Source organism: Stenotrophomonas sp. YJH_SMC_20, assembly GCF_059367845.1.
In genome coordinates this window covers 1-202,455 of the sequence record NZ_JCAFRG010000009.1, presented here as the reverse complement: position 1 = coordinate 202,455, position 202,455 = coordinate 1, and the positions used below count along the sequence as shown (strand labels likewise).

189 protein-coding genes, 2 tRNA genes, 6 pseudogenes and 2 riboswitches are annotated in these 202,455 nt (G+C 67.1%); of the genes and pseudogenes, 107 read left to right on the top strand and 90 right to left on the bottom strand.

Annotation, left to right across the window (positions count from 1 at the left end; genetic code table 11):
* Positions 1-114, top strand: a pseudogene (locus AC5P6A_RS16045) (IS110 family transposase); the annotation flags it as partial.
* 72 nt (positions 115-186) lie between these two features.
* Here the strand turns inward: AC5P6A_RS16045 and AC5P6A_RS16040 are convergent.
* Together AC5P6A_RS16040 and AC5P6A_RS16035 are read right to left on the bottom strand one after the other, a co-directional pair.
* Positions 187-1,014 carry an META and DUF4377 domain-containing protein gene (locus tag AC5P6A_RS16040; protein ID WP_155028770.1) on the bottom strand — a complete coding sequence of 276 codons (828 nt, stop codon included), beginning with the start codon at positions 1,012-1,014 and terminating at the stop codon, positions 187-189.
* 73 nt (positions 1,015-1,087) lie between these two features.
* Positions 1,088-1,882 (bottom strand): undecaprenyl-diphosphate phosphatase, encoded by a 795-nt coding sequence (locus tag AC5P6A_RS16035; protein ID WP_111097740.1) that lies wholly within the window; start codon positions 1,880-1,882, stop codon positions 1,088-1,090.
* A 224-nt stretch (positions 1,883-2,106) separates the two neighbouring features.
* Between AC5P6A_RS16035 and glnA the strand changes: the two genes are divergently transcribed.
* The 11 genes from glnA to AC5P6A_RS15980 all read left to right on the top strand — a co-directional run bounded on the left by glnA (position 2,107) and on the right by AC5P6A_RS15980 (position 14,358).
* On the top strand, positions 2,107-3,516 hold the full coding sequence (gene glnA, locus AC5P6A_RS16030) for a type I glutamate--ammonia ligase (RefSeq protein ID WP_019661939.1): 1,410 nt from the start codon (positions 2,107-2,109) through the stop codon (positions 3,514-3,516).
* A gap of 346 nt (positions 3,517-3,862) precedes the next feature.
* The gene (locus AC5P6A_RS16025) at positions 3,863-4,201 is read left to right on the top strand and encodes a P-II family nitrogen regulator (protein ID WP_004134334.1); all 339 of its coding nucleotides are present in this window, start codon (positions 3,863-3,865) and stop codon (positions 4,199-4,201) included.
* 22 nt (positions 4,202-4,223) lie between these two features.
* Positions 4,224-5,660, top strand: a complete 1,437-nt coding sequence (amt, locus tag AC5P6A_RS16020) for an ammonium transporter (RefSeq protein ID WP_346715244.1) — start codon at positions 4,224-4,226, stop codon at positions 5,658-5,660.
* Between the two features lie 220 nt (positions 5,661-5,880).
* The gene (locus AC5P6A_RS16015; protein ID WP_019661936.1) at positions 5,881-6,627 is read left to right on the top strand and encodes an N-acetylmuramoyl-L-alanine amidase; all 747 of its coding nucleotides are present in this window, start codon (positions 5,881-5,883) and stop codon (positions 6,625-6,627) included.
* 67 nt (positions 6,628-6,694) lie between these two features.
* On the top strand, positions 6,695-7,870 hold the full coding sequence (gene mltA, locus AC5P6A_RS16010; RefSeq protein ID WP_332329360.1) for a murein transglycosylase A: 1,176 nt from the start codon (positions 6,695-6,697) through the stop codon (positions 7,868-7,870).
* Between the two features lie 84 nt (positions 7,871-7,954).
* Positions 7,955-8,269 (top strand): hypothetical protein, encoded by a 315-nt coding sequence (locus AC5P6A_RS16005; protein WP_021204073.1) that lies wholly within the window; start codon positions 7,955-7,957, stop codon positions 8,267-8,269.
* A 103-nt stretch (positions 8,270-8,372) separates the two neighbouring features.
* Entirely contained in the window at positions 8,373-10,418 is a 2,046-nt protein-coding gene (locus tag AC5P6A_RS16000) for a TonB-dependent receptor (RefSeq protein WP_495222353.1), read from the top strand.
* 115 nt (positions 10,419-10,533) lie between these two features.
* The gene (locus tag AC5P6A_RS15995) at positions 10,534-11,595 is read left to right on the top strand and encodes a two-component system sensor histidine kinase NtrB (RefSeq protein ID WP_021204071.1); all 1,062 of its coding nucleotides are present in this window, start codon (positions 10,534-10,536) and stop codon (positions 11,593-11,595) included.
* Positions 11,588-13,036, top strand: a complete 1,449-nt coding sequence (gene ntrC / locus AC5P6A_RS15990) for a nitrogen regulation protein NR(I) (protein WP_332329357.1) — start codon at positions 11,588-11,590, stop codon at positions 13,034-13,036. Before AC5P6A_RS15995 ends, ntrC begins: the two co-directional genes overlap by 8 nt.
* A 93-nt stretch (positions 13,037-13,129) precedes the next feature.
* Positions 13,130-13,699, top strand: coding sequence for a superoxide dismutase family protein (locus AC5P6A_RS15985; protein WP_346715242.1), 570 nt, complete (start codon positions 13,130-13,132; stop codon positions 13,697-13,699).
* 32 nt (positions 13,700-13,731) lie between these two features.
* On the top strand, positions 13,732-14,358 hold the full coding sequence (locus AC5P6A_RS15980) for a superoxide dismutase family protein (protein WP_346715241.1): 627 nt from the start codon (positions 13,732-13,734) through the stop codon (positions 14,356-14,358).
* A gap of 212 nt (positions 14,359-14,570) precedes the next feature.
* Here AC5P6A_RS15980 and AC5P6A_RS15975 read toward each other — a convergent pair whose 3' ends face one another.
* Positions 14,571-15,458 carry a hypothetical protein gene (locus AC5P6A_RS15975; RefSeq protein ID WP_019661928.1) on the bottom strand — a complete coding sequence of 296 codons (888 nt, stop codon included), beginning with the start codon at positions 15,456-15,458 and terminating at the stop codon, positions 14,571-14,573.
* A gap of 93 nt (positions 15,459-15,551) precedes the next feature.
* On the opposite strand from AC5P6A_RS15975, the gene AC5P6A_RS15970 reads away from it, so the two are divergent.
* Positions 15,552-16,847 carry an acetyl-CoA C-acetyltransferase gene (locus tag AC5P6A_RS15970; RefSeq protein WP_099551602.1) on the top strand — a complete coding sequence of 432 codons (1,296 nt, stop codon included), beginning with the start codon at positions 15,552-15,554 and terminating at the stop codon, positions 16,845-16,847.
* A 92-nt stretch (positions 16,848-16,939) separates the two neighbouring features.
* Here AC5P6A_RS15970 and AC5P6A_RS15965 read toward each other — a convergent pair whose 3' ends face one another.
* The 3 genes from AC5P6A_RS15965 to AC5P6A_RS15955 form a co-directional block, all read right to left on the bottom strand.
* Positions 16,940-18,235, bottom strand: a complete 1,296-nt coding sequence (locus AC5P6A_RS15965; RefSeq protein WP_155028776.1) for a heme biosynthesis HemY N-terminal domain-containing protein — start codon at positions 18,233-18,235, stop codon at positions 16,940-16,942.
* A 6-nt stretch (positions 18,236-18,241) separates the two neighbouring features.
* Complete coding sequence (locus AC5P6A_RS15960; protein WP_155028777.1) at positions 18,242-19,219, bottom strand: uroporphyrinogen-III C-methyltransferase; 978 nt, start codon at positions 19,217-19,219, stop codon at positions 18,242-18,244.
* Between the two features lie 104 nt (positions 19,220-19,323).
* On the bottom strand, positions 19,324-20,133 hold the full coding sequence (locus tag AC5P6A_RS15955) for a uroporphyrinogen-III synthase (protein WP_346715240.1): 810 nt from the start codon (positions 20,131-20,133) through the stop codon (positions 19,324-19,326).
* Between the two features lie 35 nt (positions 20,134-20,168).
* Between AC5P6A_RS15955 and AC5P6A_RS15950 the strand changes: the two genes are divergently transcribed.
* From AC5P6A_RS15950 to AC5P6A_RS15930, 5 genes are all read left to right on the top strand, one after another.
* Positions 20,169-20,636, top strand: a complete 468-nt coding sequence (locus AC5P6A_RS15950) for a YiiD C-terminal domain-containing protein (protein ID WP_008266702.1) — start codon at positions 20,169-20,171, stop codon at positions 20,634-20,636.
* Positions 20,637-20,668: 32 nt separating this feature from the next.
* Positions 20,669-21,094, top strand: a complete 426-nt coding sequence (locus tag AC5P6A_RS15945) for a hypothetical protein (RefSeq protein WP_058980224.1) — start codon at positions 20,669-20,671, stop codon at positions 21,092-21,094.
* A 57-nt stretch (positions 21,095-21,151) separates the two neighbouring features.
* Complete coding sequence (locus AC5P6A_RS15940; RefSeq protein ID WP_058980222.1) at positions 21,152-21,589, top strand: rhodanese-like domain-containing protein; 438 nt, start codon at positions 21,152-21,154, stop codon at positions 21,587-21,589.
* A 99-nt stretch (positions 21,590-21,688) separates the two neighbouring features.
* The gene (gene secB / locus AC5P6A_RS15935; RefSeq protein WP_005407596.1) at positions 21,689-22,207 is read left to right on the top strand and encodes a protein-export chaperone SecB; all 519 of its coding nucleotides are present in this window, start codon (positions 21,689-21,691) and stop codon (positions 22,205-22,207) included.
* A 20-nt stretch (positions 22,208-22,227) separates the two neighbouring features.
* Positions 22,228-23,253, top strand: coding sequence for an NAD(P)H-dependent glycerol-3-phosphate dehydrogenase (locus AC5P6A_RS15930; RefSeq protein WP_019661922.1), 1,026 nt, complete (start codon positions 22,228-22,230; stop codon positions 23,251-23,253).
* A gap of 143 nt (positions 23,254-23,396) precedes the next feature.
* Here AC5P6A_RS15930 and AC5P6A_RS15925 read toward each other — a convergent pair.
* Positions 23,397-23,853, bottom strand: a pseudogene (locus tag AC5P6A_RS15925) (YybH family protein).
* A 136-nt stretch (positions 23,854-23,989) separates the two neighbouring features.
* Here AC5P6A_RS15925 and AC5P6A_RS15920 point away from each other — a divergent pair.
* Positions 23,990-24,664 (top strand): Ivy family c-type lysozyme inhibitor, encoded by a 675-nt coding sequence (locus tag AC5P6A_RS15920; RefSeq protein ID WP_111097751.1) that lies wholly within the window; start codon positions 23,990-23,992, stop codon positions 24,662-24,664.
* A gap of 13 nt (positions 24,665-24,677) precedes the next feature.
* Here the strand turns inward: AC5P6A_RS15920 and AC5P6A_RS15915 are convergent, their stop codons facing one another.
* The 5 genes and pseudogenes from AC5P6A_RS15915 to AC5P6A_RS15895 all read right to left on the bottom strand — a co-directional run bounded on the left by AC5P6A_RS15915 (position 24,678) and on the right by AC5P6A_RS15895 (position 27,872).
* Positions 24,678-25,052: a hypothetical protein gene (locus AC5P6A_RS15915; RefSeq protein WP_155028780.1), complete on the bottom strand. Its 375-nt coding sequence runs from the start codon at positions 25,050-25,052 to the stop codon at positions 24,678-24,680.
* Positions 25,053-25,541: 489 nt separating this feature from the next.
* A complete protein-coding gene (gene arsB, locus AC5P6A_RS15910; protein ID WP_155028781.1) occupies positions 25,542-26,573 on the bottom strand; it encodes an ACR3 family arsenite efflux transporter in 1,032 nt (343 codons plus the stop codon).
* An 8-nt stretch (positions 26,574-26,581) separates the two neighbouring features.
* A complete protein-coding gene (locus AC5P6A_RS15905; protein WP_229301631.1) occupies positions 26,582-27,085 on the bottom strand; it encodes an arsenate reductase ArsC in 504 nt (167 codons plus the stop codon).
* A 36-nt stretch (positions 27,086-27,121) separates the two neighbouring features.
* Positions 27,122-27,541, bottom strand: a pseudogene (arsN2, locus tag AC5P6A_RS15900) (arsenic resistance N-acetyltransferase ArsN2); the annotation flags it as partial.
* A gap of 1 nt (position 27,542) precedes the next feature.
* Positions 27,543-27,872, bottom strand: coding sequence for an ArsR/SmtB family transcription factor (locus tag AC5P6A_RS15895; protein ID WP_021204021.1), 330 nt, complete (start codon positions 27,870-27,872; stop codon positions 27,543-27,545).
* A 17-nt stretch (positions 27,873-27,889) separates the two neighbouring features.
* Between AC5P6A_RS15895 and arsH the strand changes: the two genes are divergently transcribed.
* Positions 27,890-28,618, top strand: a complete 729-nt coding sequence (arsH, locus tag AC5P6A_RS15890) for an arsenical resistance protein ArsH (protein WP_134735580.1) — start codon at positions 27,890-27,892, stop codon at positions 28,616-28,618.
* Between the two features lie 21 nt (positions 28,619-28,639).
* On the opposite strand, the gene AC5P6A_RS15885 is transcribed toward arsH, so the two are convergent.
* From AC5P6A_RS15885 to AC5P6A_RS15875, 3 genes and pseudogenes are all read right to left on the bottom strand, one after another.
* A complete protein-coding gene (locus tag AC5P6A_RS15885; protein WP_346715239.1) occupies positions 28,640-29,332 on the bottom strand; it encodes a L,D-transpeptidase family protein in 693 nt (230 codons plus the stop codon).
* A gap of 157 nt (positions 29,333-29,489) precedes the next feature.
* The gene (locus AC5P6A_RS15880; protein ID WP_005407606.1) at positions 29,490-29,762 is read right to left on the bottom strand and encodes a hypothetical protein; all 273 of its coding nucleotides are present in this window, start codon (positions 29,760-29,762) and stop codon (positions 29,490-29,492) included.
* 274 nt (positions 29,763-30,036) lie between these two features.
* Positions 30,037-30,621 (bottom strand): annotated as a pseudogene (locus tag AC5P6A_RS15875) (DUF2268 domain-containing putative Zn-dependent protease); the annotation flags it as partial.
* A 215-nt stretch (positions 30,622-30,836) separates the two neighbouring features.
* Here AC5P6A_RS15875 and AC5P6A_RS15870 point away from each other — a divergent pair.
* From AC5P6A_RS15870 to AC5P6A_RS15850, 5 genes are all read left to right on the top strand, one after another.
* Entirely contained in the window at positions 30,837-31,412 is a 576-nt protein-coding gene (locus AC5P6A_RS15870) for an OmpO family porin (RefSeq protein ID WP_004134798.1), read from the top strand.
* Between the two features lie 125 nt (positions 31,413-31,537).
* On the top strand, positions 31,538-32,305 hold the full coding sequence (locus AC5P6A_RS15865) for a helix-turn-helix domain-containing protein (protein WP_180877362.1): 768 nt from the start codon (positions 31,538-31,540) through the stop codon (positions 32,303-32,305).
* A 67-nt stretch (positions 32,306-32,372) separates the two neighbouring features.
* Positions 32,373-32,741 carry a VOC family protein gene (locus tag AC5P6A_RS15860; protein WP_155028784.1) on the top strand — a complete coding sequence of 123 codons (369 nt, stop codon included), beginning with the start codon at positions 32,373-32,375 and terminating at the stop codon, positions 32,739-32,741.
* Positions 32,742-32,863: 122 nt separating this feature from the next.
* A complete protein-coding gene (locus AC5P6A_RS15855; protein ID WP_155028785.1) occupies positions 32,864-33,838 on the top strand; it encodes a Dyp-type peroxidase in 975 nt (324 codons plus the stop codon).
* 181 nt (positions 33,839-34,019) lie between these two features.
* Entirely contained in the window at positions 34,020-34,439 is a 420-nt protein-coding gene (locus tag AC5P6A_RS15850; RefSeq protein ID WP_111097758.1) for a hypothetical protein, read from the top strand.
* Positions 34,440-34,544: 105 nt separating this feature from the next.
* Here AC5P6A_RS15850 and pnuC read toward each other — a convergent pair whose 3' ends face one another.
* From pnuC to AC5P6A_RS15815, 7 genes are all read right to left on the bottom strand, one after another.
* Positions 34,545-35,114: a nicotinamide riboside transporter PnuC gene (gene pnuC, locus AC5P6A_RS15845; RefSeq protein ID WP_155028786.1), complete on the bottom strand. Its 570-nt coding sequence runs from the start codon at positions 35,112-35,114 to the stop codon at positions 34,545-34,547.
* An 8-nt stretch (positions 35,115-35,122) separates the two neighbouring features.
* The gene (locus tag AC5P6A_RS15840; protein WP_346715238.1) at positions 35,123-37,312 is read right to left on the bottom strand and encodes a TonB-dependent receptor; all 2,190 of its coding nucleotides are present in this window, start codon (positions 37,310-37,312) and stop codon (positions 35,123-35,125) included.
* A 70-nt stretch (positions 37,313-37,382) separates the two neighbouring features.
* Positions 37,383-37,478, bottom strand: a riboswitch (TPP riboswitch).
* Between the two features lie 43 nt (positions 37,479-37,521).
* Entirely contained in the window at positions 37,522-38,646 is a 1,125-nt protein-coding gene (locus AC5P6A_RS15835) for a phosphotransferase (protein WP_180877358.1), read from the bottom strand.
* Positions 38,647-38,774: 128 nt separating this feature from the next.
* A complete protein-coding gene (locus AC5P6A_RS15830; protein WP_180877357.1) occupies positions 38,775-39,182 on the bottom strand; it encodes a glycine zipper 2TM domain-containing protein in 408 nt (135 codons plus the stop codon).
* A 246-nt stretch (positions 39,183-39,428) separates the two neighbouring features.
* The gene (locus AC5P6A_RS15825) at positions 39,429-41,420 is read right to left on the bottom strand and encodes an XVIPCD domain-containing protein (protein WP_180877356.1); all 1,992 of its coding nucleotides are present in this window, start codon (positions 41,418-41,420) and stop codon (positions 39,429-39,431) included.
* A gap of 112 nt (positions 41,421-41,532) precedes the next feature.
* Positions 41,533-42,303, bottom strand: coding sequence for a hypothetical protein (locus AC5P6A_RS15820; RefSeq protein ID WP_180877355.1), 771 nt, complete (start codon positions 42,301-42,303; stop codon positions 41,533-41,535).
* A gap of 378 nt (positions 42,304-42,681) precedes the next feature.
* Entirely contained in the window at positions 42,682-43,320 is a 639-nt protein-coding gene (locus AC5P6A_RS15815; protein ID WP_019661903.1) for a response regulator, read from the bottom strand.
* A gap of 75 nt (positions 43,321-43,395) precedes the next feature.
* Between AC5P6A_RS15815 and AC5P6A_RS15810 the strand changes: the two genes are divergently transcribed.
* Positions 43,396-46,995, top strand: coding sequence for an ATP-binding protein (locus tag AC5P6A_RS15810; RefSeq protein WP_180877354.1), 3,600 nt, complete (start codon positions 43,396-43,398; stop codon positions 46,993-46,995).
* Here AC5P6A_RS15810 and AC5P6A_RS15805 read toward each other — a convergent pair.
* Positions 46,989-47,390: a c-type cytochrome gene (locus tag AC5P6A_RS15805; RefSeq protein WP_021202094.1), complete on the bottom strand. Its 402-nt coding sequence runs from the start codon at positions 47,388-47,390 to the stop codon at positions 46,989-46,991. The genes AC5P6A_RS15810 and AC5P6A_RS15805 overlap by 7 nt on opposite strands.
* A 64-nt stretch (positions 47,391-47,454) precedes the next feature.
* On the bottom strand, positions 47,455-49,131 hold the full coding sequence (locus tag AC5P6A_RS15800) for an electron transfer flavoprotein-ubiquinone oxidoreductase (RefSeq protein ID WP_019661900.1): 1,677 nt from the start codon (positions 49,129-49,131) through the stop codon (positions 47,455-47,457).
* A 258-nt stretch (positions 49,132-49,389) separates the two neighbouring features.
* Between AC5P6A_RS15800 and AC5P6A_RS15795 the strand changes: the two genes are divergently transcribed.
* Entirely contained in the window at positions 49,390-50,553 is a 1,164-nt protein-coding gene (locus tag AC5P6A_RS15795) for an acyl-CoA dehydrogenase family protein (RefSeq protein ID WP_155028793.1), read from the top strand.
* 376 nt (positions 50,554-50,929) lie between these two features.
* Here AC5P6A_RS15795 and AC5P6A_RS15790 read toward each other — a convergent pair whose 3' ends face one another.
* Positions 50,930-51,409 carry a tRNA (cytidine(34)-2'-O)-methyltransferase gene (locus AC5P6A_RS15790; RefSeq protein ID WP_021202091.1) on the bottom strand — a complete coding sequence of 160 codons (480 nt, stop codon included), beginning with the start codon at positions 51,407-51,409 and terminating at the stop codon, positions 50,930-50,932.
* Between the two features lie 69 nt (positions 51,410-51,478).
* Positions 51,479-51,955: an XAC0231 family protein gene (locus tag AC5P6A_RS15785; protein WP_180877353.1), complete on the bottom strand. Its 477-nt coding sequence runs from the start codon at positions 51,953-51,955 to the stop codon at positions 51,479-51,481.
* 415 nt (positions 51,956-52,370) lie between these two features.
* Between AC5P6A_RS15785 and AC5P6A_RS15780 the strand changes: the two genes are divergently transcribed.
* The 4 genes from AC5P6A_RS15780 to AC5P6A_RS15765 all read left to right on the top strand — a co-directional run bounded on the left by AC5P6A_RS15780 (position 52,371) and on the right by AC5P6A_RS15765 (position 57,883).
* Complete coding sequence (locus tag AC5P6A_RS15780) at positions 52,371-55,220, top strand: M16 family metallopeptidase (RefSeq protein WP_164144812.1); 2,850 nt, start codon at positions 52,371-52,373, stop codon at positions 55,218-55,220.
* 194 nt (positions 55,221-55,414) lie between these two features.
* Positions 55,415-55,732, top strand: coding sequence for a DUF4156 domain-containing protein (locus tag AC5P6A_RS15775; protein ID WP_019661896.1), 318 nt, complete (start codon positions 55,415-55,417; stop codon positions 55,730-55,732).
* A 103-nt stretch (positions 55,733-55,835) separates the two neighbouring features.
* The gene (locus tag AC5P6A_RS15770) at positions 55,836-56,852 is read left to right on the top strand and encodes a 3-oxoacyl-ACP synthase III (protein WP_346715237.1); all 1,017 of its coding nucleotides are present in this window, start codon (positions 55,836-55,838) and stop codon (positions 56,850-56,852) included.
* Between the two features lie 140 nt (positions 56,853-56,992).
* Positions 56,993-57,883: an alpha/beta fold hydrolase gene (locus tag AC5P6A_RS15765; protein WP_346715236.1), complete on the top strand. Its 891-nt coding sequence runs from the start codon at positions 56,993-56,995 to the stop codon at positions 57,881-57,883.
* 114 nt (positions 57,884-57,997) lie between these two features.
* Here the strand turns inward: AC5P6A_RS15765 and AC5P6A_RS15760 are convergent, their stop codons facing one another.
* Entirely contained in the window at positions 57,998-58,429 is a 432-nt protein-coding gene (locus tag AC5P6A_RS15760) for a YkgJ family cysteine cluster protein (RefSeq protein ID WP_005407630.1), read from the bottom strand.
* Between the two features lie 104 nt (positions 58,430-58,533).
* Between AC5P6A_RS15760 and oleC the strand changes: the two genes are divergently transcribed.
* The 3 genes from oleC (at position 58,534) to AC5P6A_RS15745 (ending at position 61,418) form a co-directional block, all read left to right on the top strand.
* The gene (oleC, locus tag AC5P6A_RS15755; protein WP_164144813.1) at positions 58,534-60,192 is read left to right on the top strand and encodes an olefin beta-lactone synthetase; all 1,659 of its coding nucleotides are present in this window, start codon (positions 58,534-58,536) and stop codon (positions 60,190-60,192) included.
* Positions 60,189-61,181: a 2-alkyl-3-oxoalkanoate reductase gene (gene oleD, locus AC5P6A_RS15750; RefSeq protein ID WP_134735589.1), complete on the top strand. Its 993-nt coding sequence runs from the start codon at positions 60,189-60,191 to the stop codon at positions 61,179-61,181. Before oleC ends, oleD begins: the two co-directional genes overlap by 4 nt.
* An 81-nt stretch (positions 61,182-61,262) precedes the next feature.
* Positions 61,263-61,418 (top strand): DUF1328 domain-containing protein, encoded by a 156-nt coding sequence (locus AC5P6A_RS15745; protein WP_005407633.1) that lies wholly within the window; start codon positions 61,263-61,265, stop codon positions 61,416-61,418.
* A gap of 145 nt (positions 61,419-61,563) precedes the next feature.
* Here AC5P6A_RS15745 and ddlA read toward each other — a convergent pair whose 3' ends face one another.
* The gene (gene ddlA / locus AC5P6A_RS15740; protein WP_026347246.1) at positions 61,564-62,658 is read right to left on the bottom strand and encodes a D-alanine--D-alanine ligase; all 1,095 of its coding nucleotides are present in this window, start codon (positions 62,656-62,658) and stop codon (positions 61,564-61,566) included.
* A 391-nt stretch (positions 62,659-63,049) separates the two neighbouring features.
* Here ddlA and AC5P6A_RS15735 point away from each other — a divergent pair, with 391 nt between their 5' ends.
* From AC5P6A_RS15735 to AC5P6A_RS15720, 4 genes are all read left to right on the top strand, one after another.
* On the top strand, positions 63,050-63,685 hold the full coding sequence (locus AC5P6A_RS15735; protein ID WP_021203737.1) for a ubiquinone biosynthesis accessory factor UbiJ: 636 nt from the start codon (positions 63,050-63,052) through the stop codon (positions 63,683-63,685).
* The gene (gene ubiB, locus AC5P6A_RS15730) at positions 63,682-65,337 is read left to right on the top strand and encodes a ubiquinone biosynthesis regulatory protein kinase UbiB (RefSeq protein WP_058979718.1); all 1,656 of its coding nucleotides are present in this window, start codon (positions 63,682-63,684) and stop codon (positions 65,335-65,337) included. Before AC5P6A_RS15735 ends, ubiB begins: the two co-directional genes overlap by 4 nt.
* Before the next feature lie 5 nt (positions 65,338-65,342).
* Positions 65,343-65,921 carry an O-methyltransferase gene (locus AC5P6A_RS15725; protein ID WP_019661889.1) on the top strand — a complete coding sequence of 193 codons (579 nt, stop codon included), beginning with the start codon at positions 65,343-65,345 and terminating at the stop codon, positions 65,919-65,921.
* A 155-nt stretch (positions 65,922-66,076) separates the two neighbouring features.
* Positions 66,077-66,820: a pseudouridine synthase gene (locus AC5P6A_RS15720; RefSeq protein ID WP_171953255.1), complete on the top strand. Its 744-nt coding sequence runs from the start codon at positions 66,077-66,079 to the stop codon at positions 66,818-66,820.
* Between the two features lie 70 nt (positions 66,821-66,890).
* Here AC5P6A_RS15720 and AC5P6A_RS15715 read toward each other — a convergent pair whose 3' ends face one another.
* Entirely contained in the window at positions 66,891-67,418 is a 528-nt protein-coding gene (locus AC5P6A_RS15715) for a DUF2059 domain-containing protein (protein ID WP_019661887.1), read from the bottom strand.
* A gap of 133 nt (positions 67,419-67,551) precedes the next feature.
* On the opposite strand from AC5P6A_RS15715, the gene arfB reads away from it, so the two are divergent.
* The 3 genes from arfB (at position 67,552) to dcp (ending at position 70,858) form a co-directional block, all read left to right on the top strand.
* On the top strand, positions 67,552-67,983 hold the full coding sequence (gene arfB / locus AC5P6A_RS15710; RefSeq protein WP_005420755.1) for an alternative ribosome rescue aminoacyl-tRNA hydrolase ArfB: 432 nt from the start codon (positions 67,552-67,554) through the stop codon (positions 67,981-67,983).
* Positions 67,984-67,987: 4 nt separating this feature from the next.
* The gene (locus tag AC5P6A_RS15705) at positions 67,988-68,590 is read left to right on the top strand and encodes a lysophospholipid acyltransferase family protein (protein WP_010487088.1); all 603 of its coding nucleotides are present in this window, start codon (positions 67,988-67,990) and stop codon (positions 68,588-68,590) included.
* 111 nt (positions 68,591-68,701) lie between these two features.
* Positions 68,702-70,858 carry a peptidyl-dipeptidase Dcp gene (gene dcp / locus AC5P6A_RS15700; RefSeq protein ID WP_495222352.1) on the top strand — a complete coding sequence of 719 codons (2,157 nt, stop codon included), beginning with the start codon at positions 68,702-68,704 and terminating at the stop codon, positions 70,856-70,858.
* 117 nt (positions 70,859-70,975) lie between these two features.
* On the opposite strand, the gene AC5P6A_RS15695 is transcribed toward dcp, so the two are convergent.
* Positions 70,976-71,422, bottom strand: coding sequence for a 3-dehydroquinate dehydratase (locus AC5P6A_RS15695; RefSeq protein ID WP_004153636.1), 447 nt, complete (start codon positions 71,420-71,422; stop codon positions 70,976-70,978).
* Between the two features lie 3 nt (positions 71,423-71,425).
* Positions 71,426-71,827, bottom strand: a complete 402-nt coding sequence (locus AC5P6A_RS15690; protein ID WP_346715235.1) for a hypothetical protein — start codon at positions 71,825-71,827, stop codon at positions 71,426-71,428.
* Positions 71,828-72,084: 257 nt separating this feature from the next.
* Between AC5P6A_RS15690 and lepB the strand changes: the two genes are divergently transcribed.
* Complete coding sequence (gene lepB / locus AC5P6A_RS15685; protein ID WP_346715234.1) at positions 72,085-72,711, top strand: signal peptidase I; 627 nt, start codon at positions 72,085-72,087, stop codon at positions 72,709-72,711.
* A gap of 124 nt (positions 72,712-72,835) precedes the next feature.
* Positions 72,836-74,092, top strand: coding sequence for an MFS transporter (locus AC5P6A_RS15680; RefSeq protein WP_346715233.1), 1,257 nt, complete (start codon positions 72,836-72,838; stop codon positions 74,090-74,092).
* A gap of 128 nt (positions 74,093-74,220) precedes the next feature.
* On the opposite strand, the gene AC5P6A_RS15675 is transcribed toward AC5P6A_RS15680, so the two are convergent.
* Both AC5P6A_RS15675 and AC5P6A_RS15670 read right to left on the bottom strand, forming a co-directional pair.
* Positions 74,221-75,138, bottom strand: coding sequence for a LysR substrate-binding domain-containing protein (locus AC5P6A_RS15675; protein ID WP_164145245.1), 918 nt, complete (start codon positions 75,136-75,138; stop codon positions 74,221-74,223).
* A 295-nt stretch (positions 75,139-75,433) separates the two neighbouring features.
* Positions 75,434-76,402 (bottom strand): LysR family transcriptional regulator, encoded by a 969-nt coding sequence (locus tag AC5P6A_RS15670; RefSeq protein ID WP_346715232.1) that lies wholly within the window; start codon positions 76,400-76,402, stop codon positions 75,434-75,436.
* A gap of 110 nt (positions 76,403-76,512) precedes the next feature.
* Here AC5P6A_RS15670 and aceB point away from each other — a divergent pair, with 110 nt between their 5' ends.
* The 4 genes from aceB (at position 76,513) to AC5P6A_RS15650 (ending at position 83,469) form a co-directional block, all read left to right on the top strand.
* The gene (aceB, locus tag AC5P6A_RS15665) at positions 76,513-78,135 is read left to right on the top strand and encodes a malate synthase A (RefSeq protein ID WP_495222351.1); all 1,623 of its coding nucleotides are present in this window, start codon (positions 76,513-76,515) and stop codon (positions 78,133-78,135) included.
* Positions 78,136-78,199: 64 nt separating this feature from the next.
* The gene (aceA, locus tag AC5P6A_RS15660) at positions 78,200-79,501 is read left to right on the top strand and encodes an isocitrate lyase (RefSeq protein ID WP_329848600.1); all 1,302 of its coding nucleotides are present in this window, start codon (positions 78,200-78,202) and stop codon (positions 79,499-79,501) included.
* Positions 79,502-79,922: 421 nt separating this feature from the next.
* Positions 79,923-80,963, top strand: a complete 1,041-nt coding sequence (locus AC5P6A_RS15655) for a GGDEF domain-containing protein (RefSeq protein ID WP_019661878.1) — start codon at positions 79,923-79,925, stop codon at positions 80,961-80,963.
* 13 nt (positions 80,964-80,976) lie between these two features.
* Positions 80,977-83,469, top strand: a complete 2,493-nt coding sequence (locus AC5P6A_RS15650; protein ID WP_495222350.1) for a putative peptide modification system cyclase — start codon at positions 80,977-80,979, stop codon at positions 83,467-83,469.
* A 7-nt stretch (positions 83,470-83,476) separates the two neighbouring features.
* On the opposite strand, the gene AC5P6A_RS15645 is transcribed toward AC5P6A_RS15650, so the two are convergent.
* A complete protein-coding gene (locus tag AC5P6A_RS15645) occupies positions 83,477-83,773 on the bottom strand; it encodes an NHLP-related RiPP peptide (RefSeq protein WP_021203747.1) in 297 nt (98 codons plus the stop codon).
* A 138-nt stretch (positions 83,774-83,911) separates the two neighbouring features.
* Between AC5P6A_RS15645 and AC5P6A_RS15640 the strand changes: the two genes are divergently transcribed.
* On the top strand, positions 83,912-85,078 hold the full coding sequence (locus AC5P6A_RS15640) for a putative peptide maturation dehydrogenase (RefSeq protein ID WP_495222349.1): 1,167 nt from the start codon (positions 83,912-83,914) through the stop codon (positions 85,076-85,078).
* A 19-nt stretch (positions 85,079-85,097) separates the two neighbouring features.
* Here AC5P6A_RS15640 and AC5P6A_RS15635 read toward each other — a convergent pair whose 3' ends face one another.
* Genes AC5P6A_RS15635 through AC5P6A_RS15625 form a run of 3 tightly spaced genes read right to left on the bottom strand, consistent with a single transcriptional unit; the run spans position 85,098 to position 89,906 of the window.
* Positions 85,098-87,113 carry an acetyl/propionyl/methylcrotonyl-CoA carboxylase subunit alpha gene (locus tag AC5P6A_RS15635; RefSeq protein ID WP_495222348.1) on the bottom strand — a complete coding sequence of 672 codons (2,016 nt, stop codon included), beginning with the start codon at positions 87,111-87,113 and terminating at the stop codon, positions 85,098-85,100.
* A gap of 8 nt (positions 87,114-87,121) precedes the next feature.
* Positions 87,122-88,732: a carboxyl transferase domain-containing protein gene (locus tag AC5P6A_RS15630; RefSeq protein ID WP_134729703.1), complete on the bottom strand. Its 1,611-nt coding sequence runs from the start codon at positions 88,730-88,732 to the stop codon at positions 87,122-87,124.
* Between the two features lie 10 nt (positions 88,733-88,742).
* The gene (locus tag AC5P6A_RS15625) at positions 88,743-89,906 is read right to left on the bottom strand and encodes an isovaleryl-CoA dehydrogenase (RefSeq protein WP_014035590.1); all 1,164 of its coding nucleotides are present in this window, start codon (positions 89,904-89,906) and stop codon (positions 88,743-88,745) included.
* Between the two features lie 161 nt (positions 89,907-90,067).
* Here AC5P6A_RS15625 and AC5P6A_RS15620 point away from each other — a divergent pair, with 161 nt between their 5' ends.
* The 3 genes from AC5P6A_RS15620 (at position 90,068) to AC5P6A_RS15610 (ending at position 93,078) form a co-directional block, all read left to right on the top strand.
* Positions 90,068-90,685, top strand: coding sequence for a TetR/AcrR family transcriptional regulator (locus AC5P6A_RS15620; protein ID WP_495222347.1), 618 nt, complete (start codon positions 90,068-90,070; stop codon positions 90,683-90,685).
* 218 nt (positions 90,686-90,903) lie between these two features.
* Complete coding sequence (locus AC5P6A_RS15615; protein WP_495222346.1) at positions 90,904-91,422, top strand: c-type cytochrome; 519 nt, start codon at positions 90,904-90,906, stop codon at positions 91,420-91,422.
* Positions 91,423-91,632: 210 nt separating this feature from the next.
* Positions 91,633-93,078, top strand: coding sequence for an ExeM/NucH family extracellular endonuclease (locus AC5P6A_RS15610; protein WP_495222345.1), 1,446 nt, complete (start codon positions 91,633-91,635; stop codon positions 93,076-93,078).
* 300 nt (positions 93,079-93,378) lie between these two features.
* Here AC5P6A_RS15610 and AC5P6A_RS15605 read toward each other — a convergent pair whose 3' ends face one another.
* Entirely contained in the window at positions 93,379-94,236 is an 858-nt protein-coding gene (locus AC5P6A_RS15605; protein WP_171953265.1) for an EamA family transporter, read from the bottom strand.
* A gap of 43 nt (positions 94,237-94,279) precedes the next feature.
* Between AC5P6A_RS15605 and AC5P6A_RS15600 the strand changes: the two genes are divergently transcribed.
* From AC5P6A_RS15600 to AC5P6A_RS15585, 4 genes are all read left to right on the top strand, one after another.
* Positions 94,280-94,951: an alpha/beta hydrolase gene (locus tag AC5P6A_RS15600; RefSeq protein ID WP_019661868.1), complete on the top strand. Its 672-nt coding sequence runs from the start codon at positions 94,280-94,282 to the stop codon at positions 94,949-94,951.
* Positions 94,948-96,048: a cell division protein ZapE gene (gene zapE / locus AC5P6A_RS15595; protein ID WP_111097704.1), complete on the top strand. Its 1,101-nt coding sequence runs from the start codon at positions 94,948-94,950 to the stop codon at positions 96,046-96,048. Before AC5P6A_RS15600 ends, zapE begins: the two co-directional genes overlap by 4 nt.
* Positions 96,049-96,687: 639 nt before the next feature.
* Positions 96,688-99,090: a ribonucleoside-diphosphate reductase subunit alpha gene (locus tag AC5P6A_RS15590; RefSeq protein WP_019661866.1), complete on the top strand. Its 2,403-nt coding sequence runs from the start codon at positions 96,688-96,690 to the stop codon at positions 99,088-99,090.
* A 147-nt stretch (positions 99,091-99,237) separates the two neighbouring features.
* Complete coding sequence (locus tag AC5P6A_RS15585; RefSeq protein WP_019661865.1) at positions 99,238-100,257, top strand: ribonucleotide-diphosphate reductase subunit beta; 1,020 nt, start codon at positions 99,238-99,240, stop codon at positions 100,255-100,257.
* Between the two features lie 134 nt (positions 100,258-100,391).
* On the opposite strand, the gene AC5P6A_RS15580 is transcribed toward AC5P6A_RS15585, so the two are convergent.
* Positions 100,392-101,027, bottom strand: coding sequence for a LysE family translocator (locus tag AC5P6A_RS15580; protein ID WP_171953266.1), 636 nt, complete (start codon positions 101,025-101,027; stop codon positions 100,392-100,394).
* Positions 101,028-101,179: 152 nt separating this feature from the next.
* Between AC5P6A_RS15580 and AC5P6A_RS15575 the strand changes: the two genes are divergently transcribed.
* The 3 genes from AC5P6A_RS15575 (at position 101,180) to AC5P6A_RS15565 (ending at position 103,662) form a co-directional block, all read left to right on the top strand.
* Positions 101,180-101,581 (top strand): acyl-CoA thioesterase, encoded by a 402-nt coding sequence (locus AC5P6A_RS15575; RefSeq protein WP_005407672.1) that lies wholly within the window; start codon positions 101,180-101,182, stop codon positions 101,579-101,581.
* Positions 101,582-101,624: 43 nt separating this feature from the next.
* Complete coding sequence (locus tag AC5P6A_RS15570; protein WP_346715228.1) at positions 101,625-102,440, top strand: NAD-dependent protein deacetylase; 816 nt, start codon at positions 101,625-101,627, stop codon at positions 102,438-102,440.
* 121 nt (positions 102,441-102,561) lie between these two features.
* Positions 102,562-103,662: an NADH:flavin oxidoreductase/NADH oxidase gene (locus tag AC5P6A_RS15565; protein ID WP_495222344.1), complete on the top strand. Its 1,101-nt coding sequence runs from the start codon at positions 102,562-102,564 to the stop codon at positions 103,660-103,662.
* 3 nt (positions 103,663-103,665) lie between these two features.
* Here AC5P6A_RS15565 and AC5P6A_RS15560 read toward each other — a convergent pair whose 3' ends face one another.
* Complete coding sequence (locus AC5P6A_RS15560; RefSeq protein ID WP_180877551.1) at positions 103,666-104,577, bottom strand: LysR substrate-binding domain-containing protein; 912 nt, start codon at positions 104,575-104,577, stop codon at positions 103,666-103,668.
* 115 nt (positions 104,578-104,692) lie between these two features.
* Here AC5P6A_RS15560 and purU point away from each other — a divergent pair, with 115 nt between their 5' ends.
* Positions 104,693-105,544 carry a formyltetrahydrofolate deformylase gene (gene purU / locus AC5P6A_RS15555; protein ID WP_026347242.1) on the top strand — a complete coding sequence of 284 codons (852 nt, stop codon included), beginning with the start codon at positions 104,693-104,695 and terminating at the stop codon, positions 105,542-105,544.
* Positions 105,545-105,630: 86 nt separating this feature from the next.
* Here purU and pncA read toward each other — a convergent pair whose 3' ends face one another.
* Both pncA and AC5P6A_RS15545 read right to left on the bottom strand, forming a co-directional pair.
* A complete protein-coding gene (pncA, locus tag AC5P6A_RS15550; RefSeq protein WP_227844232.1) occupies positions 105,631-106,257 on the bottom strand; it encodes a bifunctional nicotinamidase/pyrazinamidase in 627 nt (208 codons plus the stop codon).
* A gap of 54 nt (positions 106,258-106,311) precedes the next feature.
* Entirely contained in the window at positions 106,312-106,998 is a 687-nt protein-coding gene (locus AC5P6A_RS15545) for an epoxyqueuosine reductase QueH (RefSeq protein WP_429001277.1), read from the bottom strand.
* A 161-nt stretch (positions 106,999-107,159) separates the two neighbouring features.
* Positions 107,160-107,374, bottom strand: a riboswitch (cobalamin riboswitch).
* 154 nt (positions 107,375-107,528) lie between these two features.
* Here AC5P6A_RS15545 and AC5P6A_RS15540 point away from each other — a divergent pair.
* Positions 107,529-109,376, top strand: a complete 1,848-nt coding sequence (locus AC5P6A_RS15540; RefSeq protein ID WP_346715226.1) for an RpoH suppressor — start codon at positions 107,529-107,531, stop codon at positions 109,374-109,376.
* Between the two features lie 96 nt (positions 109,377-109,472).
* On the opposite strand, the gene AC5P6A_RS15535 is transcribed toward AC5P6A_RS15540, so the two are convergent.
* Both AC5P6A_RS15535 and AC5P6A_RS15530 read right to left on the bottom strand, forming a co-directional pair.
* Positions 109,473-110,426 carry a DUF1028 domain-containing protein gene (locus tag AC5P6A_RS15535; RefSeq protein ID WP_019661853.1) on the bottom strand — a complete coding sequence of 318 codons (954 nt, stop codon included), beginning with the start codon at positions 110,424-110,426 and terminating at the stop codon, positions 109,473-109,475.
* A 382-nt stretch (positions 110,427-110,808) separates the two neighbouring features.
* Positions 110,809-112,176, bottom strand: coding sequence for a helix-turn-helix domain-containing protein (locus tag AC5P6A_RS15530; protein ID WP_019661852.1), 1,368 nt, complete (start codon positions 112,174-112,176; stop codon positions 110,809-110,811).
* 114 nt (positions 112,177-112,290) lie between these two features.
* Here AC5P6A_RS15530 and AC5P6A_RS15525 point away from each other — a divergent pair, with 114 nt between their 5' ends.
* From AC5P6A_RS15525 to mmsB, 5 genes are read left to right on the top strand one after another with little or no spacing between them, the layout of a single operon-like run.
* Entirely contained in the window at positions 112,291-113,796 is a 1,506-nt protein-coding gene (locus AC5P6A_RS15525) for a CoA-acylating methylmalonate-semialdehyde dehydrogenase (RefSeq protein ID WP_019661851.1), read from the top strand.
* 14 nt (positions 113,797-113,810) lie between these two features.
* On the top strand, positions 113,811-114,977 hold the full coding sequence (locus tag AC5P6A_RS15520; protein ID WP_346715224.1) for an acyl-CoA dehydrogenase family protein: 1,167 nt from the start codon (positions 113,811-113,813) through the stop codon (positions 114,975-114,977).
* On the top strand, positions 114,974-115,771 hold the full coding sequence (locus tag AC5P6A_RS15515; protein ID WP_019661849.1) for an enoyl-CoA hydratase: 798 nt from the start codon (positions 114,974-114,976) through the stop codon (positions 115,769-115,771). The genes AC5P6A_RS15520 and AC5P6A_RS15515 overlap by 4 nt, the downstream gene beginning before the upstream one ends.
* Positions 115,768-116,943, top strand: coding sequence for an enoyl-CoA hydratase/isomerase family protein (locus AC5P6A_RS15510; RefSeq protein WP_346715223.1), 1,176 nt, complete (start codon positions 115,768-115,770; stop codon positions 116,941-116,943). The genes AC5P6A_RS15515 and AC5P6A_RS15510 overlap by 4 nt, the downstream gene beginning before the upstream one ends.
* Entirely contained in the window at positions 116,940-117,830 is an 891-nt protein-coding gene (gene mmsB / locus AC5P6A_RS15505; protein ID WP_021203766.1) for a 3-hydroxyisobutyrate dehydrogenase, read from the top strand. The genes AC5P6A_RS15510 and mmsB overlap by 4 nt, the downstream gene beginning before the upstream one ends.
* 146 nt (positions 117,831-117,976) lie before the next feature.
* On the opposite strand, the gene AC5P6A_RS15500 is transcribed toward mmsB, so the two are convergent.
* Together AC5P6A_RS15500 and AC5P6A_RS15495 are read right to left on the bottom strand one after the other, a co-directional pair.
* Complete coding sequence (locus AC5P6A_RS15500; protein ID WP_346715222.1) at positions 117,977-118,402, bottom strand: organic hydroperoxide resistance protein; 426 nt, start codon at positions 118,400-118,402, stop codon at positions 117,977-117,979.
* Positions 118,403-118,513: 111 nt separating this feature from the next.
* The gene (locus tag AC5P6A_RS15495) at positions 118,514-119,494 is read right to left on the bottom strand and encodes a cation diffusion facilitator family transporter (protein WP_155028811.1); all 981 of its coding nucleotides are present in this window, start codon (positions 119,492-119,494) and stop codon (positions 118,514-118,516) included.
* Positions 119,495-119,702: 208 nt separating this feature from the next.
* Here AC5P6A_RS15495 and AC5P6A_RS15490 point away from each other — a divergent pair, with 208 nt between their 5' ends.
* A complete protein-coding gene (locus tag AC5P6A_RS15490) occupies positions 119,703-121,157 on the top strand; it encodes a SulP family inorganic anion transporter (RefSeq protein ID WP_058979773.1) in 1,455 nt (484 codons plus the stop codon).
* 40 nt (positions 121,158-121,197) lie between these two features.
* Here the strand turns inward: AC5P6A_RS15490 and AC5P6A_RS15485 are convergent, their stop codons facing one another.
* Positions 121,198-121,767, bottom strand: a complete 570-nt coding sequence (locus AC5P6A_RS15485; protein ID WP_495222342.1) for a DUF4304 domain-containing protein — start codon at positions 121,765-121,767, stop codon at positions 121,198-121,200.
* Positions 121,768-122,034: 267 nt separating this feature from the next.
* A complete protein-coding gene (locus AC5P6A_RS15480) occupies positions 122,035-122,229 on the bottom strand; it encodes a helix-turn-helix domain-containing transcriptional regulator (RefSeq protein WP_346715221.1) in 195 nt (64 codons plus the stop codon).
* A gap of 280 nt (positions 122,230-122,509) precedes the next feature.
* On the opposite strand from AC5P6A_RS15480, the gene AC5P6A_RS15475 reads away from it, so the two are divergent.
* The 5 genes from AC5P6A_RS15475 to AC5P6A_RS15455 all read left to right on the top strand — a co-directional run bounded on the left by AC5P6A_RS15475 (position 122,510) and on the right by AC5P6A_RS15455 (position 127,180).
* Entirely contained in the window at positions 122,510-123,148 is a 639-nt protein-coding gene (locus AC5P6A_RS15475; RefSeq protein WP_058979776.1) for a DUF6338 family protein, read from the top strand.
* Between the two features lie 206 nt (positions 123,149-123,354).
* Positions 123,355-124,386 carry a tRNA dihydrouridine(20/20a) synthase DusA gene (gene dusA / locus AC5P6A_RS15470; RefSeq protein ID WP_134729685.1) on the top strand — a complete coding sequence of 344 codons (1,032 nt, stop codon included), beginning with the start codon at positions 123,355-123,357 and terminating at the stop codon, positions 124,384-124,386.
* Between the two features lie 212 nt (positions 124,387-124,598).
* Positions 124,599-124,973: a hypothetical protein gene (locus tag AC5P6A_RS15465; RefSeq protein ID WP_058979781.1), complete on the top strand. Its 375-nt coding sequence runs from the start codon at positions 124,599-124,601 to the stop codon at positions 124,971-124,973.
* Positions 124,974-125,046: 73 nt separating this feature from the next.
* Positions 125,047-125,730: a response regulator transcription factor gene (locus AC5P6A_RS15460; RefSeq protein ID WP_053520384.1), complete on the top strand. Its 684-nt coding sequence runs from the start codon at positions 125,047-125,049 to the stop codon at positions 125,728-125,730.
* A 25-nt stretch (positions 125,731-125,755) separates the two neighbouring features.
* Positions 125,756-127,180: an ATP-binding protein gene (locus AC5P6A_RS15455; protein WP_032953760.1), complete on the top strand. Its 1,425-nt coding sequence runs from the start codon at positions 125,756-125,758 to the stop codon at positions 127,178-127,180.
* Positions 127,181-127,263: 83 nt separating this feature from the next.
* Here AC5P6A_RS15455 and AC5P6A_RS15450 read toward each other — a convergent pair whose 3' ends face one another.
* Both AC5P6A_RS15450 and AC5P6A_RS15445 read right to left on the bottom strand, forming a co-directional pair.
* Positions 127,264-128,055 (bottom strand): M90 family metallopeptidase, encoded by a 792-nt coding sequence (locus AC5P6A_RS15450; protein WP_167692750.1) that lies wholly within the window; start codon positions 128,053-128,055, stop codon positions 127,264-127,266.
* Positions 128,022-128,300 carry a hypothetical protein gene (locus tag AC5P6A_RS15445; RefSeq protein ID WP_005411956.1) on the bottom strand — a complete coding sequence of 93 codons (279 nt, stop codon included), beginning with the start codon at positions 128,298-128,300 and terminating at the stop codon, positions 128,022-128,024. Before AC5P6A_RS15445 ends, AC5P6A_RS15450 begins: the two co-directional genes overlap by 34 nt.
* A 144-nt stretch (positions 128,301-128,444) precedes the next feature.
* Between AC5P6A_RS15445 and birA the strand changes: the two genes are divergently transcribed.
* The 4 genes from birA (at position 128,445) to AC5P6A_RS15425 (ending at position 131,114) form a co-directional block, all read left to right on the top strand.
* Positions 128,445-129,413 (top strand): bifunctional biotin--[acetyl-CoA-carboxylase] ligase/biotin operon repressor BirA, encoded by a 969-nt coding sequence (birA, locus tag AC5P6A_RS15440; RefSeq protein ID WP_180877558.1) that lies wholly within the window; start codon positions 128,445-128,447, stop codon positions 129,411-129,413.
* Positions 129,410-130,141, top strand: coding sequence for a type III pantothenate kinase (locus AC5P6A_RS15435; RefSeq protein WP_019661840.1), 732 nt, complete (start codon positions 129,410-129,412; stop codon positions 130,139-130,141). The genes birA and AC5P6A_RS15435 overlap by 4 nt, the downstream gene beginning before the upstream one ends.
* Before the next feature lie 9 nt (positions 130,142-130,150).
* On the top strand, positions 130,151-130,999 hold the full coding sequence (locus AC5P6A_RS15430; protein WP_171953272.1) for an SPOR domain-containing protein: 849 nt from the start codon (positions 130,151-130,153) through the stop codon (positions 130,997-130,999).
* Between the two features lie 39 nt (positions 131,000-131,038).
* Positions 131,039-131,114 (top strand) — tRNA-Thr (locus AC5P6A_RS15425).
* A gap of 130 nt (positions 131,115-131,244) precedes the next feature.
* Here the strand turns inward: AC5P6A_RS15425 and AC5P6A_RS15420 are convergent.
* A pseudogene (locus AC5P6A_RS15420) lies at positions 131,245-131,517 on the bottom strand (site-specific integrase); the annotation flags it as partial.
* Between AC5P6A_RS15420 and AC5P6A_RS15415 the strand changes: the two are divergent.
* Positions 131,498-131,763, top strand: a pseudogene (locus AC5P6A_RS15415) (DNA methyltransferase); the annotation flags it as partial. The pseudogenes AC5P6A_RS15420 and AC5P6A_RS15415 sit on opposite strands and share 20 nt — an antisense overlap.
* Before the next feature lie 83 nt (positions 131,764-131,846).
* On the opposite strand, the gene AC5P6A_RS15410 reads toward AC5P6A_RS15415, so the two are convergent.
* Together AC5P6A_RS15410 and AC5P6A_RS15405 are read right to left on the bottom strand one after the other, a co-directional pair.
* Positions 131,847-132,221 carry an ASCH domain-containing protein gene (locus AC5P6A_RS15410; protein WP_005420601.1) on the bottom strand — a complete coding sequence of 125 codons (375 nt, stop codon included), beginning with the start codon at positions 132,219-132,221 and terminating at the stop codon, positions 131,847-131,849.
* On the bottom strand, positions 132,193-133,260 hold the full coding sequence (locus AC5P6A_RS15405) for a GNAT family N-acetyltransferase (RefSeq protein ID WP_171953273.1): 1,068 nt from the start codon (positions 133,258-133,260) through the stop codon (positions 132,193-132,195). Before AC5P6A_RS15405 ends, AC5P6A_RS15410 begins: the two co-directional genes overlap by 29 nt.
* A 509-nt stretch (positions 133,261-133,769) precedes the next feature.
* Between AC5P6A_RS15405 and AC5P6A_RS15400 the strand changes: the two genes are divergently transcribed.
* The 3 genes from AC5P6A_RS15400 to AC5P6A_RS15390 all read left to right on the top strand — a co-directional run bounded on the left by AC5P6A_RS15400 (position 133,770) and on the right by AC5P6A_RS15390 (position 134,670).
* Positions 133,770-133,850, top strand: a tRNA-Glu gene (locus AC5P6A_RS15400).
* 171 nt (positions 133,851-134,021) lie between these two features.
* Entirely contained in the window at positions 134,022-134,309 is a 288-nt protein-coding gene (locus tag AC5P6A_RS15395; protein WP_171953274.1) for a type II toxin-antitoxin system RelE/ParE family toxin, read from the top strand.
* Positions 134,310-134,367: 58 nt separating this feature from the next.
* Entirely contained in the window at positions 134,368-134,670 is a 303-nt protein-coding gene (locus tag AC5P6A_RS15390; RefSeq protein WP_171953275.1) for an addiction module antidote protein, read from the top strand.
* 172 nt (positions 134,671-134,842) lie between these two features.
* Here AC5P6A_RS15390 and AC5P6A_RS15385 read toward each other — a convergent pair whose 3' ends face one another.
* Together AC5P6A_RS15385 and AC5P6A_RS15380 are read right to left on the bottom strand one after the other, a co-directional pair.
* The gene (locus AC5P6A_RS15385; RefSeq protein ID WP_014645627.1) at positions 134,843-135,244 is read right to left on the bottom strand and encodes a hypothetical protein; all 402 of its coding nucleotides are present in this window, start codon (positions 135,242-135,244) and stop codon (positions 134,843-134,845) included.
* A 1,118-nt stretch (positions 135,245-136,362) separates the two neighbouring features.
* A complete protein-coding gene (locus AC5P6A_RS15380) occupies positions 136,363-137,277 on the bottom strand; it encodes a hypothetical protein (protein ID WP_180877580.1) in 915 nt (304 codons plus the stop codon).
* Positions 137,278-137,536: 259 nt separating this feature from the next.
* On the opposite strand from AC5P6A_RS15380, the gene rocF reads away from it, so the two are divergent.
* From rocF to AC5P6A_RS15365, 3 genes are all read left to right on the top strand, one after another.
* Positions 137,537-138,457 (top strand): arginase, encoded by a 921-nt coding sequence (gene rocF, locus AC5P6A_RS15375; RefSeq protein ID WP_111097684.1) that lies wholly within the window; start codon positions 137,537-137,539, stop codon positions 138,455-138,457.
* Positions 138,458-138,619: 162 nt separating this feature from the next.
* Positions 138,620-138,757, top strand: coding sequence for an entericidin A/B family lipoprotein (locus AC5P6A_RS15370; RefSeq protein ID WP_019661832.1), 138 nt, complete (start codon positions 138,620-138,622; stop codon positions 138,755-138,757).
* Positions 138,758-138,958: 201 nt separating this feature from the next.
* Entirely contained in the window at positions 138,959-139,180 is a 222-nt protein-coding gene (locus tag AC5P6A_RS15365) for a CsbD family protein (RefSeq protein ID WP_019661831.1), read from the top strand.
* 72 nt (positions 139,181-139,252) lie between these two features.
* Here AC5P6A_RS15365 and AC5P6A_RS15360 read toward each other — a convergent pair whose 3' ends face one another.
* A complete protein-coding gene (locus AC5P6A_RS15360) occupies positions 139,253-140,053 on the bottom strand; it encodes a hypothetical protein (protein ID WP_155028817.1) in 801 nt (266 codons plus the stop codon).
* A 108-nt stretch (positions 140,054-140,161) separates the two neighbouring features.
* Here AC5P6A_RS15360 and AC5P6A_RS15355 point away from each other — a divergent pair, with 108 nt between their 5' ends.
* The 4 genes from AC5P6A_RS15355 to AC5P6A_RS15340 all read left to right on the top strand — a co-directional run bounded on the left by AC5P6A_RS15355 (position 140,162) and on the right by AC5P6A_RS15340 (position 144,816).
* Entirely contained in the window at positions 140,162-141,457 is a 1,296-nt protein-coding gene (locus tag AC5P6A_RS15355; protein ID WP_495222341.1) for a tryptophan--tRNA ligase, read from the top strand.
* A 168-nt stretch (positions 141,458-141,625) separates the two neighbouring features.
* On the top strand, positions 141,626-141,922 hold the full coding sequence (locus AC5P6A_RS15350) for a hypothetical protein (RefSeq protein ID WP_019661828.1): 297 nt from the start codon (positions 141,626-141,628) through the stop codon (positions 141,920-141,922).
* A gap of 203 nt (positions 141,923-142,125) precedes the next feature.
* Positions 142,126-143,058 carry an MBL fold metallo-hydrolase gene (locus AC5P6A_RS15345; RefSeq protein WP_180877582.1) on the top strand — a complete coding sequence of 311 codons (933 nt, stop codon included), beginning with the start codon at positions 142,126-142,128 and terminating at the stop codon, positions 143,056-143,058.
* Positions 143,059-143,163: 105 nt separating this feature from the next.
* Positions 143,164-144,816, top strand: coding sequence for a M28 family peptidase (locus AC5P6A_RS15340; protein ID WP_180877597.1), 1,653 nt, complete (start codon positions 143,164-143,166; stop codon positions 144,814-144,816).
* Between the two features lie 156 nt (positions 144,817-144,972).
* Here AC5P6A_RS15340 and AC5P6A_RS15335 read toward each other — a convergent pair whose 3' ends face one another.
* Both AC5P6A_RS15335 and AC5P6A_RS15330 read right to left on the bottom strand, forming a co-directional pair.
* Positions 144,973-145,272 carry a hypothetical protein gene (locus AC5P6A_RS15335; protein ID WP_134735277.1) on the bottom strand — a complete coding sequence of 100 codons (300 nt, stop codon included), beginning with the start codon at positions 145,270-145,272 and terminating at the stop codon, positions 144,973-144,975.
* Between the two features lie 67 nt (positions 145,273-145,339).
* Positions 145,340-146,674, bottom strand: coding sequence for an MFS transporter (locus tag AC5P6A_RS15330; protein ID WP_134735244.1), 1,335 nt, complete (start codon positions 146,672-146,674; stop codon positions 145,340-145,342).
* Between the two features lie 223 nt (positions 146,675-146,897).
* Here AC5P6A_RS15330 and yedA point away from each other — a divergent pair, with 223 nt between their 5' ends.
* Both yedA and rarD read left to right on the top strand, forming a co-directional pair.
* Positions 146,898-147,803 (top strand): drug/metabolite exporter YedA, encoded by a 906-nt coding sequence (gene yedA / locus AC5P6A_RS15325; protein ID WP_019661823.1) that lies wholly within the window; start codon positions 146,898-146,900, stop codon positions 147,801-147,803.
* Positions 147,800-148,696 (top strand): EamA family transporter RarD, encoded by an 897-nt coding sequence (gene rarD / locus AC5P6A_RS15320; protein WP_019661822.1) that lies wholly within the window; start codon positions 147,800-147,802, stop codon positions 148,694-148,696. Before yedA ends, rarD begins: the two co-directional genes overlap by 4 nt.
* A gap of 116 nt (positions 148,697-148,812) precedes the next feature.
* Here rarD and AC5P6A_RS15315 read toward each other — a convergent pair whose 3' ends face one another.
* Complete coding sequence (locus AC5P6A_RS15315) at positions 148,813-151,638, bottom strand: TonB-dependent receptor plug domain-containing protein (RefSeq protein WP_495222340.1); 2,826 nt, start codon at positions 151,636-151,638, stop codon at positions 148,813-148,815.
* Positions 151,639-151,996: 358 nt separating this feature from the next.
* Between AC5P6A_RS15315 and AC5P6A_RS15310 the strand changes: the two genes are divergently transcribed.
* Positions 151,997-152,275 (top strand): YrhB domain-containing protein, encoded by a 279-nt coding sequence (locus AC5P6A_RS15310; RefSeq protein WP_019661820.1) that lies wholly within the window; start codon positions 151,997-151,999, stop codon positions 152,273-152,275.
* Positions 152,276-152,369: 94 nt separating this feature from the next.
* Here the strand turns inward: AC5P6A_RS15310 and AC5P6A_RS15305 are convergent, their stop codons facing one another.
* The 4 genes from AC5P6A_RS15305 to AC5P6A_RS15290 form a co-directional block, all read right to left on the bottom strand.
* Positions 152,370-153,686, bottom strand: coding sequence for an ABC transporter permease (locus tag AC5P6A_RS15305; protein ID WP_346715219.1), 1,317 nt, complete (start codon positions 153,684-153,686; stop codon positions 152,370-152,372).
* Between the two features lie 12 nt (positions 153,687-153,698).
* Positions 153,699-154,856: an ABC transporter permease gene (locus AC5P6A_RS15300; protein WP_021203846.1), complete on the bottom strand. Its 1,158-nt coding sequence runs from the start codon at positions 154,854-154,856 to the stop codon at positions 153,699-153,701.
* A gap of 14 nt (positions 154,857-154,870) precedes the next feature.
* Positions 154,871-155,560, bottom strand: a complete 690-nt coding sequence (locus AC5P6A_RS15295; RefSeq protein ID WP_019661817.1) for an ABC transporter ATP-binding protein — start codon at positions 155,558-155,560, stop codon at positions 154,871-154,873.
* Between the two features lie 102 nt (positions 155,561-155,662).
* Complete coding sequence (locus AC5P6A_RS15290; protein WP_155028821.1) at positions 155,663-156,916, bottom strand: efflux RND transporter periplasmic adaptor subunit; 1,254 nt, start codon at positions 156,914-156,916, stop codon at positions 155,663-155,665.
* A 202-nt stretch (positions 156,917-157,118) separates the two neighbouring features.
* Here AC5P6A_RS15290 and AC5P6A_RS15285 point away from each other — a divergent pair, with 202 nt between their 5' ends.
* From AC5P6A_RS15285 to AC5P6A_RS15275, 3 genes are read left to right on the top strand one after another with little or no spacing between them, the layout of a single operon-like run.
* Positions 157,119-157,247 (top strand): hypothetical protein, encoded by a 129-nt coding sequence (locus tag AC5P6A_RS15285; protein ID WP_021203848.1) that lies wholly within the window; start codon positions 157,119-157,121, stop codon positions 157,245-157,247.
* Positions 157,244-158,467, top strand: a complete 1,224-nt coding sequence (locus AC5P6A_RS15280) for a sensor histidine kinase (RefSeq protein ID WP_021203849.1) — start codon at positions 157,244-157,246, stop codon at positions 158,465-158,467. Before AC5P6A_RS15285 ends, AC5P6A_RS15280 begins: the two co-directional genes overlap by 4 nt.
* Positions 158,464-159,066 (top strand): response regulator transcription factor, encoded by a 603-nt coding sequence (locus tag AC5P6A_RS15275; RefSeq protein WP_058979816.1) that lies wholly within the window; start codon positions 158,464-158,466, stop codon positions 159,064-159,066. Before AC5P6A_RS15280 ends, AC5P6A_RS15275 begins: the two co-directional genes overlap by 4 nt.
* A 553-nt stretch (positions 159,067-159,619) precedes the next feature.
* Here AC5P6A_RS15275 and AC5P6A_RS15270 read toward each other — a convergent pair.
* The 9 genes from AC5P6A_RS15270 to AC5P6A_RS15230 all read right to left on the bottom strand — a co-directional run bounded on the left by AC5P6A_RS15270 (position 159,620) and on the right by AC5P6A_RS15230 (position 167,533).
* A complete protein-coding gene (locus AC5P6A_RS15270) occupies positions 159,620-160,156 on the bottom strand; it encodes a cytochrome b (RefSeq protein ID WP_019661813.1) in 537 nt (178 codons plus the stop codon).
* Positions 160,153-161,256 carry a catalase family peroxidase gene (locus tag AC5P6A_RS15265; RefSeq protein ID WP_495222339.1) on the bottom strand — a complete coding sequence of 368 codons (1,104 nt, stop codon included), beginning with the start codon at positions 161,254-161,256 and terminating at the stop codon, positions 160,153-160,155. Before AC5P6A_RS15265 ends, AC5P6A_RS15270 begins: the two co-directional genes overlap by 4 nt.
* A gap of 135 nt (positions 161,257-161,391) precedes the next feature.
* Entirely contained in the window at positions 161,392-162,759 is a 1,368-nt protein-coding gene (locus tag AC5P6A_RS15260) for a leucyl aminopeptidase family protein (RefSeq protein ID WP_021204734.1), read from the bottom strand.
* A 3-nt stretch (positions 162,760-162,762) separates the two neighbouring features.
* Entirely contained in the window at positions 162,763-163,482 is a 720-nt protein-coding gene (locus tag AC5P6A_RS15255) for an HAD family hydrolase (protein WP_111101779.1), read from the bottom strand.
* Positions 163,483-163,513: 31 nt separating this feature from the next.
* Positions 163,514-164,623, bottom strand: a complete 1,110-nt coding sequence (locus AC5P6A_RS15250; protein WP_019661808.1) for an AI-2E family transporter — start codon at positions 164,621-164,623, stop codon at positions 163,514-163,516.
* A 67-nt stretch (positions 164,624-164,690) separates the two neighbouring features.
* The gene (locus AC5P6A_RS15245; protein WP_329842608.1) at positions 164,691-165,158 is read right to left on the bottom strand and encodes a protein sip-5; all 468 of its coding nucleotides are present in this window, start codon (positions 165,156-165,158) and stop codon (positions 164,691-164,693) included.
* Entirely contained in the window at positions 165,155-165,625 is a 471-nt protein-coding gene (locus tag AC5P6A_RS15240) for a phage holin family protein (RefSeq protein ID WP_019661806.1), read from the bottom strand. Before AC5P6A_RS15240 ends, AC5P6A_RS15245 begins: the two co-directional genes overlap by 4 nt.
* 8 nt (positions 165,626-165,633) lie before the next feature.
* The gene (locus AC5P6A_RS15235; protein WP_010486932.1) at positions 165,634-165,999 is read right to left on the bottom strand and encodes a hypothetical protein; all 366 of its coding nucleotides are present in this window, start codon (positions 165,997-165,999) and stop codon (positions 165,634-165,636) included.
* A 100-nt stretch (positions 166,000-166,099) separates the two neighbouring features.
* Positions 166,100-167,533 carry a Do family serine endopeptidase gene (locus AC5P6A_RS15230; protein WP_019661805.1) on the bottom strand — a complete coding sequence of 478 codons (1,434 nt, stop codon included), beginning with the start codon at positions 167,531-167,533 and terminating at the stop codon, positions 166,100-166,102.
* Positions 167,534-168,023: 490 nt separating this feature from the next.
* Here AC5P6A_RS15230 and AC5P6A_RS15225 point away from each other — a divergent pair, with 490 nt between their 5' ends.
* Together AC5P6A_RS15225 and AC5P6A_RS15220 are read left to right on the top strand one after the other, a co-directional pair.
* On the top strand, positions 168,024-168,902 hold the full coding sequence (locus tag AC5P6A_RS15225; RefSeq protein WP_180877585.1) for a histone: 879 nt from the start codon (positions 168,024-168,026) through the stop codon (positions 168,900-168,902).
* Between the two features lie 106 nt (positions 168,903-169,008).
* Complete coding sequence (locus tag AC5P6A_RS15220; RefSeq protein WP_021204738.1) at positions 169,009-169,701, top strand: hypothetical protein; 693 nt, start codon at positions 169,009-169,011, stop codon at positions 169,699-169,701.
* A gap of 15 nt (positions 169,702-169,716) precedes the next feature.
* On the opposite strand, the gene AC5P6A_RS15215 is transcribed toward AC5P6A_RS15220, so the two are convergent.
* Complete coding sequence (locus AC5P6A_RS15215; protein ID WP_005407745.1) at positions 169,717-170,076, bottom strand: DUF1428 domain-containing protein; 360 nt, start codon at positions 170,074-170,076, stop codon at positions 169,717-169,719.
* Between the two features lie 281 nt (positions 170,077-170,357).
* On the opposite strand from AC5P6A_RS15215, the gene AC5P6A_RS15210 reads away from it, so the two are divergent.
* Positions 170,358-170,930 carry an OmpO family porin gene (locus AC5P6A_RS15210; RefSeq protein ID WP_021204739.1) on the top strand — a complete coding sequence of 191 codons (573 nt, stop codon included), beginning with the start codon at positions 170,358-170,360 and terminating at the stop codon, positions 170,928-170,930.
* 190 nt (positions 170,931-171,120) lie between these two features.
* Positions 171,121-171,798, top strand: a complete 678-nt coding sequence (locus AC5P6A_RS15205) for a response regulator transcription factor (protein WP_021204740.1) — start codon at positions 171,121-171,123, stop codon at positions 171,796-171,798.
* 6 nt (positions 171,799-171,804) lie between these two features.
* On the opposite strand, the gene AC5P6A_RS15200 is transcribed toward AC5P6A_RS15205, so the two are convergent.
* On the bottom strand, positions 171,805-172,194 hold the full coding sequence (locus tag AC5P6A_RS15200) for a DUF6165 family protein (RefSeq protein WP_031270855.1): 390 nt from the start codon (positions 172,192-172,194) through the stop codon (positions 171,805-171,807).
* A 178-nt stretch (positions 172,195-172,372) separates the two neighbouring features.
* On the opposite strand from AC5P6A_RS15200, the gene AC5P6A_RS15195 reads away from it, so the two are divergent.
* A complete protein-coding gene (locus tag AC5P6A_RS15195; RefSeq protein ID WP_332329235.1) occupies positions 172,373-173,071 on the top strand; it encodes a TorF family putative porin in 699 nt (232 codons plus the stop codon).
* On the opposite strand, the gene AC5P6A_RS15190 is transcribed toward AC5P6A_RS15195, so the two are convergent.
* Complete coding sequence (locus tag AC5P6A_RS15190) at positions 173,068-174,216, bottom strand: MFS transporter (RefSeq protein ID WP_194445614.1); 1,149 nt, start codon at positions 174,214-174,216, stop codon at positions 173,068-173,070. The genes AC5P6A_RS15195 and AC5P6A_RS15190 overlap by 4 nt on opposite strands.
* Positions 174,217-174,359: 143 nt before the next feature.
* Between AC5P6A_RS15190 and AC5P6A_RS15185 the strand changes: the two genes are divergently transcribed.
* Positions 174,360-175,247: a LysR substrate-binding domain-containing protein gene (locus tag AC5P6A_RS15185; protein ID WP_495222338.1), complete on the top strand. Its 888-nt coding sequence runs from the start codon at positions 174,360-174,362 to the stop codon at positions 175,245-175,247.
* Here AC5P6A_RS15185 and AC5P6A_RS15180 read toward each other — a convergent pair.
* The gene (locus tag AC5P6A_RS15180; protein ID WP_019661796.1) at positions 175,216-175,683 is read right to left on the bottom strand and encodes a YehS family protein; all 468 of its coding nucleotides are present in this window, start codon (positions 175,681-175,683) and stop codon (positions 175,216-175,218) included. The genes AC5P6A_RS15185 and AC5P6A_RS15180 overlap by 32 nt on opposite strands.
* 84 nt (positions 175,684-175,767) lie before the next feature.
* On the opposite strand from AC5P6A_RS15180, the gene AC5P6A_RS15175 reads away from it, so the two are divergent.
* Together AC5P6A_RS15175 and AC5P6A_RS15170 are read left to right on the top strand one after the other, a co-directional pair.
* Positions 175,768-176,256 (top strand): hypothetical protein, encoded by a 489-nt coding sequence (locus AC5P6A_RS15175; protein WP_134735232.1) that lies wholly within the window; start codon positions 175,768-175,770, stop codon positions 176,254-176,256.
* A 99-nt stretch (positions 176,257-176,355) separates the two neighbouring features.
* The gene (locus AC5P6A_RS15170) at positions 176,356-177,108 is read left to right on the top strand and encodes an SDR family NAD(P)-dependent oxidoreductase (RefSeq protein ID WP_021204746.1); all 753 of its coding nucleotides are present in this window, start codon (positions 176,356-176,358) and stop codon (positions 177,106-177,108) included.
* An 86-nt stretch (positions 177,109-177,194) separates the two neighbouring features.
* Here the strand turns inward: AC5P6A_RS15170 and AC5P6A_RS15165 are convergent, their stop codons facing one another.
* From AC5P6A_RS15165 to AC5P6A_RS15150, 4 genes are all read right to left on the bottom strand, one after another.
* Complete coding sequence (locus AC5P6A_RS15165) at positions 177,195-178,094, bottom strand: SPOR domain-containing protein (protein ID WP_021204747.1); 900 nt, start codon at positions 178,092-178,094, stop codon at positions 177,195-177,197.
* A gap of 21 nt (positions 178,095-178,115) precedes the next feature.
* The gene (gene argS / locus AC5P6A_RS15160) at positions 178,116-179,804 is read right to left on the bottom strand and encodes an arginine--tRNA ligase (RefSeq protein WP_495222337.1); all 1,689 of its coding nucleotides are present in this window, start codon (positions 179,802-179,804) and stop codon (positions 178,116-178,118) included.
* 114 nt (positions 179,805-179,918) lie between these two features.
* Complete coding sequence (gene radC, locus AC5P6A_RS15155) at positions 179,919-180,623, bottom strand: RadC family protein (RefSeq protein ID WP_058981915.1); 705 nt, start codon at positions 180,621-180,623, stop codon at positions 179,919-179,921.
* 70 nt (positions 180,624-180,693) lie between these two features.
* Complete coding sequence (locus AC5P6A_RS15150; protein WP_021204749.1) at positions 180,694-181,320, bottom strand: response regulator; 627 nt, start codon at positions 181,318-181,320, stop codon at positions 180,694-180,696.
* 228 nt (positions 181,321-181,548) lie between these two features.
* On the opposite strand from AC5P6A_RS15150, the gene coaBC reads away from it, so the two are divergent.
* The 3 genes from coaBC to AC5P6A_RS15135 are packed head-to-tail and all read left to right on the top strand — an operon-like array spanning position 181,549 to position 185,639.
* Complete coding sequence (gene coaBC / locus AC5P6A_RS15145) at positions 181,549-182,811, top strand: bifunctional phosphopantothenoylcysteine decarboxylase/phosphopantothenate--cysteine ligase CoaBC (RefSeq protein ID WP_111097663.1); 1,263 nt, start codon at positions 181,549-181,551, stop codon at positions 182,809-182,811.
* On the top strand, positions 182,808-183,281 hold the full coding sequence (gene dut, locus AC5P6A_RS15140) for a dUTP diphosphatase (RefSeq protein WP_005411999.1): 474 nt from the start codon (positions 182,808-182,810) through the stop codon (positions 183,279-183,281). The genes coaBC and dut overlap by 4 nt, the downstream gene beginning before the upstream one ends.
* Positions 183,282-183,293: 12 nt before the next feature.
* Positions 183,294-185,639, top strand: a complete 2,346-nt coding sequence (locus tag AC5P6A_RS15135) for a phosphomannomutase/phosphoglucomutase (protein ID WP_495222336.1) — start codon at positions 183,294-183,296, stop codon at positions 185,637-185,639.
* 96 nt (positions 185,640-185,735) lie between these two features.
* Here AC5P6A_RS15135 and AC5P6A_RS15130 read toward each other — a convergent pair whose 3' ends face one another.
* The 8 genes from AC5P6A_RS15130 to pyrE form a co-directional block, all read right to left on the bottom strand.
* Positions 185,736-186,449 carry a response regulator transcription factor gene (locus AC5P6A_RS15130; protein WP_346470148.1) on the bottom strand — a complete coding sequence of 238 codons (714 nt, stop codon included), beginning with the start codon at positions 186,447-186,449 and terminating at the stop codon, positions 185,736-185,738.
* The gene (locus AC5P6A_RS15125; protein WP_495222335.1) at positions 186,430-189,090 is read right to left on the bottom strand and encodes an ATP-binding protein; all 2,661 of its coding nucleotides are present in this window, start codon (positions 189,088-189,090) and stop codon (positions 186,430-186,432) included. The genes AC5P6A_RS15130 and AC5P6A_RS15125 overlap by 20 nt, the downstream gene beginning before the upstream one ends.
* A 36-nt stretch (positions 189,091-189,126) precedes the next feature.
* Positions 189,127-189,777, bottom strand: a complete 651-nt coding sequence (gene kdpC, locus AC5P6A_RS15120; RefSeq protein ID WP_227845046.1) for a potassium-transporting ATPase subunit KdpC — start codon at positions 189,775-189,777, stop codon at positions 189,127-189,129.
* A complete protein-coding gene (kdpB, locus tag AC5P6A_RS15115) occupies positions 189,774-191,831 on the bottom strand; it encodes a potassium-transporting ATPase subunit KdpB (RefSeq protein WP_227845045.1) in 2,058 nt (685 codons plus the stop codon). Before kdpB ends, kdpC begins: the two co-directional genes overlap by 4 nt.
* 10 nt (positions 191,832-191,841) lie before the next feature.
* Positions 191,842-193,551, bottom strand: coding sequence for a potassium-transporting ATPase subunit KdpA (gene kdpA / locus AC5P6A_RS15110; RefSeq protein ID WP_227845044.1), 1,710 nt, complete (start codon positions 193,549-193,551; stop codon positions 191,842-191,844).
* 12 nt (positions 193,552-193,563) lie between these two features.
* A complete protein-coding gene (locus AC5P6A_RS15105; protein ID WP_005407770.1) occupies positions 193,564-193,656 on the bottom strand; it encodes a potassium-transporting ATPase subunit F in 93 nt (30 codons plus the stop codon).
* Positions 193,657-193,877: 221 nt separating this feature from the next.
* Positions 193,878-194,540, bottom strand: a complete 663-nt coding sequence (locus tag AC5P6A_RS15100) for a hypothetical protein (RefSeq protein ID WP_155028836.1) — start codon at positions 194,538-194,540, stop codon at positions 193,878-193,880.
* Positions 194,541-194,558: 18 nt separating this feature from the next.
* Positions 194,559-195,218: an orotate phosphoribosyltransferase gene (gene pyrE / locus AC5P6A_RS15095; RefSeq protein ID WP_005420471.1), complete on the bottom strand. Its 660-nt coding sequence runs from the start codon at positions 195,216-195,218 to the stop codon at positions 194,559-194,561.
* 162 nt (positions 195,219-195,380) lie between these two features.
* On the opposite strand from pyrE, the gene AC5P6A_RS15090 reads away from it, so the two are divergent.
* The 3 genes from AC5P6A_RS15090 (at position 195,381) to AC5P6A_RS15080 (ending at position 197,859) form a co-directional block, all read left to right on the top strand.
* Positions 195,381-196,181, top strand: coding sequence for an exodeoxyribonuclease III (locus AC5P6A_RS15090; protein ID WP_005420469.1), 801 nt, complete (start codon positions 195,381-195,383; stop codon positions 196,179-196,181).
* A complete protein-coding gene (locus AC5P6A_RS15085; protein ID WP_019661780.1) occupies positions 196,178-197,551 on the top strand; it encodes an AmpG family muropeptide MFS transporter in 1,374 nt (457 codons plus the stop codon). Before AC5P6A_RS15090 ends, AC5P6A_RS15085 begins: the two co-directional genes overlap by 4 nt.
* A 77-nt stretch (positions 197,552-197,628) precedes the next feature.
* Positions 197,629-197,859 (top strand): hypothetical protein, encoded by a 231-nt coding sequence (locus tag AC5P6A_RS15080; RefSeq protein WP_005407775.1) that lies wholly within the window; start codon positions 197,629-197,631, stop codon positions 197,857-197,859.
* A 79-nt stretch (positions 197,860-197,938) separates the two neighbouring features.
* Here the strand turns inward: AC5P6A_RS15080 and AC5P6A_RS15075 are convergent, their stop codons facing one another.
* Both AC5P6A_RS15075 and AC5P6A_RS15070 read right to left on the bottom strand, forming a co-directional pair.
* On the bottom strand, positions 197,939-199,066 hold the full coding sequence (locus AC5P6A_RS15075; protein ID WP_155028837.1) for an anhydro-N-acetylmuramic acid kinase: 1,128 nt from the start codon (positions 199,064-199,066) through the stop codon (positions 197,939-197,941).
* Between the two features lie 65 nt (positions 199,067-199,131).
* On the bottom strand, positions 199,132-200,604 hold the full coding sequence (locus AC5P6A_RS15070) for a M23 family metallopeptidase (RefSeq protein WP_155028838.1): 1,473 nt from the start codon (positions 200,602-200,604) through the stop codon (positions 199,132-199,134).
* A gap of 167 nt (positions 200,605-200,771) precedes the next feature.
* Here AC5P6A_RS15070 and tyrS point away from each other — a divergent pair, with 167 nt between their 5' ends.
* Positions 200,772-201,983 (top strand): tyrosine--tRNA ligase, encoded by a 1,212-nt coding sequence (gene tyrS / locus AC5P6A_RS15065; RefSeq protein WP_021203122.1) that lies wholly within the window; start codon positions 200,772-200,774, stop codon positions 201,981-201,983.
* The last annotated feature ends 472 nt before the right edge of the window (positions 201,984-202,455 follow it).

Below are 202,455 nucleotides of genomic sequence, written 5' to 3'. Positions count from 1 at the left end.
TTCAACATCCTGGCCAGAAAGCTGGCCAGGATCGCTTGGGGCGTCTTCAAGAGCGGCCGGGACTTTGACCCGGCCATGCTGAAAGTGGGTCAAGCCTGCTTCCAGCAGGCTTGACCACGAACATAGGATCTCGGCTCTACAACGCACAACGAAGAAGGGCGGCCTCTCGGCCGCCCTTCCATCGTTTTATTTCTTCTCGATGGCCGACTCGACCACCATGTCCAGCACGTACGCCTGCGACGGCGCATCGGCCGGCGGGTTCTTCACCTCGTAGCGCTTCACGCGCACCACGTTGCGCACGCCGTCTTCGTGGGTGTAGCCCTCGATGGTGCCGTAGAAGTTCTCGAACTTGCCCGGCTCGCCCTGCTTCAGGCCCTTGTCGTCGAACTTCACTTCACGCACCTGCAGGCACTGGTAGTCCGGGATCAGCGGGTGCGAGCACTTCTCGGTCTTCGCGGCCACTTCCAGGAACACGGTTTCGCCGGCGCCGCCGTAACGGGTTTCAGCGGTCGGTTCCGGGTTGAAGACCAGCGTGTCGCCCTTGGCGGTGGTCAGGGTCAGCCTGCCATCAGCGTCCTGCTCGGCCTTCAGTTCGCCCTGCAGCCGGCTCGACACGGCCTCGTCCAGCGCCATCAGCGCCTTGTCGGTGCAGGCCATCATGGTCGAGGCCATCGCGCTGACGGCCAGCTTGCCAGCGTCGAAGGTATAACCACCGCCCATGCGGTTGCAGGTGTTGCTGACCGACAGGCGGCCGTCAGCGAAGTCGAGGGTGACCGGCTTGTCCTGGCGGGCGAACAGCGCGTCGATGCGCTTGCCGTCGGCGCCGGTGGCCTGCTGCAGCAGCCAGTGCTGGCTCTGCAGGCGCTGCGCGTCCAGATGCGCCAGCGTCTGCTGGTCCGCTGCCTTGGCCGCGGCCGGGGCCACGTCATCGCCGCCGGTGCCGGCCGGGGCCGGGGTCTGGCTGCACGCGGCCATCAGGGCCAGCGGGAGGAGCAGGGTGAGCTTGCGGTTCATGGTGATTCTCCTTGGGGAACCGTGGGGGAAACGGGGTGGGGCTGGCATTGGGGTTACCGTGCCCCGGTGCTGTTCAGCTGCCGGAGGGCAACCACAGCAGCAGCGCCGCGCCCAGCGCGATGCGGTAGAGGGCGAAGGCCGTGAACCTGTGCGACTTGATGTAGCCCATCAGCCACTTCACTACGACGAAGCCGGTGACGGCCGCGGCAAGGAAGGCCACGCCCACCTCGGTCCAGTTCTCGCTGCCCAGCTGCCCGTCCCTGGCCAGTTCCAGGAAAGTGTAGGCACTGGCGGCGAACATGGTGGGAATGCCGACCAGGAACACGAATTCGGCCGCCGCCGCGCGGCGGCTCAGGCCCAGCAGCATGGCCAGGAAGATCGCCGAGGCTGAGCGCGAGGTACCGGGGAATACGCCTGCCACCACCTGCGCCAGGCCGACGCCGATCGCCACGGTCCAGGTCACTTGGTCGCGGTCAGGCAGGCGCGCGGTGTAGGCCTCCACCAGCAGCATCCAGACACCGCCGATGATCAGCGCCCAGGCCACAGGACTGACCGTCTCCGGCAGCGACCAGCCGGCTTTGCGTACCACCAGGCCGACCACGGCGGTGACCAGGAACGCAGCCCCCAGCTTGAATACATACTCCCGGTTCTCACGCTGGTTGAAGCCGGTGGCCAGCTGCAGCAGGCGCTGGCGGAACACCAGCACCACCGCGACGATCGCGCCGGCCTGGATGACGATGTTGAAGAAGTCCGAGCGGGCACCCAGCCAGTGCTGGGCAATGAGCAGATGGCCGGTGCTGGAGATCGGCAGGAATTCGGTCAAGCCTTCGAGGATGCCCAGCAGCAGGGCGGAGAGCAGGTCGGACATGGACGGTGCGGGCACGCGCGGCAGGAAGGAAGAAGGTCGAGAGGATAGACGATCCCTGCTGCACCAAACGGGTGCGCCTGCTGCCGACTGCACCTGTTTGGTGCGCGCTGTTCCGCACCGGTGCGGGGCGGGCTCAGGTAAATCAACGACTTGCGGGTCGCAAAAAGTTGGCACGGTCATTGCTGTACCTCAGCAGGCATTCATCCCCATCCGAGGTCGTACCGATGTCCGTGGAAAACGTTGAGAAGCTGATCAAGGACAACCAGATCGAATTCGTCGATCTGCGTTTCGTGGACATGCGTGGCGTCGAGCAGCACGTCACCTTCCCGGTCAGCATCGTCGAGCCGTCGCTGTTCGAAGAAGGCAAGATGTTCGACGGCAGCTCGATCGCCGGCTGGAAGGGCATCAACGAATCGGACATGGTGCTGCTGCCGGACCCGTCCAGCGCCTACGTCGATCCGTTCTACGCCGATCCGACCCTGGTGATCAGCTGTGACATCCTCGATCCGGCCACCATGCAGGCCTATGGCCGCTGCCCGCGCGGCATCGCCAAGCGTGCCGAGGCCTACCTGAAGTCCTCCGGCATCGCCGAAACCGCGTTCTTCGGCCCGGAGCCGGAATTCTTCATCTTCGACTCGGTCCGTTTCGCCAACGAAATGGGCAACACCTTCTTCAAGGTCGACTCGGAAGAAGCGGCATGGAACAGCGGCGCCAAGTATGACGGCGCCAACAGCGGCTACCGTCCCGGCGTGAAGGGCGGCTACTTCCCGGTTCCGCCGACCGACACCCTGCACGACCTGCGCGCCGAGATGTGCAAGACCCTGGAACAGGTCGGCATCGAAGTGGAAGTACAGCACCACGAAGTGGCCACTGCCGGCCAGTGCGAGATCGGCACCAAGTTCAGCACCCTGGTGCAGAAGGCCGACGAGCTGCTGCGCATGAAGTACGTCATCAAGAACGTCGCGCACCGCAACGGCAAGACCGTCACCTTCATGCCCAAGCCGATCGTCGGCGACAACGGCAGCGGCATGCATGTGCACCAGTCGCTGTCCAAGGGCGGCACCAACCTGTTCTCCGGTGACGGCTACGGTGGCCTGAGCCAGCTGGCGCTGTGGTACATCGGCGGCATCTTCAAGCACGCCAAGGCCATCAATGCCTTCGCCAACTCGGGCACCAACAGCTACAAGCGCCTGGTGCCGGGCTTCGAAGCGCCGGTGATGCTGGCCTACTCGGCCCGCAACCGTTCGGCCTCGTGCCGCATTCCGTGGGTGTCCAATCCGAAGGCGCGCCGCATCGAAATGCGCTTCCCCGACCCGATCCAGTCCGGCTACCTGACCTTCACCGCGCTGATGATGGCCGGCCTGGACGGCATCAAGAACCAGATCGACCCGGGTGCACCGAGCGACAAGGACCTGTACGACCTGCCGCCGGAGGAAGAGAAGCTGATCCCGCAGGTCTGCTCCTCGCTGGACCAGGCGCTGGAAGCGCTGGACAAGGACCGCGAGTTCCTCAAGGCCGGCGGCGTGATGAGCGATGACTTCATCGACGGCTACATCGCGCTGAAGATGCAGGAAGTGACCAAGTTCCGCGCGGCCACCCACCCGCTGGAATACCAGCTGTACTACGCGAGCTGACCGGGCGCGATGGCGGTGGGTTCCCCCTCCCACCCGCCGCCATCGCTTCCGTTCTCGCGGCTGGGGAGCCGCAGGGCGGGCGCAGGCCCGCCGTTGTAGAGCGGACTGTCAGTCCGCTGCATTGGAACGCGAGCCATTGGCCCGCTTATCCAGGGGCAAGAGAGAGACCGGATACGCGACCAGGGCCGCCCTCCCTCCCGCGTCGGTCGTGCAAGGAGAGAGGCACGGCCGTCCCGGCCCTGTACGTGTCCGGTGCAACAGCCACGGTCATCATCCTGATGACCCGTGGTTGCCTGATGCCAACGCGCGCTGGCGCGCTGGCCCCATCCACCCTCGGGACATGCGCATGAAACTGATCTCCGCCATCATCCGACCGTTCAAGCTCGACGAGGTCCGCGAGGCCCTGTCCGATGCAGGCGTGTCGGGCATCACCGTGACCGAAGTGAAAGGTTTCGGTCGCCAGAAGGGCCACACCGAGCTGTATCGCGGTGCCGAGTACGTTGTCGACTTCCTGCCCAAGATCAAGATCGAAACCGTCGTCACCGACGAACGTGCCGACGCGGTGATCGAAGCGATCCAGTCGTCTGCCGGCACCGGCAAGATCGGTGACGGCAAGATCTTCGTGACCGCTGTCGAGCAGGTCATCCGCATCCGCACCGGCGAAATCGGCGCCGACGCGCTGTAAGCCCCCTTCCGGAGACTCCCCCATGAAGATGCGCCTTCTCACCGGGTGGCAAGCCCGGTTCCATCTGGTGTGCCTGTTGATGCTGCTCAGCGCGCTGGCCGCTGGTGCCTGGCCGGGCAGCGCCCACGCCCAGGCACAGGTGTCGCCGCTGCCGAGCGAAACCGTGGCGGTCGAGCCGCTGCACGATCCGGCCGCCACCGCCACCGCCGCCGCGCCGGCCGTGGCCGAAGCGGCCGCTGCCTATGATCGTGGCGACGTCGCCTGGATGCTCACCTCCACCCTGCTGGTGCTGTTGATGGTGGTTCCAGGCCTTGCCCTGTTCTACGGCGGCCTGGTGCGTTCGAAGAACGTGCTGTCGGTGCTCAGCCAGATCCTGGTGGTGTTCTCGCTGGTGCTGCTGCTGTGGGTGGCCTATGGCTACAGTGCGGTGTTCAGCGCCGGCAATCCGTTCTTCGGCTCGTTCACCGAATTCGCCTTCCTCAAGGGCTTCACTCCGGAGTCGGTGGGCAATACGCCGATCAAGGGCCTGCCGGATTACCTGTTCGTCGCCTTCCAGTCGACCTTCGCCGGCATCACCACCGCGCTGATCGTCGGTGCCTTCGCCGAGCGCATCAAGTTCCGTGCGGTACTGCTGTTCTCGGCACTGTGGTTCACCCTCAGCTACATCCCGATGGCGCACATCGTCTGGGGCGGCGGCTACCTGGGTGAACTGGGCGCGATCGACTTCGCCGGTGGCACCGTGGTCCACATCAATGCGGGCGTGGCCGGCCTGGTCGGCGCGTGGCTCGTCGGCAAGCGCCTGGGCTACGGCCAGACCGCGCTGAAGCCGCACAACGTACCGTTTACCTACATCGGCGCCATGCTGCTGTGGGTAGGCTGGTTCGGCTTCAACGCCGGTTCCGCCGCCGCGGCCGATACGGTGGCCTCGCTGGCCTTCCTCAATACCGTGCTGGCCACCGCCGCCGCCGTGCTCGGCTGGACCCTGGTGGAAGCGATCGGCAAGGGCAAGCCGTCGGCGCTGGGTGCAGCCTCGGGTGCGGTGGCCGGCCTGGTCGGCATCACCCCGGCCTGTGGCACGGTCGGCCCGCTTGGCGCGATCGTGATCGGCTTCGTCGCCGGCGTGATCTGCGTGTGGGGCGTGACCGGCCTCAAGCGCCTGCTGAAGGTGGACGACACCGCCGACGTGTTCGGTGTGCATGGTGTCGGCGGCATCGTCGGCGCGATCCTCACCGGCGTGTTCAGCGCGCAGTCGCTGGGCGGCACCAAGGCCGATCTGGATATCGGCCACCAGGTGTGGGTGCAGGTGGTCAGCGTCGGCCTGACCGTGCTGTGGTCGGCGGTGGTGACCGCGGTCATCCTGCTGCTGGTAAAGGTCGTGGTGGGCCTGCGCGTGACCGAAGAAGCAGAGCGCACTGGCCTGGATGTGACTTCGCACGGCGAGTCTGCCTACGAGGCCTGAGGTAGCGGCGTACTGACGTGGTGGGTGCCGACCGTTGGTCGGCACTTCCCTGTCCTGGTTCTGGTAGGTGCCAAGCTTGCTTGGCACAGGGTCCGGGTCTGCTCTGGTGGGTGCCGACCGTTGGCTGGCACGGCCGGAGTGGCGCATCCACGCATGGCGTGGATCTACCGAATCTTTCTTGTGACATGCACCCTCGCGCCAGATCGCGCACAATCAGGCCATGCCTCCGATCCGCACCACACTGATGCTCTCGGCCTGCCTGTTGCTGGCCGCCTGCGCTTCCACGCCACGGGAAACGCGCAACCCGCTCGCCACCTGGGTGCCTTCGCCCAACCAGAACGCGCGCACGCCGGTCATCATCGTCATCCACCACACCGAGCAGAAATCGGTGCAGCAGAGCCTGCATACGCTGCGTACCGCCAACAGCGGTGGACCGGTCAGCGCGCACTACCTGATCGGCGCCGATGGCCATCGCTACCAGCTCGTCGCCGATGAGCGCCGTGCCTGGCATGCCGGCGCCGGGCGATGGGGCACCATCACCGATCTCAACTCGGCCTCGATCGGCATCGAGCTCGACAACGATGGCCGCAGCCCGTTCAGTGCGGCGCAGATCGAATCGCTGATCGTGCTGCTGCGTGACCTAACCACCCGCCTGAACATCCCGCCGCGCCAGGTGATCGCCCACGCCGACCTGGCACCGACGCGCAAGCAGGATCCGAGCCGCTTCTTCCCGTGGCAACAGCTGGCCGAGGCCGGCTTCGGCGTGTGGCCGCGCGCGGCCGACGGCGCGGCACCGGAAGGCTTCGACGCGTGGAATGCGCTGGCCCGCTTCGGCTATCCACTGGACAACCGAGAAGCCACCGTCGCCGCCTTCCACCGCCGTTTCCGTGGCCGCGACGACCTGCCCAAGACGCTGGATGCCGAGGACGCCCGCATCCTGCATTCGTTGCTGCTGCAGATGCCGTGACTCCGCGCATGAACGCTTGACCCCGCGCCGGGTTGCCGCCCAGCGGCCGGCCCGCCACCATGGCGGCATGATCGATTCCGCTACCTTCTTCAAGCGCAAGCACTGGACCCTGTTGGCAGCGGCGGTGCTCGCCGGTTGCGCCACCACCGCTCCCCGCACGGGTTCCGAAGCGCCCACGGCGACCTCACCGCCGGCGGCCACCTACGCCAAGGTCGACTGGAAAGCCCTGCCAGCGGTCTCAAACAGCGATCTGCAGGCCGGCTTCGTTGCCTGGCGCAGCAGCTGCACCCGCCTGAAGAACGACGCTGCCTGGGCCAAGCCCTGTGCCACCGCCGCAGCCGTGTCAGACAAGGACCCGGCCGCGATCCGCCAGTTCCTGCAGCGCGACCTCGATGCCTATGCGCTGCGTGCCGGTGGCCATCAGGCCGACGGATTGATCACCGGTTACTACGAGCCGATCTACCCCGGCAGCCTTACCCGTACCGATAAGGCCACGGTGCCGGTGTACGGCACGCCGGATGATCTGATCGTGGTGCAGCTGGACAGCCTCTACCCGGAACTGAAGGGCAAGCGCCTGCGCGGGCGGGTTGAGGGCAAGGTGCTCAAGCCCTATGACGATGCCGGCACCATCGCCGCCAAAGGCGTAAAGGCGCCGGTGCTGGCCTGGCTGACCGACCCGATGGACCTGCAGCTGCTGCAGATCCAAGGGTCCGGCCGCGTGCGCCTGGCTGATGGCACGCAGGTGCGGCTGGCCTATGCCGAGCAGAACGGCCACCCCTATCGCGCGATCGGTCGCTGGCTGGTGGACCAGGGCCAGCTGAAGAAGGAAGACGTCACCATGGACGCGATCCGCGCCTGGGCCCGGGCCCATCCCGCGCGCGTGCCGGAACTGCTGCGCAGCAACCCCAGCTACGTGTTCTTCGTGCGCACTCCGGACAGCCCGGAAGGTCCGCGTGGTTCACTGAACGTACCGCTCACCGCCGGCTACAGCGTGGCGGTGGATCGCACCGTGGTACCGCTGGGCAGCCTGCTGTGGCTGTCCACCGCGCGCCCGGACGGCAGCCCGGTGGTGCGCCCGGTGGCCGCGCAGGACACTGGCGGTGCCATCGCCGGCGAAGTGCGCGCCGACCTGTACTGGGGCAGCGGCGAAGCCGCCGGCAAGCTGGCCGGCGACATGAAGCAGAAGGGCAACATCTGGATGTTGTGGCCGAAGGGCGTGGCGTTGCCAGCGCCGGCCCGCTGAAGCGCCCACCTGCGCGCTGCGAGGTCGGGCGATAATGGCGCCATTCCGCACTTTCCGGCCGCGCCAGCGGCCAGGGCTCCTGCAATGACCTACGCAAAGCACAACGCAAAACCCGGCGCGAAGTCCGCCGCAAAGAAGTACTACAAGCACTGGGCCGAATCGGGCCTGGGCAAGGGCAACGTGCTGATGGAAGCGCGCGGCGAGAAGATCGTGCGGCAGGTGGAAATCTACGGCACCAGGATGGTCTGGGCCGACGAGCATGCCCACAGCGACGACCGCTTCCTGCTGGCCGACCAGCCGGTGTCGTTCCTGGATTTCGACGAGGACGACGAAATCTCCGCGCGTGAATTCGAAGCCGCCTGGAAGAAGGCACGGGAAGCCACCGGCTACCCGGTGTAATCCCCCCGGCTCCCGCCCTTGTAGCGCCGAGCTTTGCTCGACGCAGCAAAAGCGGGCACGTGAAATGTTATATGATTACATTTCGCCGCAACCGCCCCTTCCCATGAAGACTCCCACCCTTGTGGCCGCCTTGGCGGCCGCGCCGTTCGCCCCTGAAGCTTTCGCACAGTCCGCCGATGCCGCGCTCACTCTCGGCAAGGTGCAGGTGCACCAGCACGGCGAAGGCCAGCTCAGTGCGCACCAGGTACTGACTTCGGTGGACGTGCTCGGCCCGGACCAGATCGAAGACCGCAACGTCTCGCACAGCTGGGAGCTGCTGGGGCAGATGCCCGGCATCCAGCTCACCGAAACGCGGCAGGGTGCCGAATCGGGCAAGGTCAGCTTCCGCGCCTTCAACGGCGAGGGCTACCTCAACGCGATCAAGACCCTCATTGACGGCATCCCCAGCAACGTCAACAGCGGCAACCAGCGCTTCATCGACATGCTGTTCCCGCTGGACATCAGCTACATCGAAGTGGTGCGCGGTACCAACGACCCGCGCTACGGCCTGCACAACATCGGCGGCAACGTGAACTTCGGTACGCGCCAGGGTGGCACCTACACCGACGTGCGGCTGGCCTACGGCAGCTACAACACCCGCGATGCGCAGCTGGCGATCGGCCGCGAAAGCGATGGCTTCGCGCAGAACTACTTCGTCGGCACCCAGGCCAGCGACGGCTACCGCGATCACGATGCCTCGAAGAAGTATTCGCTGGGCGGCAAGTGGTTCCATGGCTCGCTGGACGACGGCCTGCGCGTGGGCCTGACCGCACGCGCCTACCACCACGAGGCGGACGAACCCGGCTTCATGACGGCCGACGAACTGCGTACGCACCGTCGCGGCAGCGACCTGCGCAACGGCAACGATGGCGATGACCGCGACATGCGCCAGATCGCCGCGCACGTGGATCTGAAGCTGTCCGACACGATTACCTTCGGCACGCGGCTGTACTACAACCGCTACGAAGACGATCGCCGCGTGACCTTCAGCGACCTGCCCACCGGCAACCTGCCGCGCCAGCGCCGCGTGTGGGATGAGCGCCAGACCGGCCTGCTCAGCACGCTCACCTGGCAGGCCAGCCCCGCGCTTACCGTCGAAGGCGGCCTGAACTACGAGCAGCAGGACAACGGCTACCTCCGCGAGCGCTACGCCTACGCCGAACCCACCGATTTCAGCCAGGCACCGGCGCGCGTGCAGAACAACGACCGCCACAGCTTCGACAACTGGGGTGCCTACGTGCAGGCCATCTACCAGCCCGGCGAGGCGTGGAAGATCGTGCCGGCCTACCGTATCGACCGCTTCAGTGGTAGCACGCACCTGATGAGCTGCATCAGCGGCCGCCTGCAGGACTACGGCACGATCGGCCAGCCCAAGCTGAGCGTCATCCACAGCCTGGGCCAGACCACCCACGTCTACGCGAACTGGGGCCGCACCTTCCAGGTACTGACCGGGTCCACCGCACCGGCCTACCTCACCCCGGGGCAGGCGCCGATGCAGCCGTCCACCAACACCGGCATGGAGCTGGGCCTGAAATTCCAGCCGTTTGCCGGCAGTCAGGCACGCCTGGCGGTGTGGCAGCAGGATGCAGAGAACGAGGTATCCAACATGCCGGCTACCGGTACGACGGTCACCTTGGGCAAGACCCGCCGGCGCGGCGTGGATGCGCAGTTGAGCCTGCAACTGGGCGACGACTGGACGGTGTGGGCGTCGCACGCCTACCAGGAAGCGAAGATCACCCGCGACGACCGCGATGCCGGCGTTTCCCTGCAGGGACGCCAAGTGGCTGCCACCCCGCGCCACATCAGCAATCTGGGCGTGGATTACCGCGCCAGTGATGCGCTGCGGCTGGGCCTGCAGGCGCGTGCACAGGGCGATTACTACCTGGAAGAGCGCAACGTAGCCGGCAAGTTCGGTGGCTTCGCCGTGCTCGACCTCAGTGCTGCCTACCAGCTCACCCCGCGATTCAGCGTGGACCTGCAGCTGAAGAACGCCACCAATCGCCAGTACGCCTACGCCTGGTACGACAGCTTCTTCTGGGACAGCGCCCGCCCGATGTTTTCGCCGGCCCCGGGACGCAGTGTGTTCGTCGGCCTCAACATGAAGCTGTAACCGGCCACGCATCTGGTAGTGGTCGAGCTCGCTCGACCTGCGGCAGGGGCCGGAGCCCTTTTCTGGCGGAACGTGCTCTGACCCCGAACCCCGCATTTTGCACTACATTGGTGCAATGTCCGACCCCGCACCCCCGCCGTCCCTCGATGCCCTGGGCACGCCGCTGGCCTGGGCCGGGGCCGATGGCCGCATCATCGGCTGCAATCCGGCCTTCGGCCGCTGGCTGGGTGTCAGCGGGCGCCGCCTGCTGGGCCAGCCGCTGGCTGCACTGGAAGTGCAGGGCGAAGCGCTGGCCCACTTCCTGGCACGCGATGAGCGCGACAGCCTGCGCCTGAACCGGTTGGCGCTGGCGGTGCCCGGCGAGGCGCCGCGCTTCGCCGAGGGCTGGATGAGCCGCCGCGACGATGGCGGCTGGTTGCTGGAGGCACATCCGGTCGACGAATTCCCTGGGCTGGACCCGACGCAGGCCCTGCCCAGCGCGCTCAGCGCGGCGCTGAAGGGCCTGGCCCACGAGCTGCGCAACCCGCTGGCCGGGTTGAAGGGTGCGGCCCAGCTGCTGGCCCGCCGCGCGGCCCAGCGCGAGGCCAGCGAGCGCGAACTGATCGAACTGATCGGCTCGGAGATCGAGCGCCTCAACGGCCTGCTCGACCAGCTGCTGTCGCCGGCCCCGGCCGCACCGCACGCCGAACTGAACATCCATGCCGCGCTGGAACGCGTGCTGCGCCTGGCTGAGAACGAGGCCGGCTGGGCAGTGCGCCTGCAGCGCGACTACGACCCCAGCATTCCCGAATTCCGTGGCGACGCCGACCGTCTTACCCAGGCGGTGTGGAACCTGGTGCGAAACGCAATCCAGGCCGGTGCCGGCAGCATCACCCTGCGCACCCGCGTGGAGCATGGCGCGCGCATCGCCGAGCAGCTGCACACGCTGGCGTTGCGCCTGGAAATTGCCGACGACGGCCGTGGTGTACCCGAGGAACTGGCCGAGCACCTGTTCCTGCCGCTGGTCAGTGGCCGCGCCGAAGGCACTGGCCTGGGCCTGGCGCTGGCCCAGCAGGTGGCGCGCGAGCACCGCGGCACGCTGACCTACCGCTCGCGCCCGGGCCATACCGTGTTCACCCTGCTGCTGCCGATTGTCAGTGGCGCCGCCCCGGCCGAGGAGGCCCCGCGCGATGTCTGAGTCTTCTTCGTCCCCGCAGCGCATCTGGGTGGTCGATGACGATCGTGCCGTGCGCTTCGTGCTGTGCACCGCGCTGCGCGAGGCGGGCTACCAGGTCGTCGATTTCGACAGCGCTGCGGCAGCCCTGCAGGCCCTGGGCGAAGGCGCGCCGCCGGCGCTGCTGTTCACCGATGTGCGCATGCCTGGCGACGATGGCCTGGTGCTGCTGGACAAGCTCAAGGCCGCGTTGCCGCAGCTGCCGGTGGTCGTGATGTCGGCCTATACCGATGTGGCCAGCACGGCCGGTGCGTTCCGCGGCGGCGCGCATGAATTCCTGTCCAAGCCGTTCGACCTGGACGATGCCGTGGCGCTGGCGCAGCGCGTGCTGCCGGCGGTGGCGCCGGCACTGGCAGCGCCCACGCCTGCGCCGGAAGCGCATGGCGACCAACCGCCGCAACTGGTGGGTGAGACGCCACCGATGCGCGCGCTGTTCCGCGCCATCGGTCGCCTGGCGCAGGCGCCGCTGGCGGTGCTGATCACCGGCGAGACCGGCACCGGCAAGGAGCTGGTGGCCAATGCACTGCATCGCGAATCGCCGCGTGCGCATGGGCCGTTCGTCGCGCTCAATACCGCTGCAATCCCGTCCGAGCTGCTGGAAAGCGAGTTGTTCGGCCACGAGGCCGGTGCCTTCACCGGTGCGCAGCGCCGCCATATCGGCCGCTTCGAGCAGGCCAACGGTGGCACGCTGTTCCTTGACGAGATCGGCGACATGCCGCTGCCGTTGCAGACCCGGTTGCTGCGCGTGCTGGCGCAGGGCGAGTTCTTCCGCGTCGGTGGCCGCGAACTGATCCGCGTCGATGTGCGCGTGGTGGCCGCCACCCACCAGGACCTGGAAGGGCTGGTCGCGCAGGGGAAGTTCCGCGCGGACCTGCTGCACCGCCTCGACGTGGTGCGCCTGCAGTTGCCGCCGCTGCGCGAGCGCCGTGAAGATATCGCGCAACTGGCCAGCACCTTCCTGGCTGCCGCCGCACGCAGGCTGGACACGCCACCGAAGCGCCTCACCGCCGCGGCGCTGCAGGCGCTGCGCGAACACGACTGGCCCGGCAACGTGCGCGAACTGGAAAACGTGTGCTGGCGGATGGCCGCGCTGGCCGCCGCTGACACCATCGGCGTTGCCGACGTCGATACCGCGCTGAACCGTACGCGGGGCCGTCGCGGCAGCATCAGCGGTGCCGATCCAGGCCAGTGGGAAGTGCTGCTGGCCGAATGGGCGCGCCGCCAGCTGGCCGAAGGTGTGGAAGGGCTGCATGCGCAGGTGCGCGAGCGGGTCGACCATGCGCTGCTGGAAGCGGCGCTTCAGATTACCCATGGCCGCCGCGCCGAGGCCGCTGCCCGCCTGGGCCTGGGCCGCAATACGCTTACCCGCAAGCTGGGCGCCGGGCGCCGCCGCGGGGGCCATTGAACGGTCCCTGCACGCGATCCTCGCGCCCGCTTGCCGAACCGTTGATCGTTCATGGACGATGCAATGCTTAGTGTCACCTGCAAGGAGTCTTCGATGCGTCTGTCCTTTGCCATCCTGCCGTTGTCCGCCGCCGTGCTGCTGTCTGCCTGTGGCAGTGCGCCGAAGAAGGCCGAACCCACGTCGCCACCGCCGACCGTGGTCAGTGCTGCGAAGCAGGGCGAGGCCAATCTCGCGCCGGCCTCGGCCAGCATCGTCAGTGGCCGCATCGCACTGATGGTGGAGCCTGGTGGCATCCACATCACCGGCCTGGTCGGTGGCCTGCAGCCGATGCAGCAGGCCGGCTTCCACATCCATGAGCGCGGCGACTGCAGTGCGGTGGATGCCAGCAGTGCCGGCAATCACTTCAATCCCGGTGGCGCTGCGCATGGCCGCGCCGGCACCGGCAAGCACCACCTGGGCGACATGGACAATCTGCGTGCCGATGCCCAGGGCCGCGCCAACGTCGATATCCACCTCAAGGGGGTTACCCTTGGCGGAGGCGCCGCCACCGATATCGCCGGACGCGCACTGGTCGTGCATGCCAACGCCGACGACTATCGCAGCCAGCCCGCCGGCAATGCCGGCGTCCGCATCGCCTGTGGCGTGATCCGGGTCGTCCGCTGATCACTGCAGGCATCATCGAGGGAGAGATTCCAATGCGTCTGATCCACACTTCGCTGTTTGCGGCCATCGCCGCGCTGGGCCTGGCGGCCTGCAACCAGCAGCCCGCCGCGCCGCAGACTGAAACCCCGCCGGCCGCGCCGGCTGACGGCGCCACCACCGAGCCGGCTGCGGCCCCGGCACCGGCGGCTGCACCGACGGGCGATGCTTCGGCAACGGCCGAACTGGCACCGACCCAGGGCAACGAGACCAAGGGCAGCGTCACCTTCAAGGTGGTTGATGGCAAGGTGCACGTGACCGGCCAGATCAGCGGCCTGAAGCCGGGCAGCGAGCACGGCTTCCACATCCACGAGAAGGGCGACTGCAGCGCCCCGGACGGCATGAGCGCCGGTGGCCACTTCAACCCGGGCAAGCAGGATCACGGCAGCGTGTCCGCTGATCCGCACCACGGTGGCGACATGCCCAACATCAAGGCCGACGACAAGGGCGTGGCCACCATCGACGGCCCGGTGTCGAGCAACGTCAACATCGGCAAGGGTGATGACTTCGACATCATCGGCCGTGGCCTGATCGTCCACGCCGACGCGGACGACTACAAGACCCAGCCGACCGGCAACGCCGGCGCGCGCCTGGCATGTGCGGTGATCCAGAAGGCCCCGTAAGGGCGATCCTGCTGGGAACGGAAAACGCCGGCGCAAGCCGGCGCTTTTCTTTGCATCGCTTCCTGTAGAGCCGAGCCCATGCTCGGCTGCTCTTCGGTGGACCTGAGCCGAGCATGGGCTCGGCGCTACAGCAATACGCACGGCGGTCGCGCCCCGGCGAAACGCAATTGCACGGTAGCGCCGGGCCATGCCCGGCGGTGCGCATCCGCAGATCAGCGCGCCAGCAGCTCGCGCGCGTCCTGCCCGGCCTCGCAGTGCACGAACAGCACCGGCACGCCGTGTGCCTCCAGCACCGCAGCCATCTGCCGCTGGCGCATCAGGAACTGTTCGTAGATGCCCTTCAGGCGGTCGCAATCGTTCTTGCTGTGGTTGTAGTGCGCGCACCAACCGGCCGGGTCGAACAGTGCCATGCGTGCTTCGCCGTGCGTATAGCGCAGCAGCGGCTCGGGCGCGGCATTGAGCCACTCGTCCTCGCCCGGCGCCATGATCGCGGTCTCGATCAGCGGCCACAGCGCGGCCAGGCCCTGGTTGTCGTACTGCATCGACATCATCGCGGCCAGATCGTTCACGGTGAAGTAGCGTGCGTGTTCGATCCGCGCACCGAAGCTGTTCTGCGCCATCAGCGCGGTGTCGGCATGCGCCATGCCGTTGGCGAGCAAGGTGTCTTCCAGCGCATGCGCGACCGCGTTGGTGGTGGCCACATCGCTGCCGGTCAGCAGGAACGGCACCACGCGCAGGCCACCGCCAACCAGGCTGGCATCGGCCTGGAACGGCAGCGGCACATCACCCTCGGCATCGGTACCGAAGGCCAGCAGGCGCGGGCCCTGGTTGCGGCCCGGAGCACGCATCTGCAGTTCTTCCAGGCGGCGATGGATCGGCCAGCCCGGGCGCAGCACTTCGGCCGGGTCGAAATGGGCGGCGGCGAACACCAGGTCCAGCTCGGCTACCTGTGGCACCAGCTTGGACAGGTCACGGCCGACGCGTTCGGCCAGTTCACCGGCCTGTTCTGCGCTGAGCACCGCCTGGCGGGGGATTTCACCGCCGGCCAGTTCCAGGGCCAGCACGCCAAGGGCATTCATCGCGGGGTCGGGTTTGCTCATGGTTCCACGGTTGGCCCATCACAGGGCGGCAGCTACACTTGGCTCCATTATGCCTGCTCCGCCGTGCAGGCCATGTTGCAGACACCCTCATCCATGCCAGGTATCTCCATGCCCAACGCTCGTCCCGTCGCCATCCTCGGTGGCGTCCGCATTCCGTTCTGTCGCCAGAACACCGCGTATTCGGATGTCGGCAACCTCGGCATGTCGGTCCGTACGCTGGGTGCGCTGGTCGAACGGTTCGGCCTGCATGGCCAGCAGCTGGGTGAAGTGGCAATGGGTGCGGTGATCAAGCACTCCAGCGACTGGAACCTGGGCCGCGAAGCCACGCTGTCCTCCGGCCTGTCGCCGCTGACCCCGGGCATCACCCTGCAGCGCGCCTGCGGTACCTCGCTGGACAGCATCATCACCGTGGCCAACAAGATCGCGCTGGGCCAGATTGAATCGGGCATCGGTGGTGGTTCGGACACCACCTCCGACGTGCCGATCGTCTACGGCAAGAAGCTGCGTGCACGCCTGCTGGCCGCCAACCGCGCCAAGAGCACCGGCGACAAGATCCGCGCACTCACCGCTGGCTTCAAGTTCTCCGAGCTCAAGCCCGAGTTCCCGGGCGTGGCCGAGCCGCGCACCGGCAAGAGCATGGGCGACCACTGCGAGGACATGGCCAAGGAGTGGAACATCTCGCGCGACTCGCAGGACGAGTGGGCGGTGTCCTCGCACAAGAAGCTGGCTGCCGCCTATGAGCGCGGATTCTTCAACGACCTGATCGCACCGTTCCGTGGCGTCGAGCGTGACAACATCCTGCGCCCGGATACCTCGCTGGAAAAGCTGGCGACGCTGAAGCCGGCGTTCGACAAGGTCTCCGGCCGTGGCACGCTCACCGCCGCCAACTCCACCCCGCTGACCGACGGTGCCGCTGCGGTACTGCTGGCCAGCGAAGAGTGGGCACGTGCGCACGGCCATGAGCCGCAGGCCTATCTGCGCGATGCGCATGTCTCTGCGGTGGACTTCGTGCATGGCGAAGGCCTGCTGATGGCACCGACCGTGGCCGTGCCGGAGATGCTCAAGCGCAATGGCCTGACCCTGCAGGACTTCGACATCTACGAGATCCACGAGGCCTTCGCCGCGCAGGTGCTGTGCACCCTGCGTGCGTGGGAGAGCGAGGATTACTGCCGCAACCGCCTGGGCCTGGATGCACCGCTGGGTCGCATCGACCCGGACAAGATCAACCTGCTGGGTTCGTCGCTGGCCACCGGTCATCCGTTCGCCGCCACCGGCGCACGCGTGATCGCTACCGCCGCCAAGCAGCTGGCCGAACGCGGCGGTGGCCGCGCGCTGGTGTCGATCTGCACCGCCGGCGGCATGGGCGTGGTGGCGATCGTCGAACGCTGATCGCTGCGACTACCGGGTTCCACATATGAAAACGCCGCCCGGTGGGCGGCGTTCTTTTTCTCCGGTGTGTGCCGACCGTTGGTCGGCACGCTTCACGGCAACCGCGGGTTGCCGAATTCGTCGCGCTCTTCGTTGGCGTCATATACCGGGGGCTGGACCGCGATCGGCTGCTCTTCCACCGTGGCACGCAGCGGCGCTTCGCTGCCGCGTACCAGTTCCACGCTGTCCTCGCCGCGCTGCAGGCGCAGCGCATTGGCCAGGCACTGTGCCGCCAGCGCGTGTTCGCCACGCTGCGCGAACAGTTCACCCAGTGCCTCCCACGCTGGGGCACCGGCGCCGGCGGCGATGGCCTCGTGCAGGAACGTATCGGCGGCATCCCACTGCTGCTGGGCCAGGGCCACGCGGCCCTGCGCCAGATGCAGTGCGGCCGAGCCATCATGCACATTGCGCCAGCGCGCCAGGTTGGCCTGGCGGGTGGCCAGGCGCTCGGCCGGCAGGCGGCCGTACAGCGCCACCAGTTCGTCGTCCCAGCGCTGGTCCAGCGCCTGTTCCAGCGCCAGCAGCGCCGGCTCGTCCCAGTTCAGGGCCACCGCGCGGCTGGCATACGCGCCGACCACGTCCGGGGTCGGGCGCAGCGCCTTCGGCGTGGCTTCCCACTGCGCGGCCAGCGCGTTGACGTCGGCCGCTTCCAGCAGCGCCTGTGCGGCCAGGCGGGCTTCCAGTTCGCTGTTGGCGTCGGCCGGCAGCACCTTGCTCTGGCGCAGTGCACCCAGCTGGCCATACGCCTCGTGGGCGCGGCCGGCCTGTGCCAGCGCTTCGGTACGCAGCCACAGGCCGCGCGGCGGCAGCGGCTGGATCGCGGCTACGTCCAATGCGTTGATCGCATCCACCGGCAGGTCGCGCGCCAACAGCTGTTCGGCGCGCAGCAGCGCCTGCAGCGTGGCATCGCTTTCGCCCAGGCGCTGCAGCAGTGCTTCACCGGCGGGGCCGTCGGCGCGCGCCTGTGCGCTGCGCACCGCATTGGCCAGCGCCACCGCGCTCACCTCCGGGTCCTTGGCCGCACCGTCCAGCAGTTTCTCGGCACGCTGCCACTGGCCATGCTCGTAGGCCTGCAGGCCGTCGATCAGGCGCACCCTGCCCTGCTTGCGGCGGTAGCGGCCCCAGGCACGGAACGGTGCAGCGATCAGGCTCCACAGCAGCCACAGCACCAGGACCGTGATCACCGCCAGCAGCGCTACCTTCGGCAGGTTGCTGTGATAGTCGTAGCCGCCGTAGCGCAGGGTCACCTCGCCGAAGCGGTTCAGGTCATCGGCGCCGAGCCATTGCGCGGCGACCACGCCGATGGCCACGGCCAGCAACAGCACGACCAGGGATTGCAGGGGTTTCATGCGGGCTTACCTCCGGTCGGTCTGGGTGCGCAGTTGTTGCAGGGTGCTGCCAAGGACAGCGTCGTTGGCCTGCAGTGGAAGTTCGCGCAAGGCCTTCAGTTCAGCACGTTGCGCGCGCAGGGCCGGTGAATCCGGCCAGCGTCGCTGTGCCCAGTGTTCCACCCGGTCCAGGGCGGAGTTGCGGCCCGCGCGGTCGCCACGCTCGATGGCGGCACGTGCCAGCGTCAGTTCCAGCTGCAGTGCATCGTCGGCGTTGCGCTGTTCGGCGGCCGTCAGTGGGCCGTTCTGGCGGCTGGGGGTGATGTCCACGAACGGGGCCAGGGTGGCCTGCCACCACGGCTTGGCAGCATTGCCGCCGGTCGTGCCGGTGATCTGTGACGGTAGGCCCTGCAGCGCCCGGGCCACAGCATCCAGACGCTGCAGCGACTGCACGCGCGGGCCGCTGCCGAGCGCGTCCAGTGCCTCGCGCTCCTGCACCAGCGCCTGGCGCAGGTTCAGGCCATCAGCGTCGGGCAGTTCGGCCAGTGCGGTGGCCGCCTGTGCGTACAGGCGGCGTGCGCCCTCCACGTCGTCGGCATAATTCAGCCGTTGCGCCGCCTGGGTCAGCAGCAGTTCGGCCTCATCGCGCTGTACCGCCTGGCGGCCCTGGTTGGCGCTGTCGGCCAGCTTGGCCAGGTTCTCTTCCAGCAACGCGCTGCGCTGGGAGAGGCCCAGGATCTCGTCGCGCAGCACGCGGTTGGTGGTGGCCGCGTCCTGCAGGCGCTGGCTGGTTGCGCGCTGGTCACGACGCAGCGCATCCAGCGTGGCCTCCAGGCCCTTCAGCTGGACGGCCGTGGTCTGTGCCTGCGCTTCCTGCTCATGCTGTTGCTGCTGCCAGACGTACCAGCCGGCATAGCCGCCCGCGCCAAGCACGACCGCAGCGGCCAGCGGCAGCAACCAGCGCACGGGTCTACGGGGCGGGGAAACGGGCGGAGTCTCGTTCATGGGGCTTCCTTGTCGGCAACGTCGCCGGTCAGGGTCCGGCAGGCCGCATGGTGCACAGCATCACTGTTGCCGACCACAGCGGCAAGCGTGATCCACGTCCCTGTTCAGTTCGCTGCCGGGACGGTGAGCGTGGCGTGTGCAGCGGCCACCAGCTGCGCAGCAGCGGGGCCGGCGCTGCGTGAGATGTGCCGCAGGCCGAGCGACCGCGCCTGTTCGCCGAGGCGGTCGCTGGCAACCACCACGCGGGCAGACGCCCGCAGGCGCTGCTGCCAAGTCGGCGGAAGCTGCTGCCAGAAATGCAGCAGCGCCTCGCCACTGCTGACCGCCAGCACCCACGGCTGCGCTGAATGCGCCAATCGCGCCAGCGTGCGGGGCGAAAGCCGCAGCAGGCGACGCTGGTAGACATCGGCACGTTCGATCGCGGCGCCGGCGGTCTGCAGGTGTGCAGCAATCAGGCCGCGTCCGCCGGGCGCGGTGACCAGTCCGATGCGCAGGCCGCGGACGTCCGCCAGCACCGGCAGCGCCAGCAGCCCCTCGCTGTCCATCCGCTGCGGCGCATGCACCCCGGCGACGCCGTGCTCCCGCAGCGCGCGCGCGGTGCCTTCGCCCACGGTCAGCCACGGGCTGCGTTGCGCCTTGGCCAGCGGCAGCAGGGTGGCGGCCGCGGTAACCGCGGCCGGGCTGGTGAACACCACCCGGTCGCAGTTCAGCGCGCGTTTCAGCTGACGCACCACTGGCATGCCGTTCAAGCGCTGCAGGCGCCAGGGCGGCAGGGCCACCACATGCCCGCCCAGCCCAGCAACGGCGCGGCGCAGCGCGGAATTCTGGCCCTGCGGTCGCAGCGAAATGAAGGTCCAGCCCGGCTCGGAACCGGCGGCGCCAGTGGGTATCGTATGGTCGGCCATTGCCTGCATTATGCGGGCCCTTCGTTGTCGTGGTCGCTGCTCCGATGTCCGTTGATGCTCTGACTTCCTCGCTGGCCGCCCTGCAGGACGTGCTGGACTGCATGCCGGCGGTGCGCGCCATGCAGATCCAGCTCGATGGCTATGCCGATGGCGTGCTGCGCATCACCGCGCCGCTGGCCGCCAACGTCAACGACAAGGGCAACGCCTTCGGTGGCAGCCTGGCCTCGGTGCTGACCCTGTCCGGCTGGGCATTGGTCAGCCTGCGCCTGCGCCTGGCCGGCCACGATGCCGAGGTCTACGTGGCCGACAGCAACCTGCGCTACCTGGCCCCGGTCTACGAAGACCTGCATGCCCATGCCGAAGCGGCCGAAGCCAGCGGCTGGGATGCCTTCCTGAATACCTTCCGCCAGCGCCGCAAGGCCCGCATCAGCATCATCGCCACCCAGCCCGGCGCCGATGGCAAGCCGGCCGCCGAGTTCAGCGGTCGCTTCGTTGCCTTCGCCAAAGGGTAGGATGGCAGGCTGACGTCCTGGGGAAACCACCGATGCGCCGCCTCATCCAGTTCCTGATGTGTTCCCTGCTGCTGGTCAGCGCCGTGGCTTCGGCCGACGACCTCAGCCGCAAGCAGCGCAAGTTGCTGGAAGAGACCCAGATCGCCTACGGCGCCACCATCCGCTGGGGCAGCATGGACGATGCGATCGGCTATCTGGACCCCAAGCTGCGCAAGGAAAAGCCGCCGACCGAGTTCGAGCTCAACCGCTACGCACAGCTGCGCGTGTCGTCCTATCGCGAGCGCAGCAGCGCCGCGCTGGATGGCGGCCTGGTCGAGCGCCGTGTCGAAATCGGGGTGATCAACCAGAACACCCAGGCCGAGCGCACCGTGGTCGTGGTCGAGCGCTGGCGCTGGGACCCGGAGGCCAAGCGGTGGTGGCAGACAGCCGGCCTGCCGGACCTGTGGAAGGGGCAGTGACGGGCCGCGTCCGGCTTGTGCGACAATCGGCGCCCGCTTAATCGACCCGTGACCTGAGTGAATTACGAAGAGTTGCTGGCCTTTGCAGGCCGAAACCCGATGCTGTCCGCGGCCCTGGTCGGCCTGACCGTGGCCATCATCGTCACCGAGATCCGCCGCCTGTTCCGGGGCTTCAAGGGCATCAAGCCCGCCGAACTGACCCAGCTGATCAACGCGGGCGGCACGGTGGTGGTCGACCTGTCGGCCAGCGGTGACTTCGAGAAGGGCCACATTGCCGGCAGCCGCAACGCCCAGGCCAGTGCCTTCGGCCCGGAGCACAAGCTGGTGGCCAACGCCAGGCAGTCGCCGGTGGTGCTGGTGTGCCGCAGCGGCAACGCCTCGGAAACCGCCGCCAAGGCGCTGAAGAAGGCCGGCTTCGAGAAGGTCTACGTGCTCGACGGCGGCATTCCTGCCTGGCAGCAGGCCGAGCTGCCGCTGGTCAAGGGCCGCAACTGATTGCCGCAGGTGGCGGATCCGGCCTTGTATGGGCCTGATCCCGCCCCCATCGCAGTAATTCGACCATCGTTTTCATTGCATTCATTGGAGTTACTGGAAATGTCCGAAGAGATCACCAACGGCGCTGCTGCGCCGGTCGATGCCGCCACCGGCCCCGCTTTCACCGTCGAGAAGATCTACGTCAAGGACGTCTCCTTCGAGTCGCCGAACGCCCCGACCATCTTCAATGACCAGGTGCAGCCGGAGCTGCAGCTGAACCTGAACCAGCAGGTGCAGCGCCTGGGTGAGAACGCCTTCGAAGTCGTGCTGGCCGTGACCCTCACCTGCCAGGCCGGTGAGCGCACCGCCTACGTGGCCGAAGTGAAGCAGGCCGGCGTGTTCGGCCTGGTCGGCCTGGACCCGCAGTCGATCGACGTGCTGCTCGGCACCCAGTGCCCGAACATCCTGTTCCCGTACGTGCGCCAGCTGATCAGCGACCTGATCCAGGCCGGCGGCTTCCCGCCGTTCTTCCTGCAGCCGATCAACTTCGAAGGCCTGTACGCAGAAACCCTGCGCCAGCGCCAGGAGCAGGGCGACGCACCGTCGCTGGCTGACTCCGAGCCGGCCGGCAACGCCTGATTCCTGCCGCGACGTCACGGATGAGCACTCCCGCTGACAAGATCGCCGTGCTGGGCGCCGGTTCCTGGGGAACCGCGCTGGCCAGCCTGCTCGCACGGCACGGTCACCCGACCGTGCTGTGGGGGCGCGATGCTGCCGTGGTCGACGCCATCGACCAGCGCCACGAGAACCCGCGTTACCTGCCGGGCATCCCGCTGCCGGACAGCCTGCGTGCCACTACCGACCTGGCGTCGGCGGTGGAGGGCGCGGCCTGGATCCTGGTGGTGACCCCCTCGCATGCCTTCGGCGAAACCGTGCGCGCGCTGGCGCCGCTGCGCCCGGCCGGTGCCGGCGTGGCCTGGGCCACCAAGGGCTTTGAGCCCGGTTCGGGCCGCTTCCTGCACGAAGTGGCGCGCGAAGTGCTGGGCGAGGACGTGCCGCTGGCCGTGGTCACCGGCCCGTCGTTCGCCAAGGAAGTGACCCAGGGCTTGCCGACCGCGATCACCGTGCACGGCGACGTGCCCGAGTTCGCGCAGACGGTGGCCGAGGCGATGCATGGCCCGGCGTTCCGCGCCTACACCGGCGACGACATGGTCGGTGCCGAGTTGGGCGGCGCGATGAAGAACGTGCTGGCGGTGGCCACCGGCGTGGCCGATGGCATGCAGTTGGGCCTGAACGCCCGTGCCGGCCTGATCACCCGCGGCCTCAACGAAATGCTGCGCCTGGCCGCTGCGATCGGCGCCAAGCCGGAAACGCTGATGGGCCTGGCCGGCCTGGGCGATCTGGTGCTGACCTGCACCGGCGACCTGTCGCGCAACCGCCGCCTGGGCCTGGCCCTGGGCCGCGGCCAGACGCTGCAGGATGCCGTGCGCGAGATCGGCCAGGTGGTCGAGTCGGTGCAGACTGCCGACGAAGTGATGCGACAGGCGCGCCGCCATGGCATCGACCTGCCGATCTCCGACGGTGTGCGTGCCGTGCTGCATGGCGAGCAGACCCCGGAAGAAGGTCTGCGCGCACTGCTGGCGCGGGAACAGAAACCGGAGTATCCGGACACGCTGTTCAAGTGAATCGAAAAACCCCGGCCAGGTGCCGGGGTTTTTTCTTGTGCGCCTCATCCACGCATGGCGTGGATCCAGGACGGATCCCGCTTCTGGTAGCGGCCAACCTTGGTTGGCGCCCGGTAGCGCCGGGCCATGCCCGGCGGCATTCATCACCGCGCCCGCGGCGGCGCGTTGCTGTTGTCCATGTCCGAAAAGATCAGCCACGGCCCATCACGCTCACGCTTCAGCGTGAGCGTGAACTTGCCGGTATCGCCCACGTTGTTGCCGTAGCTGTACGCACCGATGATGTAACCCGTGTTCCCTTCCACCGCATACGCCAAGGCACGCAACCGCAACGGACTGCCGCCCTGTCCGGCATATGCAGCCTCGATCGCAGTGCGCCCGCGCACGGGTGGCTGGTTGCTCTGCAGCACAAAGCCATCCTCGGCGAAGAGCGCAGCCAGTGCCCTGGCATCACCCCCCGCGCCACGCCTGCTCGTAGTTGCGCAGCACACGGTCCAGCGGTGCGGGCAGGGCTGCGTCCGGGAGAGGCTGCGCAGACTTCGCGTTTTCTGCATCGTGGGCAATTGCCGGCAATGCCAGCAGCAGGGCACTGCAGAAGATCATGGCGAGTCGTGTGCGGCGCATGCGTCCAGGCCCTGGCGATGATGGGAAGGCTTCAGACGCATCCTAGCGCGCCGCTGGTTAGAATCACGCGGCCGCCGATTCGGTGGACGCGGCGCAGATCAGACAAGGACACGCGATGAAGATGCGAATCACAGGGATGGCGATGATGGCCGCGCTGCTGGCAGCCTGCGGACAGGCGCCGGAGAAGACTGGCGAGGCCGCGCCTGCTGCGGCGCCAGCACCAACCACCGAAGCTCCGGCCGCCACGGCCACGGTGGTCGAGAAGGAACCGTCAATCGAAGACAGCGTGGACCCCGCGGTGTGGGACAGCGAGGGCGAACCGGAAGACCCGGGCGCCGGCGGCGAACTGACCTGCGCGGACAATCCGCTGGCGACCCACTTCTTCACCCTGGTCGGCGGCAGTACCGTGGACGACTGCGGCCGCAAGGACCCGAAGGTGCTGGCCGCGTTCGATGCGCTGATGAAGGGCACGCAGGACGCCGAATCCACTGACAAGGATATGCCGTCGCTGCGCAAGCGCCTGTTGAGCGGACCCAGCGGCCCTGGCGAGCTGGTAGTGCTGCAGGGCGAGCCGTGGTGGTTCTACACCGCCTGCCAGGCCCACGACTGCCCCGGCACCGCGTTGGCGATGCTGTACTCACCCACGCAGGCGAAGATGGTCGGCCGTCTTACCGCGCGCTGCCGTGTGTGGTGGCTGGGCGAGCCGACGGCGGAACAGCGTGAGCAGATCGAACAGCGCCAGCCACTGCAGGATGCCGCGTTGAAGGAAGACAGCGCGCTCTGCGAGTGATGTGGCGCCGGCGTCACCCGTCCGGCTGCATGCGCGCGCTGGCCTGTGCGTTCATCGTCAGGCACGCCATGATCAGCCCTTCCATCACCCGGTCGCCCACGTACTTGGCCTCCGTGCCGTTCTGGCGCACGCGTTCGGCCGCCAGCAGCAGCTCCAGCGTCACACGCTGGCCGGCCAGTGCGCAGTCCGCATCGGCCAGCGCCATGCAACGGCCCGGCATCTGGTGACGCTCCGGCCAGGGTTGGCCATCGGCGGCCGCGCCTTTGCCGATGCGGTGAAGCGTGGCGATGAAGGCGTTCGGGTCGGTCGCAGCCGCGTGCTCTGAGGGCTCACCGCCAGTGGCGGACGAGCGATGCGGATGCAGGCGGGGGAAGTCCGGTGAGGTCATGGCAGTGCTCCGTGCAGGACAGACGGTAGCCGCCACGCAAAGGTGGCGGGCGGAGACGTGGCTCGAAAACCGGGAGATCACGAACAAGACCGGCAGGCGCAAGGCCTCCACGCTCCGCCCGCCATAGCCGGCAGACGGAATGCCAGCCGGCGCCACGCGGGGTGACGCCGGCTGGCAAGCGCAAACAACGTTCGTGATCTAACGGGTTTTCGAGGCCCGGCCACCCATTTTCCGGCGGCCCGCCATCTGTACCGCCGTCGCTGCGCAACGCCAATCAGAAGAGTTGCATTCAACGCTGGATCAAAGACGCTTTTGGCATTTTTGCATGCTGTTAAGCCGTCGCAGACGCAGGCGCCGCAACGTCCGTAGCGGCATGGGGAATATGCGACCTGGGTCGAAGTTGATGACGTGGCGTACGGGTACCCCACCAGGCCGATGACGACAGTGCGGGGCGAAGGACGTAAATAGACTTCGACGCACCCCGGTCTGTCAGTGCTCTTCGCGTCTCTCGTACCAGGCTTGAGTACGGTTCACGATCCGCACCACAGACAACATGACCGGCACCTCGATCAGCACACCAACTACCGTCGCCAGCGCAGCCCCCGAATGCACGCCGAACAGCCCCACCGCGGTGGCAACCGCCAATTCGAAGAAGTTGCTGGCACCAATCAGTGCTGAAGGGCCGGCCACGCAATGCGCCACGCCCAGGCGACGATTGAGCAGGTAGCCCAGGCCGGAAGTGAAATAGACCTGGATCAGGATCGGCACCGCAATCAGTGCGATCACCAGCGGTTGCTTCACGATCTGCTGGCCCTGGAAGCCGAACAGCAGCACCAGTGTGAGCAGCAGCGCGCACAACGAGACGGGCCCCAGATGGCGAAGCACCCGCTGCAACGCCGCCTCGCCACGATGCATCAGGATCCAGCGCCGCAGCAACGCAGCCAGCAGCACCGGCACCACGATGTAGAGGCCAACGGACAGCAGCAGGGTATCCCACGGCACGGTGATCGCCGACAGGCCCAGCAGCAGTGCAACCACCGGCGCGTAGGCCACCACCATGATCGCGTCGTTCAACGCCACCTGGCTCAGGGTGAAGTTGGCATCGCCACGGCACAGGTTGCTCCAGACGAACACCATGGCGGTGCAGGGCGCGGCCGCCAGCAGGATCAGCCCGGCGATGTAGCTGTCGATCTGTGCTGCGGGCAACCAGTCGGCGAAGGCATGGCGCAGGAACAGCCAGCCCAGCAGCGCCATTGAGAACGGCTTCACCGCCCAGTTGATGAACAGCGTCACGCCGATGCCCTTCCAGTGCTGCTGCAACTGGCGCATCGCAGTGAAGTCGACCTTCAGCAGCATCGGGATGATCATCAGCCAGATCAGTACCGCAACCGGCAGGTTGACCTTGGCGATCTCTGCGGATGCCAGCGCGGCAAAAGCACCGGGTAGGAAGTGGCCCAGCAGCGTGCCGACCGCAATGCAAAGCCCGACCCAAAGCGTCAGGTGGCGTTCGAACAGATTCATGCGGGAAGTCACGGCATGCTGTCGGTCGGCTGCAACTGTCCAATCTGATCCAGCGCGTGCTGCAGCGCTTCGCGGTCGGACCACAATGAGTCAGGCAAGGCGAGCAATGCACGCAGTCGCAGCTTCACGATGGCATGGGCCTGCGCGAATGCCGCGACCTTGTCGGCATCGCTACCCGCTACGGCCGCCGGATCGGGCAGGCCCCAGTGGCCGCGGATGAAATCACCGAACACCACCGGGCAGGCCTCCGCTGCGGCTGAGTCGCATACGGTGATTACCAGGTCCATCGGGGCTGCACCCACGAACTCATCCCACGACTTGCTGCGCAGCCCTTCAATGGGCATTCCTTCGGCCTGCAACTGGGCCAGCGCGAAGGGGTTGATCTGGCCAGTGGGCTGGCTGCCCGCACTGAATGCGCTGAAGCGATCGCCGCCCCAGGCGCGCAGGGTGGCTTCAGCAAGCACGCTGCGGGCGCTGTTGCCGGTGCAGAGGAACAGGACATTACGGGTCATGTGGCTTCCGTGGTCAGTGAGTGGCTTGGACATGCAAAGCGCGCTGCCCGGACAGAGACGGGTGAACTCGGCAGAGCTGCGGATCGCCTCCGCTATCTGCGCGCGATCGCATCCGGCATAGCCGTGCCGCGCGAACCACGAGCCTGCCGATGTTGTCAGCAGCACCAGTTCCCTGACCTGCATACGGTGGGCCATCTCTTCGGCCGCTGCCAGCAATGCGCGTCCAAGGCCGGTGCCGCGTCGGTCATCAGACACCACCAGGGAGCGGAGCAGCGCCGAGGCGCCGAAAACCTGCAATCCAACGGCGCCCACGGGGACGCCGTCGAGGTCTGCGACGAGAAACACGACCTCGCTGCTTTCCAGATCGGCCACGGGCAACTGCGCCCGCTGCAGAAGGTCTCGGATGCAGGACAGGTCGTCGCGCGTGCCGGCACGAATCACGGGGTCTGGCTTCATCTCAGCACCTGCAGGCCGGTTCGCTTGCCGCGCACTGCTGGTCCGGCGAACCCGCGCAGCAATTGTGCGTCAGGTACTGGATCAAGCCGTTCATCGCATCGAAGTTGGCGCGATAGCAGACATGGCGGCCCTGGCTTTCGCTCTCCACCAGCCCGGCCTGCACCAGCTCCTTCAGGTGGAAGCTGAGCGTGGCTGGGGGCACCTGCAGGGCCGTGGCGATGTCGCCCGCCATGCGCCCTGCCGGGCCAGCCTCCACCAGCAGGCGGAAAGAAGCCAGGCGGGTGGCATGACCGAGCGCGGTGAGGGCGGTGATTGCATTTAACGTTTCCATATTTCTAGAATAATCGAATGAATAAGCCAATCACAAGCCCTGACCTGCCCAATCTGGTGGAATCGTCATTGCCCCAGCCCAATCATCACAAGCTCGCCGCGGCAGATCTGGGGCCGCCACGCATTCTCCTGCTCTACGGCTCGCTGCGGCCGCAGTCCTTCAGCCGCAAGCTGGCGCTCGAAGCCGAGCGATTGCTGCGCCATCTGGGGTGCGAAACCCGCATGTTCGATCCGCATGCGCTGCCCATGCTGGACAGCGTGGACACGAGCCACCCTGAAGTGCAGCGGTTGCGTGCGTGGTCGCAGTGGTCGGAAGGCCAGGTCTGGGTCAGCCCCGAGCGGCACGGCACGGTCACCGGCGTGTTCAAGAACCAGATCGACTGGTTGCCGCTGGAAGATGGCAGCGTGCGGCCCACGCAGGGCAGGACGCTGGCGGTGATGCAGGTGAGCGGCGGCTCGCAGTCGTTCAACACCGTCAACACGTTGCGCGTGCTCGGTCGCTGGATGCGCATGCTGACTATCCCCAACCAGTCATCGGTGGCCAAGGTCTGGCAGGAATTCGATGACGACGGCCGGATGAAACCCTCGCCGTACTACGACCGGGTGGTGGACGTGATGGAAGAGCTGGTGAAGTTCACGCTGCTGACGCGTGGCCGGTCGGACTACCTGGTGGACCGCTACAGCGAGAGGAAGGGCGACGCGCTCGCGGCCGCATTGGCGCAGGCTGCTGGCGCTACCGCCTCCTGAGTTCCGCTACGCAAACGCGCTCTATTTGCTCGCGCGCCGCGCGCCCTTCTCGTCTTCTTCCTTCGCATTCCCACGGCTCTGTGCGAACTCCGGGAAGGTCTTCGCGATCGAATCCTTGTCCGGCAGGATGTAGAACACACCGCCCTTCTCGAACGTGGAGTGCACGATCTGCTCGTAGAACGCAGGCGAAACGTTGATGCAACCGTGGGTGACGCGGTTGTCGTCCGGCGTGGGCGATGCCAGTCGTTCGGCACGCTTTTCCTTCGGGCTGCCCGGCGGCAGCGGGTGCATTGAAACCGCGGAATCGTAGTCCACCCACAGCACGCGTCCGGCATCGTCGGACGGGCCGTAACCGCCAATGAAGCGGCCGGCAGGCGTGGTGCGGTCGTGGCCGGGAATTGCGCTCAGTGCGAGCTTGGCGACGCCCGGTACGGAGTGGTCGCCGATCGCCGACCCAAACAGCGCCGGTGCTGCGCCGCGCAGCTTGCCGTCACCGCCGAAGACCAGAACCTGCGCCGCCGCCTTGTCCATGACCGCAAACGGATAGCCCTGGTTGTCCTTGCTGGCGACCACCCAGCCGGCCAGCTCGATCACTGTTTCGGACACGCTCTGGTCGGGCGGAAGTTCATCAACGGCGGCAATGCGTTGTTCAGGCGCTTCCTTGTCCTTGCCCTTGGCGCTGGCTGCGCCGCTGCACGCAACGGCCAGTGCCAACGCCAGTGCGGCATGGAAGACGCGGCGTGCAGGGGAGGAGGAGGTACGAATGGGACGGCTCCTTGCAATGCAATTCTGGGTGGAAGGATGCCAGTGGCCGGCGAAGGCCACTGGTTCCCGATACAGAGGTGGATCAATTCAAAGGGTGAGAGAGCTATCAGCCGCGCGGCTTGCGACCGGCCGGTGCCCTTTCAAGCTGCTGTACGCGGCCTTCGATCTGGTCCAGACGCTGGTTGGCCTGCTGCGCCGACTGGTTGGCGGACTCGGCACTCTGGGCAGCGCCCTGCACCTTTACGTCGAGCTGATCGAGGCGCGAGTTGATGGTTGCGAACTCGTCCTTGTAGGTGGCGCAAGCGCCGAGGCTTACGGTGGCCACGATGGCGACGGTGATGGCGCGTGCTGCGTTGATGTGCTGCTTGGTCAGTTTCATTTCCAACTCCCTCCTTCGTCTGGGGAAGCTGGAATATAGCGGCGTTTGTTCCCGGCGCTAGCCCGTGCTTTCAGCTGGAATTGGAAGACGTGGAAGCGCTGTGAAGACGTTCGATCAACAAAACTTAACAAGCAGGATCACGCGGGCGGACGTGCATCGGCCGGCTTGCCTTGTGCCTGTTCAGAAGCACGTATTCATCAGCATGAAGCGGATTTCATCGAAGTGCCGTCGGCACCGCCTCGATGCCAGCGCACGCGGGCCGCCACCGGCTGGCTTCCAGCAGCGCCTGATAGAGCAGGGTGGGCTGCTCGACTTCCACGCGTGCACTTGGCTGTTGCACGTGCACGTACTCGTGGGCAATCAGGTGTACGAAACGGTCACCGACATCGGCCTGCATCCAGGCGGCGTCGCACAGCGCTTGCAGTCCAATGACCACGCCTGCTTCGGCGGTCACGCCACCACTGTTGCAGCGGCCCACCAGTACGGTGACCGGGGAAAGCGCCGCAGACGGCAACAAGGTGCCCAGCTGATCGACGGCAGCGGCGACGCGCATGCGGATCGATGGCAATGCTGTCGCGCAGGTTCTCGCTTTCGCAAACAATGCCGGCGTGTCCTGGATGGCCCTGGCCAGCCGCTCCATCGAGCCGATACGGCTGTCGGTGAAGCTGCGCAGAGCGTCTGTGCCAGCATCCAGATAGCCGCGCTGCAGATCGTCGGCACTCGGCTTTCCAGCGCTGGCATCCAGCACATGGAAGAAACGCGTGACATCGTCCGTCTGAATCACGATGCGCGCAGGAGGCTGGCTGCGCTCGGCCGCCTGCAGCATCATCGCAAGGATGATGAGCAGCAGCTCGCGCACCCTACGACGGGCACGTCCCCGCAACAGCGGTGACGCGGCGGATGTGTGCGGCATGCGGAGTTCCCTGAACGTCGCCCATATTTATATACCAGTCAGTTCAATATTCAGGGTTGATTAGACCCCCTAACGGATAATTCACACCTGTCGATCGCCTCCTCTCTCTCCCCCTCCCGGGAGGCGGCCGACGAAACCAAAATAATTAAAGGTGTGTCCCGATGAACAAGAATTCGCTGCTTGCCCTGGGTCTTCTGGCTGCCCTGCCGTTCGCTGCATCGGCAACCGATGGCCTGTCGTACAACTACGTTGAAGGCGGCTACGTGAACACCGATGCCAAGGGCGGCGACGCCGATGGCTGGAAGGTGAAGGGTTCCGTTGCGGTGCACCCGAACTTCCACGTCTTTGGCGACTACAGCGCCCAGGAAACCGACAAGTTCAAGAATGACGTCGACCAGTGGCGCCTGGGTGTCGGCTACAACTACGGCATCGCACCGAACACCGACCTGGTGGCCCGTGTTGCGTACCAGAAGTACGACGAGAAGCGCGGCCTGGACTTCAACGGTTACTCCACCGAAGTGGGCGTGCGCACCGCGTTCAACCCGTACGTGGAAGGCTACGTGATGGCCGGCTACGAAGATTTCAGCAAGAAGCACGGTTACAACCCGGACGGCGAGTTCTACGGCCGTGTCGGCGCCACCGCCAAGTTCAACCAGAACTGGGGCCTGAGCGGCGAAGTGAAGCTGGCCAAGGCCGGCGACCGCGAGTGGTTCGTGGGCCCGCGCTTCACCTGGTAACAAACGCCTGTCGTTAGTGCGTGTTGTGCTGGCGTGTGACTCTCTCTCTCTCTCCCACACGCCAACCGAAGCCCGGCCTCGCGCCGGGCTTCACTTTTATGGGCCCTGTAGCGCGACAATGCGGCATGGGCGACTCTTCTTCCCTCGCATGCACTGGCACGGCCTACCAGGAGCATCTGGCACCCGCGCCGCTGCGTGGCCACTTTGGACAGCTGTGGCAGAGCCAGCTTCCTGCCGATGCCGATGGGCACGTCACCGTACTGCCTGACGGTTGCGTGGACATTCTCTGGCGCGACGGCGTGCTGTTCGTGGTCGGGCCGGACCGCGTGGCCGCGCACCCGGGGCTGGCACCCGGTGCGCAGGTGCTGGGCGCACGTTTCCGTCCCGGCCAGGCACTGGCCGCGCTGGGCCTGCCCCTGGCCGGGATCATCGGCCAGGCCGTGCCCCTGGCTGACCTGAAGGGCGCGTGGGCGAGCAAGGCGGGGGCCTCCATTGGTGACACCGCGCCTGAACAGCGCCTGCAGCGGATGGCGCACTGCCTGCAACAGCATATGGGTGCGTCCGCGCTCGATACCCCGGCGCAGCGTGCACATGCCCTGTTCCAGGCGCTCGCCATTGGTGACGCCACGCTGGATACGCTGGCGGCACGCCTGAGCCTGAGTCCGCGCAGCCTGCGGCGCTTCAGCCAGTCGCAGTTCGGCTACGGCGCCAAGACGCTGGAACGGATCCTGCGGCTGCAACGTTTTCTGCGCCACAGCCGCGCGCTGCCGCAGCACTCCCTGGCGATGCTGGCCGCCGAGGCCGGCTATGCCGACCAGGCGCACCTCAGCCGCGAGGCGCGCGAACTGGCTGGCGTGACCGCCAGCGAACTGCGCCTGGAGTGGGGGCAATGATGGCCGTTTTGTTCAAGACCACGGTGCTGCATTGATCGATGCTGGGCTCCCAACACGGAGCCACGCCATGAGCCACGCCGCATCCCGCGATGCCGAACGCCGCATCGACAACATCGAATTCAACGTCGCCGACATTGCCCGCAGCAAACGCTTCTACGGCGAGGTGTTCGGTTGGCACTTCACCGACTATGGCCCGGCCTACACCGAATTCGACGATGGCCGCCTGAAGGGCGGCTTCGTGGCCGACGTGCCGGTGCGTGCCCACGGCGGGCCGCTGGTGATCGTGTATTGGGCGGACCTGTCCGACGCGCAGCAGCGCGTAGTCGCTGCCGGTGGCGAGGTGGTGCGGGCGGTGTTCGCATTCCCCGGCGGCCGCCGCTTCCACTTCCGCGACCTGGATGGCTACGAGCTGGCGGTCTGGAGTGATGTGGATTGAGGTCTTCGTACCTTCGCTGGTGGACGGAACGAGAACCGCTCCGTCCCCGGTCAGGCGGTTCCGCTATGATCGCCCGCACATCGCCACACGCGACGCGCCCGCCTCAAGCCCGCAGGAATACCGTGAACACCCAGCCCGCCCAGATCACCGCCGTCAACCACACGCTCGACAATGAGCCGCAGCAGATCACCGCGCCACTGACCCATTCGGCGGCGTTCCTGGTGCTGAAGGTGAAGGATGATGAGGCGTCGATCGCCAGGGCGCGCGAGGTGTTGGCCAGCACCGACGACCTGATCAAGAACACCGCCATCCGCGAGATCGAGCGCACCTTCACCTGCAACGTGGCCATTGGTCACCGCGTGTGGAAGCCGCTGGTGGGCACCACGCCGCCGCGTGAGCTGCAGCCGTTCCGCGAGATCAAGGGCGCGACCCACACCGCCGTGTCCACGCCGGGTGACCTGCTGTACCACATCCGTGCACGCACGATGGACCTGATCGTGGCGTTCGAGCGCAACCTGCTGATGGCCTTCGACGATGCGGTGGAAGCGGTCGATGACGTGGCTGGCTTCCGCTATTTCGATGGCCGCGACCTGCTCGATTTCGTCGACGGCACCGCCAACCCGGAAGGGCTGTCGCTGCCGGAAGCCACGATCGTGGGTGAGGAAGACCCGGAGCATGCCGGCGGCAGCTACGTGGTGGTGCAGAAGTACCTGCACAATCTCGATGCCTGGCGCGCGCAGAAGACCGAGGCGCAGGAGGCGATCATCGGCCGCACCAAGCACGACAACATCGAGCTGGACGATGCACCGGCCGATGCGCAGAAATCGCACAAGACCCTGTGCACCATCGAGGACGCCGACGGCGAGCATGAGATCCTGCGCGACAACATGCCGTTCGCCAACCCGGGCCGCGGCGAATACGGCACCTACTTCATCGGCTACACGCGCCGCCTGTGGGTGATCGAGAAGATGCTCGAGCGCATGTTCATCGGCAATCCCGCGCCACTGCACGACCGCATCCTTGATTTCTCCACCGCCACCACCGGCGTGACCTTCTTCGCGCCCTCGCGCAAAGTGCTGGCCGATCTGGGCGACTGATCGCGGCTCTCGTCCTTGCGCATGCTACTGGCCGCTCTGTTCCAGTAGATCCACGCCACGCGTGGATGGTACGCACGTTGCCCGTAGCAGCCACGCATGGCGTGGCTCTACTGTGCCGCCATCTGCCTGTCATCTGCCGCCCCGACCATCTGCTGTTGGATGCGAGTGCAGGAGGCAGGCGATGGCGATGGCAAGGAACACAATCGGTGCACGCCGCTGGTGGCGGCCACTTGCCGCGTTGTTCGGGGCATTGGCACTGGGGAGTGCCAGCGTTTCCGCGCAGGAAGCCCCTGCGCATTGGATGGCCTACGCCGCTGCGGTCGGTGGCCAGCTGCAGCAGCGCCTGCAGCAGGAGCAGGACCCGCAGGCGCAGCGCGTGCTGGAATGGCTGCAGGCACATCCGGACGCACCGACGCCGCTGCCGGTGAGCGTGTGGATCGCGGCGGATGGCCGCATCTCGAAGCTGGAATTCGACAGCCTGGGTGACGCCCAGGTCGACGCAGACCTGCGCGCGACGCTGCAGGGCGCGCCGTTGCAGGCAGCCCCGCCGGCCGACATGCGCCAGCCGCTGCGGTTGGGCCTGTTGCTGGAGCCGAAGTAGATCCACGCCATGCGTGGATGTGGTGAGTAGATGCCGACCTTGGTCGGCAGGCGCGCGCCAACCCGGGTTGGCGACTACCGGTAGCCCGCCACGCATGGCGTGGCTCTACTGCGTTGCCACCTGTGGCTCGCGCGCGGCGGCGCTCCATGCGCGCAGGCCGAACACGGCCAGGCCGAGGAAGAACACGTACAGCGCGGCGGTCACGTGCAGCGACTTGAACAGGTACGCACCCACGTAGACCACGTCCACCGCGATCCACACCCACCAGCAGGCCACGTGGCGGCGCGCCTGCCACCACTGCCCGACCAGGCTCAGGCCGGTCAGCAGCGCGTCCAGCCACGGCAGGGCGGCATCAGTGAAGCTGTGCATGGCTGCACCCAGCGCCACGCCACCACACAGGCCGATGGCCAGGTCGCGCAGCAGCTTGCCGCGCGCCAGCGGCACGATGCGGATGCTGCCCTCATCGGCGGCATGCTGCCGCCAGTTGAGCCAGCCGTAGACCAGGAAGCCACCGAAGGCGACCTGCAGCAGGGTATCCGAGTACAGCTTGGCCTCGGCGAACACCAGCCCGTACAGCGTCACCGACAGCAGGCCCACCGGCCACGCCACCAGCCGGCGCCGGGCCATCAGCCAGACGCCAAGGATGCTGCACAGTGCGGCGGTCCACTCGAGCATCACGCCGCTCACAGCGCGAACGTCACCGACAGGCGGGCCTGTCGCGGTGCACCGGGGAACAGGTAGTAGTCACCGCCGCTGCTGCCGGTATCGCGCCAGTAGAAGCGGTTGAACACATTGTCCACCGACAGGTTCCAGGTCACCGCACGCTCGTGCAGGCGATGCTGGAAGCGCAGGCCGGCATCGAACACCGAGTAGTCCGGTGCGCGCACGCCGCCGTCGGCACGTGCGACGTTGGCACCGGCATAACGCCAGCCGCCAGTGACATCCAGGCCCTGCACGAACGGCAGCGCATAGGCCACATGCACGCTGGCCCGCACCTTCGGCACATTCACCAGCTGATGGCCTTCATAAGCCGGCGTGCCGGTGTCGCGCGCACGCGCCTGCAGCACGCTGGCACTGGCCACGATCTGCAGCGCATCGGTCAGCTGGCCGTTGGCGGTCAGCTCCAGGCCGGTGTGGGTCTGCGTGCCTTCTTCGATGAAGGTGTAGCCGACGTCGCTGTTGTCCGGCTTGGCGTACTGGTACGGCTGCGAAATGCGGAATACCGCCGCGCCCAGCGTCAGTGCTTCGACCGGCACGTACTTCACGCCCACTTCCAGCTGCCGCGACTGCACCGACGGCAGGAAGGTGTCGGCGTTGCTGGTCCAGAACGGCGCTTCCTGGCCCAACGAAATGCCGCGCACGTAGCTGGCATAGGCATTGAGCTGGTCGGTGGCCTTCCACACCACGGCGGTCTGCGGCAGGAAGCGCGACAGGCGGCTGTGCCGCTGTGGGGTGCCACGCTTGTCGTAGGCACGCTCGTCCAGGCGCACGAAGCGGCCACCCGCCAGCCACTGCCAGTCATCGCCGAAGCTCATCCGGTCCAGCGCGAAGAACGCGGTCTGGCGGCTGTCCAGGCGACGTGCGGACGGGCCCGGCATCTTCGGCGACGGCGCGAACACCGGCACCGGTGCCTCGTGGATGTTGGTGGTGCCGACGTACTCGTTGACGCTCGGGCGCCTGTCCACGGTGCGGCGGAAGTAGTCGGCGCCGAGGGTCAGCTCATGGCCGACGCTGGCGGTCTCGAAACGGCCACGCAGCTCGGCACGGGCCTGCTGGTTGCGGCGGGTATCGTCCGGGCTGCGGTAGTCGTAGACGTCGTAGTCGCCGTTGGGCGCGAAGTAGTTGCCCGGCACGCTGCCATCGGCGCATTGCACGGCGTAGTAGCAGCCGTAGGCGAAGGCGACGTTGTCATCGATTACCGAGCGGCTGTGGCCGACCGAGACGCGCGACTGCCAGGCCTCGTTGAAGTCGTAGGTGTGCAGGGCGGTGATGTTGGTGCTGGCGATATCCACCGGACGCTGCCACGGCTGGTAGCCGAGCAGGTGCTCGCGGTCGACGCCGCGCGGCAGGTCGCGTGCGCCCAGCAGCTGGTAACCGGACACCGAACGCTGCGAACTGGTCTGGTAATTGGCGTCCACCTCCAGCTTGCCGCGTTCGCCGATCAGCCAGTCGGCCGCCAGCGAGTAGAAATTGCGGCGGCCATCGGCGTGCTCGACATAGGAATTGCTGGAATCCCACGCGGCATTCAGGCGCAGGCCGAAGCGCGGGGTGATCCAGTGGCCGACATCGACGGCGACGTAGCGCGAGCCTTCCGAATCGGTGCCGAGCGTGGCGGTGCGCACTTCGGCCGGGCGCTTGCCGATGTAGTTGATGATGCCACCCGGTGCCATCACGCCTGCGGCCAGGCCGGCTTCACCCTTGAGGATCTCAACCGACTGCACGTTCTCCAGCGCCAGGCGCTGTTCGCCGGCGATGGACAGGCCGTTGAAGCGGTAGCCGGTGGCGGCGTCCAGCGCGAAGCCACGGATGGCGATGTTCTGGTAGTAGCCCACAGGTGCATACGCATCACCCAGCGAGGCATCGTTGCTGGCCAGCTCGGACAGCGAACGCACCTGGCGACGGTCGAGGTAATCGGGCTCAAGCACGTTCACCGAGGCCGGCGTGTCCTTCCAGCTGCCGCCACCGAAGGCGTTCACGCGCGAGGTATCGGCCTTCGGTTTGCCGGCCTGCACGCGTACCGCTGCCAGTTCGGTGGGCGAGCGCTCGGCGCCGGTGGCAGCCGCATCGGGGGACGCCTCGGCCTCGCTGGCGTGCAGCGGCAGCGCGGCGCAGAGGGCGAGGGAGAGCAGGGTGGGGCGAAGGCAGCGGTTCATTCGATTCGTCTTCGGACAACAAGGGAGACGAAGCGACGGCGCGCAGGTGCACCGGCCCATGACGGGGGTGTGGCTGCGGCTCAAAGCTCCCTACGCCGGTGCAAACCGGATCAGGTTCCAAGGGACTCTCTCAGCCTGGCAGATCCAGGCACCCCCGCTTCAGGTGACCATTTCACTACAAATGGTACGGATTTGCGAGCCGGCGCCCTTCAGGCTGCCGCGTGCAGGGCCTGCAGCAGTGCCTGTCCCGGCGCGCTGTGGAACCACGCCGGGTGCCCCAGCATGAAGGGCTGCCACGCCACGTCGGCATTCGCGGTCGAGCCGGTGACACCTTCGAAGTACTCCACTTCGGACAGTGCGAAGTCGAAATGGACCATCGGCAGCAGGTCGGCCAGCAGGTGCACGCGTGCCGCCGACAGCGGCAGTACCTGGCGGTAGCCGTCGAGCAGGGCCAGCGCGATATCGATGCGCACCGCCTCCATGCCGCGCTCCAGCTCCAGCCACGCCACCGCGTTGCGCTCGATCGCGGTGGCGAGGTCGAACAGTGCGCTGGTAGGCGACGCCAGGCCGAAGTCCAGCACGGTACTGATCTGCCCATCGCGCCACAGCAGATTGGACACATGCCAGTCGTTGTGTGCCCACAGCCGGGGCTCGTCGCGCAGGCGTTCGGCCAGGCCGGCATGCCACGGCAGCACGTCACGCTGCAGCTGCGCCTCCCACGGAATGCGCGCGAGATAGCGGGCCAGCGCGGGGCGCTCGTGCAGCCCTGCCTTGATGGCCGCGACCGGATCGTCGCTGCGGATCAGATCATCGCGCGCGACCAGCACATGGGTACTGCGCTGGGGCGCGTGGTAGCTGGCGGCGGCACGGTGCAGCTGCGCGAGTGCGCGCCCGGCTTCGCGGGCCTGTGCAACGTCGGTCAGCAGCGACCACGATACGGCATTACGGTACAGATCCTCGCCGACGCCAACCGCATGCAGCTCGAAGGTCCATTCGCCATGCTCGACGGCGCTGTGGTCATCGGCCGCTGGCAGCACCTGCACCACCGGCACGCCCGCTGCGGCGAGATGGGCGATGAAGTGGTGTTCTTCTTCCAGGCAGGCCGCACTGCGCACGCTGTGGTGGTGGCGCTTGATGAACAGCGCGCCGTCCACGCCGTCGACGATGGCGGCGGCCGACAGCGGTCGGGGGCTGTGCCAGCGCGGTTGGCTGTGCTCGCCCAGCTGCGGGTAACGCTGGCGCAGCCACGCGATGTCCGCCGCGCTGATCGGTGGCCAGTCGGCAGCGACCTCGTCGTTGTTGAGGCCCTGCACGCGGTGGGAAGAAGAATTCATGCCGCAGCCCCGGTGGGGAAAGTCACATCCAAGGCTGCGCATTCAACGCCATGCACGCGGCCAACGCAAACGGGCGGGTCATCGACCCGCCCGTCCGTGCATCAGCTGCGGTGATGCCGCCGCGCTGCCTACCAGCCGCGATGGCGGCCGCGGTCGTGGTAGTAGCGGTTGTCGTAGTAGCGCTCGCGCTGCCAGCGACGGTCGTCACCGCGGTCGTAGTAGCCGCTGCGGTAGTAGCCACGGTCGTAACGGCGATTGTAGCGGTCGTCGTAACGGCGATTGTCGTAGTAACGACGGTCGCGGCGGTCGGAGGTGGTCAGGTTGCCGATCGCGCCGCCGGCCACGGCGCCGCCCACGGTGGCGGCAGGATCACCGTTGGAGAGCAGGTTGCCGGCCACGCCACCGACCACGGCGCCGACCAGGGTGCGCTTGTCCTTCCTCGACATCGCGCTGGCATCGCTGACCACGGCGACACCGGCCACCAGTGCCAGAGCCATCGCCAGACCACGGAAGCTGAGTGTGGAAGTACTGAGCATGTTCGTTCTCCTGTGAGGTGCATGCCACGCTGGGCAGGGAGGGCGCGGGGCGCCCCGGCTGCCGTGATGTCCACGCTGGCGTTCCAACATTGCCGGAACATTGCCTGGTGCACCGAGCGGCTTGCGCATTCATCTAGCGGCAGGCGGCATGAAGCAAGGCTGAAAGCGGCCTCGGCCGCTCAGCTGGCAGAAAGGGAAAAGGCCACGCGGACGTGGCCCTCCCTTCTCTCCCAAGGCGCTGCGGGCTTAGACGCCCATCGCCTTCTGTGCCTGCCGGGCCTGCTCCTGCTGGGCATCCTGCTGCTGGTGCAGCACGTTTGGGGCGCCCTGCACGGCACCACTGCTGAGCGCCAGGCTCTGCTCGCTGGCGGCACGGGTCTCCACCGCCACGCGGCTGGCCGCCGGGTCGCCAATCGCGCCCTGCACGGCGAACAGGCGCTCACCGTTCGGGCTCGGCACCACCGTGTCGATGCGTTGCAGGCCGGCGGCATGCGCCTCCTTGGTCAGGGCCGCGGCGGCGCTTTCCAGCGCGTGGCGATCCTTGAAGGTACCTGCCGGCAGCCGCTCCAGGCCTTCGGTGGCCTGCAGGTACATCGGATTGCGTGGGTGCCGCTCGTCGTTCAGCAAGGGCCGTTCGCGTGCTTCCTTGATCGCTTCCAGCGTCTTCGGACCGACGATGCCGTCGACGACCAGGCCGTTGTCCTTCTGCAGCTGGCGCACTGCCGCGTCGGTGTTGCGGCCGAAGCGGCCATCCTCGACCAGTGGCTTGCCGTCGGCGCCGACGTAGCCCAGGTGGCCCAGCTGCTCCTGCACCTTGCGCACGCCCTCGCTGTGTGCGCCCTGCTTGTACAGTTCGGCGTGCGGCGTGGCGGCCGCCTTGTGCTCGGCGTTGGCCTTGCCCTGGGTCTGCTCGTGCGACTGGGTGCGGTTTTCCAGCAGGTCACGGGCCTTGGACAATGGATCGGACGCGAACAGCTTCCAGTGCGGGTGGTCCTTCACCTGCTTGAGGTAGTCCTCCACCGGCATGGTGTGCACGCCCTTGCTGCCGGTGGACTGGCTGATCAGCAGCTTGTCGGTGTTCGGGTCGCGCACCACCATCACGATGTGGTCGATGCCGTTCCAGTGTTCATGGCGGGTCCTGGCCGTATCCAGGCCGATGATCATGCCTTCCTTCAGCGCACCGGGCTTGAGGATCGCGTCGCGGTCAAGCAGCACGCCGGACTGGTCGAATGCCTTGCGCACGATGCCGCCGGAACCCAGGTTGCCCAGGTCGATGCGATCGGCCTTGCTGAACACCGCATGCCCGGCCTTCTGGTTGATCTCGTCCATGGTCCGGTTCTGCAGCGTGCCGACCCAGCCGGAGCAATCGATGTAACCCTGGTCCACGTTCTTGCCGGTCTTGCCCGGTACGTACAGCGCGTGGCCCGGAATGTTGATGGCGTACTTCACATCGTCGTACTTCACGCCGGCCTCGTAGGCGGCCTGCAGTTCGATGCCCGGTTTCGGCGCGGCAGCGGCTGTTGCGGTTGCCGCCAGCGTGGCAGCACCGGCCGCCACGGCTGCGCTGGCCTGTGCAGGCGCGGCCGGGGCCTGGCCCTGGCCCTGCGCCACCGCCTGCGGTTCGATGTTCTTTTCCGGGATGCTGATCGCTGCGTACTTGTGGATGTAGTAGCTGGAGAAGGCCCGTGCCAGGTCGCCATCGTTCATGCCGCGCATTTCGGCCAGGCTGTGGCCGGTCAGCGCCTTCGCGTCCGACCCGATCTGGTTCAGCACGTTGCGGCGCATGTTGATCTCGTCGCCGTGGCTGTTGCGGACCACGCCGAAGGTGCCGGTGGCAATGGCGGTCTGCACCGAGCCATAGCCGGCACTGCCCTGCTGGTGGGCCAGGTACAGGTCCAGCCCGGTCGGCGTACTGCCGCCGGACAGGTACGGGTGGCCGGTGCGCTCGTTGCGGCGTGCCATCGAGTCCAGGTTGTCCTGGTACATCTGCGCGGCCGCTTCGGTGTTGCGGGTGGGGTCGAACTCGTGGCCGGTCAGGTGGTACTGGCGTGCGGACCCGGGCACGAACTGGAACAGGCCCTTGGCGCCGGATGACGCGTTGTGGGCGCGCTCGTTGAACGTGCCACCGGTCTCGATGTACGCGAAGCGCATGAAGTCGTCGACCGGAATGCTCTTCTGCCTGGCGACCTGCTCGACGATGTCCAGGACTTCCTTTCTGCTGTAGTCATGCTGTGCCATGACGTTTTTCCTCGGGGTTGATGGAGCGGCGCATGCCGCGAATCGCCAACCGGACTCATCCGTGAGTCAAGAACATGTCGGTCAACAGGGAACCCGCGCGTGGCGGGTGCTTTCAGCGCGCGAGGTACTGCTGGGTCGCGCTGTCGAAGGTGTAGTGCACGGTGTCACCGGCACCCAAGGTGCGGGTCCTGCCGGGGTCTTCGAGGGTGGTGCCCTTGAAGGTCACGGTCAGTCGCGGCAGGCCGTTGCCATCGGCAGCGAAGGCCAGTTCGCCGTCGCTGCCGGTGCAGGGCATCACGTTGCCTTCGTCGCAGGCGGCGCTGTTGTCTTCGCCTGTGCGCACCGTACCGACATAGCGCCAGACCTTGCTGTCCACGTCGTCTTCGCTGCGCCTGGGGTTGAACAGCAGCAGCGCATAGCCGGTGCTGCTGACGCCGCGGTCGAAGCTGCTGGTCGGCACCGCCAGCAGCAGGCGGCCGTCGGCGGTGCGATGTTCAAGCGGCTTGCGCCGGGTATCGACGTCGTCGGCCTTGTCGTACGCGCCCAGTGCGCCGATGGTCCATTCCTGGCCACGGAACTTCCACGGCTTCTTCGCGTCGGTGCCGGCCAGCACGAAGGTGGCCTCGGCGAGGTTGGCGCGGTCGTCCGGACCGGCCTGCGTCTGCTCGCCAGGCTTGCCGTAGTGCTCGCGGGTATCCCAGGAGAAACCCGTGTAGTACGTAGTGCCATCGAGAGTGAAGGTGTGGCCGAACCAGAAGGTCGCCACGCTGCCGTTCTGGACCTCATAGGAGGTCGCGCCATCGCCATCCACTTGATAGGTGAAATACATCACGGTCGGCGCGTCGGGCGGGGTAACGGCGGTGTCGGGAGAGGTGTTCTGCATCGTGGCAACATCCTGTCGGGGCGCATTGGCAGCCTGCGCAGGGGCGCCGGGCTGGGAGGACGAGGGGACCGGATCGGCGGCGCTGCAGGCGGCAGCGGAAAGAGAGACGAGCAGGCACGCCGCGAATGCGCGCAGAGGCCGCAACGGCAGGGTCCAGCGTAGCTTGGGGGGATGTTGCATGCGCCTCTCCATGGTCAGCGTTGCCGGGCCAGACGGCCGGCAGGGAACCGCGCCACGTCCACCAGGGACGGGAGCGAGGACATGAGCCGGTCGATTCCTTCGACCTCGCATTGGGAACTCATGCCCCACCATCTTGGCACAGATCGGCGGCCCGTCAAAGAGGGCAGTGCCAGATGCCCTTCCTGTGCGATCTGGCTCTCAGATCTTGCCGTCGCGCAGGTAATCGAACAGCTCGGCGTCGCCCTTCAGGCCCAGTTTGAGCATGGCATCACCTTTCTGCCGGCTGATGGTGCTGACGCTCTTGTGCAGCTGAAGCGAGATTTCCTTCACGGTCATGCCGGTGCCGAGCAGCCGCAGCACCTCCACCTCGCGTGGCGACAGCGGCTTGCCGTCACCCTCGCGCATGCGCCAGCTGCCGGCAGCCTCGACCCGCTCGCGCAGGCTGCGGCTGATGTAGGGCTGGCCGCGGTAGACCGACTGGATGGCCTGCGGCAGCTCGTCCATCGACGAACTCTTGTCGACCAGGCCGAGCACGCCGCTGTCGAGCACCATGCGCAGGATCGCCAGATTGCTGGAGACGCTGAGCATCAGCACCGGCAGGTCTGGATGACGGCGGCGGATCATGCCGATCATGGCGAAGCCGTCGGCCTGCGGGCTGCCCGGCATGGAGTAGTCGGTCACCAGCAGGTCGCAGGGCTGGCTGCCGAGCAGGGCCATCAGCGCCTGCGCGCTGTCGGCTTCGCCGACCACGCGGCCCACCCCGCTCGATTCGATGACGGCGCGGGTACCGATACGGACCACCGGGTGGTCGTCTGCGATGATGATGCGCAAGCTCATGCTCTAGTATGGCCACCGGGCTGGCTGGGCCGCGACCATCGCGGTCCCTGGCAGGATTCTAGGAGATCGACGCCGATGCGTAGCTGGGCTGTTCGCGGGCTGGTCCTGCTGCTGGTCGTACTGGCGCTGCCGGCAGCGTTGGCGCAGGCGGTGCCCGGGCCGTTGCCGCTCAGCCCCCTGCAGCGCGAGTACCTGGCCGCCCATCCGAGCATCGTCGTGGGTCAGTATGACAGTGGCTGGCCACCGTTCGAGTCCCTCCGTGATGGCCAACAGGTTGGCCTGGGTCCGGATTATCTGTCGCTTCTTGCCCGTCAGTTGGGCGTGAAGGTGGAGGCAAGGCGCTACTCCGACTGGACATCCGTGCTGGATGCGGCATGTCGTGGCGAGATTGATGTGGTGATGAACGTCGGGCTCAGTGCCGACCGCACCCGCTGCATGGTCTACACCGCCGCCTATGGCGAGGCCCCGCTGGCCCTGGTGGGGCGCCCGGATGACCTGCGTGCCTCCGACAATCCCGATCTGGACGGACTGCGGGTGGTGATCGAGCAGGACTTCCTGACCGGGCCCCAGGTGCGCGCCCGCTTTCCGCATGCGCGCCAGCTTGTCGCAAACAACTCGTTGGCGGCCTTGGAGATGGTCAGAGACGACAAGGCCGACGTTTACATCGGCAATGCCTATGTGGCCACCGAACTGATCGCCCGCGAGGACCTGCAGGGCGTCGTGCTGCTGCGCCCCAGCGATCTCCCGCCGGAGCGACTGCACTTCGGCATTCCCAACGGCAAGCAGCCACTGGCTGAAGCGCTGGACCTGGCGCTGGCCGCGACCAGCCAGGCCCAGCGCGATGCGCTGGCGCAGCGCTGGCTGCCACCTCCGCGGTGGTCGGCATCGGCACAGCTGGCGCTGAGCCAGGCCGAGAAGCGGGTACTGGAGCAACCGTTGAGGATCGGCTTCGCGCCGAACGCGGCGCCACTGTCGTTCGCCGGCCAGGATGGCAACCCCAGCGGCCTGGCCAGCGAATACCTGCGCCGCCTGCTGCAGGCCGGCGCCAACCTGCAGGTGGAAAACAGCCATGACTGGTACGAAGTGCGCGAGAAGGCGCGCCGCGGCGAGCTGCAGGCGGTAATGGGCATTCCGGCCGATTCGCGCTACCTGGGCCCGGACTGGGTGTTCAGCCAGCCCTTCATCAGCGTGCCGAACGTGATCGTCAGCCGGCGCGACAGCCCGGCGCTGCTGGGCCTGTCAGACCTGCAGGGCAAGCGGGTGCTGCTGTCCGATCCGGAGCGCGTGCGTGGTTATGTGCTGCAGCAGGCACCGCAGGCCCGGGTCATCGCAGCGCGCAGCGCGGAACAGGCCCTGCAGCGCCTGATCAATGGCGACGCCGACGCCTATATAGGCAATCTGGCCGTGGTGGACCACCTGCTGCGCAACCGCTTCCCGGGGCGCCTGCAGGTGGCCGCACCGGCCGGCTTCAACGATCAGCTGGTGCTGGCTGTCGAGCGTCGCCATGCCGCCCTGGCCACCACCTTCGACCGCCTGCTGCTGCAGATGACCCCACGCAAGCGCGAAGCCCTGCGCGGCGACTGGCTGGCCGTCGAATACCGCAACGGCCTCGAGTGGACCCGCGTGGCGCGCTGGGGCGTGCCGCTGCTGCTGGTGCTGCTTACCGCGCTGCTGGTGCACGCCATCGGGCATTGGCGGCTGCGCCGTGAGGTAGCCGGGCGTCGCCATCTGGAACAGCGCCTGGCCGAAGTCACCGACAACCTGCCCGCCGTGGTCTATCAGGCACGCCGTGCGGCTGACGGAACCCTCAGTTTCCCGTTCATTGCCGGTGACCTGCAGGCGTTGTTCGGGATCAGCCGGCAGCAGGCCGAACAGGATGCAACCTGCCTGCTGGAGCGCATCGAAGAAGATGACCGCGAGCACATCCTGCATGCGGTCGAGCAGGCGGCGCGGCAGTTCGCGCCGCTCATTCTCGAGTTCCGGCTGCGTCCTGAAGGCACCGGCGCGCGCTGGGTGCGCAGCCAGGCCCATCCCTATGCTGCGGAAGCGGGCGCGGTGATCTGGAGTGGTTACTGGGTGAACGTCAGCGAGGCGCGTGCGCAGGCCGAGGCCCTGACTGCGGCCAAGGCAGAGGCCGAACAGGCCGCGGAGGCGAAGTCGCGTTTCCTGGCAACCATGAGCCATGAGATCCGCACGCCGATGAGCGGCGTGCTGGGCATGCTTGAGGTGCTGGCCCATTCGCCGCTGGATGCCGAGCAGCAGCGCATTCTCGACGTGATCGAGGATTCCGCGCAGATGCTGCGGCAGATCCTCGACGATATTCTCGATTACTCGCGGCTGGAGGCCGGCGCACTGCGCCTGGAACCGGTGCCGCAGCCGCTGCGGCCCTTGCTGGAGAGCGTGTGCCGGTTGCTGTCGGCGCAGGCCAGTGCACGTGGGCTGGACCTGCACGTGCAGATCGACCCACAGCTGGCAGCGGCGCACGAAGTGGATGGCGTGCGCCTGCGCCAGATCGTGTTCAACCTGCTCAGCAACGCCATCAAGTTCACCGTGCGCGGCGAAGTGCGGTTGCAGCTGGAAGTGCTGGGGCCGACCGCCGAAGACGGCAGCCAGCCGCTGTGCCTGAGCGTCACCGACACCGGCATCGGAATCGCGCCGGAACAGTTGCAGCACCTGTTTGCGCCGTTCACCCAGGCCGGTGCATACATCCAGCGTGACCATGGTGGTACCGGCTTGGGCCTGAGCATCTGCCAGCGCCTGGTGCAGATGATGGACGGCGAACTGGAGCTGCACAGCACGCTGGGCGAGGGTACCCGCGCCGAGGTGCGGCTGTCGCTGGTGGAAGCCGGCCGTGGCGATGTTGAAGCGCTTGCCGCCGAGGAGGAACAGGCGGCGCTGCTGCCGCCGGCGTTGCGCGAGGCACGCGTGCTGGTGATCGAAGATCATCCGACCAACCAGGCGATGATGGCCTGGCGCCTGCAGCAGCTGGGTGTGCCGCATGTGCTGGTCGGCGATGGCCAGCAGGGGCTGGACCGGTTGGCGTCGGAGCCGTTCGATCTGGTCATCACCGATTGCCGGATGCCGGTGCTGGATGGCTTCGCCTTCACCCGCCTGCTGCGCGAACGCGAGGGTCGCAACGGCCAGCCGCGGCTGACCGTACTGGCGCTCACCGCCAGCGTACTGGACGACGATGCACGGCGCTGCCGCGAGGCCGGCATGGACGAAGTACTGTCCAAGCCGCTGTCGCTGGCAACCCTGCGCGCCGCGCTGCTGCGCTGGTTGCCGCAGGCGCAGGGACTATCGGTTGTGGAGCCGCAGGCCGGACCCGCTGCCGACGATGGCGGGACGCTGCCTGATCTGGCCAGCCTGCAGCGGCGGTTCGGCTCACGCGTGGTGGCCGAGCAGCTGCGCGACAGCCTGTTGCAGGCCAGCGAGGGCGATCTGGCGACCGTGCAATGCGCCGTGCAGGCCGGCGACCGCGAAACCGCGGCGCTGCACCTGCATCGCCTGGCCGGCGGCATGGGTGCGGTTGGGGCGACGGTGCTGGCCGGGCAGGCCAACGCACTGGTCGAGCGCCTGCAGGATGCGGGCGAGACCGATCCGGCACCGGTGTTCGCCGCTGTAACGGCGTTCGTGGCACGGCTGCAGCACCAGCTGCAGCGATTGGCTCACTGAGCCGACTGCTGTTGCAGGTAGGCGATCACCAGCGCGCGGCGTTCGGCGCTGGGAAAGGCGTTGTACATGCGGGTGCCGGGCACCACGTGGGTGGGCGACTGCAGGAACGCATCCAGGGTCTGCGCGCTCCAGGTGATGTCGGCGCGGCGCATGCCCTCGGAATAGCCGTAGTCGGGCAAGCTGCCGGCGCGGCGGCCGATCACGCCATGCAGGTTCGGCCCGAAGCGGTGGATGCCGCCGGGCTGCACGGTGTGGCAACCGGCGCACAGTTCGAACGCGCGCTGCATGGCCTGCTGCCGGGCCTGTTCGGGCGTGGCGGGCGCAGCAGGCGGGCGCTGGCAGGCCGTGGCGAGCAGGGACACGGCAATGGCAATGAGCAGGCGGTCGGCGCGCATGGGCGGCAGGATAGCGGTGCGGTCGAGCCGCCGGGCTGCGACACGCGGTCGCAGCCCGGGGCGATCACATGCCCGAGTAGTTCGGGCCGCCGCCGCCCTGCGGGGTCACCCACACGATGTTCTGGGTGGGGTCCTTGATGTCGCAGGTCTTGCAGTGCACGCAGTTCTGCGCGTTGATCTGCAGGCGCGCGCTGTCGGCTTCGCCGACGAACTCGTACACGCCGGCCGGGCAGTAGCGCGCTTCCGGACCGGCGTACTCGGCCAGGTTCACCTTCACCGGAATGCTCGGGTCCTTCAGCGTGAGGTGGCTGGGCTGGTTCTCGTCGTGGTTGGTGCTGCTCAGGAACACCGAGCTGAGGCGGTCGAAGGTCAGCACGCCATCCGGCTTCGGGTAGGCAATGCGGGTGTGCTTGGCCGCCGGCTCCAGGCAGGCATGATCCGGCTGGGTGCGATGCAGGGTCCACGGCGGGTTGCGCACGCCCAGTTTGGGCAGCAGCCACTGCTCCACGCCGGTCATCAGCGTGGCCACGGTCTGGCCCTTCTTGAACCACTGCTTGAAGTTCTTGGCCTGCTGCAGTTCGGTGAACAGCCAGCTGGCTTCGAACGCCTTCGGGTAGGCGCTCAGTTCATCGTGCTGGCGATCAGCAGCCAGCGCGTCGAACGCGGCGTCGGCGCACAGCATGCCGGTCTTGATCGCGGCGTGGCTGCCCTTGATGCGGCTGGCGTTGAGGTAACCGGCCTCGCAGCCGACCAGCGCGCCCCCGGGGAACACCGTCTTGGGCAGCGACAGCAGGCCACCGGCGGTGATTGCACGGGCGCCGTAACCGATGCGGGTGCCGCCCTCCAGGTGCTTGCGGATGGAGGGATGGGTCTTGAAACGCTGGAACTCCTCGAACGGGCTCAGCCACGGGTTCCTGTAGTCCAGGCCGACCACGTAGCCGATGGCGACCTTGCCGCCGTCGGCGTGGTACAGAAACGCGCCGCCGTAGGTGTCGCTGTCCAGCGGCCAGCCAGCCGCATGCACCACCAGGCCCGGCTCATGCCTGGCCGGGTCGATCTGCCACAGCTCCTTGATGCCGATCCCGTAGGCCTGCGGGTCCTTGCCTTCGTCCAGTTTGTAGCGGGCGATCAGCTGGCGGCCGAGGTGGCCGCGCGCGCCTTCGGCGAAGACCGTGTACCTGGCGTGCAGCGCCATGCCGCGCTCGAAGGCCGGGCCGATGCTGCCGTCCTTCTCGATGCCCATGTCGCCGGTGGCCACGCCGATCACTTCACCGTTGTCGCCGAACAGCACTTCGGCGGCGGCAAAGCCCGGGAAGATCGCCACTTCCAGCGCCTCGGCCTGCTGCGCCAGCCAGCGGGTCACTTCGCCCAGGCTGATGATGTAGTTGCCTTCGTTGTGGAAGCACTCCGGCAGCAGCGCGTTGGGCGTGCTGCGTGCGCCGGTCTCGCTGAGGAACAGGAATTCGTCGCGGGTGACCTTCTGCTTCAGCGGTGCGCCGCGTTCGGCCCAGTCCGGGAACAGTTCGGTCAGTGCGCGTGGGTCCATCACCGCACCGGAGAGCACGTGCGCGCCCGGTTCGGAGCCCTTTTCCAGCACGCACACCGACAGCTCGCGACCGGCTTCGATCGCGCGCTGGCGCAGGCGGATCGCGGTGGCCAGGCCGGCAGGACCGGCGCCGACGATCACCACGTCGAACTCCATTACTTCACGCGGGGGCAGGGCGTTGGCTTCAGCGCTCATCGATTGCATGACTCGTGGGTAGGGCCGGCATCGGGGCCACCGGCGGTGCCTGGGAATCGCGCGTGCGGCCACGGGCGAAACGGTTGTTTGAATGTGTCAGGGTACCGGGACGCGCGTGATCGAGCTAGATAGACGCCGTTCACCGCACGATTGCTGCAGCGCAGCGTAGTGCCTCAGCCCTGGTGGTGGGCCAACCCTGGTCGGCACGCGCTGCCCGGATGACCGACAATGGCCGGGTCCTGACTGCGTGTGAGTGCCATGGCTTTGCATCCGTACGATCTGTTCGATGTCCGTTCCCTGCTCAATGAGGAAGAGCGTGCGGTGCAGGAGAGTGTCGCCCGCTTCACCGACGAGCGCGTGCTGCCGATCATCGGCGATGCCTTCGACCAGGCCCGTTTTCCGTCTGAACTGGTGCCGGAGATCGCCTCGTTGGGCCTGCTCGGCGCGACCCTGCCGGCGCAGTACGGCGGTGGCGACCTCGGTGCGGTCAGCTACGGCCTGATCTGCCAGGAGCTGGAGCGCGGCGATTCCGGCCTGCGCAGCTTCGTCTCGGTGCAGAGCTCGCTGTGCATGTACCCGATCTACGCCTATGGCAGCGAGGAACAGCGCCAGCAGTGGCTGCCGGCGATGGCGCGCGGCGAACTGATCGGCTGCTTCGGCCTGACCGAGGCGCACGGCGGGTCCGACCCGGCCAGCATGAAGACCCGCGCGGTGCGGGACGGCAGCGACTGGCGCATCAGCGGCAGCAAGATGTGGATCACCAGCGGCCCGGTGGCCGACCTGGCCATCGTCTGGGCGCAGACCGAGGACGGGATCCAGGGCTTCGTGCTGGAGAAGGGCATGGCCGGCTTCAGCACCCAGGAAATCAAGCACAAGATGAGCCTGCGTGCCTCGCTCACTGGCGCGCTGTACTTCGATGACGTGCGCGTGCCCGACAGTCACCGCCTGCCCAACGTGAAGGGCCTGAAGGGACCGCTGGGCTGCCTGACCCAGGCCCGTTATGGCATCAGCTGGGGCCCGATCGGCGCGGCCATCGCCTGCCTGGATGAGGCGCTGGGCTACGCCAAGGAGCGCGTGCTGTTCGGCCGCCCGTTGGCGGCCACGCAGAGCGCGCAGATCAAGCTGGCCGAGATGGCCCGCCGCATCACCACCGCACAGCTGCTGGCCCTGCAACTGGGCCGGCTGAAGGAAGCCGGCCAGCTGCAGCCGCAGCAGGTCAGCCTGGCCAAGTGGAACAACTGCCGCATGGCCATCGACATCGCCCGCGAGTGTCGCGATCTGCTCGGTGGGGCTGGCATCACCACCGAGCATGTGGCGATCCGGCATGCGTTGAACCTGGAATCGGTGATCACCTATGAAGGCACCGAGACCGTGCACCAGCTGGTGATCGGCCGCGAACTGACCGGCATCAACGCGTTCTGAGTGCACCGGTAGTGCCGGCCGCTGGCCGGCATTGTCCAGTAGCGTATTCGCAGGCGAGCGATCGGTGTGCCGAACCGCGCACCGGACCGCGATGGGTTCAAGGACAGCCTGTACCGCGCGGCTGTCGGGTCCGCCTTGAAGCGAGCCGAGCACCGCAGGTCCGGCGGGGGCGAAGAGGCGCGGGTGTCTGAGCGCAGCGAGTTCCGCGCCGTCCCCCGGCGGGCAGAGGGGCGCAGGGTACCGGTGCGCAGCACCGGCTCGCGGATGGCGGCGCGTTTCTTTTGGTTACTTTTCTTTCCGCGCGGAAAGAAAAGTAACGCCCATGAACGCATGCGCCCGCCACAGCAACAATCAGGCAGAAGAGAGGCGCGTGGCGCTACGCGCCGCCGGCAAACCCATGCTGCCGCCACGCCTCGTACATCACCACCGCAACGGTGTTGGAAAGATTGAGGCTGCGGTTGCCCGGCCGCATCGGCAGGCGCAGGCGGCGGCCGTCGGGCAGGGCATCGAGCACGTCCTGCGGCAGGCCACGGCTTTCCGGCCCGAACAGGAATGCATCGCCCTCTTCAAAGGCCACGCTGTCGTAGCGCACGCTGGCGCGGGTACTGAGTGCGAACAACCGATTCGGTGCGATCCGCGCCAGCGCGGTGTCCAGGTCGGGGTGCACCTGCAGGCGTGAATACTCGTGGTAGTCCAGCCCGGCGCGCTTGAGCTGCTTGTCTTCCAGTGCGAAGCCAAGCGGCTCGACCAGGTGCAGCTGCGCGCCGGTGTTGGCACAGAGCCGGATCACATTGCCGGTGTTGGGCGGGATTTCCGGTTGGAACAGGATCACGTGGAACTGGGGCGCGGCATTCATCGGCGCAGTGTACCTGCGACGGCGGCCGCCTTTACGGCGCACGCCCTGCGCGAGGCAGGGCGGCACCGGTTACGGGCGCAGCAGGACCTGGGCGGTTTCGGTGGCCAGGGCCTGCAGGTCGGCGGCGCTCGGACGCACCTGCAGGGCCGGCAGGTTGACGATGACCGAGTTGGCGACGTTGGTGGCGGCGGCAGCCAGGGTCGCGGCGTAGCGCTGGGCTTCCAGCTCGGCGGCCAGGGCGACGCGCTGTTCCAGGTTCGGGCGCACTTCCACCGAGGCCAGGGTGGTGATCGGCATCGCGGCCGCAACCGGGGCGGCGACGTAGCCGTTGCGCTCGGCCAGCTGGTCGGCGCTCGGGCGCACTTCCACGGTGGCCAGGGTCGGGATGCCGCTGGCCTGTTCCCAGGCCTGCTGGGCCAGCTGGTCGGCGGCAGGGCGGACCTGCACGGTGGACAGCGTCTTGATGGATTCGGAGGCCTGCACCGACGAAACAACCGCGGTGCCGGCAATCAGGGCGATGGCGATGGCAATGGTCTTGGCGTTCATGACGGGGCCTGTTTAGTGTTGGTGATCAGTGGTGTGGTAGTAAGGTAGTACACCAATTCTGGGCTTGCAAGGAAAATTTTCGATTTCCTGCATTTGTTCAGTCTTCAGTCAGCTTTCGTCTGAAGCCCTTCCTGGCGCAGGAACTACCAAGCAATCCGCGTGCCAACTTTTAGTTGTTGATTTAGAAGGGGTTTGTTCGGGTAGAGAAGTGTCCGGTGGGCGGACACCTGTCCATTCCTCGGGCCGCGGACACTGTCCGGACGTTGCCTGCGGGCGCTTGTGACCGCCCCTCCCGGGCCGCAAAGCAGGGGTGGAGGGGCAAGGAGGCAAACACCCCCAGTGACTGCTGGCCGATTCCGGCCGCTGTGCGCGCAGGCTAGGATCGGGGTTCACCTTCGTGACCAAGGATCCGGATATGTCTCTCGCCCTTCGCCCGCGCGCTGCACTGCTGGCTGTCGCCCTCAGCACCGCCCTGGGCACGCTTGTGCCTTCCCATGCGCTGGCGGCCAAGCCGGCCGCACCGGCCAAGGTCGATATCCCGTACGAGCAGTTCACCCTGCCCAACGGCCTGCGCGTGATCGTGCACACCGATCGCAAGGCGCCGATCGTCGCGGTCAACGTCTGGTACCACGTGGGCAGCAAGGACGAGCCGGCCGGCCGTACCGGCTTCGCGCACCTGTTCGAACACCTGATGTTCCAGGGCAGCGAAAACCACGACGGCGAATTCTTCGAGCCGTTCAAGCAGGTGGGTGCCACCAACCAGAACGGCACCACCAACACCGACCGCACCAATTACTTCGAGAACGTGCCGACCACCGCGCTGGACATGGCACTGTGGATGGAATCGGACCGCATGGGCCATCTGGTCGGTGCGATCGACCAGGCGGCGCTGGACGAGCAGCGTGGCGTGGTGCAGAACGAGAAGCGCCAAGGCGAGAACCAGCCCTACGGCCAGGCCTGGGACCAGCTCAACAAGGCGCTGTATCCGGTGGGCCACCCGTACCACCACGGCGTGATCGGTTCGATGAACGATCTGAACGCGGCGTCGCTGGACGACGTGAAGACCTGGTTCCGCACCTGGTACGGCCCGAACAACGCGGTGCTGGTGCTGGCCGGCGACATCGACCTGGCCACCGCCAAGGAAAAGGTCTCCAGGTACTTCGGCAGCATCCCGGCCGGCCCGACCATGGCGCAGCCGGCGGTGAACGTGGCCAAGCGCAGCGCCGATACGCGCGAGACGATGACCGACAAGGTGCCGCAGGCGCGTATCTACCGCGCCTGGAACGTGCCGCAGGTCGGCACCACCGAGGTCGATCAGCTGCAGCTGTTCGCGCAGGTGCTGGGCGGTGCCAAGTCCTCGCGCCTGAGCCAGCGCCTGCAGCACCAGGACAAGCTGGTGGACAGCATTGCTGCCGGACTCTCCACGTCACAGCTGGGCTCCAACTTCGTGATCATGGCCACGGTCAAGCAGGGCCAGGACCCGGCCAAGGTCGAGAAGATCATCGACGAGGAGTTGGACCGGCTGATCAAGCAGGGCCCGACCGCCGCGGAACTGGAGCGCGCCAAGACCGGCGCCCGCGCCGGCTTCATCCGCGGCATCGAGCGCATCGGTGGCTTCGGCGGCAAGGCCGACGCCCTTGCAGAATGTGCGGTGTTCACCGGCGACCCGGGCTGCTTCCGCACCTCGCTGGCCAACATCGAGAAGGCCAGTGCCGCCGATCTGAGCCGGCTCGGCGCGCAGTGGCTGGACAAGGGCAGCCACACCCTGGTGATCGCACCGGGTGAGCGCGTGGCGCTGAAGGAAGATCCGAGCCAGGCGCCGAAGCCGTTCACCGTGCCAGCGGTGGACCCGAAGTACAGCACGCTGCCGGAGCAGGTCGACCGCAAGGCCGGCGTGCCGCAGACCCGCGAGTTCCCGCAGTTGAAGTTCCCGGCGCTGCAGCGCGCGACACTGAAGAACGGTACCCAGGTGATCCTGGCCGAGCGCCATGAGATTCCGGTGGTGCAGTTCAGCTACCAGTTCCCGGGCGGCTTCAGTGCCGACCAGGGCCGCAAACCGGGCACCGCCAACTTCACCATGAGCCTGATGACCGAAGGTGCCGGCAAGCTCGGCTCGCTGGCCTTCGCCGATGCGGCGGATGCGCTGGGCGCCAGCCTGGATGCCTCGGCCGGCCTGGACTCGATGAGCGTGGACCTGTCGGCGCTGAAGGAAAACCTGGTGCCGTCGCTGGCGCTGTACCGCGACCTGCTGCGCGAACCGCGCTTCGAGCAGGGCGAGATCGACCGGGTCAAGGCGAGCTGGATCGCGGGCATCCAGCAGGAGAAGGTCAACCCGGGTGCGGTGGCGATGCGCGTGCTGCCCCCGCTGCTGTACGGCAAGGGCCACCCGTATGCCATTCCGTTCACCGGCAGTGGCGACGAGGCGGCGATCAACGGCCTGACCCGCGAGGACCTGGTCGACTTCCATCACGACTGGCTGCGCCCGCAGAACGGCACCCTGATCGTGGTCGGCGACACCACCCTGGCCGAGATCGTGCCGCTGCTGGACAAGCAGCTGGGCGACTGGAAGGCTGCCGGCGATGCCCCGCAGGTGAAGGCGGCCACCGACGTGGCGCTGCCGAAGGGCCCGCGCGTGTTCCTGATCGACCAGCCGGGCGCGGTGCAGGCCAACCTGTTCGCCGGCCAGGTGGTGGCACCTTCCAGCGCCACCAGCTCGACCCGCTTCGACATCGCCAACGGTGTGATCGGCGGCGACTTCACCTCGCGCCTGAACATGAACCTGCGTGAAGACAAGCACTGGTCGTACGGTGCGCGCAGCAGCGCGGTCAATTCGGTGGGCCAGCGCCCGTGGATGGCCAGCGCGCCGGTGCAGATCGACAAGACCGGCCCGGCACTGGCGGAAATGCGCAAGGAAATCGCCGCGTTCGCCGATGGCAGCAAGCCGGCCACCGCTGCCGAGGTCAACCGCATCCGCAATATCCAGACCCTGAGCCTGCCCGGTGCCTACGAGACCGCCAGCGCGGTGGCCTCGACCATCGGCTCGATCGTGCAGTTCAAGCGCCCGGACGACTACGTGCTGCGTCGCAAGGCCGAGATCGAGGCGATGACCCCGGCGCAGGTGCAGCAGGCCGCCGCCGAGATCAAGCCGCAGGCGCTGACCTGGGTGGTGGTGGGTGATCTCAAGCAGACCGAAGCGGCCGTGCGTGCGCTGAACCTGGGCGAGGTGACCGTAATCGATGCCGAAGGCAACCCGGTCAAGAAATAAGGGATGTGCCTGCCCGCCACGGCGGGCAGGTCTCCCGTGGTAGCGCCGGGCCATGCCCGGCGGCTTTCCGGCGGCCAGCCATGCCGCGCTGTGCGCTCGCCGGGCATGGCCCGGCGCTACCTGGGCTCCGCCACGGCTACCCCCGATTCAGGCTGTTCAGGCAGAATCCCCCCATACCCTTCCAGGATCTGCCCATGCGCGTTCTGCTGCTTTCCTCCCTGCTGCTCACCGTCACCGCCTGTACCTGGGTGCCGATCGAACCGGCCGGCAAGGCGACCCGCGTACTGCCGGCAGGCCCCGTTCCCGCTGGCTGCATCGCCAGGGGCGAAGTGGTCGTCACCGTGAAGAGCAAGGTCGGCTTCTACAACCGCAACCCGCTGCGCGTGCAGGAAGAGCTGGAAACGCTGGCCCGCAACGAGGCCCCGAGCGCAGGTGCCAATGCCGTGCAGGCCGCTGCGGCCCCGGCCGATGGCAGCCAGCGCTTCGCCGCGTTCCAGTGCCCACCGCGCTGAACGCTTCACCATACGGCCAGCGCTGAATTCGTAAAGATGCGGTGAAGGCCCCCGGGGTTATAGAATAGCGCCCCCTTTTGCCTGAGCCTTGGCGCTAACCTCGATGCTCTTCAAGAATGTCTCGATCGCCGGCCTGGCACACGTCGACGCACCGCATACGCTGACCACCAGGGAAATCAACGAACGCCTGCAGCCGACGTTGGATCGCCTGGGCATCCGCACCGACGTGCTCGGCGATATCGCCGGCATCCACGCGCGCCGCCTGTGGGACAACGGCATGCTGGCGTCCGACGCTGCCACCATGGCCGGCCGCAAGGCGCTGGAAGACGCTGGAATCGATGCGACGCAGGTGGGCCTGCTGGTCAATACCTCGGTCAGCCGCGACTACCTGGAGCCGTCCACCGCCTCCATCGTGTCGGGCAACCTCGGCGTCAGCGACGAATGCATGACCTTCGACGTCGCCAACGCCTGCCTGGCCTTCATCAACGGCATGGATATCGCCGCGCGCATGATCGAGCGCGGTGACATCGACTACGCGCTGGTGGTGGATGGCGAGACCGCCAACCTGGTGTACGAGAAGACGTTGGAGCGCATGACCGCTCCGGACGTCACCGCCGACGACTTCCGCAACGAACTGGCGGCCCTGACCACCGGTTCGGGTGCTGCCGCGATGGTGATGGCGCGCTCGGAGCTGGTGCCGGACGCGCCGCGCTACAAGGGTGGCGTCACCCGCTCGGCGACCGAGTGGAACCAGCTGTGCCTGGGCAACCTGGACCGCATGGTCACCGACACCCGCCTGCTGCTGATCGAAGGCATCAAGCTGGCACAGAAGACCTTCACCGCCGCCAAGATCGCACTCGGCTGGGCCGTGGAAGAGCTGGACCAGTTCGTGATCCACCAGGTGAGCCAGCCGCACACCGCTGCGTTCATCAAGAACTTCGGCATCGACCCGAAGAAGGTCATGACCATCTTCGGCGAGCACGGCAACATCGGGCCGGCCTCGGTGCCGATCGTGCTGAGCAAGCTCAAGCAGCTGGGCAAGCTGAAGAAGGGTGATCGCATCGCGCTTCTGGGCATTGGTTCCGGCCTGAACTGTTCGATGGCTGAAGTGGTCTGGTAAGCAGCCCGCTGCCCGACCTCCTGTAGAGCCGAGCCATGCTCGGCTCACGCGCACAGCGCGGTTCTTCCGCGGCCTGACCGGAGAGCCGCCGAGCATGGCTCGGCGCTACACCGCGCCGCGATTCTTCCAAGGTGCTCCGCATGCGCGATCTTCCCGGTTACCCCGCCCACCCGCAGCGCTTCGAAGTGCGCCCGGGCCTGTCGATGAACTATCTCGACGAAGGCCCGCGCGACGGCGAGGTAGTGGTGATGGTGCACGGCAATCCGTCGTGGAGCTATTACTGGCGCACGCTGGTGGCCGGCCTGTCGGACACCTACCGCTGCATCGTGCCGGACCATATCGGCATGGGCCTGTCGGACAAGCCTGATGACAGCCGCTACGAGTACACGCTGCAGTCGCGCGTGGACGACCTCGATGCGCTGCTCAAGCACCTGGGCATCACCGGACCGGTGACCCTGGCCGTGCACGACTGGGGCGGCATGATCGGTTTCGGCTGGGCGCTGTCGCACCACGACCAGGTCAAGCGCCTGGTGGTGCTCAACACCGCCGCGTTCCCGATGCCGGCGGCGAAGAAGATGCCGTGGCAGATCGCGCTGGGCCGTCACTGGAAGATCGGCGAGTGGATCATCCGCAGCTTCAACGCGTTCTCCTCCGGTGCCTCGTGGCTGGGCGTGGAGCGGAAGATGCCGGCCGACGTGCGCCGCGCCTACGTGTCGCCGTACAACAGCTGGGCCAACCGCATCAGCACCATCCGTTTCATGCAGGACATCCCGCTGTCGCCGGCCGACAAGGCCTGGTCGCTGCTGGAACGCGCCGGCAAGGCGCTGCCGTCGTTCGCCGACAGTCCCGCCTTTCTCGGCTGGGGCCTGCGCGACTTCGTGTTCGACCATCATTTCCTGAAGGGCTTCCAGGCCGCGCTGCCGAAGGCCCAGGTACATGCGTTCGAGGACGCCGGGCATTACGTGCTGGAGGACAAGCACGAGGTGCTGGTGCCGGAAATCCGCGCGTTCCTGGACGCCAACCCGATCTGATCGGTGTGCCGACCAACGGTCGGCATCCACCCCTTCCTCTTCCGGTGGGTGCCGACCGTTGGTCGGCACACCCGAAGGGTTGATGAGGTTGCCGGCCAGCGGCCGGCACTACCATTACGCGGCGACCGGCGCCTGCGGCGGCGAGGAAGGGCTGTTGCCGTTGTCGTCCGGATGGTCGTCGTCATTGTCGGCGTCATCGCGCCAGCGCCAGTCGGCCGGCGTCAACGGATCCAGGCCATAGGCGATGCGCGCCTTGTCGCACTGCGGGCTGGCCTTGCCATACTCCCACGATGCATCCACCTCGCGGCACACGCTGGGCCGGTTGGGGTGGATGGTGCAGCGTGAATACACGCCGATCTGCGCATCCAGCGCGACGCAGCGCACCGGCTTGGAATGGGTGCCGCGCATGCACAGGCGATGCGGGTCCAGCACCTCGGTAAGCTGGTGCGGCACGCCGCCGGGGGTGACCTCGTCCGATTCCATCCAGTGGAAGGCCACGCGGTATTGGGTGCAGCAGGCGCCGCAGGTCATGCAGGGATGTTGCATGGGCAAGCCGCCTCGGGCGGCAGTCGGAATCGGGAACGAGGGTGCGGATTTTCCACGAAGTCGGCCGCCGCGCAAGAAATTCCGTAAGCGGCGACAATGAACGGATGAACCGACCCTGCAACATTGCCGCGCGCCTGCCTGAACTGGCGCGTGAACGCCCCGATCAGATCGCCATCCGCTGCCCGGGCCGCCGAGGCGCCGGCAACGGCATGGCCGCCTACGACGTCACCCTCGATTACCGCCAGCTGGATGCCCGCAGCGACGCCATGGCCGCCGGTCTGGCCGGCTACGGGATCGGCCGCGGGGTGCGCACGGTGGTGATGGTGCGGCCCTCGCCGGAATTCTTCCTGCTGATGTTCGCGCTGTTCAAGCTGGGGGCGGTGCCGGTGCTGGTCGACCCGGGCATCGACAAGCGCGCCCTGAAGCAGTGCCTGGACGAGGCGCAGCCGCAGGCCTTCATCGGCATTCCACTGGCGCATGTGGCGCGGCTGGCGCTGCGCTGGGCGCCCTCGGCGACCCGCCTGGTCACTGTCGGCCGCCGCCTCGGCTGGGGCGGCACCAGCCTGGCCGCGCTGGAGCGCGCCGGCGCCAGCGCTGGGCCGATGCTGGCCGACACCGATGGCGAGGACATGGCCGCGATCCTGTTCACCAGTGGCTCCACCGGCGTGCCCAAGGGCGTGGTCTACCGCCACCGCCATTTCGTCGGCCAGATCCAGCTGCTGGGCAGTGCCTTCGGCATGGAAGCGGGCGGGGTGGACCTGCCGACCTTCCCGCCGTTTGCCTTGTTCGACCCGGCGCTGGGCCTGACCTCGGTGATCCCGGACATGGACCCGACGCGGCCGGCGCAGGCCGACCCGGCACGCCTGCACGATGCCATCCAGCGCTTCGGCGTGACCCAGCTGTTTGGTTCGCCCGCGCTGATGCGGGTGCTGGCGAAGCATGGCCGGCCGCTGCCGACGGTGACCCGGGTGACCTCGGCCGGTGCACCGGTGCCGCCGGACGTGGTCGCCACCATCCGCAGCCTGCTGCCGGCCGATGCGCAGTTCTGGACTCCCTATGGCGCCACCGAGTGCCTGCCGGTGGCAGTGGTGGAGGGTCGTGAGCTGGAGCGCACCCGCGCCGCCACCGAGGCCGGCGCTGGCACCTGCGTGGGCAGCGTGGTGGAACCGAACGAGGTCCGCATCATCGCCATCGATGACGCGCCGCTGGCCGACTGGTCGCAGGCACGTGTGCTGGCCACCGGCGAGGTGGGAGAAATCACTGTGGCCGGCCCAACCGCCACCGACAGCTACTTCAACCGCCCGCAGGCCACCGCGGCGGCGAAGATCCGCGAGACGCTGGCCGATGGCAGCACCCGCATCGTCCATCGCATGGGCGACGTGGGCTACTTTGATGCACAGGGCCGTCTGTGGTTCTGCGGCCGCAAGACCCATCGCGTGGAAACCGCGCAGGGGCCGTTGTACACCGAACAGGTCGAGCCGGTGTTCAACACCGTGCCCGGCGTGGCGCGCACGGCCCTGGTGGGTGTTGGCCCGGCCGGTGCACAGGTACCGGTGCTGTGCGTGGAACTGCAGCGCGGGCAGAGCGACAGCCCGGCCTTGCGCGAGGCCCTGCGTGCGAAAGCCGCCGCACGGTTGCCCGATGCGAACCTGCAGCACGTCCTGGTGCATCCGGCGTTCCCCGTCGATATCCGTCACAACGCCAAGATCGGCCGCGAAAAGCTCGCCGTCTGGGCCGGCGCCGAACTGGAGAAGCGCGCATGAAAATCCTGGTCACCGGCGGCGGTGGTTTCCTCGGTCAGGCGCTGTGCCGCGGGCTGGTTGAGCGTGGCCACCAGGTGCTGGCGTTCAACCGCAGCCACTACCCCGAACTGCAGGCGATGGGCGTGGGCCAGATCCGCGGTGATCTGGCCGATGCGCAGGCGGTGCTGCATGCGGTGGCCGGCGTCGATGCGGTGTTCCACAATGGTGCCAAGGCCGGCGCGTGGGGTAGCTATGACAGCTACCACCAGGCCAATGTGGTCGGCACCGACAACGTCATCGCAGCCTGCCGCGCGCACCGCATCGGCAGGCTGGTCTACACCTCCACGCCCAGCGTGACCCATCGCGCTACCCATCCGGTGGAAGGCCTCGGCGCCGACGAGGTGCCGTACGGCGAAGATTTCCAGGCGCCGTACGCGGCCACCAAGGCGATCGCCGAACAGCGCGTGCTGGCCGCCAACGATGCCGCGTTGGCGACGATGGCGTTGCGTCCGCGCCTGATCTGGGGCCCTGGCGATCAGCAGCTGGTGCCGCGCCTGGCCGAGCGTGCGCGGCAGGGCCGCCTGCGCCTGGTGGGCGATGGCAGCAACAAGGTCGATACCACCTACATCGACAATGCCGCGCTGGCGCACTTCCTCGCCTTCGAAGCGTTGGCACCGGGCGCTGCGTGCGCGGGCAAGGCCTACTTCATCTCCAATGGCGAGCCGTTGCCGATGCGCGAGCTGGTGAACAAGCTGTTGGCTGCGGTGGGTGCGCCGACGGTGGACAAGGCGATCAGCTTCAAGACCGCCTACCGCATCGGCGCTGTCTGCGAGCGGCTGTGGCCGCTGCTGCGACTGCGCGGGGAGCCGCCGCTGACCCGTTTCCTGGCCGAACAGCTGTGTACGCCACACTGGTACAGCATGGAACCGGCGCGCCGTGACTTCGGCTACGTGCCGCAAGTCAGCATCGAAGAAGGGCTGCGCAGGCTGAAGGCTTCATCTGCTGCATAGATCGCCATCACTGGTTGCACACCGCAGGATCGGGAGGATGGACCCACGCCATCCAAGGCTCGACCACCCGCGAGGAGCGCCATGCTGCACTACGCCATCATCTTCTTTGTCATCGCCATCATCGCCGCCGTTCTGGGTTTCTCCGGTATCGCCGGCGCCGCAACGAACATCGCCTGGATCCTGTTCGTGGTGTTCCTGATCCTTGCGGTGATCTCGATGTTCCGCAAGCGAGGCTAGTAGACCGCAGGGTAGTGCCGGCCGCCGGCCGGCACTGCTCTTTCCGGTGGGTGCCGATCGTTGGTCGGCACGCCCCTTTGTAGAGTCGAGCGTGCTCGACTGCTTCTCGTGAGTCGAGCATGGCTCGACGCTACACACAGCGCCGCTACACGGCGCTGTGCAATCCGCGATCGGCCTCGTGGCGCTCCAGCGCCAGTTCGATCAGGCGCGTGATCAGCGTGGTGTAGTCCACGCCGCTGGCGCCCCATAGCTTCGGGTACATGCTGATGCGGGTGAAGCCCGGCAGCGTGTTGACCTCGTTGATGACGATCCCGCCCGCTGCGGTGAGGAATACATCCACGCGCGCCATGCCCGCGCACTCCAGCGCCCGGTAGGCCTGAAGCGCGATCTGCTGGATACGCGCCTGCGTTGCGCCATCAATGTCTGCCGGCACCACCACGTCGGCGCCATCGTCGTTGATGTACTTGGTGTCGTAGGCGTAGAACTCGTCGTGTACCACTACCTCGCCGCACAGGCTGGCCTGCGGGTGCGCATTGCCCAGCACCGCGCACTCGATCTCGCGGCCGACCACCGCCGATTCCACCAGCACCTTGTGGTCGTAGCGCAGCGCCAATGCCAGCGCCTCGGCGAAGCCCGCTGCATCCTTGACCTTGCTCACCCCCACTGACGAACCCTGGTTGGCCGGCTTCACGAACAACGGCAGGCCGAGCTGCGCGATCACCGCATCGACATCGACTGCCGCCGCCTGATGGCGACGGATGCACAGCCACGGTGCCACCTGCAGCCCGGCGTCGCGCAGCAGGCGCTTGGTCACGTCCTTGTCCATCGCCACCGCCGAACCCAGTACCGGTGAACCGACGAAGGGCAGGTTGGCCATGCGCAGCAGCCCCTGCAGCGCACCGTCCTCGCCCAGTGGCCCGTGCACGATCGGCAGCACCACATCGATCTGGCCGAGCGCGCTGGCCGCATCGCACGGCTGCAGCTGCGCCTGCTCGGCGCCCGGGCGCACCGCCAGCGACGTACCGGACCGATGCAGGGCGATGCGCGACGGATCATCGGCATTGATCAGGAAGGTATCGGGTTGGCTCAGATGCCACTGACCCTGCTTGTCGATACCGACCAGCACCGGCTCGAAGCGCTCGCGATCAAGCGCATCGAGGATGTTCTTCGCCGACTGCAGGGAAACTTCGTGCTCGGATGACTTGCCACCGAAGATGATGCCGACCCGGGTCCGTGCCATGGGGAATGCGATGTCCTGTGCGTTGCGTGGCCCCATAGCATGAACCTTCATCGGCCCACCGCGTGAGGCACAGATGAACCAGAAATCCATCCACGCATGGCGTGGATCTACCGTGTCGACCAAGGTCGACACCCACCAACAGCAACACAGAACGCCGTCCCGACAGATCGCAGCAAGCTGTCGAAGGCGGGGTGGGTCCGGTTGCGGGGGCGTGAGCGCCATGGATGGCGCGACCGAGCTTACATGGACGTACTTGCAGCGTCCCCCGCAACCGGACCCACCCCGCCATCCCACGGATAGCCAGCTTTTGATGTTGCCCTGGCTGTTGCATCTGCGGGTGCCGGGCGGCAGCCCGGCCCAAGCCCCCCACCCACGCAGGTAGAATGCGCCCATGGCTCCTTCCCTGCTCAAGTCCCTCAAGCCGGTCGCTGGCCGCGCCCTGCAGATCGCCCTGAACCGCGCCCTGGCGCTGGATCCGGATACCCGCCATGCCCTGGCCAGCCTCGACGGCCGCCACATCGACCTGACCCTGGAAGCGCCGTCGCTGGCGATGCGCATCAGCGTCGACGGCGACCAGCTGCGGGTCGGTCCGGTGGACGCGCAGGAAGCCGACCTGGCCGTGCGCAGCAGCCTGGCCGGCGTGCTGGCGCAGCTGCCGCTGCTGGCCAACGCGCGGCGCGGTGACAGCAACGGCAAGGGTCGCGTGCGCGTGGCCGGCGATGCCGAACTGGCGCGACGCCTGCAGCAGCTGGCCAAGGGCTTCGACCCGGACTGGCAGCAGCCCTTCGTCAGCGTATTCGGCGAGGTACTGGGCGTGCAGGTTGCCAACACCCTGCGCAACGGCCTGCAGCACGCGCGCCAGGGCGCGATCGATCTGGCCCACAGCGCCGCCGAGTTCATCACCGAGGAATCGCGCGATGTGGTGCCGCGTGCCGAGCTGGACGCCTTCCACGATGACGTGGACGTGCTGCGCGATGACGTCGAGCGTCTGGGTGCTCGCGTGCAGCGCCTGCGGGGTGCCGCATGAAGGCCGTGCTGCGGGCCAGCCGCATCGGCCGGGTGATCCTGCGTTACCGCCTCGACGACCTGCTGCAGGGCACACCGGCCGAGCGCTGGTTGCGCCTGGCCAAGCCGTTCGTGCCGCGGGCCTCGGCCGACATCGCCGCACAGTCGCGCGGTGCACGCCTGCGCCTGGCGCTGCAGGACCTCGGCCCGATCTTCGTCAAGTTCGGCCAGATCCTGTCCACCCGCCGCGACCTGGTGCCACCGGACGTGGCCAATGAACTGACCCTGCTGCAGGACCGGGTCAAGCCGTTCGATGGCGAGACCGCGCGCCGCATCGTCGAGGACGCGCTCGGCCTGCCGGTCAGTGCGGCCTTCGCCAGCTTCGACACCGAACCGCTGGCCTCGGCCTCGATCGCACAGGTGCACGCGGCGACGCTGGCCGATGGCCGCCAGGTGGTGGTCAAGGTACTTCGCCCGGGCATCGAGAAGCAGATCGACGCCGACATCGCCCTGCTCAATTCGCTGGCCGCGCTGGTCGAGCGCACCCACCCGCGCGCCGACAAAATCCGGCCGCGCGAAGTGGTGGCCGAGGTCGAGAACACCCTGGCCGCCGAGCTGGACCTGCAGCGCGAAGGCGCCAATGCCAGCGTGCTGCGCCGCTTCTGGGAAAACAGCGACGACCTGTACGTGCCGGAAGTGATCTGGAGCCATACGGCCGAGCGCGCACTGACCCTGGAGCGCGTGTGGGGCATTCCGTCCGACGACATCGCCGCGCTGGACAAGGCCGGCATCGACCGCAAGGCGCTGGCCGCCAAGGGCGTGCGGGTGTTCTACACCCAGGTGTTCCGCGACAACTTCTTCCATGCCGATGCGCATGCCGGCAACATCTGGGTCGACACCGATCCGGCGCGTCGCGCCAACCCGCGCTTCATCGCCCTGGACTTCGGCATCATGGGCCAGCTCTCGCAGGAAGATCAGTACTACCTGGCCGAGAACTTCATGGCCATCTTCAACCGTGACTACCGCCGCATTGCCGAACTGCACGTGCAGGCGCGCTGGATGCCGGACCACGTACGCATCGACGATCTGGAAGCGGCGGTGCGATCGGTCTGCGAACCTTACTTCACCCGGCCGCTGTCGCAGATCTCGCTGGCCGAAGTGCTGATGAAGCTGTTCCGCGTGGCGCAGCGTTACCAGCTGACCCTGCAGCCCCAGCTGATCCTGCTGCAGAAGACCCTGCTGAACATCGAAGGCGTCGGCCGCCAGCTGGACCCGCAGATCGACATCTGGGCGGTGGCCAAGCCGGTGCTGGCGAAGATCCTGCGCGAGCGCTACAGCCCGCGCCGGGTGGTACGCGAGATCGGCAAGCGCCTGCCGGAAATCATGACCCATGCCCCGGACATGCCACGTCTGGTACACGCCTGGCTGACCCAGCAGGTGGAAGGCCGCCATGAACTGTCGATGCGCTCGCGCGACCTGGCCGCTCTGGACGCCAGCGTGCAGCGCCTGCAGAAGCGCGCGGTGGGGGCGATCACTGGCGTGGGCCTGCTGGCCATTGCCGCGCTCATGTACGTGCTGCAGCCGCCGGGCTGGTACTGGGGCGACCTGCCAATGTGGAGCTGGTTGTCCGGTGCGCTGGGCGCAGTGGCGCTGGCGCGCGCGTGGTGGAAGTAGGTCCCATGCTGCAAGCGCTCAAGGACGAACTGGCACGCTTCGGCGCCGACAACGACGCCCGCGAGAGCGCGCGTGGCCGCCGCATGCTCAACATCACGCCGGACACGGGTGAATTCCTGTCCGTGCTGGTCCGCTTCGGCGCCGCGCGCAGGGTGCTGGAGATCGGCACCTCCAACGGCTATTCGACGCTGTGGCTGGCCGAGGCTGCCGCCGCCATCGACGGCCACGTGATCACGCTGGAATACGCACAGGACAAGGCGGCGATGGCGCGTGACACCTTCGCGCGCAGTGGCCTGGCCGATCGCATCACGCTGGTTCACGACGATGCAGGGCCGTGGCTGGCACAGGCCGTCGATGCCAGCATTGACCTGCTGTTCCTCGATTCGGACCGCGGGCAGTACGCCGGCTGGTGGCCGCAGCTGCGCCGCGTGCTGCGGCCGGGGGGCCTGCTGGTGGTGGACAACGCCACCTCGCATGCGCAGGAAATGGAACCGCTGCGCGTGCTGCTGGACGCTGATCCGGACTTCAGCGTCAGCCTGGTGCCGGTTGGCAACGGCGAGCTGCTGGCCGTACGCAGCGCCTGACTGCAGCGTTGCCCGCGCCTGATCCGGCAGGGCCGGCCGCGCCTGATCTGGTAGTGCCGGCCGCTGGCCGGCAACCCCAGCAGCCAGACGACCCTGAGGCAGCCGGCCAGCGGCCGGCTCTACCCCATTCAGTGCCCAGCCCCGATAATCCCGCGGTGAGCACCGAACCCGATACCCGCGCCGCGGTCGAGACCGACACCGCGCCCCTGCAGTTGCTGCACCTGGATGAGCGCCTGGCCGTGGTCAACAAGCCTGCCGGGCTGATGGTCCACGACAGCAAGCTGGCCCGTGGCGAAGACGACTTCCTGGCCGACCGCCTGCGCGAGCAGCTGGGGCGGCCGATCTTCCTCGTGCACCGCCTGGACCGGGCCACCAGTGGCTGCCTGCTGCTGGCCTTCGACCGCGAGACCGCCAGCGCGCTGGGCAAGGCGTTGATGGGCGGCGAAGTGTTGAAGGACTACCTGACGGTCTGCCGGGGATGGCCGGCGGAACTGTCCTGGCGGGTGGACCATGATCTGGATGGCGGCCCGGGCAAGCCGGTGAAGAAGCCAGCGATCACCGACTTCCAGCGCCTGGCGACGGGCGAGCTGTCGGTGCCGGTCGGTGAGTTCACCCGTTCGCGTTATGCACTGCTGCGCTGCCAGCCACAGACGGGGCGCTTCCGGCAGATCCGCCGGCACCTCAAGCACCTCTCGCACCACATGATTGGCGACACCAGCCATGGCGATGGCCGCCACAACCGCATCTTCCGCATGCAGGGCGTGCACCGCATGCTGCTGCACGCCGAGCGCCTGCGCTTCCCGCATCCGGAGGGCGGCGACGTGGATGTCAGGGCACCGCTGGACGGCGGGTTCCAGAAGGCGCTGGACCTGTTTGGCTGGCAGGTGGACGACGCCTGATGCTGCTGCCGTAAGCCGAGCGTGGGCTCGGCTCTACAGCCAGCGGCCGGGCGTGGCCCGGCGCACCCCGTTATTTCTTTTCCGGCTCGTTGACGATGGCTTCCAGATCCTTCTGCAGATCCGCGAACAGCGGCTGCATGCGCGCCTGGATGGCCACCATCACGTTCTGCATCAGCGCCGGGGTCTTGTCCAGCAGGCTCTGGCCGGCCGAACTCTCGTAGAACTCGGCCATCGCCAGCACGTCTTCCTTGCTGAACGTCTTCTTGTACAGGTCCACGTACATCGGCCGCAGCTGCTGCCAGGACAGGGCCTGGCGCAGGGTCTGGCTGGTCCGCGCCTGGATCCGCTTCAGCTGTTCCTGCTGCTGGGCGTTGAGCTGGCGCTGTGCGGCCACCTGCTGGAACTGCTGCTGCTGCATCGCCTCGATCTGCGGCAGCATGGTGTCGATCATGCTCTGCGCCCGTGACGCGGACAGCAGGCGGTTGATGTCGCCATCGGTCGGTGGCGCGGCCAGGGCCGGAACGCTGGCCACGGCCAGCGCCAGCAGCAGGGCGGCGCGGCGCAGCAGGGACGGCAGGGCGGGTGTGGTGCGGGTCATGCGGGCTTCCTGCGGTACATGGGACGGCCAGCATACCCGCAGCCAAGGCGAAGGCGGCGTGTTCGGTACCTGATCGGCGGCATACGGCGCGCGATGCCGCACTCCGGCACGTGGCTGCCGCTACAATGCGCGGATGGGCAGTGGACCGGTCACCATCAGCGCGCAGCTTGAAATCCCCGACGGCGAGATCGTCGAGCGGTTCGTGCGTGCCAGCGGTGCCGGTGGCCAGAACGTCAACAAGGTCTCCACCGCGGTGGAACTACGTTTCGACGTGGCCAACTCGCCTTCGTTGCCCGAACCGTTGCGCGCACGCCTGCTGGCGCGGCGTGACCGGCGCATGACCGGCGAAGGCGTGCTGGTCATCGATGCGCAACGTTTCCGGACCCAGGATCGCAATCGCGAGGATGCGCGCGAGCGGCTGGCGGCCTTCATCCAGGCCGGGCTGAGCGTGCCCAAGCCGCGCAAGGCCACCAAGCCGACCCTCGGGTCGAAACTGCGTCGTCTGGACGCCAAACGCGGGCGCGCGCAGATCAAGCGCGGGCGCTCATCACGTGACTGGGAGTGATTGCTTGAACAACCCGACTTCGTTGCTGCCGGCCGTGCCGCCGCAGATGCCGCAGGTCAAACCCAACGCCTTCCTGCGCTGGCTGGCGCGCTGCACCCTGCGCATGGGCGGCTGGAAGGTGACCGGCACCCTGCCTGACATCCCCAGGCTGGTCTTCATCATCGCCCCGCATTCGTCCAACTGGGATGGGCTGTGGGGCATGGCGGCCAAGATCGCGCTGGGCATGAAGGTGAAGGTACTGGGCAAGGCGTCGCTGTTCTGGTGGCCGCTGGGCCCGCTGCTGCACAGGCTGGGCGTGATCCCGCTCGATCGCAGCTCGCCGCAGGGCACCGTCGGACAGGCCGTGGACCTGCTGCGCAACAACGAGAAGATGTGGTTCGCCATCACCCCCGAGGGCACCCGCAAGGCGGTGAAGGACTGGAAGGCCGGTTTCCTGAAGATCGCCCGGATGGCTGACGTGCCGATCCTTGCCGCGTACTTCCACTACCCGGAAAAGACCATCGGTATCGGCCCGCTGTTCACGCCCAGTGGTGATGACGCTGCCGACATGGCCGCGATCCGCGAGTTCTACCGGCCCTGGATCGGCAAGACCCGCGGTACGGTCTGAGCCTGCCGCAGGCCGCTGCATAGACGCCACGTCCGGCACATGCCGGGCGAGCGCGACAGGAGTAGGGTGGAGGGCTGGTATCCCGTACCGTCTGCCCAAGGAGTGTTTTACATGTCGCGTACCGTAGTCCTGGCCGCCGCCATCAGCCTGGCGTTGGCGGCCTGTTCCGGCAAGGAGTCCACCCCCGTGTCCGATGCCCAGAAGACCCCGGCCCAGCAGCCGGCCGAAGCCTCCACCAACCCTCTGCTGAGTGCGAGCACGCTGCCGTTCCAGGCGCCGCCGTTCGACAAGATCAAGGACAGCGACTACCTGCCGGCGTTCGAAGAGGGGATGCGCCAGCACCTGGCCGACGTGCGCAAGATCGCCGACAGCAGCGAGCCGGCCACCTTCGACAACACCATCGTGGCGATGGAGCGCAGCGGCGAGACGCTGAACCGCGTCTCGCGCATCTTCTTCGGCCTGGTCCAGGCCGATACCAACGATGCACGACAGAAGATCCAGGAAGAAGTGGCGCCAAAGCTGGCTGCGCACCAGGACGAGATCAATCTCGATCCGAAGCTGTTCGCTCGCGTGAAGTCGATCTATGACCAGCGCGACACGCTGGAATTGGATCCGGTGCAGAAGCGCCTGGTCGAGCACTACTACGACGGCCTGGTGCGCGCCGGTGCGCAGCTGTCCGACGCTGACAAGGCGACCCTGCGCAAGCTCAACGTGGAAGAGACCACCCTCTCCACCCAGTTCCATACCCGCCTGGTGGCCGCCACCGCCGCTGCGGCCGTCGTCGTCGACGACAAGGCCAAGCTGGCCGGCCTGGACGAGGATGCGATCAACAACGCCGCGGCCGCCGCCAAGGAACGCAAGCTGGACGGCAGGTTCCTGCTGCCGCTGCAGAACACCACCCAGCAGCCGGTGCTCGGCTCGCTGAGCGATCGCGACCAGCGCGCCGCCGTGCTGAAGGCCTCGGAGACCCGCGCCGAGCGCGGTGATGCCAACGACACCCGGCAGACCGTGCAGCGCCTGGCCCAGCTGCGTGCGCAGAAGGCCAAGCTGCTCGGCTTCGAGACCTTCGCCGACTACCAGCTGGGCGACCAGATGGCCAAGACCCCGGCTGCGGCACTCAAGCTGCTGACCGACACCGTGCCGGCCGCCACCGCCAAGGCGCGCGCCGAAGCCGGCGAGATCCAGAAGGTGATCGACGCGCAGAAGGGTGGTTTCCAGGTCGCCGCTTCGGACTGGGACTTCTACGCCGAGCAGGTGCGCAAGGCCAAGTACGATCTGGACGAATCGCAGATCAAGCTGTACTTCGAACTGGACAATGTGCTGCAGAACGGCGTCTTCTACGCCGCCACCCAGCTGTACGGCATCACCTTCAAGCCGCGTACCGACATTCCGACCTACAACCCGGACATGAAGGTGTACGAAGTGTTCGACAAGGACGGCACCTCGCTGGCGCTGTTCTACACCGACTACTTCAAGCGTGACAGCAAGTCCGGCGGCGCCTGGATGGACGTGTTCGTCGAACAGGACGGCCTGACCGGTGCCAAGCCGGTGGTCTACAACGTCTGCAACTTCACCAAGCCGGCCGCCGGCCAGCCTGCGCTGATCAGCTTCGACGACGTCACCACCATGTTCCATGAGTTCGGCCATGCGCTGCACGGCATGTTCTCGAACGTGAAGTACCCTTCGATTGCCGGCACCGCCACCTCGCGTGATTTCGTCGAGTTCCCGTCGCAGTTCAACGAGCACTGGGCGCTGGATCCGAAGGTGTTCGCCAACTACGCCAAGCACTACAAGACCGGCGAGGCGATGCCGCAGGAACTGGTCGACAAGATCCTCAAGGCGCGCAGCTTCAACCAGGGCTATGCGACCACCGAGTACCTGTCTGCCGCGCTGCTGGACCTGGCCTGGCACACCCAGAAGGCCGACGCGCCGCTGCAGGATGTCGGCGCCTTTGAAGCCAGCGCGCTGAAGAAGTTCAAGGTCGACCTGCCGCAGGTGCCGCCGCGCTACCGCACCACCTACTTCGACCACATCTGGGGTGGCGGTTACTCGGCCGGCTACTACGCCTACTTCTGGGCCGAAGTGCTCGACCATGACGCCTACCAGTGGTTCACCGAGCACGGTGGCCTGACGGCGGCCAACGGCCAGGAGTTCCGCGACAAGATCCTCTCGCGCGGCAACAGCGTGGAGCTGTCGACCCTGTACCGCGATTTCCGCGGCAAGGACCCGTCGGTGGAACCTTTGCTGAAGTTCCGCGGGCTGAAGTAAGAAATCGAAAACGGCGGGGGAAACCCCGCCGTTTTTCTTTGTGTAGAGCCGAGCCCATGCTCGGCTGGCTTTTTCTGGAGACGCAGCCGAGCATGGGCTCGGCTCTACACAAGCGGATCACGTCCCCACGTGCACCCGGTTGGCCTGCTCGGCCAACCCGAGGTGATCGAGCGCGATATCCAACGCCAGCACATAGCTCTGCGCGCCATAGCCGGCGGCGATGCCCAAGCGCTGGCCGACACCGGCCGGCAGGCAGGGCTCGGCCACCGCGCCGTCGTCGTGGACCTCCACGTAGGCATTGTGCAGGTAGGGCAGCAGGCGCTGCAGGCGCAGGCTGTTGGCGCACGCACCCGGGTCAAGCAGTGTCACTTCGCCACGGCTGTGATCGGCCACGCGCAGCGCATCCAGCAGTTCCTGCTCCGAACCGCAGGCACGGATCGCCACGCTGGTGCCGGCATCGATCGCGCGATGCACCAGCGACTTCAGGACCGGCGCCGGCAGTGGCATTGCCGTGCGGATCAAGGCGCCGGCGGCTTCCGGGCCGCGGATGATGAAGATCGACATGGCTCAGCCCTCCTGCGCCAGGCGACGGCCGACGATGGCCAGCGACAGCGGATAGCCGGCCTGCTGGCTGCGCTGGTCGACCACTACCGCGGCGGGGCCGTGCTGCAGGCGCAGCCGCGCATCCAGGCCGGGCTCGCTGGGCGACTGCAGCTCGATGTACTGCGCCGGCAGCCGTTCCAGCGCCGCCTGCAGTGCGCCACCCTCGGCCTGCCATTGCGCCTCGTCGGCCACGCCGACATCCAGCAGCACCCAGTCGGCCGAACGCGCCTGCGGCTGGCACAGGCACTGGCGCACTTCGGACAGGCTGGCGCAGTCGCTGCACAGCACGCGATGGCCGGCCAGCTGCGCCGGCAGCTGCGGGCGCGGCGCCGACGGAGACACGTGGCGGATCACCAGGAGGGTCATACAACACCTTGCGGAATGCGCCCTGCGGCGCGGTGGGCATACGATGCGCGTGCCGCCCGTAAAGGTGCGATGCCGGCGGCCGGGCCGGGGCGTAAAACCTGCGTAACCCTTCCTGTAGAGCCGAGCCTGCGCTCGGCTGGCGTGCACCGACACTCGAAGAGCAGCCGAGCGCGGGCTCGGCTCTACAACAAGCCGGCGCGGGAACCTCTCCCGCCCGAGTGTGGTCTGATGCAGCGACCACCCACCCGGAGCCTGTCATGGATGCTGTTGCCCGTCCTCCCCTTCCCGAACGCGCGCTGCTCTGGCTGAAGAAGGAAGCATTGCCGCTGCTGGTGATGCTCGGCCTGCTCGCCGCCGCCCGCGATACCCTCGCCAACCACTACGTGGTGCCCAGTGGCTCGATGCAGCCAACCCTGCAGCCCGGCGACCGGGTAGTGGTGGACATGCGTGCCTATGGCCTGCGCCTGCCGTTCACCGGCAGGGAACTGATGTCCACCGGCGTTCCGCAGCGTGGTGAAGTGGCGTTGTTCGATTCACCGGCCGACGGCACCCGGCTGATCAAGCGCGTGGCGGCGGTGGCCGGTGACCATGTGCAGCTGCACGAAGGGCACCTGAGCATCAACGGCCAGCCGCTGCAGACCGCCGACCTGCAGGACGTGGAAGCCTTCGGCGAGCGCCGAGCCCGCCTCGATCTGGGTATGGGGGGCGGTCCTGACATCGCTGACCTGGTGGTGCCGGCGGGCAAGGTGCTGGTGCTGGGAGACCACCGTGGCAACAGCTTCGACGGCCGCTTCTTCGGTTTCGTCGATGCGGACAAGGTCTACGGCCGGGCGGTGGCGGTGTATTACCGCCGGGGCGACGGTTTCGAGTGGCAGCGCCTGTAAGCTGAATTGATACTTCCTATATATCAATCCTGATCTATTAGGTTATGGATCGACTGGATCGACGGGCCTAGTCTGAGGCCCGTTCCCTCCCACGCCCGGCCGTCCCCACCGGCCCTTCGATTCCATGACTGGCGAAACTGCGGCGGCCGTTGGAGGCCGTCCCTCCACTCTCGATACCGGCACCGACACCCGCATCCAGCAGGGCACCCCGGCCTTCCGCCGCACCGCGTTGGCACTGTTCCTGGCCGGCTTCTCCACCTTCGGCCTGCTGTACACCGTGCAGCCGCTGCTGCCCGAGTTCAGCCGCCACTTCGGCGTGTCGGCCGCAGGCAGCGCGATGTCGTTGTCGCTGACCACCGGTACGCTGGCGGTGGCGATGCTGTTGGCCGGCCTGCTGTCCGATGTGGTCGGCCGTCGCCCGTTGATGATCGTTGCGCTGTTGGCGTCGGCCATGCTGTCGCTGAGCACGGCGCTGGTGGACGACTGGACCACGCTGCTGGTGCTGCGCACCCTGCTTGGCCTGGCGCTGAGCGGCGTGCCGGCAGTGGCGATGACCTACCTGGTCGAGGAAATGGACAGCCGCGCGCTGGGCCTGGCGATGGGCCTGTACATCGGCGGCAACGCCATCGGTGGCATGAGCGGGCGCCTGCTGGCAGGCATCATCGCCGACCACTGGGGCTGGCGCTGGGGCATCGGCGTGGTCTCGATCATCGCCGTGGCCAGCACCGTGCTGCTGTGGCTGCAGCTGCCGCCGTCGCGCCATTTCCATCCCCGCCGCGATGGCCTGCGCGAGTTGCCGTCGCGCTGGCGCCTGCTGTTCGCCGACCCGGGCCTGCCGTGGCTGTTCGCCACCTCGTTCGTGCTGATGGGCGTGTTCGTCACCCTCTACAACTACCTGGGCTATCACCTGCTGGCGCCGCCGTACCACCTCAGCCAGACCGTGGTCGGGCTGATCTTCAGCGTGTACCTGGTGGGCACCTTCAGTTCGGCGTGGATGGGCCAGCAGGCTACGCGGTACGGACGCGGCCGCATCCTGTCGATCTCGTTCGCGCTGATCGGCGCCGGCATCGCGCTGCTGGCGATGCCGTGGCTGAGCACGATGGCACTGGGCATCGCGCTGGTCACGTTCGGCTTCTTCGGTGGCCACTCGGTGGCCAGCAGCTGGGTCGGCAGCCGTGCCGGTATGATGCGCGCGGAAGCGTCGGCGCTGTACCTGTTCGCCTACTACCTGGGCTCCAGCGTGCTGGGCGGGGTCGGCGGCCTGGCCTACGCGGCCTGGGACTGGTGGGGCGTGTGTGCGTTCGCCGCGGTGCTGACCCTGATCGGTGGTGGCATCGTCTGGGCGCTGCAGCAGCGCGCCCCGCAGCCGGTGACCGCGTGACCCAACGCACGGTAGTGCCGGCCGCTGGCCGGCAACCACGGTGTAGCGGCTTTGCCGAGGTAGAGTCGACTGTCAGTCGACTGCTCTTCCATCAGATCGCGAAAACCCGCGCTGCGCGCGATAGTCGACTAACAGTCGACTCTACCGGCGAACGCCCCGCGCAGCAGCCCGGCGAAGTTTCGGATCAGCGGCGTCACCCGTTCGCGATGCCACGCCAGCTGCACTTCCGAATGCGCGCCAGCATCGGCCAACGCCACGAAGCGCGAGCCTTCCACCCGGATGTGATCGCACGACGACGGCAGGATCGCCGCACCCAGGCCCGCAGCGGCCAGGCTGATCAACGTCGATGCTTCACCGGCTTCCTGCACGATGCGCGGCGTGAAGCCCGCCGCCGCACACAACGCGATCATGTGGTCGTGGATGCCCGCGCCCGCGCTGCGCCGGAATGCCACGAACGGCTCCTGCGCGAAGTCGCGCAACGACACCGTGCCCTGCTTCGACAGCCTGCGCAGGGCAGGGTGGTCGGCATGCACGATCAGCGCCAGCGGATCGACGAACAGGCTGTGTGCCACCAGTTCCGGCGGCAACGCACGCTTGCGGATGATGCCCACGTCCAGTGAACCATCGAGCAGCGCGTCGATCTGCTGCAGCGTATTCATCTCGCTCAGCTGTAGCCGCACCTGCGGATACTGCTGGCGGTAATGCAGGATCGAACGCGGGATCTGTGGCGACAGCGGCGTGGCCCGGGTCAGGCCGATATGCAGTTCACCCTGCTCGCCGCGCTGCGCACGCTGCACCTCGTCCACCGCGGTTTCCACCTGCTGCACGATTGCGCGCGCGCGTTCCTGCAGCCGCTCCCCAGCAGGCGTCAGCTGCACGCGGCGATGGCTTCGCACGAACAGGCGCGCGCCGATCAGTTCCTCCAGCTGCCGGATCTGCTGGCTGAGCGGCGGCTGTGACATGCCCAGGCGCTCGGCCGCCTGGCCGAAGTGCAGCGTATCGGCAACAGCGAGGAAGTAGCGCAGGTGGCGCAGTTCGATGGACATGGGGCCAGTTTATTCATCGTCAGCCGGAAATGAATCAGAGATGGGATCCGATCCCGTGCCGACCAACGGTCGGCACCCACCAACAGCAGCTGGCACCAACAGCAGCGACCAACTGTCGAAGGCGGGGTGGGTCCGGTTGCGGGGGTGTGAGCGGCATGGATGCCGCGACCAAGCCCCCATGGACGGGTTTACAGCGTCCCCCGCAACCGGACTCACCCCGCCATCCCACGGATAGCCGGCTTTTGCTGTTGCTTCGGCTTCGGCGGGTGCAGGGCGCAGCCCTGCCGAACACCCCTCACCGCTCCGAATGCCCGCTCTGGTCGTAGTCGCGCGGGCTGAACAACTCCGGCTGGATCAGCTCGATGAACGCCCGCGCCTGCGCCGACAATGCCTTGCCGCGCCGCACGATCACCCCGTAACTGCGTTCCGGGAACCAGCGCTTCATCGACCGTGCCGCCAGCCGCTCGCGGTCGGCCTCGTTCAGGCACAGTGCCGGCACGATGGAAATGCCCATGCCCATCGCCACGTACTGCTTGATCACTTCCCATCCACCCACTTCCAGCGCCACGGTGTAGGCAATGCGGTGGCGCTGGAATACCTGGTCGACCAGGCGGTAGGTGATCTGCCGCTTCGGCGGCAGTACCAGCGGATAGCGCGCGATGTCGGCCAGCTCCAGCTCGCCGCCGCTGGCCAGCGGATGGTCGTGCGGCGCGATCAGCACCTGTTCGAAGCGGTAGGCCGGGGCGTAGGTCAGGTCGGCCGGTACATCGGTCATCGAACCGATGGCCAGGTCGGCGGCATCCTCGCGCAGCAGGTCGGTGCCGTCAGCGCTGATCGCGTTGTGCAGGGTCAGGCGCACATCCGGATGGTGCAGGCGGAAGCGTTCGACGATCTTCGGCAGCAGGTACAGGATGGTCGAGCTGTTGGCGGCGATGTTCAGCTCGCCCGCGTCCAGGCCGCGTACCTTGTCGCGGAAGCGCGCCTCCAGCCCGTCCAGGCTCTCCACCAGCGGCTGCGCCATCTCGTACAGCAGTTGGCCCTCGCGGCTGGGCACCAGGCGCCGCCCGCTGCGTTCGAACAATGGCACCCCCAGCTCCCGTTCCAGGGCCTGCAACTGCAGGCTGATCGCCGGCTGGCTGACGAAAAGTGCCTCAGCCGCCCGTGAGACCGAGCCCAGGCGCACCGTCTGGCAGAACGCACGCAACGGCTTCAGCCGGTCGGATTTGTAGGAAAAACGCGGACTTGGCGGGGTGCGTGTGCTCATCGTGTCACGAGTATTAGCACAACTTATGTAGAACATTGCAAAAACTGTTTTGCCAAATACTCAGGCCCGGCGGCACCGTGGAGCCGTTCCCCCACCGCTGGAGTCGCCTCATGTCCGCCGTCGCTTCCGCTGTTCCCACCCCCGCCGCGAAGGCTATCCCCGGCGTCGCCCTGGCGACCCGCGTGGCCGGCCAGGACACCCTGCTGCCGGCGCCGCTGCTGGCCCTGCTGGTGTCGCTGCACCGTGCGGTGGAACCGGGCCGGCAGGCGAGGCTGCAGGCCCGCCGTGAACGCCAGGCATTCTTCGACCAGGGCGGCCTGCCGGACTTCCGCGAGGACACCGCCGCCATCCGCAGCGGCGACTGGCGCGTGGCCCCGCTGCCGGCCGCGTTGCAGGACCGCCGCGTCGAGATTACCGGCCCGACCGACCCGAAGATGGTCATCAACGCGCTGAACTCCGGCGCCAAGGTGTTCATGGCCGACTTCGAGGATTCGACCTCGCCGACCTGGCGCAACCTGCTGGCCGGCCAGCAGTCGCTGGCGGCGGCGGTGCGCGGCGATCTGGAATACACCGCCCCCAATGGCAAGCACTACACGCTGCGCCCGTACGACGAGCAGGCGGTGCTGATCGTGCGCCCGCGGGGCTGGCACCTGGATGAAAAGCACGTGCGCATCGACGGCCAGTTCCTTGCCGGTGGCCTGTTCGACGCGGCGGTGTTCGCCTTCCACAACGCCCGCACCCTGCAGGCGAAGGATCGTGGCCCGTACTTTTACCTGCCCAAGCTGCAGAGCATGGAAGAGGCGGCGCTGTGGGAGACCGCGCTCTCGCATATCGAGGGCATGCTCGGCCTGCCGCACGGCCAGATCAAGGTGACCGTGCTGATCGAAACGCTGCCGGCGGTGTTCGAGATGGACGAGATCCTGCACGCGCTGCGTGATCGCATCGTCGGCCTGAACTGCGGGCGCTGGGACTACATCTTCTCGTACCTGAAGACCTTCCGCCGCCACGCCGACCGCGTGCTGCCCGAGCGCGGCCAGGTGACCATGACCCAGCCGTTCCTGAAGGCCTATTCGGAACTGCTGATCCAGACCTGCCACCGCCGCGGTGCGCATGCGATGGGTGGCATGGCCGCGCAGATCCCGATCAACAACGATGCCGCCGCCAACGAACAGGCGATGGCCCGGGTGCGCGCCGACAAGCTGCGCGAAGTCACCGCCGGCCATGACGGCACCTGGGTTGCGCACCCGGCGCTGATTCCGGTGGCGATGGCGATCTTCGACGAACACATGCCCGGTGCGAACCAGCACAGCGTGCTGCGCCAGGATGTGCGCGTCGGCCGCGACGAACTGATCGCACGGCCGCCGGGCACCGTCACCCGCGCCGGCTTCGAGGGCAACGTGGAAGTCTGCGTGCGCTATCTGGCGGCGTGGCTGGATGGCAACGGCTGCGTGCCGATCCATCACCTGATGGAGGACGCGGCCACCGCCGAGATCAGCCGCAGCCAGCTGTGGCAGTGGCTGCATACGCCGGGCCAGCAGCTGGACGATGGCACTGCGATCGATCTGGCGCTGCTGGATTCCACCCTCTCGCAGCTGCCGGCACGGCTGGGCGATACCGCCGTACTGCCCGGTGGTGCGCGCATCGGCGAGGCCATCGCCCTGCTCGGCGAACTGAGCCGCAGTGACGAACTGACCGATTTCCTGACCCTGCCGGCCTACGCGCGCATCGATTGACCGACTGCCGGCCCTCCTGCCGTTTCCCTCCCCGCTGCACGCACGAACCGAACTGGAGAAAGACATGAGCAAGCTGCCCACTGCCGAACAGATCCAGCACGACTGGGACACCAACCCGCGCTGGGAAGGCATCCAGCGCAACTACAGCGCCGCCGACGTGGTGCGCCTGCGCGGCACCGTCCACATCGAGCACTCGCTGGCCCGCCTGGGTGCGGAGAAGCTGTGGGCGTCGCTGCATGAGCGCGAGTTCGTCAACGCGCTGGGTGCATTGACCGGCAACCAGGCCATGCAGCAGGTCAAGGCGGGCCTGAAGGCGATCTACCTGTCCGGTTGGCAGGTGGCGGCCGACGCCAACCTGGCTGGGCAGATGTATCCGGACCAGTCGCTGTACCCGGCCGATTCGGTGCCGGCGGTGGTCAAGCGCATCAACAACACCCTGCTGCGTGCCGATCAGCTGCATCATGCCGAAGGCAAGGACGACATCGACTTCCTGCAGCCGATCGTGGCCGATGCCGAGGCCGGTTTTGGCGGCGTGCTCAACGCCTTCGAACTGATGAAGGCGATGATCGAGGCCGGTGCGGCCGGCGTGCACTTCGAAGACCAGCTGGCCTCGGTGAAGAAGTGCGGGCACATGGGCGGCAAGGTGCTGGTGCCGACCCGCGAGGCCATCGAGAAGCTCAACGCCGCGCGCCTGGCTGCCGACGTGCTGGGCGTGCCGACCCTGCTGGTGGCGCGCACCGATGCCGAAGCGGCTGATCTGTTGACCAGCGACATCGACGGCAACGACAAGCCGTTCACCACCGGCGAGCGCACCGTGGAAGGCTTCTACAAGACCCGCAATGGCCTGGACCAGGCGATCAGCCGCGGCCTGGCCTACGCGCCCTATGCCGATCTGGTGTGGTGCGAGACCGGCAAGCCGGACCTGGAGTTCGCCCGCAAGTTCGCCGAGGCGATCCACGCGAAGTTCCCGGGCAAGCTGCTGGCCTACAACTGCTCGCCCAGCTTCAACTGGAAGAAGAACCTGGACGACGCCACCATTGCCAAGTTCCAGCGCGAACTGGGTAGCTACGGCTACAAGTTCCAGTTCATCACCCTGGCCGGTTTCCACGCGCTGAACTACGGCATGTTCAACCTGGCCCACGGCTATGCACGCCGCCAGATGAGCGCCTTCGTGGAGCTGCAGGAAGCCGAGTTCGAAGCGGCCGAGCGCGGTTTCACGGCGGTCAAGCACCAGCGTGAAGTCGGTACCGGCTACTTTGATGCGGTGACCCAGGCGATCCAGCAGGGGCAGTCGTCGACCACCGCGCTGGCCGGCTCCACCGAGGAAGAGCAGTTCCATGGCGGGCGCAGCGAACGCGCGGCGTGATGCGGTAGTGCCGGCCGCTGGCCGGCAACCACGTGATCCTTCGGGCACCACAGGGAAGCCGGCCAGCGGCCGGCTCTACCGAAGCCTCGAAATCTGATCAGGGTGGCCAGGGAAGGGCCAGACAACGCCGGCCGGTCGGGGGACCTGCCGGCGTTGTTGTATCGGTGCAAAGGCGCGGCGGCCGGCAGGCAGCGTCAATCAGGCGCACCCCCTTGGCCGCAACTTGGCCGAAATCCTGTGAAACCCGGCATCGGATTGATCCAGCAGGGGTTTTGCCCGGACATGGGTGACCAGAACGGGCCACCACCGATCTTCACATCACACAAGAGCGCCCTGAGGCTCAAAATGAGATAGGGCGCACACTTTAAAGCGGTGCTATGCTCCGCGGCTCACCAGGGGACGCTGGCGGCGGGTGCAGGGAATGACCGGCAGGGGTGCGGCCGAGAACAGTGATATGACGACAGGTATCGCCCGGGTGGCGATGGCCGAGATCGTGCATGCGCTGTTGTCGGATGCCGAGGTGGCATTGTTTGCCAGATTCGCCCGCCCATGCAAGCTTCATGCCGGACAGTGGCTGTTCCAGCGGGGCCACCGCGGCGAGCGCATGTATGTGATCCTCGACGGCCAGATCGAACTGGACTTCGGCGAGGACCTGGTGATCAAGACACTCGGGCAGTATGAGTTCTTCGGCGAACTGGGCCTGCTGGTTGGCGACCACCTGCGCAGCGCCAGCGCGCGCGCGCTGGTCGATTGCGATGTCCTGGAGCTGGGGCCGGCCGATTTCCACCGCTTGGTCGAATCCGATCCCGGGCTGGTGGCGTACTTCCTGCGTCGCACGATCATGCGCGTGCTGACCAACGAACAGGCCCTGATCAGCCAGCTGCGGCGCCGCAACCACGATCTGGAAACCGCGCTGGACAACCTGTACATCACCACTCATCAGCTGACCCATACCCGCGAGCTGGTGCGCACCGATGAACTGACCGGGCTGCACAACCGCCGTGGCCTCACGTTGTACCTGCAGGAGTGCCGCGAGCGTGCCGAGGGGCTGCCGCAGGCGTTGCTGCTGATTGATTGTGACCGCTTCAAGCAGATCAACGACCGCCACGGCCACCAGGCCGGCGACCGCGTGCTGCAGAGCATGGGCAACATCCTGCGCTCGATGGCCGGCGAGCATGACCTGGCCTGCCGCCTTGGCGGTGATGAGTTCTGCCTCATCCTGCGCCGCGGCAACCACGAGATCGTGCAGCACGCGGCCGAGTTCATCCTCAGCGCGGTGCATGGCCTGCTCGAACGCAGCCCCGGTACGCCGCATGTCAGCCTGGTCAGCATCGGTGCGTGCCTGCTGGCGCCGGAGGCAGGCTGGAGCGAGTGGTACGCGCGCGCGGATCGCGCGCTGTACCAGGCCAAGCGCGATGGCGGCAACTGCCTGCGCTGGGCGAATGATCCGGACGGCCAATAGGGAGAGGCAGGCGATGGACGGCGACAACGGAACGTCAGCCCCGCATAGCCCACAGCTACGCGCCCTGCTGTTCACCGATCTGTGTGATTCGCTGCAACTGGTCGAGCGGATCGGCGATGTGGCGGCCGCCAGCCTGTTCCAGGAACACGACCGCCTGGTGCTGGTCCTGCAGCAGCGCTGGAACGGCCAGCTGATCGATCGCTCCGACGGCCTGTTCATGCTGTTCGAGCGGGCCATCGATGCTTTGGGCTTCGCCCTGGACTACCAGCGCGAACTGCACGCGCTGGGCCAGCAGCGGGCGATCGAACTGCGCGCGCGTGCAGGCCTGCATGTGGGTGACGTGCTGACCTGGGAGAACAGTGCCGAGGCGGTCCGGGCCGGCGCCAAGTCGATGGAAGTGGAAGGCCTGGCCAAGCCGATGGCAGCGCGCCTGATGACGCTGGCCCGCCCTGGCCAGATCCTGTTGTCGGCGGTGGCCGAATCGCTGACCCGTCGCGCCACCGGCGCGCTGGGGGAACGGGGTGCGCGCCTGCTGTGGAAGTCGCACGGCCGTTGGCGCTTCAAGGGAATGCCGGTGGTGCAGGAAGTGATCGAAGTGGGTGAGATCGGTTCAGCGCCGTTGCGCATGCCACGCGCCACTGCCAAGGCACGCCGTGACCTGCCGCTGTGGCGGCAGCCGCTGGTCCTGGCCGCCGAGGGCCTGGTGCTGACGGTGGCCGTGCTGGGCGGCTGGTTGCTGCTGCGGTCGGAACCGGCGATCGCGTTCGCCGAGCGGGACTGGGTGGTGCTTGGCGATGTCGACAACCTCACCGGCGACCCGATTTTCGACGACTCGATGCGGCACGCGATCCGGATCGCGCTGGAGCAGTCGCGCTACGTGAACGTGCTGTCGGAGGGCAAGATCCGCGAAAGCCTGGAAATGGCGCGGCTCTCGGGCGATACCCGGCTCAGCCGCGATACCGCGGCCAACGTGGCGGTGCGGGAGGGCGCGCGCGCCGTGCTGCTGCCGACGGTGCGGCAGAAGATCGGTGGCTACGAGCTGGCCATTGATGTCGCCGCACCCGGCACCGGCCAGGTGATCCAGACGTTCACCGCCACCACGGATCGATCCGACCAGATGGTATTCGCGGTGGACGACGTGGTCGGGCGCCTGCGTCGCGGACTGGGCGAATCGGTGGCGAGCCTGGAACAGTCGTTGCCGCTGCCGCGAGCATCGACCCAGGACCTTCGCGCACTGCGAGCGTTCGCGCTGGCCGAGAATGCACTGGGCCAGCGTCGCTTCGAGGAGGCGCGCAACCTCTATCAGGCTGCAATCGATATTGATCCCGGTTTCGCCCTGGCCTACATGGGCGTGGCCAAACTGCATGCGCGCGTCGATGAAGGGCGGCGCGCACGCGAAGCCATGCAGCACGCGCTGGACCTGCAGGATCGGTTGCCGCCACGCGAGCGCCTGTACCTGAAGGCCTGGATGGCCGAACTGGAGCCTGGTGGCTGGGCGCTGGAGCACTGGCGCACGCTGGCCAAGGTCTACCCGGATTCGTTCGCCGGGCTGTCCAACACGTCCTGGTACCTGCTGCAGGCCAACCAGTTCAGCGAGGCCGAAGCCTACGCGCGTGCGGCTGCGGTGCCGCAGGATCCGCTGCGCCTGTATCCGCTGATCCACCTGGTGCGGATACAGATCGCCGCCAACCAACCGCAGCTTGCGGCCGAGACACTGGCCCAGGCACAGGTCCTGCGCGGTCGTGATGATGCCGATGAGACCGGCGTGGACGTGCTGGTCGCGCAGGGCAAGTACGCCAAGGCCGCCCAACTGCTGCCGCAGATCCGTGCCAACGATGCCCTGCAGCAGCGCATGAAGCTGCGTGCGCAGCTGCTGCTGGCGGCCACGCAGCGCGATTGCGCGGCCATGCAGCAGGCGGTACGCGACGACGCGTCGGCGCCGGCGCTGGTCGACTTCCAGGTGCAGCAGCGGCTGCAGCACGCCAGCGTGGCAGCTCTGTGCCCGAGCGCGGACCGCGCCGAGTTGCAGGCCATCGCTGCGTTGCTGCATCCGTTGCTGGAGCAGCGCGATGATCCCATGCTGCATGCCCGCGGCCTGCAATGGCTGGCTCTGGTCCATCTGGCCCAGCGACAGGGCCAGTTCGAGCTGGCCAAACGCTGGCTGGACGAGCAGCGGCCGCTGCTGCGCAGCCTGCGCAGTCCGGTCGCCGATCGCTGGCTGCGCATTGTCAGCGCCGTGGATGAACTGCAGATGCAGCGGCCCGAAGCTGCCCGCGCCCTGATCGAGCCAATGCTCGATGGCAGCGAGCCGGTGCAGGCACACGTCGTGCTGCTGCTCGCGCTGCGCGCACAGGGCAATGAAGCTGCCGTACGCCGCGAGCAGGCCTGGCTGTCCCAGCATCGCGGCCAGGCCATTGCCGAGGTCACCGCCATGCAGGTCTGGCAACCACTGAATGTGCACGACGTGTCCACGTGGGCATCGCCGGCCGCGGCCGGCGCGCCCTGATGACGGGTCAGCCGTCGATGCGCTCGCCGACCTTGCCCGCTTCGAAGCAGAACACCACGGTCATCGCCGCCACCGACCCGGACAGGTGGGCCTGCAGGCTGTCACGCACCTGGCTCAGCTCCTCGACCGAAGCCAGGGTGCCGATCTTCATGCAGTCGCTTTCGCCGACCGCACCGTCCAGCCCGATCGAGGCCAGGGCCTTGGCCGGCGAAGCGGTGAAGTGGCTGCGGAAGTCGTCGTTGCCGATCAGGTGGTCCAGCAGGGTGCTGGCGTCTGCGGCGGAAAGGCGGGGATGGGTGCTCATGGGGATCGTCCGTAGGCTGAAGTTCTCGTATCGGCCGCGACAGCCTGCCATTGAGGGCCGCGCTGCGTACGTCGCTAAAGTTGGCCGCGCTGCGGTCGTTGCTGCTATGCCGGTTGTGCGGCAGAAGGAAGGAATCCCATGCGCCTGCGCCGCTGCGCCAGCCTGATGTTCGAGCCCCGCGAGGCGATCACCCTCGACCTGCGCGCGATGCTGGCCGGCCACGCCGAGATGGACAGCCAGATCAGCTGGGTGGCCCTGGCCGCGCATCTGGACCAGCCACTGCCGGTGGACGCCGAGGAGCGCCAGCTGCTCGGCGAGCTCAGTGCGCACCGCTGGTGCGAACCGCCCGCCGATGCCTGCCCGGCCATGCTGGCCCGCCTGGTCGAGCAGGGCCTGCTGTTGACCGACCCACCGAGCGAGGTGGGGCACCAGCTGCGCGACGAGGCTTTGCGGCGCAGCCAGTGGTGGCCGCTGGCGGCGCTGGCCCATCGTCATGCGCGCTGGCAGGCCGTGGACAGCGTGGAGGACATGCGTCGGCAAGGGTTGGACACCGCTGCCGGCCTGCGCCAGCGCCTCGGGCCGCCACCGCCGGTGGTGCAGCCGATGCAGGGCGATTACCAGCCGCTGCCGCGCAGCGAAGAGGCGCCGTTCGACACACTGCTGGCGCGCCGCAGCACCTGCCGCAATTTCGATACCCAGCGCGCGCTGCCGCTGCCGTTGCTGGCCCAGGTGCTGCAGCGCACGCTGATGGCCCACGCGGTGCAGAAGATCGAGCGCGATACCGAGTTCCTGAAGAAGAACGTGCCTTCCGGTGGCGGCCTGCATCCCACCGAAGGCTTCCTACTGGTGCAGAACGTGGAAGGACTGGCACCGGGCCTGTACCACTACCACCCGGTGCAGCACGCCGTGCTGCCGCTGCCCTCGCCACCGCCGCAGGCACTGCCGGCGCTGGCGCGGCGGATGCTGTCCGGGCAGGCGTGGTTCGCCGATGCGCCGGCGCTGCTGGTGCTGGCGCCGCGCTATGACCGCTGCTTCTGGAAGTACCGCAACCACGCCAAGGCGCATCGTGCGGTGACGCTGGATGTCGGTCACATCTCGCAGCTGCTGTACCTGTGTGCGACCGAGCGCGGGCTGGCGGCGTTCGTGACGGCGGCCATCAACGATGCCGATGTCGATCGTGCCTTCGGTTTCGACGGCATCGGCCAGAGCGCGATGGCCATCTGCGGCCTGGGCTGGCGCAGTGCCACGCTGGACACGGCCGAATTCGATCCCGCCGGGCGGGTGGTAGCGGGCGACGACCGCTGAGCGGTCGCCACCCCAGCGTTCACGCCGCCTCGAAGTCCACCAGTACCGCGCCGTCGCCGACCTGGTCGCCGGCCTTGGCGCGGTAGCCCTTCACCGTCCCGTCGGCCGGCGCCTGCAGGGTGTGCTCCATCTTCATCGCTTCCAGCACCACCAGCGGCGTGCCGCGCTTGACCTCGGTACCGGCGGCGACCAGCGTGGCGACGATCCTGCCCGGCATCGGTGCCAGCAGGCTGCCGGCATCGGCCACGGCGTGGTCCGATTCGCCCACCGGATCATGCAGGGTGAAACGATGCTGGCCGTCAGCACCGAACAGGTACAGCTGGTCTCCGTCACGCAGCAGCTGCAGTGCCCAGCGGCGCCCGCCCAGCTGCACCACCAGCCCGCGCATATCGGCTGTGCCGACCACCTGCACGGGTGCCGCGTCATCGCACTGCACACGCCAGCCATCGGCCTGCGCCCACACCTTCAGCGTGTGCCGGCGTTCGCCCTGCTGCAGCGGCAGCACGCGCGGCGCGGGCGCGCCAAGGCGCCAGCCGTCCTGTGACTGCCACGGCGAATGCGGATCGCGCGCATCGCTGGCTGCACCTGCAGTAGTGGCCACGGCGGCCACCGCCGCCAGCAGCCACAGCGCATCATCGCTGTCACGCACCCGGCTCAATGCCGCCTGCTCGCGCTCGATCAGCGCGGTATCCAGCTTGGCGTGGGTAAACGAATCGGTGTTCACCAGGCGGCGCAGGAAACCGGCATTGGTGGTCACGCCCACCACCTGGCAGTCGGCCAGGGCCTGGCTCATGCGGCGCAGCGCGGCGTCGCGGTCCACGTCCCAGACGATCAGCTTGGCAATCATCGGATCGTAGTACGGCGTGATGCTGTCGCCTTCCTCGACACCGGTATCCAAGCGCACATGAGTCGACGGTGCCGGCAGGCGCAGGCGGCGCAGGATGCCGGTGGACGGCAGGAAGCCACGGTCGGCATCCTCGGCGTACAGGCGCGCCTCGATCGCATGGCCATGGATGGCCAGCTGGTCCTGGCGCAACGGCAGCGGCTGGCCCGAGGCCACGCGCAGCTGCCACTCCACCAGGTCGGTGCCGGTGATGTACTCGGTGACCGGGTGCTCGACCTGCAGGCGGGTGTTCATTTCCATGAAGTAGAAATCGCCGTCCGGGCCGGCGATGAACTCCACCGTGCCCGCACCTTCATAGCCCACCGCGCGCGCGGCATCGACCGCCGCCTTGCCCATCGCAGCACGACGTTCCGCGCTCATGCCCGGGGCCGGCGCTTCTTCCAGCACCTTCTGGTGGCGGCGCTGCACCGAGCAGTCGCGCTCGAACAGGTACACCGCGTCACCGTGGCTGTCGCCGAACACCTGGATCTCGATATGGCGCGGGCGCTCGACGTACTTCTCGACCAGCACGTGGTCATTGCCGAACGCCGAGGCCGCCTCGCGCTGGCAGCTGGCCAGCGCATCGACGAAGTCCTCGCTGCGCTCGACCTTGCGCATGCCCTTGCCACCGCCACCGGCGCTGGCCTTGATCAGCACCGGGTAACCGATGGCGTCGGCCTGTTCGCGCAGGAAGGACGGTTCCTGCTGGTCGCCGTGGTAGCCCGGAGTCAGCGGTACGCCGGCTTTCGCCATCAATGCCTTGGCCGCGCTCTTGTCGCCCATCGCGCGGATGGCGCTGGCCGGCGGCCCGATGAAGGTGATGCCGGCGGCGGCGCAGGCATCGGCGAAGTCGGCATTCTCTGACAGGAAGCCGTAACCGGGGTGGATCGCCTGCGCGCCGGTCAGGCGTGCGGCGTCGAGCAGGGCATCGCCGCGCAGGTAACTTTCACGTGCAGCGGCCGGACCGATGTGGATGGCTTCGTCGGCCAGGCGCACGTGGCGCGCGTTGCGGTCGGCATCGGAATATACCGCCACGGTGGCGATGCCGAGGCGGCGGCAGGTGGCGATGACGCGGCAGGCGATTTCGCCGCGATTGGCGATCAGGACTTTGGTGAACATGGCAACGGGCTTCATGGGAGCGTGCTCGGTCATGGCACGGGTTACATGCGGAACACGCCGAAGCGCGTCTGCTGCGGGGCGGCGTTGAGGCTGGCCGACAGCGCCAGGGCCAGTACCCGGCGGGTGTCGGCCGGATCGATCACGCCGTCGTCCCACAGGCGCGCGCTGGCGTAGTACGGGTGGCCCTGCTGCTCGAACTGCTCGCGGATCGGTGCCTTGAACGCGTCTTCCTCCGCCGCCGGCCACTGGCCGCCCTTGGCCTCGATGCCATCGCGCTTGACCGTGGCCAGCACGCTGGCGGCCTGCTCGCCGCCCATCACGCCGATGCGCGCGTTCGGCCACATCCACAGGAAGTTGGGCGAGTACGCACGGCCGCACATGCCGTAGTTGCCGGCGCCGAACGAGCCGCCGATGACCACGGTGAACTTGGGCACCCTGGCGCAGGCCACCGCCATCACCAGCTTGGCGCCGTCCTTGGCGATGCCGCCCTGTTCGTACTTGCGGCCGACCATGAAGCCGGTGATGTTCTGCAGGAACACCAGCGGGATGTTGCGCTGGGTGCACAGCTCGATGAAGTGCGCACCCTTCAGTGCCGACTCGGAGAACAGGATGCCGTTGTTGGCGATGATGCCGATCGGGTAGCCGTTCAGATGCGCGAAGCCGGTAACCAGTGTTGCGCCATAGCGCGGCTTGAACTCGTCAAAGCGCGAGCCATCGACCAGGCGTGCGATCACTTCGCGCACGTCGTAGGGCTTGCGCGTATCGGCGGGAATCACCCCATACAGTTCATGCGCCGGCAGCAGTGGTTCCTCGGAAGGCTGTACCGCCATCGCCGGTTCCGGCTTGCGCCAGTTCAGCTGGGCGATGATTGCGCGCACCCGTGCCAGCGCCTGCAGATCGTTGTCGGCCATGTGGTCGGCCACGCCGGAGATGCGCGTGTGCACGTCGGCACCGCCCAGTTCCTCGGCCGTCACCACTTCACCGGTGGCGGCCTTCACCAGCGGCGGGCCGCCGAGGAAGATCGTGCCCTGCTCGCGCACGATCACCGTCTCGTCGCTCATCGCCGGCACATACGCACCACCGGCGGTGCAGCTGCCCATCACGCAGGCGATCTGCGGAATGCCCTGCGCCGACAGGTTGGCCTGGTTGTAGAAGATCCGGCCGAAATGATCGCGGTCGGGGAAGACTTCGTCCTGCAGCGGCAGGAACGCGCCACCGGAATCGACCAGGTAGATGCACGGTAGGTGGTTCTGTTCGGCGATCTCCTGCGCGCGCAGGTGCTTCTTCACCGTCATCGGGTAGTAGGTGCCGCCCTTGACCGTGGCATCGTTGGCCACGATCACGCATTCCACGCCGCTCACGCGGCCGATGCCGGCCACTACGCCAGCGGCCGGCACGGCGTCTTCGTACATGCCGTGCGCGGCCAGCGGCGCGATTTCCAGGAAGGCGCTGCCGGGGTCGAGCAGGGCGTCGATGCGGTCACGCACCAGTAGCTTGCCACGCGCGGTGTGCTTGGCGCGTGCGGCTTCGCTGCCACCCAGCGCGGTGCGCGCGAGGGTGGCATGCAGGTCGTCGACCACGGCCTGCATCGCCGCGCGGTTGCTTTCAAACGTTTCGCTGCCCGGTTGCAGCTGGCTGTTCAGGACGGTCATCGCGTTGGCCTTACAGGGTGCGCTGGAACAGTTCGCGGCCGATCAGCATGCGGCGGATCTCCGAAGTGCCGGCGCCGATTTCATACAGCTTGGCGTCGCGCCACAAGCGGCCGGTCGGGTATTCGTTGATGTAGCCGTTGCCGCCGAGGATCTGGATCGCCTGGCCGGTCAGCCAGGTGGCCTTCTCGGCGGCGTACAGGATGGCACCGGCGGCGTCCTGGCGGGTGGTGCGGCCCTGGTCGCAGGCGCGTGCCACGGCATAGACATACGCGCGGCAGGCACCCAGGCCCACGTACATGTCGGCGATCTTGGCCTGGATCAGCTGGAAGCTGCCGATCGGCTCGCCGAACTGGTGGCGCTCGTGCACGTACGGCATCACCACGTCCATGGCCGCGGCCATCAGGCCCAGCGGGCCACCGGACAGCACCACGCGCTCGTAGTCCAGGCCGGACATCAGCACGCGCACGCCACCGCCAACCTGGCCCAGCACGTTCTCTTCGGGAATCTCGCAGTCCTGGAACACCAGCTCGCAGGTGGGCGAAGAACGCATGCCCAGCTTGTCCAGCTTCTGCGCGGTGGAAAAGCCCTTCATGCCCTTCTCGACCAGGAACGCGGTGATGCCCTTGGCGCCGGCCTCCATGTCGGTCTTGGCATAGACCACCAGCACGTCAGCATCCGGGCCGTTGGTGATCCACATCTTGTTGCCGTTGAGCACGTAGCGGTCGCCGCGCTTGTCGGCGCGCAGCTTCATCGACACCACGTCCGAACCGGCCCCCGGCTCGCTCATCGCCAGCGCACCGACCAGGCTGCCATTGCAGAGGCCGGGCAGGAAGCGCTGCTTCTGTTCTTCGTTGCCGTTCTTGCGCAGCTGGTTCACGCACAGGTTGGAGTGCGCGCCATAGGACAGGCCGATGCCACCGGAAGCGCGCGAGATTTCTTCCATCGCCACCACGTGGGCCAGGTAGCCCATGCCGGTACCACCGTATGCTTCTTCCACGGTGAGGCCGAGCAGGCCCTGTTCGCCCAGCTTCGGCCACAGAGCCAGCGGGAACTGGTTGCTGGCATCGGCCTCGGCGGCCAGCGGCGCGACCTCGGCGGCGGCAAAATGGGCCACGCTCTGGCGCAGCAGGTCGATGTCTTCGCCAAGGTCGAAGTTCAGGGATGGCACGTGCATTGTGGTGGCTCCACGACGGGATGGCAGGAAATGGACGCACCCGGCGGGGGAGCGGGCGGCGGTCTGCAGGACCGCTGCCCGCACGGGCGATTGGACCCCAGCGTAGCGGGGTTCGGGTAAGAAGTGAATACAAATTCAAAAATTGAAACTAGAATCAAAACATGGCCTACAAACGCTCTGCACTGATGGAAGAACGGCTGGCCGGGGCCCGTGAACGGATCCTGTTGGCCACCCGCGAGCTGGTCGCCACCGGCGGCTGGCGCAATGCTCCGGTGACGGCCGTGGCGACCCAGGCGGGGGTGTCCACCGGCCTGATCTACCGGCACTTCCCGTCCAAGGCCGAGTTGTTCGTGGAGGTGCTCAACGCCGCCGTGGCCCACGAGGTGGCGATCATGGAACGCATCGCCAGCGGCCCGGAGGTGGCCAGCGAGCGCCTGCGGCTGGCGATCACCGCCTTCGTACGCCGTGCCCTGGCTGGGCCGGGGCTGGCGCACGCCTTCATCGTCGAACCGGTCGACCCGGACGTGGAAGCCGAGCGCATGCGCGGTCGTCGCGCCTTCGGCGACGTGTTCCTGCGGCTGGTGGAGGAGGGCGTGGCGGCCGGTGAGCTGCCTGCGCAGGACGCGCATGTAGCCGCTGCGTGCCTGGTCGGCGCCTTCACCGAGGCGATGGTCGGCCCGACCGCGCCAAGCCGCGAAGCACACCGCGACGAAGATGCACTGGTGAACGCAATCTGCAGCTTCTGCCTGCGCGCGATCGGTGCCCCGGAAATTCGGTAGCGCCGGGCCATGCCCGGCGGCTGTTGCCATCCTCGACCGTTGTTGCCGCGCTTCGCGCTCGCCGGGCACGGCCCGGCGCTACCCGCATGCGGCCACGGCCGCATGCTGCGCCGCACCAGCATGACGCCTGTTGTCGCACGCATAGCGCGTTCTATACTCGGCCCATCACGCAGTCGCTCAGCCGTGGTCCAACGACTATCAGCCAGGGGTAACGAAGAGTGCGGAATTACGATCTGGAGTTCCTGAAACGCTTCTCCATGGTGATCGCGCTGCTGGCGACCATCACCCTCGGCCTCATCCTCCTTGCCGCCTACATCCACACCCGGATTCCACCCGAAGTATCGCCGACCGCGGCCAAGCGCACCGAACAGCGCATTTCGCCCACCGGCGCGGTCTATGCCGGCAGCACCGGCGCCGCCGCGCGGGCTGCGGCCAAGGCCGCCGCGCTGGCCAAGGCTGCTTCGCAGGTGGCTTACGGCGGCACCAAGGATGGCAAGGTGATCTTCGACAACCTGTGCACCGCCTGCCATACCACCGGCGTGGGCATGGCACCGACGCTGGACCACTCGCATTGGGACAAGCGCATCGCGCAGGGCAAGGACACCCTCTACAAGCACGCCATCGAGGGCTATACCGGCCCGGATGGCGGCATCATGCCGCCCAAGGGTGGCAACCCGGCCCTGACGGAAGAACAGATCCACGCCACCGTGGACTGGATGCTGGGCAACCTGAAATAGCCGCCGCAACGCGCCGCATCCTGTAGAGCCGAGCCCACGCTCGGCTGCTCTGCGCACGGTGTGGCCAGGCGCAGCCGAGCGTGGGCTCGGCTCTACCACCTACTAAGCTTTGCCCACCGAGGCCTGATTGCCCCTGTGCCCCCGCCGCGCAGGCGGATCTCCGCATTTCAGGGTTAGTCTGTGCGCCCTCTTCACTGGAATCGCCCGTCGATGCGCCGCCGTTCCCTTGCTCTTGCCCTGTCCCTGCTGCTGCCGGCCAGCGCCTTTGCCCAGGCCCAGCCGCAGGCCGCACCAGCTACGACGCCCGCTGTCGCGCGCAGCAGCGCCACCGTGGTGCTGACCGCCGCACCGGCCGACTGGCGCGCGCTGGATGGCCAGCGCGTGCGCATCGCCGCACCGCTCACCCTGGCCGGTACCGATGGCCTGGAGCGCTTCGGCCAGCTCACCGTGGCCTTCGACGGCCGCCTCTGGCAGCCGACCGAAGTGGCTGCGCCGGGCACCGCCGGCTACGAGCAGGTGATGGCCGACAACCAGCGTCGCCGGCTGGTACTGGAAGATGGCAGTGACGCCCGCGACCCCGCCAGCGTGCCCTACCTGCCGGGCAACCCGGTGCTGCGCACCGGCATGCAGCTGCGCAACGTGGAGGGCATCGTGCGCGTGGATGCGCAGGGCCATCCGCGCCTGCAGGTCGAAGGCGCGCTGAAGCTGCCGGAACTGAAGCGCCCGGCAGTGCCCACGGTGCCGGGCAGCCTGCACGTGGCCGCCTTCAACCTGGAGAACTTCTTCAATGGTGACGGCCAGGGCGGTGGCTTCCCGACCCTGCGCGGCGCGCGCACCCTGGACGAGCACAAGGCGCAGCTCGCCAAGCTGGTCACCACGGTCAACGCCTTGGGCGCCGATGTCGCTGCGCTGATGGAACTGGAGAACGACGGCTACGGCCCGCAGTCGGCCATCGCCGAACTGGTCGATGCGCTCAACCGCGACCGTGGCGCGCAGGGCGACTGGCGCTTCGTCGATGCCGGCAACGGCCCCGGCGACAATCCGATCCGGGTTGGCATCATCTACCGCAGCAGCCGCCTGCAGCCGCTGGGCAAGCCGGCCACGCTGACCGGTGGTCCGTTCGTCGAACACAGCCGCGTGCCGCTGGCGCAGGCCTTCCAGGGCAAGCAGGGCACGCCGTTCGTGGTGGTTGCCAACCACTTCAAGTCGAAGGGCTGCCGCGACGCCGCCGGTGCCGACGCCGACCGCAACGACAACCAGGGCTGCTGGAACGCGACCCGCGTGACCTCGGCGCAGCAGCTGCATGCCTGGCTGCAGACCGACCCGACCGGTACCGGTGCCAGGGACGCGGTGCTGCTGGGCGATTTCAATGCCTACGCGATGGAAGACCCGATCCGCACCCTGCGTGACCTGGGCTGGCAGGACGCATTCAAGGTCGCCAAGGTCGAGCATCCCTACAGCTACCTCTACAACGGCTATACCGGCCGCCTCGACCATGCACTGCTGAGCCCGGGCATGGCCAAGCGCCTGCGCGGTGCCGCCGAATGGCACAGCAATGCCGACGAGCAGGACGCCAGCGGCTACCAGGGCCGCAACGTGCAGGGCCCGTGGCGCAGCTCCGACCACGACCCGCTGCTGCTGGGTTTCGACAGATAGGGTTCGCCGGGGATCTGCTCTGGTAGGGACCTTGATCGGCACGGATGCCGCCTTTGCTTTTGATCTACCAGTCCGCCTTCAAGCGAGCCGAGCATCGCAAGTGGATCAGGGGCGAAGAGGCGCCGATGTCTGAGCGCAGCGAGTTCGGCGCCGTCCCCTGGTTCACCGAGAAGCGCAGGGAACCGGTGCACAGCACCGGCTCGCGGCTGGCGGCGCGTTCTTTTGGTTACTTTTCTTTTCGCGCGAAAAGAAAAGTGACATCCCACCGCGGGCGCGGAAATGGCCCGCCGCAACCAACGCTCACCCCCAGGCGATCAGTCCGATCGCCAGCACCGCCAGTGCCAGGCCGGCGCGGTTCCACTTCGTGGTGGCCTCGCCGAAGGCGAACACACCCACCAGCGCGCCCAAGACCACCACCCCGATGTTCATGCCGGCGAACACGGTAGCCGGGCTGTCCGGCATCACCTGGTGCGCCTGCACATAGAAAAGGATGTTGCCGCCATTGAGCAGGCCCAGCAGTGCACCCGCGCCGAGGTTGCGCCAGGCCAGCCGGCTGCAGCCACTGAAATGCCGCCACAGCTGCAACGCAAGCATCAGCACGAAGGCCACGCTGAAGCTGGCCAGCACCGCCGCCATCGACGGCGTGCCGGACAGCGCCACCTGCTTGAGCAGCACGTCCACCACCGCGAACCCGGCCCAGACGCCCAGCAGCCAGCCCCAGGCACCGGGCGAGGACGCTACGGTCGGGCCGCGCGGACGCAGGCTGATGGCCACCATCGCCAGCAGGCCCAGGGCGAGCCCAGCCAGCTTCCACGGCGTGGCGGTCTGGCCGAAGAACAGGAAGGCCGCCGCCAATGACAGCAGCAGCGACAGCCGCTGCGCCACGTCGCTGCGGACGATGCCGGCCACCGCCACCGCGCGGCCCAGCACTAGGAAGATCGACGGCAGCACCACCGCCAGCGCCAGCAATGACAGCCACGGCGCATGCGGCGCGCGCAGTGCATCCAGCGGCGGCTGCAGTACCACGGCGGTGAGCGTTGCCGCCACCAGATAGTTCCAGGTGACCATCTGCGAAACATCCAGCTGGCGGCGTCCGGCCACCTTCAACAACACCGAAACCAGCACGCTGCAGATCACGGCCAAAGACAGGTAGAGCATGGGGCGGGCACAGGTCAGGGGCGGGGGACGGTATCATGGTGCCATGCACAAGCCTTCGTTCCCCGTCGCCCCCGGCGAAACCGCCTGCCTCGAACTGGACGGCCCGGCCGGCCCGCTGGAAGTGGTCGTCGACCTGCCCAAGGCCGATGTACCGGTGCAGCCGATCGTGGCCATCGTCTGCCATCCGCTGTCCACCGAGGGTGGCACCCTGCACAACAAGGTGGTCACCATGACCGCCACCACCCTGCGCGAGCTGGGCATCGCCACGGTGCGCTTCAATTTCCGCAGCGTCGGCGCTTCGGCTGGTACCTTCGACGGCGGCGTGGGCGAGCAGGATGACCTGAAGGCGGTCGCCGCCTGGGTGCGCAGCCAGCGCCCGCACGACCGGCTGTGGCTGGCCGGTTTCAGCTTCGGTTCGTTCGTGTCGCTGAAGGCGGCTGCCGCGCTGCAGCCGGAGGCGCTGATCTCGATCGCGCCACCGGCCGGTCGCTGGGATTTCGACGGTATCGCACCGCCGGCCCGCTGGCTGGTGATCCAGGGCGAGCAGGACGAGATCGTCGACCCGCAGGCCGTCTACCAGTGGCTGGACACGCTGGACTTCCCGCATGAGCTGGTGCGCATGCCCGAGACCAGCCACTTCTTCCACCGCAAGCTGATCGACCTGCGTGGCGCGCTGACCCACGGCGTGAAGCATTGGTTGGGCGCGGCGGCATGAGTGCAACCGAGCTGACCCCGTCGCAGCGGTATGCGGAAGGGGTTGCCCGTGGCGACTGGCAGAACGACCCGGCCCAGCATGCGGCGCTGGCCGAGCTGGACCGCATCCACCTGGGCCTGCTGGACAGTGCCGAGGATGGCTGGCTGGACCGCCTGTCCTCGTTCTGGAAGAAGCCCGAGCCGGTCAAGGGCCTGTACTTCTGGGGCGGTGTCGGCCGCGGCAAGACCTTCCTGGTCGACCTGTTCTACGACGGGCTGCCGATCAAGCAGAAGTACCGCACCCACTTCCACCGCTTCATGCGCAGCGTCCACGAGCGCCTGCGCGAGCACCAGGGCCAGAGCGACCCGCTGGCGAAGATCGCCCAGGAATGGCGCAGCAACCTGCGCGTGCTGGTGCTGGACGAGTTCTTCGTCACCGACATCGGCGATGCGATGCTGCTGGCGCGGCTGCTGGAGCGCCTGTTCGCCGAGGGCGTGACCCTGGTCACCACCTCCAACACCGCAGTGGAGAACCTGTACCTCAACGGCCTGCAGCGCGAGAGCTTCCTGCCGGCCATTGCCCTGCTGCAGCGCTTCTGCGTCGAGCTGTACGCCGAAGGTACCGAGGATTACCGCATGCGCGCGCTGACCCGCTCGCCGGTATACCGCGCACCGCTGGCGGCCGACAGCGATGAGTGGCTGGCCACGCGCTGGAGCGAGCTGAGCGGCGGCCAGCCGGCCAAGCCCGGCAACATCGAGATCGAGGGCCGCAAGATTCCGGTGCGCGGCCGTGGCAAGAGCATCGCCTGGTTCGATTTCGCCGCGCTGTGCGAAGGCCCGCGCGGGCCCTCGGACTACATCGAAATCGCGCACGAGTTCAACACGGTGCTGCTGGGCGGCATTCCCGCCTTCGACCGCCTGAATGAGGATGCCGCGCGCCGCTTCGTCAACCTGATCGACGAGCTGTACGACCGCCACGTCAACCTGGTCTGCACCGCCAGCACCTCGCCGATCGAGCTGTACACCGGCCAGCGCCTGCAGGGCGCGTTCGAACGCACCGCCTCGCGCCTGATCGAAATGCAGAGCGCCGAGTACCTGGGTACCCCGCACCGGGCGTGAGGGGGCCTGAGGGCGTGCGTTGTCGGCCGACGGCCGGCACGACCAGCCCGGAATTCCGGTAGTGCCGGCCGCTGGCCGGCAATGATTCGGGGGGGGGAGGGCGAAACGGCGTTACCTGCGGCCGCTCCTCCGGCCCGGCCGACACATGCGGCCTCGAGTCGCTGCCCGGCGGGTGATCCCCGACGTCCACCGCATTCCCACCGGCTGCCCACCACCTATCCACAGGGTTGTCCCTAGCCAGCTTCATCACTGTCATGTGAAGCTGTCATTGTTCCGTTTCTGCGGTGCGTTGTGCCACCGCAGTGACGCCTTTCGGGCTTGACTGCGCAGCCCGTTCCGGCGGGTCTGAAGCGTCTGATCAGGGCGCCGATGGCACGATCCTTGCGGCGCAAGGGATTGCCGAATTTCACTACATTTGGCGTTGACGGACCCCATTACCCCCACTATCTTGTGGCCGTCGGTCGCAGCAACCCCAGGTCTGGGGGTGGCAGCAGCACCCATCCGCGATCGTCAACGGCAGTGGCAGGCGCAGGGTCTCATCCTCTGCGACGCCGTCCTGCCATCCTGGGCCGTCATGTCCCGGGCTGCGTCACCCCGATGCATCGAGCACCCCCAAATCACGCCAAGAGGACATACGCCGTGAGCACCGAATCCAGCGCCACCATCGAGAAGGAAAGCGAATTCCTGTTGACGTCGCCGCCGACGGCCAACGCGATGAGTGTGACCAAGCGCAACGGGACCACCGAGCTGGTGGACCTGAACAAGATCGTGCGCGCGGTGCAGCGTTCCTCCGAAGGCCTGCACGCCGTCGATCCGATGCGCGTGGCCACCCGCACCATTTCCGGCCTGTACAACGGCGCCACCACCCGCGAGCTGGACGAGCTGTCCATCCGAACCGCCGCCCTGCTGATCGGTGAAGAGCCCGAGTACGGCCGCCTCGCTGCGCGCCTGCTGGCCAACTACATTGCCAAGGAAGTCTCGGGCCAGGAAATCTACGCCTTCTCGCAGTCGGTCAGCCGTGGCCATGAAGTCGGCCTGATCAACGACCGCCTGCTGAACTTCGTGCAGACCAATGCACGCAAGCTCAACGACGCCATCGACATCTCGCTGGACCTGAACTTCGATTACTTCGGCCTGCGTACCCTGTATGACCGTTACCTGCTGCGCCACCCGCACACCCGCAAGGTGATCGAGACCCCGCAGCAGTTCTTCCTGCGCATCGCCAGTGCGCTCAGCGAGGACGTGTCCGAGACCCTGGCGCTGTACAAGCGCATGGGCAACCTGGACTACCTGCCGTCCAGCCCGACCCTGTTCAATTCCGGCACCACCCACGAACAGCTGTCCTCGTGCTTCCTGCTGGATTCGCCGCAGGACTCGCTGGAGTCGATCTACGCCAAGTACGGCGACATCGCCCAGCTGTCGAAGTTCTCCGGCGGCATCGGCGTCAGCTACACCCGCGTGCGTTCGCGTGGTTCGCTCATCAAGTCGACCAACGGCCACTCCAACGGCATCGTGCCGTGGCTGAAGACCATGGATTCGTCCGTGGCCGCGGTGAACCAGGGCGGCAAGCGCAAGGGCGCAGCCTGCGTGTACCTGGAAACCTGGCACGCCGATATCGAGGACTTCCTCGAACTGCGTGACAACACCGGTGACGAAGCCCGCCGTGCGCACAACCTGAACCTGGCCAACTGGGTACCGGACCTGTTCATGAAGCGCGTCGAGGCCGACCAGGAATGGTCGCTGTTCGATCCGCGCGTGGTGCCGGAGTTCACCGACCTGTTCGGCGAAGCCTTCGAGGCCGCCTACCTGCAGGCCGAAGCCCAGGGCAAGGCCAACCGCACCATCCCCGCGCGCAAGCTGTACGCCCGCATGATGCGTACGCTGGCCGAGACCGGCAACGGCTGGATGACCTTCAAGGACAAGTGCAACCGCGCAAGCAACCAGACCCTGCGTCCGGGCAACGTGATCCACCTGTCCAACCTGTGCACGGAAATCCTGGAAGTCACCTCCAACGATGAAACCGCAGTGTGCAACCTGGGTTCGATCAACCTGGGCAACCACTTCGACGAGCACAACGAGTTCGACTTCGAGAAGCTGGCCGAGACCGTGCGCCTGGCCGTGCGCCAGCTCGACCGCGTCATTGACCTGAACTTCTACCCGATCGAAACCGCCCGCCGCGCCAACCTGCGCTGGCGTCCGGTCGGCCTGGGCTGCATGGGCCTGCAGGATGTGTTCTTCCGCAAGCGCCTGCCGTTCGACAGCGCCGAGGCCCGCGCCCTGTCGAAGAAGATTGCCGAAGCGATCTACTTCCACGCGCTGGAAACCTCCTGCGAGCTGGCCCAGGAACGCGGCAAGCACCCGTCGTTCAACGACACCCGTGCCGCCAGTGGCGAACTGCAGTTCGATGCCTGGAACGTGGTGCCGGAAGACACTGCGCGCTGGGATGCCCTGCGTGAGCGCATCAAGGAACACGGCCTGCGCAATTCGCTGATGATCGCGATCGCGCCGACCGCGACCATCGCCTCGATCGCCGGCTGCTACGAGTGCGTCGAGCCGCAGGTGTCCAACCTGTTCAAGCGCGAGACCCTGTCCGGTGACTTCCTGCAGGTCAACCGCTACCTGGTCAACGAGCTGAAGAAGCTGGGCCTGTGGACGCCGGAAATGCGCGATGCCATCAAGCTGGCCGAAGGCTCCATCGCGGGTCTGCCACAGATCCCGGAAACGCTGCGCGAGGTCTATCGCACCGCGTGGGAACTGCCGATGCGTTCGCTGATCGACATGGCCGCCGAACGTGGCGCCTTCATCGACCAGTCGGCCTCGCTCAACCTGTTCATGGAAAGCCCGAACATCGGCGCGATGTCCTCCATGTACATGTACGCCTGGAAGCAGGGCATCAAGACCACCTACTACCTGCGTTCGCGCCCGGCCACCAAGATCGCCAAGACCACGGTGAGCAGCGCGGCCCCGGCCAAGGTGTTCAGCCCGGACGAAGCCATCGCCTGCTCGCTGGAAAACCCGGAAGCCTGCGAGGCCTGCCAGTAACACACCGCGCGGTGGGTGCCGACCGTTGGTCGGCACTCGAGCACCTCGCACCTGTAGAGCCGAGCCACGCTCGGCCGCAGCACGGAAACACCCAGGTAGCGCCGGGCCACGCCCGGCGTTTTGACCCGAGAAGACAAGGAAACACCCATGGCCGACAAGCCCAAGCAGATGCTGCTCGATCCCGGTTTTGAACTGACCCTGCGCCCGATGCGCTACCCGCAGTTCTATGACATGTACCGGAACGCGATCAAGAACACCTGGACGGTGGAAGAGATCAATTTCCAGATCGACATCACCGACCTGCACAGCAAGATGTCGCCGGGTGAGCGCCACCTGATCCACCGCCTGGTCGCGTTCTTCGCCACCGGCGACTCGATCGTGTCCAACAACCTGGTGCTGAACCTGTACCAGCACCTCAATGCGCCGGAAGCGCGCATGTACCTGTCGCGCCAGTTGTATGAAGAAGCGCTGCACGTGCAGTTCTACCTGACCCTGCTGGACAACTACCTGCCGGACCCGGAAGAGCGCGCCAAGGCGTTCTCGGCGGTGGAGAACATCGACTCGATCAAGAAGAAAGCCGATTTCTGCTTCAAGTGGATCGACTCGATCCAGGACCTGACCCGCATCGAGACCCGCGAGCAGCGCCGCCAGTTCCTGCTCAACCAGATCTGCTTTGCCGCCTGCATCGAAGGCCTGTTCTTCTTCGCTGCGTTCGCCTACGTGTACTACTTCCGGTCGCGCGGCCTACTGCCGGGTCTGGCCTCGGGCACCAACTGGGTGTTCCGCGACGAAAGCGCGCACATGGAGTTCGCGTTCGAGTCGGTGCGCGTGGTGCGCGAGGAAGAGCCGGACCTGTTCGACGAAGAGATGAAGCAGCAGGTCTACGACATGCTGGCCGAAGCCATTGAATGCGAAGTGCAGTTCGCCGAGGACGTGCTGTCCGGCGGCGTGGCCGGCATCTCCACCCGTGACATGCGCCAGTACCTGCAGCACTGTGCCGACCAGCACTTCGCCAAACTGGGCATGGAAAAGAAGTACAACGTGCGCAACCCGCTGCCGTTCATGGAACTGCAGGACGTGCAGGAACTGACCAACTTCTTCGAACGCCGCGTCTCGGCCTACCAGGTCGGCGTGCAGGGCGAAGTCGCCTTCGACATGAACTTCTGATCGAACCGGCCCGGCCTGTCGCAACGAAAAACCCCGGCCAATGCCGGGGTTTTATGTTGCGCGCCTGCTTTTGTAGAGTCGAGCCATGCTCGACTGCTGTTCGCAAGAAAGTCGAGCATGGCTCGACTCTACAATCAGCGCCGCCCTTCCATCGCCATGCGCACCGCCAACCCGGCCAGCACCGTGCCCATCAGCCAGCGCTGCACCCTCTGCCAGGTGGGGCGCGCGGCCAGAAAGCCGGCGATGCTGCCGGCGGTCAGCGCGATCAGGCCGTTCACGCTGACGCTGACCAGGATCTGGGTGGAGCCCAGCACGATCGACTGCATCAGCACGCTGCCTTCGCTGTCCGGATGCAGGAACTGCGGCAGCAGCGACAGGTACATCACCGCGATTTTCGGGTTCAGCAGGTTGGTCAGGAAGCCCATCGTGAACAGCTTGAGCGGGCTGTCCTGCGGCAGGTCGCGCACCGCGAACGGCGAACGGCCACCCGGCTTGAGCGCCTGCCAGGCCAGGTACAGCAGGTACAGCGCGCCGCCGATGCGCAGCGCGTCATAGGCGAACGGCACGGTCATCAGCAGGGCGGTGATGCCCAATGCCGCGCACAGCATGTAGAACACGAAGCCCAGCGCCACCCCGCCCAGCGAGATCAGGCCCGCCATCGGCCCTTGGCAGATCGAGCGCGAGATGACGTAGATCATGTTCGGCCCGGGCGTGAGCACCATGGCCAGCGAAACCAGCGCAAAGGCCAGCAGGTCGGAAGTGGCGGGCATGGGCAGTCCTGGCAGCGGGCGTGGCGCAGTGTAACGCCTGCTGCAGGCGCGGCCTGCGCAGGCACCGCTGCCGGGTGACCGTTGCACGTGCATTCCGATGGCCATCACGCCGGTCGCTTAGAATCCGCAGCACCCCACACCGAAGCACCCCCATGACCCCGATCCCCGAGACCGTGCCGCCCATCGAAGTGCGCATGGCCGAAATCGTCTTTCCCAACCACACCAACCACCTGGGCACCCTGTTCGGCGGCCAGGCATTGGCGTGGATGGACAAGGCCGCCTTCCTGGCTGCTGCCCGCTACTCGCGCCGCACCGTGGTGACCGCGCGCAGCGACCAGGTCGACTTCAAACTGCCGATCCGCATCGGCCAGATGGTGGAAACCATCGGCCGCATTGTCGAAGTCGGCCGCAGCTCGATGAAGGTGGAGGTGGAACTGGTCGCCGAGGACCTGCACAGCGGCGAGCGCAAGCTGTGTACCCGCGGCCACTTCGTGATGATCGCGCTGGACGAGGAAGGCCACCCGATCGCGGTGCCGCCGCTGCCGGCCGCCTGAGCCGGCGCTTGCACGGGCGCTGCGGCGCCCCCATCTGGCAGCCATGACCTCGCCGCTGACCGACTTCATCGACCGCGCCCAGCGCCTGTTCGTGCTGACCGGCGCCGGTTGCAGCACTGCATCGGGCATCCCCGATTACCGGGATGCCGACGGCCAGTGGAAGCGCACCCCGCCGGTGACCTACCAGGCCTTCATGGGCGAGGCCGCTACCCGCCAGCGCTACTGGGCGCGCAGCCTGCTGGGCTGGCCGCGCTTCGGCCTGGCCCGGCCCAACGGTACCCACCAGGCCCTGGCCGCACTGGAGAGCCGTGGCAAGCTGCAGGTGCTGCTGACCCAGAACGTGGACGGCCTGCACCAGCGCGCCGGCAGCCGTAACGTGATCGACCTGCATGGCCGCCTGGACCTGGTGCGCTGCATGTGCTGCGAGCGGCGCAGCGATCGCGGGGAGTTCCAGCAGCGCCTGCTGGACGCCAACCCCGGCTGGGACACGCTGGAGGCCGGCATCGCCCCGGACGGCGACGCCGGCCTGGAGACCGATTTCTCCAGCTTCGTGGTACCCGGGTGCCCGCACTGCGGCGGGGTGTTGAAGCCGGACGTGGTGTTTTTCGGCGAGAACGTGCCGCGCGAGCGGGTGGAGGCGGTGCACGAGCACCTGCAGCAGGCCGACGCCGTGCTGGTGGTGGGCTCGTCGCTGATGGTCTATTCCGGCTTCCGCTTCGTGCAGGCGGCGGCCAAAGCAGGACTGCCGGTGGCGGCACTGAACCGTGGCCGCACCCGTGCCGACGACCTGCTGCAGTTCAAGGATGAACGCGATTGTGCTGAGGCGCTGGCGTCGGTTATCGAACCATCGGCTGGGTAGAGTCGACTGTCAGTCGACTCTACAGGCCACCCGCCGCCGCGAAACAGCGATCCATCCAGATGGTTGATCCGGGAGCCGCGCAGCGGTGCAATATGCCCCCCTACGTCGTCCCATCACTGTCTTGAGCCAGCTGTTTTCGCCGATCTCGTTCGGCCCCCTGACCCTGTCCAACCGCATCGTCATCGCGCCGATGTGCCAGTACTCCGCCGAAGATGGCCGCGCCAGCGACTGGCACGCCATGCACCTGGGCAACCTGGCGCAATCCGGCGCCGGCCTGCTGATCCTGGAAGCCACCGCAGTCGAGCCGCGTGGCCGCATCAGCTGGGCCGACCTGGGCCTGTGGGATGACGGCACCGAGGCCGCGTTGGCACAGGTATTGGCCAGCGTCCGCCGCTGGTCGCCGATGCCGCCGGGCATCCAGCTCGGCCATGCCGGTCGCAAGGCGTCGGTGAACCGCCCTTGGGACGGCGGTGGTCAACTGCCAGCCGACGACACGCGTGGCTGGATCACCGTGGCGCCGTCGCCGCTGCCGTTCCATGCTGCCGATCCGGCGCCGCAGGAACTGGACGAGGCCGGCATCGCCGAGCTCGTTGCTGCCTTCGCCGCCAGTGCGGTGCGCGCCGAGCGCCTGGGCTTCGAGCTGATCGAGCTGCATGCCGCGCACGGCTACCTGCTGCACCAGTTCCTGTCGCCGCTGAGCAACCGCCGCACCGATGGCTACGGTGGCTCATTGCCGAACCGCCTGCGCCTGCTCGTGGAAGTATTCGACGCCGTGCGTGCGGCGGTATCGGACAAGGTCGCCGTGGGCGTGCGCATCTCCGCCAGCGACTGGGTCGATGGCGGCTGGGATCTGGTGCAGAGCGAAGCGCTGGCCCAGGTGCTGGACGCGCGCGGCTGCAACTTCCTGCACGTTTCCAGCGGTGGCCTGGACGAGCGCCAGAAGATCACCGTCGGCCCGGGCTACCAGGTGCCGTTCGCAGCAGCGATCAAGGCCAAGGTGCGCATGCCGGTGATCGCGGTGGGCATGATCACCGAACCGGAGCAGGCCGAATCGATCCTGCGCCATCGCCACGCCGATGCGGTAGCGCTGGCACGCGGCATCCTCTACGACCCGCGCTGGCCGTGGCACGCTGCTGCCGCATTGCGCGACAGCGTGGAGCCGGCGCCGCAGTACCTGCGCTGCGAGCCGCGCGAGGCGCGTGGCGTGTTCAAGACGCGCTGAGGCTCACACCCGCCAAGCCGGCGCGATGCCAACCTGAAGGTGATCGAACAGCGCGCGGATCTTGGCGGTGAAATCGCGGCGGTCGCTGACGCAGAAGTAGACCTCCATCGGTTCCGGGCGCCACGCGGTGTCGGCGCCGAACACCGCCTGCAGGCGGCCATCGCGCAGGTACGGCTCGGCCACGAAGGCGGCCAGCCGGGTGATGCCGGCACCGGCCGCCGCCAGCGTCGCCAGCGCATCGATGTCATCGCAGACCATGCTCGGTGGCAGCGCGGCGTCCACGCGCTGGCCGTCCTTCAGCAGGCCCCAGCGCAATGGCCGGCCATCGGTGGGGAAGCGGTGCAGCAGCCCGCGATGACCGCCCAGCTCGGATGGCTGTTGCGGGGTGCCGCGTGCCTTCAGGTAGGCCGGCGAGGCGCAGAACACGAACGGAACACGCGCCAGCTGCCGCGCCACCACCCCGTCCTCCAGCTGGGCCCCGATGCGGATGCTGGCATCCACCGCTTCCGGGCCATGCTGCACGGCGCGGTCGGTCAGGCGCAGCTCCAGCTGCAGTTGCGGGTAGCGCTGCTGCAGCGAAGGCAGCAACGGCGCCAGCACATGGCGGCCGAACGCACTGCTGCTGGCGATGCGCAGCGGCCCGGCCGGTTCGATGTCACCGGCGGTGACCATCGCCTGCGCGCGCGCCAGGTCGGCTTCGATGTGGCGCACCTGCGCCAGGTACAGCGCGCCGGCCTCGCTGAGGGCCAGCTGCCGCGTGCTGCGGTTCAGCAGCCGTACGCCCAGATGGGCCTCCAGCCGGTTGATGTTCTGGCCGACCGCGGTGGCGCTGATGCCAAGGATGCGGGCCGCGGCGGCAATGCTGCCGGTCTCTGCGGTGCGGGTGAAGCTGCGGATCAGTTGCAACAGGTTCATGACCGACCAGCTTGCCACGGGAAGATCCAAGTATCGCTTGGTACTGAACCAAGCAGGTCGGTTGCACCCGTGATCATCCGGCGCGCTGGGCAGGGCGCTGCCCTACACTGTGGCGATGCGCCCCGATTCCATTCTTACCCTGTCCTGCCCCGACCGTACCGGCATCGTCTATCGCGTGTCCGGCCTGCTGTTCGACCACGGCTGCAACATCCTCGACGCCCAGCAGTTCGGCGACGAGGAAAGCGGCCGCTTCTTCCTGCGCGTGCATTTCGATCGCGATGCCGGCCTGCCGCTGGAGACCGTGCACGCCGCGATGGCCACGCTCGCCCAGGACTTCGGCATGGACTGGCAGCTGCACGATGGCCGCCGCCGCGCACGCCTGCTGGTGCTGGTCAGCAAACAGGGGCATTGCCTCAACGACCTGCTGTTCCGCGCCCACAGCGGCCAGCTGAAGGTCGACATTGCGGCGGTGGCGTCCAACCACGCCGACTTCGCGCCATTGGCCGCCTCCTACCAGGTGCCGTTCCACCACCTGCCGGTGACCGCCGATACGCGCGCGGTGCAGGAGCAGCAGATCATCGACCTGGTCGAGCGTGAGCGCATCGACCTGGTGGTGCTGGCGCGCTACATGCAGATCCTGTCACCCACGCTGTGCCGCGCGCTGGCCGGCCGTGCGATCAACATCCACCACAGCTTCCTGCCCAGCTTCAAGGGCGCGCAGCCGTACCACCAGGCGCACGCGCGCGGGGTCAAGATCATCGGTGCCACCGCGCACTACGTCACCGAGGACCTGGACGAAGGCCCGATCATCGAACAGGACGTGGCCCGCGTTGACCATGCGATGGCGCCGCGCGAACTGGTGCGGCTGGGCAGTGATACCGAATCGCTGGTGCTGGCGCGTGCGGTGCGCCGCCATGTGGAACACCGCATCCTGCTCAATGGGCATCGCACGGTGGTGTTCCGGTAATCGCCCATCCCGCGTCCGCCGGGCATGGCCCGGCGCTACCCATGGGCGCGATCCGGTAGCGCCGGGCCATGCCCGGCGGTCGCGCGTCAGGCGAGCGCAATCCCCGCCTTGCCCAGCGCCTCGCGCACCATCACGTCGTTGGCTTCGGTCACCGGCTTGGTCAGCTCCCACAGGAACTTCACCCGGAAGCCGGACTTCACTGCGTCCTGCGCGCTCCACAGCACGCAGTAATCGCGGGCCAGGCCGCACACGTGCACTTCGCGGATGCGGCGCTCATGCAGCCAGCCGGCCAGGCCGGTGGCCGGGCGCTCGCCATCGGGACCGTGGTTCTCGCGGAAGGCGCTGTACGAATCCACCTGTTGGCGCGTGCCCTTGCGCAGGATCAGGTCGGCCATGGCCCAGTCCACGCCCGGGTGCAGAGCGGCGCCATCGCTGCCCTGCACGCAATGGTCGGGCCACAGGGTCTGTGGCTGCGCGTGCAGCAGGATGGTCTCGAACGGACGCTTGCCGGGGTGCTGGCTGGCGAACGAGGCGTGATCGGCCGGGTGCCAGTCCTGGGTGGCCACCACCGTGCGGTAGCGGCGCTGCGCCAGCAGTCCGGCAATCGGTGCCACCAGCGCATCACCCTGGTCGCAGGCCAGCGCGCCGCCCGGCATGAAGTCCGGCTGCAGGTCGATCACCAGCAGGGCGACGTCGGCGGGCAGGGCGGTCATGGCAGATCCACTACAAGAGAAGAGCGACCAGCGTGGCCGCCCCTTGCTCACACGTCAATCGCCCTGCGGCGTCCCAGCGTCCTGCCCGTAGTACAGCAGGCCGATTTTGATCCGCTCGCGGCCGTTCTCGCGACGGTGGCGGTTGGCATCGCGCAGCGAATACACGCAGCCGCAGTACTCCTGCTGGTAGAACTGCTCGCGCTTGCTGATCTCGATCATGCGGCTGGCACCGCCGCCCTTGCGCCAGTTGTAGTCCCAGTACTGCAGGCCTTCGTAGCGCGAGGCGGCGCGGATGCCGCAATCGTTGATCTGCGCCATGTTCTTCCAGCGCGAGATGCCCAGCGACGAACTGATGGTGTCGTAGCCGTGCTCGTGCGCGTACAGCGCAGTGCGTTCGAAACGCATGTCGAAGCACATCGTGCAGCCGATGCCGCGTTCGGGCTCGTTCTCCATGCCACGCGCACGGCTGAACCAGTTGTCGGTGTCGTAGTCGCAGTCGATGAAGGGAATGCCATGCTGCTCGGCGAAGCGGATGTTTTCCTGCTTGCGCAGTTCGTATTCCTTCACCGGATGGATGTTGGGGTTGTAGAAGAAGATCGCGTAGTCGATCCCGGAGGCGGTGATCGCCTCCATTACCTCGCCGGAGCAGGGCGCGCAGCATGAATGCAGCAGCAGGCGCTTGCCGTTGGCAGGCAGGGTCAGGGTGGGGCGTTGGAACTCGGTCATCATCAGGTACCGCATGGACCGCCGGCAACGGCGGTGGCCCATGCATCTGTGCGTGGGTGGACAGGGCTGGCCGGATACCGTGAAAAGGACGCACGCGGCCGCACTGCCCGCACGCGCAGGTCAGCGACGGCCCCGGCACCCTCCCCGCGGAGAGTCCAGGTCGAGTCAGGGGACGGTCGTGTCCCCCGGCCGGGGCCGGTATTCGGGCTGATGGACACGGGCCGCAGCCCACCTACTACCTGCCGCTTCCCAGGCGCGAGCCCAGTGCTGTTGGCAGGATTCGTTTCCATTCACCGCTGCGGGGCAGCTCCGGAATGGGCGCGCCAGGCGCCTTCACCGGATTCCCGTTCAAATCCCTGTCGCCATCAACGCTGCGGCGGGGATACCTTCGGCGTGCCCACGGTGGACGCGTCGAGGGCAATGGTCAAGGGTCAATGAAAGCTCGGGGCTGTGGTCCGTTTCTCAGGCCGTGAGAGCGCCGCTTGCCATACTGGGCATCGACAGACGGGAGGTGGCTCGTGGCGGCGAAGTACTGCGATCTGGTCATGAAAGGTGGCATCACCAGCGGCATCGTGTATCCCAATGCGGTACTGGCGCTGGCGCGCGAGTATCGCTTCAAGAGCATCGGCGGCACCTCGGCCGGCGCCATTGCTGCGGCGGTGGCGGCTGCGGCGGCATGCGGCGATCGTCGCCAGCAGGCCGGCGAGCACCTGCCCAGTGATGCCGGTTATGGGGGGCTGTCGGCGGTGTCGGCGCAGCTGTCGCGGCGCGGGTTCATCTACAGCCTGTTCCAACCGGCGCGGGGCGCGCGTGCGGCCTATCGGCTGCTGGTGGTGCTGACCGGCAATGCGGGCCTGCCACACAAGCTGCTGTGCCTGGCGGTGGCGGTATTCGAGATCGCGCCGCTGGAAGTGCTGGTGTCGCTGGCGCTGCTGCTGGGCCTGGGCGGGTGGGGCGGCGGCTGGAGCGGTGTGGCCGCCACGCTGCTGCCGTCGCTGCTGTGCGCCTACGGTGCCGGTGTGGCCGGTGCCGTGCTGCGCGTGGCCCGCGTGGCACGGCGCAACCTGCTGGGCCTGTGCAGTGGCCTCGGCCGCGATGCACGCAAACCGGCGTTGACCGAGTGGCTGCATGAGTGCCTGCAGCAGTTGTCAGGCAAGCCACTTGATGCACCGCTGACCTTCGCCGACCTGCACGACGCACCGCGCTATGCCGGCGAGCCGGACAGCCCGCACGCGATCAGCCTGCAGATGATCACCACCTGCGTCTCGCACAACGAGCCGCGTACGCTGCCACTGGGCGGCGCGCAGTTCTGGTTCCTGCGCGAAGAGTTCGAGCAGTTGTTCCCGGCCAGCGTGGTGCAGTGGCTGGTGGATCAGGCTGGCCCGCCGCTGGACGTGGAGGGGCGGCAGTACTACCACCTGCCGCAGGGCCCGAAGCTGCCGGTGCTGGTGGCCACACGCATGAGCCTGAGCTTCCCGTTGCTGATCAGCGCGGTGCCGCTGCACGAACCCTCGCGCCGCGAGCGCCGCTGCGAACCCACCGCGCCGGCGGCCGACCCCGAGCACAACGTGGCCGACAGCATGGAAGGGCTGACCAGCGCCGGGCAGGCTTGCGGTCCGGTGATCACCGCCTTCCGCATCTGCTGGTTCTCCGATGGTGGCATCAGCAGCAACTTCCCGATCCATCTGTTCGACGCCGCATTGCCGCGCTGGCCGACCTTCGCCATCAACCTGGTCTACCCGCAGCACGCCGAAGACGTGAGCCAGGGCAACGGTAGCCGGCAGGCACTGGAGCATGCCGTGTTCCTGCCCACCGAGAACCGCCACGGCTGGCAACGGCATTACCAGTCCATTGCCACGCCGCTGGCCGCAGCCGAGCTGGGGCGTTTCCTGTTCGCGGTGGTGGCGACCATGCAGAACTGGCGCGACCTGCTGCAGGCGCGCGCGCCGGGTTATCGCGACCGCATCGTGCATGTGAGCCTGCAGGGCGACGAAGGTGGCATGAACCTGGACATGCCGCAGGAGGTGCTGACCCGCATCGCCGACAAGGGCAGCCTGGCCGGTGCGCGGTTCTGTTCGTTCTCGTTCGAGAACCACTACTGGATCCGCTGGCGCAACCTGGCCTCGGCCTACCAACGGTACACGCTGGAAGTGGCCCGTACCGACGACCCGGCGCAGCAGGTACTGGCCTATCGCGCGGCGTACTCGATGGTCGCTCGCGGCGAACCGACACCGCCGTCGTACAAGCTGGGCTCGGAAGACAAGCGTCGCGGCTCGCAGCAGCTGTGGGCGCAGATGGTCGAGCAGGGCCGAACCTGGCAGGACCTGGGTCCTGACCTGACCGACGGCGCACCGCGTCCGCTGCCGCAGATGAAGGTGACGCCGATCTACTGAGCCGGTTCTTGGTAGATCCACGCCGTGCGTGGATGCATCTCGAATCGGGGTCAGATCCGTTCTCCTATGGAAATTGGATCTGACCCCTGCGGTGGCTCATCGCCAGGGGGCAACCACCGCATCATCCTGCAAGGGTGCATACAACGGCAGCGCCAGCTCCTGCTTCACCCAGCCCGGATTGAGCGCACGCAGGCCGGCCAGGTATTCGCGGGCCAGTGCGATATCCCCTTGCCGCATCGCCAGGCGCGCAGCGCGCGCCCAGGTGCGGTCCCAGCCGTGGGCCAGTGACAACGAGGTCGCCAGCGCAGCGCGCGCACCCGCCACATCACCCTTCTCCCAGCGCTCCTCCGCGCGGATGATCGCCTCGTTGGACAGGCGCATGTCGTACAGCTCGCGCAGCCTCGCGACCGCGCGCGGGTCGGCGTCCACGCGCAGATCGGTGTCCTGCCAGTCGCCCCCCGGCGTGCGCACCAGCAGCGCGGCCGACCACTGCCCACTGCGCTGGCCGCCCGCGGCCTGGCCGGCTTCCAGCGCCGCCAGCAAGCGTGTGGCAAGCGCTCCGTGCGAAGCCGTAAAGGTACGTTGCATTGCCGTCAGCACGTCCGGTCCGGCCAGGCCATTGCCCTGCACGCTCAACATGCCGTCGCCGTGCGCACCGGCCCAGCTGGCCTGCTGCGCGGTGGCGCCGGTGTATTGCGCATTGCCACCGCGCGCACTGATCAGCCCCACCTGGCGCTCGGCGAGCGTGGTGCCATCGAAGTTGCCGTCTTCATCCAACAGCTGCTTCAGCACCTGTGCAGGTGTACGACCTTTGGCCAGTAGTTCAAGGCCTTTGGACCCATAGGTCGGGTTGGTCTCGAACTGGCTGGCGACCGCGCCGACCTTCGCCTGCGCCCACGGCACCCCCACGCCCCCGACCGCCAGGTTGTGCGTGGCGACCGCCACCCCGCAGTCGCCGGCCTCGTTGCAGGCGGCGATGGAAAAGGTCGCCCACGCCGGCGCGGCGACGGCAGCGAGCAGCAGGGCCAGGCAAGAGCGCAACAGGGACATGGGTGTCTCCATGGGCAGGCATTGCATTGGGATGCAGCCTACGCACGAAAGGTTTAGTAGATCCACGTCATGCGTGGATGCGCTTCGATGAAGGCTCGAAATATTCGATCTCGATCGGATTCCATCCACGCATGGCGTGGATCTACGGTGTCGACCAAGGTCGACACCCACCAACAGCAGCGGGAAACTGTCGAAGGCGGGGGTGGGTCCGGTTGCGGGGGCGTGAGCGCCATGGATGGCGCGACCGAGCCTACATGGACGTATTCACGGCGTCCCCCGCAACCGGACCCATCCCGCATCCCACGGAATGCCGGCTTTTGCCGTGGCCGTTGCCGTTGCTTCGGCCTCTGCAGGTGCAGGGCGCAGCCCTGCCGAACCAACCCTACCGCCCCGGCAACTGCGCGAACGCGCGCTGCATGCAGTCCTCGCGCGGGCACACCCGGCACCCCGGGCCGATCGACACCGAATTGCCCGGGCTCTGCACATCCAGCCCCAGCGAATACACCAGCCGCTCGGCATGCTGCAGATCGCAGCCCAGCGCCACCGCGAAGGTCTTGCGGGGCTGGCCATGACCGACCGGACCACTGCTGACTTGCCGTGCCAGCCAGAAATGCCGTCGCCCATCGGGCATGCGCGCGGTCTGCGTAAGGATGCGCCCGGGCTGGTTGAACGCCTCGTAGACGATCCACAGCGGGCACGAACCACCCACCTGCGAGAAGTGGAAGTCGGTGGCCGAATGGCGCTTGGACACATTGCCCGCGCGGTCTACGCGGATGAAGAAGAACGGCAGCCCGGGCGCGCTGCGCCGTGCCAGCGTGCTCAGCCGATGGCAGACCGCTTCGAAGCCGACGCCGAACTGGTGTGCCAGCAGTTCGATGTCGTAGCTGCTGGCCTCGGCCGCACGCAGGAAGCGCATGTACGGCATCACCAAGGCGCCAGCGAAATAGTTCGACAGACCGATGCGGGCCTGAGCGATGCGTGCCTCATCGGTGAAGCCGGCACGTGCCACCACCGCATCGATCTGCGGCAGGTAGCCGTGCAGGGCCAGCTCGGCGGCCATCTGGAATGCCTGCTGGCCCGGCTCCAGGTAGTCCGGCAACCACAGCCGCCGTGCTTCGGCATCGTACTGGCGCTTCTCGCGCCCGGCCTGCAGCGCGGCCACTTCCACCAGCACGCCGTGGCGGTCGGCCAGCAGCTGGCGCAGGCGTGGTGCCACGTGCCCGGGCGACAGCCCCCACTCGGCGAACAGACGCTCGGCCAGCTCGTCCAGTTCGGGAATGTGGTTGTGCATGCGGTTGAAGAACTCACGCACCTGGTCGCCTGCGGGCAGGATGCTGCCGGCGCCGGGCTCGCCCAGCTGGAACTCCAGGGCGGCGGCATGCTCACGCAGCGCCAGGTGGCGGCGGTGCAGATCCAGCAGGGCGCGGCTGACCTGCGGCAGGTTGCCGGCCAAGGCGCGCAGCTCGGTCGCGCTGACCTCCGCCAGGCCCAGGTCGCGCAGGGTTTCGCCCAGCGCTTCCTGCAGCGCGGCAGGCTCATCTTCGTCGAATAGTGAGGAAACGTCGCCCAATACTTCGCCCAGCTTCTTCTGCACGGCCGGGGTGAGTGGGCGCTTGTTGCGCTCGATCTGGTTCAGGTAACTGGCCGACAGGCCCAAGGCGCGGGCCAGATCCACCTGGCTGTAGCCGCGCTGCTCGCGCAGGCGCAGCAAGCGAAGGCCAAGCTGCCGCTGGCTGGATGAATAATTCACAGAATTAACATGAATCGTCTGGCGTGTTGGCCAGATTAAGCGGATTCAGGCCGGAAATCGAGGTGGCTGCTGTGAATAATGCCAAGCATCTTTCGAGCCCGTGGGATTGTCGTCATGACTGTTGAAGCGCCCCGTATCCGCATGCTGATCGATGGTCAGTTCATCGAATCGGCCACCTCCCACTGGCAGGACGTGATCAATCCGGCCACCCAGGACGTGCTGGCCAAGGTGCCGTTCGCCACCACCGCAGAAGTGGACGCCGCCGTCGCCGCCGCCAAGGAAGCCTTCAAGACCTGGCGCAAGACCCCGATCGGCACCCGCGCGCGCATCTTCCTGAAGTACCAGCAGCTGATCCGCGAGAACATGAGCGAGCTGGCCCACATCCTCACCGCCGAACAGGGCAAGACCCTGCCCGACGCCGAAGGCGATGTGTTCCGCGGCCTGGAAGTGGTCGAGCATGCGGCCGCCATCGGCAACCTGCAGCTGGGCGAGTTGGCCAACAACGTGGCCAACGGCGTGGATACCTACACGATCATGCAGCCGCTGGGCGTGTGCGCCGGCATCACCCCGTTCAACTTCCCGGCGATGATTCCGCTGTGGATGTTCCCGATGGCGATCGCCACCGGCAACACCTTCATCCTCAAGCCGTCCGAGCAGGACCCGATGGTCACCATGCGCCTGGTCGAACTGGCCCTGGAAGCCGGCATTCCGAAGGGCGTGCTGAACGTCGTCCACGGTGGCGAGGAAGTGGTCAACGCGATCTGCGACCACCCGGACATCAAGGCCGTGTCGTTCGTCGGTTCCACCCGCGTCGGCACCCACGTGTACAACCGTGCCTCGCTGGCCGGCAAGCGCGTGCAGTGCATGATGGGCGCCAAGAACCACGCCGTGGTGCTGCCGGACGCCAACAAGGAACAGACCCTCAACGCGATGGTCGGCGCCGCCTTCGGTGCGGCCGGCCAGCGCTGCATGGCCGCCTCCACCCTGGTGCTGGTCGGTGAAGCGCGCAACTGGGTGCAGGATCTGGTTGAAAAGGCCAAGACCCTGAAGGTCAGTGCCGGCACCGTGGCCGGCACCGACGTCGGCCCGGTCATTTCCTGCAGCGCCCGCGAGCGCGTGGAAGGCCTGATCGCCTCGGGCGTGGAGCAGGGTGCCAAGCTGGTGCTGGATGGCCGCAAGCCGCAGGTCGATGGCTTCGAGAAGGGCAACTTCGTCGGCCCGACCATCTTTGCCGGTGTCACCACCGACATGCGCATCTACCAGGAAGAAATCTTCGGGCCGGTGCTGGTCATCCTCGAAGCAGAGACGCTGGAAGACGCCATCGCGATGGTCAACAGCAACCCGAACGGCAACGGCACCGCACTGTTCACCCAGTCCGGCGCTGCCGCGCGCAAGTTCCAGGAAGACATCGACGTTGGCCAGGTCGGCATCAACGTGCCGATCCCGGTGCCGGTGCCGCTGTTCTCGTTCACCGGTTCGCGCGCCTCCAAGCTGGGCGACCTGGGCCCGTACGGCAAGCAGGTGGTGCTGTTCTACACCCAGACCAAGACGGTCACCGCGCGCTGGTTCGATGACGAGACGCTGAGCCACGGCGTCAACACCACGATCAGCCTGAAGTAACGGCAGGAGCAGCCATGAGCCACTCGATGACGACGGAACTGGAAGAAGCACAGCAGGCGTACCGCGAGGCAGCGCGCGACTTCGCACAGGCCGAACTGGCGCCACACGCCGCGCGATGGGATGCGGAGGGCATCTTTCCGCGCGAGGCGATCGCCAAGGCCGGTGAGTTGGGCTTCTGCGGTCTGTACATGGACCCGGAAGTGGGCGGCAGCGGCTTGAGCCGGCTGGACGCCGCCGTCGTCATCGAGGAGCTCGCCAACGTCGATCCGTCGACGGCGGCGTACATCAGCATCCACAACATGGCCTCGTGGATGGTGTCCACGTGGGGCCAGCCGGCACTGCGCGATGCCTGGGGCAGCGACCTGTCCTCAGGCAGCAAGCTGGCCTCGTACTGCCTGACCGAGCCGGGCGCCGGTTCCGATGCGGCCTCGCTGAAGACCACCGCCGTGCGCGATGGCGACTTCTATGTGCTGAACGGCTCGAAGGCCTTCATCTCCGGCGCCGGGGCCACCGAGCTGCTGGTGGTGATGGCGCGCACCGGCGGTGCCGGTGCCGGTGGTGTCAGCGCCATTGCCGTGCCGTCGGACCTGCCGGGCATCAGCTTCGGCCGCAAGGAAGAGAAGATGGGCTGGAACAGCCAGCCCACCCGCGGCATCACCTTCGAAAACGTCCGCGTGCCGGTCAGCCACCTTCTGGGAGAGGAAGGCGGCGGCTTCAAACTGGCGATGAAGGGGCTCGACGGCGGCCGCATCAACATCGCCGCCTGTTCGCTGGGTGCCGCGCAAGGTGCGCTGGATGCCGCACGCCGCTACATGGGCGAGCGCCGCCAGTTCGGCAAGGCGCTGGCCGAATTCCAGGCGCTGCAGTTCAAGCTGGCCGACATGGTCACCCAGCTGGTGGCCGCGCGGCAGATGGTGCACACCGCCGCACGCAAGCTCGATGCCGGTGCCAGCGACGCCAACGTGTGGTGCGCGATGGCCAAGCGTTTCGCTACCGATGCCGGTTTCAACGTCTGCAACGAAGCGCTGCAGATCCACGGTGGCTACGGCTACATCCGTGAATACCCGATCGAACGCCTGCTGCGTGACTGCCGCGTGCACCAGATCCTGGAAGGCACCAACGAGATCATGCGGGTGATCGTTGCCCGTCACCTGCTCAACACCGAAGAGGAACTGCGATGAAGGATTGGCGTACCCAGGAGCACGTGGGCCTGAAGGTGGAGGTCGATGGCCACACCGCCGTGGTCACCCTGAACAACCCGCCGGCGCACACCTGGACCGTGCACAGCCTGTCGGCGCTGCGCGACCTGGTGGGCGCGCTCAACGCAGACCGCGACATCTACGCGTTGGTGATTACCGGTGACGGCGAGAAGTTCTTCTCCGCCGGTGCCGACCTCAACCAGTTCGCCTCCGGCGACAAGGCCGCTGCGCGCGAGGCCGCGCGTCGCTTCGGTGAAGCCTTCGAAGCGCTGTCCGGGTTCCGTGGCGTGTCGATCGCCGCCATCAACGGCTACGCCATGGGCGGTGGCCTGGAATGCGCACTGGCCTGCGACCTGCGCATCATCGAAGACCACGCCCAGGTGGCGCTGCCGGAGGCCACCGTCGGCCTGCTGCCGTGTGCCGGTGGCACCCAGAACCTGCCGCGCCTGGTGGGCGAGGGCTGGGCCAAGCGCATGATCCTGCTGGGCGAGCGCATCAATGCCGAGACCGCACTGCGCATTGGCCTGGCCGAAGAAAAGGTCGGCAAGGGCGAAGCCAAGGCACTGGCACTGGAATGGGCGAAGAAGGCCGGCAAGCAGAGCCCGACCAGCATCGCCGCCTGCAAGACGCTGGTACAGGCCACCCGCGCCGGCACCCACGCCTCGGCGCTGGTGGCCGAGCGCGAAGCCTTCGTCGACCTGTTCGACACCGCCGACCAGGTCGAGGGCGTAACCGCCTTCCTGGAAAAGCGCACCGCGCAGTGGAAGAACGCATGAGCATCGACACCGCTGCCGACGACGCACCGGTGCTGTTCGAAGAGCGCGTGGCCGGCAATGGCACGCGCATCGGCATCGCCACGCTCAACGCGCCGCGCACGCTCAACGGATTCTCGCTGCCGATGGCGCATCTGCTGCTGAAGCAGTTGAATGCCTGGGCCGACGACGACGGCATCGCCATGGTGGTGCTGCAGGGCGCCGGTGAAAAGGCGTTCTGCGCCGGCGGCGACCTGCACAGCCTGTACAAGAGCATGGTCGCCTTCCGCGAGGCCGGCCACAGCGACATCCGCCAGAACGCCTATGCTGCCGAGTTCTTCGACGTCGAATACCGCGTCGATTACCTCATCCACACCTACGCCAAGCCGATCCTGTGCTGGGGCCATGGCATTGTGATGGGCGGCGGCATCGGCCTGATGTCCGGTGCCAGCCACCGCGTGGTCAGCGAACGTTCCAAGCTGGCCTTCCCGGAAATCACCGTCGGCCTGTTCCCCGATGTCGGTGGCAGCTGGCTGCTGCCGCGGGTGCCGGCCAAGGGCGGCCTGTTCCTGGCCCTGACCGGTGCACTGCTCAACCCGGGCGATGCCATCTATGCCGGCCTGGCCGATGTGCACGTGGCCGAAGAGCGCCGCAGTGCAGTGTTCGATGCGCTGCTGCAGGTGGCCTGGTCCAGCCACCCCGCACACAACCACGAACGCCTGACCCACCTGCTGCAGTCGCATGCCAGTGATGCTGCGACCGGTCCACTGCTGGCCAATGCGGCACAGGTCCAGGCGCTGTGCGAAGGCGATGACCTGCAGGCCATCGTGGCGCGCATTACCGGCCTGCACACCGACGACGCCTGGTTGCAGGCGGCTCAGAAGACCCTTGCTGCCGGTGCGCCGGGTTCGGCGCGGCTGGCCTTCGAGCTTCAGCGTCGCAGCGCTGGCCAGGATCTGGCCGCGATCTACCGCCTGGAGTACATCGTCGCCCTGCATTGCGCCGCCCACGGCGATTTCGCCGAAGGCATCCGCGCGCTGCTGATCGACAAGGATCGCAATCCGCAGTGGAACCCGGCCACCCTGGCCGGGGCCACCGGCGCGTGGGCCGACACCTTCTTTGCTTCCCCCTGGGCCGATGCCGCGCATCCGCTGGCCGACCTGGGCTCTCCCCTTGTTGAAAGGAGCCTTGCATGAGCCGCATTGCATTCATCGGGTTGGGCAACATGGGTGGCCCGATGGCCGCCAATCTGGTCAAGAACGGCCACAGCGTGCGCGTGTTCGATCTGGTTCCGGCCGCGGTCCAGGCCGCCGTTGACGCCGGTGCCAGTGCTGCGTCGTCGGCACGCGACACCCTGGCCGACGCCGAAGTGGTGATCTCCATGCTGCCAGCCAGCCGTCACGTCGAAGGCGTGTACCTGGGCGACGACGGCATCCTGGCCGCGATCCCGGATGGCGCACTGGTCATCGACTGCAGCACGATCGCACCGGCCAGCGCGCGCAAGGTGTCAGAGGCCGCCGCCGCACGTGGCCTGCAGATGATCGATGCACCGGTCTCCGGTGGTACCGCAGGCGCCCAGGCCGGCACGCTGACCTTCATCGTCGGTGGCGAAGAGGACGCGCTGGAGCGTGCCCGTCCGGTGCTGCAGGCGATGGGCAAAAACATCTTCCACGTGGGCGCCAGCGGCGCCGGCCAGGTCGCCAAGCTGTGCAACAACATGGCGCTGGGCGTGATCATGGCGGTGACCGGTGAAGCCATTGCGCTGGGCGTGGCACACGGGCTGGACCCGAAGGTGCTGTCGCAGATGATGGCGGTCAGCACCGGCCGCAGCTGGGCCACCGAAGTGTGCAACCCGTGGCCGGGCGTGCTGGAAAACGCGCCTGCGTCGCGCGGTTACAGCGGTGGCTTCGGCAGCGATCTGATGCTGAAGGACATGGGCCTGGCAGTGGAAGCGGCGATGAGTGTCGGTGCCTCGATCCCGCTGGGCGAAGTGGCCCGCAACCTGTACTCGATGAACCACCAGGCTGGCCGCGGCAAGCTGGATTTTTCCAGTGTGGTGCAGCTGATCACCAGCGAGAAGTGACCTGGTAGTGCCGGCCGCTGGCCGGCAACCTCATGCCCCCCTGTGGGACAACGAAGGTGGGATGGGCGGATGTTCGGTTTCGACCGGCGTCCGCCCATTTTTTTCCCTCGCTCGGGTAGTGCCGGCCGCTGGCCGGCATCACCGCATCAGGCCACGACCAGCGTCACGCCGATGTTGCCGCGGGTGGCATTCGAGTACGGGCACACGATGTGCGCCTTCTGCACCAGCTCTTCGACCTGCTCGCGCGGCACGCCCGGCACGTTGATGGTCAGCTCGGCTTCGATGCCGAAACCGGTCGGGATCTGGCCGATGCCGACCTTGCCGGTGACGGTGGTGTCGGCCGGCAGCGCGACCTTGGCCTGGCCGGCCACGAACTTCAGTGCGCCCAGGAAGCAGGCCGAGTAGCCGGCGGCGAACAGCTGCTCCGGGTTGGTGCCCGGGCCACCAGCGCCGCCCAGCTCGCGCGGGGTGGACAGCTGGATGTCCAGCACGTTGTCGGAGGAGACGGAACGGCCTTCACGGCCGCCGGTGGAGGTGGCCTGGGCGGTGTACAGAACCTTTTCGATGGACATCGGGATGCTCCTGGTCGGTGGGTGGGTGGTGCGATGGAGACTACTTTGCCCGCTTTCCGCGTACGTTGGGTTGCAGAACGTACTAAAAAATTGATCGATCGTCCTGCGGGCCTAGATCGTCCACTCGCGGTCGGTGGTGAACATGATCGTCAACCAGCGGTCCGGCGAAGCCTCGCCCAGCGCATCGCCGATCTCATCACGCAGCTGGTCCCATTCCACCAGCGGCCGCGGTGGGTCGTTTTCCGGCACCACGAAGAACAGCTCGATCTGCTCGCCTCGCCCCACCTGGGCCACGTAGCTGCGGTGCTCGACGAAGCCGTGCTTGGCGACGATGTCGCGCGCCACCGCATCCACGTGCGCCTGCAGCTCCGGCGGGGTGACCAGCAGGATGCCGGCCAGCGCCCGGCGCACGGTGCCGAGCGGGGCGATCATCACCAGCACGCAGACGAAGGCAAGGATGGCCGGGTCGATGTACGGCCCGACCCGGGCCCAGGACGTGCCCTGCACCAGCACGCCGCCGAGGAAGGCCAGCAGGTAGCAGGCCGACATGCTGGCCGCGATCACCCAGTTCTTCGCATCCAGTGCGATGAACTCCGAGCCGATGCGGCGGTTGGCGCGCAGGATGAACCATGCCAGTGCGCCTTCGCCGACGATGGACAGCCCGGCGAAGGCGATGGCCGGGCCCAGCGCAATGTGGCGGCCCCCGGACATCAGTGCATCTACCGCATTGACCAGCGCATACAGCGCCGCGCCGATCATCAGCGTGCCGCTCACCCCCAGCACGATCGGCTCCAGGTGCCAGAAGCCCATGGTGAAGCGCTGGTTGAGCCGCGATTGCAGCGCATCGGTCTGCGTGGACAGCGCAATCAGCCGCGCCACCAGCAGTGACAGCCAGGTCATCACCACGTCGATCAGGCCGTAGATGCCGTCGAAGATGATCAGCGAGGAATTGGCCAGCAGGCCGAACACCACTGCGGCGGCGGCCAGTAGCAGCGAGGCGGCGATCGACAGGCGCAGCACGCCTTGTTCGGTGGCGGGGTCGAAGAACTGCGGGCGATCAGTAGCCATGCCCCGATTGTAGAGCGGCGCCATGCCCCGCGGCCTTTCGCGGCCGGTCGCGCTACCTTCGTGCGGCCGCTTCCCGTAGACTGCGCCCCTCCCACGTACCGACGCCCGCCTGCAGTGATCACGCCACCCTGACTCTTGCCGCACATCGGCAGCCGGCCCGCCCGGCTCAGGAACCCGTGTCTTTCCACTGCAGCGCCGCGCGGCCCCGCCCGCGTGCGCGCGGAGTTTTTCCATGCAAACGTCCTATCCCCTGCGCCAGCAATGGCTCGGCAACCTCCGTGGCGACCTGCTGTCCGGCATCGTCGTCGCCCTGGCCCTGATTCCCGAGGCCATCGCTTTCTCGCTCATCGCCGGCGTCGACCCCAAGGTCGGGCTGTACGCGGCGTTCTCCATTGCCGTCATCACCGCCATCGCCGGCGGCCGCCCCGGAATGATCTCCGCCGCCACAGGTGCGATGGCGCTGGTGATGGTCGACCTGGTCAAGGACCACGGCCTGCAGTACCTGTTCGCCGCCAGCATCCTGGCCGGCCTGCTGCAGGTGCTCGCGGGCGTGTTCAAACTCGGCTCGCTGATGCGCTTCGTCTCGCGCTCGGTCATCACCGGCTTCGTCAACGCGCTGGCGATCCTGATCTTCCTCGCGCAGATGCCGGAATTGATTGGCCGCGGCCCTACGGTCTACGTGCTGTGCGCCGCCGCGCTGGCGATCATCTACCTGCTGCCGCGTATCACCCGCGCCGTACCCTCGCCGCTGGTCGCGATCGTGGTGCTCACCGCCGTGGTGATCGGCTTCGGCATCGACGTGCGCAGCGTCGGCGACATGGGCCAGCTGCCAGACAGCCTTCCACACTTCCTCATTCCCGATGTGCCGCTCACATGGGAAACGCTGCGCATCCTGTTGCCGGTGTCGGCCACGCTGGCCGTGGTCGGCCTGCTCGAATCGATGATGACCCTGCAGATTGTCGAGGACATCACCGAGACGCCCAGCGAACGCAACCGCGAATGCGTCGGCCAAGGCGTGGCGAACACGGTCACCGGCTTCCTCGGCGGCATGGCTGGCTGCGCGATGATCGGCCAGTCGGTGATCAACGTGACCTCTGGTGGCCGCGGCCGCCTGTCCTGCCTGGTGGCCGGCGTGTTCCTGCTGGTAATGGTGGTGTACGGCAGCGACCTGGTGCGGCAGATCCCGATGGCTGCGCTGGTGGCGGTGATGATCATGGTCAGCATCGGCACCTTCAGCTGGCGCTCGCTGCGCGACCTGCGCACGCATCCGCGCAGCTCGTCTGCGGTGATGCTGCTGACCGTGGTGGTCACCGTGGCTACCCACGATCTGGCCAAGGGCGTGCTCAGCGGTGTGCTGCTGTCGGCCCTGCTCTTCGCGCGCAAGGTGGGCCACATGCTGGATGTGCAGCGCGACGATGCCGGTGGCACGCAGGTCTACCGCGTGCGTGGGCAGGTGTTCTTTGCCTCGGCGGGGCAGCTGGGTGCGGCGTTCGATTACCAGCACGTGGCGCCGAAGGTGCAGATTGACCTGCGCGATGCCCACCTGTGGGATCTGACTGCTGTGGCCGCGCTGGAGCGGGCGCAGGAAAAGCTGGCCGCGCACGGTGCGGAGGTGACGGTGGTGGGGCTCAATGCGGCCAGCCAGACGCTGATCGAGCAGGTCGGTGGCGCGCGCAGCGCGCACTGAAGTGGTAGTGCTTCAATGCCCGGGTCGGTTCTGGGGGCGGCTAAGCCTCCAGAATTTTCCTGAATCGGCTTTTCAGTGCGGTAGCGCCATTGCAGATGGAGAGTCCATATGTGGCCAGCGCCTTGGCAGACTCGGTGTCATCCTTGGCCTGCCATGAAAGGGCAGATAGCAGGGCCCTGCGGACGCGCGTGACCGAATTGAAGTGTGCCGGCGTCGAGTCGGCCTGAATGGCCGCGATCGTCAACGCTCCACAGATGGAATCGATGTCCTGGAACTGCGAAAAGAAGGGAAGGGCATTCTCCGTCAAAAGAGCATCCACCTCGGTCTTGAGCAGTTCAGCGTCCTGTTCAACGCTTATCCAATGGTCGCTTTTCCCTGCGGGAGCGGCCCTGCAGCTCACGTCGCAGTCGGTGTTGTTGAGGTTCGTGGTCTGATCCTTGCAACGCCCCGGGATGAAGCGGGCGAGCACACCGACATTGAGTGCGAGTGCTTTGCCGTCGCTTCTGGTCTGCAGTGAAAGAACATCTACGAAATGCTCGCGCACTCTCATGAAGGTCGGCCCGTTGCGCACAAATCCTGCGTCCTTCATTGAGGCGAAGGCGGTGTCCAAAGCTTGCCTTTTCATTGGGCCTCACGAGGCGAACATGGGCGGGAAGATGACTGCAGGTGGGGCATGCCATAACGGGTATGCCGGTGCGCTGTACTGAAGCCTATCGGCTGAAAAGGAAGGTGCAATGGGGGCTGGCGTCAGAACATGTCGCATTTGACGATAGCTGTGTGATCGCTGTGCCCAGCTCGGTGGGCCCCGATCCTGCACGACCTGCTGCGTTGCATGGGTAGCGCCGGGCGATGCCCAGCGAGCCCGGTACGCGCCTACCTAGATGTTCTCGCGGCCAAGACCCGATTCTTCGGCATTGCTGCCTGTGCCGCGCGCTCGCACCACTGTTCCAAGCGCCTCCTGAAAATGGCTTGCATTACCAGCCGCCAAGGCGGCGCTCAGATGGATGGCGACTGCGACGTCATCATCCAGATAGTCTGCGGGATCGAAGGGAATCGTCTTCAGCCTGCTCATTGCGAATCCAAGGAAAGCGTCTGCAACCTGCAACGCGTTGGACTGTACCTCACATGGCAGACCACCAGCTTGGTCGAGCTTCCCCGAGCGATGTAGTGCAGGGCATTGGACGGTGCCGTTCGATAGCGCACATTGACGCTATAGGCTGCGACTGCATCACTGCGACTTCATGGCTGCTGTTGCGGTTGCTGCATCTGTGGCCTGTGAACCCTGCCCAGGGTGGAAGAATCGCCGTGATCGTGCTCCGTTGTGATCCTCACGACGGAGTACTTCTTCCGGAATGGATACGCTGTTCAACAACGCCACCACGCTGCTGACCTATCTGCTGCCGGGCTTCCTGGCAGCCTGGGTGTTCTACGGGCTGACTTCACACCCCAAGCCACCGCAGTTCGAAAGGACCGTGGAAGCGCTGGTATTTACCTTCGTAGTCCAGGCGCTGGTCAAGTTCATCGAACTGATGCTCCTGCTGGCTGGTCGCTGCTTTGTGCTGGGGATCTGGACCGAGACCAGCAGCCTGCTCTGGGGGTTTGTCCTCGCCGGACTGCTGGGGACAGGATTGGCCCTCGCTGCGAACAAGGACTTTCTCCACGCGGGTCTCCGCCGCGCAGGCTTCACCACGCGGACGTCCCACCCCAGCGAGTGGTACTGCGTGCTCGGTACGCGTCCTGCTTTCGTGGTGCTGCAACTGAAGGATGGCCGTCGACTGACCGGCTACCCCAAGGAGTGGCCGATCAGCCCGGCTGCGGGACAGTTCTACATGCAGATGCCGGCCTGGCTCGTGGATGCGGATCCGCCAGATGAAGGTGCGGATCCGCTGGCAAACCCCGCCGTGGTGGAGCTTCCGCAGCTCGATGGCATACTGATTCACGCGGTGGATGTGCAATGGGTCGAGATTCTCCAGGAGACAGACAATGGCTAAGTTGAGGAAGGGTTCCAACCCACCACTGGACCAGCTGGTCGTATCCATGGAGAACGCAAACCCCAAGCTCCCCGAGGGCAGGAAGCGTCCGCTGCCACCGCCCAGCCCGCCCCGGCCGCCAGCCGGAAGCGGGCCCAACCGGCGCTTGCCGCGCGACTGACCGGGCGCATTCAGCCGGGCGGTGTAAACTATTGATCTCACTGGCAATGCCAGTCTCCACGATCAACGCCCCGATGACGTCCGCCACCGCCCGTTACGCCGATTCCCTGCGCCTGTCCGTTGCGCCGATGATGGACTGGACCGACCGCCATTGCCGCGTGTTCCATCGCGTGCTGGCGCCGGGTGCGCGCCTGTACACGGAAATGGTGCACGCCAACGCGGTCATCCACGGCGACCGCGAGCGCCTGCTCGGCTTCGACCGCAGCGAACAGCCGCTGGCGTTGCAGCTGGGCGGCAGCGATCCGGCCCTGCTGGGGCAGGCTGCGCGCATTGCCGCCGAGTGGGGATACGACGAGGTCAACCTCAACTGCGGCTGCCCGTCCGACCGCGTGCAGGCCGGGCGTTTCGGCGCTTGCCTGATGCGCGAGCCGGTGCTGGTGGCCGAGTGCGTGGCGGCGATGGTCGATGCGGTCGACATCCCGGTGACGGTGAAATGCCGCCTGGGCGTGGACGAAGACAACGATTACGACGTGTTCGCCGCCTTCGTCGACCGCCAGGTCGCCGCCGGTGCCGCAATGGTGGTGGTGCATGCGCGCAACGCGTGGCTGAAGGGCCTGTCGCCGAAGGAGAACCGCGAGGTTCCGCCGCTGAAGTACGACTGGGCCTACCGCCTCAAGCAGGAGCGCCCGGCACTGCCGGTGGTGATCAACGGCGGCCTGGCCAGCATCGAGGCGGTGCAGGCGCAGGCCGCGCACGTCGATGGCGTGATGCTGGGCCGCGCGGCCTACCACGACCCCTACCTGCTGCATCAGCTGGAGGCGCTGCACACCGGCGCCCCGCTGCAGGCCCGTGGTGACCTGTTGCGCGCGCTGCGCCCCTACGTCGAGGCGCGTCTGGGCGAAGGCCTGGCGCTGAAGCACATCACCCGCCACCTGCTCGGCCTGTTCCACGGCCAGCCCGGCGGCCGCGCATTCCGTCAGGTGCTGAGCGAGGGCGCACACCGCCCGGGCGCCGACTGGAGCCTGGTCGAACAGGCCTTGGCGGTCACCGAACGCGAAGCTGATCGCGCCGCAGCGTGACGTTGGTCACAGTCCTGACTTGACAAGGAGCGGCGATTCGTCCCGAATGTTCACCTAGATGAACAACTCGCGGCATCGCCCGGAAAAGTTCAGATCGGATTCACTGCCCCAAACCAAGAATTTGCAAAGGAATTGTAAAGGCCGGGTCCCGCACCCGGCTTCCGGATTTACGACTTTTGAACGAATCGCCGTGCTCGGCTAGGATCGCATCGATGTCTTCCGCTCCCTTCCATCGCCGCATTGCCCTGGCCACCTGCGTGGCGCTGTCGGCTGTGCCGCTGTCCTCGGCGCTTGCGCAGCAGCCGCCGCGCGGCGACCAGGGGCGGGCGGAGATGATGGAGCGGGGCGAGCGCGGTGGCCGTGGCGACGAGCGCTCGCTGTCCGATGCCGTGCGCCGCGTGCAGCGCACCACCGGCGGCCACATCCTCGGCGCCGAGCGTGTGCCGTTCGATGGGCGTGACATCAACCGGGTGAAGTACATGGACGACCGGGGCCGTGTCCGCTACATGGACGACCCCGCCCCGTCGCGTTCACAGCCGCGCACGCCGCGGTCGGATATGTCATCACTACGCGGCGATAACCCCTGAACAGGGATAGTTGTCGCTATCAACCCGTACCCCACAGGCCTCCGGGCCACACCCAGGACACTAGGGAGAGTTCATGCGTATCCTTCTGGTCGAAGACGAAGCCCCGCTGCGTGAGACCCTGGCAGCCCGGCTCAAGCGCGAAGGCTTTGCCGTCGATGCTGCGCAGGACGGCGAGGAAGGCCTCTACATGGGGCGTGAAGTTCCGTTCGATGTCGGCATCATCGACCTCGGCCTGCCCAAGATGTCGGGCATGGAGCTGATCAAGGCCCTGCGTGACGAAGGCAAGAAGTTCCCGGTGCTGATCCTGACCGCGCGTTCGAGCTGGCAGGACAAGGTCGAAGGCCTGAAGCAGGGCGCCGACGACTACCTGGTCAAGCCGTTCCACGTTGAAGAGCTGCTGGCCCGCGTCAACGCGCTGCTGCGCCGCGCCGCCGGCTGGAGCAAGCCGACGCTGGAATGCGGTCCCGTTGCACTGGATCTCGCCGCCCAGACCGTCAGCGTCTCTGGCAGCAATGTGGACCTGACCAGCTACGAGTACAAGGTGCTGGAGTACCTGATGATGCACGCCGGTGAACTGGTCTCCAAGGCCGACCTCACCGAGCACATCTACCAGCAGGACTTCGACCGCGATTCGAACGTGCTGGAAGTGTTCATCGGCCGCCTGCGCAAGAAGCTGGACCCGGATGGCGAACTGAAGCCGATCGAGACCGTGCGCGGCCGCGGCTACCGTTTCGCGATTCCGCGCAACGAGGGCTGAGCCGGCTCAGCCTGGCGAAACCATGATGTCCGGCCGTCTGTGGTTCTTCCGACGCTGGCGGCCGCGCTCGCTGCAGGCGCGCCAGATGCTTGCCGCGTCCGTGGGCCTGGTCGCGTTTCTGGCCCTGGCCGGTTACGCACTCGACGCCGCCTTCGCCGATACGGCGAAGGCGAACCTGCGTGAGCGCCTGAAGAACTACGCCACCGCCTACGCGGCCGGCATCGACTTCACCCGCGACCGCTCGCTGTACATCCGCGAGCAGCCGCCGGATTCGCGCTTCGACGTGCCGGGCAGTGGCCTGTACCTGCAGGTGGTGATGCCGCACGGCAAGGGCAATTCGATGTCCGCCGAAGGCCCGATGCTGCCCACCGTCGGCGGCGGCCTGCTGGCACCGCGCCAGGAAGTGTTCGAAGGCCCGCTGCCGATGATCCAGATCGACGGCAGCCAGGGCTCGGTGTACCGCTATGGCCTGGGCCTGGTGTGGGACGCCGACGCCGACCCGGCCACCGAATTCCCCTACACCATCTACGTGATGGAAGACTCGCGCGCGCTGGGCGCGCAGCTGCGCGTGTTCCGTGGCCGGGTCTGGTTCTACCTGGGCGGCATCGGCCTGATCCTGCTGCTGCTGCAGACCGTCATCCTGCAGTGGAGCCTGCGGCCGCTGCGTCGCGTGATCACCGAGCTGACCAAGGTGCAGCGCGGCGAGACCGAGCGCATGAGCGAGCGCCACCCGCGCGAGCTGGAGCCGCTGACCGACAGCATCAACGCCTTCATTGAAAGCGAGCGCGAGAACCTCGAGCGCCAGCGCAATACCCTGGCCGACCTGGCGCACAGCCTGAAGACGCCCATCGCCGTGCTGCGCACGCAGATGGACAGCGGTGCCGGCGATGGCGCCCTGCGCGAGGAGCTGGACGTGCAGCTGCAGCGCATGAACAACCTGGTCTCCTACCAGCTGGCACGTGCTGCATCGTCGGGCCACAAGCTGTTCTCCGCGCCGCTGCCGATTGAATCCAACGCCGAGGAGATCGTGCGCGGCCTGGAAAAGGTCTATGCCTCCAAGGGCGTGCTGTGCGAATTCGACATCGACCCGGCCGCGCGCTTCCACGGCGAACCGGGCGACCTGCAGGAACTGCTCGGCAACCTGCTGGAAAATGCCTTCAAGTGGGCCAACCGCCGCGTGTTGCTGACCGCGCAGCCGCTGCCGGCACCGAACGCGCGTCGCGCCGGCCTGCTGCTGGCGGTGGACGACGATGGCCCGGGCATTGCCCCGGACGACATCGGCAAGGTGCTGCAGCGTGGCGTGCGTGGCGACGAGCGCGTGCAGGGCCACGGCATCGGCCTGTCGATCGTGCAGGACCTGATCAAGGATTACCGCGGCGAACTGGCCGTCGGCCGTTCCAGCGAACTGGGCGGCGCCCGTTTCGAAGTGCGCTTGCCGCCGGGGCCGTAAGCCCCGCAAACGGTAGTGCCGGCCGCTGGCGGCACCCTCATGATCTTCGGTGGCATTGCCAAGGTGCCGGCCAGCGGCCGGCACTACCGTGTTTCGATCGTCGGCGGCTCGCCATAGAACCGCCGCAGCTGCGCGGCCACCTCCGGCAACGCCTGCTGCAGCAGATCCGGTGCCGAGAAGTGATACTCGCTGGTCACCGCGAAGAATTCTTCCGGCGCTTCGGCCGCATACGGATCGATCAGCGTTTCTTCGCCCGCATCCACCTGCGCGCAGAACGCATCGTAGGCGCGCTGGAAGATGGCCGCCCACTCACGCTGCCATTCGCGCGGCAGCGGCGGCGTGCCGTCCATCGCGCCATCCAGTGCATCCAGCTTGTGCACCATCTCGTGCACCGCCACGCAGTAGCCCTCGTGCGGCGTCGCCAGGTCGGCCTGCACATCGGCCCACGACAGGATCAGCGGACCGCTGTCCCACGATTCGCCAATCAGTTCGTCATCCCACTCATGCAGTACGCCGGCCGCATCCATGTGGCTGCGATGTACGCGGAATGCATCGGGGTAGACGATCAGCTGCGACCAGCCTTCCAGACCCACCTCGCCGAACTCCAGCAGCGGCAGGCAGCACAGCGCCGCCAGCAGCACGCCATCGCCGGCCTCCAGCTGCAGCTCGCCGATCGGCGTGATGGTCTTCTCGTGCAGGAAGCGCGTGGCCAGCACGCGCAGGCGTGCGCGGCGTTCGTCGTCCAGGCCGCGCAGCCAGGCCGCACGGCGGCAGGCCTCATTCCACAGTACATCGTCGATCGGCCGCGGCGCAGGTCGCAGCCACTGCAGCAACGACTTGATCAGCGGAACATTCCCGGCAGGTAGCTGTGCCACTTCGGTGCGCGGATGCGCTGCAGCACGTCGTCGTCGCTGCCACCGCCGCCCGTGCTGGTGTTGGCTGCCGGGCGGACCGGTGCCGGCTTGGTGGTGGCGGCCGAAGCGGTCGCGGTCGGTGCACGCTGCGAGGCGGCATCGCCGTTGGAGGACACGCAGGCGCCGCGGCTGTCGTCCAGCGCTGCCGTCGCAGACGCCGCGAAGGGCATCGTCAGCAGGATCAGGCAATGGGCATAGCGGCGCATTGACGACATCCACGTTAAGGGAAGGTGAGTTCCCGATTCTAGCCCGAACCCGGCGCCCCGTTGGAAGCCCCCGCAGAACCCAGCGTGGCGGGCGCCGCTGGCGGCTTTCCCGCATAATTCCTTCCTGACTTCGTGGAAGCTGCCGTGGACGACCGCCAATTGCTGGCCAAACTCGCTGCCGGTCGCCTCTCCGGCGACGCCCTGGCCCGTGAGCTGGGCCAGACCCGGGCGGCCATTTGGAAGCGTATTCAAGGACTTAGAGCCGCCGGTGTGGACATCGAAGGCCGTGCAGGTGAGGGCTATGGCCTGACCCGCCCGGTCGACCTGCTGGACCCGGATGCGATCCGTGCTGGCCTGCCCGCCGAGGTGCTGCCGCTGCTGCACGACCTGCAGGTGGCCTGGACGGTGGACTCGACCAATGCCGAATTGCTGCGTTGCAGCGCGCCCCAGCGCGGGGTGAGCGTCCTGCTGGCCGAACGCCAGACCGGCGGCCGCGGCCGTCGCGGCCGTACGTGGGCGTCGCCGCTGGCCGCGCACGTGTACCTGTCGGTGCTGCGGCTGTTCTCCGGTGGCCTCGGCCGCCTGGCCGGGCTGAGCCTGGTGGCCGGCATCGCCGTGGCCGAAGCGCTGCACGACCTGGGCTATACCCAGGCGCAGCTGAAGTGGCCGAATGACCTGATCGTCGATGGCAAGCGCAAACTGGTCGGCCTGCTGGCCGAGGGCGGTGGCGAATATGCCGGCCCGGCGCGCGCGGTGATCGGCATCGGCATCAACACGCACATGCCGCCATCCTGCGCCGAGCAGATCACCCAGCCGTGGGTGGACCTGGACACGCTGGCCGGCAAGCCGGTGGACCGCAACGTGGTGGTTGCTGCCGTGCTGGCGCGCCTGCTGCCGGCACTGGAAGAATTCGATCGCGAAGGCCTCGCTCCCTTTCTGCCGCGCTACGCCGCGTTCGACATGCTGGCCGGTCGCGAAGTACGGGTGGAACTGGAAGGGCAGTGGCAGCATGGCACCGCGCTCGGCCTGGCCGATGACGGCGCCTTGCGCGTGCGCATCGATGGCCGTGAGCGCCTGCTGCACGCCGGCGAAGTCAGCGTGAGGGCGGCATGAGCGATTGGTTGTTCGACCTCGGCAACTCGCGCTTCAAGTTTGCGCCGCTGCAGGGCGACCGTGCCGGTGACGTGCAGGCTTGGGCGCATGGCGCCGAAGGCATGGCCGGACAGCCGCCGCACAGCCTGCCCAGCGGCACCACCGCGTTCGTGGCCAGCGTGGCCGCACCGTCGCTGACCAGCGCGATGCTGGACCAGCTGCAGCGTCGCTTCGAGCACGTGCACGTGGTGCGTACCAGCGCCGAATGCGCCGGTGTGCGCATTGCCTATGCCAAGCCGGAAAAGTTCGGCGTCGACCGCTTCCTGGCGCTGCTGGCCGCGGCCAAGGCGCAGCGCCCGGTGCTGGTGGTGGGCGTGGGCACCGCACTGACGATTGACCTGCTCGACGCTGACGGCCAGCACCACGGTGGCCGCATTTCCGCATCGCCCACCACCATGCGCGAAGCGCTGCACGCCCGTGCCGTGCAACTGCCTGCTACCGGCGGCGACTACAGCGAATTCGCCAACGACACCGCCGATGCGCTCGCCTCCGGTTGCGATGGCGCCGCAGTGGCGTTGATCGAACGCAGCGCCCAGCAGGGGCACGCGCTGCTGGGCGTTGCACCGTCGCTGCTGGTGCACGGGGGCGGCGCACCGGCGCTGATGCCGTTGCTGCCCGGCGCCGACTACCACCCCTCGCTGGTGCTGGATGGTCTCGCCCGCTGGGCGGTGCACCAGCCCGCAGGCTAGTATCCGCGCATGCTGACCCGTGCCCTGATCGTCGTACTGGCCATCCTCAACCTTGGCGTCGCCTGCTGGTGGCTGCTGCGCGATGCACCACAGAAGCCTGCGCCGCCACCGCAACCCACGGGCGTGGCCGAGCTGCGCTGGGTGCCCGGTGGCGTGGATGCCGCCGCGGCCGCCGAAGCCACGGCTGCCGCGCCGACCGCGCCGTTGATGGAGCGCGAGCCGGCGGAGAAGACGGCCGTGGCTGTAACGCCGGCGCCCGCCGCCCCGGCGAAGCCGGAGAGTGCCAAGCCGCAGGCGGCTGAGGCTACGCCGGTTGCTGCCGCTGCCATGCCGGCAACACCGCCTGCATCAGCCCAAGCGCCGGGAAAACCCGCAACCCCGCCCGAGGCTGCCGAACCGCCGCGCTGCGTCGCACTGGGCCCGTTTGCCGACCGCGCCGCCGCGGCCAATGCGCAAGGCAAGGCCGGCACGCTGCTCAGCCAGGTGCGCCTGCGCGAACAGCCCGCTGCCAGCGGCAGTGCCCGTTACCGGGTGATGCTGCCGGCCGCCGCCAACCGCGAAGAAGCCCAGGCCACCGTGAAACGCATCGTCGCCGCCGGCCTGAGCGACTACTACATCATCAGCCAGGGCGAGGAGGCCAACGCCGTGGCGCTGGGCCAGTACCGCAACCGCGAGGGCGCCGAGCGGCGCATGGCGGCGGTGCAGGCCGCCGGCTTCCAGCCGCGCCTGGTGGCCAGCGGCGACGCCGGCCAGTGGTGGCTGGAAGGGCAACTGGCGGCGGGCACGCAGCCGGCCCAGGCCCAGCAGCGCAGCGGGGCGGCACAGAGCCGGTCGCTGGATTGCACGCGGTTGCGCTAGAATCCCCGGACCGCGGCGCTGCCGCCGGTGCGCCACCACGCCGCTTTAGCTCAGTTGGTAGAGCAACTGTCTTGTAAACAGTAGGTCATCCGTTCGATTCGGATAAGCGGCACCACTCGGGAAGTGCCGAAACGCCTTTAAAACAGGGGTTTCAACGAAAAAGGCCAGCGCGGTGCGCTGGCCTTTTTGCGTCTACCGGGAAAATTACCGGGAAAATTAGCGACTTTTTTTGGTTTCACGGCCGCTCTTACCACCGGTACGGAATGGTCGTACAGCTGACGCATGGCCTCGGTGACGTGGCCGCCAGCGGCCTTGTCCTCGCTGTCCGTGATTCCCCGATGTTTCAGGCCGTGGAGGGCGAAACGCTGGTCCTTCTCAATCACGCCCTCACCAACCGCGCGCCTGACCATGCGTTGCCAGGCACTGTCCAGGGCTGATTTCGTGAGCGCGGTTCCGGACTCCGAAACGAGAAGGCGTCGCTGCTCCGGTTTGATCGGTATGCCGCTGGGCCGAGCGGCGCCCACGCTGCCGGGTGTGTTCCGCGAGGCGGTGCGCAAAGCGGACAAGCACCATCTGACGGCAAACCGACCGACCTGATGCGCCAGTTGGTGCGCATCCGCGAGCAGGGCGGGCACATCCTCGATCCATTCGTCGGCTCCGGTACCACGCTGGTGGCTGCGGAAGCTGAAGGATACAACTGGACTGGCGTAGGAATAACCAGCGACTACTATCAGGTCGCTCACTCAAGACTTGCAGGCGCTTGACGGGTGCGCAATAGCAGCAAGGCCGCTCGAAGCGGCCTTGCTGCCTTCATCTCATCGAAAGATGCAGTAGGGCCAGCAATCGTCTATGTCAAATAGCGAAAGGACTGCGGAGCAGCGGTCGTGCCAATCAGTTCTGTCAAGGTAATTGGAGAGTCGTAGCGCTTGGCGGACTTTACCTTGAAAGCATGCGCTGTGCTCCGTCCCTTAAAATACGAGTTGAAGAAAGTCTTTGTAATCCCAGAAAACTCATGAGTCATTGCCCACAGATCCTTTGGGCGATGAGACATGCATCTATCGACTTCAAATTCACCGATGATCTTTCCAACTGGCATCGTGGCGTAGATCACGACAGTGGTGACACCCTTCGCCTTAGGAAGTGCCTTCCGAAACTCAAAGCGCTTTCGTCCGTCGAGAATCTTCTCTGCGTACTCAGGCTTGATTGACAATAAGACTTTCATCGATTTCGCCTAGTTGGGCAATGTGGTGTAGCTGCTCAAAGGTCAACTGCATGAAGCCATAGTACGCATCTCTCGAGAGACCGACTTCCTCGATCAGTCGAGCGCGATTGGGTCGCTTCTTCAGCGCGACATTGTATGTGAACTTGAAGATGTTCGGATACCTGCCCGTGCGCCAGAAGCCTTCTAGTTCCGCTTCAGTGAAGATGCTGTAGGGGCTGCAGTACGCTTTGAATTCCTCCTTTGTCTTGAAGGTGCTTATATGTCTCGATTCTTCCACAACACCTATGCTCGTTGCGACTGACTCGAACCAAGCTTTGCCTTTGTTCGGTGCAGGGCGGTAGATGACCAAGACATCGTTCGGCTTCAGGCCTTCCGTGCCCTTCATCGCTGTTAAGTACACCTTATGGATGCTGTTGGTATGAGACACATCCTGCACCAAGTCCTGATTTTCCGTTCGCAGAATGGAGTCCGGAAGCAACCGCGTGTGCCACTCCGGATAGAGAGACAGCAAGTAGCATCGGTTGTTTCCCACGGGGATGCTGGGATAGCTCGTTACTGCGTCGGTGTAGGCCGCTTTGAAGTCCTTCTGCAGGACCAGTTCTTCACCGTTTTGGGATGTCTTGCTTGCGACGTTGATGAAACCATGCCGCTCAAATAAGCGAATCAAGCCGTCGTGCTTGGCAAACACCGTCACATAGATCAAAGCTGTGCCATGGTGGATGGCATGGTCGAACACCTTCTTAAGAAAGCGCTCGCCCAAGCGAGATCCAATTGAATTGAGCTTGAATGTGCCGACTTTGATCCGCCGTTCAGCTGGCAGGGGAGGCGACACGTCATCTATCGGTCCATCCTCCGTCTTGAGGTAAAGGAACCCGTCGATCCCGCCCTTGTCACGCTTGAAAATGTAGGCCCGTTCTTCTGATTTTTTCTGAAACCAGGTCGGAAATTCTTCGTAGTCAGCCTTGAGGCTGTCAAAGAACGGATCCGACAGATCTATGTTCTTAAACTGCTCGTAAGCCAGTTCCGCACTTTGAGACATTCCTTTCTCCTATGAGTGACTCGCGCAGCGCGATCAGTTCCTGCGCCCTTAAATCAGGATCATAGCCGAGCGGCGCTGAGGTGCGTCAGGCGGGGCGCCAAAGCTCCTGAGAACAGGCACAGTTCAAGGGAAAGCCTGGGTTACGGTCGAGGCCAGCCTGCCAGCCTGCCAGCCCAGCGCCCTTAAGCACTTCCGGTCATGTCCTCCGTGGGCTGTGCCATTGACAGACTCTGGCAACAAGGCAGGCGGTTGATGACGGTTCTAGCTGGTGGAGGCCGAAGGAAGCGACTGGGACTTGGGCCTCGCAGCCCCGGTCTAGACCCCGGCGCGCGCGCTCCCGCTGGAAATGCGATCCCATAAATCCATGCAGTGAGGGGACTGAGGCATGGGCACAACGCCGCCGGCCGCCGGGCTAGGTATAGGCAGCTCGATCAGAGCCGCTGGCTGCTGCGCTGGAAGTACCGGGGAAATTGGCCTGAGCGTCTAGCAACTGCAAGTGTTCCACGTCAGCGACCGGGCAAATGGTGCCGCCGAAGCCCAACTATCTCTCAAACAGTAGGTTATCCGTTCGATTCGGGTAAGCCGCACCATTGGGCATCTGCTAATCCCTCTCTGCAGAGGCCGCGCGTTGGCCAGTCGGGCGCCGATCCCGGCCCACTCCTTCCTCCTTCGCTGCTCTTCCTCGCGACGCGTGATGCGTCGCTGTGCGCTTCTCTGCCCGCGATCCTCATGGTTGAAAGCATGTAGCCAGTAGGCTACATTTGAAGATCCAGCGTACCCGTCAGTTCGCGACATGGATTGACGCTCTCAAGGACGTAACCGCACGCGCTCGCATCCTGGCCCGTATCGGTCGGCTCGCTGAAGGCCATCCCGGTGATCACCGCTATCTGGTGGATGGCGTTTCTGAATTGCGTATCGATGCAGGACCGGGTTACCGCGTGTACTACACCCAGCGCGGCAGGCAGTGGGTGATTCTTCTGGCTGGAGGCGACAAGGGTTCGCAGCGGCGCGATATAGAGACGGCCAAGGAGATTGCGTGTTCCCTGTGAGCATCGAACTGGCTGTAGGCGAAACGACTCAATACCGAAGTACCGGAGCTGTCCCATCATGGCCATCAAGAGAAAAATCGAACTCAAATCATTTGATGTGGCCGAGCATCTTCGGACGCCGGAGGAGATGGCGGCTTATCTCGACGCCTGCATCGAAGAAAGCGAGGGCGATTCTGCCTTCATCGCCAAGGCGCTTGGCGATATCGCTCGCGCTCAGGGCATGAGCAAGGTTGCGCGTGCGGCAGGCCTGTCGCGCGAGAGTCTGTATCGCGCACTGTCCGGCGAGCGCAGCCCTGATTTCGCGACCATCCTGAAGGTGACCCGGGCCCTGGGTGTGCGATTGCACGCCAGCGCAGCATAAGCGCATGCGCCGATCATGATGCGTCGGCACCGCGTCGGTCGAAGGCGCTGGAACGAAAATGAAGGAACCGCTTTTCGCCGGTTTTCTCGCCCCAACCCGGTGAGTCAGCTCAATGTGTGACGTGGGCAGATCCTTCGATCAACGCCGCACACACATTGCGACCACCGCAGCCTCAGCTACGTACCTGCAACGCCACATACTCGGCCAGCCCCCGGCAGGCCAGCATCAGCCCTTCGCGCGTGCCATCGCCGATATCGTCCTTCTCTTCCCCGTCCACGCGCACGCGTTCGGCGGCGTGATATAGCTCCAACAGCGACACCAGACCCACCGCAGCGCGATCCCGGCGTGCGGCGGCCACGGCCTGGCCGGGTGTGCTGGCGGGCCCCGTCCACGGCTGTCCATCGGCGGTGTCCCCGGCCTGGATGCGCTGCAGGCAGCCGGGCAGGTTGATCGGCGCGGGCGCCTCGTTGGCGGCGGCGAAAGCGGCTTCCAACGGCTGCGCCAGTTCGGGTGGCAGGCGCAGCGCGGCCTCGCCCAGGGTGGCGGTCAGGTACGGGTGATGGGTCTTGGGCATGCGGGCGTCCTCGTCGGCAACAGAGGTGCCACCCGAAGAGGGTGGCGGGCGATGCGTGGCTTCCAAGACCGGAAATCGATGAGCCGGTGGGCACGGGGCCCCCACGCACCGCCCGCCGTCGATCGGCGAACGGATTGCCAGCCGGCGCCGCTCTGGGAAGACGGCGCCGGCTGGCAAGCGTATACAGCTTCGATTAAACGGGCTTGGAAGTCCCGGCCACCCTTGCAGGTGGCGATTCATCATGCGCACGTGAAATCACCGCCTGTCAGTCGTTTGTTTCGATGACATCGGGTGATCTGAAAGGAAAAATGAATTATCGCGATTGGCCCGTTTCGAGCATCGCAATGCCAGAAGCGACATATAGAGCGGGGCTGCAATCCACCGCGAATCCGGCGCCGTCCTCGCTATCGTGCTGCCCATCACGACCCACGTGGTGAAGCTGGCTCAACTGCGTGACGCCGATCAAGCGGCGCTGAGTCTGTGTTCCATGATGGCAGACAGGTATGTGGTTGCTCGCGTGTGAATTGACCTGCAGAAGCACGCCAATGGTGCTATCACGTGGTGCCATCAATCCTCCTGGGTGGGGAGGGACGGCTTGGCCGGCCCGACTGTGACTTTGCCGGAGCCTCCGCCGCCGCCTCCACCGTAGCTGCCGCCGCTGATGGGCCCGGTGTAACCGCCGCCGCCACCGCCACCGCCATTGCCATTCCCGCCGCCGCGAGGGGGAGGGCTCGTTGTGATGGGCTCACGCGAAGTCCCATTCCAGTCCTGGCTATCGGTCATTTGGTAGGTCACGCAGTGGGACGCGTTGCAGACGATGACCTTGGATCCTGGTTGGATGGACTCATTGATGGTTCCAAAATTTTTCTTGTTCGTCACCTGCGTGTATCTGGTCAGGAACGCTCTGGTAGCTGTGTCTGGAAGTGGGGTCTGCCCACGACACGGTGTGCAGGACGCTGGGCCGAACACGGTTGAAGGGTTGCCGAAAGGCCAGATTGCATGCGCGAATGGAAGTGCGGCGAATGCTGCCAGGACCACGATTGCCGCAATAATTATCTTTGTTCTCATATTATTAAGCCGTTTGTCTATTTTTGGTTTGTAGGATTACCAATCGAACGTCATTGGCAGCATGATTGGTAGATTTCTCCTGAGATTTCCTGCGCACGAATGATCTGCTCTGCCTGCATGCTGCTGGACAGGCGACTTATCGATTCCGCCGAGTACTGGCTTGGATGCACGCGGTGCAGGGCCATCCAGTAGCCGAGGCTCCTGGTGTAGGAGCGCTCGGCGACTATTCCTCTGTCATAGATGTTTGCGAGCGCTTCGATGGAATCCAGGTTTCCTGAAGAAACAGATTCGTCCAGATACTCCACAGCGTTCCGGCGAAAGTCGATCAACCTGCTGGGATCAGAGAGGACTTCGGTGAGATTGCCGATGGCGGCGCGAGGGTTCTGGGCGTACATCAGTCGGGCTTCAATGGACCCTTGAGCGGCTGCCAGTGACAGCCAGTTTTCTCCCGTGATGTCGGTTCGTTGGGCAATCGCCTTGCAGTTCTCGATTTCTTCTTCGATACGCCTCGAGAACTGCTCGGCAAGTCCCATGGATGAGTACACCTTGTACTCACTGTCGTCGCCCGGATCGAGGGCTCGTTTGCAGCTGGCAAGCCTCGAGTGTATTTCGTAGCTTGCTTGGCCGTCGCCAGATTTTGATCGCTGCATTCTCTGGTCAATGTAGTTCGTGGCATCGCCTCTGTATTCGGGAGGCCTGATGTCGATCAGGAAAGCTTTGGGTCCCAACGTGATGCGCGCATTGACCGTCGCGGTGGATCGCTGTTCAGCGGTCCTTGCCGTACGCGGATCGGCTATTTCATGGGTTGAAGCTTCATCCACCGACGCCAGAAGTGGCGCGTGCTCTGCCGAGGAGGTATCGGCGCCGGATACCGAGCAGGACGCGGTCAACACCGTGAGCGTGCCGATACACAGGCGCTTGCTGAGTGGCGCCAAGAAGCCGGCTGGGAGTCTGCTTCGATTCAATGCGGGAACATCCTTGCCTCCAATTTGGGCGAGAACCTTCGCTGCACTGAAGGGAAAGCGATAGAGCCGTATCCGTCACTGTGGAGAACCCCATCACAGGCGGAAGAATTTCTGATCCATAAGGCCGGGGAATCCCTACGCATGGTTGCCTGTTGTCCATTTGCGCCATGGCGGCGCCAATGCCCTGCTGCACCGCCGCGAGTGGTGTCACACAGCTCTGGCTAGACTGTGCTTCTTTTTCCCCCGCAAGGAGGCACCCATGGCCCATCCCATTTCCGTATCCCTGATCGGCGTTCCCACCGATGTCGGTGCGGGCCATCGCGGTGCACGGCTGGGGCCGGAAGCGCTGCGCGTGGCGGGCCTGCCGGAGGCGCTGGAAGCGCGCGGCGTGGACGTGCGCGACCTGGGCAACCTGGATGGCCCGCGCAACCCGTGGACCGCGCCGGTGCAGGGCTACCGCCATCTGGAGGAAGTGGTGGCGTGGAACCATGCACTGATGGAAGCCAGCTATGCCGAACTGCAGGCCGGCCGCATGCCGATCATGCTCGGCGGCGACCACTGCCTGGGCATCGGTTCGATTACTGCCGTGGCACGCTGGTGCCGCGAGCAGGGCAAGACCCTGCGCGTGCTGTGGCTGGATGCACATTCCGATTTCAATACCAGCGATGTCACCCCCTCGGGCAACATCCACGGCATGCCGGTGGCCTGCCTGTGCGGCCTCGGCCCGGAGGCGCTGACCCACCTCGGCGGCAGCGCACCGGCGATCACTCCCACCCAGGTGCACCAGATCGGCATCCGTTCGGTGGACCCGGAAGAGAAGCGCCTGATCAAGACCCACAAGGTGGATGTCTATGACATGCGCTACATCGACGAGAACGGCATGAAGCGCACGGTCGAAGCAGCACTGGCGGGCATCGACGAGAACACCCACCTGCATGTCAGCTTCGATGTGGATTTCCTCGACCCGAGCATCGCGCCGGGCGTGGGCACCACCGTGCCGGGTGGGGTGAACTACCGCGAGGCGCAGCTGGTGATGGAGATGATCGCTGACACCGGGTGCATGGGGTCGCTGGACATCGTCGAGCTCAACCCCTTGCTGGACAAGCAGAATGCCACCGCCGAACTGGCCGTGGACCTGGTCGAGAGCCTGTTCGGCAAGTCCACCCTGATGCGCGACTAAGGCAACCGCCTGAACGGATCGCCGATCCGTTCACACCCGCTCCACGCCCCTGCCGCCAGATTGCACTTCACGCGGCGGCGGCGGGCATTGGCCTTCTCCCGCTGAGCGAAAGAATCCCATCCGCGAATGAAGCGGTGTAGCGGCAAACCCAAGGAGAAGCCCATGAAGCGCGTAGTTGCCCTGATGCTGTTGTCGATGTTCTCGGTGGCCCTGCTGGCCGGTTGCAACACTGTGGCCGGTGCCGGCAAGGACGTGCAGAAGGCCGGTGAGAAGGTTGAGGATGCCGCCAAGGGCAACTGAGCCCGGCGCGGAACGGAAGGAAAAAGGCCGGGGATCATTCCCGGCCTTTTTCTTGCACGCTGCCACACACGGCTGTGCAAGCGGAGTGAACCATTCAAGCAGGTGAGCACGCATTTCATTGCTGGTTGACCGGTACTCAACAGCGACTGCGCGAAGCTGGAACCACGGTAAGAACGCCGTTGCAACCAAGGACTCCCAGCAATGAACAAAGACATCATTTCCGGCAAGTGGTCGCAGCTGAAGGGCAAGGCCCAGGCCAAGTGGGGCGATCTGACCAACGACGATTTCGATGTGGCCGAAGGCAATGCCGAATACCTGGCCGGTCGCCTGCAGGAGCGTTATGGCTGGGCCAAGGACCGCGCCGAGAAGGAAGTCCGGGATTTCGAAGACAGCGTGCGCAAGGATTACCCGGATTACAAGTAAGCCCCCGGGTTTCCCCCACGACACAACGCCCGCGCCGAAAGGTTGCGGGCGTTGTGTTGTCTGCGCGGAGGATCAGCGTGCCGGCGGGTCCGGCACGTAGCGGTTGGGGAACGCCTGCGGTTCGCGCGGCAGGCGTGACGGCGAATCGACCAGGATGCCGCGCGCGCGCAGGTTGCGGGCGCTGTCGTAGCGCAGCTGCAACACCTGCGCCGGGCTGCGGCTGGCGCGCTCGAACTCGGTATCGCGCACCGAGGACTGCTCGCGCGCGCCGTGGCCGGTGCCCAGCGCCGGCGCCTGCGGCTTGCTGGCGTAGCCCTCGATGCGGCTGGCGCTGGCATCGGCGGCCGCTTCGGCCTGTGCAGCCGGCGCCGGCGGTGGCAGGCCGCGGCGCAGGATCGGCTCAGGGCGCCAGCGGCGCGCTTCCTCGAACACGGCCACGCCCACCACGCCGATGTTGTCGGGGCGGCTGGTGCGGCTGGCATAGCTGCCGCTGGGGCTGCTGAAGACGAACTGCGCCACTTCGTCCTGGCTCTTGCGCCAGCCGGTGATGTCGGCGCGCTGTCCGGGGTTGAGCACGTAACCGGTCTGCGAGGGATCGGCATCTTCGCCGGAGATGGCGTTGACGCCGTCCACCGACAGCACCACCAGCACCCGGCGGGGGCTGTCGTTGTACAGGCGCACGGCGTAGCGGTGACCGCGCTCACCGGCCACCCAGCGCTGGCCCTCGGCGGGGTAGCTGCGCAGTTCGGTGCCGCGGTCGCGGTCGACCAGGGCCATGCGCACGGGGCCGCCCTCGTAGACCGGCGGCGGCATCGGGGCCGGGCGGAAGCCGGCCAGAGGCAGGATAAGCAGCAGGGGCAGCAGGCGTTTCATCGGGCGTCTCCAGCGGGGTTGCGTGAATGAACGCGCCGCGGGCCCTGACGGGGTTGGTGGCGTGCAAGGTAAACTGGCCCCGTTCATCGAAGGTTACCCCACGCAGTCATGACCACCCGAGTCCTTACCGGCATCACTCCCTCCGGCACGCCCCACCTGGGCAACTACGTTGGCGCCATCCGCCCGGCCATCGCGGCCAGCCGCGCGCCGGGGATCGAGAGCTTCTTCTTCCTGGCCGACCTGCACAGCCTGATCAAGTCACAGGACCCGCAGCGCACCCAGCGCGCGACCCTGGAGATCGCGGCCAGCTGGCTGGCCTGCGGCCTGGACCCGGAACACGTGTGGTTCTACCGGCAGAGCGACATCCGCGAGACCACCGAGCTGATGTGGTTCCTCACCGCCATCGCCAGCAAGGGCATCCTCAATCGCGCGCACGCCTACAAGGCGGCGGTGGACAAGAACCGCGAGGAAGGCGTGGACGAGGACGCAGGCGTCAGCGCCGGCCTGTTCATGTATCCGGTGCTGATGGCCGCCGACATCCTGATCTTCAAGGCCAACCAGGTGCCGGTGGGCCGCGACCAGATCCAGCACATCGAGATGGCGCGCGACTTCGCCCAGCGCTTCAACCACGTGTACGGCAAGGAGTATTTCCCGCTGCCGGACGTGGTGATCGACGAGCAGGTGGCGACGCTGGCGGGCCTGGATGGCCGCAAGATGAGCAAGAGCTACCACAACACCATTCCGCTGTTCGTGCCGCGCGAAGAGCTGAAGAAGCTGGTGTTCTCGATCCTGACCGATTCGCGCGCACCGGGTGAGCCGAAGGACACCGAGGGCTCGGCACTGTTCCAGATGTACCAGGCGTTCGCCACCCCGGAACAGACCGCGGAATTCGCGAAGGCGTTCGCTGCGGGCATCAGCTGGGGCGATGCCAAGCAGCAGCTGTTCGAGCGCATCGACAGCGAACTGTCGCCGCTGCGCGAGCGCTACAACGCGCTGATGGCCGAGCCGGAGAAAATCGAAGCGCTGCTCAAGCGCCGTGGCCAGCAGCTGCGCGAGCAGTTGGCGGCACCGCTGCTGGAAGAACTGCGCCACGCCGTGGGCCTGCGCGACCTGTCCACGGCGGGCGACATCGCCAGCGAAGATGCCGGCGTGGCCCGCGTGGCGCCGCCGCAGTTCAAGCAGTACCGTGAGAAGGACGGCCGGTTCTACTTCAAGCTGACCGCCGGTGACGGCACGCTGCTGATCCAGAGCGAAGGCTTCGATTCGCCGCGTGATGCCGGGCAGTTGATTGCCGTGATCAAGCAGGCCGAGCAGGGCCACCAGCTGCAGAGCGAGCTGTTCAAGCTTGAGGCCGAGGTGGACGCCGTGCTGGCCGCCCTGGCCGTGCTGCGCGAAGGGACCTGATCGCCGGGCCTGCCTGCCCTCTGTAGAGCCGAGCCCATGCTCGGCTGGGCTGCAAAGCAGCCGAGCATGGGCTCGGCTCTACAGGGAAGCACTCCGCCGGCACGACCGTGGCACAGCGCCCGTGGCATGATGTCCGCGCGCCTCCGGCGCGATGACATGGAGTCTGCAATGGCCTGGTTGTCGCTGCTGCTGTTCCTGCCCTGGTTCCTGCTGCTGGGCAGCCTGTACTGGCTGTTCCCGCGCCAGCCGCGCACCGCGCGGCGGCGCCTGTTCGATGGCACCACCCTGTTGCTGGCCTTCGCGCTGAGCATCGCGTCGATGCTGTGGGGGTATCGCATCGGCATGGCACAGCTTGGTGCCGGCCCCATCTGGCCGCAGGTACTGGCGGTGCTTTACGCCTACGGCGCGTTCCTGGCGGTGCTGGTGCTGGCGCTGCTGGTGCGGCCGCGCTGGTTGGACCGGTAGTCCCGCCTTTGTAGAGTCGAGCCATGCTCGACTTCGCGTGCCGCTGTAGAGCCGAGCCTATGCTCGGCTGATGCCTGACAGAATGGCAGCCGAGCGTGGGCTCGGCTCTACAGAAGCGCCCCTCCGACCAAAGCCGCATCGAACCCGGGTTGCCTGCGCGCCTACCATGGGCTTCTGTTTCCGAGACTGCCAGGTGCGTGCCGATGACCGCCGACCCCAGCATCCATACCATCGATACCGGTTTCCAGCGCCCGGACTTTGACGCGGCTTACCTGATCGTTGAAAGCGGCCGCGCGGCCTTTGTCGATTGCGGTACCGGCCTGTCGGTGCCGGCGATGCTGCAGGCGCTGGCGGATGCCGGCCTGGGCGTGGACGCGGTGGACTGGTTGCTGCTCACGCACGTGCATCTGGACCACGCCGGCGGTGCGGGCCTGCTGATGCAGCAGCTGCCGAACGCGAAAGCGGTGCTGCACCCGCGCGGTGCGCCGCACATGATCGACCCGACCCGGCTGATCGCCGGTGCCACGGCGGTGTACGGCGCCGAGGAAATCGCGCGCAGCTATGGCCGCATCGAACCGATTCCCGCGCAGCGCGTCGTGGTGGCTGAAGATGGCCACCGCATCGACCTGGCCGGTCGCGAGCTGGTGCTGCTGCACACGCCGGGCCATGCGCTGCACCACTACTGCGTGTGGGATGCGCGCAGCCGCAGCTGGTTCACCGGCGATACGTTTGGCATCTCCTACCGCGAGCTGGACAGCGCGCAGGGCGCTTTCATCTTCCCCACCTCCTCGCCGGTGCAGTTCGACCCGGAGGCGATGGAGGCCTCGATCCGGCGCATGCTGGGCTACGCGCCGCAGGCGATGTACCTGACCCACTATGGGCGCGTGGGACAGGTGGAGAAACTGGCCGACGACCTGTTCGAACAGATCGATGCGATGGCGGCCATCGGCCGCCAATGCGATGGCCGTCCGGACCGCCACCGCTGCCTGCTGGCCGCGTTGCAGGCACTCTACCTGGAACGTGCACAGCTGCATGGCTGTGCGCTGGACGATGCGGCGGTGATTGCGGTGCTGGCGATGGACATCGAACTCAACGCGCAAGGCCTGGCCTGCTGGCTGGACCGCATCCGCCCGTAAAGCCCCGCCATGCGTGGATGAGGTGGGCCAACGCTGCGCCGTGATGTCACGTCCACGTTACACTCTGGTGACTTCCAAGCTAGCCGTGGTATTGCCGTGAATCCGATGCGCGTGTTGCTGCTGTCGTCCTGCCTGTTCGTCGGTGGCCTGGCCCATGCGGCCAATGACCTTCCCGGTGGCGGCATCGATCCGCAGGCACTGTCGCGGCACGTGCGCGTGCTGGCGTCGGATGAGTTCGAGGGCCGCGCACCGGCCACCGAGGGCGAAGAGCGCACGGTGCAGTACCTGATCGAGCAGTTCCGCAGCTATGGCCTGCAGCCGGGCGGCGTGGACGGCAGCTGGGTGCAGCCGGTGCCGCTGGTGCGCGCGCAGCTGGAGGGCGCGGCCAAGGCCAGCCTGTCGCTGAAGCAGGGCAAGCGTGCGCTGGCCAATGGCGTGGACGTAACCCTGCAGAGCCTGCAGCCGCGCAAGCGCGTGCAGATCAAGAATGCACCGTTGGTGTTCGTCGGTTACGGCATTGATGCGCCGGAACGCCACTGGAACGACTACAAGGACGTGGACCTGCACGGCAAGATCGCCGTGGTGCTGATCAACGACGCCGATTTCGAAGCCGATGCGCCGGGCGCGTTCGACGGCAAGGCGGTGACCTACTACGGCCGCTGGACCTACAAGTTCGAGGAAGCCGCACGCCGTGGCGCCGAGGGCGTGCTGATCGTGCACGAGACCGCGCCGGCCGCCTATGGCTGGGCCACGGTGAAGAGCTCGGGTACCTCGCCGCTGTTCGACATCGAACGCAGCCAGGCCGAGGCGATGGCGCAGCACACGCCGCTGCGCGGCTGGATGCAGCGCGAGCTGGCCGAGGCGATCTTCGCCGACGCCGGTCTCGACTTCGATGCGGAGAAGCGCAAGGCGATGCGTGCCGACTTCCGCCCGGTGGCGCTGGACAACGCCAAGCTGAGCGTGGACTTCGCGCTCAAGCGCGAACAGGTAGTCACCCGCAACGTGGTGGCCAAGCTGCCCGGTGGCGAGCATGCCGACGAGGCGGTGATCTTCTCCGCGCACTGGGATGCGTTCGGTATCGGCCAGCCCGACGCCAAGGGTGACCGCATCCGCCGTGGTGCGATCGACAATGCCACCGGCGTGGCCACGGTGCTGGAACTGGGCCGTGTGTTCGCCGCTGGCCCGCAGCCGCAGCGCACGCTGTACTTCGTGGCACTGACCGCCGAAGAGAAGGGCCTGCTGGGCGCCAGCTACTACGCCGCGCATCCGCTGGCGCCGCTGGACAAGACCGCTGCGGTGCTGAACATCGAGATGTTCAGCCCGGATGGCGCGACCCGCGACATCGCCTCGTGGGGCAAGGGCCGGGTGTCGCTGGAAGGCGACCTGGAACGCGTGGCCAAGGCCCGCGGCCGCAGCTACAGCCCGGATCCGAACCTGGAAGCCGGCTTCTTCTACCGCGCCGACCACTTCGCCTTTGCCCGCCTGGGCGTGCCAGCGATCACCATCGGCCCGGGCCTGGACAAGCTGGACGGTGGGGTTGAAGCCGGGCGCGCGCTGCGCGAGAAGTACTTCGCCGACTGCTACCACCAGGCCTGCGATGCCTGGACGCCGAGCTGGGACCCGAGCGGCCACGCTGCCGACACGCTGCTGGTCTACGACCTGGGCGCCGAGCTGGCCAACAGCCGCCGCTGGCCCACGTGGGAAAAGGAATCGGAGTTCCGCAGCGCGCGTGACAAGAGCGAAGCGGCCCGCCGCTGAGGATCGGAATCGGCGGGGTGTCATGTCATTCCGCGGCGGGTAGAGTCGACTGATAGTCGACTATCGCGCGCAGCGCGGGTTTTTCGGTGCCGACCGAGAGAGCAGTCGACTAACAGTTGACTCTACCGATCGCCGATTGCCGATCAGCGGCCGGCACTACCTGCGCCGGCGCAACAGCGCCCACGCGCCCCAGCCACCAGCCGCGAGCGCGGCCAGATAGCACGCCACCATCGTGCGCAGGCCGACCAGCGATCCGCCGTTGACGCCGCGATGCAGGCGCAGCTGCAGCGAGCTGTGGCCGCTGCCCAGGTCCACTGCCAGCTGCAGCGCCAGTGCGGCGCAGAACAGCAGCAGGGCGACCCCGAAACCGATGCGTGGCCATGCGGCCTGTGCGCTGGGGCGGCGCAGCAGCCAGGCCAGTGCCGTGGCTGCGGCCAGCGTCACCGCGATCCACATCAGTGGAGGAGCGGGAGACGCAGCGGCCACCGGCAGTGCACCGGTGGCCGCGATCAGGGCAACGCGCCTACTTGCGGGTGCCGTCGAGCCAGTTCGGGCCCTTGTTGGTGAGGAAGAACACATAGACCACCAACGATACCGCGATCGTGGCAGTCACGTAGAGGGCGAACCAGTCGACGTGGCCGGTCTTCAGCGCGCCCTGGTACAGCAGCGGGGCGGTGCCGCCGAACAGCGAGTTGGCCAGCGCGTAACCCAGGCCTACGCCCAGCGCACGCACGTGGGTGGGGAACAGCTCGGCCTTCACCACCGCGTTGATGGACGTGTAGCCGGTGAGGATGACGAAGGCCAGTGCCAGGGTCAGGAAGGCCAGAGTGGCGTCATGCTGGTGCGGCAGCTGGGTGATCAGGTACCAGCTGTACAGCACGCCGCCGGCGCCGAAGAACACCAGCAGGGTCTTGCGGCCGATGATGTCAGACAGCCAGCCGCCGACCGGCTGCAGCACCATCAGGAACGCCAGCACGCCCAGGTTGATCAGGGTGCCGGTCATCGGATCGTTGCCGGCGAAGGCGCTCTGGATCATCTTCGGGCCGTTCACCGAGTAGGTGTAGAAGGCCACGGTGCCACCGGCGGTGATCAGGAAGCACAGCAGCAGCGGCCGCCACTGGTGCACGAACAGTTCGTACATCGAACCGGATTTCTGTGCCTTGCCCTCGCGCGCGGCCTCGATGGACGACTCCGACAGCGACTCGTCCATGCCACGGCGCAGCCAGAACACCACCACCGCGGCGATGCCGCCGATGCCGAATGCGATGCGCCAGCCCCACTCGGAGATCTCCGGCTTGCCCCAGAAGGTCAGCATCAGCAGCAGGGTCAGCTGGGCCAGCACATGGCCGCCGACCAGGGTGACGTAGTGGAAGGAGGACAGGAAGCCGCGGCGGCCGGGAATGGCCGCCTCGGACATGTAGGTGGCGCTGGCGCCGTACTCGCCACCGGTGGCGAAGCCCTGCAGCAGGCGCGCGAACAGCAGGATCACGGCGGCCCAGATGCCGATGCTGGCGGCGGTGGGGGTGATGGCGATGAGGAACGAACACAGTGCCATCAGCGTGACCGAGACCGTCAGCGCCAGGCGACGGCCATGGCGGTCGGCGAAGCGGCCGAAGAACCAGGCACCAATCGGGCGCATCAGGAAGGTCGCGGCGAAGATCGCCCACACGTACAGGGTGGAGTTCTTGTCGTCCGGCGAGAAGAACTGCGATTCGAAGTACACGGCGAACACCGAGTACACGTAGACGTCGTACCATTCCACCAGGTTGCCGGCGGAGCCTTTGAGGGTGTTGGAGATCGAACGCCGCAGGGCGGCACGGTCGTTCGCGGGTACGGCAGGATGGGACGTGGTGCTCATCTGGGTGGGAATCCTCGATGCGGCGCGTCCGTGCGCAGGGAAAACGGCGCCCGGCCTTGGGGCGGCGCGGCCGGACAGCCCTCTTGGTACTGCATGGGCCGTCAACACGGGGTAGCAGACCAGAGCAGGGTGCATGGATGGATGACAGCGTGCCACCGTATGGGGTCCCGGACCATACTCAAAACGTCCTAGAATCCGCCTTCCCCCGGCTCCCTGGTGTGTCATGTCGGCTCCCCCCTCTTCGTCTGCGGCTGCCCCCCGGGGTGGCCTTGTTGCGCTGGCATTGCTGCTGGTCTACGTGGTCTGGGGCTCGACCTACCTGGGCATCGCCAAGGCCCTGCACGGCGGCGCGCTGCCGCTGACGATGGTGTCCGGCAGCCGGTTCATCATTGCCGGTGGCCTGATGTTCCTGGCCTTGCGCCTGTTCTGGAAGATGCCGAACCCGACCCTGCGGCAGTGGCGCAACCTGGGCATCATGGGCGTGACCATGTTGGTGCTGGGCAACGGCATGGTGGTGCTGGCCGAGCGCGAGGTGTCCTCGGGACTGGCAGCCACTGCGGTGGCCTCGGTGCCGCTGTGGATGGCGCTGTTCTCGGCGCTGCGCGGCCAGCACGCCAGCCGCGGTGAGTGGCTGGGCATCGCCATCGGCTTCCTCGGCGTGGTCTGGCTCAACGCAGGCAGCAGCCTGACCGCCTCGCCGACCGGGCTGGTGCTGCTGCTGATCGCGCCGGTCGGCTGGGCATTCGGCTCGGTGTGGGCACGCGGACTGGATCTGCCGGGCCCGTTCATGACCGCCGCCGGGCAGATGATCTGTGGCGGTGTGCTGCTGGTGCTGATCGGCCTGGCGGTCGGCGAGCGCCCGACCACGCTGCCCGATACCGGTGGCCTGCTGGCGATGGCCTACCTGTGCGTGTTCGGCTCCATCGTCGCGTTCACCGCCTACGTGTGGCTACTGCAGAACGTGCGCCCGGCGCTGGCTGGCAGCTATGCATACGTCAATCCGGTCATTGCGGTGCTGCTGGGCGCGCTGCTCAACGGTGAGCGCTTCGGCTGGCGCGACCTGCTGGCGATGGCGGTGATTCTCCTGGGTGTGGTGGTACTGACAATGGCAAGGACGCGCAAGAAATGAGCATGGACGAGAAAGAACAGCGCCGTGGCCTGCTGGTCACGGCTTCCACCTTCGTCATCTGGGGTCTGGTGCCGGTGTACTGGCACCTGCTCAATGAGGTGCCATCGTTCCAGATCATCGCCCACCGCATCATCTGGAGCACCGTGCTGGTGCTGGGCTGGCTGCTGCTCAGCGCGCGCCTGGGCTGGTGGCGGAAGATCGCTGCGCAGCCGCGCGCGCTGCCGATTCTGCTGGTCTCGAGCCTGACCATCGCCTTCAACTGGGGCCTGTACATCTGGGCGGTCAACGCCGGCCATGTGATCGAGACCAGCCTGGGCTATTTCATCAACCCGCTGGTGAACGTGCTGCTGGGCGTGCTGGTGCTGAAGGAGCGGCTGCGCCGCCTGCAATGGGTGGCGGTGGCGATGGCGGCAGTGGGCGTGGCCTGGCTGACCATCGATGCCGGCACACCACCATGGATCGCGCTGGGCCTGGCCTGTTCGTTCGGCCTGTACGGCCTGCTGCGCAAGCTGGTTTCGGTCGACCCGGTGGCGGGCCTTGGCGTGGAGAGCATGTACCTGTTCCTGCCGGCGCTGGGCTTCGCGATCTGGGCCGAAAATGGTCATGGTGGCGCGTTCTTCCACGGCTGGGGCTGGCGCAACGACCTGCTGCTGATCTTCGGCGGTGTGGTGACGGCGGTACCGTTGATTGGCTTTGCCTACGGTGTGAAGCGCATTCCGTTGTCACTGGTCGGCATCCTGCAGTACATCGCGCCGAGCCTGCAGCTGCTGCTGGGCGTGTTCTTCTTCCACGAAGCCTTCGACGCCGGCAAGGCGATTGGCTTTGCCGCGATCTGGGCCGGCCTGATCCTGTTCGTCGGCGACAACATCCGCACGATGCGCGCCAAGCGGTAGCACCGGGCCGGATCGACTGGCACGCATGAAAAAAAGAGCGGCGCCCCGGGGGGCGCCGCCCTGCTTCCATCCACCGCCAGGAGAGAGATGGCGGTGGCGGGAACGCGGGTGCAGGCTCAGAAGCGCTGCTGGTACTTCATGTACATGAAACGACCGATGTCGAAGCCGCCGTAGTAGACGAAGCTGCTGTTGGGCTGGCTGTACATGATCGGACCCTGGTGGTCGAACACGTTGTTCAGGCCCAGCGAGACGGTGCCGTCCCACGGCAGGGCGTAACGCATCTGCAGGTCGTGGAAGGTGTTCGAACCCACCTTGTTGGTCGGCGAGGCATCGGTGTAGGCCGAGCTGAAGCCCGGCATGTTGCACTCGTCCATGTAGGAGCACTTCTCCTTCATGCTGGAGTAGTAGCGTGCAGTCCAGCCGATGCCCAGGTTGCCGTACTGCCAGTCCAGGTTGAGGGTAGAGCGCACACGGAAGTTGCCACCCCAGCTGGTCAGCTGTTCCACCGGCGTGGTCGCGGCGTTGTCGTTGCGCTGCTCCAGATAGTCGGTATAGGTGGTGTTCCAGGTAACGGCGAACTTGCCGAACGCGGTTTCCGGCAGGCGGTAGCGCGCGCTGATGTCATAGCCGGCGGTTTCGCGGTAGCCGGCGTTGACCAGCGAACGGTCCAATGCGTTGACCTGGCCGTTGCTGCCACGGGTGAAGCGGCCGCAGGCGGCGTCCGAGCCCTGCACGTAGCACTGTTCCAGGATGTTGGTGGCCGACTCGCCAACGATGGCGTTGTCGATGCGGATCTTCCACCAGTCCAGGCTGACGTCCAGGCCCTGCACGAAGTCGGGGCTGTAGACCAGGCCCACGGTCCAGGTCTTGGCGGTTTCCGGCTTCAGGTTCGGGTTGGAACCGGAGTTGAAATCGGTGGTGGCCTGCTGGCCCGGCTTGCTGGCCACGCTGCCGTCGCTGTTGAGCTGGCGGAAGTTGGCCGGCACCTTCAGGGCCTTGCAGCGTGCGGCAACGGCGGCGCTGGTGGCGGCAGTGCCGAACGAGGTATCGCACGGGTCGGTGAACGAGTCACGGCTGCTGACAGTGCCGCCGTACAGGTCGTCCACGGTCGGCGCACGGAAGCCGGTGCCGTAGGTGGCGCGCACCAGCAGGCTGTCGATCGGCTTCCACTTCACGCCGAACTTGCTGTTGGTGGTGGAACCGAAATTGTTGTAGTCCGAGTAGCGACCGGCAACGTCCAGCGAAAGCTCGCGGGCGAAGGCCATGTCGGCCAGCAGCGGCACCTGCATTTCCAGGTAGACCTCGTTGAGCGAGTAGTCACCCTGGGTCGGCTTGCCGCTGGTGCCGGCAATCTGGCCGTTCTGCACCATCAGGTCCGGGGTGTAGCGTGCTTCTTCGGTGCGGTGCTCGAAGCCCATCGCAGCCATGATGTCGCCGGCCGGCAGCGAGAACAGCGAGCCGGAGATGTTGGCGCTGGCCACCTTGGTGGTGGTCTGGCTCTTGTCCACGTAGCGGGCGAACAGGTAGTCCTGCACGTCCTGGTTGCTCAGCGAGCCCGGGCCGGTGTAGCCCATCGGCGCGGCCGGGTTCCACGGCACGCAGCCGGCGATCACCGCATCGCGGGTACCGCAGTAGGCCACGCCGTTCTCGATGAAGGACGGGCCGACGGCCAGGTTGACGTTCGGCTGGTACATGCTGCCGGTGCCGACGCGCTCGCCTTCATTGCGGTTGTAGGTGTAGCTGACGTTCCAGTCCCAGTAGCGCGAGCCGGTTTCGAAGCTGCCTTCCAGGCCCAGGCTGCCGCGCTTGGTTTCCAGGGTGTTCTCGGTGCCGCGCAGCATCTCTTCGGTGCGATGCGAGAACAGCACGTCCTGGCCCCACAGGTTGAATGCGCTGTCCTTGGACAGGGCGGCGCGGCTGCCGTTGCGCGCCTGCGTGGCGGTGACCGAGTACGGGTAGCCAGCCAGGTGCTTGGTCGATTCGCGCTTGCTGTACATGGCATCGGCAACGATGCGCAGGTCATCGGTGATCGAGAAGCCGCCGTTGGCGAACACCGAGGTGCGCTCCAGGCCGGTCAGCAGGCTCATGTTGGTCTTGGTGTTGGCACCATCGGCCGGGTTCGGCGCGTGGAAGTTGCCGGCGCTGGTCGGGTCGCCGCCCGGACCGACGGTCAGCGGCTTGCCGCCGACGGTGACGCTGCCCCACGGCGTGGTGCCGTTGAGGCCATCGTTCGGATGGCGCGGACCGTTGACGTAGCGGCTGAACTCGCGCGCGCCGCCCATCACTTCGTCTTCCTTGGTGCGCTCGGCGCCAACGCTGAACCAACCGCGGTCGAAGGTCTTGCCGAAAGTGGCACTGTAGGAGCGCTTCTGCCCATCGCCTTCACCGTACTGGCCGACGTAGACGCTGGCTTCGCCACCATCGAAGTTCTTGCGGGTGATGATGTTGACCACACCGGCGATGGCATCGGAGCCGTACAACGCCGATGCGCCATCGGTCAGCACTTCAACGCGCTCCACGATGGCCGAGGGGATCGAGGCCAGGTCGGAGTAGCCGCCGGCGCTGACGCCCATGCGGCGGCCGTCGATCAGCACCAGGCTGCGCTCGGGGCCCAGGTTGCGCAGGCTGACATACATTCCGCCGAAATCGCGCGATGAGGTCAGCGACGACGCGCGGCTCATGCTTGGCGAGCCGGCAGCGGTCACATCCTGCAGGATGTCGGCGACGTTGACGTAGCCCTTCTTCTCGATCTCCGCGCGGTTGAGCGCGACCACCGGCTGAGCGGTTTCGACACTGGCCTGGCGAATGCGCGAGCCGGTGATTTCGATGCGGTCGAGGTTGGTGGTGTTGTCGCCCGCATCCTGTGCGAAGGCGGGGGTAGTGCAGCTGGCGGCCAGCGCGATGATGATCGCGTTGCGCAGCGGGGTGGTCTTCAGGGACATCCGTGAAATCTCGTGTTTCAGAAAAAACAAGCGTCCATTCTGTGGACGCGTGGGGTGCTGCAAACCAACGTGGGGGGGCGGATTCTAGAGTGTTTTCATTCGCAACTGTTTGTCGCGATGCTGCGGAATGTGCGTGAACATGAATCGCAACCAACAATCCACAGATGCGCTGTGCGCGGCGTCACGCGCGCTGCGTTTGCGATGGGCAGAGGCATCGATAGCGGCACGAAGCTGGCACGCTTGAGTAGTTGCGACAACGCGTCGCAGTACGCGCTTGTATGCAGGCGCGCAGTCGTTGTGATGCATCTGCCCGCATGAAATGCTCTTCGCCTCGTCATCGAAGGCAGGAGATGAAGGAATGATCCAGCTTGAAGAAGCACGCCGTCGCGTGGAGGCTGCACTTGCCAGCGACGATGAGCCGGTTGCCATCACGCATGAGCACGAAGTGGTCGAAGGCTGGCTGTTCTGCTTCCAGTCGCTGCGCTACCTGCAATCCGGCGAAATCTCGGATGCATTGGCCGGCAATGGGCCGATCTTCGTCGACCGGCACACAGGCGAGCAGCACGCGCTGGGCACGGCGTATCCGCCCGAGGAAGTCCTTCGCCAGCATCTGGCCGCGCGCGGCCCCGCCGTTTGATGCTGCGGCGGCGGATGTCTGAGTTCGGCAACCTGAAAGGGACGGAGCCTTCGCTCCGTCCCTGCAGGATGCGCGAAATGCCGCTGCGTGATGCTCAGGTTTCGCGCAGCGCCGTGGTGATCGGCAAACGTGCCGCGCGCAGCGCCGGGAACAGGCCGCCGACCAGGCCGATGCCCAGCGCCCATTTCAGTCCGGTCCACAGCAGTTCCGGCGATACATGGAACTTGAACACCACCGCGCTGAAGTTGCTGCCGATGGTGGACACGCTGTAGCCGTTGAACACCAGCCACGCCACCGCACAGCCGAGCAGGCCACCCAGCAGCGCCAGCAGCATGGTTTCCAGCATCACCGCCGTCACCACCGGCAGGCCGCGGAAACCGATCGCGCGCATGGTGGCGATCTCGTGCGCACGGGTGGCCACTGCCGCATACATGGTGTTGAGTGCGCCGAACACTGCACCCACCGCCATGATCGTGCCGATCACCTTGCCGAGAATGTCGATCAGCTTGGTCAGCCCACCGCCCTGCTTGCTGTAGTAGACACGGGTGGTTTCCACGTCAAGCTTCAGGCGTGGGTCGGCGGCGACTGCTGCCTTGAACTGCTCGAAGCCGGCCTTGCCCTCGGTACGCACGCTGATCGACTGCCAGGCGCTGCGCTGGTAGGTGGTCGCCAGTGTATCGGCGTCGGTCCACAGCTCCGAATCGTGCGCATCGCCGGTGGCGAACACACCCACCACGGTCCAGGTCTGGTTGCCCAGGGTCAGCGTCCTGCCCACGTCCATGTCGCGGAACTGGCCCTTGGCACCCTGGCCGACCACGATCTCGCGCAGGCCGGTGGCGAACCTGCGGCCTTCGATGATCTTGACCTTGTCATGCACGGCCCAGGCCTGCGGACCGACGCCGCGGAACTGCGCGTTGACGTCGGTGCCATCGGACTTGGACACCAGGTTGACCACCTGCGACAGTTCCGGTGACAGCAACGGCCGGCCCTGCGCATCGCGGCTGATGCCGGGCAGGGTGGACAGCATCGGTACCTGCTCGCGGGTGATCACCGAGTTGGTCTCGGCCTGCGAGCCACCGCGCAGCACGATGGCGGTGGTGTCATCGCCGGTGTTGTTGAGCGTGGCCTGGAAGCCTTCGCCCATCGCCAGCATCGCCACCAGCACGCCGACCACGCCGGCAATGCCGACCACGATCACCGACGATGCGCCCCAGCGTTGCGGCAGGCTGGCCACGCCGATGCGGGTGGCGGCCAACGCCAGCCGTCCGCCGCGGGTCAGCAGCAGCCACAGCGCCACCAGCACGGCCACGGTCAGCACGCCGATCCACGGCAGGCTGATCCACAGCACCAGGCCGATCGCAAGCAGCAGCACGGTTATGCCGTTGCCCAGCCACTTCTTGAGCTTGTTCATCTGCAATCCTCCTCAGCGGCCGGCCAGTGCATCGACGATTTTCAGGCGCTTGGCACGCAGCGCGGGCAGCAGCCCCACGATGATGCCGATCACCACGATCAGGCCCAGCCCCATCAGCCAGGTTGGTGTCGGTACGTGCGGCGGCAGCATGCCCATGCTCTTCGGGCCGATCGCCGGCAGGATCAGGGCGGCCAGGCCCATGCCGATCAGGCCGCCCAGGCCGATCAGCAGCACCGACTCCACCATCACCAGGGTCAGCACGGTGCCGTCCTTGAAGCCGAGTGTCTTCAGCGTGGCCAGCTCCGGCACGCGCTCACGCACCGCCTGCGCCATGGTGTTGCCGGTCAACAGCAGCAGGGTGAAGAACACCGCACCCATGATCGAGGTGACGATCATGCCGATATCCGCGAACTGCTTGACGAAGGCCTGCTGGAACGCCGATTCGGTCTGGGTCTTGGTCTCGTGGTCGGAGTTGGCCGAGATCGCGTCGATCGCCTGCGCCACCCGCGAAGAGTGGTCCGGGTTGTCCAGCGTCACCGTGTACCAGCTCACCTGGTTCTTGATGTAGTCGTTGGATTCATCGAAGTACTTCCAGTTCATCATCAGCTGGCGTTCTTCGTTGGCGGCCAGCGCACGGTCCTTGGAACGGTAGATGCCCTTGAGCACCAGCGGCCAGTCGTTGCTGCCGCCACGCGGGAAGATCGTGGCCTGCAGCGGGATGGTGTCGCCGATCTTCCAGCCGAACTGCTTGGCCAGGGTTTCGCCGACGATGGCGCCGGTACGGGTCTGCTTCCAGTCTTCCAGCTGTGCCGGGTCGATCTGCAGCTCGCGGTAGACATCGAAGTAGTTGGGGGACACCGAGAAGTTCGGGAAGAAGTTCTTCGGGTCCTGGTAGATGCCGCCGAACCACATGCCATAGGCCACGTCGCGCACGCCGGCCACCTGGCGGACCTGGGTTTCCAGGCGGATCGGCAGCGACTGGGTGATCGACAGCCGCGAGGCCACGATCAGCCGGTTGGCACCTTCCACGCTGCCACCCGACGAGAACGCCACGCGCACCGAATCGAGCATGCCGAACAGCAGGAACGCGGCCACCACGGAGAGCAGGGTCAGCAACGTGCGGGTACGGCTGCGGAACAGCTGCGCCCACACCAACGAGAAGTATTTCATCGCCGTGGCCTCCGTCAGTGAGCCAGCGGCGCGTCGGCCAGCTCGCCCTTGTCCAGGTGCACCGTGTGCGTGGCGTACTCGGCCGCCTTCGGGTCATGGGTGACCATGATGATGGTCTTGCCGTGTTCGCGGTTGAGCTGCTGCAGCAGGCCGAGGATCTCCTCGGCCGACTGGCGGTCGAGGTCGCCGGTGGGTTCGTCGCAGATCAGGAAGGTCGGGTCGGAGACGATCGCCCGCGCGATCGCCACGCGCTGCTGCTGGCCGCCGGACAGTTCATTGGGGCGATGGCTGCGGCGGTCAGCCAGGCCGACCAGGGTCAGCGCGATCTCGGCATTGCGGCGGCGCTGCGCGGCATTGAGATGGGTCAGCAGCAGCGGCAGCTCCACGTTCTTCTGCGCGGTCAGCATCGGCATCAGGTTGTAGAACTGGAACACGAAGCCGACGTGGTGGCTGCGCCAGGTCGACAGCTGGCCGCCGCTCATCTGGTCGATGCGCTCGCCTTCGATGCTGATCTCGCCGCCGCTGGGGTTGTCCAGGCCGCCGATCAGGTTGAGCAGGGTGGTCTTGCCCGAGCCGGACGGGCCCATCAGTGCGACGAAATCGCCGCGGGCGATGTCCAGGTCGATGCCGTGCAGCACCTGCACTTTCTCGGGGCCACGCTGGTAGGTCTTGGTGATGTTGCGCAGTGAAACCAGGGTCGACATGGGTGGTTCTCCACGGAAGGCGGGAAACGGGGAAGCGCACCTGCGGTGACCGCAGGCGTGCGTCGAGCGGTGCTGCCGGCGGCGCCCATGGGCGCCAGGCCGTTACTGCGCTTGTTTCTGTTGCACCTTGGCGCCATCGCGCAGGGTGTCCGGCGGGTTCACCACCACCGATTCACCGGCGCTCACGCCCTTGAGGATCTGGCGGTCCTTGCCCATCGCCTGGCCAGCCTCGACCGTGCGCTGCTGCACGCGGTTCTCGTCACCCAGTACGAAGGCCACCGAGGCGCCCTCGCGCTGGACCACCGCGCCAGCCGGCACGCGCACGCCCTGCGGTTTGGTTGTGGCCTGCGGCTGTGCCTGTTCCAGGAAGCTGACCCGCACGCCCATCTCTGGCACGATGCGCGGGTCCTTCACCTTCAGCGCCACGCGCACCTTCACCGTGGCCTTGCCGCGGTCGGCGGTGGGGATGATGGCGATCACCTCGCCGGGAATCTTCCATTCGGGGTAGGCGTTGAGCGTGGCTTCCACCGGCATCTTCGGCTGCACGCGGCCGATGAAGGCCTCGCCGACCTCGACTTCTATCTCCAGCGAGTCCATGTCCACGATGGTGCCGATGCCGGTACGGGTGAAGCCACCGCCGGCCGACAGCGGCGAGACGATCTCACCGGGCTGCGCGGCCTTGGCGGTGACCACGCCGGAGAAGGGCGCGCGCACGATGTTGTTGTCCACACCCAGGTCGGCGATGGCCAGCTGGTCGTGGGCGACCTTGACGTTGCGCTGGGCCGTTTCCAGCTGCGCACGCAGGCTGTCGCGCTGGGCCACGGCCTGGTCGTACTGCGAACGTGACACCAGCTGCTGGCCGACCAGTGCCTGCAGGCGGCTGGCTTCGGCGGCGGCCTGCTTCTGCTGCGCCTCCAGCCCGGCCACCTGGCTGCGTGCGGCCTGCAGCTGCGAGGCATACAGGCTGCGCTGCGCATCGGCATCGATCGGGTCCAGCGTGGCCATCACCTGGCCGGCCTCGACCCGCATGCCTTCTTCGATCATCACCTCGCGCACCTTGCCGGTGATCTTGGCCGAGACCGTGGCCATGCGCCGGGCGACCACGTAGCCACTGGCGTCGAGCACCGAACTGCTGGCGCTACCCTGCTGGATGGCCACGGCCGGCGCGGTTTCCACCTCCACGGCCGGCGCACGGCCGAACAGGAACGCCACGGCAGCGGCGATCAGCAGCACGACCACGATGGTCGCGATCCACAACCAACGGCGACCACCGCCGTTGCTGCCACGACCGGAGGCGGGCGGCGGCGACTTGCGGTCGATACGGAGTTCCTTCAACAGCTCGGCAGAAGCGTTCATTCGTTCCATCACAGGCGTTCGGGCGGGTGTGGCCGGAAGCGCGGACGGCGGCGGTTCCGGCGGTGGAGCGTGCGGCACAGCATGAAGGCAGGCACAGCGATGACGGCAGTGACAGCTGTCACCCGATGACACTGACGGCGGCAACTGCGAAATGTGACCGCGGCGGCACAGGATGGCAACGTCCCCGCTGCCGGTACCGCTCATGGATCCGACCACCCCATCGCTGGCCCGCTGCAGCGGTACCGCCAAGCGTACCGTGATCTGCGGCGGGTTGCGCCGGTGCCATCTTGCCGGCGGTGGCGCCTGCGCGCAGCCAGCCGAACTGGCATGATCGGCGGCGATCATCCCCGCCTGGAACCGCCTGTGCCGTCCACCTGGCTTGCCTCCCTGCTGCGCCCCGCGCCGGACTCGGCGGTGGCCGAGACGCTGCGCCGGGGAAAATCACCCTGGAGCGAGGCGATCCACCTGCTGTGGTCGGTGTGGATCTTCCTGACGCCCTTGCTCGGCCATGGCTTCACCCTGCGCTGGCTGCTGCTTACAGTGGCCAGCTATCCGGTGTTCCTGCTGCTGTACGCCAAGGTGATGGTGGCGCCACGCCATCACGCGCCGCGCTATGCCCTGGGCCTGATCGGGATGTCGCTGGTGCTGCTGCCGTGGTACCCGTCCGGGTTGACCTACTTCGTGTTCGGCTGCGTGCTGCTGCGGGTGAGCGGACGCGGTGGCTGGTGGCAGTACCTGCTGCAGCTCACTGGCCTGAACCTCCTGTTCTGCGGCCTCGCACTGCTGTTCCAGTACCCGTGGCAGAGCCTGGTCTGGATCCCCGCCGTGTCCTATATCGTCGGGTTGGTCGTGAACGTGGAGGCACTCAACCAGCAGAAGGATGCGGCACTGCAGCTGTCGCAGGACGAGGTGCGGCGGCTCGCAGCCACCGCCGAGCGCGAACGCATCGGCCGCGACCTGCACGACCTGCTCGGCCACACCCTGTCGTTGATCACGTTGAAGCTGGAACTGGCCCGCAAGCTGCACGATCGTGGCGACGCGCGGGCGCGGCAGGAAATCGGCGAAGCCGAGGACATTGCCCGCGAAGCGCTGGCGCAGGTGCGCAGCGCGGTCACCGGTATCCGCGCCAGTGACCTGGCCGGTGAGCTGGCGTCGGCGCGGCTGTTGCTGGAGTGCCAGCAGGTCCACCTTCAATACGCACCACCACCGGCGATGCCGGTGGATGTCGAACGCGGTCTGGCGCTGGTGCTGCGCGAGGCCGCGACCAACATCGTGCGCCATGCACAGGCGACACAGGCACGGGTGGAATTCATGCTGGAAGGACGCATGCTGGCGATGCAGATCCGCGATGATGGTCGTGGCGGCGTGCAGGCCGAGGGCAACGGGTTGTGCGGCATGCGCGAACGCGTGGCCGCCCTGGGGGGCAACCTTCAGGTTCAGTCCGCAAAGGGCGAGGGCACGCTGCTGACCGTGCGCGTGCCACTGGCTGCCGCGACCACACCGTTGCCGCCAGGCACGCCGTCGTCGCTGGTGCAGGACGGTGCCGCATGATCCGCATCCTGCTGGCCGAGGACCAGGCGATGGTGCGCGGCGCACTGTCGGCGCTGCTGGGGTTGGAGCCTGATATCGAGGTGCTGGGCAGCGCCGCCGACGGCGAAACCGCGTGGCGCATGCTGCAGCAGCTGAAGCCGGACATCCTGGTCACCGACATCGAGATGCCGGGCCTGTCCGGGCTGGAGCTGGCGCAGCGCATCGCCCGCCATGAGCTGCCGATCAAGGTGGTGATCGTGACCACCTTCGCACGCGCCGGTTTCCTGCGCCGCGCGCTGGAGGCGGGCGTGCTGGGCTACCTGCTGAAGGACGCACCGGCCGAGAACCTGGCCGATGCACTGCGCAAGGTGAAACAGGGCATCCGTGCGATCGACCCGCAGCTGGCACTGGATGCGTGGTCGCAGGCCGATCCGCTGACCGACCGCGAGCGCCGTGTGCTGCGTCTGGCAGGGGAGGGCCGAACCGCCAGCGAGATTGCCGAGCAGCTGGGGTTGTCGCACGGTACGGTGCGCAATTACCTGTCCGAGTGCATCGGCAAGCTGGGCGTGGCCAACCGGATCGAGGCGTATCGGCTGGCGCGGCAGAAAGGGTGGTTGTAAGGGCGTCCTGCTGTTCCCGGTGATGTCGTTTCCGCGACCGCGGGTGGGTGTCACTTTCTTTGCTCGTGCAAAGAAAGTAACCAAAGAAACACGCCGCCAGATCGCGAGCCGGCGCTGCGCACCGGTCCCCTGTGCTTCTCGGTGAATCAGGGGACGGCGCCGAACTCGCTACGCTCAGACATCGGCGCCTCTGCGCCCCTGATTCCCCTGCGATGCTCGGCTCGCTAGAAGGCGGACCCAACGTCAAAGGCACAGCTGCACCCAGTAGATCCACGCCATGCGTGGATGCTCTAGCTGTTGATCTTGCCCTTCCAGTCCGCCTTGAGCGAGCCGAGCACCGCAGGACCGGCGAGGGCGAAGAGGCGCGGGTGTCTGAGCGTAGCGAGTTCCGCGCCGTCCCTCGGCGGGCCGAGGAGCGCAGGGCACCGGCGTGCGCAGCACGTCGGCTCGCGGCCGGCGGAGCGTTTCTTTGGTTACTTTCTTTGCGCGCAAAGAAAGTGACACCCCACCGCAGTCGCGGAAACGATCCGCCGGGAACGCCCGGCGAACCCGATCAATCCTTCCCGCGCGCCATCGCCTGGAACACGCCATCGCGCCGCACCCACAGGTGGAACAGCGCCGCACCCACGTGCATCAGCACCGTGGCGAACAACACATACGCCAGCAGGCTGTGCGCATTGCGCAACGCGGCATACAGCGCCGGAGTGTGCGGCACGATCGGCGGCAGGTGCAGGCCGCCCCACAGCACGATCGGGTAACCGCCTGCCGACAGCATCGCCCAGCCGATCAACGGCATCGCCAGCATCAGCGCATACAACATCCAGTGCGAGGCCTTGGCCGCCAGCACCTGCCAGGCGGGCAGGTCGGAAGGCAGCGGCGGCGGGCGATGGCGCAGCCGGTTGTACAGGCGCAGCAGCACCAGCACCAGGATGGCGATGCCCAGCGGGCGGTGCAGGTCGATCAGCATTGGCCGCAGGTGCAGTGAGGCGACCATGGTCACGCCGATGAACAGCATGGCGATGATCATCAGTGCCATGGACCAGTGCAGCACCCGCGCCAGCAGGTTGAAGTGGCCGTTGCCGATGCTCATCGTGCGGCCTCCTTCGGTTGTTCGACGTTGCCGGTGGCGCGCTCGCGTTCGCGGCGGTTGAAGGACTGCGAATACACCGCCGAGCGGGCGGCCAGGATCGGATCGTCACTGCCGCGCACGCCGCTGGGCAGGATCAGCGGATCGAAGTTGATCTGACCGCAGGCACCCTGTTCCTGCGACTGCATGCGGTCCACGCTGAGTACGCCCGCCACTACCTGGTCACGCGACTCGGGCCATGGCACCGACGGATCATCGATGGCATCGCCGGGCTCGGCGGTGGTCACGACCAGGTTCCAGCGCACCGGGCCGTTGGCCAGGCGCTGCTGCAGTTCCTGGCTGAGGAAATCGACGCTGGCCTGCTTGCGCGTTTCCGCATCCATCTCCACCACCGGCGCCTGCGGCTGCCAGCGCCAGCGCACCGCGCGCTTCTGGCCCTGCGCATTGGTGAACCAGAAGCTGTTGACGCTGTTGAAGGTGGTGTCGGCCCAGCTGCTGGTCCACGGCGCCGTCTTGGCCCACTGCTGGAAGGCCTGCGCACTGGGGTACTTCGCCAGCACCGCAGCCATCTTCTGCGGGTCGGGCTTGCCGGTGGCCGGGTCGGGAATGGAAGCGCGGGTCTGCTCGTAGAACGCCTCGGCGCTGGGCACCGCGAAGAACGGGAAGCTGTTCATCGCCATGCGCCATTCCTGCCCATCATCGCTGACCATCTGCACCGCGAGGCTGCGCACGCGTGCAGTGTTGTCGGCGCCGTACGGGTCGCCGCCGCCGATCGACAGGCGGCCCATCACCGGCACGCGGCGCTGCGAGAACACCCGTGCACTGGACAGGGTGCGGGCCTGCGCACTGGGTTCGAACCAGCCGCTCACGCAGATGCCCTTGCTGTGCGCGCGGCGGAAGCCCGGGTGGGCCGGGCCGGTGGCCTCGATGGTATCGGTGAAGCGCTGCGCGGTGAGGCGGTTTCCAATCCAGCCGGCCAGCCAGGCGAAGGCCAGCGCGACGGCACCCAGAATGAGCGCGATCAGTGCGATCCAGAGCAGCGGCGAATGCCTGCGCGGTGTGCCCGGCGTCTGGCCGGCACGGGTGTAGCCGAAGAGCGACATGGTCGGAGTCCTGCCTTCACGGAGCGTGTGGGTGGTCGACCCACACATCCTCGCAGAACCCTTCCAGGCCCGGTATTCAAATTTTCGTCAAGTTTGCCGGGGACGGCGTGCCGACCAAGGTCGGCACCCACCCGATCAGCTGTAGCGCGCCTTCAGCATCGCCCACGCCGAGCGCAACGCCAGCGCTTCGCCACCGGCCGGACGGCCCGGGCGTTCGCCGTCGTTCCAGGCGTACACGTCCAGATGCGCCCAGCGCTGGCCGTCTTCCAGGAAGCGCTCCAGGTACAGCGCGGCGGTCACCGAGCCGGCCATGCGCGAACCGGCGTTGGCCAGGTCGGCAATGCCGCTGCTCAGGTAGCGCAGGTAAGGGCGCCACAGCGGCATGCGCCAGACCGGGTCGCGGGTCGCGTCACCGGCCTGCAGCCACTGCTGGGCCACCGTGTCATCGTTGCTGAAGAGCGCTGGCAGATCCGGGCCCAGTGCGATGCGCGCGGCACCGGTGAGGGTGGCGAAGTCCAGCACCAGGTCCGGCTTCTGCTCACCGGCGAAGGTCAATGCGTCGCACAGGATCACGCGGCCTTCGGCGTCGGTGTTGTCGATCTCCACGCTCAGGCCCTTGCGGGTGGCGATCACTTCACCCGGGCGGAACGCCTCCGGACCGATCGCGTTTTCCACCGCCGGCACCAGCAGGGTCAAACGTACCGGCAGCCCGCGTGCCATCACCAGGCCGGCCAGGGCCAGCGCATGCGCGGCGCCGCCCATGTCCTTCTTCATGTTGCGCATGCCGTCGGCCGGCTTGATGTCCAGGCCGCCGGTGTCGAAGCAGACGCCCTTGCCGACCAGCACCAGCGACGGATCGGTGTCCTTGCCCCAGCGCAGCACCACCAGACGCGGCGCGCGGTGCGATGCGCGGCCCACGGCGTGGATGGCCGGGAAGTTGTGCTTCAGCAGTTCGTCACCGGTGATCGCCTCGACCTGCGCGCCGTGCGCAGCGGCCAGGGCGCGGGCAGCGTCTTCCAGCTGCTGCGGGCCCATATCTTCGGTGGGAGTGTTGACCCAGTCGCGCACGCGCAGGCTGGCGGTGATCAGGTCGGCCACCTCGCCGGTCGGCGCGGCTACCAGTTGCGCCGGTGCGCGGTGGCGCTTGCGGTAGCGGTCGAAGCGGTAGCTGCCCAAGCCCCAGCCCAGCTGCAGCAGCGCCTGTTCGGCGGCCGGCAGTTCGTTGGCCAGCTGCCACACGCTGCCTTCCGGCAGGGCGTGCGGGGCATGCGAATAGCTGTAGGCATCGGCGCGATCACCCACACCGATCACCGCTCCGGACAGGCCATCGGCGCCGGGCAGCAACGCCGTGGTGAAGGCACCGGCGGTGAAGCCCTGCGATGCCAGCCAGGCCTGGGTGGCGGCCGGTTGGCCGTCCTTCCAGGCGGCGAACTGCTCGCGGTCCAGCACGTACAGCGGCAGCGCTGCGGCGGTGTCGGCAGTGAAACCAGTGATCTCGCTCATGCGTCAGGTACTCCGGAGTGCGGCGGCGTCGAGGTTGGCATCCAACCAGTCGGCCAGGCCGGTGAGGGTGTCGAACTGCAGGTCCGGCTGCAGCTGCGGATGGGTCCAGGTGGCTGCCTCGCGGTTGATCCAGCACCCGCGCAGGCCGGCGGCAATCGCCCCGGCCACGTCCATGTCGGCATGATCGCCGACGTGCAGTACCTGTGCCGGCGCGACACCCAGTCGGGTGCAGGCAGCGTGGAAGATGCTGGCTTCGGGCTTGGCCGCGCCGTGTTCGCGCGCACCCAGCTGGAAGGCGAAATGATGGGCCAGGCCGACCCGTTCCAGGTCGGCATTGCCATTGCTCAGCGCCGCCACCGGAACCCGCGCGGCAATCCGTGCCAGTGCATCGATCGCATCGGGATAGCACTCCACCTGGTTGCGTGCGGCGTAGAACACTTCATACGCAGGCTCCAGCAGATCGAGGCTGGCACCGCTGGTGTGCAGTGCTTCGTGCAGGGTCAGCCGGCGCAGCGCACTCAGGTCGTGGTGGAGGTGCGGATGGGCGTGGTACAGCCGCTCGCGCAGTTCGCGCATCGCCTCCACCGGATACATCGCGGCGGTAGCGGGGCTGTGTTCGCACATCCAGGTGTGCAGGACCTGTTCGATGCGGGCGCCGATCGGAGCGAACGGCCACAGCGTGTCGTCAAGGTCGAGGGTGATGGCTTGGACGGGGAAATTCACCCCGCCATTCTACCCCTGCCCGCGCGGGCTTTCATTCCAGCAGGCGTGCCCAGCCCTGCATGCCGTCCAGGCGTGCCAGCACCAGCTTGATGCACACCAGCAGCGGCACCGCCAGCAGCAGCCCGATCATGCCCCAGGCCCAGCCGAACACCATCAGCGCCAGGATCAGCACCAGCGGCGACAGCTTCATCCGACGGCCCAGCACGATCGGGGTCACCATCTGCCCTTCCAGTGTGTGCAGGCCCAGGTAGGCGGCGGCGGGCAACAGGGCCTGCAGCGGGTCGCGGAACTCGACGAAGCCCATCAACAGCATCAGCGCCACGCCGATCAGCGGACCCACATACGGCGCAAAATTCAGCAGCGCGGCCACCGTGCCCCACAGCAGCGCTTCCTGCAGGCCGATACCGAGCAGCATCAGCACGCCGGCGAACACCAGCCCGACCAAGGTGTTGATCACGCTGATGGTCAGCACGTAACGCGAGACCTCGCGTTCGATCGAACGCAGGATGTCCGTAGTGAAGCGCTGCTGCTGGCGGTTGGGGAACAGGGCGATCGCCGCGCGCTGCAGGCTCTGCCCGTAGATCATGAAGAACAGCGTCAGCAGCACCACGGCCAACACCGAGGCAGCCAGCCGCGGTGCACGGGTCAGCATGCGGTAGGGGTCGTCGAGCTGGGTGCGGATCACCTGCACCTTGTGGTTGCTGTCACCGCCGGCCACACGGGCGAAGTTTTCCGCCGCCTGGTTGGCCTGCTGCACCGGCTTGGTCAGGTTCTGCACCTGGCGGGCGACCTTGCGCAGCTGCTGCGGTGCTTCCTGCGCCCATTCCATCGCCGGTCCGATCAGCTGCACGGCCAGAGAACCGGTCACGCCCAGGCCCGCACCGAGGATCAACAGCGCGCCCAGCGCGCGCGGGATCCACAGCTTCTGCAGCAGGCGCAGGATGGGATTGCCGACCAGCGCGAAGAACATCGCAAGCAGCACCGGCAGGATGATGTCCTGCGCCGCCCATAGCGTATAGCCCACGGCCAGGGTCGCCAGCACAACCAGCGACATCGGTCCGCGTGGGCGCGACGGGGGCGGCAGCGGTGCCTCGGATGCGTCGTGGCCGGCCGGTGACGGGGACAGGGAGGACTCGCTCATCGACGCATCAGCCGGAAAGGGGAACGCATTATCCGCCGGCCGCGACCGGCGCGGCGGATTCCAGGGATCAACGTTCGGACAGCTCGGTGGCCGCCTCGGCCGGGCGCGGTTCGCGCAGGTCCGGTTCCGGCTCCGGCTCCGGCACAGCTCGCGCTGCCGCTGCGGGCCGTGCTTCAGCGGCGGAGGCCGCTGCGTGTGCCTGTTCGCTGGCATCGCCGGCTTCTTCGGCCGCATCGTCGGCGGTGGCCGCCGCCTGCGCCGCCATCGCCGTGGCGAACGCCGCCTGCGCACTGGCGAACAGGTTCGAGACCGAACCCACCATCTGCAGCCAGCGCGCACCGTTGACCTTGCCCGGCATTTCCAGCTTGCCGGCAATGAAGCCACCGGCCAGGCCCACTACCACGATGCGTAGTGGCGACCAGCCCTGGCGCCAGACCTGGCCGAGCGTCGACCAGTGGTCCTGGGTCTCGACCAGACGCACGGTTACCACCTGTTCGCAGCGCTTCACCCGACGCTGCAGCACACCGAACTTCATGGCTTGCCCTCTGGCAGCTCCACATCGGCATCGGGGTCGTCTTCGCTGGGCTCGTCGAACAGGCCCAGGCGGGACAGCTGGCGCCGGGTGGCGTGCATGCCGGTGTGGTGGAAGAAGTAGGACACCCGCCAGATCGCATAACCGGTGACGGCCAGGCTCAGCAGCGAGGTGATCAGCAGTGCCTGCAGCCAGCTCAGGCCCCAGCTTTGCAGCAGCGCGATAAGGGTGGCGGCCATGAGCAGCCAGGCCGACGCACCAAATACGATCGCTACGCCGGCCCAGGCCAGCGCGCGGCCGAAGGCACTGCGTGCCAGCGCGAAGTCGGCCGAGGCCAACCGGCGCAGCGAACGCAGCGAGTGCTTGGCCGAGTCGGCAGCGGCACGACCGGCCGCGCCGACCTGGCGGATGCTCTCATCCAGCGGCGGGGTAGCCGCCGGATCAGGGGCTTGCGCGTTGTCTTCGCTCACGCCGCGGCTTACTTGTCGCTGCTGCCGCGGGCCAGCTTGGCGATGATCCAGCCGGCCGCGAAGGCAACACCGAACGAGGCCAGCGGACGCTCACGGATCAATTCGGCGGCGCTGTCGATCAGGTCCTTGCCCTTGTCCATCAGCGCATCGACCTGCTCCTTGGCGGCGGCACCACCAAACTCGGCAGCGGCCAGGCCGGACAGTGCGCTGTCGGACAGTTCAGCCTTGACGTTGGCCTTGCCGATGCGCAGTTCGTCGGTCGCGGCACCGGTGGCGCCCTTGATCGCACCGCCGGCGGCGCTGGCGGCCTGCTTCAGGTGGGAACCGGCTTCACCCAGGTGTTCCTTCAGGTTCTCGGTATTGGTGGGGCTCATCGAATCACTCCTGTTGCGATGGGGGAACGGCGTCGGCGGTGCCGACCTGGACTGACAGCAATAGCATTGCCGGGGTATAGGGGGTGTTACGGCAGGGCGATCAGCGCATCACGAGCTGGCCCTGCTGCTGGCCGTTGTTGCGCAGCACGCGCACCACCAGGGTCGGCGGGCGTTGCTGGAAGTTGGCGCGCCAACTGGCCAGGTCGGCGAATTCGCCCACGGTGGCGTCGGTGATGATGTCGCCCTGCTGCAGGCCGTTGCTGGCAGCGCGGCTGCCGCGCTTGACCTCGCTGACCAGCACGCCGCCGACACCGGATTGGCGCAGTGACTCGGGCAGGTCGACGAAGGTCGCACCGGTCAGGCGCGGGTCCAGGCTCTCACCGGTGACCGCGCGCGCCTGTTCCTTCAGTGTCGCCTTGATCTGCAGTGGCTTGCCTTCGCGGCGTACGTCCAGCGTCATCGCGCTGCCGACGGCCGCCAGGCCTTCCACGTTGTGCAGGGCCTCGGCGCTGTCCACGCGCTGGCCGTTGGCCGACACCACCACGTCGCCCGGCTTCAGCCCGGCTGCGGCGGCGGCCGAGCCGGCCAGCACGCGGGTGATCAGCGCACCGCGGGTTTCGCCCAGGCCCAGGCCCTGCGCGATCTGCGCGGTCAGGTTCTGGCTTTCCACGCCCAGCGTGCCGCGCACCACCACGCCGTGCTTGACCAGCTGGTCGACCACGCTGCGCGCCAGGTTGGAAGGAATCGCCAGGCCCAGGCCGATGTTGCCGGCCATGCTCCCCTGCGGGTTGAAGCTGGCGGTATTGATGCCGACCAGCTGGCCCTGCAGGTCGACCAGCGCGCCACCGGAGTTGCCCGGATTGATCGACGCATCGGTCTGGATGAAGTTCTGGTAGCCCAGCCCGCGGATGCCGCTGCGGCCCACCGCCGAAACGATACCCGAGGTAACGGTCTGGCTGAAGCCGAACGGGTTGCCGATGGCCACCACGAAGTCGCCTACGCGCAGCTGGTCGCTGTTGCCGAGCTTGATGTCGGTCAGGTTCTGCGCCGGGATGCGGATCAGCGCGATGTCGGTGTCGCGGTCCGAGCCGAGGAACTCGGCCTTGACCGTGCGCCCGTCCGCCAGTGTCACCTGTACGTCATCGGCGTTGTCGATGACATGGTGGTTGGTCAGCACCAGCCCCTCCTTGGCGTCGATGATCACGCCCGAGCCCAGCGATTCGTTGATGCGTTCCTGTGGGATATCCGGGAACAGGCGGCGGAAGAATGGGTCGTTGAAGAAGGGGTTGCGCACGCGCACCACCTGCTTGGTGTTGACACTGACCACCGCCGGCATTGCCTTTTCCAGCATCGGTGCCAGCGACGGCACCGCCTGACCGGCCACCGAAGCCGGCAAGGCCGCCGTGGTCGGCAACACCGCCGGCAGCGGCGCGGCGTCGGCACGGTTGTCCATGTGGGCATTGATGCCGGTGGCAACGAAGCCACCGAAGGCGGCGGCGATTGCGAGCGTGAGCAGGGTAGGAAGCGGTCGCATGGGAGTCGGTTCGCTGGCGTGGGTGGGGGCGGTACGGCCCTACGGTAGAACAAGCTGAATGAGTGTGTCGCGATATGGATAAATGCGCCATGAAAACGCCATGCCCGGAACCCGGTCCAGCATCGCTACCGTGGGCCGCAGGCGGCAACGGCGGAGGTTCCTCGCACTGTGTCGACGTCTGCCCAAGCGCGTGGGTATGCAGGCCGCTGCTTGCGCAGTTCTGCGCATCCCGATGCCGCGATGCGCCATATCGCATGCCTTTCGCTACGTCCGGGCGGGTGTGCGCACGCAGCCCCTGCCGCTGCCCGCATCGTGCGGCGCAGCACTGAAAAAAAGGGGTTTCCCGTCAACACATCGTACTCGCGAGGGTACCCGACTACACCATTGCCGTCGCATCAGATGCGATTGCTCGTGCGTGCCCCGTTCCACGATCGTCAATGTCGGTATAGCATCGCCCCGTTTTGATACTTAAGGCCCCCAGGAGGGCAACATGAGCAACGGTAATGGTGTGTCGGTCGTGACCGACGCCGTCGAGAACGTCAAAGAAACCGCCACCAACGTTGGCGAGACCATCGCCCACGCTGCCGAAGACGCAGTGCAGTCGGTCAAGAAGACCGTCAAGCGCGCCACCAAGGCTGCCGGTACCCGCGTTGCCAAGGCCAAGAAGGCCGTGGCCAAGGTCGAGAAGACCGTTGCCAAGAAGGCCGAGAAGGCTGCCAAGTCGGTCGGCAAGACTGTTGCCAACGCCAAGAAGAAGCTGGAAGCCGCCAAGAAGAACGCCAAGGCCGAAGCCGCTGCGCTGAAGAATGAAGTGGCCAAGAAGAAGGCGGCTGCAGGCAAGGCTGTGACCAAGAAGGCCGCCGCTGCCAAGAAGACCACCAAGGCCGCCACCAAGGCTGCCGGCAAGAAGGTCGCCACCGCGAAGAAGGCCGCCACCAAGAAGGCTGCCGTCGCCAAGAAGGCCGTCGGCAAGAAGACCGCTGTTGCCAAGAAGGCAGTTGGCAAGAAGGTCGCTACCGCCAAGAAGGCCGTGGCCAAGAAGACCGTCGCCGCCAAGAAGGTTGCTGGCAAGAAGGCCGTGGCTGCGAAGAAGGTCGTCGGCAAGAAGGTTGCCGCCACCAGGAAGACCACGGCCGCCAAGAAGGTTGTCGGCAAGAAGGCTGCCGTCGCCAAGAAGGCCGTCGGCAAGAAGACCGCCGCTGCCAAGAAGGTTGTCGGCAAGAAGACCGCCGTTGCCAAGAAGGCAGTGGGCAAGAAGGTTGCCGCCGCCCGCAAGACGGTTGCCAAGAAGGCTGCGCCGCTGAAGAAGGTCGCCGCCAAGAAGGCTCCGGCCAAGAAGGCCGTGCGCAAGGTCGCCAAGCGCAAGTAATCGCGCCGTGACCGAAGGCCCTGCCACCCCCGGGTGGTGGGGCCTTTCGCGTTTCAGGGACGCGGTCTGGAGCAGGATGCAGGTTCTTCCTGCTGGAGCCCGGGGCATGCGCGGTATTGACTTCAGTTCCTGGCAGGGCGTGCTGTCCACCTTGGCCGGCCTGGTCCTGATCACCCTGCTGGGCGTGGGCATCCGCCTGCTGGTGATGCAGACCCTGCAGCAGCGCCGCGAGCGCGAGAACCGGCAGATCAACGAACGGCTGCGCACGCTGATGGCGGCCTACAAGACCCTGGGCGGTTCGTTCACCGGCGAACTGGGTGTGGACCCCAGCCATCGCCGTGACCTTCGCCAGCGCGAGGATGCAGAGGGCATTGCCGAGCCCCGCTCGGATCGCGCCCGCCGCATCCGTGATGCCGTGGAAGCGGCGTTGTCGGACATCCTGCTGCTGGGCACCGACGAACAGGTGCGGCTGGCCGCGCGTGCCGCCAATGAACTGGCACAGGGGCGGCCGGTACATACCCATGAACTGGTGGTCTCGCTTCGCGACTTCGTGCGCGAAGCGCTGGATCTGGCGCCGATTCCGACCGACCTGCAGATACCGCCGCAGGGGCCGACCCGGCCGGGTGGCGCCAGTGTCGGCGGCAAGGGCCGCAACGACGGCGACGCCAAGGGCGGTCGTGCGGGTGGAGGAGGTGGCGGTGGCGGAATGGGCGCTGGGATGGGCGGTGTGGGCCTCGGCGCTGGCGCCGCACTGGGCGCCGGCCATGCCGCTGCCAGCGATGAAACGGACGCGCGCTGAGCACGTCCGCCCGGTTCAGCGCGTCAGTTCGTAGATCGGCACGAAGCCGCCGTAGATCATCCGCGCGCCGTCGAACGGCATCGGATTCGTCGCCGGGTCAAACCTTGGGTCTTCCATCATCTTCTTCATGCCGGCGTCGCGGGTCGGCTTGTCCGGCCATTCGATCCAGGAAAACACCACCGTCTCATCCGGCGTGGCTTTCACCGCGCCGAAGAAGTCGGTGGTCTTGCCGTGCGGCACGTCATCGCCCCAGCACTCGACCACGCGCAGCGCGCCGTATTCGATGAAAACGGGATCTCCTGTGCGTGCGTGGGCGAGGAACTTCTCCTTGTTGGCGGTGGGCACCGCCAGGACGAAACCATCGATGTAGCTCATTGCCTGCCTCCGGATGGACCGTGCCGCATGCACGGCCTTCAAGTACCCGACGAACCAGGGCGTCGTGGATCGACATCCTGCAACCGGCAGTCGTTGTGCCGATGAAATGCACGCGCGCCGCGCGCGTATGCCAGAAACAGCCTGAATCAAGCCAGAAAATTCAGCAATGCGAAGACCGCTGTTTTCAGGGAGCGTTGTGGCGAATAACGGAGAATTTACATTCCCGATGCGATGGCGCCTTGGCGCTGCTGCACACCATAAGAAAGTAAAGGTGTACCCCCATGAAGAATTCGCTGATTGCTCTGGCCCTGGCCGCTGCCCTGCCGTTCACCGCCTCGGCTGCTGAGAACCTGTCGTACAACTATGCCGAAGCCGACTACGCCAAGACCGACATCGATGCGTTCAAGGCCGACGGCTGGGGCGTGAAGGGCTCGTACGGCTTCCTGCCGAACTTCCACGCTTTCGGTGATTACAGCCGCCAGGAAATCGACCACACCAACATCAAGCTGGACCAGTGGAAGATCGGCGCCGGCTACAACGTTGAAATCGCCCCGACCACCGACTTCGTTGCTCGCGTTGCCTACCAGAAGCGCGACCAGAAGCACGGCCTGGACTTCAACGGCTACAGCGCTGAAGCCGGTATCCGCACCGCCTTCGGTGCCCACGCCGAAGTCTACGGCATGGTCGGCTACGAAGATTTCTCGAAGAAGCACGGCATCAATCCGGAAGGCCAGTGGTACGGCCGCCTGGGTGGTCAGGTCAAGCTGAACCAGAACTGGGGCCTGAACGGCGAGCTGAAGATGAACCGCGACGGCGACAAGGAATACACCGTCGGCCCGCGCTTCAGCTGGTAATTGCTTCCTCGGCGCGCCTGCGCGCTGAAGATGTCTCGACAGGCCCGGCTCATGCCGGGCCTGTTGCGTTGTGACGACCCGAAACCGCAGCTGAGCATGTTCCGAGGCCGCTGCTGCGTTGCAATAAATTGGATTCCGCTGCTCCCGGCGCGGCCCTACGGTGGGCACTTCGTATCGTCGGATCCATGTGATGCCGCCTGCCGTTCCCGCTCTGCCCCTCGATCGGCCCCGCCGCCTGGCAATGCTGGCGCCGCATCCCGTGCTGCGTCTGGGGGTGGAGGTGGTGCTTTGCCAGCACGGTGGCGTGCAGGTCTGTGGCAGCTTCACCCGCGAAGCTGATCTGCTCGATCTGCTGCAGCGCCAGCCGGATGGCATCGACCTGCTGCTGATCGACCTGCTGGCGCCCTATGGTCCCGAACAGGGCCTGTCCCTGTTGCGGCTGTTGTCGCGGCGCTGGCCGCTGCTGCCGGTGCTGGTGCTGTCTGCGCACTGCAATGCCAGCATGGTGACCATGGCGATGCAGGCCGGCGCGCGCGGCTTCCTGTCAAAGGGAACCACGCCGGCGATGCTGCGGCGCGCGGTGGAGGTACTGGCCCGTGGCGGCCGCTTCGTGCCCCCGGAGCTGCGCACGCAGTTGAACCGATCACGCATGCGGCGCACACCGGCGCCGGTGCTGACGCCCTTGAGCCGACGTGAGCGCGAGGTGCTCCGGCTGGTCCTGCAGGGCTGCACCACCGGGGAGGTGGCGCGGCGCTTCGGGCGCACGGCCAGTACGGTCAGCACGCAGAAGCGGACGGCGTACGAGAAGCTGGGCATTCACAGCGATGGTGAGCTGTTCCGCATCCGGCACCTGCTCGAATGCGGATGAGCGGGCTTACTCGCCCTGGTACTGCTTCTCTTCCACCAGGGCCGAACCGGCCACGCGGTTGATCTCGTTCTTCACCTGCACGCGCTCGCCATTGGTGCCGTAGACACCGCGTGCCAGCTGGATGAAGCCATCGTCGAACACCTGGGCCGCTTCCTTGTCGCGCAGCTGGTCCTGGATGTCCCACATGCGCTCGTTGATTGCCTTCAACTGCTGCTTCAGCACGGCCAGCGCCGGCTGAGCCTGCAGCTGCTGCTGCAGCAACGGCAGCAGGCCGTCCAGCTCGGTGCGCACGTTGCTCAGCTTGGCCGCATCGTCGATGCGTTCGGCCTTGATCTCGAGAATGGTGATCTTGTCGATCAGCTCGCCGATCGATACCGGGGTCAGGATGGCGTCCACGCGGTTGGTTCTCTGGAAACAGGGCACCATGATACCGCGCTGCCGGCATGTGGCCCCGATCACGGGATTTACGCCGAATTTGCGCCACGGCCCCGGCAGCACCCTCGATCCGTTACGGCCACCGCCTCGACACTGCGTTCCCGGCGGCATAACCGCCTTCGACGAGGAACACAGTGCAGTGAACAGCAAGGGGATGATGGCGGCGGTGGTGGCCGCCCTGGCAGGGCTGCTCGGGATCGGCAGCGCGCAGGCACAGTTACAGGTCAGTGGCAGTGCGGCGTTGACCAGTGACTACGTGTGGCGTGGCAGCTCGCAGAGCGACGGCGACCCGGCGGTGCAGGCGGGTGCGAAGGTTTCGATCCCATCGGGTTGGTACGCCAGCGTGTGGGGCTCCAACGTTTCGTTCAAGCCGGACAATGGCGCGCGCAGCGAGTTCGACCTGGTGGCCGGCTGGTCCGGTGCGCTGGCCCCGGACTGGACACTGGATGCCAACCTGACCCGCTACATGTACCCGGGCACCGGCCGCGCGCTGGACTGGACCGAACTCAACACCACAGTGAGCTGGAAGCAGCGCGCCTGGTTGCAGGTCGCCCATTCCAACGATGCGTTGGCCGGTGGCCATCGCGGTACCTACGCCCAGCTGGGTGTGCGTGTGCCGCTGCACGAACGCGTCCGCCTGGAAGCGGCGGTGGGCAAGTACTGGCTGGCCACCGCGCAGGGCCCGGATTACCTGCATGGGCAGCTCAGTGCCATTGCCACGCTGGCCCCGGCATGGGAGCTGCGTGCCACCGTGCATGACACCGACAGTGCGGCCAAGCGCCTGTTCCCGGGCAATGCCGGTGGACGATGGGAGCTGGCGCTGCAGGGCAGTTTCTAGTCGGCCACCGAGGCCTGGCGCGCACGCAGCGCGCCGGGCAGCCACAGCAGCAGGGCCAGCACCGCCACCGCAGCACCGGCTACGCAGACGCCGGTCCAGCCGAAGCGCTGGTAGACCTGCGCCGACAGCAGCGAACCCAGCGAACCGCCGATGAAGTAGCCGGTCATGTAGCCGGCATTGAGGCGGTTGCGCGCTGCCGGTTGCAGTGCATAGATCAGGTTCTGGTTACTGACGTGCAGCAGCTGCGCGGCCAGGTCCAGCACCACCACGCCGACCAGCAGCGCCAGCAACGAGTGGGCCGACAGCCCCAGTGGCAGCCACGAGAGCAGCAGCAGCGCCAGCGCGATGGCGGTAGCACGCCCGGTCTGACCACGGTCTGACATGCGGCCGGCCAGGCCGGCCGCCAGCGTGCCGGCCGCGCCGACCAGCCCGAACAGGCCGATGGTGGCGTCGCTGTAGGCATACGGCGGCTGTGCCAGCAGGAACGCCAGTGGCGTCCAGAAGATCGCGAACATGGCGAAGCTGCAGGCGCCCAGCAGCGTGCGCTGGCGCAGCACCGGTTCCTGCACGAACAGCACGCCGATCGAGCGCAGCAATGCGAAGTAGCCAAGGCCGGCGCTGTGGTGGAAGCGCGGCAGGCCGCGCTGCAATGCCAGTGCGGTCAGCACCAGGGTGGCAGCGGCGATCGCGTACACCAGGCGCCAGTCGCCCAGGCTGGAAAGCAGGCCGGCCACGGTACGTGCCAGCAGGATGCCCAGCAGCAGGCCGCTCATCAGCGTGCCGACCACGCGACCGCGATGTTCCGGCGCGGCCAGCGTGGCCGCGAACGGCACCAGCACCTGGGCGACCACGGAGAACAGGCCGGTGATCGCGGTGCCCGCCAGCAGCCAGGCCAGCGACGGCGCACAGGCACTGATCACCAGCCCGCCGGCGGACAACAGGCTCATCACCACGATCAGGCGCCGGCGTTCGAACAGGTCTCCCAGCGGCACCAGCAGGATCAGTCCGGCGGCATAGCTCAGCTGCGCGGCGGTGACCACCATGCCGACCTGGCCGAACGGCACCCCGAAGGCATCGGCAATGGTATGCAGCAGTGGCTGCGCATAGTAGTTGCTGGCCACGGCCACGCCGGTGGCGACCGACATCAGCAGCACCTGCCAGCGGTGCAGGGGGGGGAGGGACGGACTCACGCGGTATTCCACAAAGCGGGGTGCACAGTGTCCGCCTGCTGCGGTCATGATGGAAATGAATCATCATCATCCACGCCATCTGGAAACGAGATAGCTGGATGAATCTCAAGCAGCTCGAATTTGCCGTCGCCCTGGCCGAAGAGGGCAATTTCACCCGTGCCGCCGAACGCTGCCATGTGGTGCAGTCCGCGTTGAGCCACCAGATTGCCTACCTGGAGCAGGAACTGGGCACGCCGCTGTTTGAACGCCTGCCGCGCCAGGTACGGGTGACGGCGGCCGGTGAGGCGCTGCTGGTGCACGCACGCCAGGTGCTGGCCAGCCTGCGCCACCTGCGCGCTGACGTGGCCGCGGTGAGTGGCGAGGTGCGTGGCCTGCTGGCGATCGGGCAGATTTCCTCGCTGACCGGCATCGACGTGGTGGCGATGCTGGCAGCCTTCCAGCAGGCGCACCCGCAGGTGGAGTTCCAGCTGCGGGTGGACAAGAGCGAGGATCTGATCGCGCAGGTGCAGTCGCGTGAATTGGACGTGGCACTGGTGGGGTTGGCGCCCTCGGCCGGCCTGGACGGGGTCTGCCACCAGATGCTGCAGGAAGAAGACCTGGTGGCGGTGCTGGCGCCGTCGCACCGCTTGGCCCGGCGCAAGCGGATGCCCTTGACCGAACTGCAGGATGAAGCGCTGGTCGACTTCCCGCGAGGCACCGGTGCGCGGCGGCAGACCGACGATGCCTTCGCCGCCGCCGGCCTGCCGCACACGGTCCGCTTCGAGGTCAACCTGATGGAACTGGTCGAGCGCTTCGTCCGCCATGGGCTGGCGGTCGGCATCGTGCCGGCGTTGATCGCCGAAGGCTTTGAAGGCGTGGTGCGGATTGCGCTGCAGCCGACCCCGACCCGCCGCGTGCACCTGGTCTGGCAGCGGCTGCCGACACCGGCGGCGCGGGCGTTCGTCGAGGCCGTGCTCAGCCGCGCAGGCGCAGGCTCAGGCCCTTGAGGAAGTTGCGCAGCATCTGGTCCAGGCAACGCCGGTAGTTGGCGTGCCCGGGTTGGCGGAACAGTGCGCCCACTTCCGACTTGGAGACATTGAAACCGGCGCTGGCGAAGATCTCCATCAGATCGACGTCGCGCAGCTGGAACGCCACGCGCAGCTTCTTCAGCACCAGGTTGTTGTCGATGCGGGTCTCCACCGCGCGCTGCGGCTGGTTCTCGTCGCGACCGCGCAGGTGCACGATCAGGCCATCGAGGAAGTGCGCCAGCGCGCTGTCGCTCATCGCCTCGAAACCGGCTTCGTCCTCGCGGCGCAACCAGGCCTTCACCTGCTCGGTCTCCACGGCAAAGGCCGGGTCGGCCATCTGGCACAGGGCCACCACGTGGTGGTCGCCCAGGTCCAGGGAGTAGCGCACGCTGCGCAGGACATCATTGTTGATCATGGTCCAATTGTAGCGGCCCCTGGCGTGTCACCGGAGTGTCATCGAACTGCAGCATCGTGGGCACTCGTTCGCTGAGACCCTTGCATGCGCCGGTATCTGTTTTCCGCACTGCTGCTCGCCAGCAGCTTCGCTGCCTTCGCCCAGGACCGCTTCGTACCCGTCGAGCGGCGCCTCAGTGCATCCCAACTGGCCGAGGTCGGGCTCAATCCAGCGCAGTTGCAGGCACTGAACCGGGTACTGCGCGAGGCAGAGCGCGCGGCCACCGGGCCGACGGCAGCGGTGGCCCCCGCCGCTGCGCCGCTGCCTGCCAATGTGCCGGCACCGGCAGCAATGCATCTGGGCCTGGAAGAAGGACCGGTCAATGCACGCGTGGTCGGAGAGGTCGCAGGCTGGCAGCCCGGCACGCTGTTCGCCCTTGATAACGGCCAGCAATGGCAGGTGATGAAGGGGCAGATGAAGCTGCGCAAGGTGCTGCAGTCGCCGCAGATCGCCGTTGTTCCAGGAATTGCCGGGCGCTGGTTCCTGCAGGTCGACGAAGACCTGCCCAAGGCCCGGGTATTCCGCGTGCGCTGAGCCGCGCACGCCTCGGGCGTGGTCAGCCGGCATCGGCAACGCAGGGGCGGGCCGACGGTGCCAGAATGGGCGTCCGGTTTTTCCCCCTGGAGTTGCCTGATGACCCGCACTGTCCTGATTACCGGCGCCACGTCCGGCTTCGGCGCCGCCGCCGTCCACCGCTTCGCCCAGGCCGGGTGGAAGGTAATCGCCACCGGCCGCCGCGGCGAACGCCTGCAGCCGCTGGTCGAGCGCTACGGCAAGGACGTGGTTCACGCCGCCGCCTTCGACATCCGCGATCCGGTGGCAATGGAGGCGGCCCTGCTGGCACTGCCGCCTGCGTTCGGCCAGATCGATCTGCTGGTCAACAACGCGGGCCTGGCACAGGGCACCGCGCCGGCACAGAGCGCCAAGCTGTCGGACTGGACCACGATGATCGACACCAACATCACCGCGCTGGTGACCTTGACCCATCGCCTGCTGCCGCAGCTGGTGGAGCGCAAGGGCGCGATCATCAACATCTCGTCGGTGGCCGGCGTCTACCCGTACCCGGGTGGCAACGCCTACGGTGGCACCAAGGCCTTTGTCAGCCAGTTCTCGCTGGGCCTGCGTTCGGACCTGCACGGCACCGGCGTGCGCGTGACCACGATCGAGCCGGGTATGGCTGAAACCGAGTTCACCGTGGTGCGTACCCATGGCGACCAGGCGGCATCGGACAAGCTCTATACCGGCGCCAACCCGATGACCGCTGAAGACATCGCCGAACAGATCTTCTGGGTGGCCAGCCTGCCGCCGCACCTGAACATCAATCGCCTGGAGCTGATGCCGGTCAGCCAGTCCTTCGCCGGTTTCCAGGTCGCCCGCGAAGGCTGACGGTCGTTTGTAGAGTCGAGCCATGCTCGACTCTACAGAACGAAAAAGCCGGGCATTGCCCGGCTTTTTCGTTCACAGCGGCAGGCTTATTGTGCCTTGATCGCCATCGCCTGCAGGCCGGTGCCATCCAGCTTCTGCTTGGCCTCGGACAGTTCGCCGGCGCTCCCATACGGTCCCATACGCACGCGGTACACGGTCTTGCCGTTGATCTGCGCCGATTCCACGCGTGCCGCCAGGCCCATCATCGCCAGCTTGGCCTTGGTCGCCTCGGCATCGCCGGAGGCACCGAACGCACCGGCCTGCAGGATGTAGCGGGCGTTGTCGGCGGCAGCCGGTGCAGCAGCTGCCGGAGTACCGGTCGCTGCCGGTGCGGCTTCCGCACGTGCTGCAGGCGTGGCCGCGGCGTTGCTGGTCGACGCCGTTGGGGTGCCGGCTGCAGGCGTTGCCGCCGCCGGGCGTTCGCTCAGCGGTGCCGGCAGCGGACGGCTGGTCGCGGTCACCGGGGCGGTGCTGGCCACGCTGGCCGTGGCTGTGGGTGCTGGCGCCGCGGGCGGCGGAACCGGCTTGCCTTCCAGTGCAGCCTGCGCGCGCTGCGCTTCGGCCCTGGCCCGGCGCTGGTCTTCGGCACGCGCGCTGGCGGCCAGTTCGGCGTCGGACATTTCAACTTCCTTGCCCGGCAGCAGGGTGTAGAAGTCGTACTGGGTCGCGGCCGGCTTTTCCGGCTCGGCCGGCTTCGGCGTAGCCGGCTGTGCGGCCGGCTGGGTGCCGACATCGCTGTCGGCGTCAGCGACCGGGGCCGGTTGCGCGTTCGGGTTCGGCTGCGGTCCGGCACGAAGGAAGCCATCGCCTTCGCCCTTGAACAGGTTCGGCGCCGCCAGGAACACCACGGCCGCAATCGCCACGCCAGCGACCAGCCACACCCATCCGGGTGTGCCCTGGCTGCTGCTGTTGCGTCGTGCCTGGTTTTTGCCGCGTCGTGCTGCCATGGGTACTGCGTCTCCTGATGCTTACATTTTTTCCGGGGCGCTGACGCCCAGGAGGTCGAGGCCGTTGGCCAGCACCTGGCGGGCAGCGCAGGCCAGGGTCAGCTTGGCGTTGCGATCGGCGGCATCTTCCACCAGTACCGGCGTCCCGTGATACCACGTGTGGAACGCGTGCGCCAATTCACGCAGGTACTGCGCCACCAGATGCGGCTCCAGCGCCACGCCGGCCGCCTCCACCACTTCCGGGTACCGCGAGATCTCGTTCATCAGCAGCAGCGAAGCGTCGTCGGCCAGGCGGCCGAGGTTGGCCAGGCCATCAGCCTGTTCATACACCAGCCCCTTCTCCTGCGCCTGGCGCAGCAGGCTGCAGACGCGGGCATGCGCGTACTGCACGTAGAACACCGGGTTGTCGTTGCTCTGCTGGCGGGCCAGGTCGATGTCGAAGGTCAGCTGCGAATCGGGCTTGCGCGCGATCAGGAACCAGCGGGTGGCATCGCGGCCGGCTTCCTCGATCAGGTCACGCAGGGTGAAGTAGCTGCCGGCACGCTTGGACAGCTTCACTTCCTCGCCGCCACGCATGACGGTGACCATCTGGTGCAGCACGTACTCCGGCCAGCCCTGCGGAATGCCCACTTCCATCGCCTGCAGGCCGGCGCGCACACGCGCCAGCGAGCCGTGGTGGTCGGCACCGAGTTCGGTGATCGCGCGCTCGTAGCCGCGCTGCCACTTGGACAGGTGGTAGGCCACGTCCGGCACGAAGTAGGTGAAGGTGCCGTCGGACTTGCGCATCACGCGGTCCTTGTCGTCACCGAAGTCGGTGCTGCGCAGCCACAGCGCGCCACCTTCTTCATAGGTATGACCCGACGCCTGCAGCTTGGCCACCGCTTCGGCTACCTTGCCGTCGGCGTACAGCGAGCTTTCCAGGAAATAGATGTCGAAGTCGACGCCGAACGCGGCCAGGTCCAGGTTCTGCTCGTTGCGCAGGTAGGCCACGGCGAAGCGGCGGATCGCCTGCATGTCGTCCGGGTCCTTGGCGCCGACCACGGTGCTGCCTTCCAGGTCGACGCTGGCGCCGGCCATGTAGGCGCGTGCGACGTCGGCGATGTACTCACCGCGGTAGCCACCTTCCGGCCAGCCGTCCTGGTCCGGCGCGATGCCCTTGACCCGTGCCTGGGTGGACAGCGCCAGGTTCTCGATCTGCACGCCGGCGTCGTTGTAGTAGAACTCACGCTTGGCGTTCCAGCCGTTGGCATCGAGCACTCGCGCCACGCAGTCGCCAATGGCCGCCGCGCGGCCATGGCCGACATGCAGCGGGCCGGTCGGGTTGGCCGACACGTACTCCACGCCCACCGTGCGGCCATTGCCGGACAGGTTGCGGCCGTAGTCGTGGGCTTCCTTGATGACCGACGCGGCTTCACGCTGGTACGCGGCCGGGGCCAGGTGGAAGTTGATGAAGCCGGGGCCGGCGATCTCGACCTTGCTGACGTCCTCGCTGCGCGGCAGCGCCTCGACCAGCGCCTGCGCCAGTGCGCGCGGATTGCTGCGCGCGGCCTTGGCCAGCAGCATCGCGGCGTTGGTGGCGAAGTCGCCGTGGTCGCGGGTCTTCGGGCGCTCGACCACGAAGTCCGGCGGCAGGGAGTCGGCGGGCAGGGTGCCATTGGCGCGCAAGGCTTCGATGCCTTGGCTGATCAGGGCGCGGAGGAGATTTTTCACGAGGCCTGCTGTGAGAATGAGCGGCGGAATCGCCCATTTTAGCGCATGTACCCGCGCCCACGCTGACCAGAACATGCCTGCGGGGGCGGCCGGTGGCACCTGAAGGGGGCGCGCTCAGCCGAACAGCCGAGGCTGGGGCGGGGACAGCAGGCCCCGTTCAGCAAATGAAACGGGACGGCCCTCGCCGACCACGAAGTGGTCCAGCAGGCGCACGTCCACCATCGCCAGCGCCTGCTGCAGTTCATCGGTGATGCGGGTATCGGCGCTGGACGGTTCAGGGTCGCCCGAAGGATGGTTGTGGCTGAGGATCACCGCCGCCGCGTTGTGCAGCAGGGCACGCCGGACCACCTCGCGGGGGTAGACCGGCGCGGCGTTGATGGTGCCGTGGAACAGCTCTTCGCAGGCGATCAGGCGGTGGCGGTTGTCCAGGAACAGGGCCATGAAGACCTCGCGGGCCTGGCCACGCAGCCGGTGCTGCAGGTAGCGGCCGACCGCCGCCGGATTGTTGCCAACCGCCTCGCCGTGCTCCAGCTCAGCCGCCAGGTAGCGATGGGCCAGTTCCAGCCCGGCAGCCAGCGTACAGCTGCGCGCCGGGCCCAGCCCGGGCAAGCGGGCCAGTTCGCCCGCGGGACGGTCGAGCAGCACCCGCAAGGGGCCATGCGCCTGCAGCAGGTCGCGCGCGGTCTGCACGGCATCACGGCCGCCGAAGCCGGAGCCGAGGAACAGGGCCAGCAGCTCGGCGTCGGAAAGTGCCGTGGGCCCGCGCGCGATCAGCTTCTCGCGAGGGCGTTCCTGTTCGGGCCAGTCATGGATGGGCATGCCTGCATCATCGCCAGCTTCGGCGGCGTCTCCCATCGGGGCTTGCCGCGGGCCCGGGTCGGTCGATACCTCAGTCGCGCCGGGTCTGCAGGTAGTCGAACAGTTCCTGGTTGTTCTGCAGCCCCAGCTTGCGCTTGGCTTCGGCCTTCTGCCGGCTGATGGTCTTCGGGCTGCGCCCACAACGCTTGGCGACTTCGTTCACGTTGAGGCCGATCGCCAGCAGATCCAGCACTTCCTTCTCGCGTGCCGACAGCGGTGCCGGTTCGCGCGGGAACAGCAGGTCGCGGGCCTGCAGGTGATGGCGCAGCTGCTGGGAGACGAATACGTGCCCGGCCAATGCGGCGTTCAGCGCCTGGGGCAGCTCGGCAAAATCGGCGCACTTGTCGACCAGGCCACTGATGCCCTCCCGCAGCAGGCCGTCCAGCAGGCCGGGATGGCGGGCGCCGGTGAGCACCACCACCGGCAGGCCAGGGCGACGCACGCGCAGCGCGTCGATCAGCTCCGGACCGTCCGGGCCGGCACCCGGCATCGACAGGTCGGTCAGGACTGCATCGCAGTCGTGGCGGTCCACCAGGTCCAGCAGCTGGGCGCCGTCACGCGCACTGCCGACGATGTCCATCAGGTAGGTCTGCAGCACGATGGCGATGCCATGCAGGACCACGGGATGGTCGTCGGCAATGATGATGCGTGGACGCACGCGGTTCCTCGAAGATCGAACAGGCCACGGCGGGCGGCAGCCAATGCCTGATTCTGCAAAAGCGCAGGCCCCTGGAGGTATAGGAAAGGTCCGAAACCGATACCGGGTGAATGCCGGGTCAATGCAGGCGGGCTCCATCTGCTGATAGCCGCCCGCTATGTGCACCGGGCACCGGGACATTACCGACCTTCGGGTAAGCTAGCGCCCTCGTTTGCACAGGAATTCCAGGTGGCTGACTCCCCCAACGCTTCTCCCGCGCCGGCCCGCGCGCTGGAAGGTCAGAAACTGCTGTTGTGCGTCGGAGGCGGGATCGCGGCCTACAAGGCCTTGGAACTGGTGCGGCGCCTGCGCGACGCCGGTGCCCAGGTGCAGGTGGCGATGACTGCCGGTGCCCAGCAGTTCGTCACTCCGCTCAGCTTCCAGGCGCTGTCCGGGCAGCCGACCCGCACCACGCTGTGGGACAGCGCCGCCGAACAGGCCATGGGCCATATCGAACTGGCGCGCTGGGCCGATCGCATCGTGGTCGCCCCAGGTACCGCCGATCTGCTCGCGCGGCTGGCCCAGGGCCACGCCGATGACCTGGTCAGCACCCTGTGCCTGGCCAGCACCGCGCCGCTGACGATCTGCCCGGCGATGAACCACCGCATGTGGCTGCATCCGGCCACCCAGGCCAACATCGCCCTGCTGCGCCAGCGCGGCGCGCAGGTGATCGGCCCGGTCGACGGTCCGCTGGCCGAAGGCGAATCCGGTCCGGGTCGTCTGGCCGAGCCCGGCGACATCGTCGCCGCGCTGGCGGCCAATGGCAGTGCTGCAGCGGCGGTTGCCGCACCGGAAACCCACGCGCTGCAGGGCCTGCGCCTGCTGATCAGCGCTGGCCCGACCTATGAAGACATCGATCCGGTGCGCTACGTCGGCAACCGCAGCAGCGGCAAGATGGGCTTTGCCCTGGCTGCGGCCGCCGCGACGATGGGCGCCCAGGTGGTGCTGGTCAGCGGCCCGGTGCAGCTGCCGACGCCTCCCGGCGTGCAGCGTGTGGACGTGCGCTCGGCCGCGCAGATGCGTGATGCCGTGCTGAAGTCGTTGCCGGCCGACATCTATATCGGTGCCGCTGCGGTGTCCGACTACACACCGCGCCAGGTTGCACCGCAGAAGCTGAAGAAGACCGCCGAGAGCCAGTCGCTGGTGATCGAGCTGGTGCGCACGCCGGACATCCTGGCCGAAGTTGCCGCGCAGACGCAGTCGCTGAAGCTGGTGGTCGGCTTTGCCGCCGAAACCCACGACGTGGAGAAGTATGCGCGTGGCAAGCTGGTCGACAAGCGCCTTGACCTGGTGATCGCCAACCAGGTCGGCATCAGCGGCGGTGGTTTCGAGAGCGACAACAATGCCGCCACTGCCTTCTGGCAGGACGGTGAACAGGTATTCCCGGCCACCTCCAAGCGCGAGCTGGCCGAACAACTGCTGGCGCTGATCGCGCGGAGACTCCAGGCATGACCCAGGCTTTCACTTCCCAACCCCTGCAGGTCAAGCTGCTCGATCCGCGCTTTGGCGACAGCTGGCCGCTGCCGGCCTACGCCACCGAAGCCAGCGCCGGCATGGACCTGCGCGCGGCGCTGGATACCGCGCTGACCCTGCAGCCGGGCGACACCGCGCTGGTGCCCAGTGGCCTGGCCATCCACATCGCCGACCCGCACCTGTGCGCGGTGATCCTGCCGCGTTCGGGGCTCGGCCACCGCCACGGCATCGTGCTCGGCAATGGCACCGGCCTGATCGACGCCGACTACCAGGGACCGCTGCTGATCAGCGTCTGGAACCGCGGCCGCGAGGCGTTCACCATCGAGCCGGGTGATCGCATCGCGCAGCTGGTGGTGGTGCCGATTGCCCGCGTCAGCCTGCAGGTGGTGGATACTTTCACCGACAGCGTGCGCGGAACGGGTGGATTCGGCCATACCGGGGTGCGTTGACAGGGGACATCGATGAGCGGCATCGGGGAAGGACAGCGGGGACGGTCGTTGGGACGCAGTGCACCACTACTGGGGGTGCTGCTGGTCCTGCTGGCCGGCTGGTTCGGATGGAGCGCGGTGCAGCAATGGCGCCAGGAGGCCAACGGCCAGGCGCTGGAAGCTGCGCGCGACCAGGCTGTGCAGGGCCTGCAGGAGGCCGCCGCCGGCCAGCTGAAGCAGCTGCAGCAGCAGCTGAAGAACGAGCGCGTGCAGCAGGCGCTGCAGGCCGGCGATGCCGCTGCGGCGGCACTCGCGGTCCGCGAGAGCTGGACCGGCGTCGAGCATGCTGAAGTGCTGACCGCCGATCTGGCCAATGCCTACGCCGAACCGGCCACGTTCGGCTATGCCCGCCTGGCGTTGCTGGAAGGAGCGCTTGCCGAGGCCGGCCCCAGCCTGCGCGTGGTCCGCGATGGGGGTGGCAATCGTCTTGGCCTGGCGGCACCGGTGCCGCTGGGCAGCCTGGGCCCGGCAGTGCTCTACGTGCGCCAGCCATTGCTGCGCCTGACCTCGCCGCTGGACCAGGTGAGTGCGCCATCGGCCGGTTTCCTTGGCCTGCGCCAGGGCGCGCATGACCTCGTCGCCCTGGGCGATGCCAGCCTGGCCGAAAGTGCCGAAGTCCTGGCGCGGCCGATCCCGGGTACCCCGTTGCGGCTGGTGGCCGCGGTACCCAATATCGAACCCGGTCCGCTGGGCCTGGGTTCGCTGGCCAGCGCCATCGTTGCGCTGCTGCTGGCGTTCATCGCCGTGCTGCTGGTGGTGGGTCGCGGCCGCCTGCCGAAGACGCTGCCGCTGCCGCGGCGTGCGGCCGTGGCGGAAGCGGATCATGGCCCGACCCTGAGCGAGAGCCTGCAGATGGCGCCGCCGCCGGTGGCCGGGGCCAGCACCACTGAAAGTGCACCGCCGCCCCCGCCGCCGGTTCCGGCCGAGGAACTGGCGGCCGGTATCTTCCGCGCCTACGACATCCGCGGCGTGGTGGGCAGCCAACTGACGCCGAAGACCGCCGCGCTGATCGGCCAGGCCATCGGTACCGTGGCACTGGAGCAGGGCCTGCGCGAGGTGGTGATCGGTCGCGATGGCCGCCTGTCCGGCCCGGAACTGGCCGCAGGATTGGCCGAGGGCCTGCGCCGCGCCGGTTGTGCGGTGATCGACATCGGCCTGGCGCCGACTCCGGTGGTGTACTACGCCGCCTTCCACCTGCGTACCGGCACCTGCGTGGCGGTGACCGGCAGTCATAACCCGCCCGAGTACAACGGTTTCAAGGTTGTCATCGGCGGCGAGACGCTGTCCGGCGATGCCATCACCGATCTCTACGCGCGCATCGTCGAGGGCCGCCTGGTACAGGCTGCGGAGCCGGGCGATTACCAGCAGCGCGATGTCAGTGCCGACTACATCCAGCGCATCGCCGACGACGTGCAGCTGGACCGTCCGCTGAAGGTCGTGGCCGATGCCGGCAACGGCGTGGCCGGCGCACTGGCACCGCAACTGCTGGAAGCCATCGGTGCTGAAGTCATTCCGCTGTACTGCGATGTCGACGGTACCTTCCCCAACCATCATCCCGACCCGAGCGAACCGGCCAACCTGGAAGACCTGGTGCAGACGGTCAAGCGCTTCGGGGCCGACCTCGGCGTCGCCTTCGATGGCGATGGCGACCGGTTGGGCGTGGTCAGTGCTGACGGCAAAATCATCTATGCCGACCGCCTGCTGATGCTGTTCGCCGCCGACGTGCTGATGCGCAACCCCGGCGCGATGGTGATCTACGACGTGAAGTGCACCGGAAAGCTGTCCGACCACGTGCTGCGCAATGGTGGCAGCCCGCTGATGTGGAAGACCGGGCATTCGCTGATGAAGGCGAAGATGCGCGAGACCGATGCCGAACTGGCTGGCGAGATGAGCGGCCACTTCTTCTTCAAGGAGCGCTGGTTCGGTTTCGACGATGGCCTGTATGCGGCGGCGCGCCTACTGGAGATCCTGGCCCAGCGCGAGGAGACCCCGGACGAGGTACTGGGCGAGCTGCCGGAGATGGTGGCCACGCCGGAGCTGAAGGTGCCGGTGGCCGACGGCACGCCGCATGCGCTGGTGGCAATGCTGGTGGCGGCGGCGCAGTCGCCGGACAACCCGTATGTCGGCGGCCGACTGTCGACCATCGACGGCCTGCGCGTGGACTTCCCCGATGGCTGGGGCCTGGTGCGGGCCTCCAACACCACGCCGGTGCTGGTGCTGCGCTTCGAGGGCAACGACGAGGCCGCACTGGAACGCATCCAGGCGCTGTTCCGCAGCCAGCTGCAGCCGGTGCTGGGCGACACCCCGCTGGGGTTCTGACCCCTTTGGAAGCTGCAGCAGAATGGGTAGTGCCGGCCGCTGGCCGGCAAGCCCATGAACCTCACACACCCTGCAGTTGCCGGCCAGCGGCCGGCACTACCCCTTGAACCGCAATCCCACGCCCGGCTCGGTGAACAGGTAGCGCGAATCCAGCGCTGAATCACCCAGCTTGTGCCGCAGTTTGCCGACCAGGATGCGCAGGTAATGGGTGTCGTGCTGGTGGGTCGGCCCCCAGATCTCCTGCAGGATCTGCGGCTGGGTCACCACCCGGCCCGCGTTGCGCAGCAGCAGTGACAGCAGCGCGTATTCCTTGCGGGTCAGCGCCACCGGTTCACCCTCCAGGGCCACTTCGCGGCGCACCAGGTCCACATGCAGATGGCCATCGTCGAACACCGGCGGGGTGCCGTCGCTGGGCACGCTGCGCGTGCGCAGCAGCGCCCGTACCCGCGCCATCAGCTCTTGGGTACCGAAGGGTTTGGTCACGTAGTCGTTGGCGCCGGTATCCAGCGCGCGTACCTTCTCGGCTTCGCCGGCGCGCACGGTCAGCATGATCACCGGCACCTGGCTCCACTGCCGCAGTTGCTCCAGCACCTCATGGCCTTCCATGTCCGGCAGGCCGATGTCCAGGATCACCAGGTCCATGTCCTCGCTGGCGGCCATCTCCAGGCCTTCCTGGCCGGTGGCGGCCTGCCGCACCTGGTAGCCTTGCGCGCGCAGGCTGATGTCCAGGAACCGGCGGATCTGGGTTTCATCATCGATCACCAGCACGCGTGCGGCCGGCACGCTGGCATCAATCGGGGTCGGGCTCATCGTGGGAGGCTGGCTTGAGCAGGGGCAGGGTGATGCGGATCAGGGTACCGCGACCGTCGCGTCCGGGCAGCGCCTGCACGCTGCCGCCATGTGCGCCGATCATGCCCTGGCAGATGGTCAGGCCCAGGCCGGTGCCGTGGCGGCCTCGGTCACCGCGCTCGACGCTGTAGAACATGTCGAAGATGCGCGCGCGCTCGTCATCGGGAATGCCGGGGCCGGCGTCGATCACGTCGATGCGCAGCTGGCCGTCCAGCTCGCGCGCCTGTACCTGCACGGCGGCGTCGCGCGGCGAGAACTTGGCCGCGTTCTCCATCACGTTGAACACGGCCTGTTCGACCAGCGCCGGGTGCACCCAGATCGGTGCCAGCGTGGCCGGGATGTCCAGCTCCAGCCGCACCTTTGGCTGGTAGCGCTGCAGGCGCCGTGCCGCCGAGCCGATCAGCTCGTCCACGCCGATCCAGTCGCGGTTGATCTTCAGCCCTTCGTGGCCGAGCCGGGTCATGTCCAGCAGGTTCTGGATGTAGCGGTCCAGCCGTTCGCCCTCGACCAGGATGGTGTCCAGCAGGGCGCGGCGATCAGCGGTATCCATCGCTGCACCGTAGCTAGCCAGGCTGTCGGCCGACCCGATCATCGCCGCCAGCGGCGAGCGCAGGTCGTGCGACACCGAGGAGAGCAGGGCCGAGCGCAGCCGCTCGGTCTCGTTGCTGACGTGCGCCTGCTCCAGTTCCGCCACCAGCCGCGTGCGCAGCGCGGCCTGGGCGATGTCATCGACCATCGCTTCGGCCAGCTGCCGCTGCTCGGGCAGCAGGCGCGCCTGTGCGCCGGGCAGGTACAGGCCGGCCACGCCGATCGCACGGTCTTCGCCGTCCAGCAGCGGCAGGAACCACCATTGCGCGCCGGCCAGGGTATCGGTGAAACGCCCGCTGGGCTGGCCGTGGCGCAGCGCCCAGTCGGCGGCAGCCAGGTCGGTATCGCCGGGCTGGCTGCGGCCGCCGGCGGCGGTATCGGTGCCGATCCGCAGCCACGCCGGCACGTCCAGGGCCTGCTCCAGCGCATGCCGGCCCGCCTGTGCCACCTCGCCGTTGCCGGCCGCACTGGCCAGCTGGCGTCCCAGCTGCTGGCGCGCGCGCGCATGGCGGTTGGCCGCACGCAGCGCGATGACCTGCATGCGCAGGCGCGAGGCCAGGCGCCCGGCCACCAGTGCCGCGGCCAGGAACAGGAAAACGGTGATCACGCCCTGGCGTGCACCGATGGCGAAGGTGAAGCGCGGCGCGATGAACAGGAAGTTGTAGGCGAGGAAACACAGGATCGCGGCCATCACCGCCACGCTGGCGCGCGTGCGTGCAGCCACCAGTACCACCGCGACGATGAACACCATCGACAGGTCGGCCATGCCCACCCAGTGTTCGGCCAGCCACGCCACCGCACAGGCCAGTGCGGTGGCGACCAGTGCCTGCACCGGTTCATGGCTGATGCCGCGCATCGGCGGCAGCAGGCCCTCGCGGCGCGAGCGCGCACGTGCCTGCGGGGTGCTGATGATGGTGATCTCGTAGTGCGCGCCGCGCTGGATCAGCTGCTGGGTCAGGGTGCGGTTGAACATCCGCGCCAGCGGCCGTTCGCGGGTCCGGCCCAGCACCAGGGTCGATACGCCATTGTGCGCGGCATGGTCGAGCAGGGCATCGGCGATGCTCGATCCGTGCAGCAGTTCGGCGTCGCCGCCCAGGCGCCGTGCCAGCGCGAAGGCAGCATCGATCTCGCGCCGGGTCGCCTCGTCCTGGCGTCGCCCTTGCACGGTCACCACCGTCCACGGTGCGTCGCGCCGCTCGGCGATGCGCCTCGCCACGCGCACCAGGTATTCACTCTGACCGCCGCCATCAATGGCCACCAGCACGCCGCGACGCAGCGGCAGGTTGCTCTCGCCGCGTGCGGCGCGTGCTTCGCGCAGGCTGCTGTCGACGCGGTCGGCAGCTTCCTGCATGGCCAGTTCGCGCAGCGCGGTCAGGTTGGCCGGCGAGAAGAATGCCTGCAGTGCCTGCGCGGCCTGTTCGGGCACATAGACCTTGCCCTGCTGCAGGCGAGCGATCAGTTCGCGCGGCGGCAGATCGACCAGCACGATGTCGTGCAGCCGATCGAGCACGCCATCCGGCACGGTCTCGCTGACGCGCACGCCGGTGATGCGCATCACCACATCGTTGAGGCTTTCCAGATGCTGGATGTTGACCGTGGTCCAGACGTCGATGCCGGCGTCCAGCAGCTCCATCACATCCTGCCAGCGCCGCTCATGGCGGCTGCCCGGTGCATTGCGGTGGGCCAGTTCATCCACCAGCACCAGCGCCGGATGCCGTGCCAGCACGGCATCCAGGTCCATCTCCTGCAGGGTGTGGCCGTGGTAGGCCACTTCCTTCAGCGGCAGCTGCGGCAGGCCCTCCAGCAGGGCCTGGGTGTCGGCGCGGCCATGGGTTTCCACCAGCCCCACCACCAGGTCCACGCCGCGGCGCAGCTGTTCCTGCGCGCGGGTCAGCATGGCGTAGGTCTTGCCCACGCCCGGCGCCGCGCCGAGGAACACGGTCAGCTTGCCGCCGGCTTCGCGTTGCAGGCCTTCGACCAGGGCATCGGCCTGGCGGGTACGCGCATCAGTCATGGGTGCCATTGTGCGCGCAGGCGGTGCAGCCCAGCATCACGGCGTCTTGGCCGCATGGTCCAGCGCGAAGTTCAGCGTCACCACGTTCACCCGTGGCTGCCCGAACAGGCCCCACTGGCGCCCTTCGGTATGCGCCTGCACCAGTGCCTGCACGCGCTCCACCGGCAGGCCACGGGCACGCGCCACGCGTGCTACCTGCAGCTGCGCCGCCGCCGGCGACAGCTGCGGATCCAGTCCGCCGGCGGACTGGGTGACCAGGTCCGCTGGCACCTGCGCCGGGGCGACACCTTCGCGCGCGGCCACCGCAGCCGTGCTGGCGGCAACACGTTCGGCCAACGCCGGGTTGCTGCGCGCCAGGTTGGAACCGGCCGCGGCCATCGGATCGTAGTTGGCCGCTGACGGACGCGCCTGGAAGTAGCCGTCACCGGTGAACGGCTGCGACAGCCATGCCGAGCCGCGCACCTGGCCGCTGCCATCGCGCAGCAGGCTGCCTTCGGCCTGGGTCGGGTAGGCCAGCCCGGCAAAGCCGGTGGCGATGCCGGCGTAGACCGCGCCGGCCAGCAGCAGCGTGGCCAGGCCCAGGCCGATCGCCGGGCGCCAGCTTGCGCCATCCTGCAGGCTGGCCACGCGGGCCTCGGCTTTCTGTTCGCGGGGAAGGGAAGACGAAGTGGAAACAGTACGGTTCATGCGCCGAATACCAGGACAAGAAGGAGGTCGATCGCCTTGATTGCCGCGAACGGCAGCAGCACGCCGCCGAGGCCGTACACCAGCATGTTCCGGCGCAGCAGCGCCGTTGCGGTGGCCGGGCGGAAGCGCACGCCACGCAGGGCGAGCGGAATCAGGGCGGGAATCACCAGGGCGTTGAAGATCAGCGCCGCCAGCACGGCGTTGCGCGGGCTCGACAGCTGCATCACGTTCAGTGCGGCCATGGTCGGAACGGCCGCGGCAAACAGCGCCGGCAGGATCGCGAAGTACTTGGAGACGTCGTTGGCCAGCGAGAAGGTGGTCAGCGCGCCGCGGGTGATCAGCTGCTGCTTGCCCACTTCCACCACCGCCAGCAGCTTGGCCGGGTCCGAATCCAGGTCGACCATGTTGCCGGCCTCCTTCGCCGCCTGCGTGCCGGAGTTCATCGCCAGGCCGATGTCGGCCTGGGCCAGCGCCGGGGCGTCGTTGGTACCGTCGCCGACCATCGCCACCAGGCGGCCACCGGCCTGCTCCTGGCGGATGCGCGCCAGCTTGTCTTCCGGCCGCGCTTCGGCGATGTAGTCGTCCACACCGGCCTCGGCAGCGATGGCGGCGGCGGTCAGCGGGTTGTCACCGGTGATCATCACCGTGCGGATGCCCATCGCCCGCAGCTGCGCGAACTTCTCGCGCATGCCGTGCTTGACCACGTCCGACAGCTCGATCACGCCCAGCACGTGGCGACCCTCGGCCACCACCAGCGGGGTGGCGCCGTTGCGTGCCACCTGCTCGACGCGACCTGCAAGTTCCGCAGGCACGTTGCCACCCAGCGCCTGCACGTGAGCACGGATCGCATCGGCGGCACCCTTGCGGATCTGCCGCCCATGTTCCAGGTCCACGCCGGACATCCGGGTCTGGGCACTGAAGGCCAGGTAGTCGGCATGGTCCGGCTCGGCGGTGGCGCAGCCCTGTTCGCGCGCCAGGCGCACGATCGACTTGCCTTCCGGGGTCGGGTCGGCCAGCGAAGACAGCAGCGCCGCTTCGCGCAGCTGGCTGGCGTCGATGCCGGCCAGCGGATGGAAATGGCTGGCCTGGCGGTCGCCGTAGGTGATGGTGCCGGTCTTGTCCAGCAGCAGCACATCCACGTCTCCAGCGACTTCCACCGCCTTGCCCGACTTGGCCAGCACGTTGGCGGCCAACGCACGGTTCATGCCGGCGATGCCGATGGCCGGCAGCAGCCCGCCGATGGTGGTCGGGATCAGGCAGACCAGCAGCGCGATCAGCAGCAGCGGATCGACCTGCACGCCTACCGCCGCGCCGATCGCCGGCAGCGTCGCCACCACCACCAGGAAGGTCAGCGTCATCGCCGCCAGCAGCAGGGTCAGCGCGATCTCGTTCGGCGTCTTCTGCCGGTTGGCACCCTCCACCAGGGCAATCATCCGGTCCAGGAAGCTGTGGCCCGGCTCGGCGGTCACCCGCACGATGATCTGGTCGGACAGCACCTTGGTGCCGCCGATCACGCCGGAACGGTCGGTACCGGCCTCGCGCAGCACCGGCGCGGACTCGCCGGTCACCGCCGCCTCGTTGATGGTGGCCAGGCCCTGCACGATCTCGCCATCGGCCGGCACCAGCTCACCGGCACTGACGATCACATGGTCGCCCGGGCGCAGTTCGGCGGCCGGCACCTGGGCTTCTGCGGCACCCGGCTGCGGTGCGGCCAGGCGGCGCGCCACCAGGTCCTGGCGCGCGCGGCGCAGCGATGCGGCCTGGCCACGGCCACGTGCTTCGGCCACCGCTTCGGCGAAGTTGCCGAACAGCACGGTCACCAGCAGGATCGCGGTCACCGCCAGGCCAAAGCCCAGCGGCGCATTGCCGGTCAGGGTGACGATCGCGGCAACGATCGTACCGGCCATCACCACCGCCATTACCGGGCTGCGCACCAGGTGCATCGGCGACAGCTTGCGCACCGCCTCGATCAACGCACGGCGCAGGCCGGCGCCATCAAGCAGCGCAGGGCGCGGGGCAAGGGAACTACGGGTGGAACTTGCGTGGGTACTCATCGGGGTGTCCTCAGTGCAGTCCCAGGCTGAGGTGGTCGGCGATCGGGCCGAGTACCAGCGCCGGCATGAACTGCAGCACGGTCAGGATGACGATCACCGAGACCAGGGTCAGGGCGAAGGTCGGGGTTTCGATCTGCAGGCTGCCGGCAGACTCCGGCGCTTGGCGCTTGGCGGCCAGCTGTGCGGCCACCACCAGCGGGATGATCAGCAGCGGGAAGCGGCCCAGCAGCAGCACCAGCGAGCAGCTCAGGTTCCACCACAGCGTGGCGTCGCCCAGCCCCTCGAAGCCCGAGCCGTTGTTGGCGTAGGCCGAGACGTACTCGTAGAACACCTGGCTGATGCCATGGAAGCCAGGGTTGGAGGTACCGGCCAGCCCGGGCACGGCCAGGGTGATCGCGGTGAACACCAGCAGGGTGATCGGCTGCAGCAGCACCAGCAGGGCCAGCAGGCGGACCTGTGGCGTCTCCAGCTTGCGGCCGAACAGTTCCGGCGTGCGCCCGGTCATCAACCCGGCCAGGAACACGCCCAGCAGCAGGTACACGATGAACTGCTGCAGGCCACAGCCAATGCCGCCCCAGATCGCGCTGACCAGCATGTTGACCATCGCGATGCCGCCACTGAGCGGCGCCAGCGAATCGTGCATGCCGTTGACCGAGCCGTTCGAGACCTGGGTGGTCACCGCCGCCCACATCGCAGTGCCGTCGGCACCGAAGCGCACCTCTTTGCCTTCCATCAGCAACGGCGTGGCGGCGCTGGCGCTATGCCCTTCGCTCCACATCATCGCGCCGGTGGACAGCAGCGACATGCCCAGCATGCAACTGAACACCAGGGCGCCGAAGCGGCGCCGGCCGGTGAACGCACCGATCATGAAGATCACCGCCATCGGCACCAGCAGGATGCCGACGATCTCCAGCGCGTTCGACAGCGGGGTGGGGTTCTCCAGCGGGAAGCTGCTGTTCGGGCCGTACCAGCCGCCACCGTTGGCGCCAAGCTGCTTTGCCGCGACCATCGCTGCCACCGGGCCCAGCGGCAGTTTCTGCTGGGCCATGCCGGCGCTGGCATCGATCGGCGTGGCCTGCGGGCCACCGGCCATCGTCGACGGCACGCCCTGGCTGGTCAGCAGCAGGGTCCACACCAGGCACAGCGGCAACAGGAAGCGCACGCACAGGCGCACCACGTCCACGTAGTAGTTGCCCACCGCCACCTGGCGGTCATCGCCGCTACCGGTGGCGGCCGCAGCCTGCGGCGCACGCGAGAACAGCGCGCGCAGTGTCGCTACCGCCAGCGCCAGGCCCATCATCGGCGTCACCACCTGCAGGCCGGTGATGCCGGTCATCTGCGAGAGGTAGGACAGCTGCGCCTGGCCCGAATAGTGCTGCTGGTTGGTGTTGGTGAGGAACGAGATCATCGTGTGCAGCGCGGTGTCCCAGCGCATGTTCGGGATCTGGTCCGGATTCAGCGGCAGCCAGGCCTGGGTCATGAACACCGCCTGGGTCAGTACCGCGACCACCACGTTGCTCAGCACGAAGGCCAGCACGTAGCCGCGCCAGGACATCGAGCGCGATGGATCGACGCCGAACACCCTGTACAGCGGCTTCTCGATCCAGTGGAACAGCACGTCCACCTTCATCGGCGTGCCACGCATCACGCGGGCCAGGTACAGGCCCAGCGGCCACGCCAGCAGCAGGCTGGCGGCAATAATCACAAGCATCTCAGTCATGGCCGGCTCCGCTCAGAACGACTCGGGCCGCAGCACGACATAAAGAAGATAGGCGGCGGCGACCAGCACCAGCACGCCACACAACAACGACAGCCAGGGGGACATTGCAGTAGCGTCCTGGTGGAACCCCTCCACCTCAGGCCGCCATCGTCGTCCTGCCGCCCATAAACGCACTACGCGCCGGACCGGGTCGACGCGTAAAGAGTGCATAAATTTCGTGGGCCAAGCCGTAACCAGGCGCCGACTACTGTAGAGCCGAGCCCATGCTCGGCTGCTCTTTCCCAAGGTCACGCGGAGCCGAGCATGGGCTCGGCTCTACAAGCGAATCACGGGGCCTGGCTCGCCGGCGCCACGCCCTTCAGCTCGCGATAGCGCTGCAGGGTGCTTTCAATTTCGGCCTTCAACGCCTGCTGCTGCTGCAGGAACCCGGCCTGCAGGCGCTGCTGCGACTGCAGTTGTACATGCCGCTGGCGGATCGCCTCGGCCTGCTTGTCGGCCACCTTGCCACCGGCCAGTTCGCGGTCACCGGCGGCCGACAGCAGCGCCACCAGCGATTCGCGCAGGCTGGTGACGTTGTACTCGGCTGTCTTCAGGTTGTTGTCCAGCACTTCCTGGCGTTCGGCGAACACCCGGCGCAGGTCGTCCTCGCTGCCATAGGTGGTCAGCATCGCCTGCTCGGTGCGCTGGCGGGTCTGCGCAGCCATCAGGTCCAGTTGCTGCTGCGCGGCCACCGTGCTGGCGGCGGCACGCTCTTCGTCGGTCAACGCGCGCTGGACCTGCGCATTGCGCAGGCCGCTCTTCGCGTTGAACTCTTCGCGGGCGTGATTGACCGCATCGGCCGGCAGCGAATCACTGCAGATCCGCTCCTTGCCCTCGTTCCAGCAGTACAGCTTCTTCTCCACCTTGTCGCCACCCCGCGACTGCGCCGGCAGCGTGAACGGCATGGCCAGCAGCAGGCCGGCAAGGAGAACAGCAGGAACTCGGGACATGACCTTTCCCCTGGTCGGTCAGCGGATCGAACGAACGCCGTACTGGGCCCGGTAGGCTTCCAGCGGCTGACGGTAACCCACAAGTTCCGGGTTGCCGGAGGCGAAATCAAGCAGATCGGCCAGCGATGCCACGGCAATCACCGGAATGCCGGCCTCTTCGGCCACCGACTGCGCCGCCGAACGGCGATCGGTTTCCGAAGCGATCTCCTGGCGGTCAAGCGCCACCACGATGCCGGCCGGGGTGCCACCGGCGGCGCGGATGATGCCCAGCGCTTCGCGGATCGCGGTACCGGCGGTGATCACGTCATCGACGATCAGCACGCGCTTGCCATTCATGTCCGCGCCGATCAGCTGGCCGCCTTCGCCATGGTCCTTGGCTTCCTTGCGGTTGAACGACAGCGGCAGGTCACGGCCACGCTGGGCCAGCTCGCAGGCCATCGCGGTGGCCAGCGGAATGCCCTTGTAGGCCGGGCCGAACACCACGTCGTACTTGATCCCGCTGGCATCAATGGCATCGGCGTAGCAGGCGCCGAGCTGCGACAGCAGCGAACCGGAGTCGAAACGACCGGCGTTGAAGAAATAGGGGCTCAGCCGGCCGGACTTGAGGGTGAACTGGCCGAAGCGCAGGGCGTCGGCGGTCAGGGCCAGCTGCAGGAAACGGTGGCGGTGGTCGCTCATCAAAACTCGATTCATCTTCATTTGGAGCATAAATCCTAATCCAGCTGGGCGTTTCGCGCTCGTCCGGACCCGTGTGAAGGGCGTCGCGGCTTGGCCGGGCAGACTGCGCAGCCCCGCGGGCAACCGGTATGCTTGCCCGGTTTCCTGTCGTAGGTCCCTTGCATGCGCATCATCAGTTTCAACGCCAATGGCATCCGTTCCGCCGCGACCAAGGGCTTCCTCGACTGGTTCCGTGCCCAGGACGCCGACGTCCTGTGCATCCAGGAGACCAAGGCCCAGGAAGACCAGCTGACCGACCCGATGTTCCGTCCAGACGGGCACCACTGCTTCTATCGCGACGCCATCACCAAGAAGGGCTACAGCGGCGTGGCGATCTACAGCAAGCGCGAGCCGGATCAGGTCATCACCTCGCTGGGCTGGGCCCCGTTCGACGACGAAGGCCGCTACATCGAGGCACGCTACGGCAACCTCAGCGTGGTCTCCTTCTACATCCCGTCCGGCAGCTCGGGCGACCTGCGCCAGGGCTTCAAGTTCGAAGTGATGGAATGGCTGCGGCCGATCCTGGAGGAGTGGGCGCGCAGCGGCCGCGACTACGTGCTGTGCGGCGACTGGAACATCGTGCGTTCGGCGCTGGACATCAAGAACTGGAAGTCCAACCAGAAGAATTCCGGCTGCCTGCCGGAGGAGCGCGACTGGCTCAACGCCCTGTGCGCCGACCATGGCCAGGCCACCGATGTCGCCGCCGGCCGTGGCTGGGCCGATGCCTACCGCCTGCTCAACCCCACCGGCGAGGATTACACCTGGTGGAGCAACCGCGGCGCCGCCCGTGCCAACAATGTCGGTTGGCGTATCGACTACCAGTTCATCACCCCGGGCCTGCGCGACAAACTGCGTAGCTGTTCGATCTACCGCGACGAGCGCTTCTCCGACCACGCCCCGTTCACCGTGGACTACGACCTGTGACCGAGGCCGCCAAGCCGCGCCGACCGTGGCAGCAGGTGTTGTCCAACCTGAGCCAGCGCAAGGTGCTGGCGATGCTGCTGCTCGGTTTCAGTTCGGGCCTGCCCATCTATCTGGTGGGCAACACGCTCGGCTTCTGGATGCGCAAGGAAGGCATCGAGCTGAGCACGATCGGTTTCCTGTCATGGGTCGGGTTGGCCTACACCATGAAGTTCCTGTGGGCGCCGATCGTCGACAAGACCGACGTGCCTCTGTTCGGTCGTTTCGGCCGCCGCCGCGGCTGGATGCTGCTGTCGCAGCTGGTCGTGGTGGTGGGGCTGGTCGGCATGGCACTGGTCCAGCCCAAGGGCGGCCAGATCCAGTTCCTGGGTGTCGACTGGCAGCACATCGTCGTATTCGGCGTGATGGCCGTGATCGTGGCGTTTGCTTCGGCCACCCAGGACATCGTCATCGATGCCTGGCGCATCGAAAGCGCTGACAACAGCGAGCAGCTCGGCCTGCTGACCTCATCCTCGGCGCTGGGCTACCGCACTGCCTTGCTGGTCACCGATGCGCTGATCCTGATCATCGCGGCCCGTGTCGGCTGGCAGGTCTCCTACGAGATCATGGCCGTGCTGATGGCGCTTGGCGTGGTGGCCGTGCTCATGGCCCGCGAGCCCGCGCGGGAAGTGGCTGCCGTGCAGGCACAGGCGACCTCGCTGTGGACGCCACGCGGTCTGTTCGACGCCGTGGCCGGGCCGTTCATCGCCTTCGTCCGCGAACACCGCAGCGGCGCGATCCTGATCCTGGTGGCCATCAGCATCTATCGCATGGCCGACTTCGTCATGGGGCCGATGGCCAACCCCTTCTATGTCGATCTCGGCCTGGACGAGGACACCGTGGGCGCCGTGCGTGGCTCGGTGGGCCTGGTCGCGACCTTCGTCGGCATTGCTGCGGCGGGCCTGGTTTCGGTGCGCTGGGGCGTGCTGGCGGCGCTGATGGTGGGCGCCGTGCTGGGGCCGGCCTCCAACCTGGCGTTTGCCTGGCTGGCCTATTCCGGCCCGGACACAACCCATTTCGCCGTGGCCATGGCCATCGACAACTTCGCCAGCGGTTTCGCCGGTACGGCGCTGATCGCCTACATGTCGAGCCTGACCAGCATTGGATACACCGCAACCCAGTACGCGCTGCTGAGCTCGTTCTACGCGATGCCCGGCAAGGCGCTCAAGGGGCTCTCGGGGTGGTCGGTACAGGCGCTCGCACAAGGCCGGACGCTGCTGGAAGGCTACGCGCTGTTCTTCGTCGGTACCGCGCTGGTGGCGATCCCGGTGGTGATCCTGTGCGCCCTGCTGATCCTGCAGCAGCGTCGTCGCCAGGCCGCCAGCTCGACCTGATTGCCTGCCCGTCCGGTCTGCGGGATCATCGCCCCGACGCGCCGAGGGGGCGGTGCCTTGCGAACGGGGAAGCGAGCATGGCCGACGTTGTGCTGCGGGACCTGGACCCGCTGCTGCTGGAACGCATCAAACGCGTCGCGGTCGCCCGCGGCTGGACTCACGAACAGACCTGCGCCGCCTTGCTGGAGCAGGGCCTGTTCAGCAGTGAACTGGAGGTCCGCTCCGGCTTCGGCGATCCCGAAGTGGACGCACTCTCCGACGCCATCGCCGCCCTGCAGGCCCTGCCGGCAGGGCAGGGCTTCGATTAGCGGCCGCGCCGCAATGCTGTAGAGCCGAGCCCACGCGCGGCTGCCCGGTAGATCCACGCCATGCGTATATGGCGCCACCTCACGCCAGGTGGATCGCCCCCAGGATCCGCGGCCCCTTGGCCCCGGTCACGCTCGGCAGGTTGCCGGCCAGTCCCTCCATGGTCCGCTGCGCCAGCCACGCAAAACCCATCGCCTCCACGTATTCCGGGTCCAGCCCGTGTACCGCGCTGGACTCCACCTGCACTCCCGGCAGCCGCGCCGCCAGGCGCGTCATCAGCTGCCGGTTGCGTACCCCGCCGCCACAGACCAGCAGGCGCCGGGTCTGCGGCTGCTGCGTCAGCAGCGCATCGGCCACGGTTGCCACGGTCAGCTCCAGCAGGGTGGCCTGCACATCGGCGGCGGCGTACTGGCCATCCCCCATGTGCGCCTCGGCCCAGGTCAGGTGGAACTGCTCGCGCCCGGTGCTCTTCGGCGGCGGCAGCGCGAACCACGGGTCCGAACGCCAGCCGGCAAGCAGGCCCTCGTCCACCGCGCCGCTGGCGGCGTAGGCGCCGTCGGCATCAAAGGTGCGGCCGGTATGGCGCTGGCACCAGACATCCATCAACGCGTTGGCCGGGCCGGTATCGAAGCCACGCACCGCACCTTCGCGCGGGATCAGGGTCAGGTTGGCGATGCCGCCCAGGTTGAGCACCGCGCGGTCCTCATCGGCGGTGCCCAGCATGCCCAGGTGAAAGGCCGGCATCAGCGGTGCGCCATGGCCACCGGCTGCCAGGTCGCGGCGGCGGAAGTCGGACACCGTGGTGATTCCGGTCAGCTCGGCGATGCGGTTGCCGTCGCCCAGCTGCACGGTGAACGCCGGATCGGCCAGCGGGCGGTGGCGCACGGTCTGGCCGTGCGAGCCGATCGCGCGCACCTGGCTGCGGTCCACGCCGGCTTCGGCCAGCAGCTGGTTGGCCGACTCGGCGAAGTTGATCGCGATGCGCGCATCCAGCTCGCCGAGCTCCTCCAGCGAGTCCAGCGGGCCGCCTTCACCCAGCGCCACCAGCCGCGCACGCAGCACCGGCTCCCAGCGGGCGGTCAACCCGTGCACGAAGCGGCAGCCACCGTCGGCGGGAAACTGCACCAGCGCGGCATCGATGCCGTCGGCGCTGGTGCCCGACATCAGGCCAAGGTACAGGGGAGCGTCAGCGTCGGCAGGTGTGTTCATGGCAGGCATAAAAAAAGGACGCGGCAAGCTTGTGCTGCCGCGTCCTTCTTCGTCAACGAAGGGGCTCAGCCGCGCTTGCGGCCGGTTGCCTGCTTGGCCTTGGCGCTGGCAACCTCGGTGGCGGCCTCGTCGCGGCTGGTCGGTGCCGGGCTGGCATCGGCGTAGATCAGCTTCTCCATGCCCTGGATGCGGGCCATCGCCGGCGCGGTCTGCGCGCGGAAGGCGACCAGCTCGGCGCCCTTCAGCGGCTCCGGCGGCGGCATGGTCACGGTCAGCGGGTTGCGGTGCTCGCCGTTGACGCGGAATTCGTAGTGCAGGTGCGGGCCGGTGGCCAGGCCGGTCGAGCCGACGTAGCCGATCACCGTGCCCTGGGCCACGCGCTGGCCGGTCTTGATGTTCGCAAAGCGCGACATGTGCCCGTACAGGGTGGTATGGCCGCGGCCGTGATCGAGGATCACCACGTTGCCATAGCCGCGCTGCACGCCGGCGAACTGCACGCGGGCGTCGCCGGCGGCCATGATCGGGGTGCCGGTGCGCGCGGCGTAGTCCACCCCCTTGTGCATGCGCATCTTGCCCAGCACCGGGTGCTTGCGCGCGCCGAAGGTCGAGCTCAGCCGCGCGAACGGAATCGGCATGCGGATGAAGCTCTTCTTCAACGAACGGCCGTTGATGTCGTAGTACTCGGCCTTGCCGTTGCGGTCGAAACGGAAGCCGGAATAGGTCTTGCCGCCGGTGGTGAAGGTCGCCGCCAGGATCTTGCTGGTGTCCACCTTCTCGCCTTCGCGCCAGGTTTCATCCATCACCACGCTGAAGCGGTCGCCCGGCTGCAGGTCCTTGGAGAAGTCGATGTCGTACTTGAAGATCTCGTCGGTCATCGTCGCGATCGCCGAGGGCGACAGCCCGGCCCGCCGGGCCGCGGCATACAGCGAACTGGTGATCTCGCCGCTGGTGACCACGGTGCGCGTGGAGGTCTCGCGTCGGGTCACCTTCTCCTTGATGTCATCGCCAACCAGGCTCAGTTCCACCCGGTTGTCGGCATCGCGGTCGAAACGGATGCTGCGCAGGTCGCCGGACAGCGGCATGTCGAAGGCTATCTCGGCACCGGGGCGCAGCTTGGTCAGCGCCTCGCGCGCCCCCGGGTGGTCCAGTACCCGGTGCAGGGTGGTGGCCGGAATGCCGGCCTTGTCGAACAGGTCGCTCAGGGTCTGGCCACGCTGCACGCGCAGCACCTGCCAGCTGTCGCCCGGCACCTGCTGCTGGCGGGCCATGGTCAGCGGCGGCAACGGCAGTGCCAGGCTGGTATGGCTGTCGGCAAAGGGGGCGTCGATGGTGTGCGAGAAGCCCGGCACGATCGTCGCCACCAGGGCGCCGATGGTGGCAAACAGGCTGGCATGCACCCAGTGGCGGCGGGTCCAGCGCTCATTGAAGGCCGCGGGAAGGTGTTGCCTGAGCTTCCGATGCAGGGCGTTGTCGTGCAGGACGTGGAGGCGTTCCTGGAAGCGCTGCTTGCGTGCGCGCCCTTGTTCGGAGTTGTGCATCGGCGGTTCTTTCCTTGCAGCCCGGGAGCGCGGGCCTGATCGCCGGTTACCATAGACACCTGATAAAAGCGCGTCAAACCCTTGTGCCCATTGGCTTTTGTGAAGCCAATCGGGTTAACTTTGCTTTAACACCCCACACAAGAATCGGCGTTGCCGGGAGTAGTCACGTGTCCTCGATTGAAGAAGCCCTTGCCCTGATCGGCCGCGGTGCCGACGAGATCCTCAAGCTCGAGGATCTGCGTGCGCGCCTGCAGGAAGGCCGCCCGCTACGGATCAAGGCCGGCTTCGACCCCACCGCCCCCGACCTGCACCTGGGCCATACGGTGCTGCTGAACAAGATGCGCCAGTTCCAGGACCTCGGCCACCAGGTCATTTTCCTGATCGGCGACTTCACCGGCATGATCGGCGACCCTTCCGGCAAGAGCCTGACCCGCAAGCCGCTCAGCCGCGACGATGTGCTGGCCAACGCCCGCACCTACGAGGAGCAGGTCTTCAAGGTGCTGGACCGCAGCCGTACCGAAGTCCGCTTCAACTCGGAGTGGTTCGGCAAGATGGGCGCGGCCGACATGATCCGTCTGGCCGGCCAGCACACCGTGGCGCGCATGCTCGAGCGCGACGATTTCGCCAAGCGCTATGCCGCCCAGCAGTCCATCGCCATCCATGAGTTCCTGTACCCGCTGGTGCAGGGCTACGACTCGGTGGCCCTGGAGGCCGACGTCGAACTCGGCGGCACCGACCAGAAGTTCAACCTGCTGATGGGCCGTGGCCTGCAGGAACACCACGGCCAGAAGCCGCAGGTGGTGCTGACCATGCCGCTGCTGGAAGGCCTGGACGGCGTCAACAAGATGTCCAAGTCGCTGGGCAACTACATTGGCATCAGCGAGCCGGCCATCGACATCGTCACCAAGACAATGAAGGTGGACGACACCCTGATGTGGCGCTGGATCGAGCTGCTGTCCTTCGACATCGGCCAGGCCGAGGCCGTGCAGCTGCGCGAGCAGGTGGCCAATGGCGGCCTGAACCCGCGCGTGGTCAAGCTGCGCCTGGCGCGTGAACTGGCCACCCGCTTCCATGACGCCGCGGCGGCCGAACAGGCGATCGCCGGTTGGGAAGCGGCGGTGACCGGGCAGGGCGACATCACCCAGCTGCCGCTGCAGGAGGTGGCGATTCCGGCCGAGGGCCTGCGCATCGCCGCGTTGCTGACCGCGGCCGGCCTGACTCCGAGCAACTCCGAAGCGAACCGCAAGCTCAAGGAGCGTGCGGTGAAGGTGGATGGCGAAGTGGTCGAAGACGGCCAGCAGGTGCTGCAGCCGGGCTTCGAAGGCCTGCTGCAGGTAGGCAAGCGCACCTTCGCCCGCGTACGCCTGATCGCTGGCTGACATCAAGGAAGGGCCGGCGCCAGCCGGCCCTTCCTTATGCTCTTGTAGAGCCAAGCCCACGCTCGGCTGCTCTTCACGGGTTCCTACCGCAGCGCGGCGCATGAACAGATGCAACATCCGGTGAAAAAAATCGCCACACCCCCTTCACAAATGATGGGAATGGGGACATACTTCTCCTCCCCCGTCGCAGGGGTCGCCGCCAAGGGGCTTCAGCGACAACAGGGCGCCCACCACCGCCGAACGAGATGATCGAACGAAGGTGTTGACGGACTGAAAAAGTCTGGCATAATGGGCGGCTCGCTACGAAGGAAACTTCGCAGCACACGGGAATGGCGCTGAGGCCACTTCCCCGGATCTTTGAAAGTATGCGCAGGTATCTTGTGAAGGCGCCTGCAGGAAGGATGATTGTCCATCTTGCAGACGTTTGATCAAGCAACTATTAATTGTTTTAAAGCAAGCGATACGTTGCCAG

Bases quoted from the DNA above. Each gene is read 5' to 3' on its own strand.
- AC5P6A_RS16040 (WP_155028770.1), bottom strand. From the start codon at position 1,014: ATGAACCGCAAGCTCACCCTGCTCCTCCCGCTGGCCCTGATGGCCGCG.
- AC5P6A_RS16035 (WP_111097740.1), bottom strand. From the start codon at position 1,882: ATGTCCGACCTGCTCTCCGCCCTGCTGCTGGGCATCCTCGAAGGCTTG.
- glnA (WP_019661939.1), top strand. From the start codon at position 2,107: ATGTCCGTGGAAAACGTTGAGAAGCTGATCAAGGACAACCAGATCGAA.
- AC5P6A_RS16025 (WP_004134334.1), top strand. From the start codon at position 3,863: ATGAAACTGATCTCCGCCATCATCCGACCGTTCAAGCTCGACGAGGTC.
- amt (WP_346715244.1), top strand. From the start codon at position 4,224: ATGAAGATGCGCCTTCTCACCGGGTGGCAAGCCCGGTTCCATCTGGTG.
- AC5P6A_RS16015 (WP_019661936.1), top strand. From the start codon at position 5,881: ATGCCTCCGATCCGCACCACACTGATGCTCTCGGCCTGCCTGTTGCTG.
- mltA (WP_332329360.1), top strand. From the start codon at position 6,695: ATGATCGATTCCGCTACCTTCTTCAAGCGCAAGCACTGGACCCTGTTG.
- AC5P6A_RS16005 (WP_021204073.1), top strand. From the start codon at position 7,955: ATGACCTACGCAAAGCACAACGCAAAACCCGGCGCGAAGTCCGCCGCA.
- AC5P6A_RS16000 (WP_495222353.1), top strand. From the start codon at position 8,373: ATGAAGACTCCCACCCTTGTGGCCGCCTTGGCGGCCGCGCCGTTCGCC.
- AC5P6A_RS15995 (WP_021204071.1), top strand. From the start codon at position 10,534: ATGTCCGACCCCGCACCCCCGCCGTCCCTCGATGCCCTGGGCACGCCG.
- ntrC (WP_332329357.1), top strand. From the start codon at position 11,588: ATGTCTGAGTCTTCTTCGTCCCCGCAGCGCATCTGGGTGGTCGATGAC.
- AC5P6A_RS15985 (WP_346715242.1), top strand. From the start codon at position 13,130: ATGCGTCTGTCCTTTGCCATCCTGCCGTTGTCCGCCGCCGTGCTGCTG.
- AC5P6A_RS15980 (WP_346715241.1), top strand. From the start codon at position 13,732: ATGCGTCTGATCCACACTTCGCTGTTTGCGGCCATCGCCGCGCTGGGC.
- AC5P6A_RS15975 (WP_019661928.1), bottom strand. From the start codon at position 15,458: ATGAGCAAACCCGACCCCGCGATGAATGCCCTTGGCGTGCTGGCCCTG.
- AC5P6A_RS15970 (WP_099551602.1), top strand. From the start codon at position 15,552: ATGCCAGGTATCTCCATGCCCAACGCTCGTCCCGTCGCCATCCTCGGT.
- AC5P6A_RS15965 (WP_155028776.1), bottom strand. From the start codon at position 18,235: ATGAAACCCCTGCAATCCCTGGTCGTGCTGTTGCTGGCCGTGGCCATC.
- AC5P6A_RS15960 (WP_155028777.1), bottom strand. From the start codon at position 19,219: ATGAACGAGACTCCGCCCGTTTCCCCGCCCCGTAGACCCGTGCGCTGG.
- AC5P6A_RS15955 (WP_346715240.1), bottom strand. From the start codon at position 20,133: ATGCAGGCAATGGCCGACCATACGATACCCACTGGCGCCGCCGGTTCC.
- AC5P6A_RS15950 (WP_008266702.1), top strand. From the start codon at position 20,169: ATGTCCGTTGATGCTCTGACTTCCTCGCTGGCCGCCCTGCAGGACGTG.
- AC5P6A_RS15945 (WP_058980224.1), top strand. From the start codon at position 20,669: ATGCGCCGCCTCATCCAGTTCCTGATGTGTTCCCTGCTGCTGGTCAGC.
- secB (WP_005407596.1), top strand. From the start codon at position 21,689: ATGTCCGAAGAGATCACCAACGGCGCTGCTGCGCCGGTCGATGCCGCC.
- AC5P6A_RS15930 (WP_019661922.1), top strand. From the start codon at position 22,228: ATGAGCACTCCCGCTGACAAGATCGCCGTGCTGGGCGCCGGTTCCTGG.
- AC5P6A_RS15920 (WP_111097751.1), top strand. From the start codon at position 23,990: ATGAAGATGCGAATCACAGGGATGGCGATGATGGCCGCGCTGCTGGCA.
- AC5P6A_RS15915 (WP_155028780.1), bottom strand. From the start codon at position 25,052: ATGACCTCACCGGACTTCCCCCGCCTGCATCCGCATCGCTCGTCCGCC.
- arsB (WP_155028781.1), bottom strand. From the start codon at position 26,573: ATGAATCTGTTCGAACGCCACCTGACGCTTTGGGTCGGGCTTTGCATT.
- AC5P6A_RS15905 (WP_229301631.1), bottom strand. From the start codon at position 27,085: ATGACCCGTAATGTCCTGTTCCTCTGCACCGGCAACAGCGCCCGCAGC.
- AC5P6A_RS15895 (WP_021204021.1), bottom strand. From the start codon at position 27,872: ATGGAAACGTTAAATGCAATCACCGCCCTCACCGCGCTCGGTCATGCC.
- arsH (WP_134735580.1), top strand. From the start codon at position 27,890: ATGAATAAGCCAATCACAAGCCCTGACCTGCCCAATCTGGTGGAATCG.
- AC5P6A_RS15880 (WP_005407606.1), bottom strand. From the start codon at position 29,762: ATGAAACTGACCAAGCAGCACATCAACGCAGCACGCGCCATCACCGTC.
- AC5P6A_RS15870 (WP_004134798.1), top strand. From the start codon at position 30,837: ATGAACAAGAATTCGCTGCTTGCCCTGGGTCTTCTGGCTGCCCTGCCG.
- AC5P6A_RS15865 (WP_180877362.1), top strand. From the start codon at position 31,538: ATGGGCGACTCTTCTTCCCTCGCATGCACTGGCACGGCCTACCAGGAG.
- AC5P6A_RS15860 (WP_155028784.1), top strand. From the start codon at position 32,373: ATGAGCCACGCCGCATCCCGCGATGCCGAACGCCGCATCGACAACATC.
- AC5P6A_RS15850 (WP_111097758.1), top strand. From the start codon at position 34,020: ATGGCGATGGCAAGGAACACAATCGGTGCACGCCGCTGGTGGCGGCCA.
- pnuC (WP_155028786.1), bottom strand. From the start codon at position 35,114: ATGCTCGAGTGGACCGCCGCACTGTGCAGCATCCTTGGCGTCTGGCTG.
- AC5P6A_RS15840 (WP_346715238.1), bottom strand. From the start codon at position 37,312: ATGAACCGCTGCCTTCGCCCCACCCTGCTCTCCCTCGCCCTCTGCGCC.
- AC5P6A_RS15835 (WP_180877358.1), bottom strand. From the start codon at position 38,646: ATGAATTCTTCTTCCCACCGCGTGCAGGGCCTCAACAACGACGAGGTC.
- AC5P6A_RS15830 (WP_180877357.1), bottom strand. From the start codon at position 39,182: ATGCTCAGTACTTCCACACTCAGCTTCCGTGGTCTGGCGATGGCTCTG.
- AC5P6A_RS15825 (WP_180877356.1), bottom strand. From the start codon at position 41,420: ATGGCACAGCATGACTACAGCAGAAAGGAAGTCCTGGACATCGTCGAG.
- AC5P6A_RS15820 (WP_180877355.1), bottom strand. From the start codon at position 42,303: ATGCAGAACACCTCTCCCGACACCGCCGTTACCCCGCCCGACGCGCCG.
- AC5P6A_RS15815 (WP_019661903.1), bottom strand. From the start codon at position 43,320: ATGAGCTTGCGCATCATCATCGCAGACGACCACCCGGTGGTCCGTATC.
- AC5P6A_RS15810 (WP_180877354.1), top strand. From the start codon at position 43,396: ATGCGTAGCTGGGCTGTTCGCGGGCTGGTCCTGCTGCTGGTCGTACTG.
- AC5P6A_RS15805 (WP_021202094.1), bottom strand. From the start codon at position 47,390: ATGCGCGCCGACCGCCTGCTCATTGCCATTGCCGTGTCCCTGCTCGCC.
- AC5P6A_RS15800 (WP_019661900.1), bottom strand. From the start codon at position 49,131: ATGAGCGCTGAAGCCAACGCCCTGCCCCCGCGTGAAGTAATGGAGTTC.
- AC5P6A_RS15795 (WP_155028793.1), top strand. From the start codon at position 49,390: ATGGCTTTGCATCCGTACGATCTGTTCGATGTCCGTTCCCTGCTCAAT.
- AC5P6A_RS15790 (WP_021202091.1), bottom strand. From the start codon at position 51,409: ATGAATGCCGCGCCCCAGTTCCACGTGATCCTGTTCCAACCGGAAATC.
- AC5P6A_RS15785 (WP_180877353.1), bottom strand. From the start codon at position 51,955: ATGAACGCCAAGACCATTGCCATCGCCATCGCCCTGATTGCCGGCACC.
- AC5P6A_RS15780 (WP_164144812.1), top strand. From the start codon at position 52,371: ATGTCTCTCGCCCTTCGCCCGCGCGCTGCACTGCTGGCTGTCGCCCTC.
- AC5P6A_RS15775 (WP_019661896.1), top strand. From the start codon at position 55,415: ATGCGCGTTCTGCTGCTTTCCTCCCTGCTGCTCACCGTCACCGCCTGT.
- AC5P6A_RS15770 (WP_346715237.1), top strand. From the start codon at position 55,836: ATGCTCTTCAAGAATGTCTCGATCGCCGGCCTGGCACACGTCGACGCA.
- AC5P6A_RS15765 (WP_346715236.1), top strand. From the start codon at position 56,993: ATGCGCGATCTTCCCGGTTACCCCGCCCACCCGCAGCGCTTCGAAGTG.
- AC5P6A_RS15760 (WP_005407630.1), bottom strand. From the start codon at position 58,429: ATGCAACATCCCTGCATGACCTGCGGCGCCTGCTGCACCCAATACCGC.
- oleC (WP_164144813.1), top strand. From the start codon at position 58,534: ATGAACCGACCCTGCAACATTGCCGCGCGCCTGCCTGAACTGGCGCGT.
- oleD (WP_134735589.1), top strand. From the start codon at position 60,189: ATGAAAATCCTGGTCACCGGCGGCGGTGGTTTCCTCGGTCAGGCGCTG.
- AC5P6A_RS15745 (WP_005407633.1), top strand. From the start codon at position 61,263: ATGCTGCACTACGCCATCATCTTCTTTGTCATCGCCATCATCGCCGCC.
- ddlA (WP_026347246.1), bottom strand. From the start codon at position 62,658: ATGGCACGGACCCGGGTCGGCATCATCTTCGGTGGCAAGTCATCCGAG.
- AC5P6A_RS15735 (WP_021203737.1), top strand. From the start codon at position 63,050: ATGGCTCCTTCCCTGCTCAAGTCCCTCAAGCCGGTCGCTGGCCGCGCC.
- ubiB (WP_058979718.1), top strand. From the start codon at position 63,682: ATGAAGGCCGTGCTGCGGGCCAGCCGCATCGGCCGGGTGATCCTGCGT.
- AC5P6A_RS15725 (WP_019661889.1), top strand. From the start codon at position 65,343: ATGCTGCAAGCGCTCAAGGACGAACTGGCACGCTTCGGCGCCGACAAC.
- AC5P6A_RS15715 (WP_019661887.1), bottom strand. From the start codon at position 67,418: ATGACCCGCACCACACCCGCCCTGCCGTCCCTGCTGCGCCGCGCCGCC.
- arfB (WP_005420755.1), top strand. From the start codon at position 67,552: ATGGGCAGTGGACCGGTCACCATCAGCGCGCAGCTTGAAATCCCCGAC.
- dcp (WP_495222352.1), top strand. From the start codon at position 68,702: ATGTCGCGTACCGTAGTCCTGGCCGCCGCCATCAGCCTGGCGTTGGCG.
- AC5P6A_RS15695 (WP_004153636.1), bottom strand. From the start codon at position 71,422: ATGTCGATCTTCATCATCCGCGGCCCGGAAGCCGCCGGCGCCTTGATC.
- AC5P6A_RS15690 (WP_346715235.1), bottom strand. From the start codon at position 71,827: ATGACCCTCCTGGTGATCCGCCACGTGTCTCCGTCGGCGCCGCGCCCG.
- lepB (WP_346715234.1), top strand. From the start codon at position 72,085: ATGGATGCTGTTGCCCGTCCTCCCCTTCCCGAACGCGCGCTGCTCTGG.
- AC5P6A_RS15680 (WP_346715233.1), top strand. From the start codon at position 72,836: ATGACTGGCGAAACTGCGGCGGCCGTTGGAGGCCGTCCCTCCACTCTC.
- AC5P6A_RS15675 (WP_164145245.1), bottom strand. From the start codon at position 75,138: ATGTCCATCGAACTGCGCCACCTGCGCTACTTCCTCGCTGTTGCCGAT.
- AC5P6A_RS15670 (WP_346715232.1), bottom strand. From the start codon at position 76,402: ATGAGCACACGCACCCCGCCAAGTCCGCGTTTTTCCTACAAATCCGAC.
- aceB (WP_495222351.1), top strand. From the start codon at position 76,513: ATGTCCGCCGTCGCTTCCGCTGTTCCCACCCCCGCCGCGAAGGCTATC.
- aceA (WP_329848600.1), top strand. From the start codon at position 78,200: ATGAGCAAGCTGCCCACTGCCGAACAGATCCAGCACGACTGGGACACC.
- AC5P6A_RS15655 (WP_019661878.1), top strand. From the start codon at position 79,923: ATGACCGGCAGGGGTGCGGCCGAGAACAGTGATATGACGACAGGTATC.
- AC5P6A_RS15650 (WP_495222350.1), top strand. From the start codon at position 80,977: ATGGACGGCGACAACGGAACGTCAGCCCCGCATAGCCCACAGCTACGC.
- AC5P6A_RS15645 (WP_021203747.1), bottom strand. From the start codon at position 83,773: ATGAGCACCCATCCCCGCCTTTCCGCCGCAGACGCCAGCACCCTGCTG.
- AC5P6A_RS15640 (WP_495222349.1), top strand. From the start codon at position 83,912: ATGCGCCTGCGCCGCTGCGCCAGCCTGATGTTCGAGCCCCGCGAGGCG.
- AC5P6A_RS15635 (WP_495222348.1), bottom strand. From the start codon at position 87,113: ATGACCGAGCACGCTCCCATGAAGCCCGTTGCCATGTTCACCAAAGTC.
- AC5P6A_RS15630 (WP_134729703.1), bottom strand. From the start codon at position 88,732: ATGACCGTCCTGAACAGCCAGCTGCAACCGGGCAGCGAAACGTTTGAA.
- AC5P6A_RS15625 (WP_014035590.1), bottom strand. From the start codon at position 89,906: ATGCACGTGCCATCCCTGAACTTCGACCTTGGCGAAGACATCGACCTG.
- AC5P6A_RS15620 (WP_495222347.1), top strand. From the start codon at position 90,068: ATGGCCTACAAACGCTCTGCACTGATGGAAGAACGGCTGGCCGGGGCC.
- AC5P6A_RS15610 (WP_495222345.1), top strand. From the start codon at position 91,633: ATGCGCCGCCGTTCCCTTGCTCTTGCCCTGTCCCTGCTGCTGCCGGCC.
- AC5P6A_RS15605 (WP_171953265.1), bottom strand. From the start codon at position 94,236: ATGCTCTACCTGTCTTTGGCCGTGATCTGCAGCGTGCTGGTTTCGGTG.
- AC5P6A_RS15600 (WP_019661868.1), top strand. From the start codon at position 94,280: ATGCACAAGCCTTCGTTCCCCGTCGCCCCCGGCGAAACCGCCTGCCTC.
- zapE (WP_111097704.1), top strand. From the start codon at position 94,948: ATGAGTGCAACCGAGCTGACCCCGTCGCAGCGGTATGCGGAAGGGGTT.
- AC5P6A_RS15585 (WP_019661865.1), top strand. From the start codon at position 99,238: ATGGCCGACAAGCCCAAGCAGATGCTGCTCGATCCCGGTTTTGAACTG.
- AC5P6A_RS15580 (WP_171953266.1), bottom strand. From the start codon at position 101,027: ATGCCCGCCACTTCCGACCTGCTGGCCTTTGCGCTGGTTTCGCTGGCC.
- AC5P6A_RS15575 (WP_005407672.1), top strand. From the start codon at position 101,180: ATGACCCCGATCCCCGAGACCGTGCCGCCCATCGAAGTGCGCATGGCC.
- AC5P6A_RS15570 (WP_346715228.1), top strand. From the start codon at position 101,625: ATGACCTCGCCGCTGACCGACTTCATCGACCGCGCCCAGCGCCTGTTC.
- AC5P6A_RS15560 (WP_180877551.1), bottom strand. From the start codon at position 104,577: ATGAACCTGTTGCAACTGATCCGCAGCTTCACCCGCACCGCAGAGACC.
- purU (WP_026347242.1), top strand. From the start codon at position 104,693: ATGCGCCCCGATTCCATTCTTACCCTGTCCTGCCCCGACCGTACCGGC.
- pncA (WP_227844232.1), bottom strand. From the start codon at position 106,257: ATGACCGCCCTGCCCGCCGACGTCGCCCTGCTGGTGATCGACCTGCAG.
- AC5P6A_RS15545 (WP_429001277.1), bottom strand. From the start codon at position 106,998: ATGCGGTACCTGATGATGACCGAGTTCCAACGCCCCACCCTGACCCTG.
- AC5P6A_RS15540 (WP_346715226.1), top strand. From the start codon at position 107,529: ATGAAAGGTGGCATCACCAGCGGCATCGTGTATCCCAATGCGGTACTG.
- AC5P6A_RS15535 (WP_019661853.1), bottom strand. From the start codon at position 110,426: ATGTCCCTGTTGCGCTCTTGCCTGGCCCTGCTGCTCGCTGCCGTCGCC.
- AC5P6A_RS15525 (WP_019661851.1), top strand. From the start codon at position 112,291: ATGACTGTTGAAGCGCCCCGTATCCGCATGCTGATCGATGGTCAGTTC.
- AC5P6A_RS15520 (WP_346715224.1), top strand. From the start codon at position 113,811: ATGAGCCACTCGATGACGACGGAACTGGAAGAAGCACAGCAGGCGTAC.
- AC5P6A_RS15515 (WP_019661849.1), top strand. From the start codon at position 114,974: ATGAAGGATTGGCGTACCCAGGAGCACGTGGGCCTGAAGGTGGAGGTC.
- AC5P6A_RS15510 (WP_346715223.1), top strand. From the start codon at position 115,768: ATGAGCATCGACACCGCTGCCGACGACGCACCGGTGCTGTTCGAAGAG.
- mmsB (WP_021203766.1), top strand. From the start codon at position 116,940: ATGAGCCGCATTGCATTCATCGGGTTGGGCAACATGGGTGGCCCGATG.
- AC5P6A_RS15500 (WP_346715222.1), bottom strand. From the start codon at position 118,402: ATGTCCATCGAAAAGGTTCTGTACACCGCCCAGGCCACCTCCACCGGC.
- AC5P6A_RS15495 (WP_155028811.1), bottom strand. From the start codon at position 119,494: ATGGCGCCGCTCTACAATCGGGGCATGGCTACTGATCGCCCGCAGTTC.
- AC5P6A_RS15490 (WP_058979773.1), top strand. From the start codon at position 119,703: ATGCAAACGTCCTATCCCCTGCGCCAGCAATGGCTCGGCAACCTCCGT.
- AC5P6A_RS15480 (WP_346715221.1), bottom strand. From the start codon at position 122,229: ATGAGCAGGCTGAAGACGATTCCCTTCGATCCCGCAGACTATCTGGAT.
- AC5P6A_RS15475 (WP_058979776.1), top strand. From the start codon at position 122,510: ATGGATACGCTGTTCAACAACGCCACCACGCTGCTGACCTATCTGCTG.
- dusA (WP_134729685.1), top strand. From the start codon at position 123,355: ATGCCAGTCTCCACGATCAACGCCCCGATGACGTCCGCCACCGCCCGT.
- AC5P6A_RS15465 (WP_058979781.1), top strand. From the start codon at position 124,599: ATGTCTTCCGCTCCCTTCCATCGCCGCATTGCCCTGGCCACCTGCGTG.
- AC5P6A_RS15460 (WP_053520384.1), top strand. From the start codon at position 125,047: ATGCGTATCCTTCTGGTCGAAGACGAAGCCCCGCTGCGTGAGACCCTG.
- AC5P6A_RS15455 (WP_032953760.1), top strand. From the start codon at position 125,756: ATGTCCGGCCGTCTGTGGTTCTTCCGACGCTGGCGGCCGCGCTCGCTG.
- AC5P6A_RS15445 (WP_005411956.1), bottom strand. From the start codon at position 128,300: ATGCGCCGCTATGCCCATTGCCTGATCCTGCTGACGATGCCCTTCGCG.
- AC5P6A_RS15435 (WP_019661840.1), top strand. From the start codon at position 129,410: ATGAGCGATTGGTTGTTCGACCTCGGCAACTCGCGCTTCAAGTTTGCG.
- AC5P6A_RS15430 (WP_171953272.1), top strand. From the start codon at position 130,151: ATGCTGACCCGTGCCCTGATCGTCGTACTGGCCATCCTCAACCTTGGC.
- AC5P6A_RS15410 (WP_005420601.1), bottom strand. From the start codon at position 132,221: ATGAAAGTCTTATTGTCAATCAAGCCTGAGTACGCAGAGAAGATTCTC.
- AC5P6A_RS15405 (WP_171953273.1), bottom strand. From the start codon at position 133,260: ATGTCTCAAAGTGCGGAACTGGCTTACGAGCAGTTTAAGAACATAGAT.
- AC5P6A_RS15390 (WP_171953275.1), top strand. From the start codon at position 134,368: ATGGCCATCAAGAGAAAAATCGAACTCAAATCATTTGATGTGGCCGAG.
- AC5P6A_RS15385 (WP_014645627.1), bottom strand. From the start codon at position 135,244: ATGCCCAAGACCCATCACCCGTACCTGACCGCCACCCTGGGCGAGGCC.
- rocF (WP_111097684.1), top strand. From the start codon at position 137,537: ATGGCCCATCCCATTTCCGTATCCCTGATCGGCGTTCCCACCGATGTC.
- AC5P6A_RS15370 (WP_019661832.1), top strand. From the start codon at position 138,620: ATGAAGCGCGTAGTTGCCCTGATGCTGTTGTCGATGTTCTCGGTGGCC.
- AC5P6A_RS15365 (WP_019661831.1), top strand. From the start codon at position 138,959: ATGAACAAAGACATCATTTCCGGCAAGTGGTCGCAGCTGAAGGGCAAG.
- AC5P6A_RS15360 (WP_155028817.1), bottom strand. From the start codon at position 140,053: ATGAAACGCCTGCTGCCCCTGCTGCTTATCCTGCCTCTGGCCGGCTTC.
- AC5P6A_RS15355 (WP_495222341.1), top strand. From the start codon at position 140,162: ATGACCACCCGAGTCCTTACCGGCATCACTCCCTCCGGCACGCCCCAC.
- AC5P6A_RS15350 (WP_019661828.1), top strand. From the start codon at position 141,626: ATGGCCTGGTTGTCGCTGCTGCTGTTCCTGCCCTGGTTCCTGCTGCTG.
- AC5P6A_RS15345 (WP_180877582.1), top strand. From the start codon at position 142,126: ATGACCGCCGACCCCAGCATCCATACCATCGATACCGGTTTCCAGCGC.
- AC5P6A_RS15340 (WP_180877597.1), top strand. From the start codon at position 143,164: ATGCGCGTGTTGCTGCTGTCGTCCTGCCTGTTCGTCGGTGGCCTGGCC.
- AC5P6A_RS15335 (WP_134735277.1), bottom strand. From the start codon at position 145,272: ATGTGGATCGCGGTGACGCTGGCCGCAGCCACGGCACTGGCCTGGCTG.
- AC5P6A_RS15330 (WP_134735244.1), bottom strand. From the start codon at position 146,674: ATGAGCACCACGTCCCATCCTGCCGTACCCGCGAACGACCGTGCCGCC.
- yedA (WP_019661823.1), top strand. From the start codon at position 146,898: ATGTCGGCTCCCCCCTCTTCGTCTGCGGCTGCCCCCCGGGGTGGCCTT.
- rarD (WP_019661822.1), top strand. From the start codon at position 147,800: ATGAGCATGGACGAGAAAGAACAGCGCCGTGGCCTGCTGGTCACGGCT.
- AC5P6A_RS15315 (WP_495222340.1), bottom strand. From the start codon at position 151,638: ATGTCCCTGAAGACCACCCCGCTGCGCAACGCGATCATCATCGCGCTG.
- AC5P6A_RS15310 (WP_019661820.1), top strand. From the start codon at position 151,997: ATGATCCAGCTTGAAGAAGCACGCCGTCGCGTGGAGGCTGCACTTGCC.
- AC5P6A_RS15305 (WP_346715219.1), bottom strand. From the start codon at position 153,686: ATGAACAAGCTCAAGAAGTGGCTGGGCAACGGCATAACCGTGCTGCTG.
- AC5P6A_RS15300 (WP_021203846.1), bottom strand. From the start codon at position 154,856: ATGAAATACTTCTCGTTGGTGTGGGCGCAGCTGTTCCGCAGCCGTACC.
- AC5P6A_RS15295 (WP_019661817.1), bottom strand. From the start codon at position 155,560: ATGTCGACCCTGGTTTCACTGCGCAACATCACCAAGACCTACCAGCGT.
- AC5P6A_RS15290 (WP_155028821.1), bottom strand. From the start codon at position 156,916: ATGAACGCTTCTGCCGAGCTGTTGAAGGAACTCCGTATCGACCGCAAG.
- AC5P6A_RS15285 (WP_021203848.1), top strand. From the start codon at position 157,119: ATGGATCCGACCACCCCATCGCTGGCCCGCTGCAGCGGTACCGCCAAG.
- AC5P6A_RS15280 (WP_021203849.1), top strand. From the start codon at position 157,244: ATGATCGGCGGCGATCATCCCCGCCTGGAACCGCCTGTGCCGTCCACC.
- AC5P6A_RS15275 (WP_058979816.1), top strand. From the start codon at position 158,464: ATGATCCGCATCCTGCTGGCCGAGGACCAGGCGATGGTGCGCGGCGCA.
- AC5P6A_RS15270 (WP_019661813.1), bottom strand. From the start codon at position 160,156: ATGAGCATCGGCAACGGCCACTTCAACCTGCTGGCGCGGGTGCTGCAC.
- AC5P6A_RS15265 (WP_495222339.1), bottom strand. From the start codon at position 161,256: ATGTCGCTCTTCGGCTACACCCGTGCCGGCCAGACGCCGGGCACACCG.
- AC5P6A_RS15260 (WP_021204734.1), bottom strand. From the start codon at position 162,759: ATGAGCGAGATCACTGGTTTCACTGCCGACACCGCCGCAGCGCTGCCG.
- AC5P6A_RS15250 (WP_019661808.1), bottom strand. From the start codon at position 164,623: ATGAGCGAGTCCTCCCTGTCCCCGTCACCGGCCGGCCACGACGCATCC.
- AC5P6A_RS15245 (WP_329842608.1), bottom strand. From the start codon at position 165,158: ATGAAGTTCGGTGTGCTGCAGCGTCGGGTGAAGCGCTGCGAACAGGTG.
- AC5P6A_RS15235 (WP_010486932.1), bottom strand. From the start codon at position 165,999: ATGAGCCCCACCAATACCGAGAACCTGAAGGAACACCTGGGTGAAGCC.
- AC5P6A_RS15230 (WP_019661805.1), bottom strand. From the start codon at position 167,533: ATGCGACCGCTTCCTACCCTGCTCACGCTCGCAATCGCCGCCGCCTTC.
- AC5P6A_RS15225 (WP_180877585.1), top strand. From the start codon at position 168,024: ATGAGCAACGGTAATGGTGTGTCGGTCGTGACCGACGCCGTCGAGAAC.
- AC5P6A_RS15220 (WP_021204738.1), top strand. From the start codon at position 169,009: ATGCGCGGTATTGACTTCAGTTCCTGGCAGGGCGTGCTGTCCACCTTG.
- AC5P6A_RS15215 (WP_005407745.1), bottom strand. From the start codon at position 170,076: ATGAGCTACATCGATGGTTTCGTCCTGGCGGTGCCCACCGCCAACAAG.
- AC5P6A_RS15210 (WP_021204739.1), top strand. From the start codon at position 170,358: ATGAAGAATTCGCTGATTGCTCTGGCCCTGGCCGCTGCCCTGCCGTTC.
- AC5P6A_RS15205 (WP_021204740.1), top strand. From the start codon at position 171,121: ATGCCGCCTGCCGTTCCCGCTCTGCCCCTCGATCGGCCCCGCCGCCTG.
- AC5P6A_RS15190 (WP_194445614.1), bottom strand. From the start codon at position 174,216: ATGTCGGTCGCCACCGGCGTGGCCGTGGCCAGCAACTACTATGCGCAG.
- AC5P6A_RS15185 (WP_495222338.1), top strand. From the start codon at position 174,360: ATGAATCTCAAGCAGCTCGAATTTGCCGTCGCCCTGGCCGAAGAGGGC.
- AC5P6A_RS15180 (WP_019661796.1), bottom strand. From the start codon at position 175,683: ATGATCAACAATGATGTCCTGCGCAGCGTGCGCTACTCCCTGGACCTG.
- AC5P6A_RS15175 (WP_134735232.1), top strand. From the start codon at position 175,768: ATGCGCCGGTATCTGTTTTCCGCACTGCTGCTCGCCAGCAGCTTCGCT.
- AC5P6A_RS15170 (WP_021204746.1), top strand. From the start codon at position 176,356: ATGACCCGCACTGTCCTGATTACCGGCGCCACGTCCGGCTTCGGCGCC.
- AC5P6A_RS15165 (WP_021204747.1), bottom strand. From the start codon at position 178,094: ATGGCAGCACGACGCGGCAAAAACCAGGCACGACGCAACAGCAGCAGC.
- radC (WP_058981915.1), bottom strand. From the start codon at position 180,623: ATGCCCATCCATGACTGGCCCGAACAGGAACGCCCTCGCGAGAAGCTG.
- dut (WP_005411999.1), top strand. From the start codon at position 182,808: ATGACCCAGGCTTTCACTTCCCAACCCCTGCAGGTCAAGCTGCTCGAT.
- AC5P6A_RS15135 (WP_495222336.1), top strand. From the start codon at position 183,294: ATGAGCGGCATCGGGGAAGGACAGCGGGGACGGTCGTTGGGACGCAGT.
- AC5P6A_RS15130 (WP_346470148.1), bottom strand. From the start codon at position 186,449: ATGAGCCCGACCCCGATTGATGCCAGCGTGCCGGCCGCACGCGTGCTG.
- AC5P6A_RS15125 (WP_495222335.1), bottom strand. From the start codon at position 189,090: ATGACTGATGCGCGTACCCGCCAGGCCGATGCCCTGGTCGAAGGCCTG.
- kdpC (WP_227845046.1), bottom strand. From the start codon at position 189,777: ATGAACCGTACTGTTTCCACTTCGTCTTCCCTTCCCCGCGAACAGAAA.
- kdpB (WP_227845045.1), bottom strand. From the start codon at position 191,831: ATGAGTACCCACGCAAGTTCCACCCGTAGTTCCCTTGCCCCGCGCCCT.
- kdpA (WP_227845044.1), bottom strand. From the start codon at position 193,551: ATGACTGAGATGCTTGTGATTATTGCCGCCAGCCTGCTGCTGGCGTGG.
- AC5P6A_RS15105 (WP_005407770.1), bottom strand. From the start codon at position 193,656: ATGTCCCCCTGGCTGTCGTTGTTGTGTGGCGTGCTGGTGCTGGTCGCC.
- AC5P6A_RS15100 (WP_155028836.1), bottom strand. From the start codon at position 194,540: ATGTCCCGAGTTCCTGCTGTTCTCCTTGCCGGCCTGCTGCTGGCCATG.
- pyrE (WP_005420471.1), bottom strand. From the start codon at position 195,218: ATGAGCGACCACCGCCACCGTTTCCTGCAGCTGGCCCTGACCGCCGAC.
- AC5P6A_RS15090 (WP_005420469.1), top strand. From the start codon at position 195,381: ATGCGCATCATCAGTTTCAACGCCAATGGCATCCGTTCCGCCGCGACC.
- AC5P6A_RS15080 (WP_005407775.1), top strand. From the start codon at position 197,629: ATGGCCGACGTTGTGCTGCGGGACCTGGACCCGCTGCTGCTGGAACGC.
- AC5P6A_RS15075 (WP_155028837.1), bottom strand. From the start codon at position 199,066: ATGAACACACCTGCCGACGCTGACGCTCCCCTGTACCTTGGCCTGATG.
- AC5P6A_RS15070 (WP_155028838.1), bottom strand. From the start codon at position 200,604: ATGCACAACTCCGAACAAGGGCGCGCACGCAAGCAGCGCTTCCAGGAA.